This window comes from Achromobacter sp. PD1 (assembly GCF_048541815.1).
Classification (GTDB): domain Bacteria; phylum Pseudomonadota; class Gammaproteobacteria; order Burkholderiales; family Burkholderiaceae_B; genus Achromobacter; species Achromobacter bronchisepticus_A.
Map to the genome: position 1 here is coordinate 2179880 of NZ_CP183349.1, position 225497 is coordinate 2405376.

General features: G+C 67.2%; 200 protein-coding genes and 4 pseudogenes (2 of these 204 running past the window's edge). 115 read left to right on the forward strand and 89 right to left on the reverse strand.

Translation table 11 applies throughout. From position 1 onward, the window contains the following. The 16 genes from ACM1PE_RS10340 to ACM1PE_RS10415 form a co-directional block, all read left to right on the forward strand. Window positions 1-698 carry the 3' portion of an aminopeptidase gene (locus ACM1PE_RS10340; protein WP_280016407.1) on the forward strand. Its footprint begins 283 nt before the window's first position, so 698 of the gene's 981 nt are visible here — the last part of the coding sequence; the start codon falls outside the window, past its left edge; it ends in the stop codon at window positions 696-698. Continuing rightward, window positions 695-1468, forward strand: a complete 774-nt coding sequence (locus ACM1PE_RS10345; protein ID WP_059380316.1) for an enoyl-CoA hydratase/isomerase family protein — start codon at window positions 695-697, stop codon at window positions 1466-1468. Before ACM1PE_RS10340 ends, ACM1PE_RS10345 begins: the two co-directional genes overlap by 4 nt. 29 nt (window positions 1469-1497) lie before the next feature. Then, window positions 1498-2697, forward strand: coding sequence for a CaiB/BaiF CoA transferase family protein (locus ACM1PE_RS10350; RefSeq protein WP_419343207.1), 1200 nt, complete (start codon window positions 1498-1500; stop codon window positions 2695-2697). A gap of 119 nt (window positions 2698-2816) precedes the next feature. After that, window positions 2817-4052, forward strand: coding sequence for an ABC transporter substrate-binding protein (locus ACM1PE_RS10355; protein WP_419343208.1), 1236 nt, complete (start codon window positions 2817-2819; stop codon window positions 4050-4052). A gap of 27 nt (window positions 4053-4079) precedes the next feature. Further along, on the forward strand, window positions 4080-4955 hold the full coding sequence (locus ACM1PE_RS10360) for a branched-chain amino acid ABC transporter permease (protein ID WP_059380313.1): 876 nt from the start codon (window positions 4080-4082) through the stop codon (window positions 4953-4955). 4 nt (window positions 4956-4959) lie between these two features. Then, on the forward strand, window positions 4960-5862 hold the full coding sequence (locus tag ACM1PE_RS10365) for a branched-chain amino acid ABC transporter permease (RefSeq protein WP_054456758.1): 903 nt from the start codon (window positions 4960-4962) through the stop codon (window positions 5860-5862). Further along, on the forward strand, window positions 5859-6620 hold the full coding sequence (locus ACM1PE_RS10370; protein ID WP_054456759.1) for an ABC transporter ATP-binding protein: 762 nt from the start codon (window positions 5859-5861) through the stop codon (window positions 6618-6620). The genes ACM1PE_RS10365 and ACM1PE_RS10370 overlap by 4 nt, the downstream gene beginning before the upstream one ends. Next, a complete protein-coding gene (locus ACM1PE_RS10375; RefSeq protein ID WP_059380312.1) occupies window positions 6617-7363 on the forward strand; it encodes an ABC transporter ATP-binding protein in 747 nt (248 codons plus the stop codon). The genes ACM1PE_RS10370 and ACM1PE_RS10375 overlap by 4 nt, the downstream gene beginning before the upstream one ends. Before the next feature lie 81 nt (window positions 7364-7444). Then, entirely contained in the window at window positions 7445-8797 is a 1353-nt protein-coding gene (locus tag ACM1PE_RS10380) for an amidase (protein ID WP_419343210.1), read from the forward strand. A 184-nt stretch (window positions 8798-8981) separates the two neighbouring features. Beyond that, the gene (locus tag ACM1PE_RS10385; protein ID WP_059380310.1) at window positions 8982-9728 is read left to right on the forward strand and encodes an IclR family transcriptional regulator; all 747 of its coding nucleotides are present in this window, start codon (window positions 8982-8984) and stop codon (window positions 9726-9728) included. A gap of 74 nt (window positions 9729-9802) precedes the next feature. Further along, window positions 9803-10546 carry a transporter substrate-binding domain-containing protein gene (locus ACM1PE_RS10390; RefSeq protein ID WP_013393488.1) on the forward strand — a complete coding sequence of 248 codons (744 nt, stop codon included), beginning with the start codon at window positions 9803-9805 and terminating at the stop codon, window positions 10544-10546. Then, the gene (locus ACM1PE_RS10395; RefSeq protein ID WP_013393489.1) at window positions 10543-11211 is read left to right on the forward strand and encodes an amino acid ABC transporter permease; all 669 of its coding nucleotides are present in this window, start codon (window positions 10543-10545) and stop codon (window positions 11209-11211) included. Before ACM1PE_RS10390 ends, ACM1PE_RS10395 begins: the two co-directional genes overlap by 4 nt. A gap of 47 nt (window positions 11212-11258) precedes the next feature. Further along, window positions 11259-12017 carry an amino acid ABC transporter ATP-binding protein gene (locus tag ACM1PE_RS10400; protein ID WP_165867946.1) on the forward strand — a complete coding sequence of 253 codons (759 nt, stop codon included), beginning with the start codon at window positions 11259-11261 and terminating at the stop codon, window positions 12015-12017. Continuing rightward, window positions 12014-12961: a formimidoylglutamase gene (gene hutG / locus ACM1PE_RS10405; RefSeq protein ID WP_059380308.1), complete on the forward strand. Its 948-nt coding sequence runs from the start codon at window positions 12014-12016 to the stop codon at window positions 12959-12961. Before ACM1PE_RS10400 ends, hutG begins: the two co-directional genes overlap by 4 nt. A 297-nt stretch (window positions 12962-13258) precedes the next feature. After that, complete coding sequence (locus ACM1PE_RS10410; protein WP_059380307.1) at window positions 13259-14548, forward strand: Glu/Leu/Phe/Val family dehydrogenase; 1290 nt, start codon at window positions 13259-13261, stop codon at window positions 14546-14548. A gap of 346 nt (window positions 14549-14894) precedes the next feature. Then, entirely contained in the window at window positions 14895-16004 is a 1110-nt protein-coding gene (locus ACM1PE_RS10415; RefSeq protein ID WP_419343211.1) for a porin, read from the forward strand. A gap of 197 nt (window positions 16005-16201) precedes the next feature. Here ACM1PE_RS10415 and ACM1PE_RS10420 read toward each other — a convergent pair whose 3' ends face one another. The 6 genes from ACM1PE_RS10420 to ACM1PE_RS10445 all read right to left on the reverse strand — a co-directional run bounded on the left by ACM1PE_RS10420 (window position 16202) and on the right by ACM1PE_RS10445 (window position 20364). After that, window positions 16202-17020: an RsiV family protein gene (locus tag ACM1PE_RS10420; protein ID WP_059380305.1), complete on the reverse strand. Its 819-nt coding sequence runs from the start codon at window positions 17018-17020 to the stop codon at window positions 16202-16204. A 34-nt stretch (window positions 17021-17054) separates the two neighbouring features. Continuing rightward, window positions 17055-17831: a lipoate--protein ligase family protein gene (locus ACM1PE_RS10425; RefSeq protein ID WP_419343213.1), complete on the reverse strand. Its 777-nt coding sequence runs from the start codon at window positions 17829-17831 to the stop codon at window positions 17055-17057. Beyond that, a complete protein-coding gene (locus ACM1PE_RS10430) occupies window positions 17828-18103 on the reverse strand; it encodes a lipoate protein ligase C-terminal domain-containing protein (protein ID WP_013393496.1) in 276 nt (91 codons plus the stop codon). The genes ACM1PE_RS10425 and ACM1PE_RS10430 overlap by 4 nt, the downstream gene beginning before the upstream one ends. Before the next feature lie 30 nt (window positions 18104-18133). After that, entirely contained in the window at window positions 18134-18598 is a 465-nt protein-coding gene (locus tag ACM1PE_RS10435; RefSeq protein WP_059380303.1) for a GNAT family N-acetyltransferase, read from the reverse strand. Window positions 18599-18608: 10 nt separating this feature from the next. Continuing rightward, on the reverse strand, window positions 18609-19310 hold the full coding sequence (locus ACM1PE_RS10440; protein ID WP_419343214.1) for a glutathione binding-like protein: 702 nt from the start codon (window positions 19308-19310) through the stop codon (window positions 18609-18611). 148 nt (window positions 19311-19458) lie between these two features. Beyond that, window positions 19459-20364, reverse strand: a complete 906-nt coding sequence (locus ACM1PE_RS10445) for a DMT family transporter (protein WP_059380301.1) — start codon at window positions 20362-20364, stop codon at window positions 19459-19461. 122 nt (window positions 20365-20486) lie between these two features. On the opposite strand from ACM1PE_RS10445, the gene ACM1PE_RS10450 reads away from it, so the two are divergent. Next, the gene (locus tag ACM1PE_RS10450; protein ID WP_059380300.1) at window positions 20487-20954 is read left to right on the forward strand and encodes an Lrp/AsnC family transcriptional regulator; all 468 of its coding nucleotides are present in this window, start codon (window positions 20487-20489) and stop codon (window positions 20952-20954) included. A gap of 8 nt (window positions 20955-20962) precedes the next feature. On the opposite strand, the gene ACM1PE_RS10455 is transcribed toward ACM1PE_RS10450, so the two are convergent. From ACM1PE_RS10455 to ACM1PE_RS10470, 4 genes are all read right to left on the reverse strand, one after another. Further along, complete coding sequence (locus ACM1PE_RS10455) at window positions 20963-21454, reverse strand: glutathione peroxidase (RefSeq protein WP_059380299.1); 492 nt, start codon at window positions 21452-21454, stop codon at window positions 20963-20965. 9 nt (window positions 21455-21463) lie between these two features. Next, window positions 21464-22669, reverse strand: coding sequence for an MFS transporter (locus ACM1PE_RS10460; protein ID WP_419343216.1), 1206 nt, complete (start codon window positions 22667-22669; stop codon window positions 21464-21466). 71 nt (window positions 22670-22740) lie between these two features. Beyond that, a complete protein-coding gene (locus ACM1PE_RS10465; RefSeq protein WP_419343217.1) occupies window positions 22741-23937 on the reverse strand; it encodes a DUF1501 domain-containing protein in 1197 nt (398 codons plus the stop codon). 33 nt (window positions 23938-23970) lie between these two features. Beyond that, window positions 23971-25506 carry a DUF1800 domain-containing protein gene (locus ACM1PE_RS10470; RefSeq protein ID WP_419343218.1) on the reverse strand — a complete coding sequence of 512 codons (1536 nt, stop codon included), beginning with the start codon at window positions 25504-25506 and terminating at the stop codon, window positions 23971-23973. Window positions 25507-25741: 235 nt separating this feature from the next. On the opposite strand from ACM1PE_RS10470, the gene ACM1PE_RS10475 reads away from it, so the two are divergent. Next, window positions 25742-26074: a hypothetical protein gene (locus ACM1PE_RS10475; RefSeq protein ID WP_118934194.1), complete on the forward strand. Its 333-nt coding sequence runs from the start codon at window positions 25742-25744 to the stop codon at window positions 26072-26074. 43 nt (window positions 26075-26117) lie between these two features. Here the strand turns inward: ACM1PE_RS10475 and ACM1PE_RS10480 are convergent, their stop codons facing one another. Beyond that, a complete protein-coding gene (locus ACM1PE_RS10480) occupies window positions 26118-27077 on the reverse strand; it encodes a PAS domain-containing protein (protein WP_118934196.1) in 960 nt (319 codons plus the stop codon). A 122-nt stretch (window positions 27078-27199) separates the two neighbouring features. Then, entirely contained in the window at window positions 27200-28618 is a 1419-nt protein-coding gene (gene phrB / locus ACM1PE_RS10485; protein ID WP_419343219.1) for a deoxyribodipyrimidine photo-lyase, read from the reverse strand. Between the two features lie 282 nt (window positions 28619-28900). Between phrB and ACM1PE_RS10490 the strand changes: the two genes are divergently transcribed. The 3 genes from ACM1PE_RS10490 to ACM1PE_RS10500 all read left to right on the forward strand — a co-directional run bounded on the left by ACM1PE_RS10490 (window position 28901) and on the right by ACM1PE_RS10500 (window position 35488). Continuing rightward, window positions 28901-30349 carry a CoA transferase gene (locus ACM1PE_RS10490; protein WP_419343827.1) on the forward strand — a complete coding sequence of 483 codons (1449 nt, stop codon included), beginning with the start codon at window positions 28901-28903 and terminating at the stop codon, window positions 30347-30349. 433 nt (window positions 30350-30782) lie between these two features. Then, window positions 30783-34904 carry an Ig-like domain-containing protein gene (locus ACM1PE_RS10495; RefSeq protein WP_419343221.1) on the forward strand — a complete coding sequence of 1374 codons (4122 nt, stop codon included), beginning with the start codon at window positions 30783-30785 and terminating at the stop codon, window positions 34902-34904. Between the two features lie 17 nt (window positions 34905-34921). Beyond that, window positions 34922-35488: an Ig-like domain-containing protein gene (locus tag ACM1PE_RS10500; protein WP_419343222.1), complete on the forward strand. Its 567-nt coding sequence runs from the start codon at window positions 34922-34924 to the stop codon at window positions 35486-35488. 72 nt (window positions 35489-35560) lie between these two features. Here the strand turns inward: ACM1PE_RS10500 and ACM1PE_RS10505 are convergent, their stop codons facing one another. The 6 genes from ACM1PE_RS10505 to ACM1PE_RS10530 form a co-directional block, all read right to left on the reverse strand. Continuing rightward, window positions 35561-36097 carry a peroxiredoxin gene (locus ACM1PE_RS10505; protein WP_059379595.1) on the reverse strand — a complete coding sequence of 179 codons (537 nt, stop codon included), beginning with the start codon at window positions 36095-36097 and terminating at the stop codon, window positions 35561-35563. A gap of 95 nt (window positions 36098-36192) precedes the next feature. After that, complete coding sequence (locus ACM1PE_RS10510) at window positions 36193-37686, reverse strand: adenylate cyclase (RefSeq protein ID WP_419343223.1); 1494 nt, start codon at window positions 37684-37686, stop codon at window positions 36193-36195. 30 nt (window positions 37687-37716) lie between these two features. Continuing rightward, window positions 37717-37881 carry a hypothetical protein gene (locus tag ACM1PE_RS10515; protein WP_165867956.1) on the reverse strand — a complete coding sequence of 55 codons (165 nt, stop codon included), beginning with the start codon at window positions 37879-37881 and terminating at the stop codon, window positions 37717-37719. A 230-nt stretch (window positions 37882-38111) separates the two neighbouring features. Continuing rightward, entirely contained in the window at window positions 38112-38519 is a 408-nt protein-coding gene (locus ACM1PE_RS10520) for a DoxX family protein (protein WP_054456781.1), read from the reverse strand. Between the two features lie 167 nt (window positions 38520-38686). Next, on the reverse strand, window positions 38687-40075 hold the full coding sequence (gene dbpA, locus ACM1PE_RS10525; protein WP_419343224.1) for an ATP-dependent RNA helicase DbpA: 1389 nt from the start codon (window positions 40073-40075) through the stop codon (window positions 38687-38689). 181 nt (window positions 40076-40256) lie between these two features. Next, window positions 40257-41015 (reverse strand): IclR family transcriptional regulator, encoded by a 759-nt coding sequence (locus ACM1PE_RS10530; protein WP_059379597.1) that lies wholly within the window; start codon window positions 41013-41015, stop codon window positions 40257-40259. Window positions 41016-41175: 160 nt separating this feature from the next. On the opposite strand from ACM1PE_RS10530, the gene xsc reads away from it, so the two are divergent. The 11 genes from xsc to ACM1PE_RS10585 all read left to right on the forward strand — a co-directional run bounded on the left by xsc (window position 41176) and on the right by ACM1PE_RS10585 (window position 54225). Continuing rightward, window positions 41176-42987: a sulfoacetaldehyde acetyltransferase gene (gene xsc, locus ACM1PE_RS10535; RefSeq protein ID WP_118934378.1), complete on the forward strand. Its 1812-nt coding sequence runs from the start codon at window positions 41176-41178 to the stop codon at window positions 42985-42987. An 87-nt stretch (window positions 42988-43074) separates the two neighbouring features. Beyond that, complete coding sequence (locus ACM1PE_RS10540) at window positions 43075-43995, forward strand: bifunctional enoyl-CoA hydratase/phosphate acetyltransferase (protein WP_059379599.1); 921 nt, start codon at window positions 43075-43077, stop codon at window positions 43993-43995. A 133-nt stretch (window positions 43996-44128) separates the two neighbouring features. Then, window positions 44129-45706, forward strand: coding sequence for an ABC transporter substrate-binding protein (locus tag ACM1PE_RS10545; protein WP_251880428.1), 1578 nt, complete (start codon window positions 44129-44131; stop codon window positions 45704-45706). Between the two features lie 12 nt (window positions 45707-45718). Next, window positions 45719-46687: an ABC transporter permease gene (locus ACM1PE_RS10550; RefSeq protein ID WP_054456787.1), complete on the forward strand. Its 969-nt coding sequence runs from the start codon at window positions 45719-45721 to the stop codon at window positions 46685-46687. Beyond that, window positions 46684-47586: an ABC transporter permease gene (locus ACM1PE_RS10555; RefSeq protein WP_419343225.1), complete on the forward strand. Its 903-nt coding sequence runs from the start codon at window positions 46684-46686 to the stop codon at window positions 47584-47586. The genes ACM1PE_RS10550 and ACM1PE_RS10555 overlap by 4 nt, the downstream gene beginning before the upstream one ends. After that, the gene (locus tag ACM1PE_RS10560) at window positions 47583-48584 is read left to right on the forward strand and encodes an ABC transporter ATP-binding protein (RefSeq protein ID WP_059379603.1); all 1002 of its coding nucleotides are present in this window, start codon (window positions 47583-47585) and stop codon (window positions 48582-48584) included. The genes ACM1PE_RS10555 and ACM1PE_RS10560 overlap by 4 nt, the downstream gene beginning before the upstream one ends. Continuing rightward, window positions 48581-49603 carry an ABC transporter ATP-binding protein gene (locus ACM1PE_RS10565; RefSeq protein WP_419343228.1) on the forward strand — a complete coding sequence of 341 codons (1023 nt, stop codon included), beginning with the start codon at window positions 48581-48583 and terminating at the stop codon, window positions 49601-49603. Before ACM1PE_RS10560 ends, ACM1PE_RS10565 begins: the two co-directional genes overlap by 4 nt. Window positions 49604-49631: 28 nt before the next feature. Continuing rightward, window positions 49632-51287: an amidohydrolase gene (locus ACM1PE_RS10570; protein ID WP_118934382.1), complete on the forward strand. Its 1656-nt coding sequence runs from the start codon at window positions 49632-49634 to the stop codon at window positions 51285-51287. A gap of 1 nt (window position 51288) precedes the next feature. Then, a complete protein-coding gene (locus ACM1PE_RS10575; RefSeq protein WP_419343229.1) occupies window positions 51289-52263 on the forward strand; it encodes a CobW family GTP-binding protein in 975 nt (324 codons plus the stop codon). Between the two features lie 121 nt (window positions 52264-52384). Continuing rightward, window positions 52385-52777, forward strand: coding sequence for a nuclear transport factor 2 family protein (locus tag ACM1PE_RS10580; protein WP_059379607.1), 393 nt, complete (start codon window positions 52385-52387; stop codon window positions 52775-52777). 32 nt (window positions 52778-52809) lie between these two features. Next, entirely contained in the window at window positions 52810-54225 is a 1416-nt protein-coding gene (locus ACM1PE_RS10585) for an NAD(P)/FAD-dependent oxidoreductase (RefSeq protein WP_059379608.1), read from the forward strand. Here the strand turns inward: ACM1PE_RS10585 and ACM1PE_RS10590 are convergent. The 7 genes from ACM1PE_RS10590 to ACM1PE_RS10620 all read right to left on the reverse strand — a co-directional run bounded on the left by ACM1PE_RS10590 (window position 54205) and on the right by ACM1PE_RS10620 (window position 61689). Further along, window positions 54205-55782: a PLP-dependent aminotransferase family protein gene (locus ACM1PE_RS10590; protein WP_059379609.1), complete on the reverse strand. Its 1578-nt coding sequence runs from the start codon at window positions 55780-55782 to the stop codon at window positions 54205-54207. The two genes, ACM1PE_RS10585 and ACM1PE_RS10590, sit on opposite strands and share 21 nt — an antisense overlap. 107 nt (window positions 55783-55889) lie before the next feature. Continuing rightward, a complete protein-coding gene (locus tag ACM1PE_RS10595; RefSeq protein WP_059379610.1) occupies window positions 55890-56717 on the reverse strand; it encodes an ABC transporter permease subunit in 828 nt (275 codons plus the stop codon). Beyond that, the gene (locus ACM1PE_RS10600; protein WP_059379611.1) at window positions 56710-57543 is read right to left on the reverse strand and encodes a taurine ABC transporter ATP-binding protein; all 834 of its coding nucleotides are present in this window, start codon (window positions 57541-57543) and stop codon (window positions 56710-56712) included. Before ACM1PE_RS10600 ends, ACM1PE_RS10595 begins: the two co-directional genes overlap by 8 nt. Window positions 57544-57634: 91 nt before the next feature. Then, complete coding sequence (tauA, locus tag ACM1PE_RS10605) at window positions 57635-58663, reverse strand: taurine ABC transporter substrate-binding protein (RefSeq protein WP_059379612.1); 1029 nt, start codon at window positions 58661-58663, stop codon at window positions 57635-57637. Between the two features lie 242 nt (window positions 58664-58905). After that, on the reverse strand, window positions 58906-59451 hold the full coding sequence (gene folE, locus ACM1PE_RS10610; protein ID WP_059379613.1) for a GTP cyclohydrolase I FolE: 546 nt from the start codon (window positions 59449-59451) through the stop codon (window positions 58906-58908). Window positions 59452-59617: 166 nt separating this feature from the next. Beyond that, complete coding sequence (locus tag ACM1PE_RS10615) at window positions 59618-60274, reverse strand: response regulator (protein WP_118935062.1); 657 nt, start codon at window positions 60272-60274, stop codon at window positions 59618-59620. Continuing rightward, window positions 60271-61689 (reverse strand): cache domain-containing protein, encoded by a 1419-nt coding sequence (locus ACM1PE_RS10620; RefSeq protein ID WP_059379615.1) that lies wholly within the window; start codon window positions 61687-61689, stop codon window positions 60271-60273. Before ACM1PE_RS10620 ends, ACM1PE_RS10615 begins: the two co-directional genes overlap by 4 nt. A 315-nt stretch (window positions 61690-62004) precedes the next feature. Between ACM1PE_RS10620 and ACM1PE_RS10625 the strand changes: the two genes are divergently transcribed. Together ACM1PE_RS10625 and ACM1PE_RS10630 are read left to right on the forward strand one after the other, a co-directional pair. Then, the gene (locus ACM1PE_RS10625) at window positions 62005-64086 is read left to right on the forward strand and encodes a carbon starvation CstA family protein (RefSeq protein WP_419343231.1); all 2082 of its coding nucleotides are present in this window, start codon (window positions 62005-62007) and stop codon (window positions 64084-64086) included. Window positions 64087-64106: 20 nt separating this feature from the next. Further along, on the forward strand, window positions 64107-64319 hold the full coding sequence (locus tag ACM1PE_RS10630) for a YbdD/YjiX family protein (RefSeq protein ID WP_118935066.1): 213 nt from the start codon (window positions 64107-64109) through the stop codon (window positions 64317-64319). A 42-nt stretch (window positions 64320-64361) separates the two neighbouring features. On the opposite strand, the gene ACM1PE_RS10635 is transcribed toward ACM1PE_RS10630, so the two are convergent. Further along, on the reverse strand, window positions 64362-65537 hold the full coding sequence (locus ACM1PE_RS10635; RefSeq protein WP_419343233.1) for an MFS transporter: 1176 nt from the start codon (window positions 65535-65537) through the stop codon (window positions 64362-64364). Between the two features lie 192 nt (window positions 65538-65729). On the opposite strand from ACM1PE_RS10635, the gene ACM1PE_RS10640 reads away from it, so the two are divergent. Next, the gene (locus ACM1PE_RS10640) at window positions 65730-66281 is read left to right on the forward strand and encodes a Dps family protein (protein ID WP_013393536.1); all 552 of its coding nucleotides are present in this window, start codon (window positions 65730-65732) and stop codon (window positions 66279-66281) included. A 116-nt stretch (window positions 66282-66397) separates the two neighbouring features. Here ACM1PE_RS10640 and ACM1PE_RS10645 read toward each other — a convergent pair whose 3' ends face one another. Beyond that, window positions 66398-66898: a hypothetical protein gene (locus ACM1PE_RS10645; protein ID WP_059379620.1), complete on the reverse strand. Its 501-nt coding sequence runs from the start codon at window positions 66896-66898 to the stop codon at window positions 66398-66400. Continuing rightward, window positions 66895-67260, reverse strand: a complete 366-nt coding sequence (locus ACM1PE_RS10650) for a hypothetical protein (protein ID WP_419343234.1) — start codon at window positions 67258-67260, stop codon at window positions 66895-66897. The genes ACM1PE_RS10645 and ACM1PE_RS10650 overlap by 4 nt, the downstream gene beginning before the upstream one ends. Before the next feature lie 35 nt (window positions 67261-67295). Here ACM1PE_RS10650 and ACM1PE_RS10655 point away from each other — a divergent pair, with 35 nt between their 5' ends. Next, complete coding sequence (locus ACM1PE_RS10655) at window positions 67296-68030, forward strand: SDR family oxidoreductase (RefSeq protein ID WP_251880414.1); 735 nt, start codon at window positions 67296-67298, stop codon at window positions 68028-68030. On the opposite strand, the gene ACM1PE_RS10660 is transcribed toward ACM1PE_RS10655, so the two are convergent. The 3 genes from ACM1PE_RS10660 to msrB all read right to left on the reverse strand — a co-directional run bounded on the left by ACM1PE_RS10660 (window position 67911) and on the right by msrB (window position 70606). Beyond that, window positions 67911-69062, reverse strand: a complete 1152-nt coding sequence (locus tag ACM1PE_RS10660) for a LysR family transcriptional regulator (RefSeq protein WP_419343235.1) — start codon at window positions 69060-69062, stop codon at window positions 67911-67913. The two genes, ACM1PE_RS10655 and ACM1PE_RS10660, sit on opposite strands and share 120 nt — an antisense overlap. 319 nt (window positions 69063-69381) lie before the next feature. Then, complete coding sequence (gene msrA / locus ACM1PE_RS10665; RefSeq protein WP_419343236.1) at window positions 69382-70074, reverse strand: peptide-methionine (S)-S-oxide reductase MsrA; 693 nt, start codon at window positions 70072-70074, stop codon at window positions 69382-69384. Between the two features lie 31 nt (window positions 70075-70105). Next, on the reverse strand, window positions 70106-70606 hold the full coding sequence (msrB, locus tag ACM1PE_RS10670) for a peptide-methionine (R)-S-oxide reductase MsrB (RefSeq protein WP_059379625.1): 501 nt from the start codon (window positions 70604-70606) through the stop codon (window positions 70106-70108). Here msrB and ACM1PE_RS10675 point away from each other — a divergent pair. Next, window positions 70557-70757 (forward strand): annotated as a pseudogene (locus ACM1PE_RS10675) (pentapeptide repeat-containing protein); the annotation flags it as partial. The gene msrB and the pseudogene ACM1PE_RS10675 overlap by 50 nt on opposite strands. Here ACM1PE_RS10675 and ACM1PE_RS10680 read toward each other — a convergent pair. From ACM1PE_RS10680 to ACM1PE_RS10690, 3 genes and pseudogenes are all read right to left on the reverse strand, one after another. Then, window positions 70662-71015: pseudogene (locus ACM1PE_RS10680) on the reverse strand (pentapeptide MXKDX repeat protein); the annotation flags it as partial. The pseudogenes ACM1PE_RS10675 and ACM1PE_RS10680 sit on opposite strands and share 96 nt — an antisense overlap. Window positions 71016-71057: 42 nt before the next feature. Further along, window positions 71058-71849, reverse strand: coding sequence for a molybdopterin-dependent oxidoreductase (locus ACM1PE_RS10685; protein WP_419343237.1), 792 nt, complete (start codon window positions 71847-71849; stop codon window positions 71058-71060). 10 nt (window positions 71850-71859) lie between these two features. Further along, window positions 71860-72492 (reverse strand): cytochrome b/b6 domain-containing protein, encoded by a 633-nt coding sequence (locus ACM1PE_RS10690; RefSeq protein WP_419343238.1) that lies wholly within the window; start codon window positions 72490-72492, stop codon window positions 71860-71862. Window positions 72493-72642: 150 nt separating this feature from the next. Between ACM1PE_RS10690 and ACM1PE_RS10695 the strand changes: the two genes are divergently transcribed. Continuing rightward, window positions 72643-73371 carry a response regulator transcription factor gene (locus ACM1PE_RS10695; RefSeq protein WP_059379629.1) on the forward strand — a complete coding sequence of 243 codons (729 nt, stop codon included), beginning with the start codon at window positions 72643-72645 and terminating at the stop codon, window positions 73369-73371. Next, window positions 73368-74840 carry a sensor histidine kinase gene (locus ACM1PE_RS10700; protein ID WP_419343239.1) on the forward strand — a complete coding sequence of 491 codons (1473 nt, stop codon included), beginning with the start codon at window positions 73368-73370 and terminating at the stop codon, window positions 74838-74840. The genes ACM1PE_RS10695 and ACM1PE_RS10700 overlap by 4 nt, the downstream gene beginning before the upstream one ends. Before the next feature lie 7 nt (window positions 74841-74847). Here ACM1PE_RS10700 and ACM1PE_RS10705 read toward each other — a convergent pair whose 3' ends face one another. From ACM1PE_RS10705 to ACM1PE_RS10730, 6 genes are all read right to left on the reverse strand, one after another. Further along, window positions 74848-77421 carry a PEP/pyruvate-binding domain-containing protein gene (locus tag ACM1PE_RS10705; RefSeq protein WP_419343240.1) on the reverse strand — a complete coding sequence of 858 codons (2574 nt, stop codon included), beginning with the start codon at window positions 77419-77421 and terminating at the stop codon, window positions 74848-74850. Further along, the gene (locus ACM1PE_RS10710; RefSeq protein WP_419343242.1) at window positions 77418-78068 is read right to left on the reverse strand and encodes a TetR/AcrR family transcriptional regulator; all 651 of its coding nucleotides are present in this window, start codon (window positions 78066-78068) and stop codon (window positions 77418-77420) included. Before ACM1PE_RS10710 ends, ACM1PE_RS10705 begins: the two co-directional genes overlap by 4 nt. A gap of 84 nt (window positions 78069-78152) precedes the next feature. Then, entirely contained in the window at window positions 78153-79310 is a 1158-nt protein-coding gene (locus ACM1PE_RS10715; RefSeq protein WP_059379633.1) for an NAD(P)H-dependent flavin oxidoreductase, read from the reverse strand. Window positions 79311-79536: 226 nt separating this feature from the next. Then, on the reverse strand, window positions 79537-80925 hold the full coding sequence (locus ACM1PE_RS10720) for a tripartite tricarboxylate transporter permease (protein WP_119451124.1): 1389 nt from the start codon (window positions 80923-80925) through the stop codon (window positions 79537-79539). Continuing rightward, entirely contained in the window at window positions 80922-81404 is a 483-nt protein-coding gene (locus ACM1PE_RS10725; protein WP_059379635.1) for a hypothetical protein, read from the reverse strand. Before ACM1PE_RS10725 ends, ACM1PE_RS10720 begins: the two co-directional genes overlap by 4 nt. A gap of 122 nt (window positions 81405-81526) precedes the next feature. Next, window positions 81527-82816, reverse strand: a complete 1290-nt coding sequence (locus tag ACM1PE_RS10730; RefSeq protein ID WP_419343828.1) for a hydroxymethylglutaryl-CoA reductase, degradative — start codon at window positions 82814-82816, stop codon at window positions 81527-81529. Between the two features lie 131 nt (window positions 82817-82947). On the opposite strand from ACM1PE_RS10730, the gene ACM1PE_RS10735 reads away from it, so the two are divergent. Next, window positions 82948-84366 carry a PLP-dependent aminotransferase family protein gene (locus ACM1PE_RS10735; protein WP_059379636.1) on the forward strand — a complete coding sequence of 473 codons (1419 nt, stop codon included), beginning with the start codon at window positions 82948-82950 and terminating at the stop codon, window positions 84364-84366. On the opposite strand, the gene ACM1PE_RS10740 is transcribed toward ACM1PE_RS10735, so the two are convergent. The 5 genes from ACM1PE_RS10740 to ACM1PE_RS10760 all read right to left on the reverse strand — a co-directional run bounded on the left by ACM1PE_RS10740 (window position 84357) and on the right by ACM1PE_RS10760 (window position 89449). Further along, window positions 84357-85169 carry an anaerobic ribonucleoside-triphosphate reductase activating protein gene (locus tag ACM1PE_RS10740; RefSeq protein ID WP_419343244.1) on the reverse strand — a complete coding sequence of 271 codons (813 nt, stop codon included), beginning with the start codon at window positions 85167-85169 and terminating at the stop codon, window positions 84357-84359. The genes ACM1PE_RS10735 and ACM1PE_RS10740 overlap by 10 nt on opposite strands. Further along, entirely contained in the window at window positions 85135-85317 is a 183-nt protein-coding gene (gene nrdD, locus ACM1PE_RS10745) for an anaerobic ribonucleoside-triphosphate reductase (protein ID WP_059379637.1), read from the reverse strand. The genes ACM1PE_RS10740 and nrdD overlap by 35 nt, the downstream gene beginning before the upstream one ends. Window positions 85318-85388: 71 nt before the next feature. Further along, window positions 85389-87383, reverse strand: coding sequence for a ribonucleoside triphosphate reductase (locus tag ACM1PE_RS10750; RefSeq protein WP_059379788.1), 1995 nt, complete (start codon window positions 87381-87383; stop codon window positions 85389-85391). Between the two features lie 111 nt (window positions 87384-87494). Further along, window positions 87495-87845 (reverse strand): DUF3325 domain-containing protein, encoded by a 351-nt coding sequence (locus tag ACM1PE_RS10755; RefSeq protein WP_042793406.1) that lies wholly within the window; start codon window positions 87843-87845, stop codon window positions 87495-87497. After that, window positions 87842-89449 carry a PepSY-associated TM helix domain-containing protein gene (locus ACM1PE_RS10760; RefSeq protein ID WP_419343246.1) on the reverse strand — a complete coding sequence of 536 codons (1608 nt, stop codon included), beginning with the start codon at window positions 89447-89449 and terminating at the stop codon, window positions 87842-87844. Before ACM1PE_RS10760 ends, ACM1PE_RS10755 begins: the two co-directional genes overlap by 4 nt. Before the next feature lie 284 nt (window positions 89450-89733). Between ACM1PE_RS10760 and ACM1PE_RS10765 the strand changes: the two genes are divergently transcribed. The 3 genes from ACM1PE_RS10765 to ACM1PE_RS10775 all read left to right on the forward strand — a co-directional run bounded on the left by ACM1PE_RS10765 (window position 89734) and on the right by ACM1PE_RS10775 (window position 93457). Beyond that, entirely contained in the window at window positions 89734-90348 is a 615-nt protein-coding gene (locus ACM1PE_RS10765; RefSeq protein ID WP_059379639.1) for a ferritin-like domain-containing protein, read from the forward strand. A 9-nt stretch (window positions 90349-90357) separates the two neighbouring features. After that, window positions 90358-92751, forward strand: coding sequence for a catalase (locus ACM1PE_RS10770; protein WP_419343247.1), 2394 nt, complete (start codon window positions 90358-90360; stop codon window positions 92749-92751). A 151-nt stretch (window positions 92752-92902) separates the two neighbouring features. Further along, window positions 92903-93457, forward strand: a complete 555-nt coding sequence (locus ACM1PE_RS10775) for a YSC84-related protein (protein WP_419343249.1) — start codon at window positions 92903-92905, stop codon at window positions 93455-93457. 23 nt (window positions 93458-93480) lie between these two features. Here the strand turns inward: ACM1PE_RS10775 and ACM1PE_RS10780 are convergent, their stop codons facing one another. Then, a complete protein-coding gene (locus ACM1PE_RS10780) occupies window positions 93481-94461 on the reverse strand; it encodes a Bug family tripartite tricarboxylate transporter substrate binding protein (protein WP_419343250.1) in 981 nt (326 codons plus the stop codon). A gap of 14 nt (window positions 94462-94475) precedes the next feature. Then, complete coding sequence (locus ACM1PE_RS10785) at window positions 94476-95897, reverse strand: M20 family metallopeptidase (RefSeq protein ID WP_306632771.1); 1422 nt, start codon at window positions 95895-95897, stop codon at window positions 94476-94478. 113 nt (window positions 95898-96010) lie between these two features. Between ACM1PE_RS10785 and ACM1PE_RS10790 the strand changes: the two genes are divergently transcribed. After that, window positions 96011-96922 carry a LysR family transcriptional regulator gene (locus ACM1PE_RS10790; protein ID WP_059379643.1) on the forward strand — a complete coding sequence of 304 codons (912 nt, stop codon included), beginning with the start codon at window positions 96011-96013 and terminating at the stop codon, window positions 96920-96922. Between the two features lie 33 nt (window positions 96923-96955). Here ACM1PE_RS10790 and ACM1PE_RS10795 read toward each other — a convergent pair whose 3' ends face one another. The 6 genes from ACM1PE_RS10795 to ACM1PE_RS10820 form a co-directional block, all read right to left on the reverse strand. Beyond that, window positions 96956-97930: a Bug family tripartite tricarboxylate transporter substrate binding protein gene (locus ACM1PE_RS10795; RefSeq protein WP_059379644.1), complete on the reverse strand. Its 975-nt coding sequence runs from the start codon at window positions 97928-97930 to the stop codon at window positions 96956-96958. A gap of 114 nt (window positions 97931-98044) precedes the next feature. Next, the gene (locus ACM1PE_RS10800) at window positions 98045-99193 is read right to left on the reverse strand and encodes an FAD-dependent monooxygenase (protein ID WP_419343252.1); all 1149 of its coding nucleotides are present in this window, start codon (window positions 99191-99193) and stop codon (window positions 98045-98047) included. Then, window positions 99190-99666, reverse strand: a complete 477-nt coding sequence (locus ACM1PE_RS10805) for an acyl-CoA thioesterase (RefSeq protein WP_419343253.1) — start codon at window positions 99664-99666, stop codon at window positions 99190-99192. Before ACM1PE_RS10805 ends, ACM1PE_RS10800 begins: the two co-directional genes overlap by 4 nt. Further along, window positions 99653-101341 carry an AMP-binding protein gene (locus ACM1PE_RS10810; protein ID WP_059379647.1) on the reverse strand — a complete coding sequence of 563 codons (1689 nt, stop codon included), beginning with the start codon at window positions 101339-101341 and terminating at the stop codon, window positions 99653-99655. Before ACM1PE_RS10810 ends, ACM1PE_RS10805 begins: the two co-directional genes overlap by 14 nt. A gap of 24 nt (window positions 101342-101365) precedes the next feature. Continuing rightward, window positions 101366-102265 (reverse strand): VOC family protein, encoded by a 900-nt coding sequence (locus ACM1PE_RS10815; protein WP_419343255.1) that lies wholly within the window; start codon window positions 102263-102265, stop codon window positions 101366-101368. A gap of 23 nt (window positions 102266-102288) precedes the next feature. Further along, the gene (locus tag ACM1PE_RS10820) at window positions 102289-103548 is read right to left on the reverse strand and encodes an alpha/beta hydrolase (protein WP_419343256.1); all 1260 of its coding nucleotides are present in this window, start codon (window positions 103546-103548) and stop codon (window positions 102289-102291) included. Between the two features lie 219 nt (window positions 103549-103767). Here ACM1PE_RS10820 and ACM1PE_RS10825 point away from each other — a divergent pair, with 219 nt between their 5' ends. Further along, window positions 103768-104478 (forward strand): TetR/AcrR family transcriptional regulator, encoded by a 711-nt coding sequence (locus tag ACM1PE_RS10825; protein WP_059379650.1) that lies wholly within the window; start codon window positions 103768-103770, stop codon window positions 104476-104478. A gap of 19 nt (window positions 104479-104497) precedes the next feature. Here ACM1PE_RS10825 and ACM1PE_RS10830 read toward each other — a convergent pair whose 3' ends face one another. From ACM1PE_RS10830 to ACM1PE_RS10840, 3 genes are all read right to left on the reverse strand, one after another. Then, window positions 104498-106264: a hypothetical protein gene (locus ACM1PE_RS10830; protein WP_059379651.1), complete on the reverse strand. Its 1767-nt coding sequence runs from the start codon at window positions 106262-106264 to the stop codon at window positions 104498-104500. Beyond that, window positions 106265-106654 carry a hypothetical protein gene (locus ACM1PE_RS10835; RefSeq protein WP_059379652.1) on the reverse strand — a complete coding sequence of 130 codons (390 nt, stop codon included), beginning with the start codon at window positions 106652-106654 and terminating at the stop codon, window positions 106265-106267. It abuts the gene before it with no gap. A 118-nt stretch (window positions 106655-106772) separates the two neighbouring features. Then, complete coding sequence (locus ACM1PE_RS10840) at window positions 106773-107501, reverse strand: IclR family transcriptional regulator (RefSeq protein WP_059379653.1); 729 nt, start codon at window positions 107499-107501, stop codon at window positions 106773-106775. A gap of 200 nt (window positions 107502-107701) precedes the next feature. Here ACM1PE_RS10840 and ACM1PE_RS10845 point away from each other — a divergent pair, with 200 nt between their 5' ends. The 4 genes from ACM1PE_RS10845 to ACM1PE_RS10860 all read left to right on the forward strand — a co-directional run bounded on the left by ACM1PE_RS10845 (window position 107702) and on the right by ACM1PE_RS10860 (window position 111909). After that, the gene (locus ACM1PE_RS10845) at window positions 107702-108637 is read left to right on the forward strand and encodes a hydroxymethylglutaryl-CoA lyase (protein ID WP_118931919.1); all 936 of its coding nucleotides are present in this window, start codon (window positions 107702-107704) and stop codon (window positions 108635-108637) included. An 81-nt stretch (window positions 108638-108718) separates the two neighbouring features. Beyond that, on the forward strand, window positions 108719-109906 hold the full coding sequence (locus ACM1PE_RS10850; RefSeq protein WP_059379655.1) for a CaiB/BaiF CoA transferase family protein: 1188 nt from the start codon (window positions 108719-108721) through the stop codon (window positions 109904-109906). A gap of 2 nt (window positions 109907-109908) precedes the next feature. Then, window positions 109909-110895 (forward strand): Bug family tripartite tricarboxylate transporter substrate binding protein, encoded by a 987-nt coding sequence (locus tag ACM1PE_RS10855; RefSeq protein WP_059379656.1) that lies wholly within the window; start codon window positions 109909-109911, stop codon window positions 110893-110895. A gap of 33 nt (window positions 110896-110928) precedes the next feature. Next, window positions 110929-111909: a Bug family tripartite tricarboxylate transporter substrate binding protein gene (locus ACM1PE_RS10860; RefSeq protein WP_165867792.1), complete on the forward strand. Its 981-nt coding sequence runs from the start codon at window positions 110929-110931 to the stop codon at window positions 111907-111909. Window positions 111910-111930: 21 nt separating this feature from the next. Here ACM1PE_RS10860 and ACM1PE_RS10865 read toward each other — a convergent pair whose 3' ends face one another. The 6 genes from ACM1PE_RS10865 to ACM1PE_RS10890 form a co-directional block, all read right to left on the reverse strand. Then, window positions 111931-115020, reverse strand: coding sequence for an efflux RND transporter permease subunit (locus ACM1PE_RS10865; RefSeq protein ID WP_419343257.1), 3090 nt, complete (start codon window positions 115018-115020; stop codon window positions 111931-111933). After that, window positions 115017-118097: a multidrug efflux RND transporter permease subunit gene (locus ACM1PE_RS10870; RefSeq protein WP_419343258.1), complete on the reverse strand. Its 3081-nt coding sequence runs from the start codon at window positions 118095-118097 to the stop codon at window positions 115017-115019. The genes ACM1PE_RS10865 and ACM1PE_RS10870 overlap by 4 nt, the downstream gene beginning before the upstream one ends. Next, entirely contained in the window at window positions 118094-119263 is a 1170-nt protein-coding gene (locus ACM1PE_RS10875) for an efflux RND transporter periplasmic adaptor subunit (RefSeq protein ID WP_419343259.1), read from the reverse strand. The genes ACM1PE_RS10870 and ACM1PE_RS10875 overlap by 4 nt, the downstream gene beginning before the upstream one ends. Window positions 119264-119367: 104 nt before the next feature. Further along, window positions 119368-120045, reverse strand: coding sequence for an N-acetylmuramoyl-L-alanine amidase (locus tag ACM1PE_RS10880; protein WP_419343260.1), 678 nt, complete (start codon window positions 120043-120045; stop codon window positions 119368-119370). A 222-nt stretch (window positions 120046-120267) separates the two neighbouring features. After that, window positions 120268-121041 carry a hypothetical protein gene (locus tag ACM1PE_RS10885; protein WP_419343261.1) on the reverse strand — a complete coding sequence of 258 codons (774 nt, stop codon included), beginning with the start codon at window positions 121039-121041 and terminating at the stop codon, window positions 120268-120270. Window positions 121042-121055: 14 nt separating this feature from the next. Beyond that, window positions 121056-121619, reverse strand: coding sequence for a hypothetical protein (locus tag ACM1PE_RS10890; protein WP_059379661.1), 564 nt, complete (start codon window positions 121617-121619; stop codon window positions 121056-121058). Between the two features lie 369 nt (window positions 121620-121988). Between ACM1PE_RS10890 and ACM1PE_RS10895 the strand changes: the two genes are divergently transcribed. Further along, a complete protein-coding gene (locus ACM1PE_RS10895; protein WP_059379662.1) occupies window positions 121989-122837 on the forward strand; it encodes a DUF4189 domain-containing protein in 849 nt (282 codons plus the stop codon). 9 nt (window positions 122838-122846) lie between these two features. On the opposite strand, the gene ACM1PE_RS10900 is transcribed toward ACM1PE_RS10895, so the two are convergent. Further along, window positions 122847-123590, reverse strand: a complete 744-nt coding sequence (locus tag ACM1PE_RS10900; protein ID WP_419343263.1) for a hemerythrin domain-containing protein — start codon at window positions 123588-123590, stop codon at window positions 122847-122849. A 230-nt stretch (window positions 123591-123820) separates the two neighbouring features. Here ACM1PE_RS10900 and ACM1PE_RS10905 point away from each other — a divergent pair, with 230 nt between their 5' ends. The 8 genes from ACM1PE_RS10905 to ACM1PE_RS10940 all read left to right on the forward strand — a co-directional run bounded on the left by ACM1PE_RS10905 (window position 123821) and on the right by ACM1PE_RS10940 (window position 136178). Further along, window positions 123821-124312 (forward strand): pyridoxamine 5'-phosphate oxidase family protein, encoded by a 492-nt coding sequence (locus tag ACM1PE_RS10905; RefSeq protein WP_118931929.1) that lies wholly within the window; start codon window positions 123821-123823, stop codon window positions 124310-124312. Then, window positions 124309-125673 carry a GAF domain-containing protein gene (locus tag ACM1PE_RS10910; RefSeq protein WP_419343264.1) on the forward strand — a complete coding sequence of 455 codons (1365 nt, stop codon included), beginning with the start codon at window positions 124309-124311 and terminating at the stop codon, window positions 125671-125673. The genes ACM1PE_RS10905 and ACM1PE_RS10910 overlap by 4 nt, the downstream gene beginning before the upstream one ends. Before the next feature lie 98 nt (window positions 125674-125771). Further along, window positions 125772-126239 (forward strand): YMGG-like glycine zipper-containing protein, encoded by a 468-nt coding sequence (locus ACM1PE_RS10915; RefSeq protein WP_118932017.1) that lies wholly within the window; start codon window positions 125772-125774, stop codon window positions 126237-126239. Window positions 126240-126343: 104 nt separating this feature from the next. Beyond that, window positions 126344-127012, forward strand: a complete 669-nt coding sequence (locus ACM1PE_RS10920; RefSeq protein ID WP_280016018.1) for an RNA polymerase sigma factor — start codon at window positions 126344-126346, stop codon at window positions 127010-127012. Continuing rightward, a complete protein-coding gene (locus ACM1PE_RS10925) occupies window positions 127009-128061 on the forward strand; it encodes a FecR family protein (RefSeq protein WP_251880358.1) in 1053 nt (350 codons plus the stop codon). The genes ACM1PE_RS10920 and ACM1PE_RS10925 overlap by 4 nt, the downstream gene beginning before the upstream one ends. A gap of 120 nt (window positions 128062-128181) precedes the next feature. Beyond that, entirely contained in the window at window positions 128182-130653 is a 2472-nt protein-coding gene (locus ACM1PE_RS10930; RefSeq protein WP_059379667.1) for a TonB-dependent siderophore receptor, read from the forward strand. Window positions 130654-130723: 70 nt separating this feature from the next. Further along, window positions 130724-132598 (forward strand): PepSY domain-containing protein, encoded by a 1875-nt coding sequence (locus tag ACM1PE_RS10935; RefSeq protein ID WP_419343265.1) that lies wholly within the window; start codon window positions 130724-130726, stop codon window positions 132596-132598. Between the two features lie 196 nt (window positions 132599-132794). Further along, window positions 132795-136178, forward strand: a complete 3384-nt coding sequence (locus ACM1PE_RS10940) for an autotransporter outer membrane beta-barrel domain-containing protein (protein WP_419343266.1) — start codon at window positions 132795-132797, stop codon at window positions 136176-136178. Window positions 136179-136256: 78 nt separating this feature from the next. On the opposite strand, the gene ACM1PE_RS10945 is transcribed toward ACM1PE_RS10940, so the two are convergent. The 4 genes from ACM1PE_RS10945 to ACM1PE_RS10960 all read right to left on the reverse strand — a co-directional run bounded on the left by ACM1PE_RS10945 (window position 136257) and on the right by ACM1PE_RS10960 (window position 144352). After that, the gene (locus ACM1PE_RS10945) at window positions 136257-136925 is read right to left on the reverse strand and encodes a response regulator transcription factor (protein WP_059379794.1); all 669 of its coding nucleotides are present in this window, start codon (window positions 136923-136925) and stop codon (window positions 136257-136259) included. Window positions 136926-137022: 97 nt separating this feature from the next. After that, complete coding sequence (locus tag ACM1PE_RS10950) at window positions 137023-140295, reverse strand: sensor histidine kinase (RefSeq protein ID WP_059379670.1); 3273 nt, start codon at window positions 140293-140295, stop codon at window positions 137023-137025. A 17-nt stretch (window positions 140296-140312) separates the two neighbouring features. Further along, the gene (locus tag ACM1PE_RS10955) at window positions 140313-141527 is read right to left on the reverse strand and encodes an EAL domain-containing protein (RefSeq protein ID WP_419343267.1); all 1215 of its coding nucleotides are present in this window, start codon (window positions 141525-141527) and stop codon (window positions 140313-140315) included. Then, window positions 141527-144352 (reverse strand): ATP-binding protein, encoded by a 2826-nt coding sequence (locus tag ACM1PE_RS10960; RefSeq protein WP_419343268.1) that lies wholly within the window; start codon window positions 144350-144352, stop codon window positions 141527-141529. Before ACM1PE_RS10960 ends, ACM1PE_RS10955 begins: the two co-directional genes overlap by 1 nt. A gap of 219 nt (window positions 144353-144571) precedes the next feature. Here ACM1PE_RS10960 and ACM1PE_RS10965 point away from each other — a divergent pair, with 219 nt between their 5' ends. After that, window positions 144572-145399 carry a hypothetical protein gene (locus ACM1PE_RS10965; protein WP_419343269.1) on the forward strand — a complete coding sequence of 276 codons (828 nt, stop codon included), beginning with the start codon at window positions 144572-144574 and terminating at the stop codon, window positions 145397-145399. A gap of 19 nt (window positions 145400-145418) precedes the next feature. Here the strand turns inward: ACM1PE_RS10965 and ACM1PE_RS10970 are convergent, their stop codons facing one another. Continuing rightward, window positions 145419-146348, reverse strand: a complete 930-nt coding sequence (locus ACM1PE_RS10970) for a LysR family transcriptional regulator (RefSeq protein ID WP_118931936.1) — start codon at window positions 146346-146348, stop codon at window positions 145419-145421. A gap of 138 nt (window positions 146349-146486) precedes the next feature. On the opposite strand from ACM1PE_RS10970, the gene ACM1PE_RS10975 reads away from it, so the two are divergent. The 6 genes from ACM1PE_RS10975 to ACM1PE_RS11000 all read left to right on the forward strand — a co-directional run bounded on the left by ACM1PE_RS10975 (window position 146487) and on the right by ACM1PE_RS11000 (window position 150871). Then, window positions 146487-147710, forward strand: coding sequence for an FAD-dependent monooxygenase (locus ACM1PE_RS10975; protein ID WP_419343270.1), 1224 nt, complete (start codon window positions 146487-146489; stop codon window positions 147708-147710). A 245-nt stretch (window positions 147711-147955) separates the two neighbouring features. Then, the gene (locus ACM1PE_RS10980; RefSeq protein WP_373428966.1) at window positions 147956-148297 is read left to right on the forward strand and encodes a low affinity iron permease family protein; all 342 of its coding nucleotides are present in this window, start codon (window positions 147956-147958) and stop codon (window positions 148295-148297) included. After that, on the forward strand, window positions 148294-149376 hold the full coding sequence (locus ACM1PE_RS10985) for a flavodoxin family protein (protein WP_419343271.1): 1083 nt from the start codon (window positions 148294-148296) through the stop codon (window positions 149374-149376). Before ACM1PE_RS10980 ends, ACM1PE_RS10985 begins: the two co-directional genes overlap by 4 nt. 39 nt (window positions 149377-149415) lie before the next feature. After that, window positions 149416-149682 carry a hypothetical protein gene (locus ACM1PE_RS10990; RefSeq protein ID WP_118931940.1) on the forward strand — a complete coding sequence of 89 codons (267 nt, stop codon included), beginning with the start codon at window positions 149416-149418 and terminating at the stop codon, window positions 149680-149682. An 84-nt stretch (window positions 149683-149766) separates the two neighbouring features. Next, the gene (locus ACM1PE_RS10995; RefSeq protein ID WP_251880335.1) at window positions 149767-149973 is read left to right on the forward strand and encodes a hypothetical protein; all 207 of its coding nucleotides are present in this window, start codon (window positions 149767-149769) and stop codon (window positions 149971-149973) included. Window positions 149974-150034: 61 nt separating this feature from the next. Beyond that, a complete protein-coding gene (locus tag ACM1PE_RS11000; protein WP_419343272.1) occupies window positions 150035-150871 on the forward strand; it encodes a hypothetical protein in 837 nt (278 codons plus the stop codon). Between the two features lie 3 nt (window positions 150872-150874). Here the strand turns inward: ACM1PE_RS11000 and ACM1PE_RS11005 are convergent, their stop codons facing one another. Continuing rightward, a complete protein-coding gene (locus tag ACM1PE_RS11005) occupies window positions 150875-152125 on the reverse strand; it encodes an NnrS family protein (protein WP_280016029.1) in 1251 nt (416 codons plus the stop codon). A gap of 234 nt (window positions 152126-152359) precedes the next feature. Here ACM1PE_RS11005 and ACM1PE_RS11010 point away from each other — a divergent pair, with 234 nt between their 5' ends. The 19 genes from ACM1PE_RS11010 to ACM1PE_RS11100 all read left to right on the forward strand — a co-directional run bounded on the left by ACM1PE_RS11010 (window position 152360) and on the right by ACM1PE_RS11100 (window position 174214). Further along, complete coding sequence (locus tag ACM1PE_RS11010) at window positions 152360-153637, forward strand: MFS transporter (RefSeq protein ID WP_419343273.1); 1278 nt, start codon at window positions 152360-152362, stop codon at window positions 153635-153637. Window positions 153638-153647: 10 nt separating this feature from the next. After that, window positions 153648-155036, forward strand: coding sequence for a NarK family nitrate/nitrite MFS transporter (locus ACM1PE_RS11015; protein WP_059379681.1), 1389 nt, complete (start codon window positions 153648-153650; stop codon window positions 155034-155036). A gap of 154 nt (window positions 155037-155190) precedes the next feature. Next, a complete protein-coding gene (locus ACM1PE_RS11020; RefSeq protein ID WP_280016030.1) occupies window positions 155191-158934 on the forward strand; it encodes a nitrate reductase subunit alpha in 3744 nt (1247 codons plus the stop codon). Beyond that, entirely contained in the window at window positions 158931-160496 is a 1566-nt protein-coding gene (gene narH / locus ACM1PE_RS11025) for a nitrate reductase subunit beta (protein WP_059379683.1), read from the forward strand. Before ACM1PE_RS11020 ends, narH begins: the two co-directional genes overlap by 4 nt. Window positions 160497-160510: 14 nt before the next feature. Further along, the gene (gene narJ, locus ACM1PE_RS11030; RefSeq protein WP_054454743.1) at window positions 160511-161158 is read left to right on the forward strand and encodes a nitrate reductase molybdenum cofactor assembly chaperone; all 648 of its coding nucleotides are present in this window, start codon (window positions 160511-160513) and stop codon (window positions 161156-161158) included. Between the two features lie 18 nt (window positions 161159-161176). Further along, window positions 161177-161860: a respiratory nitrate reductase subunit gamma gene (narI, locus tag ACM1PE_RS11035; RefSeq protein WP_059379684.1), complete on the forward strand. Its 684-nt coding sequence runs from the start codon at window positions 161177-161179 to the stop codon at window positions 161858-161860. Window positions 161861-161882: 22 nt separating this feature from the next. Continuing rightward, window positions 161883-162644 carry a peptidylprolyl isomerase gene (locus ACM1PE_RS11040; protein WP_118931947.1) on the forward strand — a complete coding sequence of 254 codons (762 nt, stop codon included), beginning with the start codon at window positions 161883-161885 and terminating at the stop codon, window positions 162642-162644. Next, window positions 162641-163639, forward strand: a complete 999-nt coding sequence (gene moaA, locus ACM1PE_RS11045) for a GTP 3',8-cyclase MoaA (protein WP_059379686.1) — start codon at window positions 162641-162643, stop codon at window positions 163637-163639. Before ACM1PE_RS11040 ends, moaA begins: the two co-directional genes overlap by 4 nt. A 1-nt stretch (window position 163640) precedes the next feature. Further along, window positions 163641-164300, forward strand: coding sequence for a carbonic anhydrase (locus tag ACM1PE_RS11050; protein ID WP_059379687.1), 660 nt, complete (start codon window positions 163641-163643; stop codon window positions 164298-164300). Then, window positions 164297-164794: a molybdopterin-guanine dinucleotide biosynthesis protein B gene (gene mobB, locus ACM1PE_RS11055; RefSeq protein ID WP_419343275.1), complete on the forward strand. Its 498-nt coding sequence runs from the start codon at window positions 164297-164299 to the stop codon at window positions 164792-164794. Before ACM1PE_RS11050 ends, mobB begins: the two co-directional genes overlap by 4 nt. 79 nt (window positions 164795-164873) lie before the next feature. Next, a complete protein-coding gene (locus tag ACM1PE_RS11060) occupies window positions 164874-166811 on the forward strand; it encodes a type IV pili methyl-accepting chemotaxis transducer N-terminal domain-containing protein (RefSeq protein WP_059379689.1) in 1938 nt (645 codons plus the stop codon). A gap of 11 nt (window positions 166812-166822) precedes the next feature. Then, entirely contained in the window at window positions 166823-167494 is a 672-nt protein-coding gene (locus tag ACM1PE_RS11065) for a response regulator (RefSeq protein ID WP_054454724.1), read from the forward strand. 78 nt (window positions 167495-167572) lie between these two features. Next, complete coding sequence (ubiU, locus tag ACM1PE_RS11070; RefSeq protein WP_059379690.1) at window positions 167573-168589, forward strand: ubiquinone anaerobic biosynthesis protein UbiU; 1017 nt, start codon at window positions 167573-167575, stop codon at window positions 168587-168589. After that, on the forward strand, window positions 168586-169479 hold the full coding sequence (locus ACM1PE_RS11075; protein WP_059379691.1) for a U32 family peptidase: 894 nt from the start codon (window positions 168586-168588) through the stop codon (window positions 169477-169479). Before ubiU ends, ACM1PE_RS11075 begins: the two co-directional genes overlap by 4 nt. Then, window positions 169476-169898 (forward strand): ubiquinone anaerobic biosynthesis accessory factor UbiT, encoded by a 423-nt coding sequence (gene ubiT / locus ACM1PE_RS11080; protein WP_059379692.1) that lies wholly within the window; start codon window positions 169476-169478, stop codon window positions 169896-169898. The genes ACM1PE_RS11075 and ubiT overlap by 4 nt, the downstream gene beginning before the upstream one ends. A gap of 122 nt (window positions 169899-170020) precedes the next feature. Beyond that, window positions 170021-170737 carry an SDR family NAD(P)-dependent oxidoreductase gene (locus ACM1PE_RS11085; protein WP_251880318.1) on the forward strand — a complete coding sequence of 239 codons (717 nt, stop codon included), beginning with the start codon at window positions 170021-170023 and terminating at the stop codon, window positions 170735-170737. Window positions 170738-170854: 117 nt separating this feature from the next. After that, a complete protein-coding gene (locus ACM1PE_RS11090; RefSeq protein ID WP_059379694.1) occupies window positions 170855-172147 on the forward strand; it encodes an aminotransferase class I/II-fold pyridoxal phosphate-dependent enzyme in 1293 nt (430 codons plus the stop codon). 3 nt (window positions 172148-172150) lie between these two features. Continuing rightward, window positions 172151-172978, forward strand: coding sequence for an alpha/beta fold hydrolase (locus ACM1PE_RS11095; RefSeq protein WP_223283321.1), 828 nt, complete (start codon window positions 172151-172153; stop codon window positions 172976-172978). A gap of 123 nt (window positions 172979-173101) precedes the next feature. Next, entirely contained in the window at window positions 173102-174214 is a 1113-nt protein-coding gene (locus tag ACM1PE_RS11100) for an acyl-CoA dehydrogenase (protein ID WP_419343277.1), read from the forward strand. Between the two features lie 32 nt (window positions 174215-174246). Here the strand turns inward: ACM1PE_RS11100 and ACM1PE_RS11105 are convergent, their stop codons facing one another. Together ACM1PE_RS11105 and ACM1PE_RS11110 are read right to left on the reverse strand one after the other, a co-directional pair. Next, on the reverse strand, window positions 174247-174801 hold the full coding sequence (locus ACM1PE_RS11105) for a surface-adhesin E family protein (protein ID WP_059379696.1): 555 nt from the start codon (window positions 174799-174801) through the stop codon (window positions 174247-174249). A gap of 119 nt (window positions 174802-174920) precedes the next feature. Continuing rightward, window positions 174921-175610, reverse strand: coding sequence for a GntR family transcriptional regulator (locus tag ACM1PE_RS11110; protein WP_059379697.1), 690 nt, complete (start codon window positions 175608-175610; stop codon window positions 174921-174923). Window positions 175611-175733: 123 nt separating this feature from the next. On the opposite strand from ACM1PE_RS11110, the gene araD reads away from it, so the two are divergent. The 3 genes from araD to ACM1PE_RS11125 are packed head-to-tail and all read left to right on the forward strand — an operon-like array spanning window position 175734 to window position 179280. Continuing rightward, window positions 175734-177464, forward strand: a complete 1731-nt coding sequence (gene araD / locus ACM1PE_RS11115) for an L-arabinonate dehydratase (RefSeq protein WP_251880308.1) — start codon at window positions 175734-175736, stop codon at window positions 177462-177464. A 57-nt stretch (window positions 177465-177521) separates the two neighbouring features. Further along, window positions 177522-178232 carry a ribonuclease activity regulator RraA gene (locus ACM1PE_RS11120; RefSeq protein ID WP_059379699.1) on the forward strand — a complete coding sequence of 237 codons (711 nt, stop codon included), beginning with the start codon at window positions 177522-177524 and terminating at the stop codon, window positions 178230-178232. Window positions 178233-178290: 58 nt separating this feature from the next. Continuing rightward, window positions 178291-179280: a Bug family tripartite tricarboxylate transporter substrate binding protein gene (locus ACM1PE_RS11125; RefSeq protein ID WP_419343278.1), complete on the forward strand. Its 990-nt coding sequence runs from the start codon at window positions 178291-178293 to the stop codon at window positions 179278-179280. 52 nt (window positions 179281-179332) lie between these two features. Here the strand turns inward: ACM1PE_RS11125 and ACM1PE_RS11130 are convergent, their stop codons facing one another. Both ACM1PE_RS11130 and ACM1PE_RS11135 read right to left on the reverse strand, forming a co-directional pair. Then, complete coding sequence (locus ACM1PE_RS11130) at window positions 179333-180298, reverse strand: tripartite tricarboxylate transporter substrate binding protein (protein ID WP_059379701.1); 966 nt, start codon at window positions 180296-180298, stop codon at window positions 179333-179335. A 16-nt stretch (window positions 180299-180314) separates the two neighbouring features. Continuing rightward, the gene (locus tag ACM1PE_RS11135; protein WP_059379702.1) at window positions 180315-181217 is read right to left on the reverse strand and encodes a dihydrodipicolinate synthase family protein; all 903 of its coding nucleotides are present in this window, start codon (window positions 181215-181217) and stop codon (window positions 180315-180317) included. 279 nt (window positions 181218-181496) lie between these two features. Here ACM1PE_RS11135 and ACM1PE_RS11140 point away from each other — a divergent pair, with 279 nt between their 5' ends. Next, window positions 181497-182225 (forward strand): GntR family transcriptional regulator, encoded by a 729-nt coding sequence (locus ACM1PE_RS11140; RefSeq protein WP_251880306.1) that lies wholly within the window; start codon window positions 181497-181499, stop codon window positions 182223-182225. Between the two features lie 35 nt (window positions 182226-182260). Here ACM1PE_RS11140 and ACM1PE_RS11145 read toward each other — a convergent pair whose 3' ends face one another. Next, entirely contained in the window at window positions 182261-183247 is a 987-nt protein-coding gene (locus ACM1PE_RS11145; protein WP_419343279.1) for a tripartite tricarboxylate transporter substrate binding protein, read from the reverse strand. 195 nt (window positions 183248-183442) lie between these two features. Between ACM1PE_RS11145 and ACM1PE_RS11150 the strand changes: the two genes are divergently transcribed. From ACM1PE_RS11150 to acdA, 5 genes are all read left to right on the forward strand, one after another. Then, on the forward strand, window positions 183443-184324 hold the full coding sequence (locus ACM1PE_RS11150) for a LysR family transcriptional regulator (RefSeq protein WP_059379704.1): 882 nt from the start codon (window positions 183443-183445) through the stop codon (window positions 184322-184324). 18 nt (window positions 184325-184342) lie between these two features. Next, a complete protein-coding gene (locus tag ACM1PE_RS11155; RefSeq protein WP_118932023.1) occupies window positions 184343-185254 on the forward strand; it encodes a LysR family transcriptional regulator in 912 nt (303 codons plus the stop codon). Window positions 185255-185374: 120 nt separating this feature from the next. Then, the gene (locus ACM1PE_RS11160; RefSeq protein ID WP_059379705.1) at window positions 185375-186574 is read left to right on the forward strand and encodes a CaiB/BaiF CoA transferase family protein; all 1200 of its coding nucleotides are present in this window, start codon (window positions 185375-185377) and stop codon (window positions 186572-186574) included. A gap of 57 nt (window positions 186575-186631) precedes the next feature. Beyond that, entirely contained in the window at window positions 186632-187591 is a 960-nt protein-coding gene (locus ACM1PE_RS11165) for a Bug family tripartite tricarboxylate transporter substrate binding protein (RefSeq protein WP_419343280.1), read from the forward strand. Between the two features lie 53 nt (window positions 187592-187644). Continuing rightward, window positions 187645-188850 carry a 3-sulfinopropanoyl-CoA desulfinase gene (gene acdA, locus ACM1PE_RS11170; protein ID WP_059379707.1) on the forward strand — a complete coding sequence of 402 codons (1206 nt, stop codon included), beginning with the start codon at window positions 187645-187647 and terminating at the stop codon, window positions 188848-188850. 142 nt (window positions 188851-188992) lie between these two features. On the opposite strand, the gene ACM1PE_RS11175 is transcribed toward acdA, so the two are convergent. Beyond that, on the reverse strand, window positions 188993-189322 hold the full coding sequence (locus ACM1PE_RS11175) for a hypothetical protein (RefSeq protein WP_419343281.1): 330 nt from the start codon (window positions 189320-189322) through the stop codon (window positions 188993-188995). Between the two features lie 211 nt (window positions 189323-189533). On the opposite strand from ACM1PE_RS11175, the pseudogene ACM1PE_RS11180 reads away from it, so the two are divergent. Further along, a pseudogene (locus ACM1PE_RS11180) lies at window positions 189534-189701 on the forward strand (LysR family transcriptional regulator); the annotation flags it as partial. Between the two features lie 32 nt (window positions 189702-189733). Next, on the forward strand, window positions 189734-190180 hold the full coding sequence (locus tag ACM1PE_RS11185; RefSeq protein WP_419343282.1) for a GNAT family N-acetyltransferase: 447 nt from the start codon (window positions 189734-189736) through the stop codon (window positions 190178-190180). Window positions 190181-190279: 99 nt separating this feature from the next. Here the strand turns inward: ACM1PE_RS11185 and ACM1PE_RS11190 are convergent, their stop codons facing one another. Beyond that, window positions 190280-191206: an alpha/beta hydrolase gene (locus ACM1PE_RS11190; protein WP_419343283.1), complete on the reverse strand. Its 927-nt coding sequence runs from the start codon at window positions 191204-191206 to the stop codon at window positions 190280-190282. A gap of 180 nt (window positions 191207-191386) precedes the next feature. Here ACM1PE_RS11190 and ACM1PE_RS11195 point away from each other — a divergent pair, with 180 nt between their 5' ends. The 3 genes from ACM1PE_RS11195 (at window position 191387) to ACM1PE_RS11205 (ending at window position 193007) form a co-directional block, all read left to right on the forward strand. Continuing rightward, window positions 191387-191905: an O-acetyl-ADP-ribose deacetylase gene (locus ACM1PE_RS11195; protein WP_059379710.1), complete on the forward strand. Its 519-nt coding sequence runs from the start codon at window positions 191387-191389 to the stop codon at window positions 191903-191905. Window positions 191906-191961: 56 nt separating this feature from the next. Next, the gene (locus ACM1PE_RS11200; RefSeq protein WP_059379711.1) at window positions 191962-192531 is read left to right on the forward strand and encodes a YdeI/OmpD-associated family protein; all 570 of its coding nucleotides are present in this window, start codon (window positions 191962-191964) and stop codon (window positions 192529-192531) included. A 65-nt stretch (window positions 192532-192596) separates the two neighbouring features. Further along, complete coding sequence (locus ACM1PE_RS11205; protein ID WP_059379712.1) at window positions 192597-193007, forward strand: VOC family protein; 411 nt, start codon at window positions 192597-192599, stop codon at window positions 193005-193007. 38 nt (window positions 193008-193045) lie between these two features. On the opposite strand, the gene ACM1PE_RS11210 is transcribed toward ACM1PE_RS11205, so the two are convergent. The 6 genes from ACM1PE_RS11210 to ACM1PE_RS11235 all read right to left on the reverse strand — a co-directional run bounded on the left by ACM1PE_RS11210 (window position 193046) and on the right by ACM1PE_RS11235 (window position 198943). Further along, window positions 193046-194419, reverse strand: coding sequence for a 3-deoxy-D-arabino-heptulosonate 7-phosphate synthase (locus ACM1PE_RS11210; RefSeq protein ID WP_419343285.1), 1374 nt, complete (start codon window positions 194417-194419; stop codon window positions 193046-193048). Between the two features lie 65 nt (window positions 194420-194484). Beyond that, on the reverse strand, window positions 194485-194970 hold the full coding sequence (locus tag ACM1PE_RS11215) for a GlcG/HbpS family heme-binding protein (protein ID WP_059379714.1): 486 nt from the start codon (window positions 194968-194970) through the stop codon (window positions 194485-194487). A gap of 141 nt (window positions 194971-195111) precedes the next feature. Beyond that, the gene (locus ACM1PE_RS11220; RefSeq protein ID WP_118931965.1) at window positions 195112-195720 is read right to left on the reverse strand and encodes a response regulator transcription factor; all 609 of its coding nucleotides are present in this window, start codon (window positions 195718-195720) and stop codon (window positions 195112-195114) included. A gap of 17 nt (window positions 195721-195737) precedes the next feature. Further along, window positions 195738-197174 carry a sensor histidine kinase gene (locus ACM1PE_RS11225; protein ID WP_419343286.1) on the reverse strand — a complete coding sequence of 479 codons (1437 nt, stop codon included), beginning with the start codon at window positions 197172-197174 and terminating at the stop codon, window positions 195738-195740. A 63-nt stretch (window positions 197175-197237) separates the two neighbouring features. Continuing rightward, window positions 197238-198398, reverse strand: coding sequence for an HPP family protein (locus ACM1PE_RS11230; protein WP_419343287.1), 1161 nt, complete (start codon window positions 198396-198398; stop codon window positions 197238-197240). 92 nt (window positions 198399-198490) lie between these two features. Next, entirely contained in the window at window positions 198491-198943 is a 453-nt protein-coding gene (locus ACM1PE_RS11235) for a MarR family winged helix-turn-helix transcriptional regulator (protein ID WP_059379717.1), read from the reverse strand. An 80-nt stretch (window positions 198944-199023) separates the two neighbouring features. On the opposite strand from ACM1PE_RS11235, the gene ACM1PE_RS11240 reads away from it, so the two are divergent. Continuing rightward, a complete protein-coding gene (locus ACM1PE_RS11240) occupies window positions 199024-200811 on the forward strand; it encodes a chloride channel protein (RefSeq protein ID WP_306632727.1) in 1788 nt (595 codons plus the stop codon). On the opposite strand, the gene ACM1PE_RS11245 is transcribed toward ACM1PE_RS11240, so the two are convergent. Beyond that, window positions 200797-201690, reverse strand: coding sequence for a LysR family transcriptional regulator (locus tag ACM1PE_RS11245; protein WP_419343288.1), 894 nt, complete (start codon window positions 201688-201690; stop codon window positions 200797-200799). The genes ACM1PE_RS11240 and ACM1PE_RS11245 overlap by 15 nt on opposite strands. A gap of 130 nt (window positions 201691-201820) precedes the next feature. On the opposite strand from ACM1PE_RS11245, the gene argC reads away from it, so the two are divergent. Then, window positions 201821-202753 (forward strand): N-acetyl-gamma-glutamyl-phosphate reductase, encoded by a 933-nt coding sequence (argC, locus tag ACM1PE_RS11250; protein ID WP_419343289.1) that lies wholly within the window; start codon window positions 201821-201823, stop codon window positions 202751-202753. A gap of 19 nt (window positions 202754-202772) precedes the next feature. Here the strand turns inward: argC and ACM1PE_RS11255 are convergent, their stop codons facing one another. Continuing rightward, entirely contained in the window at window positions 202773-203672 is a 900-nt protein-coding gene (locus tag ACM1PE_RS11255) for a LysR family transcriptional regulator (RefSeq protein WP_251880281.1), read from the reverse strand. 131 nt (window positions 203673-203803) lie between these two features. Between ACM1PE_RS11255 and ACM1PE_RS11260 the strand changes: the two are divergent. From ACM1PE_RS11260 to ACM1PE_RS11275, 4 genes and pseudogenes are all read left to right on the forward strand, one after another. Continuing rightward, window positions 203804-205375, forward strand: a pseudogene (locus ACM1PE_RS11260) (ATP-dependent acyl-CoA ligase); the annotation flags it as partial. 36 nt (window positions 205376-205411) lie between these two features. Continuing rightward, window positions 205412-206725 (forward strand): MFS transporter, encoded by a 1314-nt coding sequence (locus ACM1PE_RS11265; RefSeq protein WP_059379722.1) that lies wholly within the window; start codon window positions 205412-205414, stop codon window positions 206723-206725. Then, window positions 206722-207870, forward strand: a complete 1149-nt coding sequence (locus ACM1PE_RS11270) for a thiolase family protein (protein ID WP_419343290.1) — start codon at window positions 206722-206724, stop codon at window positions 207868-207870. Before ACM1PE_RS11265 ends, ACM1PE_RS11270 begins: the two co-directional genes overlap by 4 nt. Then, complete coding sequence (locus ACM1PE_RS11275; RefSeq protein WP_419343292.1) at window positions 207867-208190, forward strand: zinc ribbon domain-containing protein; 324 nt, start codon at window positions 207867-207869, stop codon at window positions 208188-208190. Before ACM1PE_RS11270 ends, ACM1PE_RS11275 begins: the two co-directional genes overlap by 4 nt. Before the next feature lie 12 nt (window positions 208191-208202). Here the strand turns inward: ACM1PE_RS11275 and ACM1PE_RS11280 are convergent, their stop codons facing one another. Then, window positions 208203-209033 carry a prolipoprotein diacylglyceryl transferase family protein gene (locus ACM1PE_RS11280; protein WP_419343293.1) on the reverse strand — a complete coding sequence of 277 codons (831 nt, stop codon included), beginning with the start codon at window positions 209031-209033 and terminating at the stop codon, window positions 208203-208205. Between the two features lie 246 nt (window positions 209034-209279). Here ACM1PE_RS11280 and ACM1PE_RS11285 point away from each other — a divergent pair, with 246 nt between their 5' ends. The 3 genes from ACM1PE_RS11285 to ACM1PE_RS11295 all read left to right on the forward strand — a co-directional run bounded on the left by ACM1PE_RS11285 (window position 209280) and on the right by ACM1PE_RS11295 (window position 211645). Then, window positions 209280-210071: an amino acid ABC transporter substrate-binding protein gene (locus ACM1PE_RS11285; protein WP_118931983.1), complete on the forward strand. Its 792-nt coding sequence runs from the start codon at window positions 209280-209282 to the stop codon at window positions 210069-210071. A 145-nt stretch (window positions 210072-210216) separates the two neighbouring features. After that, complete coding sequence (locus tag ACM1PE_RS11290) at window positions 210217-210870, forward strand: amino acid ABC transporter permease (RefSeq protein ID WP_054454544.1); 654 nt, start codon at window positions 210217-210219, stop codon at window positions 210868-210870. 22 nt (window positions 210871-210892) lie between these two features. Beyond that, window positions 210893-211645 (forward strand): amino acid ABC transporter ATP-binding protein, encoded by a 753-nt coding sequence (locus ACM1PE_RS11295; protein WP_118931984.1) that lies wholly within the window; start codon window positions 210893-210895, stop codon window positions 211643-211645. 62 nt (window positions 211646-211707) lie between these two features. Here the strand turns inward: ACM1PE_RS11295 and ACM1PE_RS11300 are convergent, their stop codons facing one another. Further along, the gene (locus tag ACM1PE_RS11300) at window positions 211708-212118 is read right to left on the reverse strand and encodes a hypothetical protein (protein ID WP_419343294.1); all 411 of its coding nucleotides are present in this window, start codon (window positions 212116-212118) and stop codon (window positions 211708-211710) included. A 146-nt stretch (window positions 212119-212264) separates the two neighbouring features. Here ACM1PE_RS11300 and ACM1PE_RS11305 point away from each other — a divergent pair, with 146 nt between their 5' ends. From ACM1PE_RS11305 to ACM1PE_RS11320, 4 genes are all read left to right on the forward strand, one after another. Beyond that, window positions 212265-212891: an ABC transporter ATP-binding protein gene (locus ACM1PE_RS11305; protein WP_118931986.1), complete on the forward strand. Its 627-nt coding sequence runs from the start codon at window positions 212265-212267 to the stop codon at window positions 212889-212891. Further along, on the forward strand, window positions 212882-213679 hold the full coding sequence (locus ACM1PE_RS11310; RefSeq protein WP_419343295.1) for an ABC transporter permease: 798 nt from the start codon (window positions 212882-212884) through the stop codon (window positions 213677-213679). The genes ACM1PE_RS11305 and ACM1PE_RS11310 overlap by 10 nt, the downstream gene beginning before the upstream one ends. Window positions 213680-213777: 98 nt before the next feature. Continuing rightward, window positions 213778-215406: an ArnT family glycosyltransferase gene (locus tag ACM1PE_RS11315; RefSeq protein ID WP_059379729.1), complete on the forward strand. Its 1629-nt coding sequence runs from the start codon at window positions 213778-213780 to the stop codon at window positions 215404-215406. Between the two features lie 15 nt (window positions 215407-215421). Then, entirely contained in the window at window positions 215422-216066 is a 645-nt protein-coding gene (locus ACM1PE_RS11320) for a VTT domain-containing protein (RefSeq protein ID WP_118931988.1), read from the forward strand. A gap of 80 nt (window positions 216067-216146) precedes the next feature. On the opposite strand, the gene ACM1PE_RS11325 is transcribed toward ACM1PE_RS11320, so the two are convergent. After that, a complete protein-coding gene (locus tag ACM1PE_RS11325) occupies window positions 216147-218375 on the reverse strand; it encodes an NADP-dependent isocitrate dehydrogenase (protein ID WP_059379731.1) in 2229 nt (742 codons plus the stop codon). A 516-nt stretch (window positions 218376-218891) separates the two neighbouring features. On the opposite strand from ACM1PE_RS11325, the gene ilvA reads away from it, so the two are divergent. After that, window positions 218892-220478: a threonine ammonia-lyase, biosynthetic gene (ilvA, locus tag ACM1PE_RS11330; RefSeq protein WP_118931990.1), complete on the forward strand. Its 1587-nt coding sequence runs from the start codon at window positions 218892-218894 to the stop codon at window positions 220476-220478. Window positions 220479-220488: 10 nt separating this feature from the next. Here the strand turns inward: ilvA and ACM1PE_RS11335 are convergent, their stop codons facing one another. Beyond that, window positions 220489-221424 (reverse strand): hypothetical protein, encoded by a 936-nt coding sequence (locus tag ACM1PE_RS11335; protein WP_419343297.1) that lies wholly within the window; start codon window positions 221422-221424, stop codon window positions 220489-220491. Between the two features lie 59 nt (window positions 221425-221483). Further along, entirely contained in the window at window positions 221484-222398 is a 915-nt protein-coding gene (gene kdgD, locus ACM1PE_RS11340; protein ID WP_280016522.1) for a 5-dehydro-4-deoxyglucarate dehydratase, read from the reverse strand. A 305-nt stretch (window positions 222399-222703) separates the two neighbouring features. On the opposite strand from kdgD, the gene ACM1PE_RS11345 reads away from it, so the two are divergent. From ACM1PE_RS11345 to ACM1PE_RS11355, 3 genes are all read left to right on the forward strand, one after another. Continuing rightward, the gene (locus tag ACM1PE_RS11345; protein ID WP_280016523.1) at window positions 222704-223684 is read left to right on the forward strand and encodes a Bug family tripartite tricarboxylate transporter substrate binding protein; all 981 of its coding nucleotides are present in this window, start codon (window positions 222704-222706) and stop codon (window positions 223682-223684) included. 143 nt (window positions 223685-223827) lie between these two features. Further along, entirely contained in the window at window positions 223828-224184 is a 357-nt protein-coding gene (locus ACM1PE_RS11350) for a hypothetical protein (RefSeq protein ID WP_419343298.1), read from the forward strand. A 160-nt stretch (window positions 224185-224344) separates the two neighbouring features. Beyond that, a protein-coding gene (locus tag ACM1PE_RS11355; RefSeq protein ID WP_419343299.1) for a Fic family protein crosses the window boundary here: on the forward strand, window positions 224345-225497 show its 5' portion. 5 nt of this gene lie beyond the right edge of the window; only the first 1153 of its 1158 coding nucleotides appear in the window; it begins with the start codon at window positions 224345-224347; the stop codon falls past the right edge of the window.

Consider the following 225497-nt stretch of genomic DNA (forward strand, 5'->3'; position numbering starts at 1 on the left):
GCCAGCAGGCCACGCGCGCCGGGGTCGGCGTGATCGTGCTGCCTGAATCGCATCTGCCCGATTTCTTCCTGGCCGAAGGCTGGGACTGCGACTTCGACGCGCTGCGCCCGCAGATCCAGGGGCTGGCCGACGCACTGACCCGCGCCGACACGGCCCGCGTCACCAGCGAGCTCGGCACCGACGTGACCATGAGCATCGCCGGCCGCCGCGGCCGCGCGCTGCACGGCTTCGCCAACACCACCGACATCTCGGCGGGCTATTGCCTGGAGTCCAGCCTGGCGCCGGTGGAAGGCACGGCCGAAGGCGTGATCGTGGTCAACGCCAGCATTCCCGGCGTCTCGCTGATCCGCGACGAACCCGTGCGCATCCATATGGAAAAGGGCATGGCCGTGGCGATCGAGGGCGGCGCGGTGGCGCGCCAGTTCCGCGATCTGCTGGCCAGCTTCAACGATCCGCTGGTCTACAACCTGGGCGAGCTGGGCGTGGGCATGAACCCGCGCTGCCAGCTGGACGGCACCATGCTGTCCGACGAATCGGTCTACGGCTCGATCCAGTTGGCGCTGGGCACCAGCGCCTACATCGGCGGCACCGTCAAGGCCGCCGCCCACTACGACACCATCGTCACCGACGCCACGCTGGAACTGGACGGCAGGGTGGTGCTCAAGGGCACCGAACTGCGCCTGGAGGACGTGGCATGAGCATAGACCTGAGCCGCGACGCCGACGGCGTGGCCACCGTGCTGATGAACCGCCCGGAAAAGCGCAATGCGTTCACGCTGGACATGTACCGCGAGTTCGGCCGGGTCATGCGTGAACTCGATGCCGACGATAGCGTGCGCTGCGTGGTGCTGCGGGGCGCGGGCGGCGCCTTCTGCGCCGGCAGCGATATCGGCGGCTTCGAGGAAGACCGCGACGGCGCGGCGCAGGCGGCCGAGTACGCGCTCTTCACGCTTTCCATGACCGACACGCTCAAGCACCTGCGCCACCCCACCGTGGCCTGCATCGAAGGCGTGTGCGTGGGCGGCGGGCTGGAACTGGCCGCCTTGTGCGACATCCGCATCGGCGGGCGCAACAGCCGCTACGGCATCCCGGTGAATCGCATCGGGCTGACCGTGGACCACCAGGAACTGGCCGACCTGATCCGCGTGGTGGGCGCTGCGCGCGTGCTGGAAATCCTGCTGGAAGGAAACATCTTCGGCGCCGAAGAAGCCATGTCCAAGGGCCTGCTGACCCGCGTGGTGGATGACGAGCGCGTGGCGGAACAAACCTACGCCACCGCCCGCCGCATCGCCGCGGCGGCGCCGCTGGTCAACCGCTGGCACAAGCGCTTCGTGGGCCAGTTGCGCGAAGGACGCGCGTTGAGCGCGCAAGAGCGCAGCGAAGCCTACGAATGCTTCGGCACCGAGGACTACCGGCGCGGCCGCGAGGCCTTCGCCGCCAAGCGCATTCCCGAATTCATCGGCCGCTGATCCGGCCACCGACCCAAGACGGACCGCATATGACTCAAGCTGCATCCCCCCTTGCCGGCATCAAGATCCTGGATCTTTCGCAGATCATGGCCGGCCCGTACTGCACCATGGTGCTGGCCGACCTGGGCGCCGAGGTCATCAAGGTCGAGAAGACCGGCGCCGGCGACGACTCCCGCGAAATGGGCCCCTACGTGAACGGCGAATCCACCTGTTTCGCCCAGATCAATCGCAACAAGCAGGGCGTGGCGCTGAACCTGAAGGATCCCGAGGCGCGCGAGGTGCTGTACGAGCTGGCGCGCTGGGCCGACGTGGTGGTGGAGAACTACCGCGTGGGCGTGACCAAGTCGCTGGGCGTGGACTACGAAACGCTGTCGCGCATCAATCCGCGCCTGGTGTATTGCTCCATCTCCGGCTACGGCCATTCCGGACCCTACGCGGGCAAGGGCGGCTTCGACCTGGTGGCCCAGGGCATGAGCGGCATCATGAGCATGACGGGCGAGCCCGACGGGCGGCCCTTGAAGTCGGGCATCGCCATTTATGACGTGGGGGCGGGGCTGACCGCGGTCTACGCCATCCTGGCCGCCTGCATCCACCAGATGAAGACGGGCGAAGGCCAGCACATCGACATCGCGCTGGCCGAGTGCGGCTTGCCCTGGTTCGTCTGGGAAGCCGCCGCCTATTTCGCCGACGGCACGGTGCCGCAAGGCACCGGCAGCCGCCACCGCGTGTCGGCGCCATACCAGGCCTTCGGCACGCGCCAGGGCTTCATCATGATAGGCGCGGCCAACCAGCGCACCTGGGAGCGCCTGTGCGCGGACGTGCTGGAGCGGCCCGAACTGATCACCGATCCGCGCTTCATCACCAACTCCGACCGGCTGGCCAACATCGCCGAGCTGGAGCCGTTGCTGGAAGCCGAATTCGCGCGTGCCGACGCGGCTGAATGGATCGAGCGCTGCGAACGGGCCTCCGTGCCTTGCGGCCCGATCAACGATTTCGGCCAGGCCATGCAGGACCCGCATTACCTGGCGCGCGGCATGGTGCAGGAACTGGACCATCCCGCGCTGGGCAAGATGAAGACCATCGGCATTCCGACCAAGTTTTCCAAAACGCCCGGCGCCTTGCGCACGGCGGCGCCGCTGATGGGCCAGCACACGGACGAGGTGCTGCGCCACTTCGGCGTGGCGGAAGACAGAATTGCAGGCATGCGCGCCCGAGGAGTCATCGCGTAGCAGGCAAACCGCAGCAGGCAGTATCGAAGTCGCATCCAAGCTCCAAGGGGACGCCGGCGCTATTGACGCCGGCGGCTATTCGAAGTTGAACAAAGATGTTCACGCCGCAAGGAACCTTCATGACACAGCCCATCCATCTTTCCCGCCGCGGCTTTATCGCGGCCAGCGCCGCGCTGGCCGCTTGCGCCGCCGCGCCCTCACTGGTCCGGGCGCAGTCGGCCCAGCCGTTCCGCCTGGGGGCGCTCAATTCCATCACCGGCGTCGGCGGTCCCTACGGGCCGGCCATGCTGGAAGCCATCAAGATCGCCATTGATGAGGTCAACGCCGCCGGCGGCGCCGCCGGCCGCAAGATCCAGCTCTACGCCGAAGACGACCAGACCAAGCCCGACGCGGCCGTTCTGGCCGTGAAGAAGCTGATCGAGATCAACAAGGTCGAGGCGGTGGTCGGCATCTGGCCCTCGTCGGTAGGCCTGGCCGCCATGCCCATCACCAATGCCGCGGGCCTCATCACCATGAACACCTGCGGCGCGCCGGAAATGCTGACCGAGAACAAGCAGGGGCTGGCCTGGATGTTCCAGGCCTCCAACGCGGTGTTCGGCCGCGCCTTCGCGGAAGTGGCGCGCCAGCGCGGCTTCAAGCGGCCGGCGGTCATGGCCTTCAATAACTCCACGTTTGTGGGGCAGGCCAACTACTTCCGTGATGCCTGGCAGGAAAAGGGCGGACAGGTCAGCGCCTTCACCATCTACGAGCCCAACCAGACCACCTACCGCACCGAACTGACCAAGGTGCTGGCCTCCAAGCCCGACGTGATTTCGCTGAGCGCCTACCGGCCCGACGCCACCATCATCCTGAAGGAGTGGTTCCAGACCAGCCAGGACTGCAAGTTCATCATGCCGGGCTGGACCGCCAACGAAGACCTGGTGAAGGCGCTGGGCAAGGAGGCCACCGAAGGCATCATTTCGATCTCCAACGTCGCCGCCCACGAGCATCAGGCCTACAAGCACTTCGCCGCCGAATTCCGCAAGCGCACCAAGCGCGAACCGGACATCTTCGCGTCGCAGTCCTACGACATGGTGATCACGCTGGCGCTGGCGATCGAGGCGGCGGGGGCTGCCGCGGACGTGGCTGCCATCAACGGCAAGATCCGCGCCGTGACCGCGCAGGGCGGCGGCGAAAAGGTCAGCGGCTTCGCGCAAGGCCAGGCGCTGCTGCGCGCCGGCAAGCCGGTGGACTACGACGGCGCGTCCTCGCGCCTGGACTTCGGCAAGCAGGGCGAGACCGTGCCGGACTTTGGCGTCTTCGACATCCGCGACGGCAAGCTGGTGCTCAATGAAGTCATCGCCGGCAAAGTCTGACGACAAAAACACTAGGGGAACACAAGTATGGATGCAATCACCGTCATCAACGCCGCGATCAACGGCGTTGTGATCGGGATGCTGCTGGCCTTGCCGGCACTGGCGATCACGCTGGTGTTCGGCATCGCCCGCTTTCCCAACGCCGCCAGCGGCGACTACATGACGTTGGGCGCCTACGCCGCCGTCTTCACGCAGGCGCTGGCTGGCGGCTCGATGCTGGCGGGCGGCCTGGCCGCCGTCGCCGGCACCACCCTGGTCAGCTTGTTCTTCTATGCCTGGGTGTTCCGGCCGCTGGAGTCGCGCTCCAACGTGTCGCGCCTGATCGCGTCCATCGGCGTGGCGTTCGCGCTGCGCAGCACGATCACCTTCTTCGCCGGGCAGGACCAGTACACCTTCGACCTGCCGCTCACGCGCGCCTGGAATTTCGGCGGCGTGCGCATTTTGCCTACCGACCTGTACATCGTCGGCACGGCGGTGGCCGCGCTGGCGCTGGTGTTCGCCCTGATGCACATGACGCCCACCGGGCGGCGCATGCGGGCGGTGGCGGACAACCCCGAGCTGGCCGCGGCCAGCGGTATCCGCGGACGGCGCGTGATGATCACGCTGTGGAGCATCGCGGGCGCCTATTGCGGGCTGGGCGGCGTACTGCTGGGTATCAAGGCGGTGGTGATCCCCGAGCTGGGCTGGGAATTGCTGATGCCCATGTTCGCGGCCGTGATCCTGGGCGGCATCGGCAATCCGGTGGGCGCCATCGTCGGGATCATGGTGTTCAGCATTGCGCAGGAAGTCGCCAGCCTGGTGGTGGGACCTGCCTACAAGATCGTATTCGCCTTCGCGGTGCTGCTGTGCGTGCTGCTGCTGCGTCCCCAGGGCATCTTCGGCCGTCCGATGGCGGCGAGGTGAAATCATGGAAGCCTATCTGATTGCTATTGCCATCGGGATCCTGATCTACATGCTGCTGGCCTTCGGCCTGTCGCTGCACTACGGGTTCACCGGACTGATCAACTTCGGCCACGTCGGCTTCTTCGCCATCGGCGCCTACACCTCGGCCCTGCTGTCGCTCAAGGGCGTGCCCATACCCATCTCCATGGCGGCGGCCGCGGCGTTCGCGGCGCTGGCCGCGTGGCCGCTGGGCATGATCGCCTTGCGGCTGGGCAGCGACTACCTCGCCATCGTGACGCTGGGTTTCTCGGAGTCGGTGCGCATGATGCTGCAGACCGAGGAATGGCTGACGCGCGGGATGCACGGCCTGCCGGGCATCCCGCGGCTGTTCGCGGGCTGGGCCTCGCCGCAGACGGTGGACCTGTGGATCATGCTGTTGCTTCTGGCGGTCAACGCCGGCGCCTTGTTCCTCATCCACCTGGTGATACGCAGCCCGTTTGGCCGCGTGATCGAGGCGGTGCGGGACAACGAAGTCGCGGTGCGGGCGCTGGGCAAGGACCCGGCCCGCTTCAAGACCCGTTCGCTGATGCTGGGCGCGGGCCTGGCCGGCCTGGCGGGCGCCTTCCAGGCGCACTACCTGACCTTCATCAGCCCCGAGCAGTTCGTGCCGCTGATCACCTTCTACATCTGGATCGCCATCATCCTGGGCGGGGTGGGGCGCCTGAGCGGCGTGGTGGCCGGCACGGTGCTGCTGGTCGGGTTCCTGGAAGGCTCGCGCTTCGTGCGCGACTTCGTCGGCGGCATCTCGGAGGTGCAGATGGCCAGCGTGCGCATCGGCGTCATCGGCCTGGCGCTCATCTGCGTGGTGCTTTACCGGCCCCAGGGCATTTTTGGCAACGCGGGCACTACGCGCAGGAGAAAGGCATGACGCTGCTTTGCATCAAAGGGCTGAGCGCCAGCTTCGGCGGCTTCAAGGCGCTGGACGACGTATCGCTGGAAGTGCGCAAGGGTGAAATGGTCGGGGTGATCGGCACCAACGGCGCGGGCAAGAGCACGCTGTTCTCGGTGGTCACGGGCTACATCCCGCCCAGTTCCGGGTCGGTGCGCTTCGCCGACGAGGACATCACGGGCGTGGCCGTGCACCAGCGCGTGCGCCGGGGCCTGGCGCGGACCTTCCAGGTGCCGCGCGAGTTCAGCCAGCTGACGGTCTTTGACAACATGATGGCGGCCGCGCCGGACCAGCGCGGCGAAAAGCTGGCGGCGCTGGTCTTCGCCCGCCGCGAAGTCGCCCGCGAAGAGGCGCGCAACGCGGAGCGGGTGCACGAGCTGCTGGCCTTCCTGAATCTGTCCCGGGTGGCGGACGAGCCCGCCGGCAAGTTGTCGGGCGGGCAGAAGAAGCTGCTGGAGCTGGGGCGGCTCTTGATGCTGGAGCCGCGCTGCATCCTGCTGGACGAGCCGTTCGCCGGGGTCAATCCGGTGCTGATCGAAGAGCTGTCGGCGCGCATCGTGGAACTGAACCAGCGCGGCCTGACCGTCGCCATCATCGAACACAACCTGGAAGAGCTGTCGCGCATCGTGCCGCGCATGTACGTCATGGACCGCGGCCGGGTCATCGCCGAAGGCACGCCCGACAGCGTGCTGGCCAATGAACAGGTGCGCGAAGCGTACATGGGGGGAGTGATATGAGCCAGCTCGTCATGCAAGGCCTGTCCGGGGGCTACGGCGAGGTCGATATCGTGTCCGGCATCGACATGCACGTGGCGCCGCGCGAGATCGTCACCATCGCCGGCACCAACGGCGCGGGCAAGTCCACGCTGGTCAAGGCGGTGATGGGTTTGTTGCCGCGCATCGCCGGCACCATGACCTTCGATGGCCGCGACCTGCTCGCGCTGCCGGTCGAGGAGCGCGTGCGCATCGGCATCTCATACGTGCCGCAGGTGCGCAACGTGTTCGGCGCGCTGACGGTGCTGGAAAACCTGCAGGTGGTGGAGCACGTGCAGGCGCGCGAAAAGCGCATCCGCGACATGTTCGACCTGTTTCCCGCGCTGGCCGGGCGGCGCAAGACCCATGCCGAGAACCTCTCCGGCGGCGAACGCCAGCAGCTGGCCTTTGCCCGCGCGCTGATGTCTTCGCCGCGCCTGATGGTGCTGGACGAACCGTCCGCCGCCTTGTCGCCGGCGCTGACCGAGCAGGTGTTCGCCGAAGTGCGGCGCTTGCCCCAGATCGGCGTGGGCGTGCTGATGGTGGAGCAGCGCGCGCGCCAGGCGCTGGCATTCAGCGACCGCGGCTACATCCTGGATTCCGGCCGCATCGTGCTGACCGACACGGGGCAGGCGCTGCTGGCCAACCAGCACATGAGCGATCTGTACATAGGGCGGGGCGGCCATGCGGGCGCGGACCGTCCGCCCAGCGGCAGCGTTCCCGCTTGAAACCGCCAGAGCCATCCCGCCGGCAGCCGCCGTCGCGGATGGCAAATCCATATTCCCATATCTCTTTGCAGGAGCCGTATCTTGCCTATTTCCGAAACCATGGTTTCCCCGGCGCCCGTTGCGCGCCGTCCGGCGCCTGGCGCCATCGCCGCTTTGACCGCCACCGAGGGCCTGGCCGCGCTGGAGCAGGGCAAGCTGACTTGCGAGGCCTGGGCGCGCGCCTGCCTGGAGCGCATCGAGGAGCGCAACGGCGGCGTCAAGGCCTGGGTCCGGGTCGACGCCGAGGGCGCGCTGGCCCGCGCCCGCGAATGGGACCGCCATGGCCGGCAGCGCGCGCTGGACGGCGTGCCGCTGGGCATCAAGGACACCATCGACACCGCGGCCATGCCCACCGAATTGGGCGACCCCGAGATCTTCCCCGGCCGCCAGCCCGAGGCCGATGCGCCCGTGGTGACGCAGGCGCAGGAGCTGGGCTTCAACGTGCTGGGCAAGAACACCGTGTCGCGCCACGCCATCATGCTGCCCGGGCCTGCGCGCAACCCGCATGATCTGACCCGCACGCCGGCCGCGTCCTCGGCCGGTTCGGCGGCGGCCGTCGCCGACTTCATGGCGCCGCTGTCCATCGGCACGCAGACGGCGGGCTCCATCCTGCGGCCATCTGCATTCTGCGGCGCGGTCGGCTTCAAGCCCACGCTGGACGCCATTCCCTACGTGGCGATCCGGCGCTATTCGCGGGTACTGGACGTGATCGGGCCGATCTCGCGTTCGGTCGACGACGCGGCCTTGTTCATGCGTGCGTTTACGGGCGATCCCCGGTTTGATCCGGCGTCCTCGCTGCGCAACGACTTCCGTCTGGGCGTGTGGCGCCCCAAGGATTGGGCCGACACCGAACCCTGCATGCGCGAGAGCTTCGAGGCCAATCTGCGCGTCTTGTCGACCGCCGGGGTCAAGGTCACAGAGCTGGTCATGCCGCCGGCCTTCGACACCATGGGCGAGGCGCAGGACGTGATCATGGCCTACGACCTGGCGCGCGAGTATGCCGCCATCAAGCGCGACCATGCGGCGCTGTGCGATCCCGGGCTGATCGAGTACCTGACGATGGGCGAGGGCCTGTCCGCGGCCGATTACGCCGGCGCGCTGGATGCCGCCGACGCCTGTCGCCGGGCGTTCTACGACGTTGCGCGCGAGGTCGACGCAGTGGCCATGCCGTCCACGCTGGGCGAGGCGCCGCTCGCCAGCTCGACCGGCAGCTCGGCCTTCATCCGCATCTGGTCGTTGCTGCACAACCCGTCCATTACCTTGCCGGTCGCGCGCGGCCCCAACGGGCTGCCGCTGGGCTTCCAGATGGTCGGCTTCGTAAAGGAAGATGCGCGGCTGCTGTACTGGGCGCGTTGCGCCGAGCGCATCCTGGGGTCGACCGCCCACCAACCCTGACCGGCCCCAGGACAGGGTCAGGTCCGACGCGCGCCGCCGGGGCGCGGCGGACGCTTTGGCGCCTTCGGGCGCTTTTTTTACGTCCGCCATTCGGGGTTTTCCCCAGCTATTCTCAGTATTCGGGAATAAAAAGCAGAGTTAGAGCCATAAATTGATAATCTGCGCTCCGTTAGCTTGGAGCCACATGTTGAAAGCGGATCTATCAGTCGGGGCAGGCGCGGATCGCGTGCTGTATGTGCTGGCCACCTTGGCCAGGCACGACGGCCCCCTTAGCATCGCCGCGTTGGCCGAGCAGACCGGCCTGGCGCAAAGCACCCTGTACCGCCAGGTGGCGCTGCTCAAGCGCTGGGGTTTTGTCGCCGAGCACGACGGCGAATACGGCCCCGGCCCGCTATGCGTGCAGCTGGCCTGGGGCTTTGACCAGTCCTCGTTCCTGATCCATGAAGCGCAGCCCGACATGGCCGCGCTGGCCGCCGCCTCCGGCGAGACCATAGGCCTGCTGGTGGCGGTCAAGGACCAGGCGGTCTGCCTGGACATGATCGAAAGCCAGCATCCGCTGCGCTGTTCCTTCACCAAGGGGCGCGGCCTGCCGCTGGCGCGCGGCGCCTCGGCCAAGTCGCTGCTGGCCTTCATGCCGCTGGCCCGGCAGCAGGCCGCGCTGGCTTATCTGGCGGCCGAGGCCGACGTGGACGCCGGCCGGTTGGGCCACGAGCTGGAAGCCATCCGCGCCCAGGGTTATGCCGTCACCGACAGCGAAGTCGATGCCGGCGTCTGGGGTGTCAGCGTCCCTATTTTTCAACGCGCCAATCAGGCCGTGGCCTCGATCACGCTGATGGCGCCATCGACCCGGGCCGCCCAGCGGCCCGAGGCATTGACCGAAATGACCGTGGCCGCGGCCCGGCGCATCTCGGCGAAGTTGCAGGTTCATTGAAACAGCCTTCTTCCATTCCACGCCGTACCCATACCCACCCGACCGCCGTATCCCCATTCCATAGAGGACCCACCATGACCACTCGCCGCACACTGCTGACCGCCGCCCTGACGCTGGGCCTCGCCTGGAGCGCCGGTCCGGCGTTCGCCCAGGAAACCATCCGCGCCGTCACCGACGCGACCTTCCCGCCGATGGAGTTCGTCAAGGACGGCAAGCGCACCGGGTTCGACATCGAACTGGTGGAAGCGCTGGCCGGCGCCATGGGCAAGAAGGTCGAGTGGATCGACATCGACTTCAAGGGCCTGATTCCCGCGCTGCAGGCCGGCCGCGCCGATATCGCCGTGTCCGCCATCTACATCACGCCCGAGCGCGCCAAGGTGGTGGACTTCACCGATCCCTACTACGCGGGCGGCCTGGTCGTGATGACCAAGAAGGACGGCCCGGTCAAGACGCTGAAGGACCTGGACGGCCGCAAGGTCTCGGTGCAGGTCGGCACCAAGTCGGTCAACTACCTGAAGGAACACTACCCGGCGGTGCAGCGCGTGGAAGTCGAGAAGAACCAGGAAATGTTCAACCTGGTGCAGATCGGCCGCGCCGAAGCCGCCGTGACCGGCAAGCCCGCCGCCAAGCTGTTCGCCCAGAGCACGCCGGACCTGACGGTGCTGAACGACCAGATCACCACCGAGGACTACGGCATCGCCGTACCCAAGAACAAGCCCGAGCTGACCCGTGAACTGAACGCCGCGCTGCAGAAGCTCAAGGCCGACGGCAGCTACCAGGCCATCGTCAACAAGTGGTTCGAGGCCCCCGCGAAATGAACCTGGATTTTTCTCCCGTCTTTGCCGACTTCGGCGCGCTGATCAATGGCGCCGTGGTCACCGTCGAGGTGACCGCGGGCGCCTTGCTGCTGGCCTGCGTCATCGGCCTGCTGGTGGGCGTGGGGCGCCTGAACCCCAAGCGCTACGTCATCTACAACCTGTGCAGCGTCTACCTGCTGCTGTTCCGCGGCACGCCGCTGCTGGTGCAGCTGTTCATCTGGTTCTTCGGCTTGCCGCATTTCGGCATCACCCTGCCGGCGTTCGCCTGCGGCGTGCTGGGGCTGGGCATGTATTCCGGCGCCTACGTGTCCGAAATCGTGCGCGGCGCGATCCAGTCGGTGGACCGCGGCCAGACCGAAGCGGCGCGCTCGCTGGGCATGTCGTCCGGCCAGGCCATGCGCATCATCGTGCTGCCGCAGGCGGTGGTGCGCATGATCCCGCCGCTGGGCAATGAATTCATCGCGCTGATCAAGAACTCGGCCCTGGTGTCGCTCTTGACGATCCACGACCTGATGCATGAAGGCCAGAAGATCATCAGCGTGTCCTATCGCTCGCTGGAAACCTATCTGGTGGTGGCGCTGATTTATCTGATCCTGACCACGGCCACCATGCTGGTGCTGCGCAAGGTTGAACACCGCCTGCGCGCGGGAGGGATGGTGCAATGAACTCCGCAATGAACTCCGCTACGACCCGGGCCGCGGACCCGCAAGAAATGATCCGCATCCGCGGCCTGCGCAAGTCCTACGGCGACCACGAAGTCCTGCGCGGCATCGACTTCGACGTGCTGCCGTCCCAGGTGGTGGTGGTGATCGGGCCCAGCGGTTCGGGCAAGAGCACCTTGCTGCGCTGCTGCAACGGGCTGGAAGTGGCGCAGACCGGCACCATCGACATCTGCGGCCAGACCTTGCTGGACCACGGCAAGCTGTTGCCCGAGGCCGAGCTCAACCAGCTGCGCATGCAGGTGGGCATGGTGTTCCAGGGCTTCAACCTGTTCCCGCACCTGTCGGTGCTGGACAACGTGACGGTCGGTCCGCGCAAGCTGCGCGGCATGGGCCGCGAAGAAGCCCACGCGCTGGCGGCGGACCTGCTGGACAAGGTCGGCCTGGGCCAGAAGATGTCGGCCATGCCGGCCAGCCTGTCCGGCGGGCAGAAGCAGCGCGTCGCCATCGCGCGCGCGCTGGCCATGCAGCCCAAGGTCATGCTGTTCGACGAGCCGACCTCGGCGCTGGACCCGGAGCTGGTGGGTGAAGTGCTGCAGGTCATGAAGCTGCTGGCCAAGGAAGGCATGACCATGATGGTGGTCACGCACGAAATGGGTTTCGCCCGCGACGTGGCCGACGTGGTGGCGGTGATGGACGGCGGCGTGATCCTGGAGTCCGGTTCGCCCGACGTGATCTTCACCCAGCCGCGCGAGCCGCGCACCCGCGAGTTCCTGCAGGCGGTGCTGAACGCGGGGCAGGGGGCGGCATGAGCGTGGCGCAATTCGACCGAAGCTTGTGGAAGGCCCGCGACGACAGCGCCGAACAAGGCGACACGCGCCGCCTGGCGCATATCGTCGAAGCGGCCGCCGGCCAAGCCCGCAAAGGCGAAGCGGTGTTGCTGGGCTTCGCCTGCGACGCCGGCGTGGCCCGCAACCAGGGCCGCATCGGCGCGGCTGAAGGCCCGTCGGCCATCCGCAAGTTCCTGGCGGGCCTGCCGGCCCACGGCCTCACGCGCCTGCTGGACGCGGGCGACGTGGCCTGCGAAGGCGACCGGCTCGAAGACGCCCAGGAACAGCTGGGCCTGCGCGTGGCGGAACTGATGGAGCAGGGCGCCCGCCCGCTGGTGCTGGGCGGCGGCCACGAGATCGCCTGGGGCAGCTTCCAGGGCCTGGCGCGCTGGCTGGACGCCCGCGGCGACACGGAGCCCGTGCTGGTGCTGAACCTGGACGCGCACTTCGACCTGCGCACCGGACGGCCCGGCAGCTCCGGCACGCCGTTCGACCAGATTTCGCGCTATTGCGAGGAACGCGGGCGGGCCCTGCAATATGCCTGCCTGGGCGTATCGCGGCTGGCCAACACGCCGGCGCTGTATGCGCGCGCTGCTGAAGTCGGCGCCGTCTGGGTCGAGGACCGCGACATGCAGGAGCGCCACCTGGCGGCGCGCCTGGCCAACGTCGACGCCTTGCTGGCCCGGGCGCGCCACGTCTACCTGACCATCGACCTGGACGTGCTGCCCGCGGCGGTCATGCCCGGGGTGTCGGCGCCGGCGCCCTATGGGGTGCCGCTGCCGGTGATCGAGGAAATCGTGCTGCGGGTCAAGGCCAGCGGAAAACTGCGCCTGGCCGACATGGCGGAGTTCAACCCGCGTTTCGACCAGGACGGCCACGGCGCGCGGGCGGCCGCCCGCCTGGCCTGGCAGTTGTTGAACGATTGAGCGGACCGGCGCCTCATCCTTCGGATGTGGGCAGGATCGGGCGGGGCGGTTTCCTGGGAGGAAGCCGCCCCGTTTTTCATCCCCCTTATGGCGGGCGGAAGGGCTTGCGGCTTATGGCTGGCAGGCTGGACGCTGCCGATTTGGCGGCTTAGGATAAGGGCAGCATCAGGCTTGGGTTTGCGGCCCGTTCAACCGCCGCAACAGTTATATGTCCCTAATTAAAATATTTTCGTTTTAAATGGGGACGCTATAACTTTCGTGGATAAAATGGCGCAACTTTGTCAGGAGAGCCAGCTCATGTCTCAAACTCCCACCCACGCATTGCCGTCTTATCTGAACGCCGAGGACCTCGGTCCCTGGGGCAACTACCTGCAACAAGTCGACCGGGTCACCCCGTATCTTGGTTCGCTGGCGCGTTGGGTCGAGACCCTGAAGCGCCCGAAGCGTTCCCTGATCGTCGACGTGCCGATCGAACTCGATAATGGCAGCATCGCCCACTTCGAGGGCTACCGCGTCCAGCACAACACCTCGCGCGGCCCCGGCAAGGGCGGCGTGCGTTTCCACCAGGACGTCACGCTCTCCGAAGTGATGGCGCTGGCGGCCTGGATGTCGATCAAGAACGCCGCGGTGAACCTGCCCTACGGCGGCGCCAAGGGCGGCGTGCGCGTCGATCCGCGCAAGCTGTCGGCCTCCGAACTCGAGCGCATGACGCGCCGCTACACCTCGGAAATCGGCGTCATCATCGGACCGTCCAAGGACATCCCGGCGCCCGACGTGAACACCAACGCCCAGACCATGGCCTGGATGATGGACACGTACTCCATGAACGAAGGCGCCACCGCCACGGGCGTGGTCACCGGCAAGCCGATCGCGCTGGGCGGCAGCCTGGGCCGCGTCGAGGCCACCGGCCGCGGCGTGTTCGTGGTGGGCTGCGAAGCCGCGCGCGACCTCAACATCGACGTGTCCAAGGCGCGCGTGGTGGTGCAGGGCTTCGGCAACGTGGGCGGCACCGCCGCCCGTCTGTTCCATGAAGCCGGCGCCAAGGTCATCGCCGCGCAGGACCACACCGGCACCGTCCACAATCCGGCGGGCCTGGACGTGCACAAGCTGCTGTCCTACGTGTCGCAGCACGGCGGCGTGGGCGGCTTCTCCGGCGGCCAGGCCATGGACAAGGCTGAATTCTGGACGCTGGAAACCGAATTCCTGATCCCGGCCGCCCTGGAAAGCCAGATCACCGCCGACAACGCCGCCAAGGTGCGCGCGAAGATCGTGGTGGAAGGCGCCAACGGCCCGACCACGCCGGAAGCGGACGACATCCTGGCCGAACACGGCGTGTACGTGGTGCCGGACGTGCTGGCCAACGCCGGCGGCGTGACGGTCAGCTACTTCGAATGGGTGCAGGACTTCTCCAGCTTCTTCTGGAGCGAGGACGAGATCAACCAGCGCCTGGAGCGCCTGATGCGCGAAGCCTACGCGTCGGTGTCGCAAGTGGCCAAGGAACACAAGGTCACGCTGCGCACGGCGGCGTTCATCGTCGCTTGCACGCGCATCCTGCAGGCGCGCCAGGTGCGCGGCCTGTACCCCTGATACCGGATACGGCGGGGCGTCCCCAGACGCCGCGCCGAGGAGGGCAGGGAGACAAAAACGGAAATCGCCCCGCAAGGGGCGATTTCCATTTGCGCGTCCGCAAGCGCAACGCGCACGAATAGCACACCGGTATTGCAGGCCTGCGGGCGCCGCGCGATGGCATGCGGGCTGTCGGCGGTGCGCCACATCCCGGGCGCTTTTTTGCAGCCTAGGGATTTTCCCAGCTTGCGTAACAAGAACTGACACATTGCGTCCCTAGAATTCGTTCCTGCCATGCGCCGAGCGCGCCGCACGCGATGCGTGCCAGCCCGGATGCGCATGTCTGTTCAATCAATGGGAATTTGCAATGAAAAAGACTTTGTTCGTCACCGCGATGCTGGCTGCCTTCGGCGCAACGGCGCAAGCGGAAACCTCGGTGACGCTCTACGGCCTGATCGATACGGGTATCGGCTACCAGCGCATCAAGGGCGACGGTTACCATGAGTCCAAGGTTGGCATGGTCAATGGCGTGTCCAGCGGTTCGCGCTGGGGCCTGCGCGGCGCCGAGGACCTGGGCGACGGCCTGAGCGCCGTGTTCACGCTGGAAAGCGGCTTCAACTCGGCCAACGGCACGTCGGGCCAGAACAGCCGCCTGTTCGGCCGCCAAGCCACCATCGGCCTGAAGAGCACCTCGTGGGGCCTTCTGGAACTGGGTCGTCAGACCAACATCGCCTCGAAGTACTTCGCCGCGATCGATCCGTTCGGCGGCAGCTACGGCCAGGCCAACGTCGGCGTGGCCTTCAGCGCCGCCAACACGGTCCGCTACGACAACATGGTGCAGTACTCGACGCCGTCGTTCAGCGGCCTGCAGTTCGGCATCGGCTATTCGTTCAATGCTTCCGACACGACCACCGCGCAGACCGGCTTCAAGACCGCCGACAACACCCGCGCCATCACCACCGGCCTGCGCTATGTCAGCGGCCCGGTGAACGTGGCGCTGACGTATGACCAGCTGAGCCCCGCGAACCAGTTGAACGCCGATGCCACGCCCAAGTCGTGGATGATCGGCGGTTCGTACGATTTCGAAGTGCTGAAGCTGGCGCTGGCCTACGGCCAGACGCGTGACGGCTGGTTCACCGGCCAGGGCGCCAATGCCTTCGGCAGCGGCAGCCCCACGGCCAAGGGCTTTGGCACCAACGTTGCGGTGTCGGGCTTCAAGGCCAATTCCTACCTGGTGGGCCTGAGCGTGCCGATCGGCGGCGCCAGCAACCTCCTGGCGTCGTGGCAGCGTGCCGACACGGACAGCACCAAGCTGACCGGCGACGACGCCACCATGAACATCTACAGCCTGGGCTACACCTACAACCTGTCCAAGCGCACCAACCTGTACGCCTTGGGTTCGTATGCCACCAACTTCGCGTTCACCGACGGCGTGAAGAGCACGGTGGCCATGGTGGGCGTGCGTCACCGCTTCTAAGACGAGAGGCGCGCAAGGGCGGCGCGTCGGCGCCGCCCTGCCGCCGCGGTTGCACTGAGCGGACTGGGCGTCTTACCCGGCCACAGACGCGAAAAAAGCGGCCACCTCCCTAGCTCCATCCTCAGTCCGCTCAACCGAACCCCGGTTCGCTGCCGCAGGGAGCGCCCGCGCAGGCCGCGGGCGCTTCCGGGGGCGGCCTACGAAGCCGGCAGCAGTTCCGGCTTCAGGATCCCGCGCAGTTCCGCATAGGGAATGCTCAGCTCGGGTTCGCCATGCGAATACGGCGCGATGGAATAGGCGTCGTACTTGACCACGATGCCGTCGCGCGTCAGCGCGTAGTTGTCGCTTTCCTGGAACGGCCACATCTTGTTGTAGGCCGCCGGATCGCGGCGCGCGTCCGGATTGCCGGCCAGCCACTTGGCGTGCGCCTGGCGCAGCGCCGCCACGTATTGCGGATGGCGCCCCGGTATCAAGGCTTCTTCCAGGCTCATCACGCGGCCGCGGCTGCGTTCCCAGTTCAGGTACTGGGTGGCCGGAATGCCGTGCGCGGCGCCGGTGATGAATTGTTCGGTGTGCAGTTCCACGGCCACGACGTCACCCACCGTGTCCTTCACGCTGGCCTTGAAATAGGTGGCGTCGCGCGGACGCGCGACCGACCAGAAATACTGCGTGTATTCGGACAGCGTGTCGTAAGGGCCGCGGCGGTTGGCGTCGGTGCCGGTCATGTAGGCCAACACGTGGTCCACCAGCGCGGTCAGCTTGGGTATGCCTGGAAACGCGACGCTGTCGATTTCGATGCGGGGGCAATCGCCCTCGCAGCCCGGTTTGCTGGATGCCCACTTGATGCGCTCGGTGGACAGGTCGCCGACTTTTTCCGGCGTGGACGCCGAGGCCGGCGCCTGCGTGGCCAGGGTGATGTCGGCGGGCGGCGTGCTGCCGCAGCCCGCCAGCGCCAGCAGGGCCGCGCCCAGGATGAGACCGCTTATCGCGCCTTGCGGCGTGAATGTGCGACGCATTGAAACTACCTCCAGAAAATCGGGGCGCGGCCGTTCAGGGCACCACGCCGGTCCATTCGGGCGTGGAGAACTTCTCGGCCGCCTGCGCTTGCGCGCGCGCCAGCGTGTCGCTGCCTATCTGCCCGGGGGTGAGACGGTGCAGGCCGGCAAAAGTTTCCACCATGCGGTCAATGATCACTTCCCGCGCCAGCCCGGTCTGGGTGCGCAAGGGATCGACGCGCTTCTTGGCGCTGGTGGTGCCTTTGTCCGACAGTTTTTCGCGGCCGATGCGCAGGACCTCGACCATTTTATCCGCGTCGATGTCGTAGGACATGGTGACGTGGTGCAGCACCGCGCCGCCGCGGCGGGCCTGCGCCGCGCCGCCGATCTTGCCGATGTCCGAGGCGATGTCGTTGAGCGGCTGGTACCAGGCCTTGATGCCCAGGCCCTGCAAGGCGGTCAGCACCCAGGCGTCCAGGAAGGCGTAGGACTCCTGGAAGCTCATGCCGTGCACCAGCGCCTGCGGGGCGCTGAGCGAATAGGTGATGGAGTTGCCGGGCTCCATGAACATCGCGCCGCCGCCGCTGACGCGGCGCACGACCTGGATGCCGTGGCGGCGCGCGCCGTCGGGGTCGACTTCGTTCTTGAGCGATTGGAAGCGGCCGATCACGACCGCCGGCGCCGCCCATTCCCAGATGCGCAGGGTGGGCGGGCGCAGGCTGGCGCCGACCTCGTCGGTGATGACGGCGTCCAGCGCCATGTGCAGCACCGGGTCTTGCGGCCCTTCATGGATCAGTTGCCAGTCGTAGTCGTTCCAGTCGGTGCGCGTCATGCCAGCGCCCTCCGCAGCACCACGGCGACGGCCTCGGCCGAGAAGCCGAACATTTCGGCATCGGCGGGCAGCGCCGATTGCACGGCCAGCGCCAGTTCCAGTTCGCCGGCATCGGCCGGCAGGCCGTTCAGGCCGCTGTTGATGGCGTCCAGGGCCTCGGGCGGTTCAAGAAAAAAGTCGCCGCTGATGCGCACGTCGGCCAAGCGGCCGTCGCGCACTTCCAGATCCGCGACGACCAGTTTGCCGCCGGGGACTTTGTATTCGCCATGCATGGGCGTTCCTTCCAAATCAGTACTGAAAAACTACAGGCTGAGCTTCATGCCGTCGTGGCTGGCCTTGAAGCCCAGGCTTTCATAGAACCTGCGCGCATCGGGGCGGGCGCGGTCGGTGGTCAGTTGTACCAGGCTGCAGCCCTGGGTGCGGCATTGCTCGATCGCCCACTCGAACATCCTGCGTCCGAGGCCGGCGCCGCGCGAGGACGAGGCGATGCGCACGCTCTCGATCTGCCCGCGCCACTGGCCCAGCCGCGACAGGCCGGGTATGAACGATAACTGCAAACAGCCGACCAGTTGCGAGTCCTGCTCGACCACGGCCAGGAATTGATTGGAATCCTGGCCGATTGCGGCAAAGGCGGCAGCATAGCGCGGGTCCAGCGGCAGCGCGGGATTCTCGCGCGTGGCGCCGAGCTCGTCATCGGCCAGCAGGGCGACGATGCCCGGCAGATCCCCCAGGCGCGCGCGGCGGAAAACCAGTTGCGGGTCGGGCATGGCGGCTCCTTCAGCGGGCGGTGTTCTGGGCGGTCTGGCCGAACAGGATGCGGCGCGATTCCTCGTCGCTGACGGAGGGCGCCGTATTGATGGTGTCGGCCAGGGCATAGGCGTGCTGCGTGGCGGGGCGGGCCGCAATGGCGTCGAACCAGCGCTTGAGGTGCGGGAACTCGTTCAGGTCCTGGCCCTGCTTGGTGTGCGGCACGATCCAGGGGTAGGCCGCCATGTCGGCGATGGAATAGTCGCCGGCGACGAATTCGCGGTCCGCCAGGCGCTTGTTCAATACGCCGTAGAGGCGGTTGGTTTCCTTGACGTAGCGGTCGATGGCGTAAGGAATGCGCTCTTGCGCGTAGCCGGAAAAGTGGTGGTTCTGGCCGGCCATGGGACCCAGGCCGCCCATCTGCCAGAAGAGCCATTGTGACACTTCGGCGCGGCCGCGCAGGTCGGCGGGCAGGAAGCGGCCGGTCTTCTCGGCCAGGTACAGCAGGATGGCGCCCGACTCGAACAGCGAGATCGGCGCGCCGCCGCCGGCCGGGGCCTGGTCGACGATCGCCGGAATGCGGTTGTTCGGCGCGATCGCCAGGAACTCGGGCTTGAACTGATCGCCGCGGCCGATGTTCACCGGATGGATCTTGTAGGGCAGGCCGGTTTCTTCGAGGAACAGCGTGATCTTGTGGCCGTTGGGGGTGGTCCAGTAGTAGAGATCGATCATGGGATGTCCTGTGCGTTGCGCCGGCGGCGGCCGGCGCAGGGAAAAGCCATGATAGCGGGGCCGGGTTGGCGCCGGCCCCAATAACCGGGGGGCGGGTACGGGTTTGCCCCGGTGGCGGCCCGGGGCTTGCCCATGCCGCGGCCCGCATTCAGGCCGTGCCCGCGCGCGGCCGCCCCGGCAGGCGCCAGCTCCAGTTCAGGCTCACGCCGGCCGCCGCCAGGAAGATCATGGCCACGCCCGCGATCTGCGTGGCGTCCATGCGGTGTCCGTAGACCACGAAGTCCAGCAGGATGGCGACGGCGGGATAGATGAAGCTCAACGCGGCGGTGGACGTGGTTGGCAGCTTCTGGATGGCCGAGTACATCAGGATGTACATCAGGCAGGTGTGGATCAGCCCCAGCGCCACCAGATAGCTCCATTGCAGGGGCGCGGCGGGCAGGGCGTTGAAGTCCGCCATGGGCAGCAGCATCACCGCGCCCAGCGTCACCTGCACCAGCGCCAGCACCTGCGGCGGAATGTGCTTGAGCCGCTTGACGATGATGGCGGTGACGCCATAGAGCGCCGCCGCGCCCAGCCCCAGCATCAGCCCCGACAGGTAGGCCCGGCCGTCCGCGCCGCCCGCGTCGGACAGGCGCAGCACCAGCATCAGGCCGGCGAAGGCCAGCACGGACCAGGCCAGCTTGCCGCGCGTGGGCCGTTCGCCCAGGAACAGCACGCCCAGGCCGATCAGGAAGAAGGGCTGCACGTTGTAGACCGCGGTGGCCAGCGAAATGGACGCCAGCCGGTAGGCGGAAAACAGCAGCACCCAATTCAGCACCAGCGCGGCGCCCGCGGCCAGGGCCAGCGCCAGCGTGCGGGCGGTGAACAGGCCCGGCTTGAGCAGGCCGCGCGCCCAGCAATACAGGAACAGGGAGAGGGCGCCGAACACGCAGCGGAAGAAAACCACGTTCCAGGCGCTTTGCCCCGACTCCAGCACAAACACGCCCAGGGTGCCGGACAGGGTCATCGCCGCGGCCATCTGGGCCAGGCCCACGCGTTCTGATGAGGGATTCATGAGGGTTCTCCAGGGCCCTGCGGCCGCGATGTTCGATGGAGAAATTATCCCAGGCGGATCAAGCTGGTTATATGATGTTGATGTGGTGAATCGATTCCGAAACCTTTGTTTAGGTGGAATTTATGCAAAACGACCTAAAAAGTGAAAGCCCGGTCCTGGACGGCATCGACCGCCGCCTGGTGGAGACGCTGACGGCCAATGCGCGCACCACCACGGCCGACCTGGCGCGCCAGGTCGGGATGTCCGCGCCCAGCGTCGCGGACCGCTTGCGGCGGCTGGAAGAGTCGGGCGTGATCCGCGCCTATACCCTGGACGTGGACCCGGTGGCGCTGGGCTACGCGCTGGAGGCCATCGTCCGCATCCGCCCCTTGCCCGGGCAGCTACGCCACGTGGAAGGCCTGATCCAGGAAATCCCGGAATTCGTGGAATGCGACAAGGTGACGGGCGACGATTGCTTCATCGCCCGCGTGGTGCTGCGCTCGATCTCGCATCTGGACGGCATCCTGGAGCGCGTGACCGAATACGCCGAAACCAACACCGCCATCGTCAAGTCGCACACGGTGCGCCGCCGGTTGCCGCCGCTGCGCTGACGCGCGGCTCAGACCGGCGCGGACAGCGCCTTTTCGATGTCGTCCTTGATGCCGGCCGGCGTGTCGGTGGGCGCGTAGCGCTTGATGACCTGGCCGTCGCGGCCCACCAGGAACTTGGTGAAGTTCCACTTGATGCCCTCGGTGCCGAAGACGCCGGGCTTCTCGCCCTTGAGCCAGCGGTACAGCGGATGGGCGTCCTCGCCGTTGACGTTGATCTTGGCGTAGAGCGGGAAGGTGATGTCGTACTGCGTGCTGCAGAAATTGCGGATTTCGGCTTCGTCGCCGGGTTCCTGGTGGCCGAACTGGTCGCAAGGAAAGCCCAGCACCGCGAAGCCGTCGTCGTGGAACGAGCGGTAGAGTTCTTCCAGGCCGGCGTACTGCGGCGTGAAGCCGCATTTGGAGGCCACGTTCACCACCAGCAGCACGCGGCCGCGGTAGGTGTCCAGGGACTGTTCCGTGCCGTCGATGGCGCGGGCGGAAAAATCGTAGAGGGTGCTCATGCGGGCTCCTTAGGCGTCCGAACGCGAGGGTGTCAGCGCGCCGGCTTGTTGTCCAGCGAGTGTAGCCCCGGCGTCGCGGCCGTAGTAGCGCGTACCCCACAAGGTCAGCAGCAGGACGGCGGCGGTGATGCCGGCCGACATCCAGGGCAGGTCCGTCAGCGGCAGGCCGTGGCCCAGCGCCACGCTGCCCAGCCAGGCGCCGCCCGCATTGCCCAGGTTGAATGCGCCCTGATTGAGGGTCGACGCCAGGTTGGGCGCGTCGGCCGCCTGGTCCACGATCAGCGTCTGCAGCAACGGCACGACGGCAAAGCCCAGCACGCCCCAGATGAAGGTCATGACCAGCATGGGGGCCAGCGCGTGGATGGCCTGGCTGAGCGCCAGGAACACCAGCAGCAGGCCAATGAAGATGCGGCGCAACGACACTTCCAGGTTGCGGTCGCCCAGTTTGCCGCCCAGGGTGCTGCCCACCGTCAGCGCCACGCCGAAGAGCAGCAGCACGCCGGTGACGCCGCGTTCGGACACGCGGGTCACTTCGCGCAAGAGCGGCGCGATGTAGGTCAGCACGCAGAACAGCGCTGCGGAGGCAAGCACGCTGGCGGCCAGCGGCCAGACCACCCGCGCGTCGCGCAGCACCTTGAATTCGCGCAGGATGTTGCCGGGCTGCATGGGGATGCGCGCCGGCAGCCAGGCAGCCAGCGCGGCCACGGCCAGCAAACCGATGCCGCTGACCACCCAGAACGTCGAGCGCCAGCCGGCCACCTGGCCCAGCGCCGTGCCCAGCGGTACGCCCAGCACATTGGCCAGCGTCAGGCCGGTGAACATCAGCGCGATGGCGCTGGCGCGCTGGTTGCGCGCCACCAGGTCCGCGGCCACCACCGCGCCCAGGCCGAAGAAGGCGCCATGGCAGAACGCGGTGAACACGCGCGCGGCCATCAGCAAGCCGTAATTCGGCGCCAGCGCGCACAGCAAATTGCCCACCACGAAGGTGCTGGCCAGGCCGATCAGCGTGGCCTTGCGCGGCAGCCTGGCGGTAATGATGGCCATGATGGGCGCGCCGATCACCACGCCCATGGCGTAGCCGGTGATCAGCAGGCCGGCGATGTCGATGCTGACTTGAAGGTCCTGGGCGACGTTGGGCAGGAGGCCCATGATGACGAACTCGCTGGTGCCGATGCCGAAAGCGGCGGCGGCCAGCGCGATGAGGTGCAGGGGCATGGGAGCAGGGCCGGGACGAAAGGGAGGGCCGCGGCGGCAATGACTGGGCAAGGACGGAATTCTAGCGCAGGCTAGACCAGCTTCAGGTCCACGGGCGCGACGCCCGGAAACACCTGCGCCAGCCTCGCACGGTCCAGCCCGTACAGCCGCGAGAACAGGCCGGCGAACACGGCGCGGTACTCATTCAGCACGGGATAGTCGCGGTCCTGGAACAGGGTCTCGCGCTTGACCTCCACCTGGCGGCCCGCGATGCGTCCGCCGCGCACATTGCCGCCCATGATCCAGTAGACCGTGCCGTGGCCGTGATCGGTGCCCTTGTTGCCGTTCTCGCGGAAAGTGCGGCCGAATTCGCTGATGACCACGACCGTGGTCTGCTTCCAGGCCGGGCCCATGGCGTCGGCATAGGCGGCCAGCGCCCGGCCCAACTGGCCCAGGCGGTTCGACAACAGGCCGCTGGCGGCGCCCTGGCCGACGTGGGTGTCCCAGCCGCCGACGTCGACGAAACCCAGGTTGTAGCGGTCGGTCATGAAGCGCGCGATGCGGCGCGCCTCCTGTTCCAGCCTGTCGGCCGACACGGCGTTGCCGCTGGCGGCCTGCATTTCCGCGTCTATCTCCTCGCGCGCCGCGCCCATGACGCGCTGTCCCTCGGCGACCGAGGCATGCAGATCGGTGTTCCGGTACATGGACGCGATGACGCGGTTGTCGTCCGCCGTCAGCCGCGACTTGCGCGCGGCGCCGATCAGGTCGACGTTAGGCACGGGTTCGTCGCCGCGGAATATCTGCGGCACCTCGCTGGTGAATGCGGCGGGTCGGGTCCGGCCCGTGTTCAGCGTCGCCGCGAGCCGGTTCAGGAAGCCCGAACGGTAGTCGCCGCCCTTGCTCGCGCCTTGCCCCAGTTCGATGCTGTTCTGGGTTTCGAAATGGCTGCGGCTGGTGTCGTCGGTGCCGGCGAACGGCAGGAACGCGAGTTGGCGCCTTTCGTAGTAGGGCAGCAGGCTTTCGGCCAGTGCCGGGTGCAGGGCCCAGCCGTCGCTCAGGGGCAGGGCGGCGCCGGGTGCGTCGCCCGGGCGGGCAATGGCGATGTTGGGCCGGGATTCGTAATAGAAGTCGCTCGTGGCCGGCACCAGCAGGCTGGCGGCGTCGTAGGCGCCGCGCATGAAGACAAGCAGCAGGCGGTTGCCGGAAGCGGCGGGGGCGGCGTACAAGCGGCTGCTGCCCAGCGCCAGCGGTGCGGAGGCCATCAGTTGCAACAGGCGGCGGCGGTCCATGATCCGTTCCCTTGTTCTTGTCCTGCGGGCGCTTCAGCGGCGCATGAATTCAGGCGAGGCCAGCAGATAGAGGTTGGCGTCCCGGGACGATCCTGCTTGCGCGATGGCCTCGCGCGTGGCGGGCGACAGTCCGGCGAACATGCCGTTGCCCTCGCTTGCCTTCAGCAGGTTCGGCAGGCGCGGCGGATTGGCCGGCGCGGCGCCGTCCTCCTGATACAGGGCCTTGGCCGCGCCAACCACCGCGCCGGCGACCTCGAAGCGCACGGCCATCTGCCCGGACCCGGACCAGTCCGCCTTGCCCATCGGATAGCCGTCAGGCGTCAGGCGCTGGTTCAGCGGCTGGCCGAGCTGCTTCAGCATACCCAGGCCCGGCTGGGGATTCAGGATCGGCGGCATGTCGCCATAGGCCAGCCGCAGCGACGAATAGACGTAGTGCACGGGATCCTTGAACACGCCGGTCTTGAGCGAGGCCGCGAACTCCGGCGACGCGAACAGCGTGCGCAGGGTGGCGGCGATGTCGCCGTCGGCGGCGAGGAAGGTCTTGCTCATCTTGCCGACCAGCGTCGCGGGCGGATTGTCGCCCACGAAGTAGGCGGCGAGCTTGCCGCTGACATGCCTGGCGGTGGCCGGGCTGCGGGCCAGCAGATCGGCCGCCTCGTCCACTTCCCGAATCCCGGCCGCGGCGATGCGATGGCCCAGGAACGTCTTGTCGCCCTGGTCGTGGCGCGCGGGGTTGAAGAGGAACAGTCCTTCCTGCACGACCTGCGCACGCCATTGCGGCCGGACCTTGGGCGGTTCGGGCTTGGCGGCGACGCCCATGCCGGTCAGGATGCGGGCCAGTTCCTGCACGTCGGCCTGCGTGTATCCGCCGCCCACGCCCAGCGTATGCAGTTCCATCAGCTCGCGCGCGTAGTTCTCGTTGATCTTGCCGGCGACATTCTGCGCATTGTCCAGATAGATCAGCATGGCAGGCGCGCGCATGGTGGCCTTCAGCAGGTCGCCGAACTTGCCTAGCGCATGCGGGCGGATGGCTTGGTCTTCGTATTGCGAAAGAAAGATGCCCACGTCGCCTTTCTGCAGGTCGATATTGAAGTGGTTCATCCAGAACCAGGTCATCTGGTCCTGCAACTGCCTGTCCGAATACAACGCGCGCCACACGGCGCGCTGGTTGACCTCCGCGGCCCGCTGCAGCGAAAACTGGCGGGCTTCGCGCATGGCTTTCTGCTGTTCGTCCGGCGGCAGCTTTTTGGCCGCGGCGCGCATGTCCAGCTGGGTCGCGCGCGCGTCCTCGTCGGAGCGCTGCGAGATCGAGAGCGCGTCGATGCGTTCCTGCACCGCCGGCGGCAGCTTGCCTTCGGCGGTGGGGCGCAGTTGCGCCTGCAGGTAGCGTTCGGGTCCCATCTTCTGGATGCGGGCCAGCTCGACAGGCGTTGCGCCCCAGGTCACGCGGTTGACCAGGGCGGCTTCGCCCGTCCGGTTGTCGGGTTCCGCTTGAGCCAGCGCGGTCGCCGCCAGCGGCAGCAGGAGCAGGGGCGTGGCGCGCAACAGGCGCAGGCACAAGAGCTTCATGGGGCGGATACCTTGCGGAAGGCAACTTGAGGTAAGACAGGATAGTCCCCAATGAATTCACCCCGGCCCGGCATTGAAACGCGCCGAAATGGGTTTCTGCGTGGACACCTGCGCGGATGTCCGCGCCATCCCGCCCATCTCCGCGCGCGGCGCGGGGCCTTTGCGTGGATCGCGGCGCGGCCGTCCTATCATGTGCGCATCGCAGCAATGCACGAGCGCCCGCAGGAGGCCGACCATGGAAGGAATGACCCAACGCCTGGAGGCGATGCTGGCCAAGGGCACGGACAACATGCTGTTGCGCTTTTCGCTGGGCAAGGCCTATGCGGAGCAAGACTGCTTCCGCGAGGCCGAGACCCATCTGCGCGCGGCGCTGGCGTTCGATCCCGCCTATTCGGTGGCCTGGAAATGGCTGGGCAAGGCTTGCCTGGGACAAGGCGACAAGGCCGGCGCGCGCGCCGCCTGGGAGTCAGGCTTGCAGGCCGCGCAGGCGCGCGGCGATCAGCAGGTGGTGAAGGAGTTGCAGGTGTTCATCAAGCGGCTGGACAAGGAGGCCGCGGCCGGCGGTTGACGCGCGGACGCGGCGCGGCCCGGGGCCATGCCGGGCAACAGGCCTAGGCGGCCGGGTGCGCAGGCCGCGGCTGGGCGCGCGCGATCCGCAATACCTCGATGGCGTGGCGCAGATCCTCTGTTTCGACCCGCTGCGCAACCGTTCCAGGCGCGTCCGCGATGCCGGTGTGCACGTCGCGGGCCAGTCCGACCAGGTTCCTGCGCGTGGCCTCCAGCGAAAACCTGAGCGCGCCGGTTTCATCGTCCGGATTGCCTGGCGCCAGCGGCGTGCCCAGATTGCCGGCGGCGATCTGCCGAGTGAAGTCGGTGGCCGTGTTCAGCAAGCCGGAAAGCGTGCGGGCGTAGGCCCAGCCCGAAGCGAAGATCAGGCAGACGCCGGCCGCCAGTACCGCAGCAGCCAAGGCCAGTTGTTCGATATTCAGATTGGCCGCCATGCCGTGCAGCGCGATGCCGCCAGCGGCCAGGAACAGCGCGGACGAAAGTCCCGCCCAGGCCAGCATGCGCGCGCGTATGCCCGACGCCCGCCAGTCGCGCAGACGCGCCAGCAGGCCTCCCGGCACGATCCGTCCCGCGCGCAATCGCAAGCCGCCGGTAATGCCGGTACGCAGGCGCCGGTAGGCGCTGTCTGCCGTCTCGATCTGGGCGCGCGTCGGCTTTACGCGCACGCAGGCATAGCAGACGGTGACGCCGCGCTCCACCACCGGGGTGATGCTGGCCAGCGACCAATAGTGGCCGCCGTGCTTGCGCCGGTTCTTGATCACGCCCGTCCAGGACTGGCCGCGCTGTATCGTGCGCCACAGGTCGTCGTAGGCGGCCAGCGGCATGTCGGGATGGCGCATGGTGTCATGGCCCTTGCCCATCAGGTCCGCTTGCGTGTAGCCGCTGACCTCCAGGAAGGCGGGATTGGCGTAGATGATGCGGCCGCGCGCGTCGGTGCGGGTGATGAGGCACTGCTCGTCGTGCAGCGTGTATTCCTGGTCGTGGACCTGCGGATGGTCGCGCATGGCTGTGTCGTCCTGCGATCGGCGTTGGCGGGATGTCGCAGACCGATCATCCGGGACGCGGACGGAAGCGGCGTTGACCTAGGTCAAGCGCGGTCGACGTCGTTCCCGCCCGCGGCCAGCGCTCAGGCCGGCGGCAGCCCGCTGAACGCCTCCAGCGCGCGCAGCCGGCTCTGGGCCAGGTCGACAATGGGCAGCGGATAGCCAGCGGCGGCGCGCTCCATGGGGCTGGGATCATGGATGGCGCGGCTGTCCAGATGCGCCAGTTCCGGCAGCCATTCGCGCAGGAACACGCCGTCCGGATCGAACTTGCGCGACTGCGACAGCGGATTGAAGATGCGGAAGTAGGGTACGGCGTCCGCGCCCGTGGATGCGCTCCATTGCCAGCCGCCGTTGTTGGCGGCGAGATCGCCGTCCACCAGCTGCGCCATGAACCAGGCTTCGCCCAGCCGCCAGTCGATCAGCAGGTTCTTGGACAGGAACATGGCCGTCACCATGCGCAGGCGATTGTGCATCCAGCCCAGCGCCAGCAACTGCCGCATGGCCGCGTCGACGATGGGAATGCCGGTCTGGCCCTGCTGCCAGGCATACAGGTCCTTCGGCGCGTCGCGCCACGGCACCGCGGCAGTTTCCGGCTTCATGGGCTGGTGCATGGACAGTACGGGGTAGGCGGCCAATAGATGCTGGTAGAACTCGCGCCATAGCAATTCGTTGATCCAGGTGGCGGCGCCGCGCTTGCCGCCTTCCACCTCGCCATGGTTGGCGGTCAGCGCGGCGCGCAAGGCCTGGCCCGGCGACAGCACGCCTGCCGCCAGATAGGGCGACAGGCAGCTGGTGGCGGGCAGCGAGGGAAAATCGCGTTCTTCCTGGTAAGCGTCAATGACGCCGTCGGCAAAGGCGTCGAGCCGTTCGCTGGCCGCGTGCTCGCCCGCAGGCCAGAGCGCGCGTACGGGCTCGGCGGGCGCGTCGAACCCTTCGAAGGCCGCGGGCAGCGGATCCGCCGGCCAGGGCGGCGGGGTCTGCGCGCGCGGGGCCGGCAGGGCGCGCAGCGGCGCCGTGCGCAGCCGTTCGCGGCAGGCGCGCGCGTAAGGGGTATAGACGCGGTAGCACTCGCCCTTGCCGGTCAGCACCGTGCCGGGCCGCAGCAGCGAAGCGCCATGATGCAGCGTCCAGTCCACGTCCAGGGTCCGCAGGCGGGCGGCGACCGCGGCATCGCGGCGGCGTTCATTGACGGCCCATTCGGCGTTGACGTGAACCTGGCCGATGGCGTGGTCGCGGCAGAAAGCGGCCAGCGCGTCCGGCGCCTGGCTCCAGTCATGCACCGTCAGCAGCCGCAGCGGAATGCCCAGGCGGCCAAGCTCGCGCGAAAGTTCGCGCAGATTGCGCAGCCAGAAATCGACCTTGGCCGGCGCGTCGCCATGCAGCCGCCATTGGCCGGGCGCGGCCAGGAACAGGGCGGTGACCGTGCCGGCTTCGGCGGCGGCGGCCAGGGCAGGGTTGTCATGCGCGCGCAGGTCGGTGCGCAGCCAAAGCAGCGTGTTCATGGGCGGTCCAGGGCAGGGGGCGGCGAGGCTGGCATTCTATATTGCGCCCGCCGCGCGGACGCGCCGGCAGACCGGCCTTGGAAGACGATGTAAAAACTACGAGTAGATGTGTCCTGGCCTGCCCAGGCCGGCGCCGCCGGCCTCGCGGGGGAAAGCGCTCGGCGTGGCCGGATCGCGGCGCTTTGCGGTCAAACCATGAAACACGCTGGCGCGCCGCGGATATTGACGCGGCCTGGACCCCGCCATGTAATTCAAATAAACGACTAGAGCAAGATGAACGCTATGGGAAATCTGATGGACCTACGCCCGTCTTTTCTGAGGGGCCGCACACCCGCAGGCAACGCGTCCCGCGACGTCTTGCAAAAGCTCTGGCGCTCGGTGGATCTGCCCGACGAATCGCTGGAGCACGTGGTGTTGACTGGCGCCGATCCAGTAGTCCCATCGTCCTTCGCCGTCGGCGCCGCGGCGCAGACCAGCCTGGCCGCGGCCGCGCTGGCCGCGGCGGAAATCTGGAATTTGCGCGGCGGCGCCAGGCAGCAGGTCGCCGTCGACATGCTGCACGCGGCGCAGGAATGCCGCAGCCACTACACGATCAACGGCATTACGCCCAATCCCTGGGACCCCATCACCGGGCTGTATCGCTGCGGAGACGGGGGCTGGGTCCGCATCCACGCCAATTTCGCCCATCATCGCGATGGCGCGCTGGCGCTGCTGGGCTGTCCGGCTGGCGAAGACACCACCCGCGCCATGGTCGAGCGCGCCTTGAGCCGCTGGAAGGCCTTGGACTTCGAACAGGTGGCCGCCGACGCGGGGCTGCCCGTGGCTGCCATGCGCAGCTTCGACGAATGGGACCGCCATCCCCAAGCCCTGGCGGTGGCCGCCCAGCCTCTGCTGACCATCGAGCGCATCGGCGAAGCCGATCCGCGGCCCTTGCCCAAGTACGGCAACGGCGCCCGGCCGCTCAAGGATATCCGCGTGCTGGACCTGACCCGCATCATCGCCGGACCGGTCTGCGGACGGGCGCTGGCGGCGTACGGCGCCGACGTGATGCTGCTCAACTCCCCGCATCTGCCCAACATCGACAACATCATCGACACCAGCCGCGGCAAGTTGTCGGTGCTGGCCGATCTGGATACGGCCGACGGCCGCATCGCGCTGGGCAACCTGTTGCGCAGCGCGCACGTGTTCGTGCAGGGCTACCGCCCTGGCGGCCTGGCCGCGCTGGGCTTCGGCCCGCAGGACGCGGCGCGCCTGCGTCCGGGCATTGTCTACGTGTCCTTGACCGCCTATGGCGACAAGGGCCCATGGGCTGGCCGCCGCGGCTTCGATTCCCTGGTGCAGACCGCCACGGGCTTCAACCACGCGGAGGCGCAGGCCGCGGGCCAGGACGCGCCCAAGCCCATGCCCATGCAGATCCTGGATCATGCCTCGGGCTACCTGATGGCGTTCGGCGCGCAAGCCGCGCTGGCGCGCCAAGCGACCGAAGGCGGCAGCTGGCATGTGCGCGTGTCGCTGGCGCAGACCGCGCATTGGCTGCGCGGCCTGGGCCGCGTCGAGGGCGGCTTGGCGTGTCCGATGCCAGGTTTCGAAGGCCTGCTGGAAACCGAGCCCTCTGGCTTTGGCGAGCTGGTGGCGCTGCGCCACGCCGCGCAGTTCTCCGATACGCCGGCCCGTTGGACGCGTCTGTCCAGCCCGCCCGGCACGCATCCGCCGGTCTGGCCGTTCAACTAGGAAGGCCGGCTCAGCCTGCGCACCCCGTGCTCAGCCTTGGCTGAGCCGTCCCCATCACTCTGCAACACGAGTCCGCCCGATGCTGCCATGCGCGCAGTCATCGGGTTTTCTGTTATGGAATAAAGAAATTACATATTGATATCAACAGTTATATAAATAGCATGTCGTCATATTTTGTCATTATTAAGTAACAAGAATCCCGGGGCGTGATTGCTTTGAGCGCTGGCAGGACTTCGTCCTGCATATGACTCAGAACGAATCCGCCAATGCCGCACTTCAGTAGTTTGGCGGCTCTGCCTGGTTGGCGCATTGCCCGCCCGCGGGATTCCTATCAGACAAGGTCATGACGATGCTGAAGCCATCCAAGGCACACGCTTGGTGCAGAGCGGCTGCGCGCCAAGTCAGAAAGGCGCTCTGCACGGCGCTTTCCGGTTTGCTGCTGTTCCAGGGGTGCACCGCGCCGCTGGCCGGCGAACAACGCAAGCCGTTCCCCGGCGCCGAAGGCCGCGCCGCATCCGCCAGCGTTGCAGTTCAGGACGGGGATCGGGCGAAGGATCCAGGCGCGGCCGCAGCGAACGCGCCGATTCCCGCAGGCATGGAGCCCGCGCCCGATCTGGAAGGGCGCCCCTTGCCCGCCAATCCCAATCAAATGGCCAGCGCGGACGCCAGGTCGACGGCCAGCGGCAAGGCCGTCGGCGTAGCCAAGCAGGCTGCGGAAAGCTGGCTGGGCCAGTTCGGCACCGCCAGGCTGGACCTGTTGGGCAACTTCCACGGCGGAGGCCTCGACATGCTGTTCCCGCTCCACGATTCTGGGACGGGTCTGATTTTTTCCCAGTTCGGCGCGCGGCGGACCAACCTGCTGCAAGAGTCCTACCGGACCACGGTCAACCTCGGGCTGGGCTACCGCCATTTCGGCGACGGCTACATGGTCGGCGGCAACGCCTTCCTGGACCAGGACGTGTCGCGCGGCCACCGGCGGCTGGGTCTGGGTAGCGAATGGTGGGCGGACTATCTGAAGCTCAGCATGAACGGCTACTTCCGGCTGAGCGACTGGAAGCGTTCGCCCGACGCGCGGGACTATCAGGAACGTCCGGCCAGCGGCTGGGATATCCGGACCGAAGGCTATCTGCCGCAGTATCCGCAGCTGGGCGGCAAGCTGATGTTCGAGAAGTACTACGGCGAAGAGGTCGGACTGTTCGGCGCCAGCAACCGGCAACGCAATCCCAGCGCCTGGACCCTGGGCGTTTCCTATACGCCGGCGCCGCTGGTCACGCTGGGCCTGGACCATCGCATGGGGCAGGGCGGGCAGTCCGACACCAGCTTCAAGCTGGGCCTGAAGTACGCGCTCGGCGTGCCATTGGCCAAGCAGTTGCAGCCGGGCGAAGTCGCGCGCAGCCGCAAGCTTGCCGGCATGCGCATGGATCTAGTGGAACGCAACAACGAAATCGTCCTGGAATACAAGAAGAACGATCCCATGACGATACAGTTGCCGGCGGCCGCTTCCGGGTATCCGCAGACGGTCGTCAGTTTCCCGGTAACGCTGGCGGGCGCGGATGCCGCGCCCAGGATCGAATGGTCCGGTTCCGCGGCGCCGTTTGCGATGCCATACAGCGGCGGCGCATCCGCATCGCTGACGCTGCCGGACTACCGCAGCGGCGGCGTCAACAGCTATCAGCTGATGGCGTCCGCCACCGATGCGCATGGCCGCAGGATCCGTTCCAACATCATGAATGTCAGCGTCAATCCGCTCAGCGTCAGCGTGGTCCGCTCCAAGGCCGCCGCCATGGCGGACGGCGTCGACAGCGTCAGGTTCACGGCCCAGGTTCGCGGCATTCAGGCCGAACCCATGGCGGGGCGCATCGTCACATGGGCTGTGCAGGGACCAGGCACGATCCAGGAGTCCTCGGACCGCACCGACGCCGATGGCATGGCGTATGCCCTGGTCAGCAGCACTGCCGCGGGCATGATCGGGGTCGAGGCGATGGAAGAGCACGGGTTCAAGGGCAGGAGCGAGGCGGAGTTCCTTGAAGCGCCGAGCGCGGCCAGCGTGGCGCAGCTCGTTGCGGAACCCGCGTCCATTCTTGCAAACGGCAGGGACAAGACGGTACTGAAGGCGACGGTCAAGGACGGCAAGGGCAATGCGGTAGGCGCGGGCGTGGCGGTGAGCTGGACTGCCACCGGCGGGCGGCTTTCCAGCAACAGCAGCAATACCGACGCGAACGGCATCGCCGTGGCGGAACTGCTGTCCGCCACCGTTCCAGGCATTGCGGCCATCACCGCCAAGGCCGGCTCCCAGGATCAGGGAAAGACGGGGTCCGTTGCCTTCCTGCTCGATGCATCCGAGGCCCAGGTGCTGCGGCTCACGCCAAGCAAGACTACCGCCTTGGCCGACGGTCTGGACACGGTGACCTTTACCGCCACCGTGGCGGATGGCCGCGGCAATCCGGTAGGGGCGGGCATCGCCGTCAACTGGAGCGCCAGCCTGGGCATGTTGGGCGCCGCTTCCAGCAACACCGACGCGAGCAGCCAGGCCACAGTCGTGCTGACCGCGCCGACCGCGGCTGGCGCGGCGACGATCACCGCCCGGGCCGCAAGCGGCGACCCGGGCAAGACCGCTGCGGTTGCCTTCGTCGCGGACACCGCGACCGCGCGCGTTGTCCAGCTCACGCCCAGCCAGGCCAGCGGCACGGCCAATGGCGCGGATGCCGTGGTTTTCACCGCCATGGTCGAAGATGGCCGCGGCAATCCGGTGGGGGCGGGCGTCACCGTCAACTGGAGCGCCAGCCTGGGGACGCTTGCCGCTACCAGCGTCACCAATGCCAGCGGCCAGGCTTCGGCCTTGCTGATCGCGCCTATCGTTCCCGGCACGGCGACCGTCACTGCCCGGGCGGCGGCTGGCGATGCCGGCAAGACCGCCTCGGCCGTCTTCGCGGCAGACGAACTGAGGGCCCGCGTGGCCGCACTCAGCCCAAGCAAGATCACCGGCCTGGCCAACGGCACCGACACCATCACACTCACGGCCACGATCGATGATGGCCGCGGCAATCCAGTGGGGGCGGGCATCGTGGTCAATTGGAGCGCCGATCGGGGCACGATAGGCGCTTCCAGTATCACCAATGCCAGCAGTCAGGCCACTGTCGTCCTGACCGCGCCTACCGCGACCGGCGCGGCGACTGTCACCGCCAAGTGCGCGCCGGCCCGCCAGGCGAAGAGCGCCGGCGGAGATCCGGGCAAGACCGCCGCCATCGATTTCATCGCTGACGCCTCCAGCGCCCACGTCATCGAGCTGGTCGCGAGCAAGACCGACGCGGTGGCCAACGGCGCCGATACCGTGACCCTCCGGGCCGTCGTCGTCGACAAGCAAGGCAATCGGGTCGGCGCAGGTGTTACCGTCAACTGGAGTACAAGTCTGGGCCAGCTCCCGGCGGCCACCACGACCGACAGCAAGAGCGAAACCACGGCCGTTCTGATCGCGCCGACTTCCACGGGCGTCGCGACGGTTAACGCCAAGGCTGCGGGCGGCGATGCGGGGCAGGTTGTGTCTGTCACCTTCATGGCGGACGCGTCGACCGCCCGCGTGGCGACAGTCGCGGCGAGCAAGACGAGCGGCTTGGCCGATGGCACGGATACCGTGACCTTCACGGCCACGGTTGCGGACGCCAAGGGCAATCCGGTGGGGGCTGGCGTCGCGGTCAACTGGGGGGCCAGCCTGGGCACGCTGGCTGCGACGGTCAGCAAGACCGACGCCCACAGCCAAGCCTCGGTTGTATTGACCGCGCCGACTGCTGTGGGCACTGCGAGCGTCAACGCCCGGGCCGCGGGCGGCGACGCGGGCCAGACCGCCACGATAGCCTTTGTGGCCGATGCCTCCAGCGCGCGCGTGGTGAGTTTGGCAATTAGTAGCAATAGGACGACGGTACGGGCCAACGGTACAGACACTGTCTTCCTCTGGGCCTATGTGAAAGACGCCATGGGCAATCGCGTGGCGGGGGCCACCGTCGACTGGGCCGCCAGCATAGGCAGCCTGGATAGTGCTACGAGCGTCACCGACGCCCAGGGCGAGGCCCAGGTCAAGCTGGTGTCGACGGTCGCCGCTCGGGTTTTGACGAGGGCCCGGGCAGGAGCGGCGGATCCGGGCAAGACCTCGCTCGTCTTCTTCGAGGCCGACCCCACCAGCGCCCGCGTGGTCGCGCTCACCCAAAGCAAGACCAACGGCGTTGCCGACGGCGCCGATACGGTGAGCTTTACCGCCACGGTACAGGACGCATACGGCAATCCGATGATTGGGTGGAACAGTAACGGCTATGCAATGGGTGGCGACATGGTTGTCAACTGGACCGCGTCCGGCGGCACGCTGGCCGATGCTGTCAGCAGCCCCGACGCCAGCGGCAAGGCCACGATGGTACTGACCGCGCCGAAGGCTGCCGGCAACGTAAATGTCACCGCCGCGGCCTCGGGGCGGGACGCGGGCAGGGTAGCCAGCGTGACCTTTGCGCCCGCTACGCCCAGCACCCGCGTTGGCAGCGCCTCGGCCAGCAAGACCAGCATCGCGTAGCCAATGCTCGCGACACCGTGGTCTTCACGGCGGTGGTGCTGGACGGTAACGGCCGTTCAGGAGGCGCAGGTCATGTGGTCAACTGGAGCACCGATCTCGGCACGCTGGAAGCGTCATCCACCAGAACCAACGCGCAGGGCGAGGCCACTGTCGTGCTGACGGCGGGAAAGCTTGCGGGGTACGCCACGGTGACGGCCAAGACGGGTGCAGACGATTCGGGCCGGACCTTCCGCGTGGCCTTGACCGCGGATCCCATCACCGCCCGCGTCGCCTCCCTGGCCAGCAGCAAGACCTCCGCTCGGGCCGACGGCCAGGAGAAGCTGATCCTCAAGGCGACCGTCAAGGATGCCAACGGCAATCTGGAGGTCGCGGGCGTCACGGTCAACTGGCGGACCAACCTCGGGGCGCTGCTCTCGGCTACCAGCAGCACCGACGACTATGGCGTTGCCACGATGGAGCTGCGCGCGCCAGTCTCTCCAGGCACCGCCGTGCTTACCGCGAGGGCCATTGCGGCGGATGCGGGCAAGACCATACGCGTCGCGTTCAGTTCGGGTACGGCTCTGCTGCCGCCGCCGCAGCCATGAACACCTCAGCTCCATGCGGTCGGCGCTTGCGGCGAGTCCGTCCTGGATGGCGCCGAACCTGGACGGCAATGCCTACTGCTTGGCCTTCCAGTCGCGCAAGGCGCGCATGGTATTGGCCACGTGGGAATCGGGATTCATGTCGGTGTATTCATACAGGATCTTGCCCTGCGGCGAGATCACGTAAGAGATGCGCTGCGCGTACTCGGGGCGCTTGTCGTGAACCGCGTCGTAGGCCTTCATGATCTTGCCATCGCCGTCGGCCGCCACCGCGAACTTGCCGCGGCATTCGCTGACCGAGAACTTGTTCAAGGTGTCGATATTGTCGGTCGACACGCCGATGACGGTGGCGCCCAGGGACTTGTACTCGTCGGTGGCTTCGGCGAAGTTGTGCGCCTCTATCGTGCAGCCCTGGGTGAACGCGGCGGGGAAGAAGTACAGCACCACCGGCCCTTTCTTGAGGGCCTCGCCGAGCGAGAACGTGTAGACCTTGCCGCCCAGCGAGGCCTGGGTGCTGAAATCCGGGGCGGGGGCGCCCACGTCCAGCGCGGCCTGGGCCGACGGGCCGGCCAGCAGGCCGCAGAGGAGTAACCAGGGGGCAATGCGCTTCATCGGAATCTCCAGGAGTCTCAGGGGCCGCGCGGCGACTGGTCTACTGTAGCCGCGCGGGAAGCGGGGGTCCAGCAAGCGGCGCGGCGTCGCCCATCCTAATCGCGTCCGGAGCCGCCGCGGCCATTCCCGTTGCCATTGCCGTCTCCGCGCGGTTGATCGCGCTGCTGTTGCTGACGCGCCTGTTGCTGGGCCTGCTGGTCGCGCTGTTGCTGCTGACGCGCCTGTTGCTGAGCCTGCTGGTCGCGCTGCTGTTGCTGACGCGCCTGTTGCTGGGCCTGCTGGTCGCGCTGCTGTTGCTGACGCGCTTGCTGCTGCGCCTGCTGGTCACGCTGTTGCTGCTGACGCGCTTGCTGCTGAGCCTGTTGGTCGCGTTGCTGTTGCTGGCGCTCCTGCTGCTGGGCCTGCTGGTCGCGTTGCTGTTGCTGACGCGCTTGCTGCTGGGCCTGCTGGTCGCGTTGCTGTTGCTGACGCGCTTGCTGCTGAGCCTGTTGGTCGCGTTGCTGTTGCTGGCGCTCCTGCTGCTGGGCCTGCTGGTCGCGTTGCTGTTGCTGACGCGCCTGCTGCTGAGCCTGCTGGTCGCGTTGCTGTTGCTGACGCGCCTGTTGCTGGGCTTGCTGATCGCGTTGCTGTTGCTCGCGCGCCTGTTGCCCCTGTGCTTGCTGAGGGCGGCCTGTCTGCCCGGCAGACATATCGCGTCCGCGCTGCATGTCGCCGCGGTCCGCGTTGTTCCGGTCAGCACCGCCGCGGTTATCGCGCCCGTCGTTGTCCGGGCCGCGGTCGCGTCCATCCCGTCCATTGCCTGGACGCTGGCCTTCGGGCGGCCGGCCATTGGATTGATGGTCGACGTAGGCCTGGGGCGGCCGGCCCTTGTTGTGGTCATAGAACTGGGCCCGGTTGTTACCCGCGTCGCGCGCATAGCCGCGCTGTATATCCGTCTGCGGAGAATGGCGTTCCTTGCGCGCGGCAAGTTCGCGCGGGTCCGCGTCGCGCCGGATGCCCGACGGGCCGCCGTGGTAGCTGACGCGGCGGTTGTCCACGTTGTTCACGACCACGGTGTGGTTATAGACATTGGTCACGCGCGTGACGTTCACGTTCGTGACGGAACGGTTGTAGTAGAAGCGGTCGCGCTTCCAGTAGCCGCCTACATAGCCCAGGCCGTTGTAGCCGAAGCCGTAGTTGATTCCGCCATAGAAGCCCACGTGGGGGCCCCAATAACCGGGGGTCCACAGGTAGATGCCATTGCTGAAGCCCCAATAGCCGGGGGTCCAGAGCGCGCCGGCATAGGGCGCGAGCACCCATGCGCCGGGCACCCAGAAAAACCCGTAGCGGTTCAGGCTCCAGTAGCCCGGCACCCACATATAGCCGTCGGCGGGCGCCGGCGGCTGGACATAGACGGGCAGGGGCGGCGGCGGCTGGGGGCTGCGGTCCACCAGCGCCAGGTTGGCGTTGGCAGGATCGCCGTCGTCATAGACGGGCGCGGCGGGCGCCGGCGGCGGCTCATAGGTCTGGGCCGCCGCGCTGGCACAGGCGGCGATCAGGACAGCCGCGGCCAAAGGGCGCGGGCGCAGGATCCGGGAACAGGTATTCATGGTTTTTCCTTGGCGCAACGGGCGCGCGGATCAATAGCCACGATAGTAGTAATGGGGGGCTGGGTACGCCGGGTAGTAGTAATGCGGCGTGTAGTACACCGGCGCCGGGCGGTAATACGCCGGCCTGGCGGGCACGACCACGCAACCGGTCAAGGCGCTGGTCATGGCCAGCATAAGCAACAGACTCTTCTTCATTTTGCGACTCCTGCCGAGCGCCAGGCGTGGCTCACGCCTTTGTTGCGCTCGTCAGGATTAGGCCACAGGCCAGTCCTTACGGTTCTGGACTGTAATCGTTCCGAAACAGCTTTCCGGTGACGGATGTTTGCGCCTGCGTGACTGTCGATTTCGTTCGTATCAATGTCCGCGCATAAAAAAGGGGCCGCCTCGGCGACCCCCTGTCAGCGCGTAGCGCCGTGTTACGGCTGTTAGTTCCAGCGGCCGCCGTTGCCGGCCAGGCTGAAGCGGCCCGCGCCCATGAAGGCGATGGCCAGGCCGGTGAACAGGAACATGCCTTGCAGTTCCAGCGCCCAGCCGCCATTGTTGGTCATGCTGCTGATCTGGCCGGAGTGGGCCAGCAGGATGGCGACGACCATGTTGATCGCGATCAGCAAGCCGCCCAGGCGGGTGTAGATGCCGACGATGAGCAGGACGGGCGCCAGGATTTCGCCGACGTACGCGCCATAGGCGAGGAAGCCCGGCAGGCCGTGCGAGGACAGCATGCCGCTGATGCCGCCGACGCCGCCGCCGGTCAGTTTGAACAGGCCATGCAGCAGAATCAGAATGCCGAGGGTCAGGCGCAGGATCAGCTTGCCGGTATCGTCGGATTTGATCATGGTGAGTTTCTCATCTATTGGTTGAAAGGGGACTGCGGCCGTTGGAACAGGTTGCGAGCCTTTGGTTCCGCGCTCCGGCTATCGCGAGTAGGGCGGCGGCGGTGGCAGGCCGCGCCATTATTGCAAAACCCGAGCAAAATCATCAAGTTTTTGTCACCCGCAGACGCTCAGAACTCTTCCAGATAGCGCATGCGGAAGCGCCGGCCCTTGATATTGCTGTTGGACAGGCGCGAGAACGCCTGCTTGGCGATCTGCCGGTCCAGCGCCACGTAGGAGTTGAATTCGGTGATGTTGATCTTGCCGACCTGCTCGAACGTCAGGCCGCCGTCGCCGGTCAGCGCGCCCAGCAGGTCGCCCGGGCGCAGCTTGTCCTTCTTGCCGCCCTGGATGCACAAGGTGATCATGGGCGCGCGCAAGGGACGATCCGCCTTGGGCCGCAAGGCCTTGATGTCGCCCCATACCAGCGGTGCGCCCTGATACTGCTCGATCAGGTTGGCCCAGCGCATTTCCTCGGGCGAGCACAGGCTCAGCGCCAGGCCCTTCTGGTCGCCGCGGCCGCTGCGGCCGATGCGGTGCACGTGGACCTCGGTGTCCTTGGTCACGTCGACGTTGATCACGGCGCTCAGGTTCTGGATGTCCAGGCCGCGCGCGGCCACGTCGGTGGCCACCAGCACGGCGCAGCTGCGGTTGGCGAACTGGATCAGGATTTCGTCGCGTTCGCGCTGTTCCAGGTCGCCGTTCAGGGCCTGGGCGCTGATGCCCTCGGCCTGCAGCCGTTCCACCAGGTCGTGGCTGCGGATCTTGGTGTTGCAGAAGGCCAGCGTGGATTCAGGGCGGAAGTGCGCCAGCAGGCGCGTCACCGCGTCGAGCCGGTCCTTTTCGTCGATTTCGTAGAAGATCTGCTCGATGCGGCTGGCGTCATGCTGCGCCTCGACCTTGACCTCGGCGGGATTGCGCAGGAAACGGGCGCTGAGCTTGCGGATGTTGTCGGGATACGTGGCCGAGAACAGCAGCGTCTGGCGCTTGCTGGGGCAATGCGAGGCGATGGCCACGATATCGTCATAAAAGCCCATGTCGACCATGCGGTCGGCCTCGTCCAGCACCAGGGTGTTCAGGCCCGACAGGTCCAGGCTGCCGCGCTCCAGGTGGTCCTGGATGCGCCCGGGCGTGCCCACCACCAGGTGCGCGCCGCGCGCCAGCGATTCGGCCTGGGGGCGGGCGGCGGCGCCGCCGCACAGGGTCAGGATCTTGACGTTGGCGATCTGGCGCGCCAGCCGGCGCAGTTCCTGCGCGACCTGGTCCGCCAGTTCACGCGTGGGGCAGACCAGCAGCGCCTGCGGCGTCAGCCGCGCGGGATCGAGCTTCTGCAGCACGCCCAGGCCGAAGGCCGCGGTCTTGCCGCTGCCGGTCTTGGCCTGCGCAATGAGATCGCGGCCTTCCAGGATGAGCGGCAGGCTCTGGGCCTGGATGGGTGTCATCTGCTCGAAGCCCAGGCTCTTCAGGTTGTCGAGCAGGGCGGGCAGCAGGGGCAGGGAGGTAAAGGAGGTGTCGGTCACGATAGAGAGAGTCGCTTTCTGCCCGGCATCGGCCTGGCGGCAAAAGGAAGGGGCGGCAGCGTAAAAGGCGGCATGCGCGCGTACGCCCAAGAGTGTAATGCCTGTGGCCGATGGGCCTCGCAACAAATGCCGGAACATTGCGTTCCAGACGCGCCCCTGGGAGGGCGGGAGCCGCCGGCCGCTAGGCGTCAGGCCCGTAGGTGCCGGCCAGCGCCCGGGCGGCCTCCTGCATGCGCGGCAGCCAGGCGCGCGCGCCTTCGATGGACAACCGGGCTACGGGCGCGTGCAGGGCGACCGCGGCAATGGCGCGCGTGCCATGCAGAATGGGCACCGCCATGCAGACGATACCCAGCAGGAATTCCTCGCGGTCGAAGCTCGCGCCTTCCTTCTTGATGGTGCGCAGTTCCTGCTCCAGAGCGGCCACGTCGCACAGCGTGTTGGGCGTGTAGCGCGGCAAGGGCGCCGCGGCCAGCAGCCGCTGACGCGCCTCGCGCCGCATGTGCGCCAGGAACAGCTTGCCGCTGGCCGAGCAATGCAGCGGGACGCGCGAGCCCGATTGCAGGTTCACCCGCAGCGGCCAGGCGGTTTCGACGCGGTCCAGGTAGATGACCTCGTCACCGTCCAGCATGGTGCAGTTGCAGGTTTCGCCGATTTCGTCGACCAGGCTGTCCAGGATGCGGTGGCGCTCGCCGCGCAAGGGCGAATTCAACAGGGTGTCGCGCGCCAGCGCGCTCAGGCGCGGGCCGCTGACGTAACTTTTGCCGGCGGGCTCGCGCAGCAACATGCCGGCGTCGACCAGCCGTGACAGGATGCGCAGCACGGAGGGCTTGGGCAGGCCGGTGGCGTCCGTCAGCGCGGCCAGCGATACCGGCTGCCCGGAGCGGGCAACCTGTTCCAGCAGGGTCAGCGCGCGCAGCGCTGCGGAGGATTCGTCTTTCATCTTTCAATAATTGAAGATTCGGCGGCTTGCCGCGCATCGTCGCACGGATTTTGCAGAAAATGAAACGCCGTGGGCTGGGAACGGGCAGGTTTCTGCTGCAGTATCGGATCATGCCGGCCCAGATGCAATCCGACACCGCCGGCCTGCCAGGAGAGAGACCATGAGCAGCAAGCAACACATGACCCCCAGCGAAGCGTTTGTGGAAACGCTGGTCGCGCAGGGCGTCAAGGACGTATTCGGCATCGTCGGCTCGGCCTTCATGGACGCGCTGGACCTGTTTCCGGCGGCCGGCATCCGCTTCGTGCCGACGGTGCACGAGCAGGGCGCCGCGCACATGGCCGACGGTTATTCGCGCGTCACCGGCCGCCACGGCGTCTGCATTGCGCAAAACGGCCCCGGCATCACCAATTTCGTGACCGGCGTGGCCGCGGCGTACTGGGCGCATAGCCCGGTCGTGGCCATCACGCCCGAGACCGGCACCGCAGGCATGGGGCTGGGCGGCTTCCAGGAAACCGAACAGCTGCCGATCTTCTCGCGCATCACCAAATACCAGGCCCACGTGAACCGGCCCGACCGCATGGCCGAATTCACGGCCAAGGCCTTCGACAATGCGCTGGCCGAACGCGGCCCCACGCAGCTGAACATCCCGCGCGATTATTTCTACGGCGAGATCGATGTGGCGATTCCGGAGCCGCGCCGCATCCGCCGCGGCCCGGGTTCGGAAGAGGACCTGGAGGCGGCGGCGCAAATGCTGGCGCAGGCCAAGTTCCCCGTCATCGTGGCGGGCGGAGGGGTGCTGTTCTCGGAAGGCCAGGCGGAATGCGTGGCCCTGGCCGAGCTGCTGGGCGCGCCAGTGGTCACCAGCTATCTGCACAACGACGCCTTCCCGGCCAGCCATCCGCTGTGGTGCGGCCCGCTGGGCTACCAGGGCGCCAAGGCCGGCATGAAACTGTTGTCGCAGGCCGACGTGGTGCTGGCGCTGGGCACGCGCCTGGGACCCTTCGGCACCTTGCCGCAGCACGGGCTGGATTACTGGCCGCAAGGCGCGCGCATCATTCAGGTGGACGCCGACCACCGCATGCTGGGCCTGGTGCGTCCGGTGTCGGTCGGCATCTGCGGCGATGCCAAGCCGGCGGCGGCGGCGTTGACCGCCAAGCTGCGGGGACGCGAGGTCGCCTGCGCCGCCACCAAGGGCGGCCGCGGCGAACAGATCGCGGCGCAGAAGGCCGAATGGGAAAAGGAACTGGACAGCTGGTCGCATGAACGCGACGACTGGAGCCTGGACATCATCGAGCACGGCGGCGGCCGCATGCATCCGCGCCGCATGCTGCGCGAGCTGGAACGCGCCATGCCCAAGCACGTGATGGTCTCCACCGACATCGGCAACATCTGCTCGGTGTCCAACAGCTATCTGCGCTTTGACGAACCGAACTCCATGCTGGCCGCCATGAGCTTTGGCAATTGCGGCTACGCCTTGCCGGCGTTGATCGGCGCCAAGCTTGGCCGGCCCGACCGGCCCGCCGTGGCCTATGTCGGCGATGGGGCCTGGTGCATGAGCTTCCAGGAATTGCTGACCTGCGTGCGCGAGAAGATACCGGTGACGGCCGTGGTCTTCCATAACGGCCAATGGGGCGCGGAAAAGAAGAACCAGGTGGACTTCTATGGTCGCCGCTTCGTCGGCAGCAACCTGAAGAATCCAAACTTCTCGGAGCTGGCGCGGGCCATGGGCGCGGAAGGCATACGGGTGGAGCATGCCGATCAGGTGGGCGCGGCCCTGCAGGCCGCATGCAAGGCGCAGTCCGAAGGCAAGACCACCGTGCTGGAGATGATGGTCAGCCAGGAACTGGGCGACCCGTTCCGCCGCGATGCGCTCAAGCAGCCGGTGCGCTTCCTGGACAAGTACAAGCAGTACGTGAACCAGCCGTTCCATCCGGGCGAGGTGCCGCTGTCGATCGATCCCGCCAAGCGCTGATCGCATAGCGTGCGTCCGGCGCGGCGGCGGCCGCGCCGGAATTCTCTCGCCAGGCGCCGCGGATCTCCGCGGCAGGAGCAGACCAAAATGGAAAGCGATCGCTTGTTCGAGCCGCTGCGCAATGCCGCGCTGTCGGCCGGACGCTTGCGCACCGCGGTGGCGTATCCGCTGTGTCCGACCAGCCTGGGCGCGGCCGTGCAGGCGCGCGACGCGGGCTACATCGAACCCGTGCTGGTCGGCCCCGCCGGCAGGCTGCGCGTCCTGATGGCGGATCTGGGGCTGCGCGCAGACGAACTGGAAGTGGTCGACACGCCCGACGACGAGGTGCAGGCCGCGCGCGCCGCGGCCGCGCTGGCGCGCGACGGAGCCGTGCGCATGTTGATGAAGGGAAGCTTGCATACCGACCACTTCATGTCGGCCGTGGTGGCGCGAGACGCGGGCCTGCGCACGGACAGGCGCATCAGCCATGCCTTCGTGATGGCGGTAGCGGCCTATCCCAAGCTCTTCATCCTGACCGATGCCGCGGTCAACATCGCACCCAGCCTGCAGGAAAAGGCCGACATCGCGCAGAACGCCATCGACCTGGCGCGCGCGCTGGGCGTCGACCGCCCCAAGCTCGCGGTGCTGTGCGCCACCGAGTCGGTCAATCCTGCGATGCCCGCCACGCTGGATGCGGCCGCCCTGTCGAAGATGGCCGACCGCCAGCAAATCCGCGGCGGCGAGATCGACGGCCCGCTGGCCTTCGACAACGCCATCTCGCGGGAGGCGGCCGATCAGAAGGGCATCGTGTCGCGCGTGGCGGGCGATGCCGACATCCTGCTGGTGCCCGACATCGAGGCCGGCAACATGCTCTACAAGGAGCTGACCTGGCTGGCCGGCGCGGGTACGGCCGGACTGGTGCTGGGTACGCGCGTGCCGGTGCTGCTGACCAGCCGCTCCGATTCCATGCAGGCCCGCGTCAACAGCTGCGCGGTCGCTTCGCTGTACGCGCGGGCGCTGGCCGGTTGAATCCGGTCCGTCTGCGGGGCTGGCTCCAAAAAGTCCGGCGGTTTGGTACTAAGCCTGGACCAGCTGGCTGGATACGCTACCCCCAAGACCATCCGATGAATGGTTCGTGACACTGGACACAAAGGGGTAGAACATGCGCAGCGTAAAAAAATGCCTGACCACGATACTGACGACGCTGGCCCTGGCGGGCGGGGCCAGCGCCGCGGATGCGCCCAAACCAGGCGGCACGCTGGTAATCGGTTCAACGCAGGTGCCGCGCCATCTGAACGGCGCGGTGCAATCGGGCATTGCAACCGCCTTGCCCAGCACGCAGCTGTTCGCCAGCCTGCTGCGCTACGACGCCGATTGGAAGCCGCAGCCCTATCTGGCGCAATCGTGGGAACTGGCGCCGGACGGCAAGTCCCTGACGCTGCATCTGCGTAAGGACGCCGTATTCCACGACGGCAAGCCGGTGACCTCGGCCGACGTGGCGTTCTCGGTCATGGCGGTCAAGAAGAACCATCCGTTCCAGACCATGTTCGCACCCGTGGAAGCGGTGGACACGCCGGATCCCTACACGGTGGTGCTGCGCATGAGCAAACCGCATCCAGCCATTCTGCTGGCGCTGTCGCCGGCCCTGATGCCGGTGCTGCCCAAGCACATCTACGACGATGGACAGGACCTCAAGAGCCATCCGCGCAACTCGGCCGACGTGGTTGGGTCGGGTCCGTTCAAGTTCAAGGAATTCAAGCCGGGCCAGGAGATCGTGCTGGAGAAGTTCGATAAATTCTTCCTGCCCGGCAAGCCCTACCTGGACCGGATCGTGGTGAAGATCAATCCCGACGCCACCAATCTGCTGATCGGCTTGGAGCGCGGCGACATCGGCGTATTGCCCTTCATGACCGAGCCCACCATCCTGCGGCGCGCCAAGGACAATCCCGCCATCGTCATGACCAGCAAGGGCTATGAAGGCATAGGCGCCTTGAGCTGGCTGGCTTTCAACACGGCGCGCAAGCCCTTGAACGACGTGCGGGTGCGGCAGGCCATCGCCTATGCCACCGACAAGGGCTTCATCACCAAGGCTCTGAACGCCGGCTTCGCCAAGCCTGCCGACGGCCCCATTATCGGCACCAGTCCGTTTGCCACCCAGGACGTGGCGAAGTATCCGCTGGACCTGAAGAAGTCCGAGCAACTGCTGGAAGAAGCGGGCTACAAGAAGGATGCCAAGGGCGAACGCCTGTCGCTCACGGTGGACTACATGCCGGGCTCCGACGTGCAGGGCAAGAATGTGGCGGAGTACCTGCGCAGCCAGTTGAAGAAGGTCGGCATCGCGGTGCAGGTGCGCGCCTCGCCGGACTTCCCGACCTGGGCCAAGCGCATCGCCGGCAAGGATTTCGACATGACCACGGATATCGTCTTCAACTGGGGCGATCCGGTGATCGGCGTGCACCGCACCTACCTGTCCAGCAACATCCGCGACATCATCTGGACCAACACGCAGTCCTATTCCAACCCCAAGGTGGACGAACTGCTGGAGCAGGCCGGCACCGAAACCGACGCCGACAAACGCCGCGCGCTCTACGCGGAATTCCAGCGGCTGGTCACGGCCGATGTGCCCATCGACTTCCTCACGGTCATTCCGTACCACACCCTGTCGTTGAAGAAGGTGCACGGCCTGCCGGACGGCATCTGGGGCGTCATATCGCCCATGGACGACACCTACCTGCAGTAAGGCGGAACTGCCATGACGCGCTATCTCTTGCGCCGCCTGGCCTATGCGCTGGTGCTGCTGCTGGCCGTGGTGACGCTGAATTTCCTGCTGATCCACATTTCGCCGGGCGATCCGGTCGAGACCATCGCGGGCTCCATGGGCGGCATCAGCGAAGAACTGCGGGCGCAGCTGCGCGCGCAGTACGGGCTGGATAAGCCCTTCCTGACGCAGCTGGGCATCTATCTGATGCAGGTGCTGCGGGGCGACCTGGGCTATTCCTATTTCTTCAACGTGCCGGTGGCGCAGCTGATCTGGGACCGCGTGCCAGCCACGCTGCTGCTGGTGGTGACCTCGGTGCTGAGCGCGTTCCTGGCCGGCACGCTGCTGGGCACGCTGGCCGCGCGCAAGCCCAACGGGCCGCTGTCGCAAGGCATCACGCTGTTGTCGGTGGTGGGCTATTCCGCGCCAGTGTTCTGGACCGGCATCATCCTCATCATCCTGTTCGCCTCGGCGCTGCCGATCTTCCCGGTGTCCGACATGCGTTCTGCCGGCGGGCCGCAGGACGGCTGGGCGGGCGTGCTGGACGTGCTGCACCACCTGGTGCTGCCGGCCTTCACCCTGGCCTTCGTCTATCTGGCGCAGTACAGCCGGCTGGCGCGCGCCAGCGTCATGGAGGCGTTGTCGGCCGACTACATCCGCACCGCGCGCGCCAAGGGCCTGCCAGAGCGCTCCGTGCTCTACAAGCACGCGCTGCGCAACGGCGTGCTGCCGGTGGTGACCATGCTGGGCCTGCAGTTCGGCAATGTGCTGGCGGGCGCGATCCTGGTCGAAACGGTCTTCAACTGGCCCGGGCTGGGCCGGCTGGCGTTCGACTCCGTGCTCAGGCGCGACTATCCCACGCTGCTGGGCATCCTGCTGTTCGCCTCGCTGCTGGTGGTCGTGATGAATCAGCTTACCGATCTGGCCTACCGCCTGATCGATCCCAGGATCAAGACCTCATGAGCCAGACCCCTCCCGCCGTATCCATTGCCGCCTTGCCGGGCCAGGCGGCGCGGCCGCCGGCCCGCCCGTCGTACGAGGCCTTGCGGGTATTCGCGCGCAATCCCTCGGCGCTGTCCGGCGTGCTGCTGCTGGCCGCCATCCTCGCCGTGACGCTCTTCGGACCCATGATCATGGAGGCGGATCCCTTCGAGATTGCGGGCGCGCCGATGACGCCACCGGGCGCGGACGCGCTGCTGGGCACCGACTACCTGGGCCGCGACGTGCTGACTGGCATGGTCTATGGCGGCCGCGCCACGCTGCTGGTGGGCGTGGTGGCGGCGGTGCTGTCCATGGCCATCGGGCTGACGGTGGGCGCGCTTGCGGGCTACTACGGCGGCTGGATCGACGAAACCTTGATGCGCATCACCGAGTTCTTTCAGGTGCTGCCCACCTTGCTGTTCGCCATGGTGCTGGTGACGCTGTTCTCGCCGTCGCTGGCGACCATCGCCATCGCCATCGGCGTGGTCAGCTGGCCGGGCACGGCGCGGCTGGCGCGCGGCGAATTCCTGCGCCTCAAGCGCCGCGAGTACGTGCTGGCCGAGAGGGTGATAGGCGCGGGCGACGCGCGCATCATCTGGCGCGTGATCCTGCCCAACGCGCTGGCGCCGCTGATCGTGTCGGCCACGCTGGCGATAGGCACGGCGATCCTGTTCGAGGCCGGCCTGTCGTTCCTGGGGCTGGGCGATCCCAACATCATGAGCTGGGGCCTGATGATAGGCAGCAACCGCCCCTACATCCTGACCGCGTGGTGGGCGGTGACCCTGCCGGGCGCCGCCATCTTCCTGACCGTGCTGGCCGTCAGCCTGATCGGCGACGGGCTGAACGACGCCCTCAACCCGAACTCGCGGGGGCGGGCATGAACGCCGCGCAGCAGACGCCCGTGCTGGAGGTCGACAGCCTGAGCTTGGAGTTCCAGTCGCGCGGCCGCGTGGCCGAGGTGTTGAGCGCGGTGAGCTTCGACCTGAACCCCGGCGAGACCCTGTGCCTGGTGGGCGAGTCCGGCTGCGGCAAGAGCATGACGGCGCTGGCCATCATGCGGCTGATTCCCGCGCCGGGACGCATCGGCGGGGGCCGCGTGCGCCTGCGCGGCGACGACCTGGCCGGCCGCGACGAGGAGGCCATGCGCCAGGTGCGCGGCAACAAGATATCCATGATCTTCCAGGAGCCCATGACGGCGCTGAACCCTGTGTACACGGTCGGCGACCAGATCGCGGAACCCCTGCGGCTGCACCAGGGCCTGAGCAAGGGCCAGGCGCGCGAGCGCGCCATCGAGATGCTGAAGTCGGTGGGCATCCCCTTGCCGGAGCGGCGCGTGGACGATTATCCGCACCAGATGTCCGGTGGCATGCGGCAGCGCGTAATGATCGCCATCGCGCTGGCCTGCGATCCAGACGTGCTGATCGCCGACGAGCCGACAACAGCGCTGGACGTGACGGTCCAGGCGCAGATCTTCGACCTGCTGCGCGAACAGCAGGCGCGGCGCGGCACCGCGGTGCTGCTGATCACGCATGACATGGGCGCGGTGTCGGAGATGGCCGACCGCGTCGTGGTCATGTACGGCGGGCGGGTGGTGGAGCAGGGCGGCGTGCGCGAGATCCTGGCGCAGCCCCGCCATCCCTACACGCAGGGGCTGATCGCCTGTCTGCCCGAACTGGACCGCGAGCCCGACGACGTGCGCCCCGACCTGCCGGAGATTCCCGGCGTGGTGCCGTCGATCTGGGAGCGCGGCGCGGGCTGTCCCTTCATGGAACGTTGCGGGCAGGCCATGGCGCGCTGCCGCGACGCGTTTCCGCCCCTGACCCGTGTAGGCGAGGGCCAGGAAGTTGCCTGTTGGCTGTATCCGGAGGCCGCGCAATGACGTCACCGCAATCTCCCGCCTTGCTGTCCGTGCGCGATCTTGCCGTGCATTTTCCCATCGGCGGACGCGGCCGCGACGGCAAGCCGGTGGTCGTGAAGGCCGTGGACGGCGTGTCCTTCGAACTGCAGCGCGGCCGCACGCTGGCGATCGTGGGCGAGTCCGGCTCGGGCAAGACCACCACGGCCTTGTCCGTGCTGCGGTTGGCGGACCCGACCGCGGGCTCCATCCACTTCGACGGTACGGACATGACGGCGCTGAACGGCTCGGCCCTGCGTCGCATGCGCCGCCGCGTGCAGCTGGTGTTCCAGGATCCGTATTCCTCGCTCAATCCGCGCCAGCGGGCTGGCGACATCGTGCGCTCGCCCTTGGACCTGATGGGCATCGATCCGCCGGGCGGACGCGAGGCGCGCGTGGCCCGCATGTTCGAACTGGTGGGCCTGCGCCCGGAGCAGCGGCAACTGTTTCCGCACCAGTTTTCCGGCGGCCAGCGGCAGCGGCTTAACGTGGCCCGCGCGCTGGCCAGCGCGCCCGACCTGATCGTCTGCGACGAACCGGTGTCGGCCCTGGATATCGCGATCCGCGCGCAGATCCTGAACCTGCTGCGGCGCATCCAGCGCGAGCAGGGGCAGTCCTTCCTGTTCATCTCGCACGACATGGCGGTGGTGGAGCACATCTGCGACGACATCGCCGTCATGTACCTGGGCAAGATCATCGAGCAGGCCACGCGCAACGCCTTCTTCACGCGGCCGCTGCATCCCTACAGCGTCGCCCTGATGTCGGCGGTGCCGACCGTGAAGGGCGGGCGCGAGCTGGCCGCGCGCCGCGTGCGGCTGGCGGGCGATCCGCCCAGTCCGGTCGATCCGCCGCCGGGCTGCCGTTTTGCCGGCCGCTGCCCGGCCGCGCAGCCGCTCTGTAGCACGCGCGAGCCCAGCTTGCGCGAAGTCGCGCCGGGCCACCGCGTGGCCTGCCATTTCGTCGAATCCCGCGACGGCGTCCTGGCGTCGCCGCTGCAGGGATGAGCCCACCCTCCGATAGAAGGACAGACCGATGACCCAGACCCGCGCCCGAACCACGATCTATGCCGCGCGCAGCATCCTGACCATGAACCCGATGCAGCCCCGCGCCACGCACGTGGCGGTGCGGGAGGGCCGTATCCTGGGCGTGGGCAGCCGCGAGGAGCTGGCGGGCTGGGGGCCTGCCGACCTCGACGAGCGTTATGCGGACAAGGTGCTCATGCCCGGCCTGGTCGAAGGGCATTGCCATCTGCCGGAAGGCGGCATGTGGAAGTTCGTGTACGTGGGCTTCTATGACCGGCGCGGACCCGATGGCAAGCTGTGGGAAGGCTTGAAGAGTTTCGAGGCTGTGGCCGCGCGGCTGCGCGAGGCCGAACGCGCCCTGGCGACCGGCGAGACGCTGATAGGGTGGGGCTTCGACCCGATCTTCTTCGACGGCGCGCGCATGCGCGTGCAGGACCTGGACGCGGTGTCCGCCGAGCGGCCCGTGGTGGTCATGCACGCCAGCATGCACCTGATGAACGTGAACACGCCCATGTTGGCGCGCGCCGGCATAGACCGCGATACCGACATCGAGGGCGTGACGCGCATGGAAGACGGACGGCCCAGCGGCGAACTCTGCGAATTTGCCGCCATGTTCCCCGTCATGCGCCTGATCGGCAGCCCGTTCCGCACCGTGGGGGTATCGGAAGAGGGCCTGCGCATGTTTGGCAAGGTGGCGCAGTGGGCGGGCGTCACCACGGCCACGGACCTGGTCAACGAGCTGGGCGACGAGGGCCTGGCGACGCTGGCCCGCATCACCGCCGAGCCGGACTACCCGGTGCGCATTGTGCCGGCCGCGTCCGCGCTGACCTACGCGGGCGATCCGCAGCGCTGCCTGGCCAAGCTGGCCGAGGCCCGGCGCCTGAACAACGACAAGCTGCATCTGGGCATGGTCAAGCTGGTGGTGGACGGTTCGATCCAGGGCTTTACCGCCCGGCTGCGCTGGCCGGGCTACTACAACGGCGCGCCCAACGGCATCTGGGTGATCGCGCCGGCCGAGCTGGACGCGATGGTCCAGGCCTATCACGACGCCGGGGTGCAGCTGCACATCCACACCAATGGCGACGAAGCCACCGAGCTTGCGATCGACGCGGTGGACCGCGCCCTGCGCCGCAGCCCGCGGCGCGATCACCGCCATACCCTGCAGCATTGCCAGATGGCCGACGCGGCGCAGTTCCGGCGCATGGCCAGCCTGGGCATGTGCGCCAATCTCTTTGCCAACCACATCTTCTACTGGGGCGACGCGCATCACGCCCTGACCATGGGTCCGGACCGCGCCAACCGCATGGACGCCTGTGCCTCGGCCGCGCGCGCCGGCGTGCCGTTCTCCGTCCATTCGGACGCGCCCATCACGCCGCTGGGACCGCTTTTCACGGCCTGGTGCGCGGTGAACCGCCAGACGTCGTCGGGCAAGGTGCTGGGGGAGTCCGAGCGCATTGGCGTGGAGCAGGCCCTGCACGCCGTCACGCTGGGCGCGGCGTACACCCTGCACCTGGATCACCTGGTCGGCTCCATCGAGATCGGCAAGCATGCGGACTTCTGCGTGCTGCAGGACGACCCGCTGGAGGTCGCTCCCGAGAAACTGAAGGACGTGCGCGTGCTGGGCACCGTCATCGGCGGCAGGCCCTTGCCGCTGCGGGAAGCCTGAGATGGCGGCCCATGGCGCACCGCGCATCGCGCTGACCGTGGTGGGCGGATTCCTGGGCGCGGGCAAGACCAGTCTGCTCAATCACGTGTTGGCCCGCAGCCAGCGCCGCGCGGCGGTCCTGGTCAATGACTTCGGCCCTGTCGATATCGACGCCGGGCTGATCGCGCAGCGCAGCGATCAGGTGATCAGGCTGGCCAACGGCTGCGTCTGCTGTTCCATGGCGGGCGGCCTGGACGATGCCCTGGCGCGCGTGCTGGCGCTGGACCCCTTGCCCGAATGGATCGTGATCGAAGCCAGCGGCGTGTCCGATCCCGGCCGCATCGCGCAGGTCGGCATGGCCGATCCCATGCTGCAGCTGGAGGGCGTGGTGGTGCTGGCCGATGCCGCGAACGTGCGCGCGCTGGCGGCGGATCCCTTGCTGGCCGATACGCTGGGCCGCCAGTTCAAGGCCGCCGATCTGCTGGTGTTGAACAAGACCGATCTGGCGCCTGCCGAGGAGCTGCCGTCGCTGCGCCTATGGCTGCACGCGGCGACGCGCGGGGCCGCGATGGTCGAGACGCGCGAAGGGCGCGTGGACCTGCGCCATCTGCTGGGCGAGGGCGGGGCTTGCAGCCTTGCGCATGAATGCGCCAGCGGCGCTTGCGGCCATGCGGGACACGTCCACGCCGCAACCCCCGATGACCCCGATCATCCGTTCCAGAGCTGGCTGTGGCGCGCGCCCGCGCTGCTCGACGCCGATCGGCTCGCCAGCCGGCTGCGCGACGCGCCCAGGCAGCTGCTGCGCGCCAAGGGCTGGGTGCGCACCGACCGGCACGGCCTGGTGCTGGTGCAACTGGCGGGCCGGCGCGTGCGCTACGACACGCAAGCCAGGCCGCCGGCGGATCTGGACGAACCGGCGCTGGTGCTGATCGGCATGCGCGGCGCCGTCGATCCCGCCGGCATGGACGCCTGGCTGGCGCCGGCCGCGGCGCGATGAGCGAGCAAGCGTCTGGTGCAAGCGATTTCCCGTGTCTGGTTCTAGACCCTGCCTGGGGGCTCACTTACCTTGGATCCTGAATGCTGGCGCGCGTCGCGCCAGCGTCTACCGGAGGTATGCAATGCAGAAGACCGTCACCGCGGACATGCTGGCCGAATTCGCGGCGGCCTGGAACCGCCACGATATCGACGCCCTGATGTCCTTCATGAGCGACGACTGCGTGTTCGAGACCGTGGCCGGCCCCGAGCGATGGGGCGCGCGGCACGAAGGCCGCGAGGCGGTGCGCGCCGCCTTCGCGGCGGCCTGGGCGAATTTTCCCGACGCGCAGTGGCAGAACGGCACGCATTGGGTGGCCGGCGACCGCGGCGTGTCCGAATCGACCTTTACCGGCACAGCCGCAGACGGCTCCCGCGTGGAGGCGGACATGGTGGACGTCTTCACCTTCCAGGACGGCAAGATCCGCGTCAAGAACGCCTACCGCAAGCAGCGCCCGGTATTGCCGGCCCGCGGCTGAGCACGCCCCGCACCCAGCTACCGGAACGCCGCATGGATACTCAAATGTCCTTCCAACCTGCAGGTCCGGCCCCCGCTGGCCGGACGGCGATCAGCGCCTACAACCCGGCCTACGATCCGCTGGTGTCCCCGCCCGGCCGCGGGCAGGACTACGCGCCCACCTACTGGGTCGCGACCGCGGGCGAGCCGCCCGAGGACGACGGTCCTGTCAACGGCGATATCGATGCCGACGTGGTGATCGTGGGCTCGGGCTTCACCGGGCTGTCGGCGGCGCTGACGCTGGCCCGCGACTTTGGCGTGAAGGCCGTGGTGCTGGAAGCCAACCGCGTGGTGTGGGGCTGCACCAGCCGCAACGGCGGACAGGGACAGAATGCGTCCGGACGCCTGTACCGTTCGCAATGGATAGCGCGCTGGGGATTGGCGACCGCCAAGCGCCTGGATGCCGAGATCCGCGAAGGCTTCGAATACTGGAAGAGCCTGGTGGCCCAGGTGGATTGCGACGCGCAGCCGGGCGGCCACCTGTACACCGCGCACCGCCAGAAGAAGATGGCATTCCTGGAGAACGAGGCCCGCGTGATGCGCGAGGTGTTCGGCTATGACGCCAGGATGTTGAGCCGGGAGGAATTGCGCGAACGCTACGTGTACGACCGCGAGGCGGTGGGCGCGATGCACGAGCCGGACGGCGTGGGCGTGCATCCCTTGAAGCTCGCCTATGGCTATATGCGGCAGGCGCGGGCCCTGGGCGTGCGCATCCATCCGGGCAGCCCGGTGCTGGGCTGGCGCGCCGAGAACGGCGGCGTGCGGCTGCAGACGCCCAACGGCTACGTGCGTGCGCGCCGCGTGGCGTTCGCCACTGGCGGCTACACCGCGCAGGGCGTCAACCGCTTGCTGGACAATCGCATCATGCCGGTGCTTTCGAACTCGCTGGTGACGCGGGTGCTGACGCCGGCGGAACGCGACGCCGCGGGTCTGAAGAGCACGGTGTTCATTACCGATACACGGACGCTGCGCTTCTATTACCGTCTGCTGCCCGATGGCCGCATGCAGATCGGCAGCCGCAGCGCGCTGCGCGGCGCCGACGCGCAGCACCCGCGCCATCTGGCGCTGCTGCGCGAGGGGCTGGCGCGCAAGTTCCCCACGCTGGCGGGGGTGGACGTGGACTATTCCTGGTGGGGCTGGGTCGACGTGAGCCACGACATGATGCCGCGCGTCACGCAGCCCGACCCGGCGCAGCCGGTCTATTACGCCTTCGGCTACGGCGGCAATGGCGTGGCGTTCTCGGCCCACGCCGGCAAACGCCTGGCGCAGCGCATGATGGGCAAGGACGGCGTGTCCTGGGACCTGCCGATCTACGACTCGCCCTTGCCGGGGCATATGTTCGCGCCGTTCCGCAGGCTGGGCCAGGGCCTGCTGTACCGCTGGTACTACCTAAGAGACGAAGTGCTCTAGCGCGTGCAGGTCCGGGCCCTGCGGGGCCTGCTTGCCGTCCGCGGCGCGGCCGCGGTAGCGGTCGACGACCTTGGCCAGCCTGGCGATCCCCGGCTCGATGTGTTCCGGCCGGATCGAGGTGAAGCCGACCCGCAGGAAGTTGCGCGGCGCGTCGGCGCCGTTCATGAAGAAGACGTCGCCGGGCTCCACCACCACGCCTTCGGCCAGCGCGGCGTCGGATAGCTCGCAGGCGTTGAGCCAGGGCGGCCCTTGCAGCCAGCAGGACGAGGATCCGGTAATGGGGATGACCTTGAAATCGGGCAGGTGCCGCGCCAGCGCGCGGGCCAGCTCGGTGCCGCGTTCCTGGTAGGCCTGCGATTGCCTGCGCAGCAGCGAATGGTGGTGGCCCAGCGAAATGAACAGCGAAAACGCCCGCTGGATGTAGGCCGAAGGGTGGCGCAGCATCAGGCGGCGCAGGGCGCGCAGTTCGGCGGTGAGCTCGCGCGGCGCCACGATGTAGCCGATGCGCAGGCCCGGCGCGAAGGACTTGGCCAGGCTGCCCACGTAGATCACGCGGCCGTCGCGGTCCAGGCTCTTCAAGGCGGGAATCGCGCCTTCGCCCCAGCGGCTTTCGCTTTCGAAGTCATCCTCGATGATCAGGCTGTCGGCCTGGCGCGCCAGCGTCAGCAGGTTCTGGCGGCGCTCCGGCGATAGCGTGACCGTGGTGGGGCACTGGTGGCCCGGCGTGACGAAAATGTAGTCGCAGCCCAGTAGATGGGTGCCGGTGCACAGCCCTTGTTCGTCCACCGGCAGGGGCAGCAGATTGCGCGTGTGGCTGGCGAAGATGTTGCGGGCGTCGGGATAGCCGGGGTCTTCCATGCCGACCACGGTGTCCTCGTTGACCAGCAGGTCGGCCAGCAGGTAGAGCGCATGCTGCGCGCCCACCGTGATGACGATTTCCTCGGCGTCGGCCCAGACGCCGCGGCGTGGCAGCACCTGGGTACGGATCTGCTCGATGAGCGCCGGGTCGTCGTGGGTGATCAGGTCCGGCGCCCAACTGCGGATGTCCAGCACGGACAGCGCCTTGATGCAGCATTCGCGCCATTCCGCGGTGGGGAACAGGTCCTGGTCGAACTGGGCGTAGACGAAGGGGTAGGGCTGCTTCTGCCAGTCGCGCGGCTTGGTGATGTTGCGCTGCCGGGACGGGCGAAAGCGCAGCCTTTCATCCCAGCGCACGTCGGGCTCGCCGCCGTCGGCGGGCGGGGCGTCGGCAGCCGGCCCGGAATGGCCCCGCATGACCGTGTCGCTGACGAAGTGGCCGCTGCGTTCGCGCGACACCAGATAGCCCTCGCTGACCAGTTGCTGGTAGGCGAAAACCACGGTGTTGCGCGCGATGCGCAGCTGGTCGGCCAGATGCCGGCTGGACGGCACCGGCGTGCCCGGCGGCAGGTGGCCGCTGAGGATGGCGGACACCAGCATCTGGCGCACGCAGCCCTGCAGGCTGAGATTGGGCGCGCTTTCGCGTTCGAACAGGCGCTCCCACAACACAGGCTTGAGCATCGAGGCCTGGCTGGACATGACGGCTCCTTGTCTAGGCCGCGCAGCCGGTAGCCGCTGCGCAGGCGCCGCTCTTGAGGATAGAGGAGCCGGATGGGGGACGAAATGAGGGATTGCCCGGGCGCGTTTCAGACCCGTCCCTTCCAGGGTATGGCGAACTTCTCCAGATAACGGACCAGCAGGTCGAAGGCGAAGGCGAACACGCCGATCACGATGATGCCCATGATGACGGTGTCGCTGGCCAGGAACTGGGCGGCGTTCAGCACCATGAAGCCCAGGCCGCGGTCGGCGGCCACCATTTCGGCGGCCACCAGCGTGGTCCAGCCCACGCCGATGCCGATGCGCATGCCCGTGAAGATTTCCGGCATGGCGGCCTTCAGGATCACGTGCCAGACCACCTGCGCGGGCGTGCCTCCCATGGCGTAGGCCGCGTGGATCTGTTCGATCGACACCGAGCGCACGCCGGCGCGCGCGGCGATCGCCATGGGCGCGAAGATCGCCAGGTAGATCAGCAGGACCTTGGGGAACTCGCCGATGCCGAACCAGATGATGATGAGCGGCAGGTAAGCCAGCGGCGGCAGCGGGCGGTAGAACTCGATGGGCGGATCGAAGATGCCGCGCGCGTAGCGGTTCACACCCATCAGGATGCCGACGGGAATGGCGGTCACGCAGGCCAGGAAGAAGGCGCCGAACACCCGCGACAGGCTGGCCAGCGCATGTTCGGTAAGCGTGGAGTTGGCCACGCCGTCGGTCATGGCCGAGACGAACTTGTCGTACACGGCCAGGGGCGAAGGCAGGAACAGCGGCCGCACCCAGCCGGCGCTGGTCACCAGGAACCACAGGCCGATGAGCGCCAGGCTGGTGATCAGGCTGATGTGGCCGCTGTAGCCCGCGCCCGGCGCGCCGTAGACCTTGCCCGGCGCGGCGGGCTTGTGTCCCGGGCGGTTGCTAGCCATGGAAGCCTTGGGGGGAGGAGGCTCGCTCGTCGCCATAGATGATGCCAAGGACTTGTTCGCGCATGGCGATGAAGTCGGGACTGGATTTGATGCTGCGGCCATCGCGGGTCTCCAGGTAGCGCCGGTTGAAGTCCGGGGTGAAGGTGTGCGTGATGCGGCCCGGGCGGGGCGACATGACGATCAGCCGCGAACCCAGAAACAGCGCTTCTTCGACGCTGTGCGTGATGAAGAAGAACATCTTGTTGGTCTGCCGCCAGATGTCCAGCAGCAGCTCCTGGATGGTCTCGCGGGTCAGCGCGTCGAGCGCCGCCATGGGCTCGTCCATCAACAGCATGGCGGGGTTGCAGGTCAGCGCGCGCGCAATGCCCACGCGCTGCTGCATGCCGCCCGACAGCTGGTAGATCATGTGGCGGTGGAAGTCCTGCAGGCCCACCAGCTCCAGATTGCGGCGCGCGCGGGCGCGGCGGGTTTCCTTGTCCACGCCTTGCAGCTTCAGGCCGAACTCGGTGTTCTCCAGCACATTCAGCCAGGGCAGCAGGGCGTGCTTCTGGAACACCACGCCGCGGTCGGCGCCGGGACCCACGATGGGCCGGCCGCCCAGCGTGATCTCGCCCTCGGTGGGCGACAGGAACCCGGCCAGCAGGCTGAGCAAGGTGGTCTTGCCGCAACCCGAGGCGCCCAGCGCGACGACGAACTCGCCGGGCTGGATGGTCAGGTTGACGTTCTGCAGCGCAATGACCGGACCGCTTTCGTGCAGGCCGGGGTAGGTGACGCTGACTTTCTCCGCGCACAGGCTATGCGTGGCGGACGTGGACTGCATGGTCATGCCGGCTCCCCTAGTTGCGGCGGGCTGCGCGCAGCCCTGCGGGATGCTGGGCAGGCGGCGCCGGACGGGCCGCCTTGGCCGCAAGCGCTTCTTACTTCTCGGCCGCCCGGGCGTACTTGTCCGTGACGTGCGGGCTGTAGTCGGCCAGGGCGCGGTCGATCTGCTTCTGGTCTTTCAGGAACTGGGCGCTGGCCGCGAAGGCGCGCGCGGCGCCCGATTCCTTGCCGCCGCCCAGCCAGACATTGGAGGCCTGTTCCTGCACGGTCGGGAAGACCAGCAGCTGGAGCGCCTCGACCATGTCCTCGGGCTTGCCGCCGATCAGTTTGACGATGCTCTTGACCTGCGGCGAGTCGGCGGTCCATTTGGCGCTGTTGGCGCGGTAGTCCGCGTAGGATTTGGCCAATACGCTGGTGAAGGCGGCCATGAACTTGGGGTTCTTGGCGGCCCAGGCGCGATCCACCACGATGCCGTCGAAGGTCGGCACGCTGGCTTTGCCGATCTGTTCCGAGTCGGCAATGATCTTGCCGCTCTTGGCGATCTCGGTCAGCGCGGGCGGCCAGACGTAGGCCGCGTCGATGTCGCCGCGCTGCCACGCGGCCACGATCTGCGGCGGCTGCATGTTCAGGATGCGCACGTCGCGCGGATTGATCTTCCAGACCTGTTCCAGCCCGACCAGCAGATGGAAGTGCGAGGTGGACACGAAAGGCGTGGCGACCCGCTTGCCCTTCAGGTCGGCCGTGCTGTTGATGCCGGAACCGTTGCGCGCCACCAGCGCCTCGGACTTGCCGATGTTGTCCAGGATCCAGAACAGCTCCATGTCCACGCCGCGGGTCGCGGCCGCGGTGATGCCGGTGGAACCCAGCACGCCGACCGGCACGTTGCCGGAGGCCAGCGCGGTGGAGATGTCGCCGCCGGAGGTGAACTGGCGCCAGTCCACCTGGTAGCCGGCGTCCTTCAAGGCCTTGTCGAAACTGCCGTCGGCGATCGCCGTCAGGAACGGCCCGACGATCAGCTGGTAGCCGACCACCAGCTTGGTCTGGGCATAGGCGGGAGCGGCCAACAGCGCGGCGGCCAGGCCGGCCAGGGTGCAGCGGCGGATGAGGCGGAATATCGCGTTCATGGAGATCTCCGGGAGGGAACGGCCGCGCTCCGGCGCGACCGGGATGCTGGAGCCAGTTTGCCCGGATGGGGCCAGAACGCTAGGGCCAGATGCCCGGATCAGTAGGAGCCAAAAGCGGGCCGGGCCCGCCTGCCGGCCGGCGGCGCCAGGGCTGGCGCGGCCGGCGCGGCGGGGTGCGGCCGGCGAGGCGGCCCGCGATATGCGCCAAAAGGGGGAGGGGGAATCCGGCTAGGCGCCCCCGGCTAGCGGATGAGGCTGAGGAATTCGGCCCGGGTCGACGGATTGTCGTGGAATTCACCCAGCATGACCGAGGTCACCATGGACGAGTTCTGCTTTTCCACGCCGCGCATCATCATGCACATGTGCTGGGCTTCGATGACCACGGCCACGCCGGCCGCGCCGGTCACGGACTGCACGGCTTCGGCCACCTGGCGGCTGAGGTTTTCCTGGATCTGCAGGCGGCGCGCGTACATCTCGACGATGCGCGCGACCTTGGACAGGCCCAGCACCTTGCCGTTGGGCAGGTAGGCCACGTGGGCCTTGCCGATGAAGGGCAGCATGTGGTGCTCGCAGAGCGAATACAGCTCGATGTTCTTGACCAGCACGATCTCGCGCGTGTCCGAGGTGAACAGCGCGCCGTTGACGATTTCGTCCAGGTTCTGGCCGTAGCCGCGGCACAGGTGGCGCATGGCCTTGGCCGCGCGGGCGGGCGTGTCCGCCAGTCCTTCGCGGGACGGATCTTCCCCTAGTTCTTCAAGAATGGCGGTGTAGTGCTTTTCCAATGACATCGGGGACTCCTGGGGGCGGCGCTGGTTGCGGCGCTTTACTGTGTGTAGCGTAGTGCTGCAAGTCTACCTCAGGCCACAAGAAGGGTTTCCCCGCCGGGCCGCCCCAAGGGGAAACAGCCCCCCTCGGGGGGGCAGCAAGCACGCGTAGCGTGCGCGGCGTGGGGGGCTACACCCCACGGTTTTCGACGGCGTACTTGATCAGCTCAGCCTGTCCATCTATGCCCAGCTTGCGCTTGATGTTCAGGCGATGGGTTTCCACCGTGCGCACCGACAGCCCCAGCGCCTGCGCGATCTGCTTGTTGGCCTCGCCGCTGGCGATGTGGCGCAGCACGTCGCGTTCGCGCTGCGTCAGCATGGTGGCCGGCGCCGTGGCCTGCGACAGGCGCACCGCGACCGCCGCGCTGAAATAGCTGCGGCCCGCCATGACCGCGCCGATGGCGGTGACGATTTCCTGCGCCGGCTCGTCCTTCAGCAGATAGCCGCGCGCGCCGGCCTTGACGGCTTGCAGCATGTATTCGGGGTTGTCGTGCATGGACAGCACCAGCACGGCGATCTGCGGGTAGCGCTCGTGCAGCAGGGCGGTCAGCTCCAACCCGCCCACGCCCGGCATGTTGAGGTCCATCAGCGCCAGGTGCGGCAGGGTGCCGCCCTGCGGATCCTCGGCCAGGCAGGCGGCCAGAAAGGCCTGGGCGGCGGCGGCGTTGCCGGCCTCGCCCACTACCTGCAACTGCGGCACGGTTTCCAGGCGCAGCCTCAGCCCGTCCCGCACCAGCGGGTGGTCGTCGATCAGCAGCAGCCGGATGGGGTCGGGCTTGTGGGTCATGCGTCGGAGCTCGCGGGTAGAGGGGCGGCGGGCAGCGGCAGCCAGGCCTGCAGGACCGTGCCGTGGGAGGTGGAGCGGAATGTCAGCGTGCCGGACAGCGCGTTCATGCGTTCGCGCATATTGCGCAGGCCGATGCCGCGGCGCGGATCCTGCTGCACCTCGGCATAGTCGAAGCCGCGGCCGTCGTCGGCGATGGTCAGGCGCAGGTCGCGCTGGGAATAAGCCAGCGTCATGTCGGCGCGGGTGGCGCCGGCATGGCGGATGACGTTGGTCAGGGCTTCCTGGGTGACGCGGAACAGGGCGGTGGCATAGGCTTCGGGCAGCTTCACCGGCTGCCCGGCGGTGTGCAGGCGCACGGCCAGCGGCGGGGCGCCATCCTGGCTGGGGATGGCGAACTCGCGGCCCAGATGTTCGAGTGCGGCCGGCAGGCCCAGGTCGTCCAGCAGCGTCGGCCGCAGGTTGTGCGAAATACGCCGGACCTCGCCCACGGCGGTATTCAACCGGTCCAGTGCGCCGCCCAGGGGGGTGTCGATATGAGCGAGGGCGCGCGGCTCGGCCGGCAAGGTCTGCCGCAGCCGCTCCCGCGCCGCTTCCAGGGACAGCTTGATCGACACCAGCACCTGGCTGATGCCGTCGTGCAGCTCGCGCGAGAGCCGCGCGCGCTCGTCCTCCTGCGAACGCACCAGCTGCCGCGCCATCAGCCGCAGCTTGGCGTCGGACTGGCGATGGTCGCTGATGTTCAGGGCCAGGCCGCAGGCCGCCACGCCCAGGATGGACACGGCGGCGATGCCGGCCACCCAGGCAAACATATCGCGGATATTGGCTTGCGCGGCGGCGTCGATGCGCTCCAGCGCCTGCTGCACGTCGTCCAGGTAGATGCCGGTGCCCAGCATCCAGCCCCAGCGCTCCAGCACCACCACGTAACCCAGCTTTTCCTCGGTCTGGTGGGTGGAGGGCTTTTCCCATAGATAGTGAACCGCTTCACCGTCCTGGCCGCCGCGCCGGGCGGCGGTCAGCAGGTTCTGGATCACGGGCTGGCCCTTGGTGTCGCGCAGCTCCCAGAGGTCCTGGCCGACCAGCTCCGGCTGGCGCGGGTGCATCAGGTTCCGGCCCTTCAGGTCATAGACGAAAAAATAGCCGTCGTGGCCGAATTCCATCTGCGCCAGCAGGTCGAGCGCGCGCTGGCGGGTGGCGTCGTCGTCGGCCGCCGCCTGCAGGGGCGCGATGGCGCTGTAGGCCAGGTTGACGTAGTGGCGCAGTTCGCCTTCCTTGCTGGCCAGCCAGGCGTTTTCCACGACCTGCTTTTCGCGCTGCGCCAGCTGCAGGCCCTGCACGTAGACGGCCACCGTGATGGCGGCGACGGCCACCAGCAGGGGGACCGCGGCGAGCAGCAGGATTTTCAGGCGCAGCTTCATGAAGGATTTGTATCAGCGCGAACGCGAATATTGCGACGCAGCATTTTGCCTGCCGCAGTCAGGATCGGGAAATTTCAGCCGTGATTTTACGGTTTCCGCCAAATCATGCTGCGGCGCATTGCGTAGTAACACGTAGCGGAATTGCGTAGTTTCGCGCTTGTTGCTGCGTAGTCAAAACGAAATACTAGCGTCCGCGTCGACACGGCGCTGCGTGGACGCGCGCGCGTCCGCCACCCCACAACAATGAGTCTGCCTTCCGCGGGACGATAAAAGCGTTTCACGCCAAAAGCATGGCGGGAGGCTAGAGGAGCACTTATGCAAACCAGCAGTAAGGGACTGGGTCAGCACCTGGTCTGGCTGGCGGTTGCGGTACTGGGCGCGTTCGCGCTGGGCACCGTGGCGCTGGCCAGAGGGGAGACCATCAATGCGCTATGGGTGGTGATCGCCGCCGTATGCGTGTACTTGATCGCATACCGTTATTACAGCCGCTTCATCGCCAAGAACGTCTTCCAGCTGGATCCGACGCGCATGACGCCGGCATGGAAGCACAACGACGGCCTGGACTACGTGCCCACCAACAAGCACGTGCTGTTCGGCCACCACTTCGCCGCCATCGCCGGCGCCGGCCCGCTGGTGGGCCCGGTGCTGGCCGCGCAGATGGGCTATCTGCCGGGCATGCTGTGGATCCTGGCCGGCGTGGTGTTCGCCGGCGCCGTGCAGGACTTCACCATCCTCTTCATCTCGACCCGCCGCGACGGCCGTTCGCTGGGTGACCTGGTCAAGTCCGAACTGGGCAAGATCCCGGGCGTGATCGCGCTGTTCGGCGCCTTCATGATCATGGTCATCATCCTGGCCGTGCTGGCGCTGATCGTGGTCAAGGCGCTGACGCACTCGCCCTGGGGCACCTTCACGGTGGCCGCGACCATCCCCATCGCGCTGTTCATGGGCGTGTACCTGCGCTATATCCGTCCAGGCAAGATCGGCGAAGTGTCCATCATCGGCTTCGTCGGCCTGATGGCTGCCATCACCTTCGGCCAGGACGTGGCCGCGCACCCGGTGATCGGCCCCATGTTCGACTTCGACGGCAAGGGCCTGACCTGGATCCTGATCGTCTACGGCTTCATCGCCTCGGTGCTGCCGGTGTGGCTGCTGCTGGCCCCGCGCGACTACCTGTCGACCTTCCTGAAGATCGGCACCATCGTCGGCCTGGCCATCGGCATCGTGGTGGTCGCGCCCGAGCTGAAAATGCCCGCGCTGACCCAGTTCGTCGACGGCAGCGGTCCGGTGTGGTCGGGCAACCTGTTCCCGTTCCTCTTCATCACCATCGCCTGCGGCGCCGTGTCGGGCTTCCACGCCCTGATCTCCTCGGGCACCACGCCCAAGCTGATCGAGAACGAAACCCAGGCCCGCTATATCGGTTACGGCGGCATGCTGATGGAATCCTTCGTCGCCATCATGGCGCTGGTGGCGGCTTGCGTGATCGAGCCGGGCATCTACTACGCCATGAACAGCCCGGCGGCCGTGATCGGCACCACGCCCGACCAGGTGGCCCAGGTGGTCTCCAGCTGGGGCTTCGTGGTGACGCCCGCGGATCTGATCCAGACCGCCAAGGACGTGGGCGAAAGCACCATCATCTCGCGCGCCGGCGGCGCGCCTACGCTGGCCGTGGGCATGGCGCACATCCTGCACCAGGCCATCGGCGGCCCGGGCATGATGGCCTTCTGGTACCACTTCGCCATCCTGTTCGAAGCGCTCTTCATCCTGACCGCTGTCGACGCCGGCACCCGCGCGGGCCGCTTCATGCTGCAAGACCTGCTGGGCACCTTCGCCCCGTCGCTCAAGCGCACCGACTCGCTGCCCGCCAACCTGATCGCCACCGGCCTGTGCGTGGCGGCCTGGGGCTACTTCCTGTATCAGGGCGTGGTCGATCCGCTGGGCGGCATCAACACGCTGTGGCCGCTGTTCGGCATCGCCAACCAGATGCTGGCCGCGATCGCGCTGACCCTGGGCACCGTGGTGCTGTTCAAGATGAAGCGCGACCGCTACGCCTGGGTCACGGTGCTGCCGACCCTGTGGCTGCTGGCATGCACGCTGACCGCCGGCTGGCAGAAGCTGTTCCACGCCGACCCGCGCGTCAGCTTCCTGGCGCACGCCGACAAGTACAACGCGGCCATCGCCGAAGGCAAGGTCCTGGCCCCGGCCAAGTCCCTGGGCGAGATGTCGCGCGTGGTGTTGAACGACTACATCAACGCCGGTCTGTGCGCGATCTTCATCTTCGTGGTGGTGAGCATCGTGGTGTTCGGCCTGCGCTCGGTACAGCGCGCGCGCAACGAGCACAAGCCCACCGCCCGCGAAATGCCTTACGAAACGCTGCCGGTTGCCGCCGGCGCGGACTGAGCGCAGCAGGGAGACGACGCATGCTGTTTACGAACATGAGTTCCGCGGCCGGCGCCGCCGGCCGCTACCTGGGGCAGACGCTCCGGCTGATGGTCGGCGTGCCGGACTACGAAACGTATGTGGCCCACATGCGGCGCACGCACCCGGACCAGGAGCCGATGAGCTACGAAGCATTTTTCCGCGAGCGGCAGGACGCGCGCTATGGCGGGAAGAAGCGGATCGGCTGCTGCTGACGAAGAGGCCTCGCTTGCGAGGCCTTTTTTTCCGGCTTCTGGTCAGGCGGCCTTCCTGCGCAGCTTCTCCGCATAAATCACCAGCGGCACCGCGCCGACAGCGCACAACGCCATCACCAGGAACCCTCCCGGCGCATAGCTGCGATACAGCGCGCCGCCCAGCTGGATGCTGGCGAACATGAAGACTCCGCCCGACAGCAAGGCGTAAAGCGCGATCGCCGAGGTCTTGATCGCGGCGGGCACGTGCCGGGTGATGTACCACATGATGGCGGCGTTGTTGCCGGCCAATGTGAAGCACTGCAGCAGCTGCAGCGCCGCGATCAGCGTGGGATCGGTAGTGGCGGAGAGCCCGGTCCAGCGGATCGCGGTCATGACGGCGGACGCCAGGATCAGCCATTGCGCGCCCGTGCGGGCCAGGATGCGGGGCGCCAGGAAGAAGAACAGGACCTCGCTGGCCACGCCCACCACCCACAGCATGGATATCAGCGAAGTCGACAGGCCGCTGGCGGTCCAGTACAGCGTGGAATAGGAATAGAGAAAGCCGTTGCTGGCCTGGACCAGCGAGGCCGCCGCGATGCACATGAGCAGCGGGCGGTCGCGCAGGACCTCGAGCATGGGCAGGCGCGCCGCTGGCGCGGGCGCCTCGTCGGGAGTGGGGCGTGCCGCCCGGGGCAGCAGCCGCACGCAAGCCAGGCAGGCGATGATGAGGAGGATGGACAGCCACATCACCCAGTTGGCGTCAAAGGTCTTGATCAGGTAGCCGCCGATCACGGTGACCACGGCAAAGCCCAGCGAGCCGCAGGCGCGCATGACCGTGTAGGAACTGCCTTGGCCCCGGCCGCTGGCGATGGCCATGCGGTCCATCAGCGGCAATACCGCCGGGAAGACGGCGTTGAGCAGCAGGGTGATGGCCAGCAGCCAGCCGGGCGTGCTGCTGAACGGATAGCAGACGAACAGCGCCAGCGACGCCGCCAGCGCCGCGGCGATCAGGGCGTGCGCGCGGCCGGTCTGGTCGGCGACGTGGGCGACCACGGGCGTGGACAGGATCTTGGGCAGGAAGGACGTGGCGACGATCAGGCCGATGACGGCGGGATCCAGGCCGCGGCTGGCGAACCACAGGGGCAGGAAGGGAATGCTGACTCCCTGCAGGCCGTAGTACAGGAAGTAAAACCCGTGCAGGGCGATGGCGCCTTGCCTGGTGTTGGGATTGCCGCGCATGGCGATGAAGGGATCCGGCTGAATTGACGCGCCGTAGCATACTCCTAGCCGGACCGGATTTCAGAAGGGGGAGCGCCTTGATCCAGGACATTGGCAAAAAAGCGCGGGCGGATTTACGCTAGCGAAGTCGCGGCGTAAGCAAGCCTCGCGCCGCGCGTGCGTTTTCACCATCATTCCTAGGAGTTGCGACCCATGGCCAAGAAACTGGATGAGAAGACCACCAAAGCCCTGAAAGAGCGCCGCAAGCGCCCGCTGGCGACGCCGACCGACCTGGCGTCGGCGGCCACCAGGGATATTTCCGCCGCGCTGAACCAGATACTCGCCGACGTGTTCGCGCTGTATCTCAAGACCAAGAACTTTCATTGGCATGTCAGCGGCCCCCATTTCCGGGATTACCACCTGCTGCTGGACGAGCAGGGCGACCAGCTGTTCGCCATGACGGATCCCATCGCCGAGCGCATCCGCAAGATCGGCGGCACGACGCTGCGGTCCATCGGACACATCGCGCGCTCGCAGCGTATCTCGGACAACGATGCGGATTACGTGCAGCCGCTGGACATGCTGGCCGAGCTGCGCGAGGACAACAAGGTCCTGGCGGCGGCGTTGCGCGAAGCGCACAACATCACCGATGAACACCGCGACATCGCCAGCTCCAGCCTGATCGAGAACTGGATCGACGAGACCGAACGGCGCACCTGGTTCCTGTTCGAAGCCAGCCGGGAAGGGGATTCGACCGGGCACTGAGCCGGCCGCGATGGTTTGATTCAGTGGGACAAAGCTGGCTGCGTTGACGTGGCCAGCTTTGCTTTTGCGCGCGGGCGCCGCAGCGGCCGGCAGCCGGTGCTTGTCAGCGCCGCGTATCAGCCGTGCTTGCCGAAACCGCCGCTGGCCCACTCCGAGGCGCGCTGCACGCTCAGCTTGTACGTCGGCGCGACCTGGGTCCGCGCCAATTGTTCGCCGGACTCGTCGTAGGCGCTCAACACGGCGTAGGGCTCGTCTTCGTCGGGAACGATATCCAGCTTGATGGTCAGGCGGCCCGCGGCGGCGTCGATCTTCACGCTCTTGTGCAGCGTCGCGTGCAATTGCTGCTCGTGACGGCGCAGGACTTCCCGGGCGGTCTTGACCAGGGTGATGAAGGCGGGGGAGTCGAGCGGCTTGGGGTTCTTCTTGTCGCGGCCCATGGTCCATGGGCCGACCAGCGCGGGCTCGGCTTCTCCGTCCATGGTCATCTCCACGGCCCAGCCGTCGTCTTCCTCGTTCTTGATGATCCGGGCGGTCCAGCCGTCATCGCGCCACAGCGTGGGCAGCTGTTCTTTGCGGTCGTCGGGGGCTTCCGTTTCCGGAATGTGGGTATCGTTCACTGCTGTACTTCTCCTGGACTCGTTTGCCGGCAACGCCGGTCTTGGCCAGCATGATACCGCCCAGCGTCGCGCCGCCGCCGTTGAGCACTGCGGTATGTCCGGCTGCGGCCGATGGCGCCGCACAGGTTGGCCAACGGCACGCCCGCGACGGTGGCGATCGAAATTCCGCCAAAAATGATGGCGGTGGCCAGGCCGCCGCGCGCGGGCGGGGTAATGCGCGTGCCGGTCGCCGCGGCCAAGGCCCAGAACACGCCGTGGGCAATGGCGCCCAGCGCACGTCCGCCGAGCCGCGCGAGCATCGGGCTAGCCGATGCCTCAATCAAACATTCCTGCTGGCGCCCGGCAGCGCGTAACGCCACCATCGCTTACTCCAAACACGTATTTCAAGGAAATGAGCATGGGCAATGGTCTTGCGGGGCAACGGGTTGTGGTGGTCGGAGGTAGTTCCGGCATGGGGCTGGCCGTCAGCGAGCGATTGCTGGGCATGCACTGCGAGGTGCTGATCGTGGGCAGATCCCGCGGCAAGCTCGAGGCGGCGCGGGAGCAGTTGCGAGCGTTTGGCGCGCCGCGCCTGCACCAGGCGGATGTGACGAGTGAAGCGCAAGTGCAACGGCTGTTTGAAGAATCAGGCCCGGTGGATCATCTGGTCTGCACGGCTGCCGACATACGCGGCGCCTATGAGCTGCTACCGGACCTCTCGCTGGACGCGCTCGACCGGGCCATCCGCTCGAAGGTCGTCGCGCCGATCCTGCTGGCCAAACATGGCGCCCAGCGCATGGCGGCGCACGGTTCCATCACCCTGACTTCCGGCATTGCCGCCTACCGTCCCCGGCCGAAGGGCATCGCCGTGGCCGCGATCAATGCCGCGTTGGAGGGTGTGGTGCGCGCCATGGCGGTCGAGCTTGCGCCGTTGCGGATCAATGCCGTATCGCCGGGCTGGGTGGATACGCCCATCTGGAATGACGTGGCCGGCGCCGACAGCGGACCGCTTTTGGCGTCGATGGCCGAGCGGCTACCCGTGGGCCGAGTCGGTGCTGGCAGCGATATCGCGGATGCCATCGGCTTCCTGATCGGCAATGGCTACACGACCGGTACCGTGCTGCATGTCGATGGCGGCCATCGGCTCGTCTGAGCCGGCCGCCGCGAGGCGGATCATCTCGATAAAGGCGGCCACCTGACGCGTAGGCGTTCGGTGCAAGATGAGCAGGCAGATGGGAAGACCGGCTCCCGCAGTGGACAATGGCCGCCACTGGACGCCTGCCGTTGTTAATGCGGGATCCATGGCCATCCGCGGCAGGATCGATACCCCGAGGCCTGCGGACACCATCTGTATCAAGGCCGGTACGCTCTCGGCGACACCGCGGATACGCGGCTGCGCCGGGGCTTCCTGCAGCACGGCCTCCAGGTATGCCCGATACCGGCAGCCTTCCATCGTGACAACCAGCGGAAACGCGGCAAGCGCGTCGGCCTGGATGTCAGCAGCCTGGCATAGCGGATGCCCTGGGGGCATCACGACCACCGGCATGTCCCGCGCAATGGCTTCCACCCGAAGGTCGGCGTCGTTTTCCGGCCATCCGTGCACCAGACCAAGGTCGGCCGTCCCATCGAGCACCGCCTGGGCGGTTACCATGGAGTTTTTTTCCTGGACCGCAACCTGCGTTCCGGGATGCATGCCGGCAAAGCGCACCAGTTGCGGAACCAACACACTGGTGCACAAAGTCTGCGGCGCGGCGACCCGGATCGTGCCGCCCGAATCGCCGACGTTTTCGCGGACTTCCCGGAAGGCGTCATCGGCCCGCGCAAGCAATTCGCGCGCTCGAATGGCCAATCTCTCTGCGGCCGGGGTGGGTTGCAGGCGATTGTTCTGGCGGACGAACAGCGCCTGGCCGACGCTCTCTTCCAGCGCCCGTATCTGTTCCGTAACGCTTGGTTGGGACAGATGCACCTGTTTGGCGGCTTTCGTGAAGCTCAGCGTTTCCATCGCCGCGACGAAAATCTTTAGCTGTCGTAGTTGGAACATGTGGGTACGGGGTTGTGCCGAGCGGTTCAAGTCCAATGCGTACAAATCGAACAGTTCAACAAATTGTATGGTGTTCGACGGCAAAATTTGACGGCTTGTGGGAGTTTGGCGCTCACTCTGCCCATTTTCAACCTCTTTCAGCATTGCCATTTTTCAGGCAACCATTAGGTGTAGGCATGGGAAGCGTCTACGGTTTCCGTCTACGGTACCTGCTGCTTGTCTTTGCCTGGCCCACGAGCGGCAAATGAAGCTGCTGAAGCAGTATTTTGAGGAAATGATGAATCTTCGGGTCCTGTAGTCTTCGGTGCGTTCAAACTCCCGGCGTTGGGTACGGGCACGTTTCTCGCCATCAAGTCCCATTACGGTGGAGAAAAACGGAGACGCAGGAAGAGAAGGAGATGAGAGCTTCGTAGCCTGGCGCGCGGCCGACTTCATTCCGCGCGGCCGGCTCCATCTATCGTTTTCAGTTCACCAGCACGGGCTTGTCCCGATAGCGCTGCGGAAACGTCTTCGCCAGGTTCTCGACCTTGGGCACGTCGTTCACCATGATGTACATGCTGTACGGATGGCGCACGAGATAGTCCTGGTGATAGTCCTCGGCGGGGTAGAAGGCCTTCAGCGGTTCTATCGTCGTGGCAAGCGCCTTGGGATAGACGCCGGTCTTGTTCAGTTGCGCGATGTAGGCCTCGGCCACCTTGCGCTGGTCGTCGTTCGCGGGGAAGACCGCGGAGCGGTACTGGGTGCCGGTGTCCGGACCCTGGCGGTTGAGCTGGGTGGGGTCGTGGGCCACCGAAAAATAGATCTGCAGCAGCTGGCCGTAGCTGACCTGGGCGGGGTCGTAGGTGATCTCGACCGCTTCGGCGTGGCCGCTGCGTCCTCCGCTGACGGTGTCGTAATTGGCGGTGGACGCCTGGCCGCCGGCGTAGCCGGAGACGGCCGAGCTCACCCCCTTGACGTGCTGGAACACGGCTTGCACGCCCCAGAAGCAACCGCCGGCGATGACGGCCTTTTGCGGAGCGGCGGCCGAGGGCTGGTCCAGGGCCGGGGGCGGAATGACGAAGGCGGTTTCGGCGGCGCTGGCCGAGGCGGCGCCCAAGAGGCCGCAGGCGGCGGCCAGCGCGGTGCAGAGTTTGCGGGGCAGGCGGGTGGCGGACATGGTCTCTCCTGATGGATGGGGCGGCCGGAGTTCAGGCCTGCGGGGTGAATGCGAGGGCCACGCCATTCATGCAATAGCGTAGTCCGGTCGGGCGGGGGCCGTCGTCGAAGACATGGCCCAGATGGCCGCCGCAGTTGGCGCAATGCACGGCGATGCGCGTCATGCCGAAGCTGCGATCCTTGGTCTCGCCGACGGCGCCGTCCAGCGGTTGCCAGAAGCTGGGCCAGCCGGTGCCGCTGTCGAACTTGGTGGACGACGAGAACAGCGGATGGGCGCAGCCGGCGCAGGCGTAGGCGCCCTTGCGATGCTCCTTGTCCAGCGGGCTGGAGTAGGGACGCTCGGTGCCTTCGCGGCGCAGTACCTCATATTGTTCGCGCGTGAGCCGTTCGCGCCATTGCGCGTCGCTCAGCGTGTAGGGGAAGGCCTGGGCGGCGGCGGCCGGGCCGCCGCGCGCCGCAAGGACCGGGGCCAGGCCGGCGGCGATGGCCGCCGCGCTGCCCAGGCCCAGGAAATGCCTGCGGTCTAGTCTCATGACATGCTCCGGAACAGGGCTGGTAGATTGGGCGTTACTGCTTCATGCCGTCTTTGGACATGCTGTCCTTGGACATTCCGCCTTTGGACATGCCGTCCTTCGACATGCTGTCTTTCGACATGCCATCCTTCGACATGCTGTCTTTCGACATGCTGTCTTTCGACATGCTGTCTTTCGACATGCTGTCTTTCGACATGGAGTCCTTCGACATCCCATCTTTCGACATGCCGTCCTTGGACATGCCGCTCTTCGACATCCCATCCTTCGACATGCCATCCTTGGACATCGAGTCCTTGGACATCGAGCCGCCGCCCATGGCGTCCTTGCTCATGTTGTCGGCGGCGTGGACTGCCGCGGCGCCGAAAGCCAGGCACAGGGACAGCGCGGCGGTGGTAGCGATTTTCTTCATGATGCGTTCCTTTATGGAGAGTGAAAGCGTGAAAGATTCCACCTAGCTGCCGCCGAACCAGTTGTAGCCCTGGTCCTCCCAGTAACCGCCCGGGTAGGTGTTGGTGACGAAAATTGCCTGTATGTGCTTGGGGTTCTTGTAGCCAAGCTTGGTAGGCATGCGCAGCTTCATGGGGAAGCCGTACTCTGGTGGCAGCGTCTGGCCGTCATAGGTCAGCGCCAGGATGGTCTGGGGGTGCAGTGCGGTGGGCATGTCGATGCTGGTGTAGTAGTCGTCGGCGCATTTGAAGCCCACGTACTTGGCGCTCAGGTCCGCGCCCACGCGCTTGAGGAAGGCGGAGAACGGCACGCCGCCCCATTTGCCGATGGCGCTCCAGCCTTCGACGCAGATGTGCCGCGTCACCTGGTCGATCTGCGCCATGGCGCGCAGTTCCTCCAGCCGCCAGCGGCGCGTGTCGGCGACCAGTCCGCTGACTTCCAGGCGGAACGATTCCTCGTCCACGTGGCGGACCTCGTCAATGCCGTAGTAGGCATTGAAGGGGAAGGGCCGCGTGATCATCGATTCGGGATAGGTCGGCGCCAGCTTGTTGGGGTCGAAGATCCAGCCCTGCACCCGGTCATTGAAGCGAGAAACCGCGGTCAGCGCTTGTTCCACGCTGTCATCGTCCGACAGCGAGCAGCCCGACAGCATGGCCAGCCCGCCCAGGGTCAGGCTGTTGCGCAGGAAGGCGCGGCGCGAGGGCTGTTCGACCCGTTTTTGCAGGATCCTTCCGGCTTCCTTGAGAATGGCCGGGCCGTCCAGGCCGGGCAGGGAGGGGCGCTTGTGCTTGTTCACGGAGGGCTCCTTATTTGCCGCGGATCATGGCGATCAGGCTGCGTGGCACCAGTGCCACCATCACCAGATGGATCGCCACGAAAGCCGTCAGCAAGGCCATGGCAATGAAGTGCACGCGGCGCGCGGTCTCGTATCCGCCCAGCAGCTCGCGCAGCAGTTCGAACTGCACCGACTTCCACAGTACCAGCCCGGACAGCACCAGCACGGCGATGTCGGCCATCACGAACAGGTAGGCCAGCCGCTGCACCTGGTTGTAGCGGCGCGGATCGGCGTGGGCGAGCTTGCCGCGCAGCGCCGCGCCCAGGTCTGCGGCAATGCCGCGGATGCTCAAGGGGAAGAACTTGCGCCAGAGGCGGCCGGTGGCCAGATTCATGGCCAGGTACAGGATGCCGTTGAAGAACAGCAGCCACATGCCGGCGAAGTGCCATTGCAGGGCGCCGCCGAGCCAGCCGCCCAGCGTGATCTCCCGGGGGAAGACGAAGTCGAACAAGGGCGAGGCGTTGTAGATGCGCCAGCCGCTCATTGCCATGACCACCACGGCCAGGGTGTTGAGCCAGTGCATGGCGCGCAGCCAGCCGGGATGGACGGGAGCATTGGCGGGCGGGACGGGCGGCGCGTCGTGGCTTGCGGGGGTGGCCAGCATGGCGGGCTCCGGGGGGTGGCTGGTTGTCGTTGGAGCCATTCTTCCCCGTGGCCGATACCGAAGTCCTCACGCAAACTTAAATTAATTGTGATAACTCGGCGGCGCGGATTGGCGACAATAGGCGCATAACCCTTTTTGAGTTTCCCGCCCATGGACACGCCCCGACGCGTACTCATCGTCGAAGACGACGCCCACATCGCCGAACTGCTGCGCCTGCATCTGCGGGACGAAGGCTACGCGGTCGAGCATGCCGCCGACGGCAACGAAGGCATGCGCAGGCTGGAGGAAGGCGGCTGGGACGCCCTGGTGCTGGACCTGATGCTGCCCGGCATCGACGGCCTGGAAATCTGCAAGCGCGCCCGCGCCATGGCGCGCTACACGCCCATCATCATCACCAGCGCGCGCTCCAGCGAGGTGCACCGCATCCTGGGCCTGGAGCTGGGCGCGGACGACTACCTGGCCAAGCCGTTCTCGATGCTGGAACTGGTGGCGCGGGTGCGGGCGCTCCTGCGCCGCAGCGAAGCCCTGGAGCGCAACGCGCGCATCGACGCCGGCAGCCTGGCCCTGCACGGCGTGGCCATCGACCCGGTGGCGCGCACGGCCGAGGTCGACGGCCGCCGGCTGGACCTGACGCCGCGCGAGTTCGACCTGCTGCATTTTTTCGCGCGCCACCCGGACAAGGTTTTTTCGCGCATGGATCTGCTGAACCAGGTATGGGGCTACCAGCACGAAGGCTATGAACACACGGTCAACACCCACATCAACCGGCTGCGGGTGAAGATCGAGGCGGACCCGTCGGATCCGCAGCGCATTCTGACGGTGTGGGGCAAGGGCTATAAATTCGCCGCGGGGCCGGCCGGCGCGGGAGGCGCATCATGAAGCGGTTCACGCTTACCCAACGGCTGTCCGCCGTGTTCGCGCTGTTGTTGCTTGCCAGCTGCGGCGCCTCGGCCTGGCTGCAGATCGCGGCCAATTCCCGCTATGAGCAGGAGGTGGTCCAACGCCTGTCCAGCGGACTGGCGCAGCACATCGCCGGCGCCAACGAATTGATGGACACCAACGGCTGGAAGCCCGCCGCGGTGCGCTCGCTGTTTGACATGCTGATGGCGGTGAATCCGGCGGTCGAGGTTTACCTGCTGTCCAATGACGGCCGCATCGTGGGCGATGCCGCGCCCGCCGGCCAGATCAAGCGCGACCATGTCGACCTGGGACCGGTCAAGCGCCTGTTGGCCGGCGACATGCTGCCCATCACCGGCGATGACCCGCGCAGCCTGGACGCGCAGAAAGTCTTCAGCGCCGCGCCGGTGCGCGTGGGCGGGCAGGAAAAGGGCTACGTCTACGTGGTCTTGCAGGGCCAGGCGCACGACGCGTTGGCGATGGCCGTGTCGCGCAGCTCGGTGCTGCGCACGACCTTGTGGTCGATCGCGCTGGTCGCGCTGCTGGGCCTGGTGGCGGGCCTGGCGGCGTTTGCCTTGATCACGCGCCCGCTGCGCGGCCTGACGCGCGCGGTGCGCGCCTTCGACGGCGACGACGGGCAGGCCCTGGCCGCGCTGGAGCGTCCGGGCGACGCAGCGGCGCGCAATGGCGACGAGATCGCGGTGTTGCGGCGCAGCTTCGTGCAGATGGGCAAGCGCATATCCGACCAGTGGCGCGAACTGACGCGGCAAGACCAGCAGCGGCGCGACCTGGTCGCCAATATCTCGCACGATCTGCGCACGCCGCTGACCTCGCTGCACGGCTATCTGGAAACCCTGAGGCTGAAGGACCAGACGCTGGACGCGGACGAGCGTCGCCGCTACCTGGACATTGCGCTGGCCCAGAGCCGCAAGGTCGGCCGCCTGGCGCAGGAACTCTTCGAATTGGCGCGGCTGGAGTCCGGGCTGGCGCGGCTGGAGCCCGAGACCTTTTCGCTGCCGGAACTGGTGCAGGACGTGATCCAGAAGTTCGAGCTGGCGGCCGAGGCGCGGCAGCAGCGCCTGACCACCGATATCCCGCGCGAGTTGCCGCCGGTGCGCGCGGACCTGGGGCTGATCGAACGCGTGCTGACCAACCTGCTGGACAACGCCATCCGCCACAGCCCGCCCGGCGGCCTCATCGAACTGCGGCTGGGCAGCGCGCATGACCTGGTGCAGGTGCAAGTCAGCGATACAGGCGAGGGCATACCGCAGGCGCTGCGCGCGGGGCTTTTCACGCGGGCCAGCGCCTTGAATCGCGGCCCTGGCGACGGCGGCGGCCTGGGGCTGGTGATCGTGCAGCGCATCCTGCAGCTGCATCACAGCGAGATCAGGCTGGTGGACCGCGCCGGAGCGGGCGCGGTGTTCCAGTTCGATCTGGCCGCGGCGCGCTAGCAGGCTTCTACGGGCCGGATGGACCCGGGCTGGAAGCGGATGCCAGCCGCCGCACCGTGCCGCGCGACGCGTCCACGTCCAGCATGTCGCCGGTGGCGACGTGCCGCATGATGCCCTGCACATTGACGATTGCCGGTATGCCGAACTCGCGCGCCACGATGGCGCCATGCGACAGGTAGCCGCCTGCCTCCATGACCAGGGCGCCCGCCCGCAGGAACAGCGGCGTCCAGGCCGGGTCGGTGGACGCCGCCACCAGGACGCCGCCTGCGGGCATGGCCAGGCCCTCGGATGGCGTGCGGGCCACGAAGGCGCTTGCCTGCGCGCGGCCTCCGGCTGCGGGCGTGCCGCGCCAGGTACCGGTGGCGTCGGTATTGTCAGACGCGAGGGGCGATAGCGTTGTGGAAGCGCCCTTGGCGCATTCGGCGATGACGTCCTGATCCGGCGTAGCCGCCCAGGATTCCAGCTGCGTCCGGCGCAGGGCGGCGCGGCGGCCTGCCGCGGCGGGCGCGAGCCTGGCTTCGGCCAAGGCGACGAGTTCGGCGGCGGTCAGATGGAAGATGTCGTCCGCGGCGGCCAGGCCGTCGGGACGGACGTAGCGTCGGCCCAGCGCCAGCGCGTTCCTGCGAGCGGCCGCAAGATAGGCTACCAGGACGCTGCGCGCGGCCTCGCGTTGCCTGCCCTCGATGCGTGCCGCGGCCAGCAGCCGGGCGATCAGCGGCCGCTGCCAGAAAGGCAATGCCGCGCGCAGGCGCTGCCGGGCCTGGCTTGCCGCGCTGTCCTGCCGGGCGCGCAGCGCGGCAGCGTCGGCGTCGGTCAGCTGCAGCACGCTGTCTAGCAGATAGGCGGGATCTTCGCGCCAGCGCGGGTTGCGCAGATAGGTTTCATAAACGGCGCGGTGGCCATACTGGCGCAGGAAATCCGCGAAGGCCGGCTTGAAGGGAGCCCCATCCGGCAAGGCGTTCTGCCAGCCGGCGCTGTCGCGCCGGGGATCGCGCAGCCTGTCCATCACCCGTGCGTCGCCAGCGGCCAGCTTGGCCAGCGCCATGAGGGCGTAGCTTTGCGCGGCGGTCACGCTGGGTTCGCCGCCAGCCATCAACGCGGCCGTGAGCGCATGGCCTTCGCCCGGACAGGCCTTTTCCACCAGTTCCAGCAGCTTGTGCAGCGCGCCGCCGCCCGATCCTTGCAGGAAGAACAGTTGGTCCGCCGCCAGCACGGTGAGGAACTGGTCCCACAAGCGGGCGCCCAACGCGGCGTTGGATGCGGGCGCGGGCTCGTCCAGCCAGGCCTGGGCGCGGGCGAACAGGCGCGGCAGGTCCAGTTCCGCCTGCTTGCGCAAGGGCGCTGCGCGGCGCAGGTAGCGCAGGATGCGCGCGCCGTGCCGCAAGCGTTGGCCCAGCGTCAGAGGCGCTACCTCGATCTCGGGCTGGGGGCCGCCCAAGAGGGCGTTCATGGCTTTAGGCTGCACGCCCAGCGCGTCATAACCCACCCACTGGATAAGCGAGGCGTCCAGATAGACCCGGCCCTGGAATAGCGCCGCCAGCCGCAAGCCCGGCAGGGGGGTATAGCCGCTCAATTCAAAGCCCGTGATCAGCATGCGTTGCGCCATGACGCGCCCCGTATCCCATTCCAGCGCCGACATGGCCAGCGGCAGCACTTCGCGGGTGTTGCCGCGCGACCAATAGGCGGGCTGTGCGCGCAGCGCCGGATAGGTGTGGCGCGCCGCGGCGGTGACGGGACGGGCCTGCACGATCCAGAAGCGCCGCCCGTCCCAGACCCATTCGATGTCGTAGCCGCCGCCGGCATAGTCCAGCGCGCGCGCCGCGTCGCGCACGATGTCGCCCAGGGCTACGGCCTGCGCGTCGCTCAGCACGGCCTGGGCCGCGAGCGCGGCGGGCGTGGAAGCAAGCAAGGTGCCGGAGCCTTCCGCGGCCTGGCTGGCGTGGCGTTTGGCGCCGATGCGCCGGTCGGCCAGCGGCCAAGCCTGGCGCAGATAGTCTTCGCGCAGGCGGTATTCGTCGCCTTGCGCCGCGCCGTCGACCAGCGACTCGCCCAAGCCCCAGTTGGCGTGGATGACCATCTCATCGTGCCGCCCCGACACGGGATCGATGGTGAAGGCGATGCCCGAGGCGACCGCGTCGATCAGCGGCATGACGACCACGGCCATGCCGGCAGGGTCCAGCCCCAGCTTCTGCCGGTAGGCGCGCGCCTGCGGCGTCCATTGCGAATCCCAAACCTGCCGGACCGCGTCGCTCGCCGCATCCGCACCGCGCACGTTCAGGCAGGAAAGATGGATCCCCGCGAATGAGGCGCCCGCGGAATCTTCCTGTGGTGCAGACGAGCGCAAGGCCAGCGGCCGCTCGAGCCAGCCGCGCGCGGCCAGTTCATCGCGCAGCGCCTGGGTGACGGCGGGCGGCAGCGCCTGGCCCGGTTCGTGGTCAAGGCTCAGCGCGGCCGGCAGCACGAAGCCGTCGGGCACCGGCACACCCAGTTGCGCCATGCGGCCCAGCTGCCAGCCCTTGCCGCCGACGGCGTGCGGGCCGGCCAGGGCGGCGGCAGCCCAGTCCAGCGCGGCGGCAGTCATGCTCCGGCCTCGGGGTGTATGCCGCGCACGAAGAGACTGATGGCGGCATCGAATTCTGCCTTCAGGCTGCTGCGAGGTTGATCCAACCAGCGCAGCATCGCGCCCAGATACAGGAATTGCAGCTGATGGGCCAGTTGCCCGGCGGCAAGATCGGTACGCGCCTGGCCGGCGGCCTGCGCTTCTTCGATCAGCGCGGTGTACAGCGCCTGCATGCCGCTGCGCGGGTAGCGGCCGTCGTCGTGCGCGCCGGGCTGCAGCGTGGACAGCCGGTAGCGCAGGTACGGCCCCAGATAGGCGCGATGCGATTCGGACCAATGGGCCGACGCATGCAGTAGCCGCGTCAGGCGCTGCGCGAGGGTGGGCAGGGCGCGCAGCGCGGGCTGGAGGTCGCGGACGCTGGCCGCCAGCTCGCCATGGAAGCGGTGCGCGAGCAGGGCTTCCTTGACGGGGAAATGGTTGTACAGCGTGCCCTTGGACACGTCCGCCTGCGCGGCGATCTGTTCCATGGTGACCGCGTCATAGCCCAGGGTCTCGAACAGGCGCCAGGCGGTCTGCGCCAGGTGGTCCAGGGTCTGCAGGCGCTTGCGTTCGCGACGCCCGGCTTCGGGCGCGGCGGATTCGGATGAAGGGAGGGCAGAGGAATCCATGATGCGAAAATAATTGAACGACGAATAATATTGTACGTCGTTCAATTATTTTTGGAAATCCCGCCCAAGACGGTCTTGCGCGACTCAGGCCGCGGCGGGCATCTCGCCGTGCAGCAGATAGTCCATCAATTCACGCACTGAACGTACGGCGTTGCCGAAGGGCAGCTTGGACGCGCCGCGGAAGAATAGGCCGCGGCTGACTTCGCCGCGCATCGCGGCCGCCAGCTTCAGGTCGATGCAGAATTGCCCGAAGCGCGCCAGGCCGTCGCGCAATCCGCATTGCGTCAGGCAGTCCATGCGCTGGCTGCAGCGGCGCGCATCGCAGCGGGTGTTGGCCTGCAGCGTCTTTTCCTGGCGCAGGTAGCGCGTCAGCCAGGGCGTTTCCACGGCGCGGGCGGGCAGGCCCGCGACGCTGGTGAATTCGGCCAGCTTGTCCGGATCGGCGTCGATCAGCACGCGCTTGAAGTTCTCGTGCGCGTCGCCTTCGCTGGTGACGGCAAACGCCGTGCCGACCTGCACGCCGTCCGCGCCGTTGGCCAGCCAATGGCGCACTTGCTCATGGCTGCCCACGCCGCCCGCCACGATCAAGCGGGGGGCATCGGAACCCAGCGCCAGTTCCTGGAACAGCTTATGGCAATCGGCCAGCACATGCTGGAAGTCGAAGCGCTCGCTGTGCACGTCATCCAGCCGGGCCGCGCCCAGATGGCCGCCGGCGTACCCAGGGTGTTCGATCACCACGGCGTCGGCCATGCGGCCCTTTTTCATCCATTTCTTCAGTACCACGGCCACGCCGCGCGCCTCGGACAGGATGGGCACCAGCGCTACCTTGGGGTAGTCGGCCGTCATTTCGGGCAGGTCCAGCGGCAGGCCGGCGCCCATCACGATGGCGTGGGCGCCGCTTTCGCAGGCCTGGCGCACCAGGGCGGGGTGGTCGCGCACCGCCTTCATGACGTTCACCGCCACCAGGCCGCGGCCCTGAGCGGTGTCCAGCGCGGCGCGCACCTCGCGGTCGAGCGCTTCCTGGTTGGCGCTGTCGATGATGTCGCGGTCATGGCAACGCTCGGTTTTCTCCAGCAGATCGGGGTGGTGGTGGCGCAAATCCACACTGGCGATGGTGCCCATGGCGTTCTGGCTGGCGACCGCGCCGGCCAGGCGATGGGCGGATACGCCGACGCCCATGCCGCCCTGGACGATGGGCAGCAATTCGCGTCCGGCGAGGGTGAGTGATTTGAACCACGTCATGATGAGTCTTTCCTCTTTTCAAGTGGACAGAGGCTAGAGCAAGGGGAGTTGGGTCGCCTTGCGCAGAATCAAGCGGGGGGCAATGGGGGGGCGGGGCGTAGGGGTCCTCGGCGCGGGGGCCCTCGGCGCGGGGGCCTCACGCGCTGGCCCACCGCCGGGCCGCCCCAAGGTGGGCCAGCCCCCTCGGGGGGCAGCTAGCCCCGCAGGGGGGCGGCGTGGGGGCCCTTTAACCCAGCAGTTTGACGATAGCCGGCACCGACAGCACGGCGGTGTAATAACCCATGAACTGCACGCCCGTATTGAAGCCGAACAGGCGCGACAGCAAGCCGCCGATCAGGCCCATGGTCAGGATCACCAGCAGGCCCAGGAACTGGCCTTCCCAGATGCTGATGACGATGATCAGGCCGACGAAGGTAGCGATGATGGCTTCATGGCTGACCTTGCGCGACACGAACAGCGCGGCGCGGCGTGCGAAATTCATGGCGAACGGATAGGACACCACCGCGGCCAGCAACACTGCCAGCATGCCGTAACCCAGGAATTCCCAGTGGTTCAGCAGATTGTGCAGATTGTGAGTCTGGCCCGAGGCGGCATCCACCGTGAAGCGCGGCGGCGCGTTGAAGAGCGGCGCGGCAGGGCCGGCGGCGACCGGGCTTAGCGGCAGGCCGAAGGCGATCAGCGGGATCAGCGCCTCGGCGATGTAGGTGGCCTCGGTCACGCCGTTGCGCGCGCTCAGCACTGTCGTCAGGCGGTGGTAGGCATGCTTGATACGCGAGCCGACCAGTTCGCCGAGCACCACGGTCATGGCCACGGGGCTGAACACGAAGGTGGCGCTGGAGATCGCGGCCGTGGCCAAGGTCCAGCGCGTCTGCGTGCGGTCCATGACCTTCAGCGGGTTGGGAAAGTAGCCCGACCAGCCCTTGACGTCGGGCGCCAGCGAGAACGTGCGTACCTTGTCGCGCATCATGCGCGAGCGGCCCTGGGGCGAGATCACCGTGAACAGATCCGCGATCAGTGGGCCGATGGCGATGCCCAGGAAGTAGCTGATGCTCAGCTTGACGCCGTACTTGGCCGTGAGGCTTTGCAGCGCGATGATGACCACCACGAAGGGCACCAGCAGCGCCACGGCGGCCCAGCGTCCGGCCGAGAAATAGGCGATCAGCACTGCGGCGGCCAGGAAAATCCAGGGCGCGGACTTGGTGATGGCGGCGCCGAACGGGGCCAGCAGCACCGCGAACAGCACAGCCAGCGGCACGGCCACGAAAGCCGCGACGATGGCGCCGGACACCATCTTGCGCAGCGCGATGTGCGGCACGCCCAGCTTGCGCAGCATGTTCGCGTCCTGCAGCAGCGGCGTGGCCAGCGTATCGCCGGGAATGCCGAGCAGGGCCGTCGGTACGGCATGCGTCATGTGCTTGGCGACCGCGCCGGCCAGGAAGAAGGTGAATACGCCCGCAGGCGGCACGCCCAGCAGCACCACCAGCAGGGTCAGCGGCGCCAGCGTGGTGGTTTCGTCGGTGCCGGACACCAGGCCGATGGCCGCGAACACCACCGCGCCCAGCAGCCCCATCGCGGCGGCCACCATGATCTGTTCAAGAAGGATGGGATCGCTCATGCCAGCGCCTCCTTGCTAGCGCCTGCCTGCGTAGCCGCAGGTTGCTGCTGCGCGGGTTGGGCGGTGGCTTCGGCGAACAGTTCGTACAGACCCAGTTCCTTCAGTTCGCGCTTGGTGGGCTCAGGCAGGTCCGCCAGGGAGCCCAGGCCGCCCGGTTGCTCGGCCAGTTCAGCCAGGACTTCGGCGCGCCAGGCAGGATCATGCGCGGCGCTGTGTTCGATGACTTCGCGCTTGGGCGGAAACAGCCGGGCGCAGATCACGCCCGCCAGCACGCAGCCGGCCAGGCCGGCCAACATGGCGTAGGCGTGCGCAAGTTCGGGCGACGCCACGATGCCGCGCAGCCAGCGGCTGGCGGCATAGAAGCCCGCCACGCTGATGACGATGCCGAGGCCGATGGCCCAGGCGAGCTGGCGCAGGTCCACCGTGTCGCTCCAGACTTCCGCCAGGCGCCAGGAGGGCGCCGGGGTGCTTGGTTTCATGTCTCTCTCCTGTGTGGTCGGGCGGCGTCCGGGGAGTCCGTGCACCGCCTCTGTCGTTGTCCAGGGGCCCGCGTGAGGCTCCTGTCGTTGCATGCAGGGCCGCGCGGCCTTGCGGGGCAAGCTCATCGCGGGTTGCGCAGTTCCTCCAGCAAGACCAGTGCGCGGTCGGTGCGGACGTCCTTTTCCGCCGCCATGCGCTTGGCGACCGTGTCGATCTCCGCGCCCGTTGCGCCGGCCACCAACGCGATATTGCGGGCATGCAAGGCCATGTGGCCGCGCTGTATGCCTTCGGTGGCCAGCGCGCGCAACGCGCCCAGGTTCTGCGCCAGGCCCACGGCCACGGCGATTTCGCCCAGTTCCTGGGCGGAGCGCAGGTCCATGATCTTCAGCGCTACCTGCGCCAGCGGATGCGTCTTGGTCGCCCCGCCCACCAGACCCACCGGCATCGGCATTTCTATCGTGCCCACCAGTGCGCCCGAATTGTCTTTCTCCCATTGCGTGAGCGAGGTGTAGCGCCCCGAGCGGCTGGCATAGGCATGGGCGCCGGCCTCGACCGCGCGCCAATCGTTGCCGGTGGCGACGATGAGGGGGTCGATGCCGTTCATGATGCCCTTGTTGTGGGTGGCGGCGCGGTAGGGGTCGACGGCGGCGAAGGTGTAGGCGTCCAGCACGCCTTCGATGATGTCGGCGCCGCTGCGCTCCTTGGTGTCCAGTACTTGCGGCGTGAGGCGTACGCGGGCGCGGGCCAGGCGCAGGTCGGCCAGGTTGGACAGGATGCGCAGTCGCACCGAGCCGGCGGTGATCTGTTCGATCAGCGGTGCCACGGCCTCGGCCATGGTGTTGACCGTATTGGCGCCCATGGCGTCGCGCACGTCCACGATCAGGTGCATCACGATCATGGGGCCGCGCGGCGTGTCGGGGAACACATGGACCTCGATGTCCTGGCAGCCGCCGCCCAATTCGATCAGCATCTTGTCGCGGCTGTTGGCCAGCGCGACGATGCGCTCGCGTTCGCGCAGCAACGCCAGGCGCGCCCCTTGCGGGTCGCCCAGTCCCAGCACCTGCACCTGCGCGCGCATCAGCGGGCGGGTGCTGGAGGTTTCGAAGCCGCCGCATTCGCGCGCCAGCTTGGCCATATAGGATGCGGCCGCCACCACCGAGGGCTCTTCGACCGCCATGGGCACCAGCACATCGCGGCCATTGATCTGGAAGTTGCCGGCTACGCCCAGCGGCAGCTCGAACGAACCGATGACGTTCTCGATCATGCCGTCGGCACGGTCCAGGCCGAGCGCGCCCGGTCGGGCGAGCAGCGCGCGCTCCTCGGGCGTCAGCGCGGCAGCGTCGGCAATGGCTGCCAAGCGTTGTGCAGGGGTCAGGGCGCGGAAGTTGGGCAGGCGTGAATCGGCCACGATGAGGTGTCTCCGTATAAGAATCGAGTGGCCTGATTCTAGGTAAACTGTACCGCTATTGAGAGGTACAGTTTGGGCAAACAGTACCATTGCACTGCACCAATTTCGATAGTTCATTCAACAGGAAAACGCACTTGGAAGCAGCACAAACCAGCGGCAGGCCGCAGCGCGCCGCGCCCATCGCCGAAAGCCTGGCCAAGTTGATCGGCCAGCAGATCGCCGACGGCGTCTATCGGCCGGGCGACAAGCTGCCGTCCCTGCGCGAACTGGCGCAGTTGCATCGCTATGCGAAGAACACGGTGGTGGTGGCGTTTGAAATGCTGGTGGCGCAAGGGCTGGTGGAGCCGCGGCGAGGCTCGGGCTTTTTTGTGCTGGAGACGGATTTCGCGAGCAAGGCCGCAGAAGAAGAGCCTGGACAGTTGAGCCGCGCCATGGACATCGTGTGGCTGATGCGCGAACAGCTCAAGACCCAGCCCGACGCCGTGGCCGTCGGGGACGGCTTTCCGCCCGTGGAATGGCTGGCGGACATGCGCATGGACCGCTATCACCAGAAGGTGGTGCGCACCGGGCTGGGCGCCTTGTTCCGTTACGGCAGCCGCTTCGGTTATGCGCCGCTGCGCGAGAGCCTGGTGCGCAAACTGGGTGACGTGGGCATCAACGCGGCGCCGCCGCAGCTGGTGCTGACACACGGGGCGAACGAAGCCATGGATCTGGTGATCCGCTATTTCGTGCCGTCGGGCGCCGCCGTGCTGGTGGACAACCCCGGCTACTACCCGCTGTTCGGCAAGCTGAAGCTGGCCGGCGCGCGCATGCTGGGCGTGCCGCGCCTGGCGGACGGTCCCGACGTGGCTGCGCTGGAAACGCTGCTGCAACGCGAAAAGCCGCGCCTGTTCTTCACCCAGTCGCTGGCCCACAATCCCACTGGCTCGGACATATCGCTCGCCAAGGCCTACAAGGTCCTGCAGCTATCGGAACGCTACAACCTGACGGTGGTGGAGAACGATCCGTTGGCCGATTTCAAGCCCACCTCGGCCGTGCGCCTGTCGGCGCTGGATCAACTGGAACGCACGATCTATATAGGCAGTTTTTCAAAGTCCTTTTCGGCTGCGCTGCGGGTCGGCTTCATCGCTTGCAACGCGGCCCTGGCCAGCGACCTGGCCGACCTGAAGGCGCTGGTGCATGTCAGCAGTTCCGAATACTGCGAGCGCATGGTGGACGTGATGCTGCGCGAAGGGCACTACGAGCGGCATCTGGTCAGGCTGCGCCAGCGGCTGGAGGCGGCCACCGGCCATGCCTTGCAGGTGCTGGATGCGCTGGGCGCCGAGGTATACGCCCGGCCGACCAGTTCGCTATACCTGTGGTCGACCTTTCCGGGCGTGGACGATTCCCTCAAGCTGGCGGCGGACTTGATACCCGAGAAGGTCACCATGGCGCCGGGGCGCGTGTTCAGCGTGGATCCGACAGCGGTGTCGCCGTGGTCCCGCTGCAATGTGGGCGCGGTGGGATCGCCTCGTTTTCTAGCCACCATGCGGCAGCACCTGGCTCAGCGATAGGCGAACTCCTCGAACCATTGCATCAGCAGCGCCAGGGCCGGGGCGCTTAGCGCGCGCACCGGGGGCGCGTCGGGCGAGCGGCGCACGCCCTGCACCGCGAAGCGGCGCACGCCGCGGCGCGCCAGCTCGCGGGCCAGGGTCAGCAGCCGCGTCTCGTCCAGCCAATCCGGATGCCAGGTGATGCGGCACTCGAAATCGATGCCGGCAGCCAGCAGTTGCGTCAGGCAGGCCAGCGCGGGGCGCTGCGAATCGCGGCGGCCGGTGATGTCGTCATAGCCCTGGGCGTCGGCCTTGATGTCCAGGCCGACCCAATCCAGATGGCGCAGCACGTCGGCCAGGCGCAGGGGATAGATGCCGGCGGTATGCAGGCCGACGCGGTAGCCCATGCGCCGGACGTCGCGGATCATCTGCGGCAGGCGCGGTTCGCTCAAGGGCTCGCCGCCGGAGAACACGATGGCGTCCAGCAGGCCTTTGCGCGTTTCCAGGAAGGCGCGGATCTCGCGCCAGTCGTAGCGGGCGGCGCGGGTCTGGAGTTCGACGTTGTGGCAGTAGTGGCAGCGCCAGGGGCAGCCCGCGATGAATACGACCGCCGCCAGTTGTCCGGGCCAGTCCACGGTGGAAAACGGCACCAGCCCGCCGACGGCGTGTGAATGCCGCGGCAAGGGCTGGGCCACCGGTTGCGGCGCAGCCGGGTAGGCCGGGCGCGCCGTCAGCCGCCGCGTGCCCGGGCCGCAGCCCGGGGTCGACGCGGCGGCTCGCGTGGCGCCCTCAGGCGCGGCGTTCGACGAAGAAGCGGCGTTCATTGAATTCGCCCTGTTTGCCGGTGTTGAAGGAAGTGACAGGGCGGTGGTAGCCCATGACGCGGGTCCAGATCTCGCAGCGCACGCGCTGGCTGTCGTCCAATTGCGCGGCGGGAGCGGTGGCGACTTCGGGAGCGATCAAGGTTTGCATGGCGGTTCCTTATGGAGTGGATGCCGGGCGGGCTGCCCGGCGGTCCGGCCTGGGGGCTGGCCTTTACAGCCCTAGGCCGGGGTGCAGCATGCCGCTTGCTTGGCCAGCAGTTCGGCATCGCATTTCGGGCAGAACTCGTGGTGCCCCGCCAGATAGCCATGGTTGGGGCAGATGGAGAAGGTCGGCGTGACCGTGATGTAGGGCAGCCGGAAATTCGACAGCGCGCGGCGCACCAGCTGCTTGCATGCGGCGGAAGAAGAAACGGCTTCGTTCATGTACAGATGCAGCACGGTGCCGCCGGTGTACTTGCCCTGTAGCGTTTCCTGCAGCTCCAGCGCATGGAAAGGATCGTCGGTGTGGCCCACCGGCAGCTGGCTGGAGTTGGTGTAGTAGGGCTGCGTCTCGCTGCCCGCTTGCAGGATGGCGGGATAGCGCTTCCTGTCTTCGCGCGCGAAGCGGTAGGTGGTGCCTTCGGCGGGCGTGGCTTCCAGGTTGTACAGGTGGCCGGTCTGTTCCTGGAACTCGGTCATGCGGTCGCGCACGCGGTCCAGGAGGCGCACGGCCAGGGCGTGGCCCGCGGCGGTGGTGATGTCCTCGGCGTCGGCCGTGAAGTTGCGGACCATCTCGTTGATGCCGTTCACGCCCAGCGTGCTGAAGTGATTACGCAGGGTGCCCAGATAGCGGCGGGTATAGGGGTAGAGGCCCTGATCGATGTAGCGCTGCACCACCTTGCGCTTGGTTTCCAGCACGTCGCGGCCCAGTTCCAGCAGGTGGTCCAGTTGCTGCATCAGCCGCGCTTCGTCGCCGCGGCAGGTGTAGCCCAGGCGCGCGCAGTTGACCGTCACCACGCCGACCGACCCCGTCTGCTCGGCCGAGCCGAACAGGCCGTTGCCACGCTTGAGCAGTTCGCGCAGGTCCAGCTGCAGGCGGCAGCACATGGAGCGCACCATGTGCGGCTCCAGGTCCGAATTCAGGAAGTTCTGGAAATAGGGCAGGCCGTAGCGCGCCGTCATTTCAAACAGGCGCTCGGTGTTGGGGTGGTCCCAGTCGAAGTCGGGGGTGATGTTGTAGGTGGGGATGGGGAAGGTGAACACGCGGCCCTTGGCGTCGCCAGCCATCATGACTTCGATGTAGGCGCGGTTGATCATGTCCATCTCGGTCTGCAGGTCGCCGTAGGAAAAAGGCATTTCCTCGCCGCCGATGTACGGGATCTGGTCCTTCAGGTCCGGCGGGCAGGTCCAGTCGAACGTGAGGTTGGTGAAGGGCGTCTGCGTGCCCCAGCGGCTGGGCACGTTCAGGTTGTAGATGAGTTCCTGCATGGACTGCTTCACGTCGGCGTACGTCATGGCGTCGCGGCGGATGAAGGGCGCCATGTAGGTATCGAAGGAGCTGAACGCCTGCGCGCCGGCCCACTCATTCTGCAGCGTGCCCAGGAAGTTGACGATCTGGCCGATGGCCGCGGACATGTGGCGCGGCGGCGTGGCTTCGACCTTGCCGGGGATGCCGTTGAAGCCTTCGGTCAGCAGCTGGCGCAGCGACCAGCCGGCGCAATAGCCGCTCAGCATGTCCAGGTCGTGGATGTGGATGTCGCCTTCGCGGTGGGCGCGGCCCGCCTCGGGCGCGAACACGTTGGACAGCCAGTAATTGGCGGTGACTTTGCCCGCCACGTTCAGGATCAGGCCGCCCAGGCTGTAGCCCTGGTTGGCGTTGGCGTTGACGCGCCAGTCGCGCTGGTCCAGGTATTCCTCCATCGCGCTTTCCACGTCCACCAGCGTGTGGCGCAGCGCGCGCAGCCGGGCGTGCTGTTCGCGGTGCACGATGTAGGCCCGCGCGGTGCGCCAATGGCCTGCCTGGACCAGGGCTTCCTCGACGCGGTTCTGGATGGTCTCGACGCCAGGGCAGGGGTTGCCTTCCAGCGCGGCGATGACGGTGTCGGTCAGGACTTGCGCGCCCGCCAGATCCAGTTCTCCCGTGCTGCTGCCGGCGGCCGCCATGGCTTGGGCGATCTTGTCGCGGTCGAACGCCGCGACCCGGCCGTCGCGCTTGAGGATGTGCTGGATATGCATGACTGACACCATATGTAGTAGGGTGTGGAAACTCTACCACCACATATGGTGCAGGAATTGCCCCGCACCGCCGGGATATCAGGCTTGCTTGATGCGCGTCAAACCTGCGCTTCAGAAGCCGATGCCGACCCCGGCCAGGGATATTGCCACGGCCAGCGCCGCGGTACGGGCCGCCGGACGCGGCGCCCATGACAGCATGCCGACCCAGAGCAGCGCGCCCGCCGACAGCCAGCCCAGCCATGCCACCACGCCCACGGTATTGCCCCACAGGCCCACGCAGGGCAGCAGGGCCAACGCCAGCAGCAGCACGCCGGCGCCGCGCAGCACGCGGGTATGGCCGGCGGAGGGATCGCGTCCCCAGACCTGGTCGTAGTGGCGCGGCATGGCCAGGCTCAGGCAGGCCATGCCCGAATAGGTCAGCAGCAGCGCCATGGAAATTGCGTACAGGTCGTTGGTGTTCATGCGGCCGCCTCTGCGTCACTGCGGGGATTGCGCCGGACGGGCGCGGATGCGGGCCGTCGCCACAACAGCAGGGCCGCCCAGCCCGATAGTACGCCGAATGCGACGGACGTCAGTTCGACGCCGGCGCTCTCCCAATCGCCGCGCGCGATCTGCGCTGCCGGATGGTCGCCCAATGCGATGAACGACAGCGCCGGCAGCAGCAGGCACAGCGCCGACAGCAGCACCAATTGCGAGATCCAGGCGCGGCGCGGGCTGCACAGCCAGGCATGCGCCAGGGTCAGCGCCCACGCCAGGAAGAAGCAGCGCAGTTCCCAAAGCGCGCGGTTCTCCAGCGCCACGGGCAGCAGGCGGTTGGCCCAGAGGTAGCTGATGCAGGCGATCGCCAATCCGGCCAGCGCGGCCACGTTCAATCCTTCTATCAGCCGGTACATGCGCGCCGTGGCGCTGCCGAACTCGCCGCCATGCTTGGCGCGGCGCTTGACCATGAACAGCAAGGCGCCCGTGCCCATCATGGCCGCGCCCGCCAGTCCGCAGATGAAGTACAGCCAGCTGACGCCCAGCCCGCCGAACTTGGACATGTGCAGGTCGCTCATCACCTGGAACGTCAGCGCCGGCGCGCCGCCGTGCACGCCGCCTGCGGGCCGCAGGCGCAGCAGCTCGCCGCTGGCGGAGAACTCCGCCATGCCCGTGGTGGCGCTCAGATTGCGGAAGGTGTCGGCGTCTTCGTTCCAGCCATAGACGCCGATGCGCATGGAGCTGTCTTCGGGATTGTTGATGACGATGGCGCGCGCGGTCTGCCCGATCAGTCGTTCGCCGCGGGCCACGATGGGCTCGAGCGCCGGCATGGCCAGCGCCACGCCGCTGCGGGCGGGCCGTTCTTCGCCCGTCAGCTCGGCCAGGTACAGGCGGCTGGCCTGCGGGCCGGCGCCATAGGTCGCCGTGACCGGGGCCGGCATGAGCTGGGCGCTGGAAATCACGATTCCCGTGTAGGCAATCATGAACTGGAAGGGCAGGGTCAGCACCGCCACCGCGTTGTGCGCGTCCAGCCAGGACCGTTGGCCCTTCTTGGCGCGGAAGGTGAAGAAGTCCTGGAAGATGCGCTTGTGCGTGACCACGCCGGAAATCAGCGCGACCAGCATGGCCATGCTGGCGAAGGCGACGATCCACAGCCCCAGGCCGGCGTCGTGCAGCGTGTAGTGGAAGTCCACGAAATGCGCGCCGCCCATCGTCGCGCGGCCTTCGGCATCGTGGTGGTCATCCAGTTCGGCGCCTGTCTCGGGGTCGAGCTCGGCATCCGCATATAGGCCGTTCTGGTCGAACCAATAGGCCGTCAGGCCGTTTTCGTGAAAGCGGTCCACCGGCCAGATTTCCCACATGCCGGCGCCGGCATGGTTGCGCGCCATGTAGTCCACCGCCAGTTCCAGCCGGCGGGCGCGGTCCACCGGCACGCTTTCCTTTTGCGCGGCCAGGGCTTCCGCCTCGCGGTGCTCGGGCGTCATCCAGTGGGTAATGGGCTCGGAGAAGACGGCCAGCGATCCCGTCAGGAAGACGGCGAACAGCAGCCAGGAAAACCACAGGCCGACCCAGGTATGGAGCCAGGCCATGGATGGGCGGAAACCGGATTTCAGGACGAGCCTCTTTCTTGTTGGCGCCGCCGCGAGCCTGGCGGTCTGATTTTATTGAGAATGGTTCCAATTCTAGTCTAAATGGGGACGAGGTTGTCCTTGCCCACAGTCTTGTATTTTTTGCCGCGGACGCGGCATCCGCTCCGGGCTGCCGCAGGGCAAGTGCCACCGCGCGGGCCGGGCATGGGGATTGCTGGGTAGGCGCTCCATCCGCATATCCGCCGCGGGCATGCGCGGATGCCCATCCAGAAGAGGAGCACACAATGAAACGCAAAGCCGGAAATGCCTCGCAAATCGAGGAACTGCTGTACCAGGCCCTGGAAACCGAAATTGGTGGCCTGGCCGTGTACGAAACCGCCGTGTCCTGCGCGGTGAACGAAGATCTGAAAAAGGAATGGCTCGGCTATCTGGAAGAAACCCGCACCCATCGCCGGGTGCTGTTGACCGTATTCGAGCAGCTGGGCCTGGACCCGCAGGCGCAGCCGCCGGGCCGCCAGGTCGTGCGCCACATCGGCGAGGCGCTGGTCAAGGCCATGAAGATGGCGATCAGCGCCGGCGATCCGGACGCCGCCCAATTGGTCGCCACCGAATGCGTGGTGCTGGCCGAAACCAAGGATCACGCGAACTGGTCCCTGATCGGCGTGATTGCCGAACAGCACAGCGGCGACGAGGCCAAGGTGTTGAAGCAGGCTCACGACGCCGTGGCCACGGACGAGGACCATCATCTCTATCACACGCAGGGCTGGTCGCGCGAGCTGTGGATCGAATCACTCGGATTCCCCGCCGTGCTGCCGCCTCCCGAAGAGGTCAAGCAGGTCGAGACCGCCATCGGCGCCTCGCGGGCCGAGCAGGCGCGCGGCAAGATGCTGAGCCACTAGGAGATTGCGATGCCAGCCAAGAAAGCAGCAGGCAAGGGCGGCGCGGGCGCGGCCGTGGACACTGCCTATCTGAACACGGACAGCGGCCCGGCGTCCGGACCCGCGGGCAAGCCCAGCCACCCGGCGCTCAAGCGCGCCGCGGCCGTGGGCGAAACGGCCGCCGCGATTCCCCACAATGCCGGCAAGGCGGCGGAGTACGGCGAAGAAGGGGCGCGCTGCCCCTATGCCGGCGCGCACGTCGCGGCAGCGGATCCGTCCGCGACGGCCAGTTCGCTGTCCGAAGCCGAGACCTCGGCCAAGACCGGGGGCGCGGCCGCGGCCGGCGTCAATGCGGCCGACGGACGGCTGGAGCGCGTGCGCGCCGATGCTGGCGGGCAGATGCTGACCACCAACCAGGGCGTGCGCGTCAGCGATAACCAGCACTCGCTCAAGGCGGGCCTGCGCGGGCCGGCTTTGCTCAAGGACTTCATCCTGCGCGAGAAGATCACGCATTTCGACCACGAGCGGATTCCCGAACGCATCGTGCATGCGCGCGGTTCGGCGGCGCACGGCTATTTCGAATGCTACAAGCCGCTGACCGGCCTGACCGCCGCGTCTCTGTTCGCCGAAGCCGGCAAGCGCACGCCGGTGTTCGTGCGCTTTTCGACGGTGGCGGGCGAACGCGGCTCCAAGGACACGGCGCGGGACGTCCGCGGTTTCGCCGTGAAGTTCTATACCGACGAAGGCAACTGGGATCTGGTCGGGAACAACATGCCGGTCTTCTTCATCCAGGACGCGATGAAATTCCCGGACCTGGTGCACGCCGTCAAGCCCGAGCCGCATCATGGCATGCCCCAGGCCGCGTCCGCGCACGATACCTTCTGGGACTTCGTGTCGCTGATGCCGGAATCCACTCACATGCTGATGTGGCTGATGTCGGACCGCGCCATCCCGCGCAGCTACCGGATGATGCAGGGCTTTGGCGTGCATACGTTCCGCTTCGTCAACGCGGCGGGCGAGTCGCGGCTGGTGAAGTTCCATTGGAATCCCATTCTCGGCACGCATTCGCAGGTGTGGAATGAAGCCGTCAAGGTGTCTGGCGCGGATCCCGACTTCCACCGCCGCGATCTTTGGGAGGCGATCGACGCCGGCAATGGCCCGCAGTGGGAGCTGGGCGTGCAGGTGTTCACCGATGAGCAGGCCGAAGGCTTCAGCTTCGACGTGCTGGACGCGACCAAGATCGTGCCCGAGGAGCTGGTGCCCGTGGTGCCGGTGGGGCGGATGGTGCTGGACCGCAACCCCGACAACTTCTTCGCCGAGACCGAGCAGGTCGCCTTTTGCGCCGCCCACATCGTGCCGGGCCTGGACTTCACCAATGACCCGCTATTGGCAGGGCGCATCCACTCCTACGTGGACACGCAGATTTCGCGGCTGGGCGGTCCCAACTTCCATGAAATCCCGATCAATGCGCCGCTTGCGCCCGTGCACAACAACCAGCGCGACGGCATGCATCGCCAGGCCATCCACCGCGGCCGCGTGGCCTACGAGCCCAACTCGCTTGCAGGCGGCTGTCCCTTCCAGGCCGGCATGGAAGGCTTCGTGTCGTTTCCGGAGCCGGAGACGGGCGACGAGCTGCGAGGGCATCCTGAAAAATTCGCCGAGCATTACAACCAGGCGACGCTGTTCTATGAAAGCCAGGCGGACTGGGAAAAGCGCCACATCGTCGACGCCTATGCCTTCGAGTTGAGCAAGGTCACGGTGCCGGCGGTGCGCCAGCGCATGGTCGCGTCGCTGCGCAATGTGTCCGAAGAACTGGCGCGGGGCGTAGCCGACCAACTGGGCATGGGCTTGCCTGCGCCCTTGCCGCGGGCGATCGAGCTTCCGCCCAAGCCGGAGGTCGAGGTGTCGCCGGCATTGTCGTTGGCCGCGCGCCCTGGCGACGGCGGCATCGCCACGCGCAAGGTCGCAATCCTGGTGGCGGAGGGCGCGGATGGCAAGAGCGTGTCAGCCGTGGCCCAGGGCCTGATCGCGGCGGGCGCCATTGTGCGGCTGGTCGGGCAGCGCATCGGACCCGTTCCGGCGGCCGGGGGCGGCACGCTGGATGCCGACGCCTCCCTGGACAACCATCCTTCGGCGCTGTTCGATGGCGTGGTGGCGGCGGGCGGCGAGGCCGCCGTGGCCCGCCTGGAATCGGACGGACGCGCGCTGGAGTTCCTGCGCGACGCCTACCGCCATGGCAAGACCTTGATGGGCATGGGCGAGGGCGTGCAGTTGCTTGCCGCGGCGGGCCTGTCCGCCGATCCGGCGGATGGCGGACTGCTGACGATGGACGCGACGGCCCCCGCCAAGAGCGTGTCGTTCTTCATCGAAGCCCTGGGCCGGCATCGCCACCCGCAACGGGAGACTTCGCCGCCCAGGGTTTGACGTGGCCTCGGTGGCCGGGTGCGCATGCATCTTGACAAGGCATCGGCGCCTGCCAATACTCATCCAGCAAGTCGGGGCGAGCGCGTCGGCGCTTGCCGTCCTTTTCCTTTCGAGATCAGGGGGCTGTATGCGTCGCGCATCCGTTTTGCCTATGAGTATCCGCGGCTGGCTTTGGGCCAGCCTTTTTTTGTGGGTTGCCTGTTTCTTCCTCGCGCCGCAGGCCAGGGCGGAGTCCGCGGCAGAGCTCAGCCGGGAAGCGCGGGGTGCGCTGGATCGCCTCTACCAGCAGGAACCCAAGACGCGTTTACTGGGCGACAAGGCGGTGGGCGTGCTGGTGTTCCCCCGCATCCTGAAGGGGGGGCTGCTGGTCGGCGCGGAAACCGGCGACGGCGCGCTCATGCGCGGCGGCAAGGTCCAGGCCTACTACAACATATCGGCGGTGTCGTTCGGTCTTCAGGCCGGCGCTCAGGAGTTCAGCTATGCGCTGTTCTTCATGAATGAGCCGGCGCTGCGGTACCTGGACCAGAGCGACGGCTGGTCGCTCGGCGCCGGCCCCAGCCTGGTCGTGGTGGACGACAGCTATGCCGCCAGCATTACCACCACCACCCTTAGCCAGGACGTATATGCCGTGCCATTCGGCGGACAGGGACTGATGGCGGGCATGGGCCTGGAAGGGTCCAAGATCACCCGCACCCAACCGGACTGAGGCCAGGCGTCAGCCCGCCGCGGCTAGTCCAGGGTGATGCCGGCGCGGGCCGCCACTTCAGAAAAGGTGCGCAGTTCCTTCGTGATCTGCGCCTTGAAGGCCGGGGCGGGCAGATACACGGGATCGAGCGCCAGGTCGGCCACCGATTTGCGCACCTGCGGGTCTTCCATGATTTCCGCCACGGCGCGGCTCAGGGTGTCCACCACGGGGGCCGGCGTGCGCGCCGGCGCCACCAGCGCGTACCAGCCCACGAAGGAAACGTCCGCCATGCCGGCCTCCGCGAAAGTCGGCACATCGGGCAGTTGCGGCATGCGGCGTTCGCCCGTCACGGCCAGCGCGCGGATCTTGCCGGCGCGGACCTGCGGCGCGGCGGAGGACACGGTGTCCACGCCCAGGTCGACCTCGCCGCCTATCATGGCCGTGACCAACTGCGCGCTGCCCTTGTAGGGCACCGGCAACATCTTGGCGCCCGCGGCCTCGGCGTACATCTCGCCGGCCAGGTGCGGCGCGGACCCGGGACCGAAGGTGCCGTACATCAGGCCGCCCTTGGCGCTTTGCTGCCGGGCCAGCGCCGCCGCTTCCTGCACGGTGCCGGCCGCCAGGCCGTTCTTGGCCAGCAGCACCACGGGCGCCATGGCGACGATGGCGATGTGTTCGTAGCTCTTTTGCGGATCGTAGGGCAGGCCGGGCTTGAGCGCCGGCAGCACGGTATAGGTGGTGCTGCCCGACAGCATCAGGGTGTAGCCGTCAGGCTGCGCGCGCGCCGCCGCTTCCGCGCCGATCACGGTGGATGCGCCCGGGCGGTTTTCCACGATGACCGGCTGGCCGAACTTGCCGGACAGCTTGTTGGCCAGCAGCCGCGCCACGGCGTCTGTCGCGCCGCCCGGCGTGAAGGGCACGACGATCTTGATCGCCTGTTCGGGATAGGCGGCATGGGCGCCGCCCGCATGCGCGGCGGCGGCAAGGCTTGCGGCTACGAAGGCGGCGCGGAGTTTGACGTTCATGTCGGAGATCCCGGTCACTTGGTGTTGGAAGACGGAGTTGCGGCCGCCAGGCGCAGGGCGCTGCCCTGGTCGCCCAGGTCCCAGAACAGGCCGGCCATGATGGCCAACCCCTCGCGGGCGACGCTGCCCAGCAGGTGTTCGTTGGGTGCGTGCTGGGCGCAGGCGGGATAGGAATGCGGCACCCACAAGGTGGGCAGGCCCAGCTGGTCGGCGAAGATGTCGTTGGGCAGGGAACCGCCCAGGTTCGGCAACAGCGCCGGCCGCTTGCCGGTGCTGCGTTCCAGCGAGGCCGCGGCCCAACGCACCCAGGGATTGTCGGGCGACAGGCGGGTGGCGCCGGCCTGCATGCCGATGCGCACTTGCACGTCCTCGAAGCCCGCCGCGCGCAGATGCTCCTTTACATGCGTTTCCAGCGCCCGCCAGTCCGTGCCCACCACGAATCGCAGCTGGCACCAGGCCACGGCTTCGGGCGGGATGGCGTTGACCGGCTTGGCCGGATCGCCGGCGCCAAAGGTCAGGACGTCCAGGCTGTTCCAGCCGAACACTTTTTCGGGCGCGCTCAGCCCGGGTTCGCCCCACCAGGCGTTGATGTCGGGGTCGTCCTCGCCGCCGCCGACTTCCAGGTCGGCCAGCGCCTCGGCCACCGCGTCCGGGATGGGGGGCGGACGCAGGCCGGGCACGGTGATGCGGCCGCGCGCGTCCACCAGCGTGGCGATGGCATGCGCCAACACGATGGCGGGGTTGGCCAGCAGGCCGCCCCAGTTGCCCGAGTGATAGCCGCGTTCGCGCGCACGCAGCTTCAATTCGAAGTTCACCGCGCCGCGCGAGCCCATGAACAGGGTGGGACGCCGGGCGCTCAGGCGCGGGCCGTCGCTGGCGATGAACACGTCCGCCGCCAGGGCCTCGCGCTGCGCCTCGCAGAAGGCGGCCAGTCCGGGCGAACCCGCTTCCTCGCCGGTTTCGATCAGCCAGATCGCGTTGAAGCCCAGCGCGCCGCCGCGCGCGGCGATGACCTGGCGCAAGGCTTCCAGGTTGATGCTGTGCTGGCCCTTGTTGTCGGCGGTGCCGCGCCCGTACCAGCGGTCACCCTCGACCTGCAGGCGCCAGGGATCGCGGCCGGCTTCCCAACGGGCGGCATTGCCGCGCACCACGTCGCCATGGCCGTACATCAGCACCGTGGGCAGGCCGGCCTGCTCGATGCGCCGCGCCACCAGGATGGGCAGGTCGGCGCCCGAGGGATTGGGATGCACCTCGCAGGCGAAGCCCAGCTCCTTGAGCAAGGGCAGCAGTTCTTCATTGAGGTAGGCATGCTGGGCCGGCGCCTGGTCGGGCACTTCGCTTTCCGTCGCGTAGGCGACGCGACGGGCCAGCGCGGCATGCAGGTCGCCATTGTCGTAGGCTTGAACGGCTTGGAGCAGGGCTTGTTCGCGTGTCACTTGGGCGGCTGGGATGCTGAGGGAGGCACAAAGTTATTACGCTTCATAACATGCCACAATTAGATAATTAGCATTCTTTCGTTGCCATAAAGGCATGGGTAAGAGGGGCCGTCATGATTTCGCTGGGCTTGAGGTACTTCCTGGAGGTCGCGCGCTGCGGCTCCATCGCGGGCGCCGCGGCGGCGCAGCACGTGGCGGCCTCGGCCGTCAGCAGGCAGATCGCCAAGCTGGAGGACGGGCTGGGCATCGCGCTGTTCGAGCGGCAGGCGCGCGGCATGGAACTGAGCGAGGCCGGCCGCCAACTGGCGGCGTACGCCAATGCCGCCGCGCTGGAAGCCGAGCGCGTCACCACCGAGATCCGCCAGCGCAGCCACCTGGGCGACGTGACCATACGCCTGGCCTGCACCGAGGGTTTCGCCCACCGATTCCTGCCCATGTGCATGGCCGAGTTCAAGCGGGTGCGGCCCGAGGCCCGCTTCCATCTGCATGTGGAGCGCCCCGAGGAGGTCAGCCGCCAGATCCTGGAAGGCCTGTCGCAGCTGGCGCTGCGCTACACCACCGCGCAGGACGACCGGCTCAAGACCGAATTGCTGGTGCGCGCGCCGGTCTATGCGGTCATGTGCCGCAACCATCCGCTGGCCAGCCGCCGCAGCCTGAGCGTGCGCGACCTGACCAAGGTGCCGCTGTCGCTGGGCGACCATGGCACCACCGTGCGGCAGCTGTTCGACGCGGCCTGCGCCAATGCCGGGCTGCATATCGAGCCGGCCTATGTGTCCAATCATTCCGCGGCCTTCCTGCCCATGCTGCCGGGCAGCGACATCGTGGCGCTGTCGGGCTACCTGACGATGCTGGGACAGCGCGACGGCGAGGGCTTGGCGGCGGTGCCGTTCAGCAATCCGGAAATGCGGCAGCGGAGCATCCAGGTCCTGACCTTGCAGGGCCGGACCTTGCCGGCGCTGGCGCGCGAATTCCTGGAGTTCATGGCGCAGCGGCTGACGGCCACTCCCAAGGCGCCGGAAGGGTAGCGGGGCCGCCGCGGGCAGCCCCGGGACGGTGCCTCAGTCCAGCGAGATATTGGCCTCTTTGACCACTGCCGCAAAGCGCGCCGAATCGGCGTCGCGGGCCTGGGCCAGCGCGGCGGCGTCCTGCGGCCAGGCGTCGAAGCCATAGGTTTCGAAGCGTTTGCGCACGGCGGGCGTGACCACGGCCTGGGCGATGGCGGCGTTGATGCGCTTGACCACGGCATCCGGCGTGCCCTTGGGCGCGAAGGCCGCGACCCAGGTCTTCAACTCGAAGTCCTTGGGGCCGCCGGCCTCGCTGACCGTGGGCACGTCCGCGTAGGAACCCAGGCGGGACGGCGCCGCCAGCGCCAGCAGCTTGACGCGCTTGGCCTGGTACAGGTTCTGCACCGTGGCCGCCGTGCCGAAAGCCCAATCGACCTCGCCATTGGCCACCGCCGTGTAGAGCTGGGCCAGGTCCTTGAAGGGCACGTGCGTCATGCTGGTCTGCGTGGCGGTCTGGAACATGGAGGTGCCCACGTGCGCCACGCTGCCCATGCCCCAGGTGCCGTAGGTCAGCTTGCCGGGCTGGGCCTTGGCCGCCGCGATCAGGTCGGTGACGTTGTTCCAGGGGGACGAGGCCGACACCACCATGAAGAAATGCGTGGTGTAGATCGGCGCCACCGGGACGAAATCCTTGACCGGATCGAAGGGCAGGCTGCGGTAGAGCTGTGGTTGCAGCGTCATGTGGGTGTTGTCCACCACCGCCAGCGAGTAGCCGTCGGGCGTGGCGCGCTTGACCTCGCCGATCGCCAGCCAGCCGTTGGCGCCAGGCTTGTTCTCGACGATGAGCGGCTGCTTCCAGGCCGCCGTGAGCTGTTCGCCCAGCATGCGGGCGACGGCGTCGGGGCCGCTGCCCACCGAATAGGGCAGCACGATGCGCACCGGCCGTTCGGGGTACTTGTCGGATTGGGCCTGTGCCGAGGCGCAGGCCAGGGCGCCAGTCAGCGCCAGGCACCAAAGAGTATTTTTCATGTCTCCTCCACTTTCCATGGATGGTTTTTGCGGCGCTTCCCCGCGCCGCTTATCGTTGAGGCCGCAAGCGCGGGTGCGCCGCGGCCGGGTACTCACAACAAAACAGTGCGCCGCTCAGGACACGGCCGCCGCCTCCGGGTGCAGCGCCTCGTGGGCCGCGGCGAAGCCCGGATCGCGCTGGCGCAGGTCGTCGTGGCTGACCTGGCCCGTGCGGCGCATGTAGTCGTAGGCGAAGGACACCGGGTCCAGGTGCATCTTGTCGGCCACGTTCTCGTACCAGTCCAGGCTGCGCGCGGCGGCGCTCTGGAAGTTGGACGAAGCCGGGCGGCGCTGCGCCTCGAAGTGCGTGAACGCGGCCTGCGTGTCGTCGGGATGCTGCGTGAGGCCTTGATGCAGCGCGATCGCGTCCTGCATCGCCATGCGGGTGCCGGAGCCGAGCGAGAAATGCACGGTGCGCAACGCGTCGCCAAGCAGGACGATGTTGCGGTGCGACCAGCGCTCATTGCGCACGATGTTGGCCTCGAACCAGAGCGAACGGTTGCCCAGCAGTTCGTTGGCGCCCAGGTCGGCGCGGAAAACTTCTGCGCAATAGCGGCGGCTTGCGTCCTCGCTGGCCGCGTCCAGGCCGGCGCGTTGCCAGGTGTCCGGGTCCACTTCCACCAGGAAGGTGCTGAGGTCCTTGCTGTACTGGTAGCTGTGCGCGATGAAGATGCCGTGGTCCGTTTCGCGGAAGATCAGCGACACCGGATGAAAGCGCTGGCGCGTGCCGTACCAGGCGAACTTGTTGCGGCGGCGTTCGAAGCTCGGCCGGAAGTGTTCGGCGTACTGCTTGCGCACGGCGCTGTTGCTGCCGTCGGCGGCCACCACCATGTCCACTTCCGCGGCCAGCCGCTCCACGTCGTCGATCCGCTGTTCGTGCAGGATCTTGACGCCCGCTTCCAGGCAGGCGCGCTCCAGGACTTCCAGCATGTCGATGCGGGCCGTGCGCGAGAAATGGTTGCCCTGGACCTGGACGCGGGCGCCCTGATGGATGATTTCCATGTAGTCGCAGCGTTCGTGGTGCGCGACGAAGGCCTTGAAGAATTCCGGGTCGGCTTCGCGCAGGAAGGACAGGCCGATGTCCGAGAACACCACGCCCCAGCCGTAGGTGGCGCCGCGCGGGTTCCGTTCGTACACGGTGATTTCATGCTGCGGCGCATGCTTCTTGGCGAGCAGCGAAAAGTACAGGCCGGCGGGGCCGGCTCCGATGACGGCGATCTTCATTTGGCTTCACTCCTGTTTGCTTCGGCCTGCGCGCAGGCTTGCTGATATGACTGCAGCGCGCCGCGCAGCGCGGCGGGCACTTCGATGCCGCGCCGTTCGCCGCGCGCCACGCAGATCGGGGTCAGCCTGGCGTCGAACGCCGGCTGGCCGCGCACGCTGCCGGCCACGTGCAGGGTGTAGGTGCGGGTGCGGATTTCCTCGACCCTGACGCACATGTCGAATTCCTCGTCGGGCCACAGCGAGGCCTGGAAGTCGAAGGACAGCGCGCGCGTCGGCGTGCCGAAGCCGTGCTCATCCTTGATGCGCTGCGGCGTGCCGTTGAACAGGTGGCCGTAGAACAGTTCGGCCGCTGACAGCACGTATTCGCCAAAAGTGACGGTGTAGACCACGCCGGCGGGATCGCAGTCGCCCCATTTGACGCGGCGGCGCACGATGAAAGGCGTTTCGCTCAAGACGTATTCAGTGCTGGTCATTGCCGTTCTCCCGGGCCTTTGCGGCTTCCTGATTGAGCATTTCCGCGACGCTATGGCGCAGGGCGGCCTTGTCGAGCTTGCCGACCTTGGTGACGGGGAAGGCTTCGATCTGCTCGATGCGTTCGGGGCATTTGTATTTGGCGAGCCCCTGGCCCGTGAGGAAGTCCGCCAGTTCCGTCAGGCTGGGCGCCGCGTGGCCAGGCCGGACGATGATGAAGATGCAGCCTTTCTCCCCGTAGAAGGGGTCGGGCATGGCCACCAGGCGCGCTTCGGAAATCGCGGGATGCGCGCCGACCAGCGCCTCGACTTCCTCGCAGCCGATCTTCTCGCCGCCGCGGTTGATGTTGTCGCGCAGGCGGCCTTCGAAGGCGTAGCAGGTTGCGCCATCGACCACGCGCGCCGTCATCATGTCGCCGGTGCGGTAATAGCCGTCCGAGGTATAGGCCGAGGCGTTCGCCGCCGGGGCATCGAAGAATCCGGGCAGCGTGGCGGGGCCGCGGAAGCAGAGTTCGCCCATCTGGCCTTCGGCCACTGGTTCCTCGGTGCCGGGCGCCAGCAGGCGGATGTCGTCCTCGGGGCAGCCCGAGCGGCCTTGCGTATGGTGCCGCTCGTACTCGGACGCGTCGGCGGGCGAGCCCAGCAGCAATCCTTCCGTGATACCGAACAGGTTGGAGCAGGGCACGTTCAGATGCGCTTCGAGGCGGTCCGCGGCGCTCATGGTGATGAACAGGCGCAAGGAGGACAGGTCGTAGTTCGCCAGGTCGGGAAAGGCCATGATCTGCGGCGCTATCGGCCCGATGGACATGGCGCGGGTGACGCGGTGGCGTTCGATCAGCTCCAGCATGCGCGGCACGTCGACCCGCGGCATCAGCACCGCGGACACGCCCATGGCGATGACGGGGATCAGCACATAGACCTGGGCCGCGTTGTGCAGCAGGGGCAGCGCCCAGATGATGCGGTCGTCGTCCTGCATCTTGTAGCGCCGGGCGCAGGCCAGCGAATGGCCCAGATACTCGGCGTGGAAGCGCGGGATGATCTTGGGCATGCCGGTCGTGCCGCCCGACAGCTGGAAGCTCAGCACGTCCTCGCAGCCGGGTCCCTGGTCCGCCAGGATGAGGCGGGCCTCGGCCAGCGGCATCGCATCGAGCAGGGCATGCAGGGACTCGCCATGCGGCGAGTCGCCGCGCGCCACGACCAGGTGTTCCAGCGTGTCGCTGGCGGCCAGCATGCCGGCGGCAAAGGCCGGCAGATCGAACTTGCCGAAGTCGGCCTGCACGAAATAGCCGCGGGCGCGGGTCTGGCGCGAGAGCTGGCCGATCTCCAGTTCGCGGTGCTGCGGCAACGAACAGACCGGGACGATCCCTGCCTTGTAGCAGGCCAGCAAGGCCAGCGCGGTTTCCAGCGTGGTGCCCATCTGGAAGATGGCGCGGTCCGCGGGCGCCAGGCCCAGCTTCAGCAAGGCGGCGGCCAGCCGGTCGGTCTGTTCGTCCAGTTCGCGAAAGCTCAGGCTGCCTTCGTCGATGATCAGCGCGGTGCGTTCGGGGCAGCGCCGGGCCGTGGCGTGCAGCGCCGCGCCCACGGTCGAATGCTCCCAGGCGCCGCTGGCGAAATACTGGCGGGCGCGCTCGGGGTGGTGGTAGATCACGCCCTCTATGGGGTGGCGTATATCTCGCATGATGGTCTCCTCCTGGCCCGTGTCTCAGTGGCGCGCGGCCGAGATCCGGACGCGGTCCCGATCCAATACGTCGATCGTGCCGCTGACGCCGCCGGTGAACAAGCCATACCAGACGGCGGGCTTGAGCCCCAGGGCCTTGCGCTGGAACTCCAGCGGGCCGTCGGAAACGATGCAGTCGAAATGCTCGCCCGGCACCACGGTGCAGTTTTCGCGTCCCGAGGCGTCCTCGACCAGGGACGAAAACTCCTCGACGCGCGGCACGAAGATCCGCACGGGCGGCTCGGCGCCGCCATCGGCCAGCTCCAGCCTGTCTTGCAGCAGCGCCGCCTTGCGCGCCCAGACGTCGTCGATGTGCCGGATGCGTCCGCCAGCCGATTCCGCATCGGCTTCGGCCTGCATGGCCGCCTGCAGCGTCAAGGCGGCGTCGATCGCGTCGACTTCGCCCAGGGGCCGCAGCTTGCGTGTGAATTCGATGAAATAGCCGTTGGGATCGCGTACGTAGATGGATTCGATCACTTCATGGCGGGTTTCGACCGAGACTTCCAGCCCGGCATCCTGCAGCTTCTGCTTCCAGGCCTTGAGCTCGTCCTCGCTTTCCACCAGCCAGGCGGTATGCGTGGCGTCGAACACATGGTCTTCGGGCAGCGGCCGCATGCGGCTGCGTCCGCGCAGCGCTTCGGGTTCGTCCGAGCCCAGGTAATAGAAGAACGCGATGGTGCTGCCCTGGCCGCTGTCGAAGAAGAAATGCAGGAAGTCCGGGTGCGTGGCGGGACCCCAGCCGCGCGCCGAGATCACATGCACCAGCGGCAGGCCGAGGATGTCGCGGTAGAAGGCGACCGTTTGGCGCAGGCGCCAGGTGGGCCGCGCCGTATGGTCCACGCCGTGCAGGCGCAGGGGGGCGGGGGGCTTGGGAGTTGCGGTCATGACTTGCTCCGTCGGCATTCGGATTACAGGAAACGTTGGCGCAGCCAGGCGGCCAGTTCGCGGCCGGCCGCGTAGCGCCCGGGTTCTTCGCCTTCGACCAGCGCGCGGCCGTGGTGGTCGCCGCGGATGCGCAGGTGGGTCTTGTCCGGCGCGGGGATGGCGTCGTGGATGGCGCGCACGTCGGAAGGGAAACAGGCCTGGTCGCCGGTGTATTCGACGATCAGGGTGGGCTGATTGATGCCGCCGGCGGTGCGCGCCATGCTGGCGTTGGAAGACAGGCCGGACCAGGTCGACAGCCAGCTCTCGGGCGTGCAGAAGCGGGCGAAGCCGACGGCGCCATAGTTCGACGCGTAGGGATCCTTGCCCCACAGCGAGCCCGGGTGGCGGTCGGAAGGATCCAGGCTGAGGTCCAGGCAGCGCAGGTCGGCGTCGGTGCGCCAGACCACCAGCACCGGCGTGTGCGCGGCCTGGCGGCGGCGTGCGGCGGATGTGTCGGCGCCGCTCTTGAGGTCGGCGCGGGCCGCCAGGCGGTCGGCGATCATCTGCCGCGCCTGCGCGTCCAGGCGCGCCACGCGGTCGCGCTGCGCCTGGCGGTAGCGGGCGACGAACTCCGGCGCATAGCGCGCCTGGCCCTTGGGCCGGTAGCCGTTCTCGGGCGCCAGCGGATCCAGGTCCGGCGCCGCCGATAGCGCGTCGTTCTCGTCGGCGACAGAGGGGTCGATGCAATTCAGCAGCAGCGGACCCTGGCCCGGATGCGGACCCACCAGCACCAGGCCATGCACCTCGGGCATGTCCAGTTCATCCAGCCCGCTGGGCTTGCCGCCCGGGGTGCGGGCGACGCGCTCGCCGGCGGGCAGGCCGGCCTGCTGCGCATAGAACGCGTACAGGCCGGCGCCGCCGGAATTGCCCAGCAGCACGATCTTCTTGAAACCCTGCTCGCGCAGGAAGCGCAGGCCGGCGGCCACGTCCTGCAGCGCCTGTTCGTGTTCCAGCCTGAGATCGTTGCCGACCGAGCGCGCGCCTTGCGACCACGCCGCAAGACCGGCGCCGACGATGTCGGGGATCAGGTAGTGGCAGGCCATGAACTCGCGCGGATGCATCACGCAGACCACGGTGTCGGGACGGGGGCCGGCCGGCTGGTACAGCGATCCGGAGGTGGCGGCGCCGTCCGCGGTGCGCAGCACGACGTTGCGGGTCGAGGCGCCGGCGGGCAGGTCGCGCGGATTCCAATCGGTGTTGAGAAAGCCGGCGGTGATCTGGCTGGAGGGGGCGGCGGTAGTCACATTCGTCTCCTGTGGCGATGGTCCTGAGACCTCGGTTTGACGTATTAGACGAATATTTGACTTTAGTGTCAATTAAATTTAAAAAACTGACAGTAGCGTCAAAAATTAGGGACTCAGCCGCGGGAGAACGCCGGCGGGCGCGGGTTGGGGACGTAAACGCGCATGCCATAATTTCGGGACGGGGCCGTCCCGAACGGTCCATTCGAGGAACATCGCAACGTGAACGACGCAAGCACCAAGGGAGCGCTGAAGGGCGAAGCGCTGCGCACCGCCATACTCGACGCCGCCGCCACGCTATTCATCAAGCGCGGCAGCGGCGGCACCAGCATCCAGGACATCGCCGAATCCCTGGGCCTGAGCCGCACCGCGGTCTACTACTACTTCAAGAGCAAGGACGAGATCCTGCGCTCGTTGACCGAGGACGTGCTGAGCGCGGCCAAGAAAATGGCCGGCGAGACCGCCACCCGCGAGGACCTGGATCCAGTCGAGGCGCTGCGCGCGCTGGTCACGCGGCATGCCGACCTGATCCTGTCGCGCACCGCCGAGTTCCGCGTGGCCGACCGGACCGAGGCCGACATGACGCCCAAGCAGCGCGCCGCGGTGCAGGCGTCGCGCCGCAACGTGCTGGAGAACTTCAGCCGCGTCATCGAAAACGGCATCCGCGACGGCCAATTCCGCATGGTCGATCCGCACGTCGCCGCCTTCAGCCTCATCGGCATGTGCAACTGGTCGGCGTGGTGGTACAAGCCCGACGGCCGCCTGAGCCGCGCCGAAGTCGCGGCCATCATGGCCGACATGGCGGTGCAGTCATTGCTGCGCGACGCCTCCCGGCGTCCGAGGTCGCCGGACGTAAGCGAGTCCTTGCGGCTGGTGCGCGAGGATCTGGATTATCTGGAGAAGCTGGTGCTGCCGGGCGGGCAGCTGCCCTGATTGGCGTGGGCGGCTTGCGTCAGAGAAAGACCCTGCGCTTGCCCTCATGGATCAAGGGCAGTCCGTGGGCGGCCTGGGCCTGGGAGAGTCGCGCGGTGACTTCATCGAAGTCCATTTCCCGATGCTGCAGCAAGGCCCGAATGCAGGTCTCGTCCGAGGTCCAGGACTGGATCAGTCCCAAGGCCGCCATTGCGTTCACATGGCTTCCTTCTTCGTCCAGGATCTGCCAGAGTCCGTCGGTGCGCAACGTTTTCAGGCAGGCGTCCAGATGGGCGTCGACCACGAAGCGCATCGCATGGTTGAAGTAGAAGTGTTCGGCCAGGCGCGCGACCGCGCCCGGCCGCAGCAGCGGTTCGTCGCGCAAGCCGGCGTGCATGCGCAGATAGGAGCCCAGGATTTCCCGCCGGTCGTGGTCGCCGAGGACGATGCGGATCGCCTGCGTGAGCGTTTCCTGTTGCGTGGCGGAAACGCGGTCCCCGAAGAGCGCGAACAGGGCGCCCTTGTCGTCCACGCACACCAGCGCGATCTCGTACTCGTCGGGCAGGTAGTAGAGCGCCAACGAGGCCGGGTTGCGGCCGTCGGGTTTGCGCTTGGGCCGGGCGGTTGCGGAGAAGACGGGATCGCCGTTCGCATAGACCGTGCATCTGCCGTCCGCGCCTGTTTCGCATTCCACCTGATCTACCCGCAAGCACACGATGGCGCGGTGCAACAGGTGCGCCCAGATCCTGAGCAGGCGCTGCAGGTCAGCCGGATCCACCTTGTCGATACCCGTTGCCGCCCGGTCCAGCGCCGCGCCGAACTCGCGGATCGCATGTAGTTTTTCCGCCCGCGTCATGCCTTTGAGGTCGGGCCCCTTCAGATCCTTCAAGCCGGGTGCGATGGCGCGCAAACGCTGGTAAAGGCGCCAGTTGACGTCCTCGACCAACTGATCGTCCAGGTAGATGCAGCGGCCGTGGCCCTCCAGGTCGGAGTACTTCTCCAGCGCTTCCTCCATTTCCGCTACGCGCTGCTCCAGATCCGGCGCCGACAACAGCTTGAGGCGCTCGTTCAGATGGCTGGCAAGGCCGTCGAAGGCTTGCGTGCCGTGCAGCGCCTGCGCGCCGGCGTCGAGCAGCTTGTCCACGAATCCCGCGTCGTCGAAGACCAGATTGCGCAGGTACAGCAGAAACAGGTCGGCGTCGGCCAGGCGGGGGGAGGCCTTGCGCGCCTGCATCCACAGGTTCTTCACGCTGAGATAACCCAGCAGATAGCCGCCGTTGCGGCTGCTCATGGCCTGCACCAGCAATCCGCTCTTGCTGCGCAGGGCTTGGTCGGACAGGCGGTATTCGATCAGCCGGTGGCGCAGCGCGTCGATGACGTCCGCCGCCGTCTCGTCTTCTTCAGGGGGAAACAGACGTCCCAGCATGGCCAGCGTGCCGGACAGGACCGGAGAGGGCCCGGGATAGACGTCGAACTGCGCGAACATGGCCATGCCTTCCAGCAGCGGCTCCAGCAGCGCGCGCGCGAACTCCACCGTGTCCCACTGCGCCAGCACGATGTCATCGGCATAGAGCGGAAACAGGGGAGAGGCCGCCAGATGTTCTTGCGACTCCAGGCTGAGTTCGGCCAGCGCGCGGCCGACGCAACCAGACAGGCACCAATGGTGCGTCAGTTCATGCAGGACCGTGGGCAGGAGCGCGCGCGGCAGCTTGCCATGCATGGCCCATTTCACGTACTCGCGCACCGGGCTGTCGCAGACGAACACCGTGTTGGTGTCCGGGTCCATCTGGCCGGCGGCCGGCCGCATTCATTGCTCCTTGGCGGGCGTAGACACGTTGGAAAATGCGGCCTGGAGTTCCTTGAGGACCTCTGCCTTGATTTCGTCCTCGGATCGGCCGGTCAGTTCCAACTTGCGTACCAGGCGGTTGCCTTCGGCAGTCTCGATCACAAGGTGGTCGCGCAGCGTCACCTTCCTTCCGCCCTTGGCCAGCCAGATGGCCAGCACGACGCCGGCGGCGTTGATGGTGGCCAGCGAAATGCTGACGATGGCGGTGAGCGTATCGAGTTCGCCCAGGCGTCCATCCGCCGGCCGCGTCTCCACGAAACGCACGGCATCGGCCCCCATCAATTTGGCAAGTTCACGCCGGTCCAGCTCCGTCAAGTGGTCGATCCGCAGTTGCAGGGCTTCGGGTGCCATGGAGGGACTCCGGCCGTGGAGGGAAATGCATTGTTTATCCGCTGGTTCGGGCTTGTCCATCGTGCGGAAGGACCGGTTTTTTTACACTGCCCGGCGGTATTCGCGGCCTTCGCGTCCGCTAGCCCACTTTTCCGGTCAGGCGCCGCGCCGCCTCCTGCACCGCTGCCAGATGGGCGGCAACATAACGATGGACGGGGGCGGTCAGCGTCACCGCCGCTGCGATCTCGCCATTGAGCAGAAAGACTGGGGCGGAAATGCCCGCCACTTCCGCCAGGCGGTCGCCCATGGCCGCGAAATAGCCGTCGGCGCGGATGCGCGCATGCAGTTCCTGATCCGGTCCCGGCGCCCGCCCCAACACGGGGTCGTAGGCCGTCAGGACGCGCCCGCCGCTGCCGCGGTCCAGCGGCAGCAAATCGCCCGCACGGATGTGGTCGCGCACCGGATGCGGCGAATCCACGCGGTAAAGGCACAGGCGCGCATCGCCCTGGCGCACGTGATAGGCCGCGCTTTCGCCGGTCGCGGCGACCAGGTCGCGCAACACCGGCATGACCACCTCTTCCAACGAAAACGAGGCGGCGTAGAGACCGTGGAGACGGGCGATTTCTCCACCCAGGGCATAGCGGCCGTCGTCCAGGCGCTGGATCCATCCGGCATGCTCCAGCGACGCCAGCAGTCGCAGGACCGTGCTCTTGTACAGGCGCGTACGCTCGGCCAGTTCTCCCAGTGACAGGGCCTTGTCACCCGGCGCGTAAACCGACATCAGGCTGAGCGCGCGGTCCACCGCGGCCACGCCGCCCTGGGCGGCATCGCTATCGGCCAGGGATTCCGTGGCGGCTTTACGGGGCATGCGCGGCTCCGCAGGGTTGATTCCAGGGCTGGGCCATATTCCATCCTTTAGAACGAGTGACGGCATTGTAGGCGCTGCCTGGCGCGCGGCTCGTGGTTTTCCCGGGCGAGCCGGCGCTTGACAGTTGCGGCGGGTGAATTCCATAATTCTATCTAAAGAAACAACGTTCTATAAGATAGAATTTTCGGAGACATCAAGCCATGGCCCATCCCAGCGACCGGAACCCCGACGTCTTGATCAGCGAAGTGGGCCCGCGCGATGGCTTGCAGTCGGTCAAGGCGACCATGCCCACCGCCGACAAGCTGCGCTGGATCGATGCGCTGGTCGCGGCCGGCGTGCGTGAAATCGAAGTGGCTTCCTTCGTGCCGGCGCGCCTGCTGCCGCAGATGGCGGACGCTGCCGAGGTGGTGCGGCATGCGGCGCGCCATCCGGCGCTTACCGTCATGGCGCTGGTGCCCAACCTGCGTGGCGCAGAGGCGGCGCTGAAGGCAGGCGTCCACAAGCTGACGATGCCGGTCTCCGCCAGCCGCGAGCATTCGCTGGCCAATGTGCGCAAGACGCCAGAAGAAATGGTGGAGGAGGTTCGGGCGATCGCGAGGCTGCGCGACGAGCTGGCTCCCGCGGTCAAGCTGGAGGCCGGCATTTCAACGGCCTTCGGCTGCACCTTGCAAGGCGCGGTGCCCGAAGACGAGGTCATCCGCCTGGCGGCGCTGTGCGTGGCCGCGGGCGCTGACGAATCGGGGCTGTCGGACACCGTGGGCTATGCCAATCCCGCGCAAGTGCGCCGGCTGTTCCGCCGCCTGCGCGCAGAAATCGGCGATAAGGCGGGCGCCGCCCACATGCACAACACGCGCGGCCTGGGCCTGGCCAACTGCCTGGCTGCCTGGGAGGAAGGCGTGCGCACCTTCGACAGTTCGCTGGGCGGCCTGGGCGGCTGCCCCTATGCGCCGGGCGCGTCCGGCAACGTCGTGACCGAAGACCTGGTCTTCATGTTCGAGGCCATGGGCGTGCGCACCGGCATCGATCTGGAAGGCATCGTTGCCGCGCGCGCGCCGCTTGCCGCCGGACTTCCGGGAGAGCCCCTCTACGGCATGACGCCGGACGCGGGATTGCCCAAGGGATTCGGCCAGGCTTGAGCGCCGGGGATCCCGACATCAGAAACATGCGGCCGCGCCGGTCCTGCGGCAGCCGCCCACACTTGCAGAAGATCCACGCACATGTCCAGTCCGCGCCTTCCTTACGAGCACATCCGCGTCGTCGAATTCACCCACATGGTCATGGGCCCCACCTGCGGCATGCTGTTGGCCGACCTGGGCGCCGAGGTCATCAAGGTTGAACCGGTGGGCGGCGACAGCACGCGCCGCTTGCTGGGGTCGGGGGCGGGCTTCTTCCCGATGTTCAACCGCAACAAGAAGAGCATCGCCCTGGACCTGAAGCAGCCCGAGGGCATAGAGGCCGCGTTGCGCCTGATCGACTCGGCCGACATCGTGAGCGAGAACTTCAAGGCCGGCGTCATGCAGAAGCTGGGCCTGGACTACGCCACCCTCAAGCAACGCAATCCCCGCCTCATCTATGTCAGCCACAAGGGCTTCCTGCCCGGACCCTACGAACACCGCACCGCGCTGGATGAAGTCGTGCAGATGATGGGCGGCCTGGCCTACATGACCGGGCGTCCTGGCGATCCCCTGCGCGCGGGCGCCAGCGTCAACGACATCATGGGCGGCATGTTCGGCGCCATTGGCGCCATGGCGGCCCTCGCGCAGCGCGAGCAGACGGGAGAGGGCACCGAAGTGCAGGCCTCGCTGTTCGAGAACAACGTCTTCCTGGTCGGCCAGCACATGATGCAGTACGCCGTCACCGGGCGCGCGGCCGCGCCCATGCCCAGCCGCATCTCGGCCTGGGCCATCTACGACGTGTTTACCGTCAAGGACGGCGAACAGATCTTCCTGGCCGTGGTCAGCGACAAGCAATGGGGCATCTTCTGCCGCGCCTTCGGCCTGGCGGAGCTGCTGGCCGATCCGCGCCTGGCCAGCAACAACGACCGCGTGCAGGCGCGCGACTGGCTGATGCCGCAGCTGCGTTCGCACCTGGCGGACCGCAGCGCGGCCGAGTTGGCGGCGGTATTCGAGCGCGAAGGTTTGCCCTTCGCGCCGATCACGCGGCCTGAGCAACTGTTCGACGATCCGCATCTGGCGGCTACCGGCGGCCTCGCGCCCATCACCCTGGAGGACGGGCGCGAGTCCCTGGCGCCGCTGGCGCCCTTCACGCTGGGCGGCGCCCAGCCCGGAATACGCCTGCAGCCGCCTGCGGTGGGCGAACACACCGACGCGCTGCTGCGCGGCGTCGGCTATCGCGACGACGAAATCGCGGCCTTGAAAGCAAGGCAAATCACACAAGGAGACTAACCATGATCACGCTATCCCGCCGCGCTTTCCTGGGCGCCGCGATGTGCGCCGCGGCCTTGCCGCTGCGCGCCCAGACTGCGGCCGCCTACCCGAACGGGCGGCCGGTGCGCCTCATCGTTCCCTATACGCCGGGCGGAGGCACGGACTCCGTGGCGCGCGCCATCGCGGCCAAGGTCACTGCCATGGCAGGCTGGTCGGTGGTGGTGGAAAACCGTCCCGGCGCGGGCGGCAACATCGGCATGGACTTCGTCGCCAAGGCCAAGCCGGATGGCTACATGCTGGGCCTGGGCCAGACCGCCAACCTGGCCATCAATCCCGCCCTGATGCCGCAGATTCCCTTCGACGCGGAAAAAGACTTCGCGGCGGTCTCCCTGATCGCGTCGCTGCCGGTGGTGCTGGTGGTCAAGGCCAACGCGCGCTGGCAGACCTTGGCCGACCTGATCAAGGATGCGCGGGCCGAGCCTGGCTCCATCAAGCAGGCCCTGGCGGGTTCCGGCACGGTAGGCCATCTGGCGGGCGAACTGCTCGCCTATCAGGGCAAGTTCCAGGTGCTGAACGTGCCATATCGCGGCGCGGCGCCGGCGCTCAACGATTTGCTGGGCGGCAGTACGGACTACATGTTCGCCACGCCGCAGGCCGCCCAGGAAATGCTCAAGGGCAAGGTGTTGCGGTCCTTGGCCGTCAGCTCGCGCGCGCGGCTGGCGATCCTGCCCGATGTGCCCACCGTGGCCGAGTCCGGCTACGAGGGATTCGAGGCGCTGGACTGGAAGGCCCTGGTGGCGCCGGCGGGCACGCCGCCCGAGGTCGTGCGGGCCGTCAATGCGGTGGTGGAAAAGGTGCTGGCGGATCCGGCCACCGTGGCCATGTTCACCGCCGAGGGCAGCACGGCCATGGGCGGATCTCCAGAGGTGGCGCAGCGCTACATCCAGGAAGAACAGAAGAAGTGGGCGCGCCTGATACGCGAAGCCGGCATCCAGACGGCCGCCTGACGCGCGCCGCAGAACATACCAGGAGACAAATCCGTGAAGCATCTTTTAGGAATCGCCGCGCTTGCCTGCGCTGCCGTGGCGCAGCCCGCCCTGGGCAATACCGGGGCGCAGTGGCCCGAACGTTCCATCCGGCTGGTCGTACCGTTTCCCGCAGGCGGTCCGACCGATATCGCCGCGCGCGTGGTCGGCAAGGCGCTCTCCGACCGCTTGGGCACGCCTTTCGTCATCGAGAACAAGGCTGGCGCGCATGGCTTCATCGGCGCCGGCGATGTCGCCCGCAGCAAGCCGGACGGATACACGCTGATGATGGCCAGCATCGGCACCATGGCGATCAATCCGGGGCTCTATCCCGACATACCCTACGATGCGAACAAGGACTTTACGCCCCTGGCGCTGGTCCTTACGGTGCCCATCGCAGTCGTGATCAACCCGCAACAGATGCCGGTGCAGACCGTGGGCGAACTGGTGGACTACCTGAAAGCCCACCCTGATCGCGTGAACTACGGTTCGGCAGGGAATGGCGGTTCTTCCCACCTGGTGCCGGAGTACTTCAAGTACAAGACCGGCACCTCCATGACCCACATCCCCTACAAGGGCTCAAGCCCGGCCGTGACCGATCTGGTGGCGGGGCAGGTCCAGGTCATGTTCGATACGTTGTTGACCAGCACGCCTTTCGTGAAGGCCGGCAAACTGCGCATGCTGGCTGTCACGACGGCGCAGCGGCTGCCGGACTATCCGCAGGTGCCGACCATGGCCGAGGCCTTGGGCGCGCCGGATTTCGAAGCCTCGTCCTGGTTCGCGATGTATGCGCCGGCAGGCACGCCGCAGGCGGTGCAGCAAAAGTTGTCCCTGGCCATCAACCAGGCCCTGGGCGACGCAGCAGTGAAGCAGCGTCTGGCTGAACTGGGCGCGATTCCGGCGGGCGGCACGCCGGGTGAACTGGCGGATTTCCAGCGGGCTGAGCAGCGCAAATGGGCGCAGGTCATCAAGGCGGCGGGAATACTCCCGGACTGACCCTGCAGGCTGGCCCGTGCTTCAGACCTCGGGGCCAGGCCGCAGCCGGCCAGCCTTCCATTTCAACCGCAGCCGTTCCAGCGCCAGATACACGATGGGCGTGGTGTACAGCGTCAAGAACTGGCTGATGAGCAGGCCGCCGACGATGGCGATGCCCAGCGGCCGGCGCAGCTCCGAGCCTTCGCCCATGCCCAGCACCAGGGGCAGGGCGCCCAACAGCCCCGCCAGGTTGGTCATGACGATGGGCCGCAGCCGCAGCATGGCGGCGCGGTGGATGGCCTGCTCGGGCGTCAGCCCTTCGCGCCGTTCCAGGCTGAGGGCGAAGTCGATCATCAGGATGGCGTTCTTCATGACGATGCCCACCAGCAGGAACAGCCCCAGCAACGCGATCAGCGTGAATTCGATGCCGGCCAGGCGCAGCGCCAGCAGCGCGCCCACGCCGGCGGACGGCAAGGTCGACAGGATGGTGAGCGGATGCAGGGGGCTTTCGTACAGGATGCCCAGCACCAGGTAGATCGCCACCAGCACCGCCAGGATCAGCCAGGGCTGGTCCTGCAGGCTTTGCTGGAAGTTGCGCGCGTCGCCGCCCAGGCGGGTCTGGATGGATGAGGGCACCATCAGCTCGGCCATGGTTCTGTCGATGGCGGCCAGGGCCTGTTGTAGCGACACGCCTTCGGCCAACGAAAAGCCCACCCCCACGGCGGCGAACAGGCCGTCATGGAACACGCGGTCGTTCACCAGCCCGTAGTCATAGGTGGCGAAGGCCGTCAGCGGCACGCGGGTGCCGTCCGCCGCGACCACTTGCACCTGTTCCAGCACCTCGGGGTCCTCGGTGTAGCGCGGGTCCAGTTCCAGCACCACGCGGTACTGGTTCATGGCGTCGTAGAGCGTCGCGACCTGACGCTGGCTGAAGGAGTTGCTGAGCACGCTGCTGATGGTGCCCATGTCCACGCCCAGGCGTTGCGCGGCGGCGCGGTCTATGTCGATCACGACCTGCTGGGTGGCGCCGTCGCCTTCCGCATCGACGTCGCGCAGCTCGGGGATCTCCTGCATGGCCTTGGAGATCTTGCGCGACCATTGCCGCAGCGCCGGCACGTCGCTGGCCATGATGGCCAGTTCATGGTCGCCGGAGTTGCCAAAGCCGCCGGGCATGCGCAGGTCCTGGTCCACGTTCAGGAAGAACATGCCGCCCGGCACGGCCGGGGCGTTGGTGCGCAGCCAGTTGATGACCTCGGTCGACGATTCCTTGCGTTCGGCGGCGGGCTTCAGGCGGATCAGGAACAGGGAGTTGCTGATGCCCAGGCTGCCGCCGTTGTAGCCGATGACGTCCTGCACCGCCGGATGCTTCAGCACCAGTTGGCGGTATTGGTCGATCTTGGGTTGCATGACCTGGAACGAGAAGCCATCGTCGCCGCGCACGAAGCCCACCAGTTGGCCGGTATCCTGCACCGGCAGGAAGCCTTTGGGCGCCTGCACGTACAGGTAGACGTTCAGCCCCACCACGGCGGCCAGCAGCAACAGCGTCAGGCGGGCATGGCCCAGCACCCGCCACAGGGTGCTGCCGTACCAGGCATGGAGGCGCTCGAAGATCGCGCGCATGCGCGATGGACGCGCGTTCGCCGTGGGCGTGGCCGGGCCGGCGGGCTTGAGCCAGCGGGCGCACAGGCTGGGGATGATGGCCACCGAGACCACCAGCGAAATGACGGTGGCGGCGACCAGGGTGATGGAGAACTCGCGAAACAGCCGCTCGACCAGGCCGCCCATGAACAGGATGGACACGAAGACCACGCTCAGCGCCACGGTCATGGCCACCAGCGTGAAGCCCACTTCGCGTACGCCTCGCAGCGCGGCCTTGCGCGGCGAGAGGCCGCGCTCGATATGGCGCGAGATGTTCTCCAGCACCACGATGGCGTCGTCGACCACCAGGCCGGCCGCGACGATCAGCGCCATCAGCGACAGGTTGTTCAGCGAAAAGCCCCACAGGTACATGACGGCGAAGGTGGCGATCAGGCACACCGGAATCGCCACGCTGGGAATGGCCGCCGCCCGCGCATTGCCCAGGAACGCCCACACCACCAGGATCACCAGCGCGGTGGCCAGCCCCAGCGTGATGTGCGCTTCGCGCAAGGTGGCGTTGATACCCGGCGAGCGGTCCAGCGCCACGGTCAGGTCCACGTCGGCCGGCATCAGCGCGCGCAGGCCGGGCAGGGCCTGGTTGATGGCGCCTATGGTTTCGATGATGTTCGAACCCGGCTGGCGGCTGATGGTCAGGACCACCGCCGGGTTGCGGTTGTGAAAGCCGCTGCTGTAGCGGTTTTCCACCGAGTCGCTCACGCGCGCGATCTGCGACAGCCGGATCACCGCGCCGTCCTGGTGGCGCACGATCAGGCTTTCGTAGTCGCGCGCGGCGCGGGGCTGCTCGGGCGTGCCGACTTCCCAGCGCTGGCTGGCGGAATCCAGCTGGCCTTGCGGGCGCATGGGCGCGGCGTCGGCGATGGCCTGGCGCACTTCGTCCAGCGCCACGCCGTAGTGGGCCAAGGCGTTGGAATTGACTTGCACGCGCACCGCGGGCAGGGAGCTGCCGCCCATGGTCACTTCGCCCACGCCGTTGATCTGCGAGATCTTCTGCGCCAGCACGGTCGAACCCAGGTCGTAGAGTTCGCCCGCGGGGCGCGTGGGCGAACTGAGCGCCAGCGCCATGATGGGGGCCTGGGACGGGTTGACCTTGCGATAGCTGGGATTGCCCGGCATGCCGGCGGGCTGCTCGGCGCGGGCCGCGTTGATGGCTGCCTGCACGTCGCGCGCGGCCTCGTTGATGTCGCGGTCCAGGTCGAACTGCAGTTGCACACGGGTCGCGCCCTGGTTGCTGGACGAAGTCATGGCGCTGACGCCGGCGATGCTGCCCAATGCACGCTCCAGCGGCGCGGCCACCGTGCTGGCCATGCTTTCGGGACTGGCGCCCGGCAGCTCGGCGCGCACCTCGATGGTGGGAAAGTCGACCTGGGGCAGCGGCGCCACGGGCAGCAGCCGCCATGCGACCGCGCCCAGCAAAGTCAGCGCGATCGCCAGGAAGATGCAGGCGGTCGGGCGGTGCAGCAAGGCGCGGATCATGGCGCCGGGCCTTCCATCCCGGGTTTGGCGGCCGCGGCGCCGCGGCGCTGGCCCAGGCGATGGAAGAACAGGTACACGGCAGGCGTGGTGAACAGGGTCAGCACCTGGCTGACCAGCAGCCCGCCCACCATGACCCAGCCCAGCGGCTGGCGCAGTTCCGCGCCCGAGCCCGTGGCCAGCATCAGCGGCAGCGCGCCGAACAGCGCGGCCAGCGTGGTCATCAGAATCGGACGCAGGCGCAGCAGCGCGGCTTCGCGGATGGCGGCCTGCGGCGTCAGGCCGCGAGAGCGTTCGGCCTCCAGCGCAAAGTCCACCATCATGATGCCGTTCTTCTTCACCAGCCCGATCAACAGGATGATGCCGATGACGGCGATCAGGTCCAGCGGACGCCCGGTGAGCAGCAGCGCCAGCAAGGCGCCCACCGCGGCCGAGGGCAGGGTGGACAGGATGGTCACCGGATGGATGGCGCTTTCATACAGCATGCCCAGCACCAAGTACATGGTGACCACGGCGGCCAGCATCAGCCACAGCGTGTTCGACAGCGAGGCCTGGAAGGCCGCCGCCGCGCCCTGCAAGCGCAGCTCCACGCTGACCGGCATGCCGATCTCCTGCCGCGCCGACTCGATGGCCGCGATGGCCGCGCCCAGCGAGCCGCCCGCGGGCAGGTTGAAGGACAGGTTGACCGCGGGGAATTGCGACAGGTGGTTCACGGCCAGCGGCGCCGCGCGCTCGCTGACGGTGGCCAGCGCCGACAGCGGAATCGCCTGCCCGTCTTCGGATTGCAGATGGATGCGTTCCAGCGCGTCCGGGTTGAGCGCCAGCTTGCGGTCCACTTCCAGCACCACCCGGTACTGGTTGGACTGCGTGAACAGGGTGGCCACCTGGCGCTGGCCGAAGGCGTTGTAGAGGGTCTGCGCCACGTCGTCCATCGTCACCCCCAGGCGGGCCGCGGCGTCGCGCGAGACCTGCAGGTAAGCCTGGCGGCCGTCGCCTTGCAGGTCGGTGGAAACGTCGGCCAGCTTGGGCGCCTGCGCCAGGCGTTCAGCCAGCGCGCGGGTCCAGCGCGCCAGCAGCGCGCTGTCCGGCGAGGTCAGCGTGAACTGGTACTGGCCGCGGCTCACGCGGTCCTCGATATTGAGTTCCTGCACCGGCTGCAGGTAGAGCGAAATGCCCTGGACCTCGCGGGCGCGGCCATCCAGCCGCGCCATGATGTCCGCCAGCGGCGCGCTGCGCTCTGACCAGGGCTTCAGGTTGATCAGCAGCCGGCCGGTGTTCAAGGTGGCGTTCATGCCGTCGATGCCGATGAAGGACGACAGGCTGGCGACGTCCGGGTCTGCCAGCAAGGCCTCGGCCACCGCTTGCTGGCGCTGCGACATGGCATCGAACGAGATGCTCTGGGACGATTGCGTCACCCCTTGCAGCGTGCCGCCGTCCTGGGTCGGGAAGAAGCCCTTGGGCACGGCCAGGTACAGCAGTCCGGTCAGCGCCACCGTCGCCAGCATTACCGTCAGCGTCAGCCGTTGATGGCGCAAGGTCAGGTCCAGCCAGCCGGCGTAGCGCGCCTGGATGCGGTCCAGCAGCCCGGGGCGCGTCGCTTCGTGCGCAGGCAGAAGGCGCGCGCACATCATGGGCGTCAGGGTCAGCGACACCGCCAGCGATATCAGGATGGCGACGGCCAGCGTCACCGCGAACTCGCGGAACAGCCGGCCCACCACGTCCTCCATGAACAGCAGCGGGATCAATACCGCGATCAGCGACAGCGTCAGGGACACCAGCGTGAAGCCGATCTGTCCGGCGCCCTTGAGCGCGGCCGACATGGGGCTGTGGCCTTGCTCGCGATAGCGCGCAATGTTCTCCAGCATCACGATGGCATCGTCCACCACGAAGCCCGCGCCGATGGTCAACGCCATCAGCGTCAGGTTGTTGGTGGAGAAGCCCGCCAGGTGCATGAAGCCGAAGGTGCCGATCAGGGACAGCGGCACGGCCAGGCTGGGGATCAGCGTGGCGGGCAGGTTGCGCAGGAACAGGAACGTCACCAGCACCACCAGGCCCACGGCGAAGGCCAGCTCCCATTGCACGCCGCGCACCGATGCGCGGATGCTCTCGGTGCGGTCGGTCAGCACGCGGACCTGCGCGGCGGCGGGCAAGCTGGCCGTCAGTTGCGGCAGCAGCGCCTTGACCTGGTCGGCCACGGCGATGACGTTGGCGCCCGGCTGGCGCTGGATGTTGACCAGCACGGCGGGCTGCTTGTCGACCCAGGCGGCCAGATAGCGGTCTTCGGCGCCGTTCTCTACCGTCGCGACCTGACCCAGCCGCACCGGCGCGCCGTTGCGCCAGGCGACGATCAGTTCGCGGTACTCCTCGGCGCTTTGCAACTGGTCGTTGACGTCCATGATGACCGAACGCACCGGCCCGTCGAAGCTGCCCTTGGGCTGGTTCGAATTGGCCTTGCCGATGGCTTCCTGCACATCGGCCAGCTGCAGGCCGCGCGCGGCCAGCGCCATGGGATTGACCTGCACCCGCACCGCCGGCCGTTGGCCGCCCGCCAGGCTGACCATGCCCACGCCGGACAACTGCGACAGGCGTTGCGTCATGCGGGTGTCGACCAGGTCGTAGACCTGCGGCAGCGGCAGGGAATCGGACGTGACCGCCAGTGTCAGCATAGGCACGTCGGCGGGATTGACCTTGCGGTACACGGGCGGCGTCGGCAGGTCGTTGGGCAGCAGCGCGCCGCTGGCGCTGATGGCCGCCTGGACTTCCTGCTCGGCCACCCCCAGCGATACGTCCAGCGAGAATTGCAGCGTGATCACCGAGATGCCGCTGCCGCTGGTGGACGACATCTGTTTCAGACCCGGGATCTGCCCGAAGCGCCGCTCCAGCGGCGCGGTGACGGTGCGGGCCGTCACGTTCGGACTGGCGCCGGGATACTGCGTGGTCACCTGGATGATGGGGTAGTCCACCTGCGGCAGCGCCGCCACGGGCAGCATGCGCCACGCCAGGATGCCCGACAGCAGCAGGGCGATCATCAGGAAGGACGTGGCGACGGGGCGCAGGATGAAGGGGCGCGACAGGCTCATGATCTCGGCGGTTCGACAATCTGTACGTCACGGCCGTCGTGCAGGCGGTCGACGCCTTCGACCACGACGCGTTCGCCTGCAGCCAGGCCGGCCTGCACCACGATGCGGCCGGCGTTGGCGGGGCCCAGCTCCAGCACGCGGCGGGTGGCGCGCGTGTCCTCGCCGATCACGAACACGAAGGCGCCTTCGGCGCCGTACTGCACCGCGGCCGTGGGTATGGAAATGACGTTGTCCTGCTGCACCACCGCCAGCCGGATGTTGACGAACTGATTCGGGAACAGCGATTCGTCGGCATTGGCAAAGCGCGCACGCAGGCGGACGGTGCCGCTGGCGGCCTGGATGCGGTTGTCCAGCGCCTCCAAAGTGCCTTCGGCCAGCAGGCGGCGGTCGTCCGCGTCCCAGGCCTGGACCCGCAGCGCGGCGTCGCGCGCCTGGGCCTGGCGCAAGATGTCCAGGCGCGTTTCGGAAATGCTGAAGAGCGCCGAGATCGGCCGGGTCTGCACCAGGGTGGTCAGGCCGTCGGCGTCGGCGGCGCGCACGTGGTTGCCGGCGTCGATGCGGCGCAGCCCGATACGGCCGTCATGGGGCGCGACGATGCGCGTGTGGTCCAGCAGGCGCCGGGCATCGGCCACCTGGGCCTGGTTGCGCAGCCGCAGGGCCGCATAGGCGCGCACCTGGGCTTCGGCGGTATCCAGCTGCTGGCCCGACACCGCTTCCTGGCGCGCCAGCTTGCGGTAGCGCTGCAGATCGGCCTCGGCGTTCTCCAGCAGCGCCTGGGTGCGCGCCAGTTCGCCTTCGGCCGCGGCCAGCGCCGCAAGGTAGGGGCGCGCATCGATCTCGGCCAGCAGCTGGCCGCGCGCGACGGCCTGGCCTTCGGTGAAATGCAGCTTCAGCAGTTCCCCATCGACCTGGCTGCGCAGGGTGACCTGCGCCAGCGGCGTTATGGTGCCAAGCGCATGCAGGTCGCGCTGCAGCGGACCGGCGCTGGCGGCTGCAACCGCGACGGCTACCGGAATCTGCCCATATTCGGGCGGGCGCGCGGCGGGGGACCCCTTGGATCCGGCATACCAGAACGCCAAAGCGATCAAGGCCGCCAAGGCCAGCGCGGCGGTCAGGATCAGGCATTTGCGTGGGAAATCAGGGCCCGTGGAAGGGGGCAGGGACATCGGGACTGCCAGGCTAGGGGGTTGCGGACAGTCCGGATTCTATATGAATAATAACTATTCGCGTCTTTGCGTCAGTGAAATGTCAGCTTCGCGCGGATTCGCGATCACGGTCCGCAGCAGTTCCCCGCGTAATCGGCCCGCGGCGCGCCGGCATAGGCGGCAAACACCAGCGGATTCCGTTGTGCCACCGCAGTATGGGACAGCACCAGATTCTCCAGTTTGGACCAGGGAAAATTGGTTCCGGGGTCCGACCGGCGATTCGGGTCCAGCTTGGCATGCGAAATGACATGCTTCAGGTTCGGATACTTGCTCCAGGCATAGGTAATGATCTGTGCCGTCGCTTCAACTTGCCAATCCGAATAGGGGTCCTTGTAATTCTGGACATCCTGGGTGTTGACGATCTCGATTCCCAGGCTGCGGTTATTGACGTTCGGACCCTGGCCCAGATGCGGCGCGTAGTTGACGTCCCCGACATGGAATGCCGCCTTGGCTTCAGCGACCACGGACCAGACGAAGTGGCCGTGCTGGGGCTCGTCTTCATCCGGGACGATCCAGTGGGCGCTTGCCTTTCTATCCTTCCATGTGTCAATCGCGTGCTGGGTGGCATAACCCGCCGTGGCGTGAATCACGATCGTATCGATCACCGCGAAGACGTCGGCGCCGCGCGACCGTGCGCGATTCGCGGTCAGCCAACCGAAGTCGGGGTGTACCTCCTCGTTCAGCGGGCTGAACGAAGGGCGCTTGTCCACTGGAAGGATGAAATGAAAACTCTTGGGGTCCATGGCGACATCTCCTGATTCCTCGTGCTCATAAGTACTTGGGGGAGGGCGCCTGCGGCAACATGATCGACAACACGGTGGCCCGGGAACCGCTGCCAGCGACTTTTGCAGTTCTGGCGTGGCGGGGCAATACTCCAAATCGAGTATCCGCGATCGTCGGATTTGGACTAGGGCATGGCAGCAAGAGACGCGCCTGACGCCTCATTGGACGGCCTGCGCCCGGGTTCAAGGACGGCTGGAGGGCGTCCGCGCAGCCGGTTCGCAGGAATCGCGATAGGCAACCGCATACATCGCCGCCACCACAAACACGAGCGGGATGCAGAGCAGGGCGCTTATCGCAGCCCGCGCCAACCCAACATCCGGGTAGCCGTACGCGAGCATGCCCAGGATGTAGCCAGCGTGGCCGGCCGCCGCGATCAACATGAGCAACGCCAGCATCAGCGGCCAGGGCTTGTACGGCATGGCGGTGCGCGCGGCTTGGAAACCGTACTTGCCGGTTACCGCAACGCGCGGCAGGCTCAGGCCGTACATCGCCAGCGCGTACAGCGTTGGCACCCAGATCAGCGCCAGCGCGGCGCACAAGGCGCTCCAGAACACAGCGTCATTCGATCCGGCCAGCACCATGTAGATCACATAGGGCAGGTCTCCGGTGGCTCGAGCCATCGCAGTGGCTGTGATGACGAGCGCGCCAAGCAACGCCAGGTGGCGGGCCTGCGCCGCGTTGCCGCGGTGGGCGCCGACGCCCGTCAGGTCGCCCGGCTTGACGACGCGATGCCAGGCGCAGGTCATGCGCGCCAACGCGATCAGGTTGATCAGCGCCAGCGCCATGAACAGCCCATTCCCGTACGGAAACAGGTTGCTGATCAGCAAGGCGAAAGGCAGCGACAGGATGAACAGCGCCAGGGACCAGGGCGCCGCGGCCAGCATGGCCCGGCCCCGCTGGCGTATGGCGTCAGCCGTCGCGGCGACGAAATGGCGGGCTCCGAGTTTGTTCGACAAGATGGGGCGCCGCCTTAATTGCTGCGGTAGTTGTTGGCTTCGCGTTCGCCGGCCCACTTGCGCAGCGCGGCGATGAATTCAGGGCATACGTTGCCGTCCACCTGGCTGTCGATAATGACGCTGTTCTGCATGCGCATCACCACGGTGCATTCGTAAACCCTGGTGCGGTTGTTGTAATAGCCATGGTTGGTGTTCTGGAACACGGGGGTCGCGGCGCTGGTCGAGGTAGCCGGAATCATGCCCACGACCTGCTGCGAGGTACCGGTCGAGACCCATTCGGTATAGGGGGCGGTCTGGTAGTCGGACCAGATGAGCTCCATCGTGTTGCCCACGCCGCGCTTCTTCGACGGTTCGCCCAGCGCCGTGATGGCGTCGGAGACCGGACGGCCCTTCATGTTCTTGGCCACGTTCACGCTGGGCGAGAGCGATAGCCCGGACGAGAAGATATTGGTCAGCGACGGCAGCGTGGAACTGCCGCCCGTGGGCATCGGCGCGCAGCCGGCCAAGGCGGCCAGGGCCAAGGCCGCCGGCAGGGCGCGGCCCAGCAACCAGGTCGAACGGAGTCGCGATTTATTCATGCTGGGCCCTAGCTCCCTCAAAGATCCGGCGTGCCGCAACATAATTCAGCAACCGCAAGATTTTGTCTTGTTTTGGTTTCGTTTCGTGACGAGTCGTATCGCGACGCCGAAGCGTCCGCAGGGCGGCGGATACCCGCAAGCGGCCGCTCGGCGCTGCGCCATGAGGGCAGAATGTTAACGAAAAAATAGTGGCGCATCAGCTTTCAGCCGTCGCAAAATTGGTTACGTAATGCCTGGAAACGTGGAAAAGCAGGGCATGGAAGACAAACTGTAACGTGTTACGATCCGCGCGTTCTGCGCCCCGGGGCGCCCTGGCGATGACAGATCGCAGGGGTGCGCGGCGCCACAACCACTGGATATTGCACACCCATGATGCTCGCGCGATTGCTCGTTCAGTTCCGTTCCACCGTGGCCGCATTGGCCGGCGCAGGCGCGCTGGCGCTGGGCCTGGCCGCTGCGCCCGCGGCGCATGCCGACACGCTGTACGGCGCCGTGGCCACCGACGAAGCGCACGCCAAGCTGTATTGGGTCATGCCCGAAACTTCCACCAAGGAAGCGCAGGACGCCGCGCTGGCCAAGTGCAACAAGGCCGGCGGCAAGGGCTGCAAGAGCGTGACCTCATTCTCCGACAGCTGCGTGGCGTTCTCGCGCAATTCGCGCGACGACCTGTTCTGGGGTGCCAGCGTGTCTTCCGAGGTCGCCGCGAAGAAGGCTATCCGCACCTGCACCAACGACAGCGCCGACGGCAAGTGCAAGCTTGCCGTCATGCCCCTGTGCGTTGGCCCCGGCTACAGCGAAGCCGACCTGAAGGCGCCCGACAGCGCCACGCCAGCCCAGCTCGAAGCCCTGTCGGCCAAGCTGGATTCGCGCGGCTACTGGGGCTCCGTGGCCGAGAAGGACTCGGGCCAGCTGACCTATGCCGACGGCTACCCGAGCGAGAAGGAAGCGGTCGACGCCTTGCTCAAGTGGGAAGACTGCGTGGGCTGCCGCACGGTGCTCACCTATACCGACACCTGCGTCGGCATGGCCTGGGGCAAGGGCAGCAAGGGCCGCGGCACCAGCTTTACCGCGAAGAATCCAGATCCGGTGGCCGCGCGCAACGAGGCGCGCGCCACCTGCGACGCCAAGAGCGGCGGCCTGACCTGCGTGGCCTTCGTGCGCTGCTCGGGGCGCGCCTATATCAGCGGTTACAAGGGCGAGGACGAAAAGGCGAATTGATCGCGGCTCTCAGGCCACGATCCGCACAGCGGTGTCGGATGGTGTCAGCGCACGGGTCAGCTTGACCCAATCCGCGCGAGTCAGATGCGGCCGCACCGCGTCGAGCACGGCGGCGTAGACAGGCGCGGGCGCGGCAGCCCGTACGCCTGCCAGCAGTTCGGCGCGCTCGGCGGGCGTCATGGCCGGAACCATCCAGCGCATGATGCAAAGGTTCTCGGCCGGCGGCAGCGATGCCACGATGGCGCCTTCCAGCGCGCGCAGCTCATCGTCGCTGTAGCAAGACCACAATACCTGGTTGTGCTGCGTTTCCTCCACGTGCATATGGGCGAAGTTCTCGCCGACGAACAGCGCCAGTTGCCGGTACAGCAGCAGCGCGGCTTCTGCTTGCGTTGCGCCACAGCCGGCTGCAAGCAGGGCGGAGGCCGCGGCGCGCAAGCGGGCAATTGCCGCAAGGTGTTCGACATGCTCCGCGGCGATGCGCCCGCTGGATCCGGGGCGGCGCGCTTCCATCGCCGCATGCAAAAAATCGTTTTCATGTCCCAGGTGGCTGGCGCAGATGTCGGCCAGCGCCTGCACGCGTTCGCATGCCGCGCGCGTTTCGGCGGGGTCGGCCGTGTCGACGCGGCCCACGGCCAGCAGCGTGTCAAGCATCATGGCGCGCAAGGCCTTGTGGATGCCGACATAGATGTCCATGCGCGGGGGCATGCCGGCGCTGGACGTAGGGAAATACTGGGCTTCGGTATTGCAGTTCATGGTGCTGGCCTTGAAAAGAGGACGGGCGAGGCGGTTGCCGGTTGCCCGGAAATGGCCGGATTCGGTCCGGAAACCGGGCAAGGAAAGTGTAGGAACGCCGCGCTGCGCGCGTTGCTAAGAGTTTGTTAAGCAAGCGCTAAAAAAACGCTAATTGCCATGCCATCCGGGCAGGGGCCTTGGGCTATGATTTCTGGCACCGTCGAGCTTCAACAGCCCAGGGGTTTCCCGCCGTGCCCATACTGCCCGCCGAATGGATCCTGTGCCTGCCCATGCTGCCTTCGCTGCGGCTGGGCAGTTGCGATCGAGACGGCAATCCCCATGTCTGCAGAGCCCTGGCCGCCGATACGCTGCCGGACGGCCGCATGCTGGTGCTGGTGGCGGAAAATGCCGCGCCCCGGGTCGTGGCCGCCATCCGCGAAACCGCGCAGGTCGCCATGCTGGCCACCTCGCCCCGCACGAACCGCACGCTGCATCTCAAAGGCCGCGACGCCCGCGTCGAAGCCGCCTTGCCCGCGCATGCCGAATTGCTGGCATTGCGGCGCAACACGCTGACCCGGGAGCTCGCCGAAGTCGACGGTTTCGCGGGGGCGCCTTTCCTGGACCACTGGTACGGCGTGGCGGTGCACGAATTGGTGGCGTTGCGCTTTACCGTGGCGGGAGCCTGGAACCAGACGCCGGGTCCGCATGCCGGGCAGGCAGTGGAACTGGAGCCTGGCCCATGAGCGCATTGACCCTGCTGGCGGTTCGACGTGTCCTGGATGGCGGCATTCCGCCCACCTTGTGCAGCGTCTCGGCCGATGGCATCCCCCATGTCAATCTGCTGTCGCACGTGGAGTACGTGGATGGCTGCCACGTGGCCTTGACCTTCCAGTTCTTCAACCGCAGCCGCGAGAACATTCTCGCCACCGGGCGTGCCAGCCTGATGGTGGAGGACCCTTGCACCGGGGCCAGCCTGGCTTTGCAATTGCGTTATCTGCGCACCGAAACCGAAGGCCCGGTGTTCGAGCGCCTGCGCGCCAAGCTGGCCGGCATTGCCGCGCATACCGGCATGGAACACGTGTTCCGGCTGCGCGGCGCCGACATCTACGAGGTGCTGGACATCCAGCCCATGCACGCCGGCGCGTCGCTGCCGACGCTGCAGCCGCGCTGCGATCTGGCCGCCGGCGCGCGGGCCGTGTCGGCACGGCTTGCCGAGTGCGACGAGCTTAGCCTGTTGCCCCAGGTCGCCATGGATGGCTTGCGCCGCGATCTGGCGGTGAGCCATGCCATTCTCTGGTTGCTGGATGAGCAGCGCCAGACCCTGTATGCCTTGGCCAGCATGGGTTATGCGCAGCAGGGCGTGGGCGCCGAAGTGCCGCTGGCCGGAGCCGGCCTGGCGGGCGTAGCCGCGCGCGAAGGCGTGGCGCTGCGCATCGGCCATATGGCGCGCATGTACCGGTACGGCCGCACCCTGCACGAGATGGCCAGCGGCTTGGGCCCGATCGAAGGCCTGCCCATCGCGCTGCCCGGCCTGGCCACCCCTTGCAGCCAGTTGGCCGTCCCGCTGCGCGCGCGGGGGCGCACAGTGGGCGCGCTGCTGGTCGAAAGCGAGAACGACCAGTTCTTCGGGTATGACGACGAGGATGCCTTGGCGGTATTGTGCGCGCAGCTGGCGCAAGCCCTGGTAACGCTGCAAGGCGCCGAGCTGGATGCAGGCGCTCCGCTGCCGCAGGAGACGTCGATCGGGCTGGCGGCGCAGCCGGGCGCGCCTCTCAGCCTGCGCTACTTTCCGCGCGACGGCACGGTCTTCATCGACGGGCAATACCTGATCAAGGGCGTGGCGGGAGCGATTCTGTGGAAGCTGGCCTGCGATGCGCAGCGCCACGGCCGCTGGGGCTTTTCCACGCGCGAACTGCGGCTGGCCGGAAGCGCCCTGGGACTGCCCGATGTGCAGGACAACCTGGGCGTGCGCCTGTTGCTATTGCAGCGCCGCCTGGCGGATTGGGGCGGACCCTTGCAGATCCGCAAGCTGCGCCGCGGCTGCTATGAATTGGTGCCGGGCAGGGCGCTGTCGCTGGAATCCGCGGGCGGGGTTCCGGCCTGATTTCCGCAGGAAGTAACTGTGCCTGGCAGGCGATCGCGGCCAGCCAGGCGGCGCTAAACTGAAACGTCCAGGGTCCCTCACCATCAATGGAGTTTTTCATGAAAAAGTCCATACGCCCCTGTACCGCGACGCTGCTTTCCCTGTTCTGCCTGTGCGCCGGCGCACAGACGGTAACGCCGCTCAAAGGGCAGTCGCCCCAAACCACCCAGCAGGACATCAGCGCATGCCAGGCTTTGTCAGGCAGCGGCGCCAGCGCCAGCACGAACGATCCTAAATCCGGCGGACGGGTCCGTGGCGCCGCCGCGGGCGCGGCAGCAGGTGCGGCAGTAGCCGGCGTGCGCGGCAATCAGCACGAGGAGGTCTACGACCGGATGAGCGACGACGCCAAGCAGCAGTACCGGCAGAACCAGGCGAAAGACGCGGCGGCGGCAGGGATGGTTGTGGGCGGTTCGCGGCAACGCCAGGACCGCCGCCAGGATCGCGCCGAAGCGTCGCAGCAGAATGCGGCAGCGGCCTCCGCGTACAGCAATTGCATGCAGCAGCGCGGGTATCAAGTGGCGCCGTGAGTCGCGAGGCTGGTAGGGATGGGTGAAAGGCACGGGGCCGGGCTGCATTGCGATTGAGAATAAATCTCAGTACAATCCGGCCACTTTCAAATGACCCGCGCCGCATGAGCCGCAACCCTTTGCTGGCGTCCGACACGACACCCGCATCCGCCGACGACAAGAACGGAGATTCCAGCGCGATCGCCAAAGCCTACGCGCGCTGGCGCTTGCCGCTCATGCGCGGCCTGGCGCGGTTCAAGGGCAGCATAGGCAGCGCCGAAGACGCGTTGCACGATGGCGTCGTCAAATGGGTGGCGGCGAATCCCGCGCTGGACTCTTCCGATGAACAGGGCGCCTACCTGCGCAGGACGGTGTTGAACGGCGTGGCGGACGAATTCCGCGAACGCAAGGCAGGCCGGCGCTTGCAGACGGTGTCGCTCGATGAAGCGGAAGAGGGCGTGCAGGCCATGGCGGCGGGCGATGCGGCGTGTCCCATGCGCGCGGCCGCGCATCAGCAACGGCTTGCGCGCCTGGGCGAAGCCTTGCAGGAACTCCCCGAACGCCAGCGTGAAGCCTTTGTGCTGAGCCGTTTCGATGGATTGACTCAGGACGAAGTCGCTGCCCGCATGCAGATATCGCGGCGCATGGTCGTCAAGCATCTGGCGCGGGCCATCGCGTACTGCGAGGTCCGCGTGCACTATGCTACGGTTGCGCAGATGCAGCAATTGCATCGGCCTGCTGGCGGCGATGCCGGCCTGGACAATAACAACAACAGCGACGCTGCCTCGTCATGACCGACCCGTCTTCCTCTGCCTCGCCGGACACGCTTGCCCTGCACGAAGCGGCGGCCGAGTGGCTGGTGCGCCGCCAGGATGCCAGCTGGTCGGACGCCGATGAAGAGGAGCTGCATGCCTGGCTGGCCGCGCGGCCCGCGCATCGGCAGGCCTATTCGCGGGTATCGCGAACCTGGGAGGACCTGTCGCAGGCGCCGCGGCCCGCCTTGGCCTCCGACGCGCAGGCCGCCAGCCGTTCATCCCCGCGCTTGCCGCGCCGCGCTTCGCGGAAGGCCTCCGTCCGGCCGGGCTTCTGGGGCGCGCTGTTGGGGCAACCGGGTTTCTCCAAGACCTTCGCCGCCGCCTGTGCGGCGCTGGTGGTGGGCGGCGGCTACGGTTGGTATCGCTGGGACAACACGCCCGGCTATGTACTGAGCGTGAGCACCGCCGCGGGAGAGGTGCGTCAGCTGGACCTGCCCGACGGCTCGCATGTCGCGTTGAATTTCGGCAGCACGCTGGAGGTCCGCTACTACCCGCGGCGCCGCGAGCTGGTGTTGAACCAGGGCGAAGGGTTTTTTGACGTGGCGCCGGACGCCGGCCGGCCATTTACCGTTGATGCCCGCCGCAGCAGGATCACCGTGGTGGGCACGGCCTTCAATGTGCGCAACACGCCAGAGGAAGTCATCGTCAAGGTGTCGCACGGCCGCGTGCGCGTGCAGCCCGACCGCGACCAGGCCAGGCCGGAGCTGTCGCTGGGCGCGGAACAAGGCGTGACCGTGGATGCGCGCAACGCCACCCATCAGGCGGTGACGGCGGTGCCGGACGGGGTGGGCGGATGGCGCACTGGCCGTCTGGCGTACCGGCGCACGCCGCTGGGCGAAGTGGCCCAGGAAGTTGCGCAGTACTTGGGCAAGCCGGTGGCGCTGGACAACCCGGGCCTGAAGTCCCTGCCGGTCTCGGGCTTTGCCGCGACCAATGCGCCGGCCGCATTCCTGGAAGCCCTGCCGGATCTGCTGCCGGTGCAGGTCAAGCGCGCGCCCGACGGCGGCTACCTGATCCTGGATCGCTGAGCGTGCAGGCGCCTGCCTGGAAATTATTTTTGTTTGCAGGCGGTATGCGGGTTCCCAATCCCGTGCCGCAATCCGTTTACTCCCGCAAGGCCGGTAGCGGCCAACAACGATGGAGCGGGAATGGGACGGGGATTGTTGAAGGACGCGCTGGCTGGCGGCGCGTTGACGGCGGGCATGCAACTCAGGGCCATGCCGGTGATGGTGGCGTGCGCGCTGGCCGCCCTGGCGTCGCCCGCTGCGGTGCACGCGCAGCAGCAGGCGCAGGTGGATTTCAGCATTCCGGCTCAACCGCTGGAACATGCCTTGAGGCTGTTTTCGGAACAGTCCCGGCATCAGGTGCTGTTCGATGAGGCCGTGGTGGCGGGCAAGCGCGCGCCAGCGGTCAATGGCCGCCTTACGCCGCGGGAGGCGCTGGATCAGTTGCTGGCCGGCGCCAATGTGCGCGTGAACAGCGCCAGACCGAACGTGTACACCTTGACGGCCATCGGGCAATCGTCGGGCGATGCGGTGACGCTGCAGTCGGTGACGGTCAGCGGCAGCGGCGTGGGCAATCCGACCACCGAAGGAACCGGCTCGTACACGAGCGACGCCATCACGATCAGCAAGATGACGCAGTCGGTCAGGGAAACGCCGCAGTCGGTCAGCGTGCTCACGCGCCAGTTGCTGGACGACAAGAACCTGACCACCCTGGACGAGGCGCTGGCGCAGACCACCGGCGTGACGAAGACGGCCAGAAACTTCGGCAACCACAAGTTCTCGATACGCGGCTTCACCGTCGACGACAACAACTATCTGGTCGATGGCGTGGCCGGGGTGGTCTATGCCCCGGTGGGCTGGCTGCCCATCGACACCGCGGTATTCGACCGGGTCGAAGTGCTGCGCGGCGCGGCCGGCTTGATGCTGGGCTCGGCGGACCCCAGCGGCGCGATCAACATGGTGCGCAAGCGCCCGCGCGGCGAAGGCCATTTCGAGGGTTCCACCACGGTCGGATCCTGGAACAACTACCGCATGGAACTTGATGGCGGCGGCCCGCTCAACGAGTCCGGCACGGTGCGCGGCCGCCTGGTGACCGCCTATCAGGACCGCCATTACTTCTACGATGGCACGAAGTCGAAGTCGCCCCTGGTCTACGGCGTGATCGACGCCGATCTCGGGCGCGACACCACGCTGACGTTCGGGGCGCGCCACCAGGCCACCGACACGGACGGCTATTGGCTGTTCGGCCTGCCGCGCTATACCGATGGCGGCGCGCTGGACGTTTCACGCTCGACCTCGCTGATCCAGGACTGGAATCGGCAGAAGGGCCAGGTGAACGAAGTGTTCGCCGAAGCCGAGCACCGGTTCGACAAGGACTGGAAGCTGCGCCTGTCTCTCAACCACACCGAGGTGGACCTGGACCAGCGCGTGGCCATTCCGATCGGCGGCGTGGATCGGGCGACTGGCGTCGGTTCGAGCTTCTACACCATCTACTTCAACAATGCGCGGGTGAAGAGCGATGGCGTCGATCTGAACACGACGGGCAGTTTCCAGGCGCTGGGCGGCACGCACCAGATTCTGCTTGGCACCAGCTGGTCGCGCCAGCGCGTCAATCAGAAGTCGGCGAATCTGGACAGCGACTCGCCCATCAACGTGTACCACCCGGACCATTCCTCCATCCCTGAGCCGGCGCGTCCAGCGTGGGACAGCAAGGAGACCTCGCAGTTGGAGCAGACCAGCCTGTACGGCAGCATGCGCCTGCAACTGGCGGAGCCCCTGCATTTGCTGCTGGGCGGCAAGTTCAGCTGGCTGAAGTACCGGTCCGACGACGGGCTGACGGGCGCGAGAACCCGGGACTATGAGCAGAAGCATGAATTCACGCCCTATGCCGGACTGGTCTACGACCTGGACCAGCAATGGTCGGTCTACACCAGCTACGCCGACACCTACCAGCCGCAGAGCACCTACGTAACGTCTTCGGGCAAGCCGCTGGACCCGTCCATCGGCGCCAATTACGAGGCGGGGGTGAAGGGCGAACTCTACGACGGACGCCTGAACGTATCCGCCGCGGTATTCGCGGTGAAGAAGTCCGGCATCGCCGTGGAGGACATGTCTGCCCCTGGCAACTGCCCGGGTTCGCTGGCCTCGCCCAATTGCTATCGCAACGGCGGCACCCTGCGCAGCAAGGGCTTTGAACTGGAAGCCAGCGGGGAATTGTCGCCGGGCTGGCAGGTGATGGCCGGCTACACCTACGTCACCAGCCGCGACGACGAAGGCGAAACGATCAGCGCGGAAACGCCGCGCCATCTGTTCCGCCTGTCCACCACCTACCAGTTGCCGGGCCGTTGGAATGCCTTCAGCGTCGGCGGCGGCGTGTCGGCGCAAAGCGGCTACTCGTACAAGGCCTACGACGACATGTCGGTGCGGATGGGCGCGCCCGGCCGCGCGGTGTGGGATTTGCGCGCGGGCTATCGCATCAACAAGCACTGGTCCGCCAGCCTGAACGTGGCGAACGTGTTCGACAAGGACTACTACGGCATGGTCAGCCAGATCCGGCGCGGCAACCATTACGGCGAGCCCCGCAACGTGATGCTGACCTTGCGGGGCACGTTGTGACCGGCCGGTTGTCGGTCGGTGATCGCTGCGGCCTGCGGACCCGATTGTGAAAGGGGTATTCCGTCAAAGCATGTCCTGGCTGCACACCTGGTGCGGCCTGACTTGCGGCTGGCTGCTGTGCGCGATCTTCCTGACCGGCACGCTCAGCGTGTTCCGGGAACCCATCACGCGCTGGATGGAAGCGGGGCCGCCGGCCAGCTCCGCCTCTGATGCCGCTGCGGATGCCAAGCAGTGGCTGCCGCGGGCAACGCAGGAGTTGTCGTCCCGCGCCGCGGCGGCCTCCGCCTGGGATATCGCCCTGCCGGCCAGACCCGGCTGGCCCGTGCAGCTGTCCTGGCGCACGGACGATGGCGCGCGCCACGAGGTCTGGCTGGACTCCCGGACTGGCGCGGTGCAGCCGCCGCCCCAGATACGCGAGACCGAGGGCGGCCGGCATTTCATGTCCTTTCACTACACCTTGCACGGCGGCTTGCCGGGTTACTGGCTGGTGGGTTGGATATCCATGTGCATGCTGGTCGCGCTGGTCTCGGGCGTGGTGGTGCACAAGCGCATCTTCAAGGATTTCTTCACTTTTCGCCCGGGCAAGGGGCTGCGCAGCTGGCTGGATGCCCATAACGCCACGGCGGTGCTGACGCTGCCGTTCCTGTTCATGATCGGGTACACGGGACTGGCGTTCTTCTACACCAGCTACATGCCGTGGCCGCTGCATGCGGTGTATGGCGGGGACGCCGGCGCCTATCGCCGTTACCAGGCCCAACTTGCGCCTGCGCTGCCTGCGCCTGGCTTCGCAGGGCCGGGTTTGGGCGGGGTGCCGGATCTGTATCCCTTGCTATCGCGCGCGCGCGAGCTGACCGGGCAGGATGCTGCGCGCATCACGATAGACCGTCCGGGCGACGCCCGCAGCATGGTCCTGGTGTCCGGCCGCAAGCCCTTGGCCAGCGCGGCCCCGCAGCTGCTCACCGATGCCAGCCGCGTCGCGTTCGATGCGGCAAGCGCAGCGGTATTGCAGGTCGTGCCCGCTCAGCACGACGGGTTTGAAGCCAGGCAGGTCCACGAGACGATCGAAGCCCTGCACAAGGCGGATTTCGGCGGATGGACCATCAAGTGGCTGTACTTCTTCAGCGGTCTGATGGGCACCGCCATGATCGCCATCGGTACGCTGTTGTTCTCCATCAAGCGGCGCAGGAAGAGCGAGCATGAGTTCGGCGGGGCCACGGCTCTGGTTTACCGTTGGGTCGAGGCCTTCAACGTCGCCGCGCTGGCAGGCATTGCGCTGGCAAGCATCGCCTACTTTTACGGCAACAGGTTGATTCCGGCGTCCTGGCCCCAGCGCAGCGCCGCAGAGATTCAGTTCTTTTTCGCGGTGTGGACCGCCTCATTGGCCCATGCGTTGTGGCGCCAGCCCCGACAAGCGTGGATCGAGCAGCTGGCAGCAGCGGCCGTGCTATGCGTGGGTTTGCCGGTGTTGAACTGGGCGACGACCGGGCGGCATTTGCAGGCGTATGCCGTCAGCGGGGAGGGGTTGCTCGCAGCGGTGGAACTCACCGCGCTCGTCTTCGGCCTGGCGCTGGCATACATGGCTTGCGCGCTGCGGCGGCATTGGGGGGGTGAGCCAACGGCCGCTGCAGCGCAGCCGCGGAAAGCGCGGCTCGCCGGCGACGGAACCGCGGCACAGCGATGGCGGACCGGCGGCCGCGTGCTGGCGGCCGCCGCGGGCGGCTATCTGGTGTCGGCCCTGGCGATGTCGGCGTTGGCGCTGATTCTGCCGGCCGTGGCCGGCGCGTCGCGGGCTGTGGGCGTACTGACTGGAACGCTATTGAGTTTTGTCGCATATGCCGCGATCGCGGTGGGCGTATTTGGCGCCCGTAGCGCAGGGCGGGCCTGGTCGGCGCTGGCAATGGCGTGCGTGGCGGCTGGGGCGCTGTTGGCGTGGTTGGGCACGTAGAGAGAGGTTGCCGACCGGGGGGATGGGGTTTTAATAATCTTATGATTCTTGCTGGAGCCTTGACTCTAGAGAATGAGGCCTCTTCTTCATTCTCTCCTTGTCCAGGTCGCAGGCTTATTGATCGATAGGCAATGCACTATCGCGGGTGATTTGCGATGTTCGTCAGCGGACCTTGGCAGGGGCCAAGGAATCCACCATGAACCAGCATCTCACCCCCATTATGATCGGCATACTGGCCGCCACGCTTCCCGCCTACCCGGTCGTCGGCGTTGCGGCGGAACTCGGCCAGGTGGATGTATCGGATCCAACGGGCGGCACGCAGATGACGTTGGAGTCCGGGGCTACGGTCACCCATGCTGGCGCCGGAGCAGCCATCACTGTCTCTATCGCGGGCAACAAGGTGATCGGAGACGGCATCCGTATCACCGCGGGCGGAGCAGGCGGCCAGAACACCCCGGGCGTCAAGGCCAGCCAGGGCGGGGCGGCGGAACTGTCCAACGGCAGCGTGCAGACCGTGGGCACCGGGTATTACGCATATGGCCTGCATGCGACGGGCGCGGGCAGTTCGATATCGGCCGTCAATACCGAAATCAGCACCGCGGGCTTGTATTCCCATGGGGCCTACGCGCAGTCGGGCGGAAAAGTCACCCTGAAAGGCGGCAGCGTCTCCCTGGCAAACAACGGCAGCACCGGATTGCGCGCGGAAGGCGCAAACTCCCTCATCACGGCGGAGTCCCTCGATATCACCACGGCCGCCAATAACAGCGCCGCCGTTTATGTCGATAACGGCGGTCGGGTCGAACTGACAGGCGTCAATGCCAGCGTGCGTGGCAATACGATCGCCGCGATGGCCGCGAGAGGCGCCACGTCGACGCTGTCGCTCAAGGACACGCACCTCACGGCTGTCTCCGGCAGGGGCATCGACGCGGAAAGCGGGAGGCTCGTGATGGCGGGCGGCTCGGTGACCGCCTATGGCGACGCGATCATGGCGAACAGCGTTTACGGCGTCCCGGGCGGCGCCGTGGAAGTCAGCGATGCGACGCTGTCGAGTTCCAACGGGTACGGCATCAATCTCAACGCGGACGGCGCTTCGGCCAAGCTGCGCGACGTATCAATCTCGGCCACGCGTTCGTGGGGAGCGGGGATCTGGCTCATCGGCGTCGATAGCGAACTTGACGCGGTCGGCCTGCACATCGACTCCCAGTCGCTCGGTATCGACAACCGGCGGGGCCGCGCGATCCTGCGCGGGGGCTCCATCACCACGCGTGGCAACAATGCGCATGGGCTGTATGCGTCGCGCGAAGGGGGAACCCAGGCCACCATAGAAACCTACGGCACACGGATCCAGACCAGCGGCGCGGGTTCGGTTGGCGCGCTGGCGCGGGTATCCGGCGCCAGCATTTCGTTGACGGACTCCACCATCGAAACCGAAGGCGTCGTGGCGCACGGACTGTTTTCCAGCGGAACCAACTCGAAGGTCAGCGCGACAGGAACCGTCGTGCGCACTAGCGGCGTCGACGCCACGGGCCTCGCCATGAGCAACCGGACCATCGTGATGCTGGACAGCACGCAGCTGAGTACCCAAGGCGTCGACGCATTCGGGATCTGGAGCTACGTGACGGGCGATGACATCACCAATACGCTATTCCTCACGAACGGAAGCCGCGTCGACACGCAGGACGCCACGGCGTTGCTGGTCACTGGCGGCAACCATGATTTCACGCTGCGCGACGCGCAAGTCACGGCGCGCCGTGGCGGTGTCGAGGACGGCGCCTTGCTTCTGCACGCGCGGGCGATCGATGTCACCAGCGGCGGCACTACCACGACCATCGAAGCGGGGCAGGTCAACCTGGACGCCGCTGGCTCCACCCTGGTCGGTGACATCCTGGCCGACAGCGGCGTAGTGGACGTTGCGCTCAAGAACTCCAGCGTGTTGACCGGCGCGCTCATCTCCCGCGGGGGCCGCATCAATAGTCTGGGCGTGGACGCCACCAGCACCTGGAATGTTCGGGGCGATTCTTCCTTCGGCGTCCTGAACAACGCGGGCACGGTGAGTTTCGTCGCACCCGACGCGCACGCGGGCTTCAAGACGGTGACCGTCAACGACTACGCCGGCGGCGGCACGCTGGTCATGAACACTCGGCTGGGCGATGATGGTTCCCTGACCGACAAGCTGGTGATCGACGGCGGTTCCACCTCCGGCACCACGGCCATGCGTATTGTCAACGCGGGCGGCGCGGGCGGGCAGACCACGCAAGGCATCCGACTGGTGGAAACGATCAACGGAGGCACCACCACTGCGGACGCGTTTCGCCTGGACGCCGGGTCGACGGGCTACCGCGCTAGCGCGGGAACCATCGCGATCAATGGCTATGACTACAGCCTTGTGCGCGGCGGCGCCAATGGCGTGGCGTCAGACTGGTACCTGACTTCCGTCTATACGCCGGGCGGCGAGGTCGACCCGGAAACGCCGGAGCCGCCGATCACGGATCCAGGCGGTGAGGTCGACCCGGAAAAGCCGGAACCGCCGGTCACTGAGCCCGGCGGGCCGGTGGCGCCGCCCGAGATCACCCCGCCCGGCGGCGAGGGCTACGTCAACGTCTCGCCGGAAAGTGGCGCGTACCTGGGCAACCAGTTGGCGGCGACGCGGATGTTCATGCACAGCCTGCATGACCGCGCGGTGGGTCGGATCCCGTCGGCTAATGATGCGACGGATAAAGCCGGCAATACGCTCTGGGCGCGCGTGAAAGGTAGCCACGACAGCGGCCTGCGCATGACACAGGGCAAGGTCGACGTCGACACGGACAGCTACGTCATGCAGTTGGGCGGCGATGTGCTGCACGCCCGCGCGGGTCAGGACGGCGTCATGTTTGCCGGCGTGATGGCGGGTTACGGCGATGCGCGGGCGAACTCCACGTCGCGGCTCATGCTGCCTGGCTCGAACTCGTCCGTGAACGCGCGAGCGCGGGGCAAGGTTACGGGCTACTCCGTCGGCGTGTATGCCACGGCCTACGCCAATGACGTCACCCGCCTGGGCGCCTATGCGGACTCCACGCTGCAGTACGCCCGCTACTCGAACCAGATCAGCAGCGAACTGGGATCGGCGCGCTATCACGCCCATGCCTGGATGGCTTCGGTCGAAGCAGGCTATGCGGTGCGGCCGTTCGCGCCCGGTTCGGTCCTGGCCGCCGTGGTGGTCGAGCCTCAGGTTCAAGTGGCCTACACCCGGTACGACGCCGAAGACGCCAGGCTGCCGGGCATGAAGCTGGAGAGCGGCAGCGCGAATTCAGTGACCACGCGGGTCGGCGCGCGCGTTTATCCTCTGGGCAAGTCCGAGGTTGGGGCGACGATGCGTCCGTTCCTGGAGGCCAATTGGCTGCACAATACAGGCACCCCGCAGGTCGCGATCGGTGACGGGCGCTTCAGCGTCAAGCCGTTGCGCGACGCGGCTGAGTTGAAGATGGGCGCCGAGGGCAGGATAGGCAAGTCCCTTTATCTGGCGGGCCAGGTGTCTGGCCTGGCCGGTAGCGGCGACCAGCGCGGGATAGGCGGGATGTTGAACGTGACCTATCGCTGGTAAGGGCCGGTCAGCGTCAAGCAACGCCCGGTTGCGCGGTGAGCGCAGCCGGGCGTTACGCGTGGACGGGCGGGACGGCGCTCAGGCGAATCCTTGTTCGTCGGCGTAGCGCAGCAGTTCGGCGTTGCTGTCGATGTTGAGCTTGCGCATGGCCGACTGCTTTTGCGTGCCGATGGTTGCGACGGACCGGTTCAGCCGGCGCGCGATCTCCGTCACCGACAGCCCCAGCGCGAACAGGCGCACCACTTCGAGTTCCTTGGGCGACAGGCTCTTGGTGCGGCCAGCGCCTCCCATCGTCACATCATTCTGGCTGAGCCGCTTGTCGACGCCGGCCGACAGGATCGTCTCTGCTCCGGTCATGGCGCGTACGCATACCGCCACCAGCTTGTCGATGGGTTCGTCTTTGCCGACGATGCCCGCCACGCCCAGTTGCCGCAATTGGCTGAGAATGCCGCTATTGGTCAGCATCGTGAAGACCACGATCGGGATCTGCGGAAATTGGCGCTGCAGGCGCTCGATGAGGCGCAGGCCGTCCTCGTCCGCTGCGTCGGACTGCATCGTGAAGTCGGTCACGATCAAGTTGCAGGGGTGGTTTTGGGCCGCCGCAAGGAGTTCCAGTCCGGAGCGGGCAGTCGCCACGACGCTGAAGCCCGGAACCCCATTGAGAGATTCGGCCACGGCAAGCGAGATGATCGGATGATCATCGGCGACGATGATACGTACATCCTGTGCAGACAAAGGCTTGCTCATGAATGGGCTATCGAATGGCGCGGCTTCCGAAGCCATCCAGGCTTCCGAGTGTGGTCATTCTAATCCAAGTTCCTGCCGGGACACGGCGAAAACGGGTTTAGATTTCCGCCAGCATGCGTCGTAGCGCGCCGGCCAGGGCTTGGGCTTCGCTGAACGTCACCGCGTTCAGTCCTTCGTTGTGCAGCGCCGCTTCCAGCGCCTCCAGCCTGCGGGTCAGCGCTGTCATGTGCACGACGCCGACCGCGCCCCGGATGCGGTGCAGCGTCTTTTGCAGCAGGTGCAGGTCGTCGGCCGCCAGTGTCTGTTCCAGCTGCTCCAGATCGTCCTGCATCGTAGTGATGAAAAGCGCGCGGAACTTGATGGACGCCGGGGGCGGCGTGCTGGCTGCCGCGGGAAGCAAGCGGGTCATGGCCGTCGCGATGCCCGAAGCGCCGGCGTTGCGGTGCTGCAGATGGCGGCGCAGCGTGCGCAACTCGATAGGCTTGACGAGCCATGACGTCATGCCTGCATCCAGGCAGCGCTCTTCCTCTTCGCGCATCGCGTTTGCCGTGACGCCGATGATAGGGACCTTGACGCCTTGGGCGCGCAGTTCGCGAGCCAGGTCGTAGCCGTTCATGCGGGGCATGTTGACGTCGGTCAGCAGCACGTCGTAGGTTCCCAGTCCCCAAAGCGTCAATGCCTCGGCGCCATTCGGGGCCACTGTCGCGGTACAGCCCAGCTGTTGCAGCTGATTCTGCAACGTCGCCTGATTGATCGGGTTGTCTTCGGCGACCAGGACCCGCAGCCCCAAAGGCGCGAATATGATCGCTTCCGCAGCGCCAGGCGGCGGTGTCAGCTGGCCCCGCAAGGCGCCCAGGATGCCGGCGGCGATCTGATCCACGCCGGGTATGACCCGGATGGTGCGGGCGGAGGGCGCCTTGACGCCAGCGGCCGCCAGCACGTGGTGGCCGGCCCAGTCCAGGGCATCCAGGTCGGGTCCGCTGAACAGCACGTCCAGCAGCACCTCGTCGGGCGCGCCCAAGGGCAGGGGGGCCGGAGCGGGGGCGGCCTGCGCGCCCCAGAGATTCAGCCACAGGCAAACGTTGTCGGTCAGCTCGCGATTGGGGCTGCGCACCAGGACGCGAGCGCCGCGCAGATCGGGCGTATCGAGCGGCCGGCCGGGCACGGTCCGCAGCGGCAACTCCAGCGAAAAGCTGCTGCCCAGCCCCAGTTCGCTGGTCACCCGTATCTCGCTGCCCATCAGCTTGGCCAGGCGCGCGCAGATGGGCAGGCCGATCCCCGTGCCTCGCACCGTATGCGATGCGCCATCGATCTGGTAGAAGGGCACGAAGAGTTGGGTCTGTTCGTCCTTGCCGATGCCGATGCCCGTATCGACGACCTGGAGCGTGAGGGTCGTTTGGTCGGCCGCGGCGCTTGCAACCTTCAGGCGTGCGATCACATGCCCCGATTCGCTGAATTTGATGGCGTTGCTCAGCAGGTTGCCCAGTATCTGCCGGATTCGGGCGGCGTCGCCCGTCACCCAGGGCGGCACGTCGATGTCCACGCAACAGAACAGCAGCAGGCCCTTTTGCTCGGCCATCGCCGCATAGGAGCTGGTGCAGCTCTGCACCAGTTCACGAGGGTTGAACTCCGTGGACTCCAGCACAAGCTGGCCGGCTTCGATCTTGGTGATGTCCAGGATGTCGCTGATGAGCTGGAGCAGGATTGCCGACGAGCTTTGCATGCGCTCCAGATGCTGGCGTTGTTCGCGGTCCAGCTGCGTCAACCCCATCAGTTCCAATGTCCCCAGCACGCCATAGAGTGGCGTGCGGATTTCGTGGCTCATGGTCGCCAGGAACGTGGACTTGGCTTCGCTGGCCTTATCCGCTTCCCGCTTGGCCTGTGCCAGCGCGCGTTCTATCGACGCCCGGGCGCTGATGTCGGAAAAGGCGCACAGCACGACATCCCGGTTGTTATAGCGCGTCGGTGCATAGGCGACATACAGCGGGCGGCCGTCGGCGGCATGGAAATTGGCGATGGTTCCCGGCGCGGTCGCCGCCAGCACCTGGCGCAGCAGCAGATTGGCCTCCGGCGTGTTTTCGAGCGGCTGGCCGGCTTCGACGCCCAGCCATTGCAGCGCCAGGCCGTTGCCGAACACGATGTCGCCCGTGGGACGCGCCAGCAGGCAGAGCGCCACGGGCGCGGTCTCGATCAGCGTGCGGCTGAATTCTTCTCGTTCGACGATTTTGTGCTGGGCATTCTGCGCGGGCGCGATCACGCTGCGGTTGAACCAGCGCACGAAGGCGAAGCCGCCGCCCAGGCTCAAGAGCAGGAGCAAGGCGGCGGTGATCGGCAGCCAGAGATTGTCCTGGAAGAAAACGGGATAGTCGACCCGATACACGCCGGTCCAGACGCCGGTCGAGTCGGTGGTGCGCAGCACCAGCCCGTCGGCCGTATAGTGCAGCCCGTTCTCGCTCACCCTTGGACGGTCGCCGTCGCCCAGCAGTATGCCGGCTTCGCGGTGCGACAGCCAGAATCCGCCGTACAGGGGCCGGCTCATCGCCTTTTCGAAGATGCTGATGCGGTGGTGGCTGAGCAGCGTGGCGGCATAGATCGCGGGCGTTGTCCCCGGTCTGCCGCTCCATGCCGATGGCGGGACGTTGGCGTAGATCATTCCCAACATGCTGCCCGGCAGCTCTGCCGTACGGAACCAATGAATGCGGCCCGCGCTGGCCGGCCCCGGCAAGCCGGGCAGATCCTGATCGATCAGGCGTTGCTGGACCGCATCCAGTTGGCGTAGTTCCGCGCGTATGGCGTCCGTGGCCGCCAGGAAGTGCCGCGGGGTCAGCATCTCGTAGCCGGACGGCGCGTCGACCGCCGGGACGCTGAGACTGATGCTGTCGTTCTGGTTGACCAGGAAACTGGTGGACGCGGGGAAATAGGACGACGCCCAGTAGGTGGAGTAGAAATTCGCCAGATAGCCGCCCAGGCCCGCCAGCCGCCGGCCGGCCGTGGGACAGTCGGACGGGTCCCCGCATGCCAGGGAGAACGCCATTTCGGCGCTGCTGTGCTGCCCATCGAGGAGCTGCATGCCGAAGCGTTCGCGGACGCTCGTTGCATGCAGGGAAATCGTGGTCGAAGTGTTTTCGGCAGGCAGCGATGGGCTATGCGAGCGCAGCTTGTTCAGGAACTGTTCCTGGGCATGGACATAGCCGATGAGTATGGTGAAATCCAGGTTCAGGCGTTCGCGCTCTTGTTCGATGATGCGCTGCAGGCCCCAGAAAAGCGCGCTGCCCAGCACCAGCACCAGGGGCAATATGCCGAACAAGGCCAGGTTCAACCAGCGCGAGGTGCGCGTAATCCTGCCGAATGGCGTGTCCTGCAAGGGCATGAACGGCTTCCTCAACGTTAGGATGGGTTCATCGCCTGGCGCTCCAGGGCCAGCAGATTACTGAAGGCATCGGCGTCGACCGCGGCGGAAATCAGAAAGCCCTGTGCGCAGTCGCAGCCTATGCGCCGGAGAAACTCAAGGTCCTTGCCGGTTTCAACGCCCTCGGCCGTGATCTGGAGCCCCAGCTGCCGTCCCAACTGAACCGAAGACACGAGCGCGGCGGCGCGGCCTTCGTCGCCGGCGGCGCCGCTGACAAACGCCCGGTCGATCTTCAGCTCGGTGAACGGAGTGCAAATCAAGCTGTACATGGAGCTATATCCTATGCCGAAATCGTCTTGTGCCAAGCCGAATCCTTTCAGCCGCAATCTGCTTGCGCCCATATAGTATTGGCCTTGGACCGAGGTTGTCTCGTCTTCCAGCAATTCAAATGAGATTTCCTGCGGCGCCACGTCCGCGGCCAGCACGATGCGCTCGAGTTCGTCGGGCAGGTCCGGGTCGTCCAGCAGCTGGGTCGGCAGGTTCACGGATACGGGCATCCTGTATCCCTCCCGCCGCCAACGCGTGTAGGCTTCCAAGGCGTCTCCCAGCATCCGCAGGAGCAGCGCGCGGTCCAGCGAGTGGCGCTTCACCGCGGACAGGAACGATCCTGGCAGCATGAATCCGAATTCGGGGTGCTGCCACCGGACCAGCGCTTCGGCACTGACGATGCGGCCGCTGGCCAGCGCTTTCTTGGGCTGGAACCAGGCCCGCAGCTGCCCCTGCCGCAATGCGTGTTCGAGGGTTCCGCGGTCGAACAAGACATCGGTATTGGACAGCGAGACCGGGGCGCGCGCTTCGGTTCGACTTTGCCGCAGTTGGCTGGTCAACTGCCGGGCGTGATCCGCCGTCAGCGGTTTCGCAAACGTGCCCAGCACCGCCAGGCCTTTTTCCTTTGCCATCAACGCCACGCTGTTCATGATGCGGCGCGGACACGCAGACACGATGGCCAGCATGGGATTGTGGTGCAGCGTGGCGAGCCGGTCGATGAACTGAACGCCATCCATGCCCGGCATGTTCAGGTCGATCAGCACGAGGTGATAGGGCGCTACGCCGATCATCTCCAGCGCGGCTTCGGCGGATGCAGCGACGTCCGCGGGGGCGAATCCGGCGGCTTCCAGCAGCGTCGTCATGTGGACGCATTGGAGGGGGTGGTCTTCCACGACCAGAATCCTGTAGTCGGCGAGCTGCTTCATCATGAGGCTTCCTTAAGGGCAACGAGGGTTTGGCGCAATGCGTCTATGGGTAAGGGCTTGAGCAGGACCTTGGTCATGCCGACGGCGGCGCTGCGCCGCAGGTCTTCGGTGAATGCGTTGGCCGTGATACCGACGACGGGACGGGTATAGCCCTGGCTTCGAAGGGCCAGAGTCAGTTCATGACCGTCCATCTGGGGCATCTGGAGATCGGTCAGGATGGCGTCAAAAGCGGTCACGTCCGAATGGGCCAAGGCTTCGCGGCCGTTGGCGGCCAGAACCACGGTGCAGCCCAGATGTTCCAGCTGCTCCCGCAAGATATGCTGGCTGACCAGGTTGTCCTCGACTACCAGCAGGCGCATGTCCAGAACCTCGCGCACGGCCTTGGTTTCGAGGGATTCCTTGGCCGCCGCGCCATCCTGCGCCTGGCGCACCGCGGCGGCGATATCGGCCAGGCTGTAGGCGTTGGCCATCCAGCTGCTGCGTGCCTGGTCCTGGCGGGGTAGCGTGCCGGGAGGGCATGCAATTACCCGGGCGCCTGACCAATGCGACGGGTTCGGGACCCGCGGCCAGGCATCCACCAACACGCCGGCTTCCGCCTGGTTGTGGTCTTCGGCTTGGTAAGGCAGGGCCAGGGCGCCCCAATGGCGCAGCCAGTGGCACAGGTTGTTGACGACTTCGTTCACGGCGCCGCGCACGAAGACCGGCGTGGCGTCCAGGCGGACCCTCGTGTCATCGCGGACGCCGCCGGCCAATGGCAGCGTCAGGTCCAGCGATATGCTGGTGCCGAGGCCGGGCTCGCTGACAGCTTGGAGCGATCCCCCCATCATCTCCGACAGGCGCGCGCAGATCGCCAGTCCCAGTCCGGTGCCGGGAACAGCGCCGGACTGGCCCGATTCGGCGCGATAGTAGGGTTCGAACAACTGGGTGTGGTGTTCCGGCGGAATCCCGACACCCGTGTCCGCTACCTGGAACCTCAGCGTCGCGGTCTCCGTGTCGCTGCGCAAGACCCGCAGGCGCAACACGATTTGGCCCGAATCCGTGAATTTGATGGCGTTACTGACCAGGTTGTTGAGTATCTGCCGCGTGCGGGTAAGATCGCCCAGCACCGACGCAGGCGCTTGCACGTCGGCCACCGCATAGAGGTGCAACCCCTTGCTTTCGGCGCGCGCGGCATAGCCGCTGACCACGGCGTCCAGCAGCTCCGCCGGAGAATAAGCCTCTGACTCCAGCTCCAGGTAGCCGGCTTCGATGCGGGACAGGTCCAGCGTGTCATTGATGGTGCGCAGCAGCGTCGATGAGGACTGCTGCATGGTTTCCAGGTATTGGCGCTGTTGGTTGTCGACCGCCGTCAGGCCGAGCATTTCCAGCGTGCCCAGGATGCCGAACAAAGGCGTCCGGATTTCGTGGCTCATGGTCGTCAGGAACACGGTCTTGGCGTGGTTCGCGGCGTCGGCATCGAGCTTGGCCCGCATGATCGAGCGCTCTACCTGCTTGAAGGGTGTGATGTCGTTGATGCCGCACAACACCACCTCCTGGCCGCGATAGGTGATGCCGGCAAACGTGATGTGGACGTTGCGGCCGTCCTGCAAGGCGTACTCGCGCGTCGAATTGAGGCCGGCGGAGGTGGCCGCGCTGCACAGCAGGCCGGCATCGCTGAGCAGCCATTGGCGGGCCAGTTCATTGGACAGGATGAGCTTGTGGTCGGCGCGCCGCAGCAGGCACAGGCCCACCGGCGCCACCTCGACGAGCTTGCGGGTCAGCGACACGCTGTCGGCCAAGGCTTCGTATTGCTGGATGGCCGGCGCGATCAGTGTTTTCTTGATATGCCTCGCGCCAAGGACCACTGCCGCGAGCAGCAGGACCGCGGCGGCCAGTGTCGCCTGGACCGCAACAGCCGTGTTGCCGAGAATGCGGCTGATTGGCGTGTGGTAGACCAGCCGCCAGCCTGCCGCGCCGACGGATTTGTTCAGCACCACATATTCGGGCAGCAGCCCGGGTCCCCACCAGCCGAAGGAGTCCGCTTGCGCGTCGCGCGGGCTGGACATGGCCAGGAACGAGGCGGCCGGACTGTGCAGCACGGGTGCGCCGTCCTGGTCGTACAAGGCGTAGCTGCCGCCGATCAGGGGCGACAGATCGATGGCGGCATCGATATCCACCACTTCCAGGCCGATCCACCCCGAGTCCGGTGCGGTGGAATCCATGGGCGTGTACAGGTACAACCGGTTTGTCTGATCCATCGGCGGCCTGAGCCAGACGATCGGATGGCGGCCGGCGGGGTCCAGGCTGGGATCGGCTGCCGCCAGCGCGCGCGCAATCCAGCGCTGCTTGGCCGGGTCCATCTCGTTCTGTTCATGTCCAGGCAGCGGCACCAGCAGGGAGGTCTGGCCCGTGCGCACCGAGCTGTACAGCAACTGGGTATGGGCAAGACCTACGTCGTTCAGGTCGCGGGGGGTGAGGATCAGGGCCCAGTCGTAGGCGTCCTGCTCTTCCTGCAGCGGAAACACCTCGATCTGCCGCGTATTGCCGAAGAAGCGCGGTGTCTGGGAGACCGGCGCGCGGTCCGTGTTGCGCACCGCAGAAGAGGACAGGGAGCGCAGCAGGATCTCCCGTTGGTCGAAAAAGAGCTGCGCGGTGTAGGCCGCGGCATTCATCTGGCGGCGATAGGCCGAAACGGTGTCGCTGAAGGCCCAATAGAGGGAGAGGGCCGCCGCGGCCCCAATGCACGCCAAGAGCGCGAGGGCGAACAGATGCAGCAATAGTGTCGGCCCTCTGAGGGGGACCTCGACATTGTCATGCGAGAGGGGTTGGGATTCCTGGACGGGCATGAGCCCATCGTAGAAACGGGGGGCGGCACGGAACATCAAAAGATTTTGAAAATGCTGGTCGCCGTCCTTCAGACGCGCTCGGGCGCATCCGAAGGGGGAGCGCGCTTCCAGGACTTGGAGAATCAGAATCTTATGATGGGAGCGCCTTGCGGCGGTCCGTACTCTGGCGCCAGCAGGCTGAGCGCCGTTCCCGCGCCGGCGGAATCACAGAAAACACGCATGAACGTCAACGATAGGACCGAAGCCACGCCATGCCCGGGCAGTTCGCTGAAGATTCAGCCCATTCTGGACGCAAGCGGCGCCGTCTGCGAAATGGCGCTGGCGGGGGATTGGATGAGCCGCCAGCCCACGGGCGCATCGCACGCAGCCGCGGCATCCGCGTTGCGGGCCGCGTGCCGCATTCTCCAGGAGAGCGGCAGCCTGGCGCCGTTGACCATGGACCATCCGCTCAACGTGCACGCGGGGAGAGGCCTGGCCGAACAGCTTTGCCTCGATCTGCGCATAGCGGAGGTGGGTAGCAACTTGCTGCCGGATGGGCCCCTGCTCCGGGAAAGGCCGCAGCCGATTTACCCGAGCGTGCGCGTTGTGTTCAATATCCCGTTGAGCAGTCGCGTCGCCGAAGGCGCCGAGTTCTTCCGGCGCTACGGTGATTTCAAGGCCACGCTGCGCGTCCGCCTTCTTCCCTGTAGCCGGGCCGGCGCGCCCACGCCATTCGGCGTCCTGCGCGCGGTGGGCCTGCGCGTGGATATTCCCGCGGGCATCAGCCAGGTCGATGCGTTGCAGGAGCAGTTCTTCAGCTTGCTCGGGCACGCGTCCAGAAAGGGCGTCAAAGTGCTGGCAAGCAGGATCCGGACCATCGAGGACTTCAATTGGCTGCGGTTGCAGCCTGATCTGCGATTTCAGGGCGACGTGCTGTCCACCGCCTTGAGCCTGTGCTACGTACGGCATTGGCTGTCAGGCGCCGACGCCGACTGGCGCGCATTCCGGATGGGAGAAAAGGTCGATCCGGCCCGCTCGGCGCCCGACCTGGCGCCTAGCGACGGCTAGCGCGCGTGGCGCGGCATCGTCAGGATTCCGCGGTTGCCGGTCGTCCCGCGTTGCCCAACCGCAGCTGCATCAACTCCAGCAGCGCCCGCACCCGCGCAGTCACCGAATGGCGATGGCTGTATGCCCCCAGCAGTTGCAGCGGCGCCGGCCGCAGATCCAGCGGCACCTCCACCAGGCGGCCCGCGGCAAGGTCTTCCTGGCAGCCAAAGGCCGTCAGTATCGCGAAGCCTATGCCTTGGCGCGCGCCCGCGCCCGCCAGTTCGCCACTGTTGACGCGGTAGCGGCTGCGGACCGGCACCTTGACGATCTCGCCGGCGGCGTCGACGAATTGCCAGGGCTGGCCTTTCAGCGCGCTCAGGGTGGTGATGCAGGGCAGGGACTTGAGTTCCCGCACGTGGCGAGGCGTTCCGGTCTGCGCAAGCAGGCTGGGCGCCGCGACCACGATGCTGGGCAGGGTGGCCAGTTCACGCGTGATGAAGGCGCTGTCGTCCTGCCGGCCGCGATGGAAGACGATGGCCAGGTCCACGTCTTCGTCCCGCAGTGACTCCAGCCCGCTCATGCGCGTATCGCATTCGAGTTCCACGCCGGGGTGCAGGCTGCAGAACTCGGCAAGGATGGGGGCCAACAATCTGGGCGCTTCGCCCGGCATGCACATTTTCAGGGACCCGCGCAGCTCGCGTTGCACCGCGCCCAGTTCTTCTTCGGTGGCGAGCAAGGCATCGAGCAGGGGCTTGGCGCGTTCGTACAACAGCCTGCCGGCTTCCGTCATGCGCAGATGGCGGGTGCTGCGCTCCAGCAGGCGCACGCCCAGCCGGCGTTCCAGCGACGCGACGTGACGGCTGACATTGGATGACGGCAGCGCCAGCAGGCGGGCCGCGCCGGCGAAGCTCTGTTCGTCGACGACCGCCGCATAGACGCGGACGGTGTTCAGGTCGAGGGCGTCTCGCATGATTATCCCGATTGAGGTAATTAATAGGCCAATTTTGGCATGCTAGTTATCAAAAGTGGCGGACTCTAAGATGCCCCCATCGCCCGATGTAGCGCCGCTAGCGGCGCGTCGAGGCGGGCATTGAAGGAGAGCAAAAGCGTGGAAATCGGAATACTGGGCGGCGGCATTGCGGGCTTGAGCGTGGCGTTGGCGTTGCGCCAGCAGGGGCACAGGCCGCGCGTGTACGAACGCAGGTCGCAGCCCGCGGCCATGGGGGCTGGCGTGACGTTGTGGCCCAATGCGGGCTTTGTGCTCAAGGAGTTGGGGCTGTTGCAGGACATCGCGGCGGTAAGCGGCCGGCCGGCCGCGATGCGCCGGCTGGACGCGGCAGGCAATCCGCTGGGAGGCCTGGATATCGCGCTGCTGGACCGTTTGATGGGACACCCGACCCATACGGTATTGCGCAGGGATCTGCAGACGGTGCTGCTGGACGCTGCCGCGGCGGCCGGCATCCCGGTGGCGTACGGGCATCGGGCGGTGACGATCGAGCCGGACGGAGGCGGCCGGGCGGTGGCGCGGTTCGAAAACGGGCTGAGTATCCGCCCGGACCTGCTCATCGGCGCCGACGGTCGCATGGATTCGGTGGCGCGCCGCTATGTCGCGGGCGATAACGCGCCGGTCTACCAGGGCTTCGTGAACTGGATAGGCGTGGCGCAGGCGGATGACGCGCTGGTCGATGAAATCGCCATCCGGGACTATTGGGGCGCGGGCGAGCGCTTTGGCGCCGTGGCGGTGCGGCCAGGGCTGGTCTATTGGGCGGGGGCGCAGGCGCGGCCCTTGCGCGCGACGGCGCCTGCCACGGACCCGCGCCAGGAGGTAGAGACCTTGTTCGGCGGGTGGCCTGAGCCTGTCGCCCGCATCATCCGCGCAACGCCGGCGCATGCGGTCCATCTGATCTTCGTGCATGATCATGAACCCTTGAAAATCTGGAGCCGGGACAACGTGCTGCTGGTGGGCGATGCCGCGCACGCGCCCTTGCCTACCTCGGGGCAGGGCGCGTGCCAGGCCCTGGAGGACGCCTGGCACCTGGCCCGATGCCTGGACGGCGGACACGATGCGCTGGAGGCGGCCTTGCTGCGCTTTGCGCAGCTACGCGCTCCCAAGACCGCGCAGCTGATCGAGCAGGCCAGGGTACACGCGCGCGGCCTGTTCGCCGCCGATCCCGAAACCTGCCGCATGCGCGATGAACGCGCCAAGGCCTCCGACCCCGTACGCGACGCGCAGGCCTTGGCGGCAGGGTGGGCACAGGGCTTGCCGATGACGGGCGGCGCACCGGACGCCTTGGGGCGCGATGCGGGCTTCGGCAGCCGGTATCGGGACTGAACCAGCCCCGGGCACGCGGCTTGCTGAGCGGACTGTCCGCTAGGACTGGACGCAACACCATGCCGAGCACCAGCATTCCCCGACGTCAGCAAGCCCGGGAGGGCGCGCGCCTGAGCCGGCCACTCCTTAGCCGGCCGCACCGCGCGGCACGCACCGGCCGAGCCTCAGGCGGTGGCGCCTCAGCCGGCCGCGCCAACCCCATCTCCCGGTTCTTCGACCATTTCGCCGCGCACGTGACCAGATGGGTGGGTTCGCCAATCGCCTTCGGGCTGGCGCTGATCGCCGTGATCATCTGGGCCGCGACCGGCCCGGCCTTCAGGTATTCCGAAATCTGGCAGTTGGTGATCAATACCGGGACGACCATCGTGACGTTCCTGATGGTGTTCCTGATCCAGCAGAGCCAGAACAAGGACAGCGAGGCGCTGCACCTGAAACTGGACGAATTGCTGATCGCGCTCAAGGGCGCGGACGAAGGGCTGGTCGACGCCGAGCGCCTGGACGAAGACAAGTTGCTGGCGTTGGCCGCGGCCTGTACCGCGCGCGCCCGGCAAGAGCGGCGCCGCAAACGCGCCAGGAGAGAACCATGACCGAAATCGGACCGTCGGTGCGCAAGGGACAGTATGGCGGCCCCCTTGCGCGGGAAGAATTCCGCCTGCGCTTCATGCGGCGCTTCTACGATCCAGCCTTCCAGACCGAGCGCGCCGCCCTCGAGCGCCTGGAGGCGATCGCATGGGATGCCTACGAAAACGGCCGCAAGGCGCCCCTCACGGCCAAGGCCGGCCCGGATTACGCGGACCCTGATTACGACTTGTCCGTGGAGTGGCAGGAAACCCGTGACCGGCTGGCGCGCGCCGCAGCAGTGCAGCGCGATCCGGCCACGCCGTCTCGTGTCCTGGTGATCGTCGGGGCCGCGCGCAATGACGGCACCTGTCCGGGGGAGGCTTCCAAGAGCTGGCGGCTGGCGCGCATCGTCCTGGATGAACTGCAAACGGCGGGCCTGCAGACGGATCTGCTGGATCTCAGCCGCCTGGTTTCCGAGTACGAGTACCGCATCCATCCCTGCAAGGGCTGCGTGTCGACCGCGATGCCCTTGTGCCATTGGCCATGCAGCTGCTACCCGAACCACTCGCTGGGACAGTCCAATGACGCCATGGCCGGCATCTACGAGCAATGGGTCGCGGCTCATGGCGTGATCCTGCTGGCGCCCACGTATTGGTACCAATCGCCCAGCCCTTTGAAGCTGATGATAGACAGGCTGGTGTGCGCCGACGGCGGCAATCCCGATCCCACGCTGACACGCGGCAAGGATCCGCTCAAGGCCAAGCAGGTAGAGCTTGCCGGTTGGCCATACCCCAAGCATCTGGCCGGCCGCGCCTACGGCCTGGTGGTGCATGGAGACGTGGCCGGCATCGAGGCGCAGCGGCGCGGCCTCGCCGATTGGCTGGACTGGATGGGGCTGATGGATGCCGGCGCGGCCTCGCGGCTGGACCGCTACATCAGCTATTACCGCCCGTATGCCACCAGCCACGACGATCTCGACCGGGACCAGGCGGTGCAGCAGGAAGTGCGCAATGTGGCGCGCGCCATGGCCAATTTCCTGCCGCGCCTGCGGCGCGGCGAATTCGAGGGACTAGGCCAGGGCATCCGCGACCCTCGCCCCAAGTAAACCGCAGTAGCATGAAAGCAGGATTCGACAGGAGGCCCTATGGAACACGCCAGATGGGATTTCGAGCTCGAGCGTCCGGTTGAGCAACAGGGCAGCTGGAGCATTGCTTACGTACTGGTTCCGCCGGCGGCGGGCGCGCCGCAAGAGCGTATTGCCGTCGAAGAGCGCTTCGCGTCGGCCCAGGTTGCGATCGACGAAGCGACGCGGCTGGCCCAGATCCACGTCGCGGACCTGAACGGCGATACGGCGTCTTTCGAGAAACCGACGGACACGGAAGTGCCGTTCGGCAAGAATCCGCGCTTCTGATGCCTCTTGCGCTGGCTTGGTGGCATGGCGCTTGCTGATACAGGGCTGCGGCGGATTTCGCCGCATTTCCTGATAGGTGCCGCGATGCCCCAGATCCAATTCGAGTTGGCCTTGCATCCGATAACGATGGCGTCCGTGCCGCCGCCCGGGACTGCGGTCCACCGGCCGCCGCCGGTGAACCCGGACGACGCCAGTGACAGCGCTCAGGGCGACGAGGTGCCCGACGAGGACATCGAACCCGCCGACACGACGGCCAAGGACAACGCCGCCGAGGGTTCGGCCGACAGGTAACCTAAAATGGCGCTCCGATCATTTCAAGGCGCTCCAGGCGCCGCCTGCCCAGGTTCTCTCCATGCAAGAAAACACGTCCGCCGCGCTGCCGGCATCCGGAACGCCGCAACGCCAGCGATTCGAGTCGCTCGCGCGCACGCTAGAAGAGCAGCGCGCCCGCCTGCGGGGGTGGCAGGCCGTGCTACCCGAATACCAGAAGAAATACGAGGACGTGCTGGCGCCGCTGGAGACGGTCGAGGTCGAACTGAAGGCCAAGCTGGTGGCCTGCTTCGACCACGCCTGCAAGCAGAAGGAACTGACCAAGGCGGAACGCGCCCTGGCATCCGAAATTGCCGCGCAGCTGGCGCAAGAGACGCTGGACGCCATCGTGCTGGACGGCACGCCGGCCGAGTGCGACACGGACAGGCTGAAGGCCTTGTATCTCAAGCATGCCGGCTCGGATTACGACGCCAGCGCGGAAGACGCACAGGACGAGGACGGGGTCGAAGTCGAAGCGCCGCCGGCCCAGGCGGCGGCCGGCCGGGCTGCGCCGACGCTCGAGACGCTGGCGGAAATCGACGCCTTGGCCGCTGCCGGTCCGGATGGGCTGGCTGGCGTCGATGAGGAACGCTACGCGCAGTACAACCAGGCGCTGGACGCGCAGCTCGCCGTGTTGGCCGGCGACATCGCGGCCGCGGAAGACGGCTTCAAGGCCAAATACCATTTCGATCCCGCGCAGTCCATAGATCCTGCCGACCTGATGGAAGACCTGGACGCGGAGATCGCCGATGCCGAGGAATACATAGGCGAACTCGAGTTCGAGTTGTCGCAGTTCGTGGACATGCAGCAGGTCAAGGCCTGGCTCAAGGCCATGAAGCAGCAGCTCGCGGCCACGCGCCGGCGCGAAGGGCGAGGCTGAGGCTCAGGCGGCCGGACGCCGCCCGACCGCCACCACCTTCATCACTGGCGCTGCGGTCTTGCCCGCATCGGCCCGCGGCCGGATCATCATCGGGAAGAAGCGCCACAGGTACAGCGCGAAGGCCAGCGCCCAGGCGGTGGCCGAGGCGTGCAGGAAGCCGATGGCGGCGGCGGTCGGGAGCAGGGCGGCCAGGCGCAGCAGGGCCGCCAGAATCATCAGCGCATAGCTCAGCACCATGCTGCGGTCAGTCTGCAACGGCCGGCCCAGGTGGCCGAGCGCGGTGCGCGTGACCATGCCCAGGATCAGCACCGAGAATCCGGCCACGCCGATCACGTGGGCGGGCCAGGCGGGCCGCAGCACGTAGCCGGCCAGTTGCGCCGCGCCCACCAGAAGGCCGATGCCCAGGCCGCCGTACCCCGCGTACAGAATCCATAGCAGCGGCACCTTGCGTACCGCCCAGGGCTTCCACGATACCCATTGCGCCAGGGCGATCAGCCCGGTCGCGGCCAATGCCAGCGCGGCGGCCTGAGGCTGGCCGGCAAGCAGGCAGGCGATGGCGACGATGCCCGTGCCCAGCTGCCAGTGGCCGCTGCGGGTGTGCGGCGGGATGTCCAGTCCCGCCACGGCGCGCTTGGCGAAGAAGGGGATGACGCGGCGCGCGATCAGCAGCGTCAGCACCGCCATGCACAGCAGGCCGGCGTTGAAGTAGCGCATCAGTGCGAAGTAGTCGCCCTGGACCGAGGCCCAGAGGTAGAGCGCGTTGGTGGCGGCCAGGCCCAGCAGCAGGAAGGGAATGCCGTAATTGCGCTGATTGCGCGTGACGGCGACGGCTCGGCCCAGCGCGCCCGCGGCCCACAGGAAGAACAGCAGATCCGCCGACGCGGCCACCACGAAGGCCGGGCGTCCTGGCACGAGATAGCCCGCGCGCGCCACGATCCACACCGCGCACAGGACCGCCAGAGGCGTGCCGCGCAAGGGGTTCTTGCCGGTCCAGTTGGCGCCTGCCGTCAGCAGGAAGCCGACCGCGATGGTGGCGACGAAGCCCCACAGCATTTCGTGCGCATGCCAGAACATGCCGTTCAACACGCCCGTCAAGCGGGCAGGGGCATGCACCCACAGCAGCACGGACGCCAGCGCCCAGAAGCAGCCGGCCAGGTATAGCGGCCGGAAGCCCATTTCCGTGAAGGCGCTCCATTGGGGCTTTGCGCGGCGGGGGGCCGCCGCCGGCTCTTCGATGCTAAGCAGCGTGCTCATGTGGGTAGTCGCGGCGCCGTTTCGGCTTCGCTTTTAAAGGTGTATTTGAAATGCATATTAATGCGTCCGGCGCTTTGCCGCCAGCGCGGCCGCTTGATCCAGCGCAAGCCGGGCCGGCAAGAAAGGGGTGACTAGTCACATCGGCACGGGGCTTCTGGTCGGCTGGCGAATGGTCCGCAAGGCCCGCCATGCCTAGGCTAGCCACATGTCTTCGTGAGTAAAGCGAGAGTAACCATGGCAGCAAGTCAACCTTCCGCCGGCGCGCCGATGCGGGTCCTGATTTCAAGCACATTCGCCTTCACCATCTGTTTCGCGGTGTGGATGATCTTTGCGGTGCTGGGCATTCCCATCAAGCAGCAACTGGGCCTGTCTGAAACCGAGTTCGGCCTGCTGGCCGCCATGCCGGTGCTGACCGGTTCGCTGGTGCGGGTGCCGCTGGGCATCTGGACCGACCGCTACGGCGGGCGGCCGGTGTTCTTCATGCTGATGCTGCTGGCGGTGGTGCCGATCTGGCTGCTGTCCTACGCCACCGAATACTGGCAGTTCCTGGTGCTGGCGCTGTTCGTCGGCCTGACGGGCGGCTCGTTCTCGGTGGGTACGCCCTACGTGGCGCGCTGGTTCCCGCGCAACAAGCAGGGCCTGGCGATGGGCGTGTTCGGCGCCGGCAACTCGGGCTCGGCCATCACCAAGTTCGTGGCCCCCGCGCTGATCGCGGCGGCGGGCGGGGCCTGGGTCATCGTGCCCCAGGTCTATGCCGTGGCGTTGCTGGTCACCGCCATCTTGTTCTGGCTGTTCTCTTCTTCCGACCCCTCGCACCGCGTCAAGAGCGGCGCCAGCCTGTCGGCGCAGATGGCCATGCTGAAGGACCCGCGCGTCTGGCGCTATTGCCAGTACTACTCGGTGGTGTTCGGCGGCTACGTGGCGCTGGCGCTGTGGATGACCAAGTACTACATCGGCGAATACGGCTTCGACATGAAGCTGGCGGCGTTGCTGGCGGCCTGCTTTTCCCTGCCCGGCGGCGTGCTGCGCGCGGTGGGCGGCTGGATCTCCGACCGCTACGGCGCCTACAAGACCACCTGGTGGGTGATGTGGGTGTGCTGGGTCGCGTTCTTCCTGCTGAGCTATCCGCAAACGGAATTCACCATCGCAACGGCCAACGGCCCGCGCAGCTTCGGCATTGCGCTGGGACCGGTCACCTTCACCGTGCTGCTGTTCGTGGTCGGCATCGCCATGGCCATCGGCAAGGCCTCGGTCTTCAAGTTCATCTCGGACGAGTTCGGCGAAAACATCGGCGCCGTGTCCGGCATCGTCGGCCTGGCCGGCGGCCTGGGCGGCTTCGTGCTGCCGATCATGTTCGGGGTTCTGCTCGACCTGACGGGCGTCCGCTCCAGCGCCTTCATGCTGCTGTACGGCACCGTCTGCGTCTCCCTCATCTTCATGCATTTCAGTTTCCGGCCGGAAAGCGCGGCCATCGCCCGGCAACACGCCGTCTCTCCTTCCACCACCTCCTGAGAGTATCCCTATGTCTTCCACTCAAGTCCTTGCGCGCTGGGAGCCGGATAATCCCGGCTTCTGGAAGCAGACCGGCGCCCGCGTCGCCAACCGCAATCTCTGGATCTCCATTCCGGCGCTGATGCTGGCGTTCAGCATCTGGATGCTGTGGAGCGTGGTGGTGGTCAACCTGGACCGCGCCGGCTTCATGCTGTCCAAGAACCAGATGTTCTGGCTGACGGCGTTGCCCGCGCTGTCGGGCGCGACCCTGCGCATCTTCTATTCCTTTCTGGTGCCGGTGTTCGGCGGGCGCAAGTGGACGGCCATCTCCACGGCCTCGCTGCTGATCCCGGCGCTCGGCATGGGCTTCGCCCTGCGCGACCCGACCACCTCGTTCCCGACCCTGCTGATCCTGGCGCTGCTGTGTGGCCTGGGGGGCGGCAACTTCAGCTCCAGCATGGCCAACATCAGCTTCTTCTTCCCCAAGGAGAAGAAGGGCCTGGCCACCGGGCTGAATGCCGGCATCGGCAACCTGGGCGTTTCCCTGGTGCAGTTCGTGGTGCCGGTGGTGATTTCCATCGGCGTGTTCGGCGTGGCGGGCGGCGAGCCCCAGGTCATCAACGCCAATGGCGCGCAGCAGAATCTGTGGCTGCAGAACGCCGGCTTCATCTGGGTGATCCCGATTGCGCTGGCCTCGATCGCGGCGTGGTTCGGCATGAACGACATCGCCGACGCCCGCGCCTCGTTCGCGGACCAGGCCGTCATCTTCAAGCGCAAGCACAACTGGCTGATGTGCTGGCTGTACGTGGGCACCTTCGGCTCCTTCATCGGCTTCTCGGCGGGCTTCGCCATGCTGACCAAGACGCTGTTCCCGCAGGTCGACCCCATGGCCTATGCCTTCCTGGGCCCGCTGGTGGGATCGCTGACGCGGCCGTTTGGCGGCTGGGTGTCGGACAAGCTGGGCGGCGCGCGCGTCACGCTGTTCACCTTCGCGGCCATGATCGCGGCGGTGCTGGGCGTGGTGACGTTCCTGCCGGTCGCCGGGCAGGCCGGCAATTTCAATGGCTTCCTGGCCATGTTCATCGTGCTGTTCGCGCTGACCGGCGTGGGCAACGGCTCGACCTTCCGCATGATTCCCGTGATCTTCCTGCGCGAACGCACGCAGGCGGCCGAAGGCAAGGGTGCCGCCGCTCAGAAGCAGGCCCAGGCGGACGCCGCCAAGGAATCGGCCGCGGTGCTGGGCTTCTCGGGCGCGATCGGCGCATACGGCGGCTTCTTCATCCCGCGCAGCTTCGGCACCTCGCTCGAGATGACCGGCAGCGTGCAGGCCGCCCTGTATTGCTTCATCGGGTTCTACGCCACTTGCATGGTCATCACCTGGTGGTACTACGCCCGCCGCAATGCGCCGGTGCCTTGCTAGCGCGTAGCGGACGCGGCCGGAGTGACTAGTCATTCTGCCGCGCCCGGCCTGTGCCACCGGCGAATGGTCCGGCAGGCGGGCCGCGCCCACAATGGATTCAACAGCATCGATCGCAGTACGCGCCGGCGGGGCCGGCGCTCTTGGAGAATAGAGAATGAGCCATTTTCTGGACCGCTTGAAGTTCATGTCGCGGGTGAAATCCACCTTCGCGGACGGTCACGGCGAAACGGTCAACGAGGACCGCAAGTGGGAGAACGCCTACCGCGCCCGCTGGCAGCATGACAAGGTGGTGCGTTCGACGCACGGCGTGAACTGCACCGGCTCCTGCTCCTGGAAGGTCTACGTCAAGAACGGCCTGATCACCTGGGAAACCCAGCAGACCGACTACCCGCGCACGCGGCCGGACCTGCCCAACCATGAACCCCGCGGCTGTCCGCGAGGCGCCTCCTACAGCTGGTACGTCTACTCGGCGCAGCGCGTGAAGTATCCGATGATCCGCGGCCGCCTCATGGAAATGTGGCGCGAGGCGCGCAAGACCATGGACCCGATCGCGGCCTGGGAATGGATCAGCCAAGATCCCAAGCGCGCCAAGCGCTACAAGGCCGTGCGCGGACTGGGCGGCTTCGTGCGTGCGGACTGGGACACGGCGATGGAGATCGTGGCCGCCGCCAACGCGCTCACGATCAAGAAGTTCGGCCCTGACCGCGTGATCGGCTTTTCGCCGATCCCGGCCATGTCCATGGTCAGCTATGCGGCAGGCGCGCGCTATCTCAGCCTGCTGGGCGGCGCCTGCCTGAGCTTTTACGACTGGTACTGCGACCTGCCGCCCGCCAGCCCGCAGATCTGGGGCGAACAGACCGACGTGCCGGAATCGGCCGACTGGTACAACTCGACCTACCTGATGGTGTGGGGCTCCAACGTGCCCCAGACCCGCACGCCCGACGCGCACTTCTACACCGAGGTCCGCTACAAGGGCACCAAGACGGTGGCCGTGTCCAGCGACTTCGGCGAAATGGTCAAGTTCGGCGACATCTGGCTGGCGCCCAAGCAGGGCACGGATGCCGCGCTCGCCATGGCCATGGGCCATGTGATCCTGAAGGAATTCCATCTGTCCGGCGCGTCGGAATACTTCCGCGACTACGTGCGCCGCTACACCGACATGCCCATGCTGGTGCTGCTGAAGGAGCGCGACGGCTTCCACGCGCCGGACCACTTCCTGCGCGCCTCGCATCTGGACGGCGCCCTGGGCGAACAGAACAACCCCGACTGGAAGACGCTGGTGCTGGACGCCAAGACCGGCGACCTGGTCGCGCCCAATGGCAGCATCGGTTTCCGCTGGGGCGAAGGCGCGGTCAACGGCGGCGAGAAGGTCGGCCGTTGGAACCTGGAGTCCAAGGACGGCGGCAGCGGCCGCGAGATCGAACCCGCGCTGAGCCTGTTGGATCAGTCCGATGCCGTGGTCGGCGTGGGCTTCCCGTATTTCGGCAGCGAGCATGGCGAGCTGCAGGTGCGCAATGTGCCTGCGCGCCGCATCCGCCTGGCCGACGGCAGCGAGGCCCTGGTGGCCACGGTGTACGACCTGCAGATGGCCAACTATGGCCTGGATCGCGGCCTGGGCGGCGGCAACGTCGCCAGCTCCTATGACGATGACGTGCCTTACACGCCCGCCTGGCAGGAAAAGCACACCGGCGTGCCGCGCGCGCAGGTCATCCAGGTGGCGCGCGAGTTCGCGCAGAACGCCCACGACACCGAAGGCAAGTCCATGGTGATCGTCGGCGCCGGCCTGAACCACTGGTACCACATGGACATGATCTACCGCGGCATCATCAACATGCTGATGATGTGCGGCTGCGTTGGCAAGAGCGGCGGCGGCTGGGCGCACTACGTGGGCCAGGAAAAGCTGCGCCCGCAGTTCGGCTGGGCGCCGCTGGCCTTCGCCGCCGACTGGGTCCGCCCGCCGCGCCAGATGAACGGCACGTCGTTCTTCTATGCGCACACCAGCCAGTGGCGCCATGAAAAGCTGAACGTCCAGGAAATCCTGGGCCCGACGGCGGACCGTGGCCGCTATGGCGACCTCAGCATGATCGACCTGAACGCCCGCGCCGAGCGCATGGGCTGGCTGCCGTCGGCGCCGCAATTGCGCACCAATCCGCTGGACGTGGTGGCGCAGGCCGAAAGCCAGGGCAAGGACCCGGTGGCTTACGTGGCTGAACAGCTGAAGTCGGGCGAACTGCGCATGTCCTGCGAGAACCCCGACGACCCGGCCAACTTCCCGCGCAACATGTTCGTGTGGCGCTCCAACATCCTGGGCTCCAGCGGCAAGGGCCACGAGTACTTCCTGAAATACCTGCTGGGCACGCAGAACGCGGTGTTCGGCGACGAAGCGGAAGCGATCAAGCCCACCGAGGTGACCTACCAGGAAGACGCGGCCGAAGGCAAGCTGGACCTGCTGACGGTGCTGGACTTCCGCATGAGCACCACCTGCCTGTATGGCGACATCGTGCTGCCCACGGCCACCTGGTATGAAAAGGACGACCTCAATACCTCGGACATGCACCCCTTCATCCACCCGCTGAGCGAAGCCGTGCAGCCGCTGTGGGAAAGCAAGACCGACTGGGAGATCTACAAGCTGCTGGCCAAGAAGTTCAGCGAGATCGGCGGCCCCTACCTGGGCAAGCGCCGTGACGTGGTGCTGACCCCGCTGATGCACGACACCCCGGGAGAACTGGGCCAGGCTTTCGAACCCAAGGACTGGAAGCTGGGCGAATGCGACCTGGTTCCCGGCAAGACCGCGCCCAACATGACGGTGGTCGAACGCGACTACAACGACATCTACCGCAAGTTCACCTCGGTGGGGCCGCTGCTGGACAAGCTGGGCAACGGCGGCAAGGGCATCAACTGGAACACCGAGCACGAGGTGCATGAGCTGGCCGGCATCAACGAGGCCGTGACCGAGCCGGGCGTGAGCCAGGGCCGGCCCAAGCTCGACACCGCCATCGATGCGGCCGAGATGATCCTGACTTTCGCGCCCGAGACCAACGGCCACGTGTCGGTCAAGGCCTGGGAAGCGTTGGGCAAGATCACCGGACGCGACCACGCGCACCTGGCCATCGGCCGCGAGCACGACAAGATCCGCTTCCGCGACATCCAGGCGCAGCCGCGCAAGATCATCTCCGCACCCACCTGGTCGGGTCTGGAAAGCGAAGAGGTCAGCTACAACGCCGGCTACACCAACGTGCACGAGCTGATTCCATGGCGCACGCTGACCGGCCGCCAGCAGTTCTACCAGGACCACCGCTGGATGCTGGACTTCGGTGAAGGCTCCTGCGTGTACAAGCCCGCAATCGACACCAAGACGGTTGCGCCCATGCTGGGCCGCTACCCGAACGGCGAGAAGGAACTGGTCCTGAACTGGCTGACGCCGCACCAGAAATGGGGCATCCACAGCACGTACTCGGACAACCTGCGCATGCTGACGCTGAGCCGCGGCGGTCCTCACGTGTGGATCTCGGAAGCCGAGGCCAAGCAGGCCGGGCTGGTCGACAACGACTGGGTCGAAGTCTTCAACGTGAACGGCACCCTGACGGCGCGGGTGGTGGTCAGCCAGCGCGTGCCGGTGGGCATGTGCCTGATGTACCACGCGCAGGAAAAGATCGTGAACGTGCCTGGGGCGGAAACCAGCGGCAAGCGCGGCGGCATCCATAACTCGGTCACGCGCACGGTGCTCAAGCCCACGCACATGATCGGCGGCTACGCCCAGCAGGCCTACGGCTTCAACTACTACGGCACCGTGGGCGCCAACCGCGATGAATTCGTGGTGCTGCGCAAGATGAAGAAGGTGGACTGGCTCGAAGGTCCGCTGGTTGAAGCAACGCAACAAGAAGAGAAGCAATCATGAGGATACGCGCCCAAATCGGCATGGTGCTGAACCTGGACAAGTGCATCGGCTGCCACACTTGCTCGGTCACCTGCAAGAACGTCTGGACCAGCCGCGACGGCGTCGAGTACGCCTGGTTCAACAACGTGGAAACCAAGCCCGGCATCGGCTATCCCAAGGAATGGGAGAACCAGGAGAAGTGGAAGGGCGGCTGGAAGCGTACCGCCGCCGGCAAGCTGGAACCGCGCCAGGGCGGCAAGCTGCGCATCCTGGCCAACCTCTTCGCCAACCCGAACCTGCCGCAGATCGACGACTACTACGAGCCGTTCACCTTCGACTACGAGCACCTGCAAAAGGCGCCGCTGTCGCAAACGCCACCCACCGCGCGTCCGGTGTCGGTGCTGACCGGCAAGAAAATGGACAAGATCCATTGGGGCCCGAACTGGGAAGACGACCTGGGCGGCGAATTCAGCGCGCGCAGCCGCGACGCCTTGTTCGAGGGCGTGCAGAAGGAGATGTACTCGACCTTCGAGAACACCTTCATGATGTACCTGCCGCGCCTGTGCGAACACTGCCTGAACCCGGCCTGTGTCGCCAGCTGCCCGTCCGGTTCCATCTACAAGCGTGAAGACGACGGCATCGTGCTGGTCGACCAGGACAAGTGCCGCGGCTGGCGCATGTGCATCTCGGGTTGCCCGTACAAGAAGATCTACTACAACTGGAGCAGCGGCAAGGCCGAGAAGTGCACCTTCTGCTATCCGCGCATCGAGGCCGGCCAGCCGACCGTGTGTTCGGAAACCTGCGTGGGCCGGATCCGCTACCTGGGCGTGATGCTGTATGACGCCGACCAGATCGAGCACGCTGCGTCCACCGCCAGCGAACAGGACCTGTACCAGTCGCAGCTCGACCTGTTCCTGGACCCGCATTCGCCCGAGGTGATTGCCGCGGCGCGCGAGCAGGGCATCCCGGAATCGTGGCTGGAGGCCGCGCGTAAATCGCCGGTCTACAAGATGGCGGTGGAGTGGCGCGTCGCCTTCCCGCTGCATCCGGAATACCGCACCTTGCCCATGGTCTGGTACATCCCGCCGCTGTCGCCCATCCAGACGGCCGCCGAGTCCGGCCAGATGCCGCGCCGCACGGTGGGCAAGAGCGGCATGATTCCCGACGTCTCCAGCCTGCGCATCCCGGTACGCTACCTGGCCAACCTGCTCACGGCGGGCAAGGAAGCGCCGGTGGTGCAGGCGCTGGAACGCATGCTGGCCATGCGTGCCTACAAGCGCTCCGAGACCGTGCATGGCGAACGCGACACGGCCTTGCTGGACCAGGTGGGGCTGACGGAGGCCACGGTGCAGGACATGTACAAGATCATGGCCATCGCCGACTACGAAGACCGCTTCGTGGTACCCAGCAGCCACAAGGAAGTCGTCGAGGACAGCTTCAACGAGAAGGGCAGCTGCGGCTTCACCTTCGGCAACGGCTGCTCCGGCGGGGTGTCGGAAGGCACCTTGTTCGGACGCAAGCCCCAGGGCAGCGAGATCTTCATCGAGATGCCGAAATCCCGCAAGAAGGCCGCTTCGGCCTAGGAAAGGAGAAAACCATGAGTCTTTACCGCCTGCTTTCCGCCTTGCTGTGCTACCCGGAACCCGAGCTGCTGGACGCGCTGGGTGAAGTCGAAACCGCCTTGGCCGACTATCCCGACGCAGAGGAAACCCTGCAGCCGCTGGTCGGCTACCTGGCCACCAACGACCTGATCGCGCTGCAGGAGAACTACGTCGCCACCTTTGACCGCAACCGCTCGCATTCGCTGCACTTGTTCGAACACGTGCACGGCGAAAGCCGCGACCGCGGCCAGGCCATGGTGGACCTGCTGGACACCTACCGCGAGCACGGATTCGAGCCGGTGGTGTCCGAGCTGCCTGACCATGTGCCGCTGTTCCTGGAGTTCCTGGGCGTCATCGACCCGGCCCAGGCGCAGGACCTGCTGGACGACGCCATCCACGTGCTGGCCGCCATCGGCGCGCGCCTGGCCAAGGGCGAAAGCCCCTACGCCTGCATCTTCGCGGTGCTGCGCGCCCAGTCCCGCGTGATTCCGCGCGAACAGACCGAGGCGCCCGTGCGCGACATGGACGAGGCGATGGAAACGTTCGGCATAGGCGCGGACGGCGTGGAACCGCTGCTGCGGCCGTTCTCGGGCGATGGCGCGCAGACCGTGCGCTTCTATCCCCGCGCGCCCGCGGCTCATTAATCTTCAGGACGACGCATCATGAACTCCCTGAATCAGTTCTTCTTCGGCATCTATCCCTACATCGCGCTGACGATCTTCCTGTTGGGCAGCCTCGTGCGCTTCGAGCGCGAGCAATACACCTGGAAGACGGACAGCTCGCAGCTGCTGCACCGCGGGCAATTGCGGCTGGGCAACATCCTGTTCCACGTCGGCATCCTGGGCCTGTTCTTCGGGCATCTGGCCGGATTGCTGACGCCGGTGGTGGTGTGGGACACGCTGGGCGTGTCGCACAGCCTGAAGCAGACCGTGGCCATGGTGGCCGGCGGCGTCATGGGCGGGCTGTGCCTGATCGGCCTCCTGATCCTGATCCATCGCCGCCTGAGCGACCCGCGCATCCGCGCCACCACGCGGCCCGGCGACAAGCTGCTGCTGTTGTGGATCCTGGTCACGCTGTTGCTGGGCCTGTCCACCATCGCGCTGTCGGCCGGCCACATGGACGGTGAAATGATGGTGCGCCTGATGACCTGGGCGCAGCACATCGTCACCTTCCAGGGCGACGCGGCCAGCCATATTGCCGACGTGCCGCTGCTGTTCAAGGCGCACCTCTTCATGGGCCTCACGCTGTTCGTGATCTTTCCGTTCACGCGCCTGGTCCACGTCTGGAGCGGCTTCGCCTCGGTGGGCTATCTGGGCCGCGCCTGGCAGCTGGTCCGTCCGCGCTGATTCCCTGTCCCAGGAGCCGACCATGCCTGTCATCGTCAATGGCGTCGAACTGAACGACGCGGATCTGGAACGCGAACTGCCCCTGCATGCGGAGGCCGGCAATCCCATGCGCGAGGCGATCACCGCCCTGGTGCTGCGCCGCGTGCTGCTGGACGAGGCCAGCCGGCTGGGCCTGGACCCCGCGGACGAGGAGGGCGCCATCGGCGCCTTGCTGGCCCGCGAGGCGCCGGCGCCCGAGGCCGACGAGGCCGCCTGCCGCCGCTTCTACCAGATGCACCCGCAACGCTTCATGGCGGGTGAGCTGATCGAGGCGGACCACATCCTGTTCCAGGTCACGCCGGGCGTGAACCTGGACATGCTGCGGGCCCATGGCAACGCCGTGCTGGCGGAGTTGATGGAAGATCCGTCGCGCTTCGCCGAGGTGGCGCGCGAACAATCGAACTGCCCGTCCGCCGCGGTGGGCGGCAGCCTGGGCCAACTGGGCCGCGGCGACACGGTGCCGGAATTCGAGCGGGCGGTGTTCGCGCTGCCCGCGGGAGGCCTGTTGCCGCAGTTGCTGGAAACCCGCCACGGCCTGCATATCGTGCGCGTCACGCGGCGTATCGAAGGCCGCATGCAACCCTACGAGCATGTGGCCGGACAGATCGCCGCCGCGCTGTCGTCCATGAGCCGCGATACGGCCTGGCGCCAGTACGCCAAGCTGCTGGTCGAACGCGCCGACATCCAGGGCATAGACCTGCAGGGCGAAGAGCCCGAGCGCGTCTACAGCGGGAGCGCCGCATGATGGACGAGCCGGCTGCGGGACCCCTGGTGGACGGCCATGGCCGCCGCATCGACTATCTTAGGGTGTCGGTCACGGACCGCTGCGACCTGCGTTGCAGCTATTGCCTGCCCAAGGATTTCAAAGGATTCGAAACCCCCGCGAATTGGCTGCGCCACGACGAGATGGCGCGGCTGGTGGGGTTGTTCGCCGGCTTGGGCGTGAGCAAGGTCCGGCTGACCGGCGGCGAGCCGCTGCTGCGCCGCGGCGTTGCAGGTCTGGCTGGCGTCATCGCCGCCATGCCCGGTTTGAAGGATCTGTCCGTGTCCACCAACGGCACGCAGCTCGCGCGCCACGCGCACGACCTGCGCGCCGCGGGCGTGGACCGGCTGAACATCAGCCTGGACACGCTGGATGCCGCCGCCTTCAGCCAGATCACCGGCCGGGATTGCCTGGAGTCGGTGCTGGCCGGGCTGGCGGCGGCCAAGCAGGCGGGCTTTGCGCCCATCAAGCTCAACAGCGTGGTGCATGCGGCCACGCCCGAGGCCGAAGTGCGCAGGCTGCTGGATTACGCGGTGGCGCAGGGCTTCGTGCTGCGCCTGATCGAGCCCATGCCCATGGGCAGCTGCGGCCAGGGCTACGCCCACATCGACTTGAATGCCCTGGGAGCACGGCTGGCCGCCGAAACCGGCCTGGTTCCCGCCCTGGGCGGGGCGGGCGCGGGACCGGCGCGCTACTGGACCACGGGCCATGGGACGCCCGTGCTGGGCGTGATCACCCCCATGTCGCGCCATTTCTGCGCGAGCTGCAACCGCGTCCGGCTGGGCGTGGACGGCACCCTGTACTTGTGCCTGGGGCAGGAAGACCAGGTGCCGCTGGGCCGCCTGTTGCGCGCGGGCGCCAGCGACGCCGAATTGATCCAGGCGATCCGGGCCGGCATCGCCGCCAAGCCGGAACGCCACGATTTTGTGGCCCGTCCGGAACGCATCGTGCGCTTCATGGCGCAGACGGGAGGCTGACATGCGCGACATCGAACGGCTGGTCGACGGCTTCCAGCGCTTTCAGCAGCAGTACTACGAGGACGCGCCATCGCTATACCGCAATCTCTGCGAAGGCCAGCACCCCAGCACCTTGCTGGTGGGCTGCTGCGATTCGCGGGTGGATCCGGCCATGCTACTGGGCTGCGACCCCGGCGACATCTTCACGGTGCGCAATGTCGCCAACCTGGTGCCGCCGGCCAGCACCGACCGCGGCCTGCAGGGCGTGCTGGCCGCGATACAGTTCGCGGTGGAGCAGTTGCAGGTCAGCCGCATCATCGTGCTGGGCCACGCCCACTGCGGCGGCATACGGGCGCTGATGGACCGGCGCACCCGGGGCGACGGCGAGACCGACTACCTGGAGCGCTGGATGGACATCGCGGAACCGGCCCGCAGGCAGGTGCTGCAGCAGATGCCGCAGGCGACCGCGGCCGAACGCCGGCGCGCCTGCGAGCAGGCCTCGATCCTGATTTCGCTGCGCAATCTGGAAGACCTGCCCTTTGTGCGGCGCGCGGTGGAGGCGGGCAGCCTGACCCTGCATGGCTGGTACTTCGACCTGGTGGCGGGCGCTTTGCTGGCATACTCGGCGCGGGCGGACGGATTCCTGCCCATCGTATGCCCATTGTTCACGGAGCTTGCATGACCCCAGTTTTCGGCATCGCCGGCCGTTCCGGCAGCGGCAAGACCACCCTGATCGAGGCCATGTTGCCGCTGCTGGCCGCGCGCGGCCTGCGGGTCAGCGTCATCAAGCACAGCCACCACGATTTCCAGATGGAGCCGCCCGGCAAGGATAGCGCGCGCTTCCGCCAGGCGGGCGCCCTGGAGGTGATGGTGGCCTCGCCGTTCCGCTACGCCATCGTCCACGAGCTGCGCGACGCGCCGGAACCCACGCTGGACGAGCAGCTGGCGCGCCTGTCGCCGGCCGACCTGGTGCTGGTCGAAGGCTTCAAGCAGGCCGCGATCCCGCGCATCGAAGTGTACCGGCCGGCCCTGGGCAAGCCGCCCCTGCATGCGCAAGACAGCGGTTTCCTGGCGGTGGCCACCGACGCGCCGCTGGATACCGATTTGCCCTGCCTGCCGGTCAACGAACCGGCGCAAGTCGCGGATTTCATTTGCCGCACCCTGGGGCTGGCTTGAGGGCGTGGCTCCGGAACAAGAGGCGCTGCGGCTACACTGGAAGCCGCAGCATTCCTCCAGCAAGACCGCGTTGAAAGCCATGAAGCCCACCGATACCGCCGCCCCAGCCGACGGCCTGCCTTCGCCCTGGCATCGCCTGTCCACGCGCATCGTCATCAGCTCCCTGGTGGCGCTGGTGGTGGTGCTGTCCATGGTCAGCTGGACGCTATGGCTGTCCTGGCAGCTGGAAGGCGCGGGCGCGGCCATCAACGACACGGGCAGCCTGCGCATGCGGGCCAACCGCGTGGCGGTGGAGCTGATGCGGCCGCAGGCCGGACGCGAGTTCCGCACCAACGAGCAGGTCCTGCTCATGGACGATACCATCGCGCGGCTGGCGCGCGGCAACCCCGCGCGCCCGCTGTTCATTCCCAACGACCAGGCCATCCGCAAGCAATGGCATGACGTGGCCGCCTACTGGTACGACATCATGAAGCCGGCCGCCACGCGCGCCCTGGCGCAGCCGGATGCCGCCACCTATCTGGAGACCCTGCCGGAATTCGTGGCCCGGGCCGACACGCTGGTGCGCATGATCGAACAGGACAACGCCGGCAAGACCACCTCGCTGCGGTTGTCGCAGGGCGTGCTGGCGGCTATCGCCAGCGCCGGCACGCTGGCAATGATCTACCTGCTTTACCTCTGGATCATTTCGCCGGTACTGCGCCTGCGCGATGGCCTGCAACGCATGGCGGCCAGGGAATTCAGCACCCGGCTGCCGGTGGAAAGCCAGGACGAGTTCGGCGTGCTGGCGCGCGGCTACAACCGCATGGCCGATGAATTGCAGGACCTGTACACCGGCCTGGAGCGGCGGGTGGAAGAAAAGACCGCGCAACTGGCCGCGCAGAACCGCGACATCGGCGCGCTCTACGACATGGCCGCCTTCCTGAACCAGCCCAACGAGATCGAGGCGCTGTGCGACGGCTTCTTGCGGCGTGTGATGCTGCAGTTCGACGCCGAGGGCGGCAGCATCCGGGCGCTGGATCCCAACAACGAGAAGCTCAACCTGATGGTGTCGGTGGGGCTGTCGGACGAACTGGTCGAGTCCGAGCATTGCATGCGTGTGAACGACTGCTATTGCGGCGTCGCCACGCGGCAGGCTGGGGTCATCGTCATCCAGGATTTCCGCGAGTCGCCGCCGGCCATGGAACTGAATTGCCAGCGCGACGGCTTTGCCAGCGTGGCCGTGTTCCGCATCGTCACGCGCGACGAGGTGCTGGGTTCATATTCCCTGCATTTCCGCCAGCAGCGCCGCTTGTCACCGGCCGAATCGCAGTTGCTGGAAACACTGGGCCAGCATCTGGGCGTGGCCCTGGACAACCGCCGCCTCAGCGCGCAGGCGCGCCAACTGGCGGTGGTGCGCGAACGCGGACTGGTGGCGCAGGGGCTGCACGACAGCCTGGCGCAGGGCCTGAACTTCCTGAACCTGCAATTGCAGATGCTGGACGCCGCCGTCAAGCGCGGCGACCAGGCGGAGATCGACGAGATCCTGCCGCTGTTGCGTACCGGCGTGGACGAAAGCTACCAGGACGTGCGCGAACTGCTGACCAACTTCCGCACCAAGCTGTCGCAGGGCGACCTGCAGGCCGGTATCGAAGACACCGTGGCGCGGTTCCGGCGGCAGACCGGGATCGAAACCGAGCTGCGCTTCGGCCCTGGCGCGGGCGCGCCGCTGGCACCCGACGAGCAGTTGCAGGTGCTCTTCATCCTGCAGGAAGCGCTGTCCAACGTGCGCAAGCATTCCGAAGCCAGCCACGTGCGCATTGACGTCGCCAACGACCGCGACTTCAGCCTGGTCATTGCCGACGACGGCCAAGGGTACGACCCCGCCGAGGTGGCCGAACGCGGCGAATCGCACGTGGGCCTGCACATCATGCGCGAACGCGCCGCGCGCATGCGCGCCGTGATAAAACTTGAATCGCAGCCCGGCGCCGGCACGCGCGTCGCGCTGACCTTGCCCGGCAGCGAACGCCAGGCCGCTTGAATATTCCGACCATGCCCATCCGTATACTCCTCGTCGACGACCACACCCTGTTCCGCTCGGGCGTGCGCTTGCTGCTGCAACGCCAGCCCGACTTCGAGGTCGTGGCCGAGGCCGGCGACGGCGTCGAAGGCCTGAAACGCGCCAAGGAACTCAAGCCGGACGTGGTCCTGCTGGACCTCAACCTGCCGGGCCTGTCGGGGCTGGAAACGCTGCAGCTGCTGACGCAGGAATTGCCATCGTGCGCGGTCATCATCCTGACGGTGTCGGAAGAGGCCGATGAACTGGGGCAGGCGCTGCGCGACGGCGCCCGTGGCTATCTGGTCAAGAACATCGACGCCGAGGCGCTGACCGCCGCGATCCGCCGCGCGGCGGGCGGCGAGCCGGTCATCGCCGAAAGCATGACGGCCAAGCTGGTCGAGCAATTCCGCGGCCAGGCCAGCCTGGCGGCGCAAGCGCCGCAGCCAGGGGGCAGCGCGGAGCGCCATCGCCTCACCGCGCGCGAAACCCAAATCGTGCAATGGCTGGCGCGCGGCGCCAGCAACAAGGTGATTGCGCGCGAACTGGACGTCAGCGAAAGCACGGTCAAGATCCACGTGCAAAACGTGTTGAAGAAACTGAACCTCACCAGCCGGGTGCAGGTCGCGGTGTACGCGGTCGAACACGGCCTGTACACGGAAGAATAGGGCGGCATGCGGCATCCGGCACGGGCCGTTTGATCTGCGACAAGGCCAGGGGCGTGGCGGCCCCCTAGACTGGCCGGCATGGAAACTCGAACCTCTCCCATGGAGCTCGTGGCCCCCGCCGGCAGCCTGGCCGCGCTGAAGGCCGCCATCGATGCCGGCGCCGACACCGTCTACCTCGGGCTCAAGAACGCCACCAATGCCCGCAACTTCGCCGGGCTCAATTTCACCGAAAGCGATATCCGCGCCGGCGTCGAGCTGGCCCACAGCCGCGGACGGCAAGTGCTGTTCGCCATCAACACGTTTGTGCAGGCTGGCCGGGCGCCCGAATGGCGCGCCGCCGTCGACGCTGCCTATGGATTGGGCGCCGATGCGGTCATCATGGCCGACGCCGGGCTGCTGGCCTACGCCAGCGACCGCTATCCGGACCTGCGCCTGCACCTGTCGGTGCAGGGTTCCGCCACGCATGCTGACGCCATCGAGCTGATGAAGGAACAGTTCGGCATACGCCGCGTGGTGCTGCCGCGCGTGCTGACGCTGGCGGAGATCGCGCGCATCTGCGCCAATGTCAGCGTCGAGGTCGAGGTGTTCGGCTTCGGCAGCCTGTGCGTCATGGCCGAAGGCCGCTGCCTGTTGTCGTCCTACGCCACCGGCGATTCTCCCAACAACAAGGGCGTCTGTTCGCCCGCGCATGCCGTGCGCTGGTCGGAAGAGAACGGCCGCATGGATGCGCGCTTGAACGGCATCCTGATCGACCGCTACGAACCGGGCGAACCCGCCGCCTATCCCACCCTGTGCAAGGGCCGCTTCGATGTGGACGGCCAGGCGGATCACGCGCTGGAGGAACCCACCAGCCTGAACGCCATCGGCCTGTTGCCGCGGTTGGCGGAGATGGGCGTGTCCGCCATCAAGATCGAAGGGCGGCAGCGCAGCCCGGCCTATGTCACCCAGGTGGTGTCGACCTTGCGCGCCGCGTTGGACAGCGCGCATGCGGACGCTTCCCGCTTTTCGCCCCGTCCCGAATGGAACGCCATGCTGGCGCGCCATTCCGAGGGTTCCCAAGTCACGCAAGGCGCATTCGAACGTCCATGGAAATGAAACCTAGCGCGTACCGGATATCGGTCGCACCGTTGCAGTACTACTGGCCGCGCCAGCACACGCTGGATTTCTACGCGTCGCTGGCCGATGGCCCCGCCGACATCATCTACGTGGGCGAAACCGTCTGTAGCCGCAGGCACGAGCTGCGCGCCGAGGACTGGATGGAGCTGGCGCGCGACCTGCGCGCTGCGGGCAAGACGGTGGTGCTGTCGGGCCGCACGCTGATCGAGACCGGCGCCGAGGCCAGCGCGTTGAAGAAGCTCTGCGGGCAGGACGACTTCATGGTCGAAGCCGGCGAGCTGGGCGCGGTGCGGCACCTGAACGGCCGCGCCTTCGTGGCGGGGCCCCATGTCAATGCCTATCACGGCGGCACCCTCGAATGGCTGGCCGCGCGCGGCGCCGCGCGCTTCGTCGCGCCGCTGGAAATGGACGGCCGGACGCTGGCTCTTCTCATGGCGGAAAGGCCCGCTGGCCTGGAGGCGGAAGTCATGGTCTGGGGCCGCATGGCGCTGGCGTTCTCGGCGCGCTGCTTCACCGCACGGCATTTCCGTTTGAAGAAGGACGACTGCGGATTTCGCTGCATCGAGCATCCGGACGGCCTGGACATGCGCACGCGGGAGTCGAGGGATTTCCTGGCGATCAACGGTATCCAGGTGCAGTCCGGAGCCTGCCTGGACCTGCTGTCGCAGGCGCCGGCGCTGGCCGCCATGGGCGTGGAGGTGCTGCGGGTGAGTCCGCAATCGACCGGCACGCTGGACGCGATCGCCGCGCTGGATGCGATGCGGCGCGGCCTGGCGCCGATGGAGGCGCAGCCGCCCGCGGGCATGGTCCGCTGCAACGGCTACTTCCATGGCCAGCCGGGCATCGATCTGTTGGAGGCCGTGGCATGAGCGCGGCGATTCAAGTGCCGGGCGTGCTCGCCCGGCTGGGCCGGCGTCTACCCGCGCCGTTCGTCTCGCTGCACTTCACCGCCGGGCTGGAACTGGCGCGGCGGCTGAAATGGCTCACACCGCCGTCCGAACTGGAAGGCCGCAGCTTCGCCATCACGGTCGAGGACCTGGGCCTGCGCAGCAGCTTCGCGGTGCGCCAGGGCGCCTTCCGGCCGGTATGGAACGGCGCTCCCGCCGAACTGGAGCTGGGCGCCAAGCTGGCGGATCTGCTGGCCTTGATGCGCTCGGAAACGGATGCCGATACCTTGTTTTTCCAGCGCCGGCTGCGGATCTCGGGCGATACCGAGCTGGGGCTGATCGTCAAGAACTGGCTGGACGCGGCGCCGCGGCCGGCATGGCTGCAGGGCGCGGTCCGCTAGCCGCGCAATGCCCGCCAGCGCTTGCGGGCATTGCGGGAATCCGGCGCTGATCGTGCTATACCCGGCGTCATTGCCGCGGGCAGCATTGCCGTTTGCCCAGGCGCGATCGAACGGAGGCAGCAATGCGGGTCATGGTAGTAGGCGCCAGCAAGGGACTGGGCAGGGCATTCGTGGAGGGATTGGGCCAGGATGCCTCGTTGATCGTGGGCGTGGCTCGCCGCGCGCCGGCGGACATTACTGTGCCGCCCGGTTGCGAACTGCGCTGGATAGCAGCCGACCTGTCACGCCCCGAGGCCGCCGTCGAGCAGATTGCCGCGCAGGCCCCGGATGGACTCGATGCCATCCTCTACAACCTGGGCGTGTGGGAAGAGCACGCCTTCAGCGAGGATTACGATTTCCTGGCTGACTCGCCGGCGGAGATCGCGCGCATGGTGAACATCAACGTCACCGCGACCATCCTCTTGCTTCAGCGCTTGATTCCGCGCGTCCTGGGCGCACGCAAGCCGCAAGTCATTCTGACCGGCTCGACTTCCGCGCTGGCCGGCAGCGGCCGTCCCGAAGTCACGTTCGGCGCGTCCAAGCACGCGTTGCGCGGCATCGCCGACGCCTTGCGCGAGAGCTTCAGGGCGCGGCGGCTGGCGGTGACCTGCCTGCAATTGGGCTACCTGAACACGGAAGACGGCCTGGACGTGCCGCGCGACGCCGCCAGCCTGCGGGGAGAGGGCAGTTTGATACCCGTGCACGACGTGGTGGCGATGACACGCGCGCTGCTGAATCTGTCGGACGCGTCGTTCGTGCGGGAAATCGTCATGCCGGCGCTGATGGACGAGCGTTTCTGAGTGACGCACCGTGGGTGATATGGTTATGAGCGCCTGGCGGTATGCATATCCCGCCCGCCTAACTACAATCCGGCCTGGACTGCATACCGCGCCATCAGCATCAACAAGGAGACATGCGTGACCCAACAGAACAAGCCGTGGCGGCTGGAGACCATTGCCGTGCATGGCGGCTACCGCCCCGATCCGACCACGCGCGCCGTGGCCGTGCCCATCTACCAGACCGTGGCCTACGCGTTCGACGACACGCAGCATGGCGCCGACCTGTTCGACCTCAAGGTGCCGGGCAACATCTACACCCGCATCATGAACCCGACCACCGACGTGCTGGAGCAGCGCGTGGCGGCCCTGGAGGGCGGCATCGCCGCGCTGGCGCTGGCCTCGGGCCAGGCCGCGGTGACCTATGCCATCCTGACCATCGCCGAAGCGGGCGACAACATCGTCTCGTCCAGCACGCTGTACGGCGGCACCTACAACCTGTTCGCGCATACGCTGCCGCAGTACGGCATCACCACGCGTTTCGCCAATCCTTCCGACCTGGCCGCCTTCGAGGCCCAGATCGATGACCGCACCAAGGCCATCTTCGCGGAATCCGTGGGCAATCCGCTTGGCAACATCACGGACATCGCTGCGCTGGCCGAGCTGGCGCATCGCCATGGCCTGCCGCTGATCGTCGACAACACCGTGCCGTCGCCGTACCTGCTGCGTCCCATCGAACACGGCGCCGACATCGTGGTGCAGTCGTTGACCAAGTACCTGGGCGGCCACGGCACCAGCCTGGGCGGCGCCATCATCGATTCCGGCAAGTTCCCGTGGGCGGAACACAAAGAGCGTTTCAAGCGCTTGAATACGCCTGACGTCAGCTACCACGGCGTGGTCTACACCGAAGCCTTCGGTCCGGCCGCCTACATCGGCCGCGCTCGCGTGGTGCCGCTGCGCAATACCGGCGCGGCGATCTCGCCCTTCAACTCGTTCCAGATCCTGCAAGGCATCGAGACCCTGGCGCTGCGCGTGGACCGCATCGTCGAGAACACCGTCAAGATCGCCAACTACCTGCGCGAACATCCGAAGGTCGAGTGGGTCAACTACGCAGGCCTGCCGGACCATCCCGACCACGCGCTGGCGCAGAAGTACCTGGGCGGCAAGGCGCCTGGGCTCTTCACCTTCGGCGTGAAGGGCGGCCGCGAGGCCGGCGCGCGCTTCCAGGACGCGCTGCAGCTGTTCACCCGCCTGGTCAATATCGGCGACTCCAAGTCGCTGGCCACGCACCCTGCGTCGACCACGCACCGCCAGCTCAATCCCGAAGAGCTGCAGAAGGCCGGCGTGCGCGAGGAAACCGTGCGCCTGTCGATCGGCATCGAGCACATCGACGACCTGCTGGCGGATCTGGACCAGGCGCTGGCGCAGGTTTAAGCCATGACGATGCTTCCCCGCAGAACGTTGTTGAAGCTGGCCGCGGGCTTGCCCGCGCTGGCAGCTGCGGGAGCGGCCGGGGCGGCAGCTCCGGCTGCCCCGACCGCAAAGGCCCGCAACTACGTCCTGGCCCACGGCTCCTGGCATGGCGGCTGGTGCTGGCGCCCGGTGGCGGACCGTCTGCTGGCCGCAGGCCACCGCGTGTACGCGCCCAGCTACACGGGCATGGGCGACCGCGCCCACCTGTTGAGCAAGAGCATCACCATCGACACCTTCGTCGAGGATCTGGTCCAGGTCATCGAGACGCAGGAACTGAAGGACGTGATCCTGGTGGGCCACAGCTTCGGCGGCATTCCCATCACGGGCGTGGCCGACCGGATACCGCAGCGGCTTGCGCATCTGGTGTACTTCGACGCCATCGTGCTGCAAAGCGGCCAGAATGCGTTCTCCGTGTATCCGAAGGCGGATGCCGACGCGCGCATTGCGGCCGCCTCGAAGGCCACCGATGGACTGGCCGTGCCGATTCCCGATCCGCTGCCTGCAGCCTGGGGATTCACGCCGGGCAGCGCCGACCATGACTGGGTCAAGCGCCGCCTGACCGCGCATCCGCTGGCCAGCTACACCACGCCGCTGAACCTGAAGCACCCCATCGGCAACGGCGTGGCCCGTACCTACATCCATTGCACCCAGCCCGAACTGCCGGTGCTGGACGATTCGCGCAAGCTGGTGAAGTCCCAAGCGGGTTGGAACTGGGTCGACATTGCCGCGCCGCACGAAGCCCACATCACGCATCCGGCCTTGCTGGCCGATTTGCTGCTGGGCCTGGCCTGATCCAGCCAGGCCAGGACGGGCGGCTGATATGGTCGTCCGGGCGTCGCAGTTTGAGGGCATCATGCGAGATTGCGCCGGGCCGCCCGCGCCGGCGCATCCCATGACGACCCGCTGGAGACTCCCATGGCCCTTACGCCCGTCCACGCCGCGCTGCCGGCAGACCTGAAAGCCTGGCTGCGGCAACACGCCGACGCCTTGGACGACGGCAGCCTGGACGCGGCGGAGTTGTTGCCGCGGCTGGCCGCCGCCGACGTGTTGCGCCATGGCGTGCCCGTGGCGCAAGGCGGCTTGCCGGGCACGGATATCGGCGATGCCATCGAAACCATTGCGCAGTTGGCGGAACTGTCCGTCGCCGGCGCCTTCGTGGCCTGGAGCCAGCGCGTTTTCATCGAGTACCTGTTGCGCAGTCCGAACGCCGGTCTGGCGGACGCCTGGCTGGGGCCATTGCTCCAGGGCGGGCAGGCCGGCGCGACCGCGCTGTCGAACGCCATGAAGTTCCTCAGCGGCATCGAATCGCTGCAGATCGCCGCGCGCGAGGCGGGCGACGCGTGGGCGCTGGACGGGCAGATGCCTTGGGTCACGAACCTGCGGCCGCAAGGCTTCCTGGTGGCGGCCGCGGTCGCCGCGCCTGATGGCACGCCGGCGGTGGTGGCGCTGCCGCACGACATTGCGGGGCTGGAGCGCAGCGCGGACCTGCCTTTGCTGGCGTTGCAGTCGACCAATACCGCCGCGCTGGCGCTGCGTGATGTGCGCATCGGCCCCGAATGGCTGATCCATTCCGACGCGCGCCAATACCTGCCCCAGGCCCGGCCGGCCTTCGCCGGCATGCAGTGCGGCCTGTCCATCGGCTTGGCGCGGGGCGCCTTGCGCGCCGCGCTGGAGGCCGGGCAGGGCCAGGCCTCGCGCGGCATCCTGGGCCAGCCGCTGCAAGCGCTGGGCGCGCAACTGGATGCATTGACCGCGGGCTTGATCGAAGGCGTGCGTAGCGGAAGCTTCGTGGCGCAGCCCTGGCGGCTGTTCGAAATCCGCATCGCCTTGGCCGAAGCGGCCCAGCAGGCGGTGCAGCTGGAATTGCAGGCCAGCGGCGGCGGGGCCTATCTGCGGCAGGCTGGCTCAGGCTTTGCCCGGCGTTGGCGGGAAGCGGCCTTCCTGCCCATCGTTACGCCCAGCCTGGTGCAGTTGAAAACCGAACTGGCCAAACGCCAGGCGCGGCTGGCGGCCGAAGCGGCGGGATAGGCGCGCGGCGCGGCAGCGACGGCCGGCTGCTGCTACTTGCGCGGCCCCTTGCCGTTGGCCGGGCAGACGATCTCGCGCAGCTTGCGCTGTACAGGGTCTTGCGTGATGGGCGCATTGCGGATGCCGGGCGGGGGCAGGGATTCGACGACGGGGCCGGTGGCGTTCTCGCCAGCATGGTGCACGACCTGGCTGACGGTATAAGTGCCGGCGGTGCAATTCATGGTGACCGGTTGGGTCACGGAGCGGTAGGGCTGCCCGTTGGCGGCGGAAATCTTGGGCTGGGCATAGAACCAGGCCACGTTCACTGCCCTGACGGCGGGGCGCTCCGATACGACCTTGACCGACGCGCTGTCATAGAACACGCCTGGCATGGCTTGCGGGTCGAGCGGCAGCCAGTCCGGTTCGGCGGACACCATGCCGCCGGGTCCAGGGTCACGCGGCACGATGTTCACGGCGCAGGCGTCGGCGGGGACTGGGTCGCCTTCGCGTACCGTGACGGTTTCGCAGGCGCCGGGCGGGGCGGCCTGCGCGGGGTGGGTCCAGGCGGTCACGGCCAGGGCGATCAGGAATGCGTGCCTTGCGGTCATTGGTGTTTTCCGGTGGTGGCGCGGGGCGCCGGCGCCAGGCTTGTGGCCACGGCGTGTCCCCGATCATACCGGGCAGGGCGCGCGTGCGCGGGGCGAATACGTCCGAGGGGCGGCGGGGCCTACGCCGTCAGCACATATTCCGGATAGCGCTTGCAGATCTCGGCCACTTGGCTGAGGGTGCCCGAAAGGTGTTCCCGCAGCACCTGCTGGGCGCGCTGCGGGTCCTGCGCGACGATGGCGTCCAGCAGGCGCTGGTGGTCGTCCAGGATGCGTTCGGCCTTGCCGGCCTCGGGCAGGTGCAAGCGGCGCAAGCGGTCCAGGTGGCCGCTGTAGCGTTGCGCGAGTTCCCACAGCCGGGTCACGCCGGCGGCTTCGTGCATGTCGCGGTGGAAGGCCTGGTCGGCGTCGATGAAACGCTGGAACTGGCTGCTGGCGTGGCTGGCGCGCTGCAGGTCGATGCTGGCCTGCAGGCGCTGGAAGAGCTGGGGATCCGGGCGCTGCGCCAGCATCTGCACGATTTCGAGCTCCAGCGAGCGGCGCAGGAAATGCGCTTCGCGCGCGGCGTCCACGTCGATGCGGCTGACCACCGTGGTGTGCTGCGGATAGATCTCGACCAGCGCTTCTTCGGCCAGCCGCATCAGCGCGTCGCGGATCGGGGTCTGGCTCAGGCCGTAGGTTTCCGCCAGCGTGATGCGCGACAGGGGAGTACCCGGGGCCAGTTCCAGGGACACGATCTGTTCGCGTAGATGTTCAAAGACCTGGGGCGCGGCGTGGCGCGAACGGTCCAGTCTGAGCTTGGTGCTTTGCATCGGGTCGCGTGCGGAGTTGGGCCTGAAGAGTAACGGAGTTTAGCGGGTTTTTACCAGGCTGACGCACTAATGTATTAGTGTTTAAATGGCCCGGTCGCCACTATGAAACTCCGCCTCGCCCCTATGAAACGCTCCTACGAAAGCCTGCGCAGCGCCGCCTGGATGGCCAAGGACGACCTGCGTTCCTTCGGCCACCGCTCCCGCATGATGCAGATGGGCTATGGCCCCGACGACTGGGCGGGCCGCCCCGTCATCGCCATCATCAACACCTGGTCGGACCTCAATCCCTGCCACAGCCACTTCAAGCAGCGCGTCGAGGACGTCAAGCGCGGCGTGTTCCAGGCGGGCGGCTTTCCGGTGGAACTGCCCGCGATCTCGGTGTCGGAGTCCTTCGTCAAGCCGACCACCATGCTGTACCGCAATTTCCTGGCCATGGAGACCGAGGAGCTGCTGCGCAGCCACCCGGTCGACGGCGCCGTGCTCATGGGCGGCTGCGACAAGACCACGCCGGGTCTCATCATGGGCGCGGTCAGCGCCGGGCTGCCCTGTGTCTATGTGCCCGCCGGCCCCATGTTGCGCGGCAACTGGAAGGGCAAGATCCTGGGATCCGGGTCGGATGCCTGGAAGCTCTGGGACGAGCGCCGCGCCGGCAAGATCACGCAGGAGCAATGGACCGAGGTCGAGGGCGGCATCGCCCGCAGCTACGGCACCTGCATGACCATGGGCACCGCCAGCACCATGACCGCCATCGCCGAAGCCATAGGCATGACGCTGCCGGGCGCATCCTCGATCCCGGCGGCAGACGTCAACCACATGCGCATGTCGGCCGAATGCGGCCGGCGCGTGGTGGAGATGGTCTGGGAAGACCTGACACCGCAGCGCATCCTGAGCCTGGCGTCCTTCAAGAACGCCATCAACGTGGCCATGGCCATGGGCTGCTCAACCAACGCCATCGTGCACCTGGTCGCCATGTCGCGCCGCGCCGGCTGCGCCGTGGGACTGGACGATTTCGACGCCGCCAGCCGCAAGGTGCCGGTGATCGCTAACATCCGGCCCAGCGGCGACACCTATCTGATGGAAGACTTCTTCTACGCGGGCGGGCTGCCGGCGCTGATGTCGCGGCTGCAAGACCATCTGGATCCGTCCGCCATGACCGTCACCGGCAAGACGCTGGGCGAGAACATCGCCGGCGCCGAGGTCTACAACGACGATGTGATCCGCCCGCTGGACCAGGCCATCTACGACGAAGGCGCGCTGGCCGTGCTGCGCGGCAATATCGCGCCGGACGGCTGCGTCATCAAGCCCAGCGCATGCGCGCCGCAGTACCTGCGGCATACCGGCCCGGCCCTGGTGTTCGACGATTACCCCAGCATGAAGGCCGCGGTGGACGACGAGAACCTGGACGTCACCGCCGACCACATCATGATCCTGCGCAATGCCGGACCGCAGGGCGGCCCCGGCATGCCAGAGTGGGGCATGCTGCCCATCCCGACCAAGCTGGTGAAGCAGGGCGTGCGCGACATGCTGCGCCTGTCCGACGCGCGCATGAGCGGCACCAGCTACGGCGCCTGCATCCTGCACGTGGCGCCGGAAAGCTATATCGGCGGCCCGCTGGCCCTGGTGAAGACGGGCGACCTGATCACCGTGGACGTGCCCGCGCGCAGCATCCACCTGAACGTCAGCGACGACGAGCTGGCCGCGCGCCGCGCCGCCTGGACGCCGCCGCCCAGGCGCTACGAGCGCGGCTACGGCTGGATGTACTCGAAGCACATCCTCCAAGCCAACGACGGCTGCGATTTCGATTTCCTGGAAACCGCTTTCGGCGCACCCGTACCCGAACCCGAGATCTTCTAGCGCGCCATCCGCGTCCACCCCATTGCCTTCAGCCCCCCCGGAGCCATCGTGTCCCAAATGAATCCCGAAACCCGCGCCCGCCTGGCCGGCGTCAGCACCGCCACCCTGTGCACGGCCTTGTTCAAGCGCGGCCTGCGCAACCAGTTCATCCAGGACGTGCGTCCGCTGAACGCCACGCTGCCCAATATGGTCGGCCCGGCGTTCACGCTGCGCTACATCCCTGCGCGCGAGGACCTGAATACCATCAAGGTGTTCGAGGACCGCGCCCATCCGCAGCGCGTTGCGGTCGAGACCTGCCCGGAAGGCGCGGTGCTGGTCATGGACAGCCGCAAGGACGCGCGCGCGGCTTCCGCCGGCTCCATCCTGGTGACGCGGCTGATGAAGCGCGGCGTGGCTGGGGTGGTCACGGACGGCGGCTTCCGCGATTCGCCCGAGATTGCCGAGTTGGGCTTTGCCGCCTATCACCAGCGGCCTTCGGCGCCCACCAACCTGACCCTGCACCAGGCCTTGGACATCAATGCGCCCATCGGCTGCGGCGATGTGGCGGTGTGGCCGGGCGATATCGTCGTGGGCGACCGCGAGGGCGTGGTGGTGATACCCGCCAGCCTGGCCGACGAGATCGCCGTCGAAGCCGTGGAGATGACGGCCTTCGAGGACTTCGTGACCAGCGAGGTGCAGCAGGGCGCGTCCATCCTGGGGCTGTATCCGCCCACGGACCCCGGCACCAAGGACAAGTTCGCCGCATGGCGCAAGCAACAGGGCCGCTGAGCCTTGCCGCCGGCGCAGCCGGCAACCCCATAAGCCAAACAAGAGGCAGGAGACAACCATGAACACGCAACGACGCGGCGCGCTGGCCGCGCTGCTGGCCGCCGCCATGCTGGGTACGCTGGCGGCGCCCGCGCAGGCCGCCGACTGGCCCGCGCAGAAGCCGATTTCCTATGTGGTGCCATTCACCGTGGGCGGTTCGACCGACGTGGTGGGCCGGGTGCTGGCGCAGAAGCTGGGCGACCGCCTGCACCAGAACGTCATCGTCGAGAACAAGCCCGGCGCCGCGGGCGGCATCGGCGCGACCTATGTGGCCAAGGCCACGCCCGACGGCTACACCCTGTTCGGCGGCACCATCAGCACGCACGCCATCAACGCCAGCCTGTACAAGAACCTGAAGTACGACCCGGTCAAGGACTTCGAGCCGGTTTCGCTGATCGCCTACCTGCCTAATGTGCTGCTGGTGGACCCCAACCTGGGCGTGAATTCGGTGGCCGACCTGATCGCGCTGTTGAAGCGCGACCCGTCCAAGCGCACCTTCGCGTCCTCGGGCGCGGGCACCTCCACGCATCTGGCCGGCGAACTGTTTTCCAGCATGATAGGCGTGCCGCTCACGCACGTGCCGTACAAGGGCACGCCGCCCGCCATGGTGGACGTGTCCTCCGGCGCGGTGACCTTCATGTTCGACCAGATGACGGCGGCCTTGCCTCTGCTGCAGACCGGCAAGCTCAAGCTCCTGGCCGTGACCACCAAGGACCGCATCGCGCTGGCGCCCGAGGTGCCGACCATGCAGGAGGCCGGCGTGCCGGGCTTCCAGATGGCGTCCTGGCAGGCGGTATACGCGCCCAAGGGCACGCCCAAACCCATCCTCGACAAGCTGGCCCAGGAAATCGCAGCGATCCTGAAAGAGCCGGACGTGCAGGAGAAGCTGGGCAAGACCATGGGGATGGAACTGGTCGGCAGCACGCCCGAACAACTGCGGGACCTGATGGCGACGGAAATCCCGCGTTGGGCGGAAGTGGTGAAGAAGTCGGGCGCGACGGTCGAATAGGCGGATCGGGCGAGCGGGCGTGGCGCGCCCGCCGCCGTTCAGGGCTACGCGTTCAGGGCTTCAGATTGAGCTTGGGCACCAAGGCCTTGAACGCCTCTTCCTGGCGCGCCACGTCGGCCGTGAATTGCGGCAGGTCGGCGTAGGAGGGCGTCAGGTTCTGCTTGCGCATCAAGGCCTGGAAGTCCTGCGATTGCGCCACCTGGCGGGCCGCGGCCCGCCATTTCTCGACCGCGTCGGCGGGCGTGGCCTTGGGCAGGCCGATGCCGCGCCAGACGCTGAACTGCAGGTCCGCGCCTTTCTCCTTCATGGTCGGGACAGAGGGCAGGTTGTCCAGGCGCTTGGGCGCCATGACGGCCAGGGTGCGCAGCTTGCCGGTCTCGACGTGCTGCTGCAGTTCGGCGTAGGCGACCGTGGTGGCTTGCACATCGCCCGCCAGGAGGCCCATGATGGCCGGGGCCGAACCCTGGTAAGGCACGTGCACGAACTTCACGCCGGCCTGTTCGCCCAGCGCCGCCGCCGCCATGTGCGGCACCGTGCCGATGCCGGCATTGGACACGGCGACGCGTTCGGGATTCTTCCTGGCGTCCGCCAGGAATTCCTCCACCGTCTTCCAGGGTGCGTCGGCGCGCACCGTGACCGATGAGGGATCGTCGGTGAAGCGGGCGATGGGCTGGAAGTCGCCCACCGTGGTCTTGCCTATGCCCATCAGCGGCACCACCAGCATTTCGGGCGTCATCAACACCAGCTTGTAGCCGTCGGGCTGCGCGTTGGCCACGTAGGCCCAGCCGATGGAGCCGCTGGCGCCCGGCTTGTTGATCACCACTGTGGGCTGCGCCAGCAGGGGCGGGCGCACCGCCTCGGCGATGGCGCGCGCGGTGTTGTCGCTGCCGCCGCCGGGCTGGTAGGCGACCACCAGTTCCATCGAGCGGGCGGGGTAGTCCGCGGCATGCGCGGCGGACAGGACGGAAACTGCGGACAGGGCGCTGAGGGCCAGCGCGGACAGGCGGTAGGGGCGCATGGTGGCGGCTCCGGTATCAGTAGCCCAGGGCGGAAAGATCCGCGAGCGTCTGTTTGGTGATGGCGATGGTGCGTTCGCGTTCGGCTCCGGCCAGGTCCAGGCGCGGCGGCTTGACGGTTTCGGCGCTGCCGGTGATCAGGTGTTCGGCCAGCTTGATGTGCTGCACCAGCTTGACCACGGTGTCCAGGTGGAACAGCGGCGTCAACGCGGCATAGAGCTTGCGGGCCCGCACGAAATCGCCTTCGACGGCCAGCTTCAGCAGGTCCACCGAAGCCTTGGGCACGGCGTTGGCCATGCCGGATACCCAGGCCGTCACGCCCAGCGCGGCGCTTTCCAGGATCAGGTCGTCCACGCCGCAGACCACGGCAAGGCGGTCGCCGAAGCGCGTGATCAGGTCGGTGACGCGGGTGGTGTCGTAGGACTCCTCCTTGATGGCGACGATGGTCGGCTCTTCCAGCAGCTCGGCCACCAGGTCCGGCGTCAGGTCCACGCCGTAGCCGCGCGGGTTGTTGTAGAGCAAGATGGGCAGGGCGCTGGCGCGCGCCACTTCGCGATAGAAGGCCACGGTCTCGCGGCCGTCGGACTTGTAGGTCAGGCCGGGGAACACCATCAGGCCGTTCACGCCAATGCGCGCGGCTTCCTGCGCGAAGGCGGCGGCGCGGGCGGTGCCGGTTTCCGCCACGCCAGAAATCACCGGCACCCGGCCGCGCACGGTGTCCACGGCGGTGCGCAGCACCTGCAGCTTCTCTTCGGGCGAGAGCTGGGCGTTTTCGCCCACCATGCCCATCATCACGACGCCGCCCACGCCGTTCTCGATCAGGCGTTCCAGTCCCAGGCGGATGGCCTCCAGGTCCAGCGAAAAATCGGGTTTCAGCTTGGTGGTGACGGCGGGGAATACGCCTTGCCATTGAATGCTCATGCTGCGGCTCCTGATGCGTGGTCCAGCCGGTGCAATCCGGCTGGATGGTGGTTATTGGATATTGGATCCAAAAATATGGGGCTTAAAAAAACGAGGCTCGGGCCTCGGTCCGTCGCCCTGGCGGGCGGCGGTTTGAACTGGATCATGGATCCAATATACTCACATTAAAAGGGCTGTGGCTATCGGCTGTCTCTCGGGGTTTTCCTGGGCATGGCGGCGCGGGTTCCGCGTAGTCCCTCCCGTGCCGCTCCCGCCGCACGGTGCAACCAGGCAGGTTTCATGTCACAGAATTCGCCGCTTTCCGCTTCCAACCCGTCCCGTTCCCAGGCCGCCAGCCCCGGCCGTTTGGTGCGCAAGACCGCCGTCGAACTGGTGGTCGACGAATTGCGCGACCGCATCCTGTCCGGCGCGCTTCCTCCCGGCTCTGCGCTGCGCCAGGAATTGTTCGCCGAGGAACTGGGGGTGAGCCGGCTGCCTGTGCGCGAGGCTATCCGCCAGCTCAGCGCCGAAGGGCTGATCGACATGATTCCGCATCGCGGCGCCTACGTCTCCATGCTGTCGCGCGCCGAGGTGCAGGAGTTCTTCGACATCCGGCTGCGGCTGGAGCCATGGCTGTTGCGCCTGGCCGTGCAGCAGCGCGAGCCCCAGGACCTGGAGCTGGCGAGCCAGGTGGTGGCGCAGATGGACACGGCCGAGCCCGAGCAATGGGGGCGCCTGAACTGGCAACTGCACGAACTGCTGTACCGTTCGGCGCAACGGCCCGCCGCGCTGGCCATGGTGCGCGCGCTGCACGAAAAATCCGAACGCTATTTCCGCTTCCAGATCGTCAACGCGCCGATCCGCCAGCAGGCCCACGACGAGCACAGTGAACTGATCGCGCTCGCCCGGCAGGGCCGGGCCGAAGACGCCGAAGCCGCGCTGGAGCGGCATATCGGCGAAGCCGCCGAGCAGATACTCGCCATCGTCGATCATCTGCTGGATGCGTCGGCCTTGCAGGAACCCGCCTAGACGTCCAGCTCCAGCGTGCCGCAGCCGCGCTGGCCTCAATTGATCTTGATGTTGCGTTCCTTCACCAGCGTCTTCCATTGCGCGGTCTCGCGCGCCAGGTGGTCGCGCAGTTCATCCGGCATGCCGCCGATGGGCTCGGCGCCGATGGAGTCCAGCGTGGCGCGCACCTTGGCGTCGTTCAGCGACGCGCGCATCGCGGCGTTCAGTTTCGCGACCACCTCGGGCGGCGTGCCGGCGGGGGCGAAGGCCGCGAACCAGGGCATCAATTCGTAGCCGGGCAGGCCGCTTTCCGCGACGGTGGGCACGTCGGGCAGGGCGGCCGAGCGCTTGCTGGTGGTCACTGCCAGCGCCCGCAGCTTGCCGGCTTCGATGTGCGGCTTGGCGGAGGTGATGCTGTCGAACACGTAGTCCACCTGTCCGCCCAGCAGGTCGGCGACGGCGGGGCCGCTGCCTTTGTAGGGCACGTGCAGCATATCCACCTGGGCCATGGACAGGAACAGCTCGCCCGCCAGATGGATGGAGGTTCCCACGCCGGCCGAGGCGTAGGTGTAGTGGTTGGGCTGTGCCTTTGCCTTGGCAATGACGTCCTGCACGCTGGTGGCGCCGGTGCGCGCGGGATTGGTGACCAGCACGTTCGGCACCACGGCCAGCAGCGAGATCGGGGCGAAATCCTTGATCGGGTCGTAGTTCAGGTCCTTGTACAGGGCCGGGTTGACCGCCATGCCGTTGGCGACGATCAGGATGGTGTAGCCGTCGGGCTTGGCGCGGGCCACGCTGGCCGCGCCGATATTGCCGCCCGCGCCCGCGCGGTTCTCCACGATGAAGGTGGTGTTGAGCTGCTTGCCCATGGATTCGCCCAGGGTGCGGGCGATGCTGTCCATCGCGCCGCCGGGCGGGAAGGGAACGATCCATTTGACCGGGTGGTCCGGGTACGTCTGGGCCAGCGTTGCGGACGCGCCGCCCAGCAGCGCCAGGCCGGCACAGGCCAGGGCGATTCGTTTGAATACAGGGCGCAAGCGCATGATGGTCTCCGTAATGCTGGAATTATTGTGTTGCCGCGCGCCTTTGGCCCAAGGATCCCGGGCAAGTAACTTCCGGGATTCATACTTTCAAAGTGCAGGCTTGCGCGACGGTTCAGTATGGCTTGCGTTTTCCCTGCGAGTCCAAGACTATATGGGTTCCGATTGATACCTTTATGGTATGTATGGAGCCATGCCATGCAACTGAGGCAACTGCGTTATTTCCAGGCTGTGGCGGAGGAAGGCAGCTTCACCCGCGCGGCCGCCCGGCTGCACATGGCCCAACCGCCCCTCAGCCGCCAGATCCGCCTGTTCGAGGAAGAACTCGGTGTGCAGCTGTTCGAACGCACCACGCGGGCGCTGCGTCTGACGGAAGCGGGCCGCTTCCTGCTGGAACAATCGCGCCTGCTGACCGCGCGCCTGGAAGAGGTGCTGGAAGGCACGCGCCGGCTGGGGCAGACCCAGCGGCGCTGGTTCGGCATAGGCTTTGTGCCGTCATCCCTGTACGGCTTCGTGCCCGAGCTGATCCGGCAGTTGCGCAACGCCGACCCGCAGGTCGAGGTGGGTCTCACGGAAATGACCACCTTGCCGCAGCTGGAAGCGCTCAAGGCCGGCCGCATCGACCTGGGCATAGGCCGCATCCTGTTCGACGATCCCGCCATCGAGCGGCGGGTGCTGATGACCGAAGCGCTGATGGCCGCGGTGCCGCTGGGCCATCCGATCGCGCGGCTGCGGCGCGTGTCCGTCGAACGCCTGGCGCGCGAACCTTTCGTGCTGTATCCGGCGCGCCCGCGGCCGAACTTCTCCGACCATGTGTTGGGCCTGTTCCGTGCAGCGGGACATGCGCCGCAGGTGGTGCAGGAAGCCAACGAACTTCAGACCGCCATCGGCCTGGTGGCGGCGGGGCTGGGCGTGACGGTGGTGCCGGCGTCGGTGCAGCGCCTGCAGCGGCAGGATGTGGCGCACGTGGCGATCGATGCCGATACCTTCGTGTCGCCGGTGATCGTCAGCTACCGCAAGGATGACACGTCGGCGTTCCTGGCGCGGGCGTTGGGGCTGGCGCAGGCGCTGGCCGGTTAGCAGCAAGGAGACATGACCATGCCGGATCAGGCCGCAAAATCCCTCTCCCTCAGGCAACTGGAACTGCTGCTGGCGCTGGCCTCCGCCGACAGCATCGCGGGCGCGGGCGCGCGGCTGGGGATGACGCCCTCGGCCACCAGCCACGCCCTGCGCACGCTGGAGGCCACGCTGGGAGCGCCCTTACTCGACCGCAACGCATCGGGCGTGCATCTTACCTATGCCGGGCAGCAGATCCTGCCGCACGTCAGGGACGTGTTCGCCTCCCTGCAGATCGTGCGGGCGACGGCGAACGCCAGCGCGGGCTTGCGTTCGGGTCTGCTGAATCTGGGTTCGCTGGGGGCGAGTTCCTCACTGAACATCCTGCCGCAGCTGCTGGAGATGTTCAAAGCCCGATATCCGGGCGTCGATGTGTTCGTTACCGAGAAGCCAGACCCGGAACTGGAGCGCGCGCTGGTCGAACGACGCATCGAGATCGGCGTGGTGGCCTTGCCCAAACCGGATTTCGACACGCTGCCGCTCGTTACCGACGAGCTGATGGTGGTGCTTCCTGCCGGCCACCCGCTGGCCGGGCGCAAGACGATCGCGGTGAAGGAGCTGATCGACTATCCCCTGATCATGACGCGCGCCGGTTCGCAGCCTGTCATTACGCGCATGTTCGAGCGCGCCGGCGCCAAGCCGCATATCGCGCACGATCTTTCGCAGATCATGTCCATCCTGGAATTCGTCCGGCGCGGGCAGGGCATCTCCGTGCTGGCGTCGCTGGTGCTGCCGCAGGCCTACGACGGGCTGGTCTACCGGAAGATCAGCCCCGCTTCCAAGCGCAGGATCGGGTTGGCCTGCCTCAATGAACGCAAGCTGTCGCCTGCCGCGCATGCCTTCTGGGCCATGGTCAGGGACGCCGCGCCCAAGCTGAAGTTTCCGGTCAAGTAGCGCCGCGCGTCGCCCGTCCGGACCGGGCGGCAAGCCGTCCTTCATATTGAAAAAAAACTCAATTGAAGGTGAGGATTGCGAATTTTAGACTGCATCGATCGACTCTGATGGAGAAGGCGTATGCAGTCAGTGGAAGCTTCCGCGCTCAAGGGCGTGCGTGTCCTGGACCTCTCGCGCATCCTGGCGGGTCCCAGCGCGACGCAGCTGTTGGGCGACCTGGGCGCGGACGTGGTCAAGGTGGAAAAGCCGGACGAGGGCGATGACACCCGCAAATGGGGGCCGCCGTACATCAACGACCAGGACGGCCGCGCGACCGCGGAAAGCGCCTACTACCTGAGCGCCAACCGCAACAAGCGGTCGATCGCGATCGACATCGCCACGGCGGCGGGCCAGGAAACGCTGCATCAACTGCTGGACCACGCCGACGTGCTGGTCGAGAACTACAAGGTCGGCGGCCTGGCCAAGCACGGGCTGGACTATGAACAGCTCAAGCACCGGTATCCGCGCCTGGTCTATTGCTCCATCACCGGCTTCGGGCAGACGGGGCCATACGCCAAGCGCGCGGGCTACGACTTCCTGATCCAGGGCATGGGCGGGATCATGAGCCTTACCGGCGAGCCGCAAGGCGCGCCCATGAAGGTGGGCGTGGGCATCGCCGACGTCATGACCGGGATGTATGCCGCCGTCGGCATCCTGGCGGCGCTGCGCCACCGCGACCTGACCGGCCAGGGCCAGCACATCGACATCTCGCTGCTGGACAGCCAGATTGCCTGGCTGGTGAACGCCGGGACGAACTATCTCGCCAGGCAGGAGCCGCCCGTCCGCCTGGGCAACGGCCACCCCAACATCGTGCCCTACCAGGTATTCGACGCGGCGGACGGTCCCATGATTCTTGCCGTGGGCAACGATGCGCAGTTCCGGCGCTTCTGCGAGGTTGCCGGCGTGGCCGGGCTGGCGGACGACGAGCGCTATGCCTCCAATGCGGCCCGCGTCGCCCACCGCGTCGAACTCTGCCAGCGGGTACAGGAAGCGCTGGCCCGGCGCCCCAGGCAGGTCTGGCTGGAACAGCTGGAAGCCGTGGGCGTGCCTTGCGGTCCGGTCAACGACCTGCGCGACGTATTCAACGACCCGCACGTACAGGCTCGCGGCGCGCAGTTGCGCATGCCCTGCGCATGGGCGCAAGGCGGCGAACTGAACCTGTTGGCCAATCCGCTGAAGCTGTCCGCCACGCCGGTCTCCTACCGCAATCCGCCGCCCCGCCTGAACGAGCATGCGCGGCAGATCCTGGACGATTGGACGGCGGGCGGTCCGCCGGACTGACGTCACACATCTTAGACAACACCGCTTCGACGAAGGCGGACACAAGAGGAGAGAGGCATGGATAGGAGACAGTTGCTGGCGCTGGCCGCATTGACGCCATTGAGCCGCGCATTTGCGCAAGGCAAGTATCCGTCGCAGAGCATCAGGCTGGTCGCGCCCTATGCGCCGGGTGGAACCGTGGACATCCTGTCGCGGCAACTGGCCGAGCCGCTGCGCGCCAGCCTGGCCCAGTCGGTGATCGTGGAAAACCGCGGCGGCGCCGGTGGCACGCTGGGCGCCGACGCCGTGGCCAAGGCCCGTCCCGATGGCTACGCGATCCTGTTCGGGGCGGTGCATCACGCGATCGCCCAGTCGGTGTATCCGAAGCTGGGATACGACATCCGCGAGATGACGGCGGTGGGTTTTCTGGGACGCGTCAACCACGCGCTGATCGTCAACAAGGAGCTGCCCGCGCAGAATGTGCAGGAGCTGGTAGCGCTGCTGAAGGCCAATCCGGACAAGTACAGCTATGCCACGCCGGGCGCGGGCACCATGCAGCACCTGATGGCCGAATACTTCAAGAACGTCACCGGCACCCAGATGATGCACGTGCCTTACCGCGGCTCGGCGCCGGCGATCGTGGACATCATTGCCGGGAACGTGCACATGATGTTCGAGACCATGCCTTCGGCCATCCAGCACATCAGGGCCGGCAGCGTGCGCGCGATCGCGGTGACGTCCAAGGTGCGTTCGCCCAGCCTGCCCGACGTGCCCACGGCGGCGGAGAGCGGCGCGGCCAATTACGACGCGACCAGCTGGTATGGCATCTATGCGCCGCCGTCCACGCCCGCGGACGTGGTGCGCGTGCTCAATGCGGCGGTCAACGAGGCGTTCGCCGATCCGGCTTTCGTGCAGCGCTGGATTGCGTTGGGCGCCGACGCGGGCGGCGGCACGCCGCAGGAGCTCGCCGCCCTGACGCGCAGCGAAGTCGAGCGCTGGGCCGAGGTGGCGCGGCGCGCGGATATCAAGGTGGGTTGATGCCGGCGGGCCTGGCGGCCCGGCCGGAGTTTTGCACGTAGCAAGGATGAACCATGACTGAGCTTTCTCAAGAACAATCGGCGCTGCAGCAGCGCGCGCGCGAACTGGCGCAGACCGTATTCAAACCGACGGCCGCGGCCACCGACCAATCCGAACAGTATCCCTGGGACAATGTCCGCCTGCTGCGCGAAAGCGGCTTCATGGGCATGACGATTCCGCGCGAGTACGGCGGACAGGGGCTGAGCTATCTCGATACCGTCCTGGTCGTGGAGGAAATGGCCAAGGCTTGCGCCACCATGGGACGCATCACGGTGGAAGCCAATATGGGCGCAATCGGCGCCATCATGCAATACGGCAGCCATGAGCAGAAGACGCTGGCCGCCGGGTGCGTGCTGGCGGGCGACAAGCCCGCCATCTGCATCTCGGAGCCCCAGGCCGGCAGCGCCGCCAGCGAAATGGGCACACGCGCCGTGCGCATGGGCGACGACTACGTCATCAACGGCGAGAAATACTGGATCACCGGAGGCGGGGTGTCGCGCCTGCACCTGATCTTCGCGCGCGTGTTCGACGAGGGCGTGGATCTGGGCATAGGCGCCTTCATCCACGTGCGCGAGCCCGACGCCGCGGACGATGGCCTGGAGATCGCCAAGCGTTCCTACGCCATGGGCGTGCGGGGCATACCCGAGACGTACATCAAGTTCCGCGACCTCAAGGTGCACAAGTCCATGCTGGTGGCGCCGCCCGAGGGCCTGAAACGCGGCTTCGCCGGGCTGATGCAGGCCTACAACGCCCAGCGCGTGGGCGCGGGCACCGTGGCGCTGGGCATTGCGCAGGGCGCCTTTGAAGAAGCCGTGGAATACGTCAAGCAGCGCCAGCAGTTCGGCCGGCCGATAGCGGAGTTCCAGGGCTTGCAGTGGATGGTTGCCGACATGGCCATCCAGTTGAACGCCGCGCGCCACATGCTTCATGCGGCCGCGCGCAGCGGCACGCCGCGGACTTTCGGCTTTCCGGACTTGTCGCTGGCCGCGCAGGCCAAGATATACGCGGCGGAAACGGCGCAGCGCGTGACCAACGACGCCTTGCAGCTGCACGGTTCGTCAGGCTATGGGCGCGACCTGCCGATGGAGCGCCACGTGCGCGACGCACGCATGTTCACGATCGCCGGCGGCACGGCGCAGATCCTGCGGACTCAGGTCGCCTCCGCCGTGCTGGGGATGAAGCTGCCGCAGACGCGGGATGGGTATTTGCGGGGACGGTGACTTGCCGTCCTGAAGCAACGCCCTGGCGTAAAATCAGGGCGTTTTCACATTTTTAGCTTGTATATATTGGATATGGCCTGCTGATTATCCAATACGGATTTGGGAGTAGGTCGCACGGTGCGCCTTGGCGCGACAAAATCAGTCAACGCCTGCAAACAAAAAAGCCAACGAACAGCATTCCAATTAAGGTTCCTCCCAGAGCCAGCGCTGCGAGCTCTCCGCGTTGCGACTCGTGGAAATACAAAATACACGAGAAGGCAGCGGTAAGCACGATCAACAGGACCAAAACAAAAGCGCGCCATTTTTTCAGAAACGCACAGCGCACATCGTGCAAGGCGAGTTCAGGTTTGCGCATGAGTTTTCGCGTAGAAATACGGCCGGTATTAAATTCTGCCAAATATCCCGCTGATGGGATAGTGATTTCCAGCGCATAATCTGTTCGTATAAACCCTGATTCCTTGTTGGTGCGCATCCTTTGCATTAGTTCGTTGATGGGAATCGTATTCGATCGCGTTAATGCCAGTACCGTTTCATTAATCGTGACATGGCAAAGATGATTCGGCCCGCCGAATATCGCAAACTGCGGTTTGGATTCTCTGGATTAACTAGTGGCAGGACACCAGTTCAGGGGTAATGCCGGCGAGCAAAGATCCGTGCGTTCCCAGAATAGGCCGGTCGCAAGGCCCGGGCAGTGGGCCTTTGAGATCGATCGCAAGCGGCGCAACGTCGGGGTCCGTGGTCCATTCCAAACCACTACGATGGCGGTCTATTCCGCCGTCAGCGCCGGGCTCGGCATCGCCTATTCGCCACGGTGGCAGATCAGGCACCTGCTGGATGCGGGGCAGGTAGACTAAGAATCCCCCAATCCCGATGCGCAGCAATCATGTCTTCCCAAACGCAGGTCCGAATCGCCCAGAGCGTAGACATCGATTCGATTGTTGAACTGGATCCGATCGCCAGGCGGGAACCGGGCAGGAGGACATTTATCGCCCGGGCGTTGGCTGCTGGCCAATGCTGGGCCGCGACGGCAGCGGAGGATGCTTCGGCGCTGGTCGGTTATGGGGTGCTTGACCGCTCGTTCTTCGGACATGATTTCATTCCGCTGATCGTCGTCAAGCGTTCGGCTCGACGCCGTGGCGTCGCGACAGCCATCATGCGGACCCTGGAACTGCAATGCCAGGAAGGAAAATTGTTCACGTCGACAAACACGTCAAACATCGCGATGCGCCAATTGCTGGGCCGGCTTGGCTTTATCAGAAGCGGCCAAATCGAGAATCTGGACGACGGCGACCCCGAGCTCGTATTCGTGAAGCTCCGATCGTCCCTTTGAGGGGCGTCATAGGTCTGAGGTTGTCCAACGCCACCCCATCACGGCGGACAAGGCCGCGATGCCACATGGCGCGGAAGGCGAAGGACTTTCTCTATTGCTTCAGCGCACCGGCAGCAGATATTTCAGGGCCTGCATAAAGCCGCGCGGCGCCACGGTGAGATGGTCCTCGTCATTCAGTACCACCGACTTCAGTTTCAAGCCTGGATACTTCCGGCTTTGCAGCGCCGCCTCCAGCGCACGGTTGTCGGCGACCATGTCCACCGTCTGGTTGTAGCGACGGTCGCCTTTGCGCAGGGCTTCGTAGGCGCCGACATAAAGATAGACATTCGCCGTCAGGTCCCGATGCTGCTGGGCATAGCGCGCTTCGAGTTTCAAGGCATGCCGTTTGTCGTACCAGAGGGACGGGCTGCCGAGGACATAGCCGTTGAACATGCCGGGTTCGGTGAACAGGATCTGTGTCCCCAGCAGCGCCCCATAGGAGTGGCCGAGAAAGAGGGTTCTGGCCGGGTCGGTCCGGTAGCGGGCGGTGATGTAAGGCTTCACCTGATCGCGCAGATACGCTTGATAGGCGCGCGCCTGGCCATGGACCGCGTTGGCCGGTGCCGTGCTTGGGCCGTTCGGTGTCGGCGTGTAGTCGCGCTGGCGGCTGACTCCGCCATCTTCCCCCTTGCCATATGACAGGCCGACAAGAATGAACTCCTCGATTTGCGGTCCCTCCACGTTCAGGCGGCGCGCCAACTGCCGGATGATCGGGAAGGCGTAGTCGGCGTCGGTCACATAAAGCACCGGGTAGCGCCGTTGCGGCTGTTTCGCATAGGACGGCGGCAACGCGACATAGACCTGATAGCCGCGGCCCGACACGGGATCGGGCACGTCCCATACTTCGCTATCGGCAATTTCATATGGGCGGCCCTCGCCAGATTGCGCCTTTGGCGTCGACTGGGCCAGCGCTTGCGTCGAACCGCCGGGCACGCCGACGCTCACCAGGAGGGTAACCAACAGGGCATTCAAAAGGCGTCGTTGCATGTGGGGAAACGGCGTCAGCCTGCAATCTTGAGTGCATGAAGTGGGCGGAATTGTAGACTGGCAACATAATCCCGATCCGTCGCCGCCAGCAGGCGTGATGAGTGCCGTACGCTTGCCTGCAGGAAGATCGCCCTGCAAGTGCGCCGCGGCGACGGCGTTCGTACCGCAAGGAGCAAGATCATGGCCACAAGCCTGCGCGCAATCCGTTCAGATATCACGAAGCTGCACGTGGACGCCATCGTTAACGCCGCAAACTCCTCATTGCTGGGCGGAGGGGGCGTCGATGGCGCCATCCACCGCGCCGCGGGTCCGGATCTTGTGCATGAATGCAGATTGCTGGGCGGCTGCAAGACGGGGGATGCGAAGGTGACCAAGGCCTATCGCCTGTCCGCGCAGTACATCATCCATACCGTGGGGCCGGTGTGGCGGGGCGGAGAGAGCGGGGAGCCGGCGCTGCTGGCCAGTTGCTACCGCCGATGCATCGAGCTGGCGGAAGAAAGGGCGGTCACGTCGATTGCGTTGCCCAGCATCAGCACGGGGATATATGGGTATCCCATAGCGTTGGCGGCGGAGGTCGCTGCCAAAAGCGTCCGCGAAAGTCTGGCCGGGGACTCATCCATACTGGAGGTGATCTTCTGCTGCTTTTCTGCGGAAGACCTTCTTCAATATGAGCGCATCTTGAATCGGCCGCGTGCATGACACTGTGCAGGGCTGCCGCGAGTGGTTTGTTGGACTGCCATTGAACGGAACGCTCCATGACTGAACCTCGCCTGACATTCCTGGCCCAGAGCGAATGGGAAGACTGGTTGACGCACAACGGCGAGACGTCGGCGGGGGTATGGCTGCGCATCGCCAAGAAAGGCGCCGGGCAGCGGACCTTGACGTACGCGCAGGCGGTGGAGAGCGCGCTTTGCCATGGCTGGATCGATGGCCAAAAACAGGCTGAAAGCGAAGAAACCTGGCTGCAGCGCTTTACCCGGCGTTCTCCGAAGAGTATTTGGGCCAAGCTCAACGCGGATCGGGCCGAAGCGCTCATCGCTGCAGGCAGAATGCTCCCTGCCGGCATGCGGGAAATCGAAAAGGCCAAACAGGACGGACGCTGGGCCGCCGCCTATGCCTCTCCCAGCAATTCGGTCGTGCCGGACGACCTGCAAGCCGCGCTGGACGCCAATCCCCAGGCCAGCGCGTTCTTTGCGACGCTGAACAGCCGGAACCGCTACGCCATTCTGTTCCGGATCCAGCATGCCAAAAGGCCCGCAACGCGGGCGCGCAAGATCCAAGAGTTCATCGGCATGCTTGATCGCGGTGAAACGATTCATCCCTGAAGCGGGACGTTCGACAGCCGATGAAAGCCGCAGGACAATGCCAAGTTCGACCCGGGAGAATCCGCATGCCAGCATTTCAGATCAAGCACCTGGACCATGTCGTGCTCAGGGTTCAAGACCTGGCGCGCAGTGTGGACTTCTACACGAAGGTATTAGGCTGCTCCGTCAAGAAGAAGAACGACAAGCTCGCCATGATCCACCTGAGCGCCGGCGGGTCCATGATCGATCTGATCGATGTGCAAGGACCCTTGGGTGCCGCTGGCGGGGCCGCGCCAGAAAAAGAGCGGCGCAACGTCGACCACTTTTGCCTGCGGGTCGATCCGTTCGATGAAGCGGCCATCGTGCAACATCTACAAGCGTTTGGCATTGCCGCGGACAAGGCCGTGTTGCGGTATGGCGCGGAAGGCGAAGGGCTTTCGATCTATTGCTTCGATCCCGATGGCAATCAAATCGAGCTGAAGGGGCCCGCGGTCTAGGGCAAGCACAGTACGAAACCGGCCCGCGTGCGTGGGCCTCAGCGCGTGGCGCCTTCGATCGCCGCCATCAGGTCATCCGGGTGCGCCATCAGTTCGCGCGCCTGGCATAGCGTCGGGTATTGCTGCAGCACGCCGGCCCATTGGGCCGATTGCAGCAGCTGTTGCCAGACCGGTTCCAAGGTCTCGGGGGCCGCGTCCAGACCCTGCGCCAGAAGACCGGCATATTCCAGGCTGGGCGGCGCGGACAGCAGCTGCATGCGGCTGGCGGCGCTGAGCAGGCGCGGGATCGCATCGGCCGGGCCGTCGCAGACATAGAGCACGGTGGTATCGAGCTGCGGGCCTTCGGCGGGCAACGCCCGCAGCGCCGCGCCACGCAGGGGGTACCGGCCCTGGCGCGTACTGAAGGCGTAGTCGGTCCGTGGATCGGCTTGCGTCAGCAGGCGCAGCCCGCGCAGCAGGCGCGGGAAGTCGGTGGCGGCTGCGTCGGCCGAGGCCTTGGCTTCGAGCAGCAGGCACAGGTCCCAGGCCGGCGGCGCGCCATCGCCCGCAGCCCGGCGCAGCAGCGCGGCATCCCATTCTGTCTTGGCGCGGTCGGTGTTGGCGGGCATCGAAGGCGGTACGCGCATGGAGGACACGGCCTGGTAGGCCTGGCTGCCGTCGGCGTCGTTGAGACGGCGCGCCAGGGCCTGGAGCGCTTGCAGCGCCTGCGCCTCGACGGCGTCGCCGCGCAACCGCGAGGCGTTGCCTTCGGCCAGGGCGGTGGCGCTGCCGGGGCGCGGGCCTTGCTGTTCCCACAAGGCGCGGTAGCGGCGCACGTCGCTGTCGGCGGTCAGGGCGTCCAGGCGTTGCAGATGATCCAGCGCGGGGCTGGCGAGCAGGCGGTCGAGCGCGGCGGAGGCCGGCTGGGTTTCGGAGGACAAACTGAGAAGCCGGCGCGCGGCTTCGGGCAGCGCCGCCCAGGACTCGGACGCCGCCGCCGCTTGCAAGGCGGCCATGGCGTCGCGCGCGGGGCCTGCCGGCATGCGTTCAATCTTGGCGGGGTGGGCGATGGCGTTGGCGGCGGCAATGATCTCGCGGCGGTCCTGGGCGGCGCGCGCGGCCAGGGAGGCATACTCGCGCACGAGCGGCAGGCGGTGCCGCAGCAGCATGGCCTGGAATGCGGGATCGCCGTCGGACTCGCGCATGGCGTCGCGTATCAGGCGCGCCAGGGCGTCGAGAAAGGCCTGCTTGACCGTGGCCGGCGGCGCGCCGCCATCTTCGAGCGACTGGCGGGCCTGTTCGATAGCGACGGCGAGCGCGGTTGCGGGCGCGGCGTCTTCGGCGGGGATGCGGGAAATGGCGGGTACGCGATAGCGCCGGGCGGTGCGGCGCAGGATGGCGTCGAGCAGGGAGAGGGAGGGCGGCTGGGGCATGGCGCCCCAAGCCTACCGCGATGCCGCTGGCGCCGCAAACGCGCCGCGTCCCGGCCGGCAGCGGCTTACTTGAACAGTTCGGCGTTCTCTTGCAGGGCGGTGTCCGCGCATTGCGCGTCCAGGTTGCCGCCGGGAGCGCCCGCCACGCCGATGGCGCCGATCACGGCCGAGCCGGCCTTGACGGGCACGCCGCCGCCCAGCACCAGGAAGCCCGGAATGTCGGTCAAGGTGGCCGCGGCGGGATTCTTCTGCACGTTTTCCAGCATCGTCAGCGTCGGCGTCTTGGCCGAGACGGCGGTGTAGGCCTTGGCGCGGCTGGCCTCGATGGTGTGCGGGCCGGCATTGTCGGCGCGGGCGAAGGCCTTGAGCAGGCCGGCGCGGTCCACCACCGAGGCGCTCACGTTGTAGCCCTTGGCCTGGCAGGCGGCGACGGTGGCCGTGGCCAGCTTCTGCGCGTCGGCCATGGACAGGTTGCTCTCGTTGAGCACGGCGGCGTTGGCGGCGCCGGCGCAGGCGAACAGGGCGGCGAAAGCGATGAGTTTGGGCGACATGTCTGTGTCCTTAGTGGGTCGGTGACGGGAACAGACAGAGTAAAGATGGCGGCCGATCGGCGGTATTCGGTCGGCTACGCTGGGGCCTCCGTAGGGCTACGGAGGGGGGCCGTGCAAGGTTGCTGGCCGCCTGGACCGGCCTTAGCCCAGCAGCCCCGCGTACTCGCGGATAAGCCCGGCCAGGTTGTCCGCTTCCAGCTTGGCGAAGACGTTGGCGCGATAGGTCTCCACCGTGCGCGGCGACAGGTCGAACTCGCGCGCGATCTCCTTGTTGCTCAGGCCCTGCACGACGCGTTCCAGCACGTCGCGCTCGCGCCCGGACAACTTGTCCAGCCGTTCCTGCGCGGCCTGGGTCACGGCGAGTTTTTCGCGGCTGGCGATGTGGGTGCGCACGGCGGCCTGCACCGCGTCCAGGAAGACGTCGTCGTCGACGGGCTTTTGCAGGAATTCCATGGCGCCGCCCTTGAAGGCGCGGCGGCACAGGTCCACGTTGGCATGGCCGGTCAGCATGACCACGGGCAGGTCCGATTGCTCGGCCAGCCGGCTCAGCACGTCCAGGCCGCTGATGCCGGGCATGCGGATGTCCAGGACCACGCAGCCGATGGCCTGCGGGTGCAACTGGGCCAGGAAGGCCAGCGGGTCGCCGTAGCCCTCGCTGCGCAGGCCCACGCTGCGCAGCAGCAGCGCCAGGCCGTCGCGCACGGCGTCGTCGTCATCGACCAGGTAGACCAGCGGGGATTGTTCGAACATGGGAGATTCCTGCGGCGTCAAACGGCGGCGGCGCGCGGCAGGCTGACCGTGAAGCAGGCGCCTGCCGGGCTGAGATTGCGCGCGGCGATGCGGCCGTCCATGGAGCCGGCCAGCGTGTCGCACAGCGCCAGCCCCAGGCCCATGCCTTGCGGCCGCGTGGTGTAGAAAGGAGCGAACAGGCGCGGCAACGCGTCGGCGGCGATGCCGGGGCCGGTGTCGCTGACGCTGAACAGATAGGTGTCGCCATCGGCGCGGCCCTCCAGCGAGATCTGGCGCGGCCCGGCAACGTCGGCCAGCGCATCGGCGGCGTTCTGCACCAGGTTGTGCAGGATCTGCTCCAGGGCCACGCGGTCGCCCAGCGGACGCATGCCCGGGTTGGCGTTGTGCCAGCTCAGCCGTATGCCCAGCCGGGCCAGTTCCGTTTCGCGCAGAAAGCGCAGCGACGCCACCAATGCGTCGGGGTCCAGCGCTTCGCGCCGGGCGGGCGAGCTGGGCTGCACCAGGGCGCGCATGCGGCTGATGATGTCGGCGGCGCGCTTGGCCTGTTCGGCGCTGGCCAAGAGCGCGTGGCGCACGGCGGGGCGTTCCTCTTCGTCGTCCAACAGCCGCTCGGCGGCGCGGGTCTGGGCCAGGATGGCGGTCAGCGGCTGGTTCAGTTCGTGGGCGATGCCGGCGGCCATTTCGCCTAGCGTGCTCAGGCGCGCCATGGCGCCCAGGCGCAGTTGCTCCTGGTGGCGGCGGGCCTGGGCGCGAGAACGCTGCCAGGCCGCGGCGCCGGCCACCAGCAGCGCGCTGGCCAAGCCCCAGGCGAGCCAGGTGCCCCAGGGCCAGACGCCGGGTGTCAGCGTGCGCGTGCTGCGCATCTGGAAGGGCTGGCTGGCCGCGCCCAGCGGCTTTTGCAGGGCCAGCGGCCAGCCGGGACCGCTGGCGTCTGGCTGCTTGTCCAGCAGCCGCAGCGGGGTCTGGTCCACCGTCAGGGTCAAGTTGGCCAGGCCGGGAGGAAAGTCGGCCGCGGGTATCAGCTGGCTGGCGTCCAGCAGCAGGCTCCAGCTGGAGGGCGCCACCAGCCAATAGCGTGCGGTGTCCACCGGCAGCGTCACGGGCCGGCCCAGGCCGCGCGCGCGTTCGACGGCTGCCGCCAGGCCCGGGGGTTCGGCCACGCTGCCACTCCAGGCGCCGCCGGACAGGTAGCCCAGCCCCAGCAGTTGGGGCATGGCCGGCCGCAGGCTGGGATAGAGGCGTTCCGGAGCAGGCGGGTGGGAGAGGGCGGCCAGGGTCGCCAGCACGGCTTCATGCTGCACCGTCTTCTGGCTCAGCATGCGCTGCGCCACGCTGGTGCTCTGGGTGAAGCGTTCGTACTGGTCCACATAGTCCTGCCGCCCGATCCAGAGGGCGCCGAAGGTGAACAGGACCAGCCAGCAGAAGAAGGCGCGAGCGCGCGATAGGGGATTCACGCCTGAAATTATGCCTTGCGGCCAACGCGGGCAGGAATCCGTAGGGCTACGGAGGGTCGGCGCTCAGGCCGCCAGCCGCTGGGCGTCCGGGTCCGGCGCCTGCGAGCTGGCCGCGAGCGCGATCTGGTACAGCGCCGCCACCAGGTCCGATTGCGTCACCAGTCCGACCAGGTTGCGCGCTTCATCCAGCACCGGCACGCAATGCAGGCTGTCCGACATGGGGCGGGCCAGTTCGATGACGGGCAGGCCCGGGGTGGCGAAGGGCACTTCGCTGCGCATGCAGTCGGCCACCAGCAGGCCGGGCGCGGCATCCGCGTCGACGGCGACGGCAGCCAGCCGGGTTTGGCGCGCCAGCACGTCGCCCTGGCTGACCATGCCGGCGTAGCGGCCGGCCGAATCCAGCACCGGCAGCGCCTGCAGGCGATGCTTGTCGAACAGACGCACGGCGTAGTCCAGCGGGTCCTGGGCCTGCACCGTGACCACGTCACGCGACATGATGTCGGCGCAATGCACGTCGCCAAAGCGCCGTACGCTGGCGCGCATTTCCGCGGCCAGGACGATTTCTTCCAGGTCTTCCTTGCTGATGTCCAGCAGCTCGCCGCGTTGCGTGAGCGCGTCGTCCAGGTCGGCCAGGCTGAAGCCCAGGCGGGCGCTGGGCGCTAGGTCGCGGGTGTTGTGGCCGGCGGCCGGGTCGGCGTGGCGGCGCGGATAGTTGCGCTTGAGCGCGCCATTGAAGACCACGGCGATGCAAAGCAGGATGGCGGAGTTCAGGGCCACGGGCCAGAGCGCGAAGCCGTAGCCCAGGCTGGCGACGGCGGGGCCGCCCAGCACGGCGGTCAGCGCCACCGCGCCGCTGGGCGGATGCAGGCAGCGCAAGGAGAACATGGCGCCGATGGCCAGCGCCACCGCCACGGCGGCGGCCACGCCAGGCACGGGGATGAACTGGGCGCAGAAGACGCCGATCAGGGCCGATACCAGATTGCCGGCCATGATGGACCAGGGCTGGGCGAGCGGACTGGCGGGGGCGGCGAATAGCAGCACGGCGGACGCGCCCATGGGGGCGATGAACCAGGGGCTGGCGTCGCCCAGCGCGTGGCGGCCCACCCATTCCGTGCAGAACAGGCCGAGCAGCGCGCCCATCGCGCCGTACAGTTTCTCGCGTCCGTTGACGCCCACCGGCGCTGGCGCGAACGAGCCCAGCCAGCGCTTGATTGCTACACCCAAAACGATCTCCTCGCGCATCGATATGTCGCGGGGCGACAATTTATCACGCGAGGCAAGGCTGCGCTGCATAAGCTTATGCAGCAGGACGTGGATCAGGCGTTGCCGGAGTCGTCGCCGATGCGGGTCAGCAGGCGCGTCAGCAGCGGGCGCATGGCGCGCAATTCTTCCAGGTGCGAGGCGGAGAGGTCTTCGAGCATGCGCTCGGCCTTTGCGGTCAGCACGACCTCGACGCGGCGACCGTCTTCGGGGTCCGCCTCGCGGCTGACCAGGTCCAGGCGCGCCAGTCGGCCCACCAGTTCGGCGGCGGTGTGCGGGCGGATCAGGAGGCGTTCGGCGATTTCGCCGACATACAGGCCACGGCGGCCGGGGGCGTTCTTGCGGGTGCCCTTGATGGCGAGCAGGGCCTGGTGCTGCTGCGGCATCAGGTCCAGCCCGGCGGCGGCGTTTTCGCTGAAGGCGGCAAAGCGGCGCAGCGCATAGCGGAAGTCGGCCAGGAGCTCGTAGTCCGTGGCGGTCAGCTGGGGTGGGGGCGGGGGCGGTTTCACCTGGTCGATTCTAATATATGTCGTGATACGATATATATGACATTTCGCAAATCCCTGCGCAATTCTTCCCGTCTTCGAACATGCCTCCCACTTCTTCCTCCGCCCGGGCCGCGCTGCGCCTGGGCGACTTCACCACGGACAAGCGCGTGGTCCTGCTCATGGGGCTGGCCATCCCGGTCGGCCTGGCCAGCGTGGCCGCGGCCTGGGCCTTGCTGCGGCTGATCGCGCTGTGCACCAATCTGGCCTACCACCACCAGTTCTCCTTCAAGGACCAGCCCATCACGACCGGCCATCTGGGCCTGGCTTCCGTCGCCATTCCGGTCGTGGGCTGTCTCATCATCGGCCTGATGGCGCGCTACGGTTCGGAGAAGATCCGCGGCCACGGGATTCCGGAAGCGATGGAAGCCATCCTGATCGGCAAGAGCCGCATCCAGCCCAAGGTGGCGGTGTTGAAGCCGGTGTCGTCGGCCATCTCCATCGGCACGGGCGGCCCGTTCGGCGCCGAAGGCCCGATCATCATGACGGGCGGCGCCATCGGTTCGCTGTTGGCGCAGACCATCCACCTGGACGACGGCGAGCGCAAGACCCTGCTGGTGGCCGGCGCGGCCGCGGGCATGACGGCGATCTTCGCCACGCCCTTGGCGGCGGTGCTGCTGGCGGTCGAGCTGCTGCTGTTCGAATGGAAGCCGCGCAGCTTCCTGCCGGTGGCGATGGCGGCGCTGGTGGCTGCGGCCACGCGCGCATTCGTGCTCGATGGCGGCCCGATATTCGCGTATTCGGGGTCGCTGCCGTTCACGCCCGCGCACCTGCTGGCCTGCGCGGCCGTAGGCGTGCTGGCCGGGCTGGGATCGGGCGTGCTGACGTCCATGGTCTACGCCGCCGAGGACCTGTTCGAGAAACTGCCGCTGCACTGGATGTGGTGGCCGGCCTTCGGCGGCCTGGTGATCGGCCTGGGCGGGCTGATCGAGCCGGCGGCGCTGGGCGTGGGCTACGACAACATCCGCCATCTGCTGGCGGGCGATCTGGCGTTCCAGGCCGTGCTCCTGCTTCTGGCGGTCAAGGTCATCATCTGGTCCGTGGCGCTGGGTTCGGGGACCTCGGGCGGGGTGCTGGCGCCGTTGCTGATATTCGGCGGCGCGCTGGGCGCGTTGGCCGCGCCGCTGCTGCCGCAGGCCGACCCGGGCTTCTGGGCGCTGCTGGGCATGGCCGCGATGATGGGCGGCACCATGCGCGCGCCGCTGACCGCGACCCTGTTCGCGGTGGAGCTGACCGGCGACATGGGCGCGCTGCTGCCGGTGCTGGCGGCCTGCGTGTTCGCGTACGGGATGACGGTGCTGCTGCTCAAGCGCTCGATACTGACCGAGAAGATCGCGCGGCGCGGCCATCACATCAGCCGCGAGTACCGCGTGGATCCCTTCGACCTGCTGCGGGTCAGCCAGGTGATGACCACGCCGGTCCAGACGCTGCCGGCCGATTGGACGGTGGCGCAAGCCATCGCGCATTTCACGACGGCGCAGCCGGTGCACACCAGCTATCCGGTGCTGGATGCCGAAGGCGCGGTGGTGGGTGAAGTCACGCGCGCGGACACGCTGGCCTGGGCCATCGACGACGAGCAGACCGGGCGCACGCTGGGGGAAGCGCTGCAAGGCCGCGACCTGGTGTACGGCCATCCCGAGGAACTGGCCAGCCAGATCGCCGACCGCATGGCGCTGACCGGCGCCGGCCGCATACCGATTCTTGACCGGGCCAACGGCCGGCTGGTCGGCATCGTGGGGCGCAAGGACCTGTTCCGCTCGCGCGCGCGCCGGCTGCGCGAGGAAAGCCAGCGCACCGCGTACTTCCGCCGCACGCCCTCAGCGGGCGGGTGAGGCGCGAAGCTCCCACAACACGTCCAGCACGTGCTGGGTGGCTTGTTCCACCTGCCCGGCGCGGTGCGCGATGCCCAGCGGGCGCCAAAGGGCCGGCCGCAGCGCGCGCATCTGGATGCGCGGATCCGGCTGCGGCGCGGTGGCCTCGTGCGGCAACAGGGTGGCGCCGTAGCCCGCGGCCACCAGGCTCTTGATGGCGTCGTTGTAGTTCAGCTGGATGCGGGCGCGCGGGTTCAGCCCGGCGGCGGCGAACCATTCGCCCGTCAGGCGCGACAGCCGCGTGCTGGCGTCGTTCAGGATGAGCGGCCGTTCGGCCAGCCAGGCCGGCGTCAGGCGCGCGGGCGCTTTCCATCCGGCGGGCAGGAAGGCCATGACCGGGTCGCGTCGCCAGGGGCGCAGCACCAGGCCTTCCAGCGGCGGCTGGGGCAGGGCCACCAGGCCCACGTCCAGCGAGCCGTCGGCCAGGCGCAGCAGGGTTTCCTGCGAAGTCAGCACGGCCACCTGCACGTCGATGCCGGGATGGTTGCGCCCCAGCGTTTCCAAAGCCTGCGGCAGCAGATGGGCAATGGCGCCGGTGGAGGCGCCCAGCCGCACGCGGCCGGACAAGCCCTGCACCTGCCGCTGCACGTCGTCCAGCGCCTGGTCGGCATCGGCCAGCAGGCGGCGCGCGCGTTCCAGCAGGGTTTCGCCGATGGCGGTGGCGCGGACCTGGCCGCGCTTGCGCGTGAGCAGCGGCGCGCCGATGCGCGCCTCCAGGTCGGCCACGTGCAGGCTGACGGTGGGCGGGGCCAGATGCAGCGCGCGCGCCGCATCTGCGAACGAGCCCAGGTCGGCGATGGCAACCAGGGTGCGCAGGCGGTCCAGGCTGATTTCACGCATGGCGGTTTCGTTCAGGAAAGCTGAATTGGATAGTCATGATATTCGACTTTTGTTATCTGGCTTCCAGTCCGATGATGGAGTCCTGCGCCCGGAACCTTCCGGCGCCCCTTTGATCCAGGACGCAAGCGCCATGACCCAACCTCTAGTTTTCATCGACGGCGACCAGGGCACCACCGGCCTGCAGATCCACGAACGCCTGCACGGGCGCACGGATCTGCGGCTGCTGACGCTGCCCGAGGCGGAACGCAAGGACCCGCAACGCCGCGCGCAGGCGATCAACGGCTGCGACATCGCCATCCTCTGCCTGCCGGACGAACCGGCGCGGCAGGCCGCCGCGTCCATCGTCAATCCCGCGGTACGGGTGATAGACGCCAGTTCCGCCCACCGCACGACGCCGGGCTGGGTCTATGGCTTTCCGGAAATGAACGCGGAACAGTCCGGGCTGATCGCCCAGGCGCGGCGCGTCAGCAACCCCGGCTGCTATCCCACGGGCGCGGTCGCCTTGCTGGGTCCGCTGCTGCGGGCGGGGCTGGTGCCGGCCGACTACCCGGTAGTGGTGCACGCGGTGTCCGGCTATTCGGGCGGCGGGCGCGCGGCGGTGGACGCCTACGAAGCCGCGGACGGCGCGCCGGGACCGGCGTTCCAGCTCTATGGCCTGGGCCTGGCGCACAAGCACACGCCCGAGATCGAGCGGCATGCCGGCCTGACGCAGCGGCCGGTGTTCGTGCCAGCCTATGGCGCCTATCGCCAGGGCATCGTCCTGACGGTGCCGCTGCAGCTGCGCCTGCTGCCGGCGGGCGTGGACATGGAGCGCCTGCACGCCTGCCTGCAGCAGCATTACAAGGGCGCGCACCACGTGCAGGTCGTGGCGCCGCAGGACGCGGCCGCCCATACGCACCTGGATCCGCAGGCGCTCAACGGCACCAACGACCTGCGTCTGGCCGTCTACGGCAATGCGCAGCACGGACAGGTACTGCTGACGGCGGTGTTTGACAACCTGGGCAAGGGCGCGTCGGGCGCGGCGGTCCAGAACCTGGACCTGATGCTGGCCGCGATGCGATAAGCGCCGCGCCTGGGCGGGCTCAGGCCGGGTCCGCCAGCGTTTCCACCACCAGGCGGCGCAGCCAGACGGTGCCCGGGTCGCTTTCGAAGCGGGCGTGCCAATGCACGGTCACGGACAGGGGCGGCAGCGCGATCGGCAGCGGGCGTATCTGGAACGCGTCGTCGTGGTTGAACCAGATCGCGGCCCGCAGCGGCAAGGTCATGGTGAGATCGGTGCGCCGCACGATCTCGGCCGCCGCCGAGAAATGCGGCAAGGTCAGATACGGCCTGCGCGGCAGGCCGGCCTCGCTCAGCACATCGTCCAGCAAACGGTGGGCGCTGGCGCGCGAGGCCACCAGGATGTGGTCCAGGCGCTTGTACTGGCTGCGCGTCAGGCCCGTCGACAACACCGGATGGCCGCGCCTGCCCATGCAGGTGTAGCGTTCGCTGAACAATTCCGCATGGCAGGTTTCGCTGCCCAACCCGGCCAGGTTGCCGATGGCGAGATCGACCTCGCCTTCTTTAAGAGCCTGCGGCAGCCGTTCCAGCGGGATCTCCAATACTTCCACCTGCAGGCGCGGCGCCAGGGCGTGCACGCGTTCCATCAGCGACGGCAGGAACACCATTTCACCGATATCGGACATGGACAGGCGAAAGCGGCGGGTGCTGCTGGCGGGCTCGAAGCGCTGCCGCAGGCTGACCGCCTCCGCAAAGCTGTTCATGCCGCGCTCGATGGGGTCGGCCAGGGCAAAGGCGACCGGCGTGGGCTGCATGCCGGACGCCGTGCGCGCGAACAGGGGATCGTCGAACTTTTCGCGCAGGCGCGCCAGCGCGTAGCTCACGGCGGGCTGCGTCAGGTTCAGGCGCTGCGCCGCGCGCGTGACGCTGCGCTCCTGCAGCACGGTCAGGAAAACCCGCATGAGGTTGAGATCAAAATCCACGCATGCCTCTCATATCAGCTTGATTTATAAGATAAATAATATCCATAAATTTGACATATAAATAGTTGATTCCTAGACTAATTTCATAAGGCTGGGGCAACGCTTGCCGAGGGCCGCAACAAAGGGGAAGCACCGCCATGCATGCGTTGACACTGCCGTCGTTGTTGCTGGAGCAGGGCGCCCGATGGGGCGAGCGCACATGGGTACAGGCGCCGGGCGGCGCGCTGCGTTACGGCGATGCTCCCGGGCATGCGGCGGCCTGGGCCGCGCGCCTGGCCCAAGCCGGGATCGCCCGGGGCGACCGGGTCGGGCTGATGGCCGGCAACCGGCATGAGTTCCTGTCCATCGTGCTGGGCTGCGGCTGGCTGGGGGCGGTGGTGGTGCCTATCAACACCGCGTCGCGCGGCATGCAGTTGCAGCACATCCTGGCCAACAGCGGTTGCCGCTTGCTGGTGGCCGACGCCGCGTCCTGTCCGGCGCTGGCCGCACTGGACATGCAGCCTCTGGCCTTGAACCGCATCTGGCTGTTGGACGGCAATGCCGACGCGCTGCCGGTGCACGCGTGTCCGCCTCCTCCTGCGCCGGACGCGCCGCTCCCGCCGGCGGCCGACCTTGGGCCGGGAGATACGCTGGCCATCCTGTACACCTCTGGCACGTCAGGCCTGTCCAAGGGCGTGTGCTGTCCTCATGCGCAGTTCTATTGGTGGGGCAGGATCGCCGCGCGCAACCTGGAAATCGTCGAGAGCGACGTGCTCTACACGAGCCTGCCGCTCTTTCACACCAATGCCCTGAACGCCTGCTTCCAGGCCCTGGTCACGGGCGCGACCATCGTCTGCGACGAGCGTTTCTCGGCCAGCCGCTATTTCGACCGGCTCGAGGCCACGGGCGCCACGGTGACCTATCTGCTGGGCGCCATGGTGCCCATGCTGTTGGCGCAGCCGCCTGCCGCAGCCGAACGGCGCCAGCGCGCGCGGATCGCGCTGGCGCCCGGGGTGCCCGAACGCTTCCATGCGGCGTTCGCCGAACGTACCGGCATTGCGCTGCTGGAAGGCTACGGCTCCACCGAAACCAATTTCGCGCTGGGCGGCATGCTGGCCGAGCAACGCCCCGGCACGATGGGACGGGCCGCGCCTGAGTTCGACGCGATGGCGGCCGACGAGCACGACGCGGCGGTGCCCGACGGCACGCCGGGCGAATTGCTGCTGCGCGCACATGTGCCATATGCCATCGCCACAGGCTATTTCGGCATGGATGACAAGACGGTGGAAGCCTGGCGCAACCTCTGGTTCCACACGGGCGACCGGGTGGTGCGCGATGCGGACGGCTATTTCCGCTTCCTGGACCGCACGAAGGATGCCATCCGCCGGCGCGGCGAGAACATTTCCTCGTACGAGGTGGAGCAGGTGCTGCTGGCGCATCCGGCGGTGGCTGCCGCGGCGGTCTATGCGGTGCGTTCCGATCTGGCGGAAGACGAGGTCATGGCGGCGCTGGTCTACAAGACCGGGCAGGCCATCGCGCCCGAGGCGCTGCTGGACTTCTGCCAGCCTCGCATGCCGTATTTCGCCGTGCCGCGCTATCTGCGCGTGCTGGAGGATTTGCCGCGCACCGAGAACGGCAAGATCCGCAAGTTCCGCTTGCGGGATGAGGGCATTACCGGCGACGCCTGGGACCGCGACGCCGTCGGTTATCGCGTGGCGCGCTGAGCGTCATCAATCCATTCAAACAGACTAGGGGCGGCAATGACGATGGCATACAAGGGAGCGGCCGCGGCCGCTGGCGACGATGCGCGCAGAAAGCGCACGCGGCGCGTGGTGATGGCGTCCGTCGCGGGCAACGCGATGGAATGGTATGACTTCTTCATCTACGGCACGGCGGCGGCGCTGGTGTTTGGCGAACTGTTCTTTCCCAAGGGCACCGACCCGCTGCTGGGCACCATGGGGGCGTTTGCCGGCTTTGCGGTCGGCTTCCTGGCGCGGCCGCTGGGCGGCGTGATCTTCGGTCATATCGGCGACCGCTACGGCCGCAAGCTGGCGCTGGAATGGACCCTCGGCCTGATGGGCGCCGCGACCTTCCTGATCGGGCTGTTGCCCACCTATGACCAGGTCGGCTTCTGGGCGCCGGTGGCCATGGTGGTGCTGCGCATCCTGCAAGGCGCGGCCGCGGGCGGGGAATGGGGCGGCGGCGTGCTGCTGATCAGCGAGGCGGTCGGAGGCAAGCGCCGCGGCTACTTCTCTTCCTTCAGCCAACTGGGCGTGGCGGGCGGCTTCGTGCTGTCCTCGGGCGTCTTCATGCTGGCGCAGCAGTTGCCGCAAGAAGCCTTCATGAGCTGGGGCTGGCGCCTGCCGTTCCTCTTGAGCGTGCTGATCTTCGGCGTGGGCTTGTACATCCGCAAGCACATCCCGGAAAGCGATGAGTTCGTGCAAGCCGCCAAGACCGCCAAGCGCGGCATGCCGGCAGTCGAAGTGTTCCGCCGCTATCCGCGCCAAGTGTTTACCGCGATGGGTCTGCGCGTGGCCGAGAACGGCGGGTCGTACATCTTCCTGGCGTTCGCGCTGGCCTATGGCAAGTTCCTGGGCATTCCCAACGACGTCATGCTGGGCGGCGTGCTGGTGTCGATGTTCATCGAGCTGGGCACGCTGGTCTGGTTCGGCCACCTGTCCGACCGCATCGGGCGGCGCACGGTGTACCTGATCGGTTCGGCCGGCCTGGTGCTGGTGGCCTTCCCGTTCTTCTGGCTGGTGCAGACCAAGGAGCCGGTATGGATATTCCTGGCCTTTTTCCTGGGCAACACGGTCTGCCACGCCGCGATGATCGGCACCCAGCCGGCGTATTTCGCCGAACTGTTTCCTGCAGAGGTCCGCTACACCGGACTGGCGCTGGGGCATGAACTGGCGTCTGTCTTCGCTGGCGGCCTGTCGCCGCTGATCGCCATGGCGCTGCTGCGCAAGTATGAATCGGCGACCCCGGTGGCGTGGTTCCTGGTGGGCATGGCCGCGGTCACGGTGTTGACCTTGTTGCTGACGCGCGAACCGCCGCGGCAGGAATCGGCATGAGCGCGGCGCGCGGCCCGGGCATCGTAGGCGTGGGCGAAACGCCTTCGTTGCGCCATCCCGGCCCGGGGACCAGCACGGCCGGCCTTATGGCCGAGGCGATCGCGCAGGCGCTGCGCGGCGCAGGGTTGGAGCCCGGCGATGTGGACGGACTGGGCGTGGCTTCATTCACGTTGCGCCCCGACCGCGCGATCGATCTGGCGTGGCGTCTGGGACTGCGGCTGAACTGGTGCATGCAGGACGAGATGGGCGGCGCCAGCGCCATCAATCTGTTGCGCCAGGCCTGGCTGGCGTTGCAAGCAGGGCAGGCCGAGACCATCGTGCTGGTCGCGGGAGACCATTTCACGGGCGCCGATTTCGCGGGGCTGGTGCGGGGCTATAACCGCAGCGCGCAGGACTATCTCAGCCCCCTGGGCTGCGAGGGTCCGAACCCCTTGTTCGCCATGCTCACGCAGCGGCAGATGGCGCATACCGGCCTTGCCCGGGAAGACTATGGCGCGCTGTGTGTCGCGCAGCGGCAATGGGCGGCCGGCAATCCCAACGCGGCGTATCGCGAGCCCATGAGCCTGGCGCAGTACCTGGCCGCGCCCATGGTCGCGCCGCCGCTGGGACGCCTGGATTGCGTGCCGGTGGTCAGCGGCGCTTGCGCGTTGGTGCTGAGCGCGCGTCCGGCGGGAATCAGCGTGCGGCTGCTGGCCAGCGATGCCCGCTATAACGACGACCAGCAGGAAGGGGACGGGCTGCAGACCGGCATCGCGGCGTTCGCGCCTGCGCTCTGGCAGCGCGCGGGCCTGGGGCCGCAAGACATGGATGTGCTCAGCGTGTATGACGACTATCCCGCCATGGCGCTGGCGCAGCTGTGCGATCTGGGCGTCGCCAGCGTGGATGACTTGCCTGGCTTCATCGCGCGCCGCCTGGCCTCGCGTGACTTGCCCGTCAACACCGCGGGCGGCCAACTGTCCGCCGGGCAGGCGGGCACCGCCGGCGGCATGCATGGCCTGGTCGAAGTGGCGCGCCAATTGCTGGGGCAGGCAGGGGAACGGCAGGTACGCGGCGCGCGCCACGGCGTGGCTACCGGCTACGGCATGGTGCAGCTGCGCTACGGCATGTGCGCCAACGCCGCGGTGCTGGCGCGGGAGGAAGCATGAGCGTCAACGTCAGCCTATGCAGCAGCTGCGGCCATCTGGTCTATCCCGTGCGGCTGTGGTGCCCGGCTTGCGGCCATGGACAGGCGCGCGCGGCGGCGGTGGAGCAGGCGGAGTTGCTGGCCTGGACCGAGTTGCCGTCGCGGGACGGTGCACCTGCCGCAGTCATTGCCACGGTCCGGGCGCTGCCCGCGGGACCGGTCCTGGTCGTCCGGTTGGAAGAACCGCCCACCCATGCAGGCCAGCTCCTGTCGCTATTCGAACGCGATACGGACGGGCGGCCCTTGCCGTGGGCCCGCCTTGTGGCCGAGCCGCGGTCCTGAAGCGCTCTTGGGTCAATCGCCGCTGGCCGGCGCCTGGATCGCCTCCAGGCGCTGGGCCAGCGAGGCCGCCGACAGCTCGCCCACGCGCAGGTCGACCAGCCGTCCCCGGGCATCCAGGAACAGCGTGGCGGGCAGGCCGCGGTTGCTCATCTGGCGCGAGGCCGCGCCTGCGGGGTCGAGCAGCACGTTGCGCAGCGTCGGCGCGTGTTGCGCCAGGAACGCCGTGACGTCCGGCGGCGCCTCGGCCTGGTTCAGGAAGACAAAATTCACATTGGGATGCGCCGCTTGGGCCGCGGCGAAGGCGGGCATTTCGCGGCGGCAGGGCGGGCACCAGCTCGCCCACAGATTGATGACGGTGGGCTTGCCCTGGTAGGCCGCCAGCGCCGCGGGTGCGCCGTCCAGCTGGCGCAAGGCCAGCGCGGCCAGTTCGGGCTGGGCCTGCGGCGCGGGCGCCAGCCAGCGGCCGCCGCCTATCCAGATCGCGCTGGCCAACGCCAGCGCGCCCAGCAGCGCGGGCCGCGGCGCCTGGCGGCGCAAGGCCGCGTACAGCGCGTAGAGCCATGCCGCGGCAAGCCCGGCCATCCCGGCCCAGCCGCCATCGCGCAGGTCCAGGATCCGGAGCGGATTCTCGATGAAGTGGGCCTGGTACTGCCAGACGAAGCCCAGCCGGGCGACCACCAGGCCGATGATCAACGCCCGCCAGAGCACCGTGCCCATATCGGGCCGGGGCTGTAGCTTGCGGGTGAATATCCTGGCGGCCAGCAGCCCGACGGCGGCGGCAACGATTAGGACCAGCAGGTCCGAGGGAAAGACGAGGGGACCGATACGGATGGCGGGTGTCATGCGTGAACCTGGGACTGGGGGCGTGGATCAGGCCGCTTGCGGCAGCTTGGTCGGCGCCTGCGCGATGCGGTGCAACTGGAGCGGTCGTGCGCGTTGATGTGCTGCGAGGTTGCACCAACGGGCGCGGATTGGCAAATCACTCCGGGGGACGGATCTCACTCCCGCAAGAGGATAAAATACCGGCTCGCGGCTTTTTGACTGGCCATTCCGGCATTCTTCATTCTTGCGCCCGGCGCATCCATAACGATGAAAAAACTGACAGCTGTACTCCTCGCTTCCGCCACCGCGCTGCTCACGGCTTGCGGCCCCAGCGACAATGCGCCCGCCGCCGGCGCGCAGGCGCCTGCCGCCGCCAAGAAGGTCGTGGTCGGCCTGGATGACAACTTCCCGCCCATGGGTTTTCGCGATTCGAACAACCAGATCGTCGGTTTCGACATCGACATGGCCAAGGAAGCCAGCAAGCGCCTGGGCCTGGAAGTGGAGTTCAAGCCCATCGACTGGAGCGCCAAGGAAGCCGAACTCAACGGCAAGCGCGTCGACGTGCTGTGGAACGGCCTGACCATCACCGAAGAGCGCAAGAAGAACATCAGCTTCACCGCGCCCTATATGGCCAACCACCAGATCATCATCGTCGGCAACGCCTCGCCCGTGAAGGCCAAGGCTGACCTGGCCGGCAAGGTCGTGGGCGCCCAGGACGGCAGCAGCGCCACCGACGCCATCGCCAAGGACCCGGTCGCGGCCCAGATCAAGGAAGTGAAGAAGTTCGGCGACAACGTCACCGCGCTGATGGACCTGGCCGCCGGCCGCCTGGACGCCATCGTGGTGGACGAAGTGGTGGGCCGCTACCTGATCAGCAAGCGCGCCGGCGAATACCGCGTGCTGGACGAGAACTTCGGCACCGAAGACTACGGCGTCGGCGTGCGCAAGGACGACACCGAGCTGCTGGGCAAGCTGGACAAGACCCTGGATTCGATGAAGCAGGACGGCACCGCCGGCCGCATCGCCACCCAGTGGTTCGGCGCCAACATCATCAAGTAAGGGGCGGGCGGCGTCCGCGGCCATTCGGCGCGGGCGTCCCGGCCTGTATTTCGCAGCCCGCCGCGGCGCCAAGGCGCCAGGCGGGCTTACTCATGAATCGATCCAGCCCCGGCGTCCACCGACGCTGACGGCGCGAACCCACTGCATGGACTACGTTCTCTCCCTATTGGGGCCATTGGCGCAAGGCGCGAAAGTCACCCTGACGCTGTTTTTCATCACGCTGGCGCTGGCCGTCCCGCTGGGCCTGGTGCTGGCGCTGGTGCGGATCTCCAAATGGCGCCTGGCCAGCAGCCTGGTCAACGGCTATATCTGGCTCATGCGCGGCACGCCGCTGATGCTGCAGATGCTGTTCATCTACTTCGCGCTGCCGTTCGTGCCGGTGATCGGGATCCGCCTGCCGGACTTTCCGGCCGCCGTGGTGGCCTTCGCGCTGAACTACGCGGCCTATTTCGCCGAGATCTTCCGCGCCGGCATCCAGTCGGTGGACCGCGGCCAGTACGAGGGCAGCAAGGTCCTGGGCATGACCTATCTGCAGACCCTGCGCCGCATCGTGCTGCCGCAGATGGTGCAGCGGGTGCTGCCGCCCATGAGCAACGAGACCATCACCCTGGTCAAGGACACCTCGCTCATCTACGTGCTGGCGCTCAACGACATCCTGCGCACGGCGCGCGGCATCGTGCAGCGCGATTTCACGACCACGCCGTTCCTGGTCGCCGCCGCCTTCTATCTCATCATGACGCTGATCCTGACGTGGTTCTTCCAGCACATGGAAAAGCGCTATGCCAAATATGACCAGTAATTCTCCGTCCGCGCGTCCCGTCATGATCGAGGCCCGCGAAATCATCAAGTCGTTCGGCCCCAACCGCGTGCTGGACCGGGTATCGCTCAGCCTGGGCCAGGGTGAAGTGGTCGCGGTGATCGGCCCGTCCGGCTCCGGCAAGAGCACCTTCCTGCGCTGCCTGAACCACCTGGAAACCATCGACGAGGGCAGCATCGAGGTCGAAGGCGAGGCCATGGCCCGCGCCGTGCCGGGCGGACGCAGCCAGTACGCCAGCGACGCCGACGTGCGCCGCATCTGCCGCAAGATGGGCATGGTGTTCCAGTCGTTCAACCTGTTCCCGCACATGACCGTGCTGCAGAACATCATCGAGGCGCCCATCACCGTCAAGGGCATGACCCGCGCCCAGATCGTGCCCAAGGCCGAAGAGCTGCTGCGCAAGGTGGGCCTGCTGAACAAGCGCGACAACTACCCGACGCGCCTGTCCGGCGGCCAGAAGCAGCGCGTGGCGATCGCGCGCGCGCTGGCCATGGAACCGGACATCATGTTGTTCGACGAACCCACCTCGGCGCTGGACCCGGAGTTGACCGGCGAAGTGCTGCGCACCATGAAGCAGCTGGCCGACGAGCGCATGACCATGCTGGTCGTCACCCATGAAATGGGCTTTGCGCGCGAAGTGGCTCACCGGGTCATCTTCATGGACGAAGGCCGCATCATCGAGGAAGCGCCTTCGGCGGACTTTTTCCGCGCTCCGCAAGAGGCGCGCAGCCGCGAGTTCCTGGCGCACATGCTCTGAGGCGCCGGCGTCGCAGGAAAAAGCCCGCTCAGGCGGGCTTTTTCATTTCGCAAACACTCCTGTCACTGCCGGGCGATGCCCAAGGACGAGCGGACCGTCTCTGCAATGAGCGCAAAAGGCAGCTTCTGGGCACTGCGCGGGAGCTTGGCGGAAGTGAAGCCGTCGGCCAGCCAGCCCTGCAGGGCTTGTTCCGGACGCTCTTGCGGGGAGGCCGCCGCCACCGCCTTGGGCACGGAGATGGCAAGCAGCAAGGACTCCTTCTTCGCGTAGTACCTGGCGCTGGAAGAAAAGCCTTGTGGTCCGTAGTCGGTGATGCTGCCGCCGATCCACAATTCGACGTCGAGGGTCCGCAGGCCGGCGACGGACAGGTCGGCCAGGGCGGACTTCAGCTTCGGCCGAAGCTGGACGATGCTGGCGAGCCAGGCGACGCCGGCCTCGGGCCCGCCCATTCTGCCACTCAAGGAAACTTCCATCGAAACTCCTGAAAAGGCGCGCCGGTGTACGGGCTGCGTCGCGCTATCGTCGCACGCCAGCGGGCCATGATGGGCGCTTGAGATTAACGCATCACCGAGGCGGTTCCGGGTGCGGACCGGGGCGCCACGGGCTAAGATCTGTATCCATGCCGAACACCACCACCGACGCGCACCCGCTGCTCAGGCTGCGCGGTATCTATAGCGAACGCCTTGCGCCCGTCGGCCTGGACCTGGCCGCAGGCGAATGCGCCGCCATCATGGGGCCGTCAGGTTCCGGCAAATCCCTTCTGCTGCGCCAGATCGCCGACCTCGACCCCGGGCATGGCGAAGCGCTGCTTGAGGGCCGCCCGCGCTCGGGCATGCGGGGTCATGAATGGCGCCGCAAGGTCATGTACTGCCAGGCGGAAGCAGGCTGGTGGGACGATCTGGTGCTGCGGCATTTCACGGACCGCGCCCAGGCCTTGGCCATCATGCAACGCCTGGGGCTGTCGCCTGACAAGCTGGATGCGCTGGTGCATGAACTGTCCACGGGCGAACGCCAGCGCCTGGGTCTGGTGCGCGCATTGGCGCTGGCGCCCCGCGTGCTGCTGCTGGACGAGCCGACCGCCGCGCTGGATCAGGCCGCTACGGACCAGGTGGAAGCGGAGCTGCGGCGCTACCTGGACGGCGGGGCAGCGATCTTGATGGTGACGCACAGCCCGGCGCAGGCGCAGCGTCTGGCGCGCCGTTCCTGGCGCATGGAGCAGGGCAGGCTGGAACCGCTATGGACGTGATCAAACTGCAGGCCTCCGACCTGGCCATTGCCTCGCTGCTGGTGCTGCTCAGCGCCGGCATCTCTTTCGCCCTGCGCCTGAACCTGCAGCGGCAGGTGCTGTGGGCCGCGGTGCGCACCGTCGTGCAGCTGCTGCTGGTCGGCCACATCCTGCGCATCGTGTTCGCGCACGCCGCGCCCTGGCTGACGGCGCTGGTGGTGGCGGTGATGATGGCGCTGGCGGCGCGGGAAGTGGCCGCGCGGCCCAGGGCCAGGCTGACCGGCCGCGGCAACGGCTGGGTCGGCGCGATGGCGGTGGCGGGAACCACGGTCATCACGGTGCTGTTCATCCTGAACACGGCGCTGCGTCCGGACCCCTGGTACGACCCGCGCTACACCATCGCGCTGATCGGCATCGTGCTGGGCAGCGTGCTCAACGCGGCCAGCCTGGCGCTGGACGGGGTCTTGTCCGGCGCGCGGCGCGAGAAACTGGCGATCGAGGCGCGGTTGGCCCTGGGCGCGACGGTGCACGAGGCGTTTTCGTCCTTGCTGCGCGAATCTGTGCGGCGCGGCATCGTGCCCAGCATCAATCAGATGTCGGCCGCCGGCATCATCACCCTGCCGGGCATCATGACCGGGCAGATCATCGCCGGCATGGATCCGATCGAGGCCGCAAAGTACCAGATACTGCTGATGTTCCTGCTATGCGGCGCCAGCGGCATGGCGGCGATTGCGGCGGCCTATGGCGCCATGCGCCGCCTGACGGACGAGCGCGAGCGGCTCAGGCTGGACCGGCTGCATCCGACGTAGGCGGCAGGCAAATTTTTTGGAAATTTCATGAAAGCTTGACGCGCGCCTGGCGATACTGCGCGCAATCTTGCATTTTCCTGAACCCTTTCCGGCTCCTCATGCGACTAGCGTCCCGTCCCGAAGCACCTCCGCAGCACATTGCCTCCGTCCAGCGCCGTCTATGGGCGCGCCGCAGTGCCTGGCCCGCCTGGCTGGTGCTGGCTTGCCTGGCCCTGTGGCTGGGGGCGCTGGCCTGGGCGCGCTGGCTGACGCTGCCCGACGAGGGGCGTTATGCCGGGGTGGCCTGGGAAATGCTGCGCAGCGGCTCGCCCATGGTGCCCTTGCTTGACGGCATGCCGTACTTCCACAAGCCGCCGCTGTACTACTGGCTTGCGCAGATCAGCTATGTCCTGTTCGGCGTGCACGAGTTCAGCGCGCGGTTGCCTTCGCTGCTGGGCGCCTGGAGCGCGGGCGCCGCGCTCTACGCCTTCGTGGCGCGCTACCGCAATGCCGCGCAGGCGCGCTGGGCCGTGGTGATCCTGGGCATGATGCCGCTGTTCTTTGGCGCCGCCCAGTTCGCCAATATGGACATGCTGGTGGCCAGCATGATCACCCTGTGCGTGCTGGCGGCGGCCGACACCGCCTTGCGCCGCGCCGCGGGGCGGCCGTTCCGCGCCATGGCGGTGGCCACGGGCGTGCTGGCCGCGCTGGCGGTGCTGGCCAAGGGGCTGATCGGCGTGGCGCTGCCCGGCGCCATCGTGCTGGCCTGGCTGCTGCTGCGCCGCGACTGGCCCGGCGTGCGCGCCTTGCTGTGGGTGCCGGCCTTGCTGGCGTTCGCGCTGGTGGCGGTGCCGTGGTTCTGGCTGATGGAATTGCGCCATCCCGGCTTCTACCAGTACTTCTTCGTTTACCAGCAGTTCGAGCGTTTTTCGCAGGGCGGCTTCAACAACGCGCAACCGTTCTGGTTCTACCTGCCCATCGTGGCGGGGCTGTCGCTGCCGTGGTCGGTGTGGGGCATTTCGATCTTCAAGCCGGCCTATTGGCGCGAGTCCGATCCGCAGGGCCTGCGGCGCCTGATGGCGATCTGGATCGCGGTCGTGATCGTGTTCTTCTCGATTCCCAATTCCAAGCTGATCGGCTACGTGCTGCCGGTGTTCCCGCCGCTGGCGTTCCTGATCTGCGAACGGGTCGCGCCCGCCTGGGCGGCCGGCAAACGGCGCGGCGCCTGGATCGCCGTCGGGGTATCCGCCGTGATCTGCCTGGCCGCGGTCATCGTCGCGTCGTCCAATCCGCGCGGCAGCGCCGGGCCGCTGGCCAGGGAATTGCGCAAGGAAATGCAGCCGCAGGACATCCACATGGCGCTGCATACCTTGCCTTTCGACCTGGGTTTCTATACCCAGGCCAAGGAACCCGCCTGGATCGTCGACGATTGGCAGAACCCCGAGATCCCCAAGCGCGACAACTGGCGCAAGGAACTGTACGACGCCGCCCAGTTCGACCCGGTGATGGGCAAGCGCGTGCTGATCGGCGCCGACGACATGCGCGTGCGCATGTGCGCAGCGGCGGACGGATCGCGCTTCTGGATTTGGGGCCAGGAAGACGACGGCGGACGCTATCCGGTACTCGCCGGCGTGGCGCCGAGGCTGTCCGTCGGGAAGCGGTTCGTCTGGCGCATCGATATCGACGCCGCGTCCCGCCAGCGCATGTGCGCCGGCATGCCGGCGGCGCCGGCGCAGGCCAAACCTTGATTCAAAGATTCGATCATGAGCATTACTGAAGTGTTTTCCTGGCTGACCAGCGAGCAGGGCCTGATGGCGGTGCTGGCGCAGAATTGGGTGCTGGGCACCGCGATCATCGCCGCGGTCATCTTCGTGGAAACGGGCCTGGTGGTGATGCCATTCCTGCCCGGCGATTCGCTGCTGTTCGCCGCGGGCGCGTTCCTGGGGCTGGCCGGCGTCGATCCGGCCATCTCGCTGGCGGCCATCACCGCTGCCGCCATCGCGGGAGACGCGCTGAACTATTCCATAGGATCTTCTCGCTGGGGGCAGAGGCTTGCCAGCAGCCGCTGGATCAAGCCCGATCACATGGAGCGGGCGCGCGCGTACTTCGCGCGCTTCGGCGCGATGACCATCACCGTGGCGCGTTTCGTGCCCATCGTCCGGACCGTGGCGCCGTTCGTCGCCGGCCTGTCGCAGATGCCGCGCCGCACGTTCTACACCTACAACGTCATCGGCGGCATCCTGTGGTGCTCGTCGATGCTGCTGGCCGGCTACTGGCTGGGTTCGATCCCGTGGGTGCGGGCCAACCTGCATTGGGTCTCGGTCATCATCATCGGCCTGTCGCTGATTCCCGTCGCGCTTCAGTTCCTGCAGGTGCGCCAGCTGCGGCACCGCGAAGCGCAGCGCTAGGCGCGCGCAAAGGAAAAGGCCGGCAGCCCTGGGGCTGTCGGCCTTTTATTGTTGCCGCGCCGAGGCGCGGCAGCAGGGGCTTAGGCGATCGAGGCCAGGGCCTGGTTCAGCGTGGCGCTGGGGCGCATGGCCTGGCTGGCGAGGGCTTCGTTGGGCTGGTAGTAGCCGCCGATGTCGACGGGCTTGCCCTGGGCAGCCTTCAGTTCGGCCAGGATCTTGTCCTCGCCGTCGGCCAGCGCGCGAGCCGGCGCCGCGAACAGGGCAGCCAGTTCACGGTCGTCGGTCTGCGCGGCCACGGCCTGGGCCCAGTACATGGCCAGGTAGTAGTGGCTGCCGCGGTTGTCCAGGCCGCCGACCTTGCGCTCGGGCGACTTGTTCTCGTCCAGGAACTTGGCGGTCGCCAGGTCCAGCGTCTTGGCCAGGACCTGTGCGCGGGCGTTGCCGTAGCTGCGGCCCAGGTGGTCCAGCGATTCGGCCAGGGCCATGAACTCGCCCAGCGAATCCCAGCGCAGGAAGCCTTCTTCCAGGAACTGCTGCACGTGCTTGGGGGCGGAACCGCCCGCGCCCGTTTCAAACAGGCCGCCGCCGGCGACCAGCGGCACGATCGACAGCATCTTGGCGCTGGTGCCCAGTTCCATGATGGGGAACAGGTCGGTCAGGTAGTCGCGCAGCACGTTGCCGGTCACCGAGATGGTGTCCAGGCCTTCGCGGATGCGCTTGACCGAGAACTTGGTGGCTTCGACCGGGCTCAGGATGCGCAGATCCAGGCCGCTGGTGTCGTGGTCCTTCAGGTAGTGCTTGACCTTGGCGATGATCTGCGCGTCGTGGGCGCGGTTCTCGTCCAGCCAGAACACGGCGGGCGTCTTGGTGGCGCGGGCGCGGGTGACGGCCAGCTTGACCCAGTCCTGCACGGCGGCGTCCTTGGTCTGGCACATGCGCCAGAGGTCGCCGGCTTCGACGGCCTGTTCCAGCAGCACCTTGCCCGAAGCGTCGGTGACGCGCACGGTGCCGGCAGCCGGGATGACGAAGGTCTTGTTGTGCGAGCCGTATTCCTCGGCGGCCTGGGCCATCAGGCCGACGTTGGGCACGCTGCCCATCGTGACCGGGTTGTAGGCGCCGTTGCGCTTGCAGTCTTCGATGACGGCCTGGTAGACGCCGGCGTAGCTGCGGTCGGGGATCACGGCCTTGGCGTCCTGCAGATTGCCTTCGGCGTTCCACATCTTGCCCGAGTCGCGGATCATGGCGGGCATGGATGCGTCGACGATGACGTCGCTGGGCACGTGCAGGTTGGTGATGCCGCGGTCGGAATTCACCATGGCCAGCTGCGGCAGGGTCTTGTAGGCGGCGTCGATGTCGGCGGTGATCTCGGCCTGCTTGTCGGCGGGCAGGGACTGGATCTTGGCGTACAGGTCGCCGATGCCGTTGTTGGGATCGAAGCCGGCTTGCTTGAGCGCATCGGCGTGCTTGGCCAGCACGTCCTTGTAGAACACGGACACGACGTGGCCGAAGATGACCGGGTCGGAGACCTTCATCATCGTGGCCTTCAGGTGCACCGAGAACAGCACGCCGGTGGCGCGGGCATCGTCGATCTGCGCTTGCAGGAAGGACTTCAGCTTGGCCGTGGACAGCACGGCGGCGTCGATGATCTCGCCGGCCTTGACCGGGGTCTTTTCCTTCAGGACGGTCTTCGCGCCGTCGGCGGCGGTCAGTTCGATCTTGACGTCGCCGGCTTCCGAAATCAGCGCCGACTTCTCGGTGCCGTAGAAGTCGCCTTCGCTCATGTGGGCGACGTGCGACTTGGAGTCAGCCGACCAGGCGCCCATCTTGTGCGGGTGCTTGCGGGCGTAGTTCTTGACCGACAGCGGGGCGCGGCGGTCGGAGTTGCCTTCGCGCAGGACCGGGTTCACGGCGCTGCCCTTGACCTTGTCGTAGCGGGCCTTGACGTCGCGCTCGGTGTCGTTGGCGGGGGCGTCCGGGTAGTCGGGCAGCTTGTAGCCCTGGTCCTGGAGTTCCTTGATGGCGGCCTTCAGCTGCGGCATGGACGCGCTGATGTTGGGCAGCTTGATGATGTTGGCTTCGGGCTGGACGGCGAGGGCGCCGAGTTCCGACAGGGCATCGCCCAGTTTCTGGCTGTCTTCGAGGTAGTCGGGGAAGACCGAGATGATGCGGCCTGCCAGCGAGATGTCGCGGGTCTCGACCGTGATGCCTGCGGGCTTGGCGAAAGCCTGGACGATGGGCAGCAGCGAACGGGTTGCAAGCGCCGGAGCTTCATCGGTGAGGGTATAGATAATCTTCGGAGTAAGAGACATGATCCTTGAATCTGTTCGGCAGGCGCTAGGCGCAAACCCGAACATGCTATGCGGCCAGAAGCCGGTAGATGTTGTCGGAGAGTGGGTTGGTTTGGGCAAGCACGCGGACGCGTCCAGGATTTGGCCGGAAGGCGTATACCCAACATGACCGACGCCTGCCCCTTTTTGATTTGGGAAAGTGCGACTGCCACGAACCTTCCATTGTAATACCGCGCTACGCCTGCTGCGCAGCAAAAAACCGCGGATTCGGCCGGGATGTGGCCATAATGGCGCCAAATTAAATGGGGACGTATTTAATCGGGAGCGCCGGGGCCGGTTGGCCGTTTGACAAAGCGCCGCACAAGGAGGAAGCTACGTCCCCATGAATTTCCGCGCCGTCCGCATTTCGCTGATTATTACCATCATTCCTGGAATGGTGGGTTAGCGCGCGACCGCAACAGTCACAGCCACCCGCCCCACGAGGCGGGTTTTTTGTGGCCGCCTCTGCCGGGCAAGCACACCGAAGCAGAGAGCCAGATGCACCACACCCCGCAAGCCAGCCAGCAAACCGCCGCGCCGACCGCATTCCAGGACGGCAGGGCCTCGCCGATGGAATACCTGAGGCAGATCCTGACCGCACGCATTTACGACATCGCCCGCGAAACCGAGCTGGATCGCGCCCGCGGCCTGTCGGCCCGGCTGGGCAACCCGGTCTACTTCAAGCGCGAGGACAACCAGCCGGTCTTTTCCTTCAAGGTGCGCGGCGCCTACAACAAGATGCGCAACACGCCGCAGGCGGCGCTGGACCGGGGCGTCATCACGGCGTCCGCCGGCAACCATGCGCAGGGCGTGGCGATCTCGGCGGCCAGGATGGGCGTGCGCGCCATCATCGTGGTGCCGCAGACCACGCCGCAGGTGAAGGTGGATGCGGTCAAGGCGCATGGCGGCCCCACGGTGACGGTGGTGCAGGCGGGCGATTCCTATAGCGATGCCTATGGCCACGCCCAGAAGCTGGCGAGCGCGCAGGACCTGACCTTCATTCCTGCCTTCGACGATCCCTATGTGATCGCCGGCCAGGGCACGGTGGGCATGGAGATCCTGCGCCAGCACGCGGGCCCCTTGCATGCCGTCTTCGTGCCGATCGGCGGCGGCGGGCTGGCCGCGGGCGTGGCGACCTACATCAAGGCGGTGGACCCCGGCGTCAAGGTCATCGGCGTGCAGACCGAGGATTCCTGCGCCATGTCCCTGTCGATGCAGGTGGGCGAACGGGTCAACCTGCCCGAAGTGGGCCTGTTCTCGGATGGCACGGCGGTCAAGCTGGTGGGCGAGGAGACCTTCCGCCTGTGCCGCGAATACCTGGACGAGATCATCCTGGTGGATACGGACGCGGTCTGCGCGGCGATCAAGGACGTGTTCCTGGATACCCGCAGCGTGCTGGAGCCGGCGGGCGCGCTGGCGGTGGCCGGGCTGAAGAAGTATGTAGAGCGCGAAGGCGTGCAAGGCCTGCCCATGGTGGCGGTGACCTCGGGCGCGAACATGAACTTCGACCGCCTGCGCTTCGTCGCAGACCGCGCCGAGGTTGGCGAGGCGCGCGAGGCGGTCTTCGCCGTGACGGTGCCGGAAGAGCGCGGCAGCTTCCGCCGCTTCTGCAGCGTGATCGGTCAGCGTAGCGTGACGGAATTCAACTACCGCATCGCCGACGCGCGCACCGCCCACATCTTCGTCAGCATGCAGATCTCGCGGCGCGGCGACGCGGCGGAAATCATGACGGCGCTGCAGGAACAGGGTTTCTCCGTCGGCGACCTCAGCAACAACGAAGTGTCCAAGCAGCACATCCGCTACATGGTGGGCGGCCGCTCGCCGCTGGCGGCGGGCGAGCGCCTGTTCCGCTTCGAGTTTCCTGAGCGCCCCGGGGCGCTGATGAAGTTCCTGTCCGAGATGGCGCCCAACTGGAACATCAGCCTGTTCCATTACCGCAACCAGGGCACGGAGTTCAGCTCGGCCTTGGTCGGCATCCAGGCGCCGCTGGCGGACAGCGCGGCGCTGGACGCGTTCCTGCGCCAGCTGGGCTACGCTCATACCGAGGAAACCGGCAACGAGGCCTACCGCCAGTTCCTGATCTGAGCGGGCCAGATCAACCGGGCGCGCAGCCGGGCTTGCGTGGCAGGGTCACGCCCGGCTGCAGGCGCAGCGCGGCGCGTCCCTGCGCCGCCTGCGTCAGCTGCAGGGTGGCGGCGCGCCAGGCCGGCACGTCGTCGAAGGCCACGCCGGGCGCGGCCGAGGACTTGGACTGCGCGTCCGGACGATCGAATTGGATCGCGGGCAGGCGCAGGCAGACATCCTTGAAATCCAGCCGGGCCAGTTCGCGCCCGTCGCTCATGCGCACCGCGCGGAACGCCATCGGAGTGTCCACGAACTTGGTGATGGCCGGCACGATCTGCAGATAGCCGTCGGCGTCCTTGACCCGCTTGGTGGGCTCGATCTCGACCGCGTCCCTGCCTGGCGGCACGGCCAGGTAGGCCACGCCGTCCGCCACGTCCAGCAGCTTGCCCGGCCCCAGGTTCAGGGCGGCGAGCGGCGCGTGGCGGATCATCACGGTTTCGTTCCAGGACGTCTGGACGCGCGTCCAGCCAGGCAGGCGCGCGTCCTCGAAGCGCGTGGTGGCGATGCGATCGCGGTCCGGCTTGGCCGACAAGGCCAGGCGCTGGACCCGCAGCGCGCCGTTGGCCGCGCTCAGCTGCGCCAGCACGGTATTGGCGCTGGAACTGGTGAAGTAGGCCAGCACGGCGTCCGTTTCCAAGGCCTTGGCGGTGGATGCGCAGAAGAACGCGCGGGCCTCGACGCTCTGACCATCGGGATAGAGCAGGGCGCCGACGTCCTTGCCGCACAGCGGCTTGCCCTGGTAGGTGATGGTGGTGGCGCGGGTGGTCTGCCGCTGGCCGGTATTCCAGTCGCTGCGGCTGCCGGTGGTGGCTTCGACCACCAGGCCGTGGTTGTCGTAGACGACGGCCGCGCCCGCGGGCGCGGCAAGCATGCTGAGCAGAAACGCGAGGTTGCGTCGACGCGCCATAGGCTGACTCCCGGGTGTGGCTGGACCGGTCTATATATACCACCGCCCGGGAGGGCTCCTTACTGCGGGCCGAGCTTGCGGATCAGAGCGCCCAGCATCTCCAGTTCATCGGCCCGCAGGTCGGTCAGGGGCGCGCGCACCGGACCCGCGTCGCGGCCCACCAATTTGGCGCCGGCCTTGACGATGCTGACGGCATAGCCCGGGACGCGGTTGCGGATCTCGAGGTAAGGCAGGAAGAAATCGTCCAGCAGGCGATTGGTGGTGTCATGGTCGCCCGCGGCGATGGCGCGGTAGAACTCCATGGCGGTGCGCGGCACGAAATTGAACACGGCCGACGAATAGACCGGCACGCCCAGCGCGCGGTAGGCGGCGGCGTAGACCTCGGCCGTGGGCAGGCCGCCCAGGTAGGAAAAGCGGTCGCCCAGCTTGCGGCGGATGCGCACCATGGCTTCGATGTCGCCCACGCCGTCCTTGAAACCCACCAGGTTGGGGCAGCGTTCGGCCAGTTGCGCCAGGCTGTCGGCCGACAGGCGCGACTGCGCGCGGTTGTAGACGATGACGCCGATATCCACGGACTTGCAGACCTGTTCGACGTGCGCGGCGATGCCTGGTTGCGAGGCTTCGGTCAGGTAGTGGGGCAGCAGCAGTATGCCTTTGGCGCCCAGGCGCTCGGCCTCTTGCGCATAGGCGATGGCCGTGCGGGTCGGGCCGCCAGCGCCGGCCAGGATGGGGACCTTTCCCGCGCAGGTCTGCACCGCGGTGCGGATCACGTCCGCGTATTCCTCTGGCGCCAGCGAAAAGAACTCGCCCGTGCCGCCCGCGGCGAACAGGGCGGTCGCGCCGTAGGGGGCCAGCCATTCCAGGCGCTGCGCATAGCCCCTGGCGTTGAAGTCGCCGTTCTGGTCGAAATCGGTGACGGGAAAGGACAGCAACCCTTCCGAAACGATGTGCTTGAGTTCCTGCGGGGTGGTCATGTTGCGTTGATCCGTATGGGGGCGTCATCGAACGGCAGGAGTCTGCCGGTAGCCTGGTTAAGAGGTAAGTCATCGTACAACATGAAATGCCCACTATTCAAGCAAAGGTCGCTGAGAAAATTGGATTTATAGGTGCATACCCGATAGATGAATATTTCGCTTCCCAACAATAATTTCATAGTTGTACGATGACATAGGCAGAACATATGCGGCAGGCGCAGGCGCGCGCGGCGGCCAATCCGAAGAGGTTGTCCCAGAGAGCCCGGGCGCAGCGTCCGCCCGCAAGACATTCCAGAGGAGACTCCATGAACCCAAGCAAGAGACAGTTCCTGGGCGGCGCCGCGGCGCTTTGCCTGTCGCCGTGGCTACCGGCATGGGCACAGCAGCCGGGCGACTGGCCGACGCGCGCGGTCCGGATCATCGTGCCTTACCCGCCCGGCGGCTCGTCGGACATCATCGCCCGCATCCTGGCGCCGCGCCTGGCCGATGCCCTGAAGCAGACCGTGGTGGTCGAGAACAAGCCCGGAGCCAATGGCAATCTGGGCGCAGGCCTGGTGGTGCAGTCCGCGCAAGAGGGCCATACCGTGCTCTTGTGCGACGTAGGGGCGCTGGCGATCAGCCCGTCCGTTTACACCAAACTGTCTTTCGATCCCTCCACGGACTTGCGCGCGGTCGGCATGCTGGCCTATTCGCCGCACGTGCTGGCCGTGCATCCCGACGTGCCGGCCAAGACGGTGCCGGAGCTGGTGGCCTTGTCCAAGCAACAGCGCCTGAACTTCGCCGTGACCGCCATCGGCAGCGCGCCGCACCTGGCTGCCGTCGCCGTGCAGCAGGCCACGGGAGCGAAATGGGAGTACGTGCCCTACAAGGGCGGTTCGCAGGCGGTGACGGACACCATAGGCGGGCAGACCCAGGTCATCATGAATGGGTTGCTGGCCACGCTGCCCCACATCAAGGCCGGCAAGCTGCGGCCGATCGCGATCTCCAAGCGCGAACGCATGCAGCTGGTTCCCGACATTCCCACCATTTCTGAACAGGGCGTGGCCGGCTTCGAGTCCGGCACCTGGCAGGGGGTGATGGCGCCCGTGACCACGGCCGATCCCGTCGCCATCCGCTTGTCGGAACTGATGGCGCAAATCGTCAACCAGCCGGACGTGAAGGCGCAGCTGAACGAACAGGGCGCCGAAATCGTTACCCGCAATCCCGCCGAACTGGCGCAGTTCTTCAACAGCGAGCGCGCGCGCTGGGCCTCGGTAGTGAAAAGCGCGGATATCCGGCTGGATTGACGCCGGGCCTGTCTGGACAGGCCCTCAGGCGCGGGGGCACACTGGAATCATCCCGCGCCCGCCCAGGCCCCGGCGCGACGCGGGGCCGGGCCGAGGGACGCTATGCGGCGCCCGGCCGCAGACCAGGGGCAGGGCACGCAGCCATGAAAATCCTTGGTGCAGTCGCGCTGCTGGCGGCCGCCTGGGGGCAAGCCGTCGCGCAAGGCGCCGGACCTGGCATTCCCCAACCCCCGCCTTCGGCCCGCGTCATTCCCGATGCCTGCGTTGGGGCTTCCTGTCCCCGGCTGGTCAATCCGGGCGCTACCCAGGAACCCTGCCTGGGCACCGGTTGCGCCACCGCCGGCAGGCCGCCCGGCCCGCCCGCGCCGCCTTCCAGCGGACCGAGCCGCCAGCCCGGCTGGGTAAGCCCTGCGCCGTCCCGCCTGCCGCCGATGCCGGCGCAGCGCGGCGTGCCGACGGGGCCGCTGACGCCCGCGCCCCCGTTGCCGGTGCCGCGTTGATGTTTCCGGATTGCGCCATCGTGGCGGCAGAAAAAACGGTATAAAAAAGGGTTGAAATAGCGGAATTTAAAGTTCTTGTTTTAGCAATTTATACATCAATTATTTAATATAATTAGTCGGTTAGAATGAAGAGAATCGGAAAAAAAACCGGAAATAATATATGTACGATTCTCCGCAACAGTTTCTACCCTTGATGCCCGCTGTGCACATGCTCGTCCCGTACTTGGAACGAGCAGCCAGCATCGTGTATCGGGCCGCCGAGCTGAGCGGATTTGCACATCCCAACACCCGGGGGGCGCTGCGGGATCTGCTTCGCAGCATGAATTCGTATTACAGCAACGGGATCGCGGGGCAGGGCACGTCGCCCAGGAACATCGATGCAGCCCTGCGTCAGGAGTTCTCGGACCGCCCGGAAATCGCGCGGCTGCAGCGCATTGCCGTGGCCCATATGGACGCGGAAAGAGAAGTTGAAGAGCAGGCGGCGCGGGTTTCGCCGTTGAATGCGGATTTCGTCCAGATCGCCCATCATGCGCTATACGGACGCTTGGAGTCCCATGACCGGACAACCAAGGACGGGCTGGTCGTGGAACCGGGAACACTGCGGGAGATCGACGTCACGGTTGGCCGCCATAGCCCGCCAGCCTGGCAGTCATTGCCACAATTCATGGAGGCCTTTACCTCTCATTACGGCAGGCAATGGACCAACGAACTCCGCTTGATCGCCATCGCTTGCGCGCATCAACGCATGGCCTGGATGCATCCGTTTGCGGATGGCAATGGTCGGGCCACGCGACTGCAAACGCATGCCGCCATGTGGCCTGTCACCAGGGGACTTTGGTCCGTCAATCGTGGATTGGCGCGTGGGGTGCAGGATTACCACGGTCATCTGGCCGCTGCGGACGCGCCGCGTCAAGACGATCTTGACGGCCGGGGCAACCTTACGCAAACAGGTTTGCTGCTGTGGATCGACTACTTCCTGCGCGTGTGCGAAGAGCAGGTTGACTATATGTCCCGGATGCTGGCGTTGAACTCGATGAAGGAAAAGATCAAGGCGTCCGTTCTGATTGAAACCGCGAAAGGACGGCTGCGCGCAGAGGCCGCCTTGCCGATCTACCACCTGTTCGCTGCGGGGCCGGCCACGCGGGGCGAGTTCATTCAGATGACTGGCCTGGGCGAACGCACGGGCAGGTCCTTGCTGGCGGCCGCCTTGAAATGCGGATTGGTTGCCTCCGACACCTCCCACGCGCCCGTCAGATTCGCCTTTCCGCTGGACTCGCTGCCGATTCTGCTGCCGGCGCTCTACGGCGCTGAAG

Excerpts from the sequence above, each read along its gene's own strand:
- ACM1PE_RS10780 (WP_419343250.1), bottom strand. The coding sequence starts at position 94,461 with ATGAACGTCAAACTCCGCGCCGCCTTCGTAGCCGCAAGCCTTGCCGCC.
- ACM1PE_RS10840 (WP_059379653.1), bottom strand. The coding sequence starts at position 107,501 with ATGCCCCGTAAAGCCGCCACGGAATCCCTGGCCGATAGCGATGCCGCC.
- ACM1PE_RS10640 (WP_013393536.1), top strand. The coding sequence starts at position 65,730 with ATGGCCAAGAAACTGGATGAGAAGACCACCAAAGCCCTGAAAGAGCGC.
- ACM1PE_RS10550 (WP_054456787.1), top strand. The coding sequence starts at position 45,719 with ATGACGCGCTATCTCTTGCGCCGCCTGGCCTATGCGCTGGTGCTGCTG.
- ACM1PE_RS10770 (WP_419343247.1), top strand. The coding sequence starts at position 90,358 with ATGCCAGCCAAGAAAGCAGCAGGCAAGGGCGGCGCGGGCGCGGCCGTG.
- ACM1PE_RS10960 (WP_419343268.1), bottom strand. The coding sequence starts at position 144,352 with ATGCCCGTCCAGGAATCCCAACCCCTCTCGCATGACAATGTCGAGGTC.
- ACM1PE_RS10710 (WP_419343242.1), bottom strand. The coding sequence starts at position 78,068 with ATGGATTCCTCTGCCCTCCCTTCATCCGAATCCGCCGCGCCCGAAGCC.
- ACM1PE_RS10700 (WP_419343239.1), top strand. The coding sequence starts at position 73,368 with ATGAAGCGGTTCACGCTTACCCAACGGCTGTCCGCCGTGTTCGCGCTG.
- ACM1PE_RS10570 (WP_118934382.1), top strand. The coding sequence starts at position 49,632 with ATGACCCAGACCCGCGCCCGAACCACGATCTATGCCGCGCGCAGCATC.
- ACM1PE_RS10440 (WP_419343214.1), bottom strand. The coding sequence starts at position 19,310 with ATGATCGATCTCTACTACTGGACCACCCCCAACGGCCACAAGATCACG.
- ACM1PE_RS11150 (WP_059379704.1), top strand. The coding sequence starts at position 183,443 with ATGCAACTGAGGCAACTGCGTTATTTCCAGGCTGTGGCGGAGGAAGGC.
- ACM1PE_RS10455 (WP_059380299.1), bottom strand. The coding sequence starts at position 21,454 with ATGAGCACCCTCTACGATTTTTCCGCCCGCGCCATCGACGGCACGGAA.
- ACM1PE_RS11060 (WP_059379689.1), top strand. The coding sequence starts at position 164,874 with ATGAAGCCCACCGATACCGCCGCCCCAGCCGACGGCCTGCCTTCGCCC.
- ACM1PE_RS11325 (WP_059379731.1), bottom strand. The coding sequence starts at position 218,375 with ATGTCTCTTACTCCGAAGATTATCTATACCCTCACCGATGAAGCTCCG.
- ACM1PE_RS10630 (WP_118935066.1), top strand. The coding sequence starts at position 64,107 with ATGCTGTTTACGAACATGAGTTCCGCGGCCGGCGCCGCCGGCCGCTAC.
- ACM1PE_RS10945 (WP_059379794.1), bottom strand. The coding sequence starts at position 136,925 with ATGAGCAAGCCTTTGTCTGCACAGGATGTACGTATCATCGTCGCCGAT.
- ACM1PE_RS10845 (WP_118931919.1), top strand. The coding sequence starts at position 107,702 with ATGGCCCATCCCAGCGACCGGAACCCCGACGTCTTGATCAGCGAAGTG.
- ACM1PE_RS10850 (WP_059379655.1), top strand. The coding sequence starts at position 108,719 with ATGTCCAGTCCGCGCCTTCCTTACGAGCACATCCGCGTCGTCGAATTC.
- ACM1PE_RS10925 (WP_251880358.1), top strand. The coding sequence starts at position 127,009 with ATGACCGACCCGTCTTCCTCTGCCTCGCCGGACACGCTTGCCCTGCAC.
- ACM1PE_RS11305 (WP_118931986.1), top strand. The coding sequence starts at position 212,265 with ATGCCGAACACCACCACCGACGCGCACCCGCTGCTCAGGCTGCGCGGT.
- ACM1PE_RS10690 (WP_419343238.1), bottom strand. The coding sequence starts at position 72,492 with ATGCTGGCCACCCCCGCAAGCCACGACGCGCCGCCCGTCCCGCCCGCC.
- ACM1PE_RS11310 (WP_419343295.1), top strand. The coding sequence starts at position 212,882 with ATGGACGTGATCAAACTGCAGGCCTCCGACCTGGCCATTGCCTCGCTG.
- ACM1PE_RS11010 (WP_419343273.1), top strand. The coding sequence starts at position 152,360 with ATGGCAGCAAGTCAACCTTCCGCCGGCGCGCCGATGCGGGTCCTGATT.
- ACM1PE_RS10430 (WP_013393496.1), bottom strand. The coding sequence starts at position 18,103 with ATGCATGGCGAATACAAAGTCCCCGGCGGCAAACTGGTCGTCGCGGAT.
- ACM1PE_RS10720 (WP_119451124.1), bottom strand. The coding sequence starts at position 80,925 with ATGAGCGATCCCATCCTTCTTGAACAGATCATGGTGGCCGCCGCGATG.
- ACM1PE_RS10765 (WP_059379639.1), top strand. The coding sequence starts at position 89,734 with ATGAAACGCAAAGCCGGAAATGCCTCGCAAATCGAGGAACTGCTGTAC.
- ACM1PE_RS11270 (WP_419343290.1), top strand. The coding sequence starts at position 206,722 with ATGAGCGCGGCGCGCGGCCCGGGCATCGTAGGCGTGGGCGAAACGCCT.
- ACM1PE_RS11135 (WP_059379702.1), bottom strand. The coding sequence starts at position 181,217 with ATGAGCATTCAATGGCAAGGCGTATTCCCCGCCGTCACCACCAAGCTG.
- ACM1PE_RS10790 (WP_059379643.1), top strand. The coding sequence starts at position 96,011 with ATGATTTCGCTGGGCTTGAGGTACTTCCTGGAGGTCGCGCGCTGCGGC.
- ACM1PE_RS11295 (WP_118931984.1), top strand. The coding sequence starts at position 210,893 with ATGATCGAGGCCCGCGAAATCATCAAGTCGTTCGGCCCCAACCGCGTG.
- ACM1PE_RS11220 (WP_118931965.1), bottom strand. The coding sequence starts at position 195,720 with ATGTTCGAACAATCCCCGCTGGTCTACCTGGTCGATGACGACGACGCC.
- ACM1PE_RS10345 (WP_059380316.1), top strand. The coding sequence starts at position 695 with ATGAGCATAGACCTGAGCCGCGACGCCGACGGCGTGGCCACCGTGCTG.
- ACM1PE_RS11290 (WP_054454544.1), top strand. The coding sequence starts at position 210,217 with ATGGACTACGTTCTCTCCCTATTGGGGCCATTGGCGCAAGGCGCGAAA.
- ACM1PE_RS10635 (WP_419343233.1), bottom strand. The coding sequence starts at position 65,537 with ATGCGCGGCAATCCCAACACCAGGCAAGGCGCCATCGCCCTGCACGGG.
- ACM1PE_RS10890 (WP_059379661.1), bottom strand. The coding sequence starts at position 121,619 with ATGAATAAATCGCGACTCCGTTCGACCTGGTTGCTGGGCCGCGCCCTG.
- ACM1PE_RS10515 (WP_165867956.1), bottom strand. The coding sequence starts at position 37,881 with ATGAAGAAGAGTCTGTTGCTTATGCTGGCCATGACCAGCGCCTTGACC.
- narH (WP_059379683.1), top strand. The coding sequence starts at position 158,931 with ATGAGGATACGCGCCCAAATCGGCATGGTGCTGAACCTGGACAAGTGC.
- ACM1PE_RS10715 (WP_059379633.1), bottom strand. The coding sequence starts at position 79,310 with ATGACGTGGTTCAAATCACTCACCCTCGCCGGACGCGAATTGCTGCCC.
- ACM1PE_RS10815 (WP_419343255.1), bottom strand. The coding sequence starts at position 102,265 with ATGACCGCAACTCCCAAGCCCCCCGCCCCCCTGCGCCTGCACGGCGTG.
- ACM1PE_RS10750 (WP_059379788.1), bottom strand. The coding sequence starts at position 87,383 with ATGCATATCCAGCACATCCTCAAGCGCGACGGCCGGGTCGCGGCGTTC.
- ACM1PE_RS10880 (WP_419343260.1), bottom strand. The coding sequence starts at position 120,045 with ATGGACCCCAAGAGTTTTCATTTCATCCTTCCAGTGGACAAGCGCCCT.
- msrB (WP_059379625.1), bottom strand. The coding sequence starts at position 70,606 with ATGAGACTAGACCGCAGGCATTTCCTGGGCCTGGGCAGCGCGGCGGCC.
- ACM1PE_RS10385 (WP_059380310.1), top strand. The coding sequence starts at position 8,982 with ATGTTGAAAGCGGATCTATCAGTCGGGGCAGGCGCGGATCGCGTGCTG.
- ACM1PE_RS10800 (WP_419343252.1), bottom strand. The coding sequence starts at position 99,193 with ATGAAGATCGCCGTCATCGGAGCCGGCCCCGCCGGCCTGTACTTTTCG.
- ACM1PE_RS10870 (WP_419343258.1), bottom strand. The coding sequence starts at position 118,097 with ATGAGCCTGTCGCGCCCCTTCATCCTGCGCCCCGTCGCCACGTCCTTC.
- ACM1PE_RS10580 (WP_059379607.1), top strand. The coding sequence starts at position 52,385 with ATGCAGAAGACCGTCACCGCGGACATGCTGGCCGAATTCGCGGCGGCC.
- ACM1PE_RS10435 (WP_059380303.1), bottom strand. The coding sequence starts at position 18,598 with ATGCCCGACCCGCAACTGGTTTTCCGCCGCGCGCGCCTGGGGGATCTG.
- ACM1PE_RS10390 (WP_013393488.1), top strand. The coding sequence starts at position 9,803 with ATGACCACTCGCCGCACACTGCTGACCGCCGCCCTGACGCTGGGCCTC.
- ACM1PE_RS10560 (WP_059379603.1), top strand. The coding sequence starts at position 47,583 with ATGAACGCCGCGCAGCAGACGCCCGTGCTGGAGGTCGACAGCCTGAGC.
- ACM1PE_RS10600 (WP_059379611.1), bottom strand. The coding sequence starts at position 57,543 with ATGACCATGCAGTCCACGTCCGCCACGCATAGCCTGTGCGCGGAGAAA.
- ACM1PE_RS11345 (WP_280016523.1), top strand. The coding sequence starts at position 222,704 with ATGAACCCAAGCAAGAGACAGTTCCTGGGCGGCGCCGCGGCGCTTTGC.
- ACM1PE_RS10650 (WP_419343234.1), bottom strand. The coding sequence starts at position 67,260 with ATGGTGGCGTTACGCGCTGCCGGGCGCCAGCAGGAATGTTTGATTGAG.
- phrB (WP_419343219.1), bottom strand. The coding sequence starts at position 28,618 with ATGAACACGCTGCTTTGGCTGCGCACCGACCTGCGCGCGCATGACAAC.
- ACM1PE_RS11050 (WP_059379687.1), top strand. The coding sequence starts at position 163,641 with ATGCGCGACATCGAACGGCTGGTCGACGGCTTCCAGCGCTTTCAGCAG.
- hutG (WP_059380308.1), top strand. The coding sequence starts at position 12,014 with ATGAGCGTGGCGCAATTCGACCGAAGCTTGTGGAAGGCCCGCGACGAC.
- ACM1PE_RS10475 (WP_118934194.1), top strand. The coding sequence starts at position 25,742 with ATGGAAGGAATGACCCAACGCCTGGAGGCGATGCTGGCCAAGGGCACG.
- ACM1PE_RS10460 (WP_419343216.1), bottom strand. The coding sequence starts at position 22,669 with ATGCCCCTGCACCTCATCGCGCTGGCCGCCGCCGCTTTCGGCATCGGC.
- msrA (WP_419343236.1), bottom strand. The coding sequence starts at position 70,074 with ATGTCCGCCACCCGCCTGCCCCGCAAACTCTGCACCGCGCTGGCCGCC.
- ACM1PE_RS11100 (WP_419343277.1), top strand. The coding sequence starts at position 173,102 with ATGGCCCTTACGCCCGTCCACGCCGCGCTGCCGGCAGACCTGAAAGCC.
- ACM1PE_RS11280 (WP_419343293.1), bottom strand. The coding sequence starts at position 209,033 with ATGACACCCGCCATCCGTATCGGTCCCCTCGTCTTTCCCTCGGACCTG.
- ACM1PE_RS11265 (WP_059379722.1), top strand. The coding sequence starts at position 205,412 with ATGACGATGGCATACAAGGGAGCGGCCGCGGCCGCTGGCGACGATGCG.
- ACM1PE_RS10985 (WP_419343271.1), top strand. The coding sequence starts at position 148,294 with ATGACCGAAATCGGACCGTCGGTGCGCAAGGGACAGTATGGCGGCCCC.
- ACM1PE_RS11020 (WP_280016030.1), top strand. The coding sequence starts at position 155,191 with ATGAGCCATTTTCTGGACCGCTTGAAGTTCATGTCGCGGGTGAAATCC.
- ACM1PE_RS10660 (WP_419343235.1), bottom strand. The coding sequence starts at position 69,062 with ATGCTGAAAGAGGTTGAAAATGGGCAGAGTGAGCGCCAAACTCCCACA.
- folE (WP_059379613.1), bottom strand. The coding sequence starts at position 59,451 with ATGTCATTGGAAAAGCACTACACCGCCATTCTTGAAGAACTAGGGGAA.
- ACM1PE_RS10575 (WP_419343229.1), top strand. The coding sequence starts at position 51,289 with ATGGCGGCCCATGGCGCACCGCGCATCGCGCTGACCGTGGTGGGCGGA.
- ACM1PE_RS11320 (WP_118931988.1), top strand. The coding sequence starts at position 215,422 with ATGAGCATTACTGAAGTGTTTTCCTGGCTGACCAGCGAGCAGGGCCTG.
- ACM1PE_RS11130 (WP_059379701.1), bottom strand. The coding sequence starts at position 180,298 with ATGCGCCCCTACCGCCTGTCCGCGCTGGCCCTCAGCGCCCTGTCCGCA.
- ACM1PE_RS11185 (WP_419343282.1), top strand. The coding sequence starts at position 189,734 with ATGTCTTCCCAAACGCAGGTCCGAATCGCCCAGAGCGTAGACATCGAT.
- acdA (WP_059379707.1), top strand. The coding sequence starts at position 187,645 with ATGACTGAGCTTTCTCAAGAACAATCGGCGCTGCAGCAGCGCGCGCGC.
- ACM1PE_RS10995 (WP_251880335.1), top strand. The coding sequence starts at position 149,767 with ATGCCCCAGATCCAATTCGAGTTGGCCTTGCATCCGATAACGATGGCG.
- ACM1PE_RS10705 (WP_419343240.1), bottom strand. The coding sequence starts at position 77,421 with ATGACTGCCGCCGCGCTGGACTGGGCTGCCGCCGCCCTGGCCGGCCCG.
- ACM1PE_RS11240 (WP_306632727.1), top strand. The coding sequence starts at position 199,024 with ATGCCTCCCACTTCTTCCTCCGCCCGGGCCGCGCTGCGCCTGGGCGAC.
- ACM1PE_RS10355 (WP_419343208.1), top strand. The coding sequence starts at position 2,817 with ATGACACAGCCCATCCATCTTTCCCGCCGCGGCTTTATCGCGGCCAGC.
- ACM1PE_RS10480 (WP_118934196.1), bottom strand. The coding sequence starts at position 27,077 with ATGCGCGACCATCCGCAGGTCCACGACCAGGAATACACGCTGCACGAC.
- ACM1PE_RS11335 (WP_419343297.1), bottom strand. The coding sequence starts at position 221,424 with ATGGCGCGTCGACGCAACCTCGCGTTTCTGCTCAGCATGCTTGCCGCG.
- ACM1PE_RS10725 (WP_059379635.1), bottom strand. The coding sequence starts at position 81,404 with ATGAAACCAAGCACCCCGGCGCCCTCCTGGCGCCTGGCGGAAGTCTGG.
- ACM1PE_RS10470 (WP_419343218.1), bottom strand. The coding sequence starts at position 25,506 with ATGAAGCTCTTGTGCCTGCGCCTGTTGCGCGCCACGCCCCTGCTCCTG.
- ubiU (WP_059379690.1), top strand. The coding sequence starts at position 167,573 with ATGGAAACTCGAACCTCTCCCATGGAGCTCGTGGCCCCCGCCGGCAGC.
- ACM1PE_RS10360 (WP_059380313.1), top strand. The coding sequence starts at position 4,080 with ATGGATGCAATCACCGTCATCAACGCCGCGATCAACGGCGTTGTGATC.
- ACM1PE_RS11000 (WP_419343272.1), top strand. The coding sequence starts at position 150,035 with ATGCAAGAAAACACGTCCGCCGCGCTGCCGGCATCCGGAACGCCGCAA.
- ACM1PE_RS10510 (WP_419343223.1), bottom strand. The coding sequence starts at position 37,686 with ATGAATACCTGTTCCCGGATCCTGCGCCCGCGCCCTTTGGCCGCGGCT.
- ACM1PE_RS10865 (WP_419343257.1), bottom strand. The coding sequence starts at position 115,020 with ATGATCCGCGCCTTGCTGCACCGCCCGACCGCCTGCATCTTCCTGGCG.
- ACM1PE_RS10350 (WP_419343207.1), top strand. The coding sequence starts at position 1,498 with ATGACTCAAGCTGCATCCCCCCTTGCCGGCATCAAGATCCTGGATCTT.
- ACM1PE_RS10655 (WP_251880414.1), top strand. The coding sequence starts at position 67,296 with ATGGGCAATGGTCTTGCGGGGCAACGGGTTGTGGTGGTCGGAGGTAGT.
- ACM1PE_RS10965 (WP_419343269.1), top strand. The coding sequence starts at position 144,572 with ATGAACGTCAACGATAGGACCGAAGCCACGCCATGCCCGGGCAGTTCG.
- argC (WP_419343289.1), top strand. The coding sequence starts at position 201,821 with ATGACCCAACCTCTAGTTTTCATCGACGGCGACCAGGGCACCACCGGC.
- ACM1PE_RS10365 (WP_054456758.1), top strand. The coding sequence starts at position 4,960 with ATGGAAGCCTATCTGATTGCTATTGCCATCGGGATCCTGATCTACATG.
- nrdD (WP_059379637.1), bottom strand. The coding sequence starts at position 85,317 with ATGCAAACCTTGATCGCTCCCGAAGTCGCCACCGCTCCCGCCGCGCAA.
- ACM1PE_RS10585 (WP_059379608.1), top strand. The coding sequence starts at position 52,810 with ATGGATACTCAAATGTCCTTCCAACCTGCAGGTCCGGCCCCCGCTGGC.
- ACM1PE_RS11075 (WP_059379691.1), top strand. The coding sequence starts at position 168,586 with ATGAAACCTAGCGCGTACCGGATATCGGTCGCACCGTTGCAGTACTAC.
- xsc (WP_118934378.1), top strand. The coding sequence starts at position 41,176 with ATGAGCAGCAAGCAACACATGACCCCCAGCGAAGCGTTTGTGGAAACG.
- ACM1PE_RS11160 (WP_059379705.1), top strand. The coding sequence starts at position 185,375 with ATGCAGTCAGTGGAAGCTTCCGCGCTCAAGGGCGTGCGTGTCCTGGAC.
- ACM1PE_RS10810 (WP_059379647.1), bottom strand. The coding sequence starts at position 101,341 with ATGCGAGATATACGCCACCCCATAGAGGGCGTGATCTACCACCACCCC.
- ACM1PE_RS11120 (WP_059379699.1), top strand. The coding sequence starts at position 177,522 with ATGAATCCCGAAACCCGCGCCCGCCTGGCCGGCGTCAGCACCGCCACC.
- ACM1PE_RS10835 (WP_059379652.1), bottom strand. The coding sequence starts at position 106,654 with ATGGCACCCGAAGCCCTGCAACTGCGGATCGACCACTTGACGGAGCTG.
- ACM1PE_RS11140 (WP_251880306.1), top strand. The coding sequence starts at position 181,497 with ATGTCACAGAATTCGCCGCTTTCCGCTTCCAACCCGTCCCGTTCCCAG.
- ACM1PE_RS10760 (WP_419343246.1), bottom strand. The coding sequence starts at position 89,449 with ATGGCCTGGCTCCATACCTGGGTCGGCCTGTGGTTTTCCTGGCTGCTG.
- kdgD (WP_280016522.1), bottom strand. The coding sequence starts at position 222,398 with ATGACCACCCCGCAGGAACTCAAGCACATCGTTTCGGAAGGGTTGCTG.
- ACM1PE_RS10805 (WP_419343253.1), bottom strand. The coding sequence starts at position 99,666 with ATGACCAGCACTGAATACGTCTTGAGCGAAACGCCTTTCATCGTGCGC.
- ACM1PE_RS10530 (WP_059379597.1), bottom strand. The coding sequence starts at position 41,015 with ATGAAAGACGAATCCTCCGCAGCGCTGCGCGCGCTGACCCTGCTGGAA.
- ACM1PE_RS11005 (WP_280016029.1), bottom strand. The coding sequence starts at position 152,125 with ATGAGCACGCTGCTTAGCATCGAAGAGCCGGCGGCGGCCCCCCGCCGC.
- ACM1PE_RS10415 (WP_419343211.1), top strand. The coding sequence starts at position 14,895 with ATGAAAAAGACTTTGTTCGTCACCGCGATGCTGGCTGCCTTCGGCGCA.
- ACM1PE_RS10395 (WP_013393489.1), top strand. The coding sequence starts at position 10,543 with ATGAACCTGGATTTTTCTCCCGTCTTTGCCGACTTCGGCGCGCTGATC.
- ACM1PE_RS11105 (WP_059379696.1), bottom strand. The coding sequence starts at position 174,801 with ATGACCGCAAGGCACGCATTCCTGATCGCCCTGGCCGTGACCGCCTGG.
- ACM1PE_RS10915 (WP_118932017.1), top strand. The coding sequence starts at position 125,772 with ATGAAAAAGTCCATACGCCCCTGTACCGCGACGCTGCTTTCCCTGTTC.
- ACM1PE_RS10625 (WP_419343231.1), top strand. The coding sequence starts at position 62,005 with ATGCAAACCAGCAGTAAGGGACTGGGTCAGCACCTGGTCTGGCTGGCG.
- ACM1PE_RS10375 (WP_059380312.1), top strand. The coding sequence starts at position 6,617 with ATGAGCCAGCTCGTCATGCAAGGCCTGTCCGGGGGCTACGGCGAGGTC.
- ACM1PE_RS10970 (WP_118931936.1), bottom strand. The coding sequence starts at position 146,348 with ATGCGAGACGCCCTCGACCTGAACACCGTCCGCGTCTATGCGGCGGTC.
- ACM1PE_RS10935 (WP_419343265.1), top strand. The coding sequence starts at position 130,724 with ATGTCCTGGCTGCACACCTGGTGCGGCCTGACTTGCGGCTGGCTGCTG.
- ACM1PE_RS11015 (WP_059379681.1), top strand. The coding sequence starts at position 153,648 with ATGTCTTCCACTCAAGTCCTTGCGCGCTGGGAGCCGGATAATCCCGGC.
- ACM1PE_RS11245 (WP_419343288.1), bottom strand. The coding sequence starts at position 201,690 with ATGCGTGAAATCAGCCTGGACCGCCTGCGCACCCTGGTTGCCATCGCC.
- ACM1PE_RS11285 (WP_118931983.1), top strand. The coding sequence starts at position 209,280 with ATGAAAAAACTGACAGCTGTACTCCTCGCTTCCGCCACCGCGCTGCTC.
- ACM1PE_RS11200 (WP_059379711.1), top strand. The coding sequence starts at position 191,962 with ATGACTGAACCTCGCCTGACATTCCTGGCCCAGAGCGAATGGGAAGAC.
- ACM1PE_RS11175 (WP_419343281.1), bottom strand. The coding sequence starts at position 189,322 with ATGCGCACCAACAAGGAATCAGGGTTTATACGAACAGATTATGCGCTG.
- ACM1PE_RS10400 (WP_165867946.1), top strand. The coding sequence starts at position 11,259 with ATGATCCGCATCCGCGGCCTGCGCAAGTCCTACGGCGACCACGAAGTC.
- ACM1PE_RS10740 (WP_419343244.1), bottom strand. The coding sequence starts at position 85,169 with ATGAACGCCGCTTCTTCGTCGAACGCCGCGCCTGAGGGCGCCACGCGA.
- ACM1PE_RS11190 (WP_419343283.1), bottom strand. The coding sequence starts at position 191,206 with ATGCAACGACGCCTTTTGAATGCCCTGTTGGTTACCCTCCTGGTGAGC.
- ACM1PE_RS10990 (WP_118931940.1), top strand. The coding sequence starts at position 149,416 with ATGGAACACGCCAGATGGGATTTCGAGCTCGAGCGTCCGGTTGAGCAA.
- ACM1PE_RS10615 (WP_118935062.1), bottom strand. The coding sequence starts at position 60,274 with ATGACCCACAAGCCCGACCCCATCCGGCTGCTGCTGATCGACGACCAC.
- tauA (WP_059379612.1), bottom strand. The coding sequence starts at position 58,663 with ATGAACGCGATATTCCGCCTCATCCGCCGCTGCACCCTGGCCGGCCTG.
- ACM1PE_RS10410 (WP_059380307.1), top strand. The coding sequence starts at position 13,259 with ATGTCTCAAACTCCCACCCACGCATTGCCGTCTTATCTGAACGCCGAG.
- ACM1PE_RS10425 (WP_419343213.1), bottom strand. The coding sequence starts at position 17,831 with ATGACGCGCACCGACTGGAACGACTACGACTGGCAACTGATCCATGAA.
- ACM1PE_RS11275 (WP_419343292.1), top strand. The coding sequence starts at position 207,867 with ATGAGCGTCAACGTCAGCCTATGCAGCAGCTGCGGCCATCTGGTCTAT.
- ACM1PE_RS11095 (WP_223283321.1), top strand. The coding sequence starts at position 172,151 with ATGACGATGCTTCCCCGCAGAACGTTGTTGAAGCTGGCCGCGGGCTTG.
- ACM1PE_RS11065 (WP_054454724.1), top strand. The coding sequence starts at position 166,823 with ATGCCCATCCGTATACTCCTCGTCGACGACCACACCCTGTTCCGCTCG.
- ACM1PE_RS11155 (WP_118932023.1), top strand. The coding sequence starts at position 184,343 with ATGCCGGATCAGGCCGCAAAATCCCTCTCCCTCAGGCAACTGGAACTG.
- ACM1PE_RS11300 (WP_419343294.1), bottom strand. The coding sequence starts at position 212,118 with ATGGAAGTTTCCTTGAGTGGCAGAATGGGCGGGCCCGAGGCCGGCGTC.
- ACM1PE_RS10505 (WP_059379595.1), bottom strand. The coding sequence starts at position 36,097 with ATGAAGCGCATTGCCCCCTGGTTACTCCTCTGCGGCCTGCTGGCCGGC.
- ubiT (WP_059379692.1), top strand. The coding sequence starts at position 169,476 with ATGAGCGCGGCGATTCAAGTGCCGGGCGTGCTCGCCCGGCTGGGCCGG.
- ACM1PE_RS10545 (WP_251880428.1), top strand. The coding sequence starts at position 44,129 with ATGCGCAGCGTAAAAAAATGCCTGACCACGATACTGACGACGCTGGCC.
- ACM1PE_RS11040 (WP_118931947.1), top strand. The coding sequence starts at position 161,883 with ATGCCTGTCATCGTCAATGGCGTCGAACTGAACGACGCGGATCTGGAA.
- ACM1PE_RS11215 (WP_059379714.1), bottom strand. The coding sequence starts at position 194,970 with ATGTCGCCCAAACTCATCGCTTTCGCCGCCCTGTTCGCCTGCGCCGGC.
- ACM1PE_RS10540 (WP_059379599.1), top strand. The coding sequence starts at position 43,075 with ATGGAAAGCGATCGCTTGTTCGAGCCGCTGCGCAATGCCGCGCTGTCG.
- araD (WP_251880308.1), top strand. The coding sequence starts at position 175,734 with ATGAAACGCTCCTACGAAAGCCTGCGCAGCGCCGCCTGGATGGCCAAG.
- ACM1PE_RS10370 (WP_054456759.1), top strand. The coding sequence starts at position 5,859 with ATGACGCTGCTTTGCATCAAAGGGCTGAGCGCCAGCTTCGGCGGCTTC.
- ACM1PE_RS10520 (WP_054456781.1), bottom strand. The coding sequence starts at position 38,519 with ATGATCAAATCCGACGATACCGGCAAGCTGATCCTGCGCCTGACCCTC.
- moaA (WP_059379686.1), top strand. The coding sequence starts at position 162,641 with ATGATGGACGAGCCGGCTGCGGGACCCCTGGTGGACGGCCATGGCCGC.
- ACM1PE_RS10895 (WP_059379662.1), top strand. The coding sequence starts at position 121,989 with ATGATGCTCGCGCGATTGCTCGTTCAGTTCCGTTCCACCGTGGCCGCA.
- ACM1PE_RS10620 (WP_059379615.1), bottom strand. The coding sequence starts at position 61,689 with ATGAAGCTGCGCCTGAAAATCCTGCTGCTCGCCGCGGTCCCCCTGCTG.
- mobB (WP_419343275.1), top strand. The coding sequence starts at position 164,297 with ATGACCCCAGTTTTCGGCATCGCCGGCCGTTCCGGCAGCGGCAAGACC.
- ACM1PE_RS10920 (WP_280016018.1), top strand. The coding sequence starts at position 126,344 with ATGAGCCGCAACCCTTTGCTGGCGTCCGACACGACACCCGCATCCGCC.
- ACM1PE_RS11315 (WP_059379729.1), top strand. The coding sequence starts at position 213,778 with ATGCGACTAGCGTCCCGTCCCGAAGCACCTCCGCAGCACATTGCCTCC.
- ACM1PE_RS10695 (WP_059379629.1), top strand. The coding sequence starts at position 72,643 with ATGGACACGCCCCGACGCGTACTCATCGTCGAAGACGACGCCCACATC.
- ACM1PE_RS10795 (WP_059379644.1), bottom strand. The coding sequence starts at position 97,930 with ATGAAAAATACTCTTTGGTGCCTGGCGCTGACTGGCGCCCTGGCCTGC.
- ilvA (WP_118931990.1), top strand. The coding sequence starts at position 218,892 with ATGCACCACACCCCGCAAGCCAGCCAGCAAACCGCCGCGCCGACCGCA.
- ACM1PE_RS10490 (WP_419343827.1), top strand. The coding sequence starts at position 28,901 with ATGGGAAATCTGATGGACCTACGCCCGTCTTTTCTGAGGGGCCGCACA.
- ACM1PE_RS10590 (WP_059379609.1), bottom strand. The coding sequence starts at position 55,782 with ATGTCCAGCCAGGCCTCGATGCTCAAGCCTGTGTTGTGGGAGCGCCTG.
- ACM1PE_RS10955 (WP_419343267.1), bottom strand. The coding sequence starts at position 141,527 with ATGAAGCAGCTCGCCGACTACAGGATTCTGGTCGTGGAAGACCACCCC.
- ACM1PE_RS10900 (WP_419343263.1), bottom strand. The coding sequence starts at position 123,590 with ATGAACTGCAATACCGAAGCCCAGTATTTCCCTACGTCCAGCGCCGGC.
- ACM1PE_RS11165 (WP_419343280.1), top strand. The coding sequence starts at position 186,632 with ATGGATAGGAGACAGTTGCTGGCGCTGGCCGCATTGACGCCATTGAGC.
- ACM1PE_RS10940 (WP_419343266.1), top strand. The coding sequence starts at position 132,795 with ATGAACCAGCATCTCACCCCCATTATGATCGGCATACTGGCCGCCACG.
- ACM1PE_RS10595 (WP_059379610.1), bottom strand. The coding sequence starts at position 56,717 with ATGGCTAGCAACCGCCCGGGACACAAGCCCGCCGCGCCGGGCAAGGTC.
- ACM1PE_RS10465 (WP_419343217.1), bottom strand. The coding sequence starts at position 23,937 with ATGGACCGCCGCCGCCTGTTGCAACTGATGGCCTCCGCACCGCTGGCG.
- ACM1PE_RS10420 (WP_059380305.1), bottom strand. The coding sequence starts at position 17,020 with ATGCGTCGCACATTCACGCCGCAAGGCGCGATAAGCGGTCTCATCCTG.
- ACM1PE_RS10910 (WP_419343264.1), top strand. The coding sequence starts at position 124,309 with ATGAGCGCATTGACCCTGCTGGCGGTTCGACGTGTCCTGGATGGCGGC.
- ACM1PE_RS11195 (WP_059379710.1), top strand. The coding sequence starts at position 191,387 with ATGGCCACAAGCCTGCGCGCAATCCGTTCAGATATCACGAAGCTGCAC.
- ACM1PE_RS10565 (WP_419343228.1), top strand. The coding sequence starts at position 48,581 with ATGACGTCACCGCAATCTCCCGCCTTGCTGTCCGTGCGCGATCTTGCC.
- ACM1PE_RS10875 (WP_419343259.1), bottom strand. The coding sequence starts at position 119,263 with ATGTCCCTGCCCCCTTCCACGGGCCCTGATTTCCCACGCAAATGCCTG.
- ACM1PE_RS11350 (WP_419343298.1), top strand. The coding sequence starts at position 223,828 with ATGAAAATCCTTGGTGCAGTCGCGCTGCTGGCGGCCGCCTGGGGGCAA.
- ACM1PE_RS10755 (WP_042793406.1), bottom strand. The coding sequence starts at position 87,845 with ATGAACACCAACGACCTGTACGCAATTTCCATGGCGCTGCTGCTGACC.
- ACM1PE_RS10950 (WP_059379670.1), bottom strand. The coding sequence starts at position 140,295 with ATGCCCTTGCAGGACACGCCATTCGGCAGGATTACGCGCACCTCGCGC.
- ACM1PE_RS10855 (WP_059379656.1), top strand. The coding sequence starts at position 109,909 with ATGATCACGCTATCCCGCCGCGCTTTCCTGGGCGCCGCGATGTGCGCC.
- ACM1PE_RS11110 (WP_059379697.1), bottom strand. The coding sequence starts at position 175,610 with ATGCAAAGCACCAAGCTCAGACTGGACCGTTCGCGCCACGCCGCGCCC.
- ACM1PE_RS11125 (WP_419343278.1), top strand. The coding sequence starts at position 178,291 with ATGAACACGCAACGACGCGGCGCGCTGGCCGCGCTGCTGGCCGCCGCC.
- ACM1PE_RS11205 (WP_059379712.1), top strand. The coding sequence starts at position 192,597 with ATGCCAGCATTTCAGATCAAGCACCTGGACCATGTCGTGCTCAGGGTT.
- narI (WP_059379684.1), top strand. The coding sequence starts at position 161,177 with ATGAACTCCCTGAATCAGTTCTTCTTCGGCATCTATCCCTACATCGCG.
- ACM1PE_RS10555 (WP_419343225.1), top strand. The coding sequence starts at position 46,684 with ATGAGCCAGACCCCTCCCGCCGTATCCATTGCCGCCTTGCCGGGCCAG.
- ACM1PE_RS10450 (WP_059380300.1), top strand. The coding sequence starts at position 20,487 with ATGCAAAACGACCTAAAAAGTGAAAGCCCGGTCCTGGACGGCATCGAC.
- ACM1PE_RS10930 (WP_059379667.1), top strand. The coding sequence starts at position 128,182 with ATGGGACGGGGATTGTTGAAGGACGCGCTGGCTGGCGGCGCGTTGACG.
- ACM1PE_RS10775 (WP_419343249.1), top strand. The coding sequence starts at position 92,903 with ATGAGTATCCGCGGCTGGCTTTGGGCCAGCCTTTTTTTGTGGGTTGCC.
- ACM1PE_RS10445 (WP_059380301.1), bottom strand. The coding sequence starts at position 20,364 with ATGAATCCCTCATCAGAACGCGTGGGCCTGGCCCAGATGGCCGCGGCG.
- narJ (WP_054454743.1), top strand. The coding sequence starts at position 160,511 with ATGAGTCTTTACCGCCTGCTTTCCGCCTTGCTGTGCTACCCGGAACCC.
- ACM1PE_RS10830 (WP_059379651.1), bottom strand. The coding sequence starts at position 106,264 with ATGCGGCCGGCCGCCGGCCAGATGGACCCGGACACCAACACGGTGTTC.
- ACM1PE_RS11145 (WP_419343279.1), bottom strand. The coding sequence starts at position 183,247 with ATGCGCTTGCGCCCTGTATTCAAACGAATCGCCCTGGCCTGTGCCGGC.
- ACM1PE_RS11085 (WP_251880318.1), top strand. The coding sequence starts at position 170,021 with ATGCGGGTCATGGTAGTAGGCGCCAGCAAGGGACTGGGCAGGGCATTC.
- ACM1PE_RS11210 (WP_419343285.1), bottom strand. The coding sequence starts at position 194,419 with ATGCCCCAGCCGCCCTCCCTCTCCCTGCTCGACGCCATCCTGCGCCGC.